General features: G+C 69.4%; 201 protein-coding genes and 2 riboswitches (2 of these 203 only partly in view). Of the genes, 97 read left to right on the top strand and 104 right to left on the bottom strand.

Annotated elements, in window-relative coordinates:
• The 3 genes in view from QTI51_RS15915 to QTI51_RS15905 are tightly spaced (at most 31 nt apart) and all read right to left on the bottom strand, a layout consistent with a single transcriptional unit that may run on beyond the window.
• Window positions 1-744, bottom strand: partial view of a hypothetical protein gene (locus QTI51_RS15915; protein WP_286515029.1) — the 5' portion only. Its footprint begins 387 nt before the window's first position; 744 of the gene's 1,131 nt are visible here — the first part of the coding sequence; its start codon is at window positions 742-744; its stop codon lies off the left edge, out of view.
• Between the two features lie 31 nt (window positions 745-775).
• Window positions 776-1,672: an amidohydrolase family protein gene (locus tag QTI51_RS15910; protein ID WP_286515027.1), complete on the bottom strand. Its 897-nt coding sequence runs from the start codon at window positions 1,670-1,672 to the stop codon at window positions 776-778.
• Entirely contained in the window at window positions 1,669-2,499 is an 831-nt protein-coding gene (locus QTI51_RS15905; RefSeq protein ID WP_286515025.1) for an HpcH/HpaI aldolase family protein, read from the bottom strand. The genes QTI51_RS15910 and QTI51_RS15905 overlap by 4 nt, the downstream gene beginning before the upstream one ends.
• A 122-nt stretch (window positions 2,500-2,621) precedes the next feature.
• Here QTI51_RS15905 and QTI51_RS15900 point away from each other — a divergent pair, with 122 nt between their 5' ends.
• A complete protein-coding gene (locus QTI51_RS15900; protein ID WP_207786753.1) occupies window positions 2,622-3,515 on the top strand; it encodes a LysR substrate-binding domain-containing protein in 894 nt (297 codons plus the stop codon).
• Window positions 3,516-3,552: 37 nt separating this feature from the next.
• Here QTI51_RS15900 and QTI51_RS15895 read toward each other — a convergent pair whose 3' ends face one another.
• Both QTI51_RS15895 and QTI51_RS15890 read right to left on the bottom strand, forming a co-directional pair.
• Complete coding sequence (locus QTI51_RS15895) at window positions 3,553-4,845, bottom strand: MFS transporter (protein WP_286515020.1); 1,293 nt, start codon at window positions 4,843-4,845, stop codon at window positions 3,553-3,555.
• Between the two features lie 192 nt (window positions 4,846-5,037).
• A complete protein-coding gene (locus QTI51_RS15890; protein ID WP_286515019.1) occupies window positions 5,038-6,480 on the bottom strand; it encodes a catalase in 1,443 nt (480 codons plus the stop codon).
• A gap of 263 nt (window positions 6,481-6,743) precedes the next feature.
• Here QTI51_RS15890 and QTI51_RS15885 point away from each other — a divergent pair, with 263 nt between their 5' ends.
• Window positions 6,744-7,811, top strand: a complete 1,068-nt coding sequence (locus QTI51_RS15885; protein WP_286547623.1) for a S1C family serine protease — start codon at window positions 6,744-6,746, stop codon at window positions 7,809-7,811.
• A gap of 214 nt (window positions 7,812-8,025) precedes the next feature.
• Window positions 8,026-8,763, top strand: a complete 738-nt coding sequence (locus QTI51_RS15880; protein ID WP_286515016.1) for a YoaK family protein — start codon at window positions 8,026-8,028, stop codon at window positions 8,761-8,763.
• On the opposite strand, the gene QTI51_RS15875 is transcribed toward QTI51_RS15880, so the two are convergent.
• The 11 genes from QTI51_RS15875 to QTI51_RS15825 form a co-directional block, all read right to left on the bottom strand.
• Window positions 8,754-9,368, bottom strand: coding sequence for an antibiotic biosynthesis monooxygenase (locus QTI51_RS15875; RefSeq protein WP_286515014.1), 615 nt, complete (start codon window positions 9,366-9,368; stop codon window positions 8,754-8,756). The genes QTI51_RS15880 and QTI51_RS15875 overlap by 10 nt on opposite strands.
• Window positions 9,369-9,415: 47 nt before the next feature.
• On the bottom strand, window positions 9,416-9,733 hold the full coding sequence (locus QTI51_RS15870; RefSeq protein WP_116911353.1) for a GNAT family N-acetyltransferase: 318 nt from the start codon (window positions 9,731-9,733) through the stop codon (window positions 9,416-9,418).
• A 23-nt stretch (window positions 9,734-9,756) separates the two neighbouring features.
• Entirely contained in the window at window positions 9,757-10,461 is a 705-nt protein-coding gene (locus tag QTI51_RS15865; RefSeq protein WP_286515011.1) for an AraC family transcriptional regulator, read from the bottom strand.
• A 14-nt stretch (window positions 10,462-10,475) separates the two neighbouring features.
• Complete coding sequence (locus QTI51_RS15860; RefSeq protein WP_286515010.1) at window positions 10,476-11,297, bottom strand: alpha/beta fold hydrolase; 822 nt, start codon at window positions 11,295-11,297, stop codon at window positions 10,476-10,478.
• A 95-nt stretch (window positions 11,298-11,392) separates the two neighbouring features.
• A complete protein-coding gene (locus QTI51_RS15855; protein ID WP_286515009.1) occupies window positions 11,393-11,959 on the bottom strand; it encodes a Dps family protein in 567 nt (188 codons plus the stop codon).
• Window positions 11,960-12,025: 66 nt separating this feature from the next.
• Window positions 12,026-13,639 (bottom strand): MFS transporter, encoded by a 1,614-nt coding sequence (locus QTI51_RS15850; RefSeq protein ID WP_286515008.1) that lies wholly within the window; start codon window positions 13,637-13,639, stop codon window positions 12,026-12,028.
• The gene (locus tag QTI51_RS15845) at window positions 13,632-14,054 is read right to left on the bottom strand and encodes a DoxX family protein (protein ID WP_371085018.1); all 423 of its coding nucleotides are present in this window, start codon (window positions 14,052-14,054) and stop codon (window positions 13,632-13,634) included. Before QTI51_RS15845 ends, QTI51_RS15850 begins: the two co-directional genes overlap by 8 nt.
• A gap of 2 nt (window positions 14,055-14,056) precedes the next feature.
• Window positions 14,057-15,949: an amidohydrolase gene (locus QTI51_RS15840; protein WP_286515005.1), complete on the bottom strand. Its 1,893-nt coding sequence runs from the start codon at window positions 15,947-15,949 to the stop codon at window positions 14,057-14,059.
• A gap of 131 nt (window positions 15,950-16,080) precedes the next feature.
• A complete protein-coding gene (locus QTI51_RS15835) occupies window positions 16,081-16,356 on the bottom strand; it encodes a DUF1427 family protein (protein WP_116911359.1) in 276 nt (91 codons plus the stop codon).
• 17 nt (window positions 16,357-16,373) lie between these two features.
• Window positions 16,374-17,027, bottom strand: a complete 654-nt coding sequence (locus tag QTI51_RS15830; protein WP_286515004.1) for a hydrolase — start codon at window positions 17,025-17,027, stop codon at window positions 16,374-16,376.
• A gap of 142 nt (window positions 17,028-17,169) precedes the next feature.
• Window positions 17,170-17,889, bottom strand: coding sequence for a pirin family protein (locus QTI51_RS15825; protein ID WP_286515003.1), 720 nt, complete (start codon window positions 17,887-17,889; stop codon window positions 17,170-17,172).
• Window positions 17,890-18,078: 189 nt separating this feature from the next.
• Here QTI51_RS15825 and QTI51_RS15820 point away from each other — a divergent pair, with 189 nt between their 5' ends.
• Window positions 18,079-18,987, top strand: a complete 909-nt coding sequence (locus tag QTI51_RS15820) for a LysR family transcriptional regulator (protein WP_286515002.1) — start codon at window positions 18,079-18,081, stop codon at window positions 18,985-18,987.
• Window positions 18,988-18,990: 3 nt separating this feature from the next.
• Here QTI51_RS15820 and QTI51_RS15815 read toward each other — a convergent pair whose 3' ends face one another.
• Window positions 18,991-20,202, bottom strand: a complete 1,212-nt coding sequence (locus QTI51_RS15815) for an MFS transporter (RefSeq protein ID WP_286515000.1) — start codon at window positions 20,200-20,202, stop codon at window positions 18,991-18,993.
• 147 nt (window positions 20,203-20,349) lie between these two features.
• Between QTI51_RS15815 and QTI51_RS15810 the strand changes: the two genes are divergently transcribed.
• Window positions 20,350-21,264, top strand: a complete 915-nt coding sequence (locus QTI51_RS15810) for a LysR family transcriptional regulator (RefSeq protein WP_286514998.1) — start codon at window positions 20,350-20,352, stop codon at window positions 21,262-21,264.
• 26 nt (window positions 21,265-21,290) lie between these two features.
• Window positions 21,291-21,596 (top strand): DUF6719 family protein, encoded by a 306-nt coding sequence (locus QTI51_RS15805; protein WP_353506530.1) that lies wholly within the window; start codon window positions 21,291-21,293, stop codon window positions 21,594-21,596.
• A 42-nt stretch (window positions 21,597-21,638) separates the two neighbouring features.
• On the opposite strand, the gene QTI51_RS15800 is transcribed toward QTI51_RS15805, so the two are convergent.
• A complete protein-coding gene (locus QTI51_RS15800; protein ID WP_286514995.1) occupies window positions 21,639-22,121 on the bottom strand; it encodes a GreA/GreB family elongation factor in 483 nt (160 codons plus the stop codon).
• A 361-nt stretch (window positions 22,122-22,482) separates the two neighbouring features.
• Between QTI51_RS15800 and QTI51_RS15795 the strand changes: the two genes are divergently transcribed.
• From QTI51_RS15795 to QTI51_RS15785, 3 genes are all read left to right on the top strand, one after another.
• A complete protein-coding gene (locus QTI51_RS15795) occupies window positions 22,483-23,721 on the top strand; it encodes a D-alanyl-D-alanine carboxypeptidase family protein (RefSeq protein WP_116911365.1) in 1,239 nt (412 codons plus the stop codon).
• A gap of 328 nt (window positions 23,722-24,049) precedes the next feature.
• Window positions 24,050-24,715 carry a hypothetical protein gene (locus QTI51_RS15790; protein WP_116911366.1) on the top strand — a complete coding sequence of 222 codons (666 nt, stop codon included), beginning with the start codon at window positions 24,050-24,052 and terminating at the stop codon, window positions 24,713-24,715.
• Entirely contained in the window at window positions 24,712-25,746 is a 1,035-nt protein-coding gene (locus QTI51_RS15785; protein WP_286514991.1) for a GGDEF domain-containing protein, read from the top strand. The genes QTI51_RS15790 and QTI51_RS15785 overlap by 4 nt, the downstream gene beginning before the upstream one ends.
• Before the next feature lie 43 nt (window positions 25,747-25,789).
• Here QTI51_RS15785 and QTI51_RS15780 read toward each other — a convergent pair whose 3' ends face one another.
• A complete protein-coding gene (locus QTI51_RS15780; RefSeq protein ID WP_286514989.1) occupies window positions 25,790-26,503 on the bottom strand; it encodes an HAD family hydrolase in 714 nt (237 codons plus the stop codon).
• Window positions 26,504-26,526: 23 nt separating this feature from the next.
• The gene (locus tag QTI51_RS15775; protein WP_286514986.1) at window positions 26,527-27,951 is read right to left on the bottom strand and encodes an aminotransferase-like domain-containing protein; all 1,425 of its coding nucleotides are present in this window, start codon (window positions 27,949-27,951) and stop codon (window positions 26,527-26,529) included.
• A 111-nt stretch (window positions 27,952-28,062) separates the two neighbouring features.
• On the opposite strand from QTI51_RS15775, the gene cyoA reads away from it, so the two are divergent.
• Genes cyoA through QTI51_RS15750 form a run of 5 tightly spaced genes read left to right on the top strand, consistent with a single transcriptional unit; the run spans window position 28,063 to window position 32,666 of the window.
• The gene (gene cyoA, locus QTI51_RS15770) at window positions 28,063-29,061 is read left to right on the top strand and encodes a ubiquinol oxidase subunit II (protein WP_286514983.1); all 999 of its coding nucleotides are present in this window, start codon (window positions 28,063-28,065) and stop codon (window positions 29,059-29,061) included.
• 11 nt (window positions 29,062-29,072) lie between these two features.
• Window positions 29,073-31,052, top strand: coding sequence for a cytochrome o ubiquinol oxidase subunit I (cyoB, locus tag QTI51_RS15765; protein ID WP_286515728.1), 1,980 nt, complete (start codon window positions 29,073-29,075; stop codon window positions 31,050-31,052).
• Complete coding sequence (gene cyoC, locus QTI51_RS15760) at window positions 31,049-31,672, top strand: cytochrome o ubiquinol oxidase subunit III (RefSeq protein WP_286514982.1); 624 nt, start codon at window positions 31,049-31,051, stop codon at window positions 31,670-31,672. Before cyoB ends, cyoC begins: the two co-directional genes overlap by 4 nt.
• Window positions 31,669-32,052, top strand: a complete 384-nt coding sequence (cyoD, locus tag QTI51_RS15755) for a cytochrome o ubiquinol oxidase subunit IV (RefSeq protein ID WP_286514981.1) — start codon at window positions 31,669-31,671, stop codon at window positions 32,050-32,052. The genes cyoC and cyoD overlap by 4 nt, the downstream gene beginning before the upstream one ends.
• 35 nt (window positions 32,053-32,087) lie before the next feature.
• Window positions 32,088-32,666, top strand: a complete 579-nt coding sequence (locus QTI51_RS15750; protein WP_286515727.1) for an amino acid synthesis family protein — start codon at window positions 32,088-32,090, stop codon at window positions 32,664-32,666.
• A gap of 1,933 nt (window positions 32,667-34,599) precedes the next feature.
• Here QTI51_RS15750 and QTI51_RS15745 read toward each other — a convergent pair.
• Entirely contained in the window at window positions 34,600-36,576 is a 1,977-nt protein-coding gene (locus tag QTI51_RS15745) for a sensor histidine kinase (protein ID WP_286514979.1), read from the bottom strand.
• A gap of 20 nt (window positions 36,577-36,596) precedes the next feature.
• On the bottom strand, window positions 36,597-37,310 hold the full coding sequence (locus tag QTI51_RS15740) for a response regulator transcription factor (RefSeq protein ID WP_286514978.1): 714 nt from the start codon (window positions 37,308-37,310) through the stop codon (window positions 36,597-36,599).
• A gap of 302 nt (window positions 37,311-37,612) precedes the next feature.
• Between QTI51_RS15740 and QTI51_RS15735 the strand changes: the two genes are divergently transcribed.
• The 5 genes from QTI51_RS15735 to QTI51_RS15715 all read left to right on the top strand — a co-directional run bounded on the left by QTI51_RS15735 (window position 37,613) and on the right by QTI51_RS15715 (window position 42,603).
• Complete coding sequence (locus QTI51_RS15735; protein WP_286514977.1) at window positions 37,613-38,122, top strand: sigma-70 family RNA polymerase sigma factor; 510 nt, start codon at window positions 37,613-37,615, stop codon at window positions 38,120-38,122.
• A complete protein-coding gene (locus QTI51_RS15730; protein ID WP_286514976.1) occupies window positions 38,119-39,150 on the top strand; it encodes a FecR domain-containing protein in 1,032 nt (343 codons plus the stop codon). Before QTI51_RS15735 ends, QTI51_RS15730 begins: the two co-directional genes overlap by 4 nt.
• A gap of 111 nt (window positions 39,151-39,261) precedes the next feature.
• Window positions 39,262-41,820 carry a TonB-dependent siderophore receptor gene (locus tag QTI51_RS15725; protein WP_286514975.1) on the top strand — a complete coding sequence of 853 codons (2,559 nt, stop codon included), beginning with the start codon at window positions 39,262-39,264 and terminating at the stop codon, window positions 41,818-41,820.
• Between the two features lie 46 nt (window positions 41,821-41,866).
• A complete protein-coding gene (locus tag QTI51_RS15720; protein WP_286514974.1) occupies window positions 41,867-42,178 on the top strand; it encodes a type II toxin-antitoxin system Phd/YefM family antitoxin in 312 nt (103 codons plus the stop codon).
• Window positions 42,175-42,603 (top strand): type II toxin-antitoxin system VapC family toxin, encoded by a 429-nt coding sequence (locus QTI51_RS15715; protein WP_286514973.1) that lies wholly within the window; start codon window positions 42,175-42,177, stop codon window positions 42,601-42,603. Before QTI51_RS15720 ends, QTI51_RS15715 begins: the two co-directional genes overlap by 4 nt.
• A gap of 36 nt (window positions 42,604-42,639) precedes the next feature.
• Here the strand turns inward: QTI51_RS15715 and QTI51_RS15710 are convergent, their stop codons facing one another.
• Window positions 42,640-43,476, bottom strand: coding sequence for an IclR family transcriptional regulator (locus QTI51_RS15710; RefSeq protein ID WP_286514972.1), 837 nt, complete (start codon window positions 43,474-43,476; stop codon window positions 42,640-42,642).
• Window positions 43,460-44,128: a flavin reductase family protein gene (locus QTI51_RS15705; protein ID WP_286514971.1), complete on the bottom strand. Its 669-nt coding sequence runs from the start codon at window positions 44,126-44,128 to the stop codon at window positions 43,460-43,462. The genes QTI51_RS15710 and QTI51_RS15705 overlap by 17 nt, the downstream gene beginning before the upstream one ends.
• Before the next feature lie 268 nt (window positions 44,129-44,396).
• Here QTI51_RS15705 and QTI51_RS15700 point away from each other — a divergent pair, with 268 nt between their 5' ends.
• The 6 genes from QTI51_RS15700 to QTI51_RS15675 are packed head-to-tail and all read left to right on the top strand — an operon-like array spanning window position 44,397 to window position 49,200.
• Complete coding sequence (locus tag QTI51_RS15700; RefSeq protein WP_286515725.1) at window positions 44,397-45,308, top strand: Bug family tripartite tricarboxylate transporter substrate binding protein; 912 nt, start codon at window positions 44,397-44,399, stop codon at window positions 45,306-45,308.
• A 5-nt stretch (window positions 45,309-45,313) separates the two neighbouring features.
• Window positions 45,314-45,736 (top strand): RidA family protein, encoded by a 423-nt coding sequence (locus tag QTI51_RS15695; protein ID WP_286514969.1) that lies wholly within the window; start codon window positions 45,314-45,316, stop codon window positions 45,734-45,736.
• A 38-nt stretch (window positions 45,737-45,774) separates the two neighbouring features.
• Window positions 45,775-46,662: an amidohydrolase family protein gene (locus QTI51_RS15690; RefSeq protein ID WP_286514967.1), complete on the top strand. Its 888-nt coding sequence runs from the start codon at window positions 45,775-45,777 to the stop codon at window positions 46,660-46,662.
• Entirely contained in the window at window positions 46,659-47,555 is an 897-nt protein-coding gene (locus QTI51_RS15685; RefSeq protein WP_286514966.1) for a fumarylacetoacetate hydrolase family protein, read from the top strand. The genes QTI51_RS15690 and QTI51_RS15685 overlap by 4 nt, the downstream gene beginning before the upstream one ends.
• The gene (gene hpaH / locus QTI51_RS15680; RefSeq protein WP_286514965.1) at window positions 47,552-48,364 is read left to right on the top strand and encodes a 2-oxo-hept-4-ene-1,7-dioate hydratase; all 813 of its coding nucleotides are present in this window, start codon (window positions 47,552-47,554) and stop codon (window positions 48,362-48,364) included. The genes QTI51_RS15685 and hpaH overlap by 4 nt, the downstream gene beginning before the upstream one ends.
• 14 nt (window positions 48,365-48,378) lie before the next feature.
• Window positions 48,379-49,200 (top strand): aldolase/citrate lyase family protein, encoded by an 822-nt coding sequence (locus QTI51_RS15675; RefSeq protein WP_286515724.1) that lies wholly within the window; start codon window positions 48,379-48,381, stop codon window positions 49,198-49,200.
• 11 nt (window positions 49,201-49,211) lie between these two features.
• On the opposite strand, the gene QTI51_RS15670 is transcribed toward QTI51_RS15675, so the two are convergent.
• From QTI51_RS15670 to QTI51_RS15610, 13 genes are all read right to left on the bottom strand, one after another.
• Window positions 49,212-50,129 (bottom strand): AraC family transcriptional regulator, encoded by a 918-nt coding sequence (locus QTI51_RS15670; RefSeq protein WP_286514964.1) that lies wholly within the window; start codon window positions 50,127-50,129, stop codon window positions 49,212-49,214.
• Window positions 50,130-50,274: 145 nt separating this feature from the next.
• Window positions 50,275-50,757 carry a hypothetical protein gene (locus tag QTI51_RS15665; RefSeq protein WP_286514963.1) on the bottom strand — a complete coding sequence of 161 codons (483 nt, stop codon included), beginning with the start codon at window positions 50,755-50,757 and terminating at the stop codon, window positions 50,275-50,277.
• A 153-nt stretch (window positions 50,758-50,910) separates the two neighbouring features.
• Entirely contained in the window at window positions 50,911-52,083 is a 1,173-nt protein-coding gene (locus QTI51_RS15660; RefSeq protein WP_116913370.1) for a BMP family ABC transporter substrate-binding protein, read from the bottom strand.
• A 51-nt stretch (window positions 52,084-52,134) separates the two neighbouring features.
• A complete protein-coding gene (locus tag QTI51_RS15655) occupies window positions 52,135-53,055 on the bottom strand; it encodes an ABC transporter permease (protein WP_286514961.1) in 921 nt (306 codons plus the stop codon).
• Between the two features lie 2 nt (window positions 53,056-53,057).
• Entirely contained in the window at window positions 53,058-54,212 is a 1,155-nt protein-coding gene (locus tag QTI51_RS15650; RefSeq protein WP_286514960.1) for an ABC transporter permease, read from the bottom strand.
• Window positions 54,205-55,743 carry an ABC transporter ATP-binding protein gene (locus QTI51_RS15645; RefSeq protein ID WP_286514959.1) on the bottom strand — a complete coding sequence of 513 codons (1,539 nt, stop codon included), beginning with the start codon at window positions 55,741-55,743 and terminating at the stop codon, window positions 54,205-54,207. The genes QTI51_RS15650 and QTI51_RS15645 overlap by 8 nt, the downstream gene beginning before the upstream one ends.
• Before the next feature lie 135 nt (window positions 55,744-55,878).
• Window positions 55,879-57,279 (bottom strand): NCS2 family permease, encoded by a 1,401-nt coding sequence (locus QTI51_RS15640; RefSeq protein WP_286514957.1) that lies wholly within the window; start codon window positions 57,277-57,279, stop codon window positions 55,879-55,881.
• Window positions 57,280-57,358: 79 nt separating this feature from the next.
• Window positions 57,359-58,423: a LysR family transcriptional regulator gene (locus tag QTI51_RS15635; protein ID WP_286514956.1), complete on the bottom strand. Its 1,065-nt coding sequence runs from the start codon at window positions 58,421-58,423 to the stop codon at window positions 57,359-57,361.
• A gap of 103 nt (window positions 58,424-58,526) precedes the next feature.
• Window positions 58,527-60,986 (bottom strand): xanthine dehydrogenase molybdopterin binding subunit, encoded by a 2,460-nt coding sequence (gene xdhB, locus QTI51_RS15630; RefSeq protein ID WP_286514955.1) that lies wholly within the window; start codon window positions 60,984-60,986, stop codon window positions 58,527-58,529.
• Between the two features lie 2 nt (window positions 60,987-60,988).
• On the bottom strand, window positions 60,989-62,677 hold the full coding sequence (xdhA, locus tag QTI51_RS15625; protein WP_286514954.1) for a xanthine dehydrogenase small subunit: 1,689 nt from the start codon (window positions 62,675-62,677) through the stop codon (window positions 60,989-60,991).
• A 192-nt stretch (window positions 62,678-62,869) separates the two neighbouring features.
• On the bottom strand, window positions 62,870-63,637 hold the full coding sequence (locus QTI51_RS15620) for a sulfite exporter TauE/SafE family protein (protein ID WP_286514953.1): 768 nt from the start codon (window positions 63,635-63,637) through the stop codon (window positions 62,870-62,872).
• Between the two features lie 279 nt (window positions 63,638-63,916).
• Entirely contained in the window at window positions 63,917-65,170 is a 1,254-nt protein-coding gene (locus QTI51_RS15615; RefSeq protein ID WP_116913377.1) for an NRAMP family divalent metal transporter, read from the bottom strand.
• 55 nt (window positions 65,171-65,225) lie between these two features.
• On the bottom strand, window positions 65,226-66,146 hold the full coding sequence (locus QTI51_RS15610) for a LysR family transcriptional regulator (protein ID WP_286514952.1): 921 nt from the start codon (window positions 66,144-66,146) through the stop codon (window positions 65,226-65,228).
• A gap of 135 nt (window positions 66,147-66,281) precedes the next feature.
• On the opposite strand from QTI51_RS15610, the gene QTI51_RS15605 reads away from it, so the two are divergent.
• The 7 genes from QTI51_RS15605 to QTI51_RS15575 are packed head-to-tail and all read left to right on the top strand — an operon-like array spanning window position 66,282 to window position 74,740.
• Window positions 66,282-68,477, top strand: a complete 2,196-nt coding sequence (locus tag QTI51_RS15605) for a thiamine pyrophosphate-dependent enzyme (protein WP_286514951.1) — start codon at window positions 66,282-66,284, stop codon at window positions 68,475-68,477.
• An 11-nt stretch (window positions 68,478-68,488) separates the two neighbouring features.
• A complete protein-coding gene (locus tag QTI51_RS15600; protein WP_286514949.1) occupies window positions 68,489-70,105 on the top strand; it encodes an indolepyruvate oxidoreductase subunit beta family protein in 1,617 nt (538 codons plus the stop codon).
• A 37-nt stretch (window positions 70,106-70,142) separates the two neighbouring features.
• A complete protein-coding gene (locus QTI51_RS15595) occupies window positions 70,143-71,402 on the top strand; it encodes an alpha-hydroxy acid oxidase (RefSeq protein ID WP_286514948.1) in 1,260 nt (419 codons plus the stop codon).
• A gap of 37 nt (window positions 71,403-71,439) precedes the next feature.
• Window positions 71,440-72,492 carry a TRAP transporter substrate-binding protein gene (locus QTI51_RS15590; RefSeq protein WP_286514946.1) on the top strand — a complete coding sequence of 351 codons (1,053 nt, stop codon included), beginning with the start codon at window positions 71,440-71,442 and terminating at the stop codon, window positions 72,490-72,492.
• A 3-nt stretch (window positions 72,493-72,495) separates the two neighbouring features.
• The gene (locus QTI51_RS15585) at window positions 72,496-73,020 is read left to right on the top strand and encodes a TRAP transporter small permease (RefSeq protein ID WP_286514945.1); all 525 of its coding nucleotides are present in this window, start codon (window positions 72,496-72,498) and stop codon (window positions 73,018-73,020) included.
• Entirely contained in the window at window positions 73,017-74,318 is a 1,302-nt protein-coding gene (locus QTI51_RS15580) for a TRAP transporter large permease (RefSeq protein WP_286514943.1), read from the top strand. The genes QTI51_RS15585 and QTI51_RS15580 overlap by 4 nt, the downstream gene beginning before the upstream one ends.
• Window positions 74,318-74,740, top strand: coding sequence for an acyl-CoA thioesterase (locus QTI51_RS15575; RefSeq protein ID WP_286514941.1), 423 nt, complete (start codon window positions 74,318-74,320; stop codon window positions 74,738-74,740). The genes QTI51_RS15580 and QTI51_RS15575 overlap by 1 nt, the downstream gene beginning before the upstream one ends.
• A gap of 25 nt (window positions 74,741-74,765) precedes the next feature.
• Here QTI51_RS15575 and QTI51_RS15570 read toward each other — a convergent pair whose 3' ends face one another.
• A complete protein-coding gene (locus QTI51_RS15570) occupies window positions 74,766-75,242 on the bottom strand; it encodes a low molecular weight protein-tyrosine-phosphatase (protein WP_286514940.1) in 477 nt (158 codons plus the stop codon).
• 186 nt (window positions 75,243-75,428) lie between these two features.
• Here QTI51_RS15570 and QTI51_RS15565 point away from each other — a divergent pair, with 186 nt between their 5' ends.
• From QTI51_RS15565 to QTI51_RS15545, 5 genes are all read left to right on the top strand, one after another.
• Window positions 75,429-75,809: a hypothetical protein gene (locus tag QTI51_RS15565; protein ID WP_286514939.1), complete on the top strand. Its 381-nt coding sequence runs from the start codon at window positions 75,429-75,431 to the stop codon at window positions 75,807-75,809.
• A 375-nt stretch (window positions 75,810-76,184) separates the two neighbouring features.
• Window positions 76,185-76,406 carry a hypothetical protein gene (locus tag QTI51_RS15560; RefSeq protein WP_286514938.1) on the top strand — a complete coding sequence of 74 codons (222 nt, stop codon included), beginning with the start codon at window positions 76,185-76,187 and terminating at the stop codon, window positions 76,404-76,406.
• A 219-nt stretch (window positions 76,407-76,625) separates the two neighbouring features.
• A complete protein-coding gene (gene mgtA / locus QTI51_RS15555; RefSeq protein WP_286514937.1) occupies window positions 76,626-79,391 on the top strand; it encodes a magnesium-translocating P-type ATPase in 2,766 nt (921 codons plus the stop codon).
• A 94-nt stretch (window positions 79,392-79,485) separates the two neighbouring features.
• The gene (locus QTI51_RS15550) at window positions 79,486-80,061 is read left to right on the top strand and encodes an HAD family hydrolase (RefSeq protein ID WP_286514936.1); all 576 of its coding nucleotides are present in this window, start codon (window positions 79,486-79,488) and stop codon (window positions 80,059-80,061) included.
• Window positions 80,062-80,136: 75 nt separating this feature from the next.
• Entirely contained in the window at window positions 80,137-80,853 is a 717-nt protein-coding gene (locus QTI51_RS15545) for an MgtC/SapB family protein (protein ID WP_286514935.1), read from the top strand.
• A 15-nt stretch (window positions 80,854-80,868) separates the two neighbouring features.
• Here QTI51_RS15545 and QTI51_RS15540 read toward each other — a convergent pair whose 3' ends face one another.
• The 4 genes from QTI51_RS15540 to xdhC form a co-directional block, all read right to left on the bottom strand.
• Window positions 80,869-82,311 (bottom strand): NAD-dependent succinate-semialdehyde dehydrogenase, encoded by a 1,443-nt coding sequence (locus QTI51_RS15540; protein WP_116913390.1) that lies wholly within the window; start codon window positions 82,309-82,311, stop codon window positions 80,869-80,871.
• 216 nt (window positions 82,312-82,527) lie between these two features.
• Window positions 82,528-83,883 (bottom strand): glycerate kinase type-2 family protein, encoded by a 1,356-nt coding sequence (locus tag QTI51_RS15535; RefSeq protein ID WP_286514934.1) that lies wholly within the window; start codon window positions 83,881-83,883, stop codon window positions 82,528-82,530.
• A gap of 75 nt (window positions 83,884-83,958) precedes the next feature.
• Window positions 83,959-85,164, bottom strand: a complete 1,206-nt coding sequence (locus QTI51_RS15530; protein ID WP_286514932.1) for a urate hydroxylase PuuD — start codon at window positions 85,162-85,164, stop codon at window positions 83,959-83,961.
• 215 nt (window positions 85,165-85,379) lie between these two features.
• A complete protein-coding gene (gene xdhC, locus QTI51_RS15525) occupies window positions 85,380-86,189 on the bottom strand; it encodes a xanthine dehydrogenase accessory protein XdhC (protein WP_286514931.1) in 810 nt (269 codons plus the stop codon).
• A gap of 53 nt (window positions 86,190-86,242) precedes the next feature.
• On the opposite strand from xdhC, the gene QTI51_RS15520 reads away from it, so the two are divergent.
• Complete coding sequence (locus QTI51_RS15520) at window positions 86,243-86,740, top strand: hypothetical protein (RefSeq protein ID WP_207786832.1); 498 nt, start codon at window positions 86,243-86,245, stop codon at window positions 86,738-86,740.
• A gap of 2 nt (window positions 86,741-86,742) precedes the next feature.
• Here the strand turns inward: QTI51_RS15520 and uraH are convergent, their stop codons facing one another.
• Window positions 86,743-87,093 carry a hydroxyisourate hydrolase gene (gene uraH, locus QTI51_RS15515; protein WP_116913395.1) on the bottom strand — a complete coding sequence of 117 codons (351 nt, stop codon included), beginning with the start codon at window positions 87,091-87,093 and terminating at the stop codon, window positions 86,743-86,745.
• A gap of 113 nt (window positions 87,094-87,206) precedes the next feature.
• Between uraH and QTI51_RS15510 the strand changes: the two genes are divergently transcribed.
• Genes QTI51_RS15510 through QTI51_RS15495 form a run of 4 tightly spaced genes read left to right on the top strand, consistent with a single transcriptional unit; the run spans window position 87,207 to window position 91,889 of the window.
• The gene (locus tag QTI51_RS15510; protein ID WP_116913396.1) at window positions 87,207-87,881 is read left to right on the top strand and encodes a GntR family transcriptional regulator; all 675 of its coding nucleotides are present in this window, start codon (window positions 87,207-87,209) and stop codon (window positions 87,879-87,881) included.
• A gap of 26 nt (window positions 87,882-87,907) precedes the next feature.
• Complete coding sequence (puuE, locus tag QTI51_RS15505; protein WP_116913397.1) at window positions 87,908-88,870, top strand: allantoinase PuuE; 963 nt, start codon at window positions 87,908-87,910, stop codon at window positions 88,868-88,870.
• Window positions 88,867-90,645 (top strand): 2-oxo-4-hydroxy-4-carboxy-5-ureidoimidazoline decarboxylase, encoded by a 1,779-nt coding sequence (gene uraD, locus QTI51_RS15500; RefSeq protein ID WP_286514928.1) that lies wholly within the window; start codon window positions 88,867-88,869, stop codon window positions 90,643-90,645. Before puuE ends, uraD begins: the two co-directional genes overlap by 4 nt.
• 17 nt (window positions 90,646-90,662) lie before the next feature.
• On the top strand, window positions 90,663-91,889 hold the full coding sequence (locus tag QTI51_RS15495) for a M20 family metallopeptidase (protein ID WP_286514927.1): 1,227 nt from the start codon (window positions 90,663-90,665) through the stop codon (window positions 91,887-91,889).
• 87 nt (window positions 91,890-91,976) lie between these two features.
• On the opposite strand, the gene QTI51_RS15490 is transcribed toward QTI51_RS15495, so the two are convergent.
• Window positions 91,977-94,022: a putative bifunctional diguanylate cyclase/phosphodiesterase gene (locus QTI51_RS15490; protein WP_286514926.1), complete on the bottom strand. Its 2,046-nt coding sequence runs from the start codon at window positions 94,020-94,022 to the stop codon at window positions 91,977-91,979.
• 189 nt (window positions 94,023-94,211) lie between these two features.
• On the opposite strand from QTI51_RS15490, the gene QTI51_RS15485 reads away from it, so the two are divergent.
• Both QTI51_RS15485 and QTI51_RS15480 read left to right on the top strand, forming a co-directional pair.
• Complete coding sequence (locus QTI51_RS15485) at window positions 94,212-95,933, top strand: CehA/McbA family metallohydrolase domain-containing protein (protein WP_286514925.1); 1,722 nt, start codon at window positions 94,212-94,214, stop codon at window positions 95,931-95,933.
• A 217-nt stretch (window positions 95,934-96,150) separates the two neighbouring features.
• A complete protein-coding gene (locus QTI51_RS15480; RefSeq protein WP_286514924.1) occupies window positions 96,151-97,653 on the top strand; it encodes a GGDEF domain-containing protein in 1,503 nt (500 codons plus the stop codon).
• A 60-nt stretch (window positions 97,654-97,713) separates the two neighbouring features.
• On the opposite strand, the gene QTI51_RS15475 is transcribed toward QTI51_RS15480, so the two are convergent.
• Window positions 97,714-98,139, bottom strand: coding sequence for a PPC domain-containing DNA-binding protein (locus QTI51_RS15475; protein ID WP_286514923.1), 426 nt, complete (start codon window positions 98,137-98,139; stop codon window positions 97,714-97,716).
• A gap of 187 nt (window positions 98,140-98,326) precedes the next feature.
• Between QTI51_RS15475 and norR the strand changes: the two genes are divergently transcribed.
• Window positions 98,327-99,916 (top strand): nitric oxide reductase transcriptional regulator NorR, encoded by a 1,590-nt coding sequence (gene norR / locus QTI51_RS15470; protein WP_286514922.1) that lies wholly within the window; start codon window positions 98,327-98,329, stop codon window positions 99,914-99,916.
• 159 nt (window positions 99,917-100,075) lie between these two features.
• On the opposite strand, the gene QTI51_RS15465 is transcribed toward norR, so the two are convergent.
• The 11 genes from QTI51_RS15465 to QTI51_RS15415 all read right to left on the bottom strand — a co-directional run bounded on the left by QTI51_RS15465 (window position 100,076) and on the right by QTI51_RS15415 (window position 113,062).
• A complete protein-coding gene (locus tag QTI51_RS15465) occupies window positions 100,076-101,221 on the bottom strand; it encodes a PepSY-associated TM helix domain-containing protein (RefSeq protein ID WP_286514921.1) in 1,146 nt (381 codons plus the stop codon).
• A 1-nt stretch (window position 101,222) separates the two neighbouring features.
• Window positions 101,223-103,727: a TonB-dependent receptor gene (locus tag QTI51_RS15460; RefSeq protein WP_286514919.1), complete on the bottom strand. Its 2,505-nt coding sequence runs from the start codon at window positions 103,725-103,727 to the stop codon at window positions 101,223-101,225.
• Window positions 103,728-103,893: 166 nt separating this feature from the next.
• Window positions 103,894-105,006, bottom strand: coding sequence for a FecR domain-containing protein (locus tag QTI51_RS15455; protein ID WP_286514918.1), 1,113 nt, complete (start codon window positions 105,004-105,006; stop codon window positions 103,894-103,896).
• Window positions 105,003-105,521: a sigma-70 family RNA polymerase sigma factor gene (locus QTI51_RS15450; protein WP_116913462.1), complete on the bottom strand. Its 519-nt coding sequence runs from the start codon at window positions 105,519-105,521 to the stop codon at window positions 105,003-105,005. Before QTI51_RS15450 ends, QTI51_RS15455 begins: the two co-directional genes overlap by 4 nt.
• A gap of 305 nt (window positions 105,522-105,826) precedes the next feature.
• Entirely contained in the window at window positions 105,827-107,038 is a 1,212-nt protein-coding gene (gene hmpA, locus QTI51_RS15445) for an NO-inducible flavohemoprotein (protein WP_286514916.1), read from the bottom strand.
• A gap of 175 nt (window positions 107,039-107,213) precedes the next feature.
• On the bottom strand, window positions 107,214-109,058 hold the full coding sequence (locus tag QTI51_RS15440; RefSeq protein WP_286514915.1) for a RecQ family ATP-dependent DNA helicase: 1,845 nt from the start codon (window positions 109,056-109,058) through the stop codon (window positions 107,214-107,216).
• Entirely contained in the window at window positions 109,058-109,393 is a 336-nt protein-coding gene (locus QTI51_RS15435) for a hypothetical protein (RefSeq protein WP_286514913.1), read from the bottom strand. The genes QTI51_RS15440 and QTI51_RS15435 overlap by 1 nt, the downstream gene beginning before the upstream one ends.
• Window positions 109,394-109,526: 133 nt before the next feature.
• Window positions 109,527-110,519 carry a non-homologous end joining protein Ku gene (ku, locus tag QTI51_RS15430; protein WP_286514912.1) on the bottom strand — a complete coding sequence of 331 codons (993 nt, stop codon included), beginning with the start codon at window positions 110,517-110,519 and terminating at the stop codon, window positions 109,527-109,529.
• Window positions 110,520-110,669: 150 nt separating this feature from the next.
• Window positions 110,670-111,113 (bottom strand): hypothetical protein, encoded by a 444-nt coding sequence (locus QTI51_RS15425; RefSeq protein ID WP_286514911.1) that lies wholly within the window; start codon window positions 111,111-111,113, stop codon window positions 110,670-110,672.
• Window positions 111,114-111,143: 30 nt separating this feature from the next.
• Window positions 111,144-112,409, bottom strand: a complete 1,266-nt coding sequence (locus tag QTI51_RS15420) for an MFS transporter (RefSeq protein ID WP_286514909.1) — start codon at window positions 112,407-112,409, stop codon at window positions 111,144-111,146.
• Window positions 112,410-112,558: 149 nt separating this feature from the next.
• Window positions 112,559-113,062, bottom strand: coding sequence for a MarR family winged helix-turn-helix transcriptional regulator (locus tag QTI51_RS15415; RefSeq protein WP_286514907.1), 504 nt, complete (start codon window positions 113,060-113,062; stop codon window positions 112,559-112,561).
• 91 nt (window positions 113,063-113,153) lie between these two features.
• On the opposite strand from QTI51_RS15415, the gene QTI51_RS15410 reads away from it, so the two are divergent.
• Entirely contained in the window at window positions 113,154-114,188 is a 1,035-nt protein-coding gene (locus tag QTI51_RS15410) for a Bug family tripartite tricarboxylate transporter substrate binding protein (protein WP_286514905.1), read from the top strand.
• 472 nt (window positions 114,189-114,660) lie between these two features.
• Window positions 114,661-114,939, top strand: a complete 279-nt coding sequence (locus QTI51_RS15405) for a hypothetical protein (protein WP_286514904.1) — start codon at window positions 114,661-114,663, stop codon at window positions 114,937-114,939.
• A gap of 84 nt (window positions 114,940-115,023) precedes the next feature.
• Here the strand turns inward: QTI51_RS15405 and QTI51_RS15400 are convergent, their stop codons facing one another.
• The 5 genes from QTI51_RS15400 to QTI51_RS15380 all read right to left on the bottom strand — a co-directional run bounded on the left by QTI51_RS15400 (window position 115,024) and on the right by QTI51_RS15380 (window position 122,720).
• Entirely contained in the window at window positions 115,024-116,784 is a 1,761-nt protein-coding gene (locus tag QTI51_RS15400) for a bifunctional protein-serine/threonine kinase/phosphatase (RefSeq protein WP_286514903.1), read from the bottom strand.
• A gap of 41 nt (window positions 116,785-116,825) precedes the next feature.
• On the bottom strand, window positions 116,826-117,638 hold the full coding sequence (locus QTI51_RS15395) for a formate/nitrite transporter family protein (protein ID WP_116913424.1): 813 nt from the start codon (window positions 117,636-117,638) through the stop codon (window positions 116,826-116,828).
• A 61-nt stretch (window positions 117,639-117,699) separates the two neighbouring features.
• The gene (gene nirD / locus QTI51_RS15390; protein WP_286514901.1) at window positions 117,700-118,041 is read right to left on the bottom strand and encodes a nitrite reductase small subunit NirD; all 342 of its coding nucleotides are present in this window, start codon (window positions 118,039-118,041) and stop codon (window positions 117,700-117,702) included.
• Window positions 118,042-118,084: 43 nt separating this feature from the next.
• Window positions 118,085-120,661 (bottom strand): nitrite reductase large subunit NirB, encoded by a 2,577-nt coding sequence (gene nirB, locus QTI51_RS15385; RefSeq protein WP_286514900.1) that lies wholly within the window; start codon window positions 120,659-120,661, stop codon window positions 118,085-118,087.
• Window positions 120,662-121,055: 394 nt separating this feature from the next.
• Window positions 121,056-122,720 carry an alpha-amylase family protein gene (locus QTI51_RS15380; protein WP_286514899.1) on the bottom strand — a complete coding sequence of 555 codons (1,665 nt, stop codon included), beginning with the start codon at window positions 122,718-122,720 and terminating at the stop codon, window positions 121,056-121,058.
• Window positions 122,721-122,752: 32 nt separating this feature from the next.
• On the opposite strand from QTI51_RS15380, the gene QTI51_RS15375 reads away from it, so the two are divergent.
• Window positions 122,753-124,393: an alpha-amylase family glycosyl hydrolase gene (locus QTI51_RS15375; RefSeq protein WP_286514897.1), complete on the top strand. Its 1,641-nt coding sequence runs from the start codon at window positions 122,753-122,755 to the stop codon at window positions 124,391-124,393.
• A gap of 24 nt (window positions 124,394-124,417) precedes the next feature.
• On the opposite strand, the gene QTI51_RS15370 is transcribed toward QTI51_RS15375, so the two are convergent.
• Genes QTI51_RS15370 through QTI51_RS15350 form a run of 5 tightly spaced genes read right to left on the bottom strand, consistent with a single transcriptional unit; the run spans window position 124,418 to window position 130,603 of the window.
• On the bottom strand, window positions 124,418-125,230 hold the full coding sequence (locus QTI51_RS15370; RefSeq protein ID WP_286514895.1) for an enoyl-CoA hydratase: 813 nt from the start codon (window positions 125,228-125,230) through the stop codon (window positions 124,418-124,420).
• Window positions 125,231-125,243: 13 nt separating this feature from the next.
• Window positions 125,244-126,683: an aldehyde dehydrogenase family protein gene (locus QTI51_RS15365; protein ID WP_286514894.1), complete on the bottom strand. Its 1,440-nt coding sequence runs from the start codon at window positions 126,681-126,683 to the stop codon at window positions 125,244-125,246.
• A 5-nt stretch (window positions 126,684-126,688) separates the two neighbouring features.
• A complete protein-coding gene (locus QTI51_RS15360) occupies window positions 126,689-127,477 on the bottom strand; it encodes an enoyl-CoA hydratase/isomerase family protein (RefSeq protein ID WP_286514893.1) in 789 nt (262 codons plus the stop codon).
• Window positions 127,470-129,608 (bottom strand): acetate--CoA ligase family protein, encoded by a 2,139-nt coding sequence (locus QTI51_RS15355; protein WP_286514892.1) that lies wholly within the window; start codon window positions 129,606-129,608, stop codon window positions 127,470-127,472. The genes QTI51_RS15360 and QTI51_RS15355 overlap by 8 nt, the downstream gene beginning before the upstream one ends.
• A 23-nt stretch (window positions 129,609-129,631) precedes the next feature.
• Window positions 129,632-130,603: a tripartite tricarboxylate transporter substrate binding protein gene (locus tag QTI51_RS15350; protein ID WP_116913432.1), complete on the bottom strand. Its 972-nt coding sequence runs from the start codon at window positions 130,601-130,603 to the stop codon at window positions 129,632-129,634.
• Window positions 130,604-130,712: 109 nt separating this feature from the next.
• Between QTI51_RS15350 and QTI51_RS15345 the strand changes: the two genes are divergently transcribed.
• A complete protein-coding gene (locus QTI51_RS15345) occupies window positions 130,713-131,615 on the top strand; it encodes a LysR substrate-binding domain-containing protein (protein WP_116913433.1) in 903 nt (300 codons plus the stop codon).
• Here the strand turns inward: QTI51_RS15345 and QTI51_RS15340 are convergent.
• Window positions 131,592-132,584 carry a GlxA family transcriptional regulator gene (locus QTI51_RS15340; protein ID WP_286514891.1) on the bottom strand — a complete coding sequence of 331 codons (993 nt, stop codon included), beginning with the start codon at window positions 132,582-132,584 and terminating at the stop codon, window positions 131,592-131,594. The two genes, QTI51_RS15345 and QTI51_RS15340, sit on opposite strands and share 24 nt — an antisense overlap.
• A gap of 92 nt (window positions 132,585-132,676) precedes the next feature.
• Here QTI51_RS15340 and QTI51_RS15335 point away from each other — a divergent pair, with 92 nt between their 5' ends.
• Window positions 132,677-133,936, top strand: a complete 1,260-nt coding sequence (locus QTI51_RS15335; RefSeq protein ID WP_286514890.1) for an MFS transporter — start codon at window positions 132,677-132,679, stop codon at window positions 133,934-133,936.
• A gap of 60 nt (window positions 133,937-133,996) precedes the next feature.
• Here the strand turns inward: QTI51_RS15335 and QTI51_RS15330 are convergent, their stop codons facing one another.
• A complete protein-coding gene (locus QTI51_RS15330) occupies window positions 133,997-134,800 on the bottom strand; it encodes an IclR family transcriptional regulator (protein ID WP_286514889.1) in 804 nt (267 codons plus the stop codon).
• Window positions 134,801-134,954: 154 nt separating this feature from the next.
• Between QTI51_RS15330 and QTI51_RS15325 the strand changes: the two genes are divergently transcribed.
• The 4 genes from QTI51_RS15325 to QTI51_RS15310 all read left to right on the top strand — a co-directional run bounded on the left by QTI51_RS15325 (window position 134,955) and on the right by QTI51_RS15310 (window position 139,555).
• Window positions 134,955-135,968 (top strand): Rieske 2Fe-2S domain-containing protein, encoded by a 1,014-nt coding sequence (locus QTI51_RS15325; protein WP_286514888.1) that lies wholly within the window; start codon window positions 134,955-134,957, stop codon window positions 135,966-135,968.
• An 80-nt stretch (window positions 135,969-136,048) separates the two neighbouring features.
• A complete protein-coding gene (locus tag QTI51_RS15320) occupies window positions 136,049-137,041 on the top strand; it encodes a Bug family tripartite tricarboxylate transporter substrate binding protein (RefSeq protein WP_286514886.1) in 993 nt (330 codons plus the stop codon).
• A 7-nt stretch (window positions 137,042-137,048) separates the two neighbouring features.
• The gene (locus QTI51_RS15315) at window positions 137,049-138,584 is read left to right on the top strand and encodes an NAD-dependent succinate-semialdehyde dehydrogenase (protein WP_286514884.1); all 1,536 of its coding nucleotides are present in this window, start codon (window positions 137,049-137,051) and stop codon (window positions 138,582-138,584) included.
• Window positions 138,581-139,555, top strand: coding sequence for a PDR/VanB family oxidoreductase (locus QTI51_RS15310; RefSeq protein ID WP_286514882.1), 975 nt, complete (start codon window positions 138,581-138,583; stop codon window positions 139,553-139,555). The genes QTI51_RS15315 and QTI51_RS15310 overlap by 4 nt, the downstream gene beginning before the upstream one ends.
• Here the strand turns inward: QTI51_RS15310 and QTI51_RS15305 are convergent.
• The gene (locus QTI51_RS15305) at window positions 139,544-140,263 is read right to left on the bottom strand and encodes a TetR/AcrR family transcriptional regulator (protein ID WP_286514879.1); all 720 of its coding nucleotides are present in this window, start codon (window positions 140,261-140,263) and stop codon (window positions 139,544-139,546) included. The two genes, QTI51_RS15310 and QTI51_RS15305, sit on opposite strands and share 12 nt — an antisense overlap.
• An 88-nt stretch (window positions 140,264-140,351) precedes the next feature.
• On the opposite strand from QTI51_RS15305, the gene QTI51_RS15300 reads away from it, so the two are divergent.
• The 3 genes from QTI51_RS15300 (at window position 140,352) to QTI51_RS15290 (ending at window position 143,345) form a co-directional block, all read left to right on the top strand.
• On the top strand, window positions 140,352-140,981 hold the full coding sequence (locus tag QTI51_RS15300; protein ID WP_286514877.1) for an SCO family protein: 630 nt from the start codon (window positions 140,352-140,354) through the stop codon (window positions 140,979-140,981).
• Window positions 140,968-142,548 (top strand): linalool dehydratase/isomerase domain-containing protein, encoded by a 1,581-nt coding sequence (locus QTI51_RS15295; protein ID WP_286514876.1) that lies wholly within the window; start codon window positions 140,968-140,970, stop codon window positions 142,546-142,548. The genes QTI51_RS15300 and QTI51_RS15295 overlap by 14 nt, the downstream gene beginning before the upstream one ends.
• A gap of 398 nt (window positions 142,549-142,946) precedes the next feature.
• Complete coding sequence (locus QTI51_RS15290; protein ID WP_286514874.1) at window positions 142,947-143,345, top strand: hypothetical protein; 399 nt, start codon at window positions 142,947-142,949, stop codon at window positions 143,343-143,345.
• On the opposite strand, the gene QTI51_RS15285 is transcribed toward QTI51_RS15290, so the two are convergent.
• The 4 genes from QTI51_RS15285 to QTI51_RS15270 form a co-directional block, all read right to left on the bottom strand.
• On the bottom strand, window positions 143,332-144,117 hold the full coding sequence (locus QTI51_RS15285; RefSeq protein WP_286514873.1) for a transglutaminase domain-containing protein: 786 nt from the start codon (window positions 144,115-144,117) through the stop codon (window positions 143,332-143,334). The two genes, QTI51_RS15290 and QTI51_RS15285, sit on opposite strands and share 14 nt — an antisense overlap.
• A gap of 196 nt (window positions 144,118-144,313) precedes the next feature.
• Window positions 144,314-147,433: an efflux RND transporter permease subunit gene (locus tag QTI51_RS15280; protein ID WP_286514872.1), complete on the bottom strand. Its 3,120-nt coding sequence runs from the start codon at window positions 147,431-147,433 to the stop codon at window positions 144,314-144,316.
• Window positions 147,430-148,605, bottom strand: a complete 1,176-nt coding sequence (locus QTI51_RS15275; RefSeq protein WP_286514871.1) for an efflux RND transporter periplasmic adaptor subunit — start codon at window positions 148,603-148,605, stop codon at window positions 147,430-147,432. The genes QTI51_RS15280 and QTI51_RS15275 overlap by 4 nt, the downstream gene beginning before the upstream one ends.
• Entirely contained in the window at window positions 148,586-150,118 is a 1,533-nt protein-coding gene (locus QTI51_RS15270) for an efflux transporter outer membrane subunit (RefSeq protein ID WP_286514870.1), read from the bottom strand. The genes QTI51_RS15275 and QTI51_RS15270 overlap by 20 nt, the downstream gene beginning before the upstream one ends.
• A 195-nt stretch (window positions 150,119-150,313) precedes the next feature.
• On the opposite strand from QTI51_RS15270, the gene QTI51_RS15265 reads away from it, so the two are divergent.
• The 3 genes from QTI51_RS15265 to QTI51_RS15255 are packed head-to-tail and all read left to right on the top strand — an operon-like array spanning window position 150,314 to window position 153,299.
• Window positions 150,314-151,156, top strand: coding sequence for a MipA/OmpV family protein (locus QTI51_RS15265; RefSeq protein WP_286514869.1), 843 nt, complete (start codon window positions 150,314-150,316; stop codon window positions 151,154-151,156).
• Between the two features lie 15 nt (window positions 151,157-151,171).
• Entirely contained in the window at window positions 151,172-151,858 is a 687-nt protein-coding gene (locus QTI51_RS15260) for a response regulator transcription factor (protein ID WP_286514868.1), read from the top strand.
• Window positions 151,827-153,299 carry a sensor histidine kinase gene (locus tag QTI51_RS15255; RefSeq protein ID WP_286514866.1) on the top strand — a complete coding sequence of 491 codons (1,473 nt, stop codon included), beginning with the start codon at window positions 151,827-151,829 and terminating at the stop codon, window positions 153,297-153,299. Before QTI51_RS15260 ends, QTI51_RS15255 begins: the two co-directional genes overlap by 32 nt.
• 19 nt (window positions 153,300-153,318) lie before the next feature.
• On the opposite strand, the gene QTI51_RS15250 is transcribed toward QTI51_RS15255, so the two are convergent.
• Window positions 153,319-154,239, bottom strand: coding sequence for a LysR family transcriptional regulator (locus QTI51_RS15250; RefSeq protein WP_116913451.1), 921 nt, complete (start codon window positions 154,237-154,239; stop codon window positions 153,319-153,321).
• Between the two features lie 122 nt (window positions 154,240-154,361).
• On the opposite strand from QTI51_RS15250, the gene QTI51_RS15245 reads away from it, so the two are divergent.
• Together QTI51_RS15245 and QTI51_RS15240 are read left to right on the top strand one after the other, a co-directional pair.
• Window positions 154,362-155,351, top strand: coding sequence for an alpha/beta fold hydrolase (locus QTI51_RS15245; RefSeq protein ID WP_286514862.1), 990 nt, complete (start codon window positions 154,362-154,364; stop codon window positions 155,349-155,351).
• 94 nt (window positions 155,352-155,445) lie between these two features.
• Window positions 155,446-156,237: an SDR family NAD(P)-dependent oxidoreductase gene (locus tag QTI51_RS15240; RefSeq protein ID WP_286514860.1), complete on the top strand. Its 792-nt coding sequence runs from the start codon at window positions 155,446-155,448 to the stop codon at window positions 156,235-156,237.
• Window positions 156,238-156,349: 112 nt separating this feature from the next.
• Here QTI51_RS15240 and QTI51_RS15235 read toward each other — a convergent pair whose 3' ends face one another.
• On the bottom strand, window positions 156,350-158,071 hold the full coding sequence (locus QTI51_RS15235; protein ID WP_353506526.1) for an ABC transporter ATP-binding protein/permease: 1,722 nt from the start codon (window positions 158,069-158,071) through the stop codon (window positions 156,350-156,352).
• A 361-nt stretch (window positions 158,072-158,432) separates the two neighbouring features.
• On the opposite strand from QTI51_RS15235, the gene QTI51_RS15230 reads away from it, so the two are divergent.
• The 6 genes from QTI51_RS15230 to QTI51_RS15205 all read left to right on the top strand — a co-directional run bounded on the left by QTI51_RS15230 (window position 158,433) and on the right by QTI51_RS15205 (window position 165,695).
• Entirely contained in the window at window positions 158,433-159,200 is a 768-nt protein-coding gene (locus QTI51_RS15230) for a L,D-transpeptidase Cds6 family protein (protein WP_286514859.1), read from the top strand.
• 101 nt (window positions 159,201-159,301) lie between these two features.
• Window positions 159,302-159,904: a hypothetical protein gene (locus QTI51_RS15225; RefSeq protein ID WP_286547620.1), complete on the top strand. Its 603-nt coding sequence runs from the start codon at window positions 159,302-159,304 to the stop codon at window positions 159,902-159,904.
• Window positions 159,905-159,937: 33 nt separating this feature from the next.
• Window positions 159,938-160,028, top strand: a riboswitch (glycine riboswitch).
• A gap of 12 nt (window positions 160,029-160,040) precedes the next feature.
• Window positions 160,041-160,151, top strand: a riboswitch (glycine riboswitch).
• Between the two features lie 45 nt (window positions 160,152-160,196).
• A complete protein-coding gene (gene gcvT, locus QTI51_RS15220) occupies window positions 160,197-161,411 on the top strand; it encodes a glycine cleavage system aminomethyltransferase GcvT (protein ID WP_286514857.1) in 1,215 nt (404 codons plus the stop codon).
• Window positions 161,412-161,481: 70 nt separating this feature from the next.
• Window positions 161,482-161,853 (top strand): glycine cleavage system protein GcvH, encoded by a 372-nt coding sequence (gcvH, locus tag QTI51_RS15215; RefSeq protein WP_116909673.1) that lies wholly within the window; start codon window positions 161,482-161,484, stop codon window positions 161,851-161,853.
• Between the two features lie 160 nt (window positions 161,854-162,013).
• On the top strand, window positions 162,014-164,944 hold the full coding sequence (gene gcvP / locus QTI51_RS15210) for an aminomethyl-transferring glycine dehydrogenase (protein ID WP_286514855.1): 2,931 nt from the start codon (window positions 162,014-162,016) through the stop codon (window positions 164,942-164,944).
• 19 nt (window positions 164,945-164,963) lie between these two features.
• The gene (locus tag QTI51_RS15205; RefSeq protein ID WP_286514853.1) at window positions 164,964-165,695 is read left to right on the top strand and encodes a Crp/Fnr family transcriptional regulator; all 732 of its coding nucleotides are present in this window, start codon (window positions 164,964-164,966) and stop codon (window positions 165,693-165,695) included.
• Here the strand turns inward: QTI51_RS15205 and QTI51_RS15200 are convergent.
• A complete protein-coding gene (locus tag QTI51_RS15200) occupies window positions 165,638-167,245 on the bottom strand; it encodes an alpha/beta fold hydrolase (RefSeq protein ID WP_286514851.1) in 1,608 nt (535 codons plus the stop codon). The two genes, QTI51_RS15205 and QTI51_RS15200, sit on opposite strands and share 58 nt — an antisense overlap.
• Window positions 167,246-167,373: 128 nt before the next feature.
• Window positions 167,374-168,321, bottom strand: coding sequence for a LysR family transcriptional regulator (locus QTI51_RS15195; RefSeq protein WP_286514850.1), 948 nt, complete (start codon window positions 168,319-168,321; stop codon window positions 167,374-167,376).
• Between the two features lie 157 nt (window positions 168,322-168,478).
• On the opposite strand from QTI51_RS15195, the gene QTI51_RS15190 reads away from it, so the two are divergent.
• The gene (locus QTI51_RS15190; protein WP_286514849.1) at window positions 168,479-169,225 is read left to right on the top strand and encodes an SDR family NAD(P)-dependent oxidoreductase; all 747 of its coding nucleotides are present in this window, start codon (window positions 168,479-168,481) and stop codon (window positions 169,223-169,225) included.
• A gap of 3 nt (window positions 169,226-169,228) precedes the next feature.
• Here the strand turns inward: QTI51_RS15190 and QTI51_RS15185 are convergent, their stop codons facing one another.
• Both QTI51_RS15185 and QTI51_RS15180 read right to left on the bottom strand, forming a co-directional pair.
• Complete coding sequence (locus QTI51_RS15185) at window positions 169,229-170,152, bottom strand: DUF3014 domain-containing protein (protein WP_286514848.1); 924 nt, start codon at window positions 170,150-170,152, stop codon at window positions 169,229-169,231.
• Window positions 170,153-170,288: 136 nt separating this feature from the next.
• Window positions 170,289-171,416, bottom strand: a complete 1,128-nt coding sequence (locus QTI51_RS15180) for a DUF2855 family protein (protein WP_286514847.1) — start codon at window positions 171,414-171,416, stop codon at window positions 170,289-170,291.
• A gap of 50 nt (window positions 171,417-171,466) precedes the next feature.
• On the opposite strand from QTI51_RS15180, the gene QTI51_RS15175 reads away from it, so the two are divergent.
• Window positions 171,467-172,102, top strand: a complete 636-nt coding sequence (locus QTI51_RS15175; protein ID WP_286514845.1) for a TetR/AcrR family transcriptional regulator — start codon at window positions 171,467-171,469, stop codon at window positions 172,100-172,102.
• Window positions 172,103-172,150: 48 nt separating this feature from the next.
• On the opposite strand, the gene QTI51_RS15170 is transcribed toward QTI51_RS15175, so the two are convergent.
• Both QTI51_RS15170 and QTI51_RS15165 read right to left on the bottom strand, forming a co-directional pair.
• Window positions 172,151-172,825, bottom strand: coding sequence for an alpha/beta hydrolase (locus QTI51_RS15170; protein WP_286514843.1), 675 nt, complete (start codon window positions 172,823-172,825; stop codon window positions 172,151-172,153).
• Between the two features lie 23 nt (window positions 172,826-172,848).
• Window positions 172,849-173,892, bottom strand: coding sequence for an NAD(P)H-dependent flavin oxidoreductase (locus tag QTI51_RS15165; RefSeq protein ID WP_286514842.1), 1,044 nt, complete (start codon window positions 173,890-173,892; stop codon window positions 172,849-172,851).
• A gap of 114 nt (window positions 173,893-174,006) precedes the next feature.
• Here QTI51_RS15165 and QTI51_RS15160 point away from each other — a divergent pair, with 114 nt between their 5' ends.
• Window positions 174,007-175,044, top strand: a complete 1,038-nt coding sequence (locus QTI51_RS15160; protein WP_286514840.1) for a hypothetical protein — start codon at window positions 174,007-174,009, stop codon at window positions 175,042-175,044.
• Window positions 175,045-175,117: 73 nt separating this feature from the next.
• On the opposite strand, the gene QTI51_RS15155 is transcribed toward QTI51_RS15160, so the two are convergent.
• Window positions 175,118-176,419, bottom strand: a complete 1,302-nt coding sequence (locus QTI51_RS15155) for a UDP-N-acetylglucosamine 1-carboxyvinyltransferase (RefSeq protein WP_286514839.1) — start codon at window positions 176,417-176,419, stop codon at window positions 175,118-175,120.
• Between the two features lie 198 nt (window positions 176,420-176,617).
• Between QTI51_RS15155 and QTI51_RS15150 the strand changes: the two genes are divergently transcribed.
• Window positions 176,618-177,292: a DUF2625 family protein gene (locus QTI51_RS15150; protein ID WP_286514838.1), complete on the top strand. Its 675-nt coding sequence runs from the start codon at window positions 176,618-176,620 to the stop codon at window positions 177,290-177,292.
• Window positions 177,293-177,338: 46 nt separating this feature from the next.
• Here QTI51_RS15150 and QTI51_RS15145 read toward each other — a convergent pair whose 3' ends face one another.
• Window positions 177,339-178,778 (bottom strand): N-acyl-D-amino-acid deacylase family protein, encoded by a 1,440-nt coding sequence (locus tag QTI51_RS15145; protein WP_286514837.1) that lies wholly within the window; start codon window positions 178,776-178,778, stop codon window positions 177,339-177,341.
• A gap of 9 nt (window positions 178,779-178,787) precedes the next feature.
• Window positions 178,788-179,789, bottom strand: a complete 1,002-nt coding sequence (locus QTI51_RS15140; protein WP_286514836.1) for a Bug family tripartite tricarboxylate transporter substrate binding protein — start codon at window positions 179,787-179,789, stop codon at window positions 178,788-178,790.
• 176 nt (window positions 179,790-179,965) lie between these two features.
• On the opposite strand from QTI51_RS15140, the gene QTI51_RS15135 reads away from it, so the two are divergent.
• From QTI51_RS15135 to QTI51_RS15105, 7 genes are all read left to right on the top strand, one after another.
• Window positions 179,966-180,871, top strand: coding sequence for a LysR substrate-binding domain-containing protein (locus QTI51_RS15135; RefSeq protein WP_286514835.1), 906 nt, complete (start codon window positions 179,966-179,968; stop codon window positions 180,869-180,871).
• Window positions 180,872-180,922: 51 nt separating this feature from the next.
• Window positions 180,923-181,864, top strand: coding sequence for an AraC family transcriptional regulator (locus QTI51_RS15130; protein WP_286514834.1), 942 nt, complete (start codon window positions 180,923-180,925; stop codon window positions 181,862-181,864).
• Window positions 181,865-181,977: 113 nt separating this feature from the next.
• Window positions 181,978-182,391, top strand: coding sequence for a GFA family protein (locus QTI51_RS15125; RefSeq protein ID WP_286514833.1), 414 nt, complete (start codon window positions 181,978-181,980; stop codon window positions 182,389-182,391).
• Between the two features lie 112 nt (window positions 182,392-182,503).
• Window positions 182,504-182,890, top strand: a complete 387-nt coding sequence (locus tag QTI51_RS15120; RefSeq protein WP_286514832.1) for a hypothetical protein — start codon at window positions 182,504-182,506, stop codon at window positions 182,888-182,890.
• Window positions 182,891-183,169: 279 nt separating this feature from the next.
• Complete coding sequence (locus tag QTI51_RS15115) at window positions 183,170-183,862, top strand: cupin domain-containing protein (protein WP_286514831.1); 693 nt, start codon at window positions 183,170-183,172, stop codon at window positions 183,860-183,862.
• A gap of 2 nt (window positions 183,863-183,864) precedes the next feature.
• Window positions 183,865-185,022 carry a hypothetical protein gene (locus QTI51_RS15110; RefSeq protein ID WP_286514830.1) on the top strand — a complete coding sequence of 386 codons (1,158 nt, stop codon included), beginning with the start codon at window positions 183,865-183,867 and terminating at the stop codon, window positions 185,020-185,022.
• Window positions 185,009-186,760, top strand: coding sequence for a Mur ligase (locus QTI51_RS15105; protein ID WP_286514829.1), 1,752 nt, complete (start codon window positions 185,009-185,011; stop codon window positions 186,758-186,760). Before QTI51_RS15110 ends, QTI51_RS15105 begins: the two co-directional genes overlap by 14 nt.
• Window positions 186,761-186,781: 21 nt before the next feature.
• On the opposite strand, the gene QTI51_RS15100 is transcribed toward QTI51_RS15105, so the two are convergent.
• The gene (locus QTI51_RS15100) at window positions 186,782-187,573 is read right to left on the bottom strand and encodes an AraC family transcriptional regulator (protein WP_286514828.1); all 792 of its coding nucleotides are present in this window, start codon (window positions 187,571-187,573) and stop codon (window positions 186,782-186,784) included.
• Window positions 187,574-187,742: 169 nt separating this feature from the next.
• Between QTI51_RS15100 and QTI51_RS15095 the strand changes: the two genes are divergently transcribed.
• The 5 genes from QTI51_RS15095 (at window position 187,743) to QTI51_RS15075 (ending at window position 193,479) form a co-directional block, all read left to right on the top strand.
• The gene (locus QTI51_RS15095) at window positions 187,743-189,818 is read left to right on the top strand and encodes an FUSC family protein (protein ID WP_286514827.1); all 2,076 of its coding nucleotides are present in this window, start codon (window positions 187,743-187,745) and stop codon (window positions 189,816-189,818) included.
• Window positions 189,815-190,021, top strand: coding sequence for a DUF1656 domain-containing protein (locus QTI51_RS15090; RefSeq protein WP_286514825.1), 207 nt, complete (start codon window positions 189,815-189,817; stop codon window positions 190,019-190,021). The genes QTI51_RS15095 and QTI51_RS15090 overlap by 4 nt, the downstream gene beginning before the upstream one ends.
• Window positions 190,022-190,087: 66 nt before the next feature.
• On the top strand, window positions 190,088-191,101 hold the full coding sequence (locus QTI51_RS15085) for an HlyD family secretion protein (RefSeq protein ID WP_286514824.1): 1,014 nt from the start codon (window positions 190,088-190,090) through the stop codon (window positions 191,099-191,101).
• Window positions 191,098-192,579, top strand: a complete 1,482-nt coding sequence (locus QTI51_RS15080; protein ID WP_503011516.1) for an efflux transporter outer membrane subunit — start codon at window positions 191,098-191,100, stop codon at window positions 192,577-192,579. The genes QTI51_RS15085 and QTI51_RS15080 overlap by 4 nt, the downstream gene beginning before the upstream one ends.
• Before the next feature lie 3 nt (window positions 192,580-192,582).
• A complete protein-coding gene (locus tag QTI51_RS15075; RefSeq protein ID WP_286514823.1) occupies window positions 192,583-193,479 on the top strand; it encodes a LysR family transcriptional regulator in 897 nt (298 codons plus the stop codon).
• Here the strand turns inward: QTI51_RS15075 and QTI51_RS15070 are convergent.
• A complete protein-coding gene (locus QTI51_RS15070) occupies window positions 193,451-194,455 on the bottom strand; it encodes a LysR family transcriptional regulator (protein ID WP_286514821.1) in 1,005 nt (334 codons plus the stop codon). The genes QTI51_RS15075 and QTI51_RS15070 overlap by 29 nt on opposite strands.
• A gap of 102 nt (window positions 194,456-194,557) precedes the next feature.
• Between QTI51_RS15070 and QTI51_RS15065 the strand changes: the two genes are divergently transcribed.
• Together QTI51_RS15065 and QTI51_RS15060 are read left to right on the top strand one after the other, a co-directional pair.
• Window positions 194,558-195,589, top strand: a complete 1,032-nt coding sequence (locus tag QTI51_RS15065) for an NADP-dependent oxidoreductase (protein ID WP_286514820.1) — start codon at window positions 194,558-194,560, stop codon at window positions 195,587-195,589.
• A gap of 202 nt (window positions 195,590-195,791) precedes the next feature.
• On the top strand, window positions 195,792-196,037 hold the full coding sequence (locus QTI51_RS15060; RefSeq protein WP_286514818.1) for a hypothetical protein: 246 nt from the start codon (window positions 195,792-195,794) through the stop codon (window positions 196,035-196,037).
• 40 nt (window positions 196,038-196,077) lie between these two features.
• Here the strand turns inward: QTI51_RS15060 and QTI51_RS15055 are convergent, their stop codons facing one another.
• From QTI51_RS15055 to QTI51_RS15045, 3 genes are all read right to left on the bottom strand, one after another.
• The gene (locus tag QTI51_RS15055; RefSeq protein ID WP_286514817.1) at window positions 196,078-197,202 is read right to left on the bottom strand and encodes a 3-deoxy-7-phosphoheptulonate synthase; all 1,125 of its coding nucleotides are present in this window, start codon (window positions 197,200-197,202) and stop codon (window positions 196,078-196,080) included.
• A 96-nt stretch (window positions 197,203-197,298) separates the two neighbouring features.
• Window positions 197,299-198,063: a 3-oxoacyl-ACP reductase gene (locus QTI51_RS15050; RefSeq protein ID WP_286514816.1), complete on the bottom strand. Its 765-nt coding sequence runs from the start codon at window positions 198,061-198,063 to the stop codon at window positions 197,299-197,301.
• Window positions 198,064-198,209: 146 nt separating this feature from the next.
• Window positions 198,210-198,593, bottom strand: a complete 384-nt coding sequence (locus QTI51_RS15045; protein WP_286514815.1) for a nuclear transport factor 2 family protein — start codon at window positions 198,591-198,593, stop codon at window positions 198,210-198,212.
• 69 nt (window positions 198,594-198,662) lie between these two features.
• On the opposite strand from QTI51_RS15045, the gene QTI51_RS15040 reads away from it, so the two are divergent.
• The 3 genes from QTI51_RS15040 (at window position 198,663) to QTI51_RS15030 (ending at window position 201,123) form a co-directional block, all read left to right on the top strand.
• On the top strand, window positions 198,663-199,352 hold the full coding sequence (locus QTI51_RS15040) for a class I SAM-dependent methyltransferase (protein ID WP_286514814.1): 690 nt from the start codon (window positions 198,663-198,665) through the stop codon (window positions 199,350-199,352).
• 203 nt (window positions 199,353-199,555) lie between these two features.
• On the top strand, window positions 199,556-200,383 hold the full coding sequence (locus QTI51_RS15035; RefSeq protein WP_286514813.1) for an HDOD domain-containing protein: 828 nt from the start codon (window positions 199,556-199,558) through the stop codon (window positions 200,381-200,383).
• A 77-nt stretch (window positions 200,384-200,460) separates the two neighbouring features.
• Window positions 200,461-201,123: a hypothetical protein gene (locus QTI51_RS15030; protein WP_286514812.1), complete on the top strand. Its 663-nt coding sequence runs from the start codon at window positions 200,461-200,463 to the stop codon at window positions 201,121-201,123.
• 69 nt (window positions 201,124-201,192) lie between these two features.
• Here the strand turns inward: QTI51_RS15030 and QTI51_RS15025 are convergent, their stop codons facing one another.
• The 3 genes from QTI51_RS15025 to QTI51_RS15015 all read right to left on the bottom strand — a co-directional run bounded on the left by QTI51_RS15025 (window position 201,193) and on the right by QTI51_RS15015 (window position 204,376).
• Window positions 201,193-201,945, bottom strand: coding sequence for a tRNA-uridine aminocarboxypropyltransferase (locus QTI51_RS15025; protein ID WP_286514809.1), 753 nt, complete (start codon window positions 201,943-201,945; stop codon window positions 201,193-201,195).
• A 70-nt stretch (window positions 201,946-202,015) separates the two neighbouring features.
• Window positions 202,016-203,017, bottom strand: coding sequence for a BTB/POZ domain-containing protein (locus QTI51_RS15020; RefSeq protein WP_286514807.1), 1,002 nt, complete (start codon window positions 203,015-203,017; stop codon window positions 202,016-202,018).
• 153 nt (window positions 203,018-203,170) lie between these two features.
• The gene (locus QTI51_RS15015) at window positions 203,171-204,376 is read right to left on the bottom strand and encodes a multidrug effflux MFS transporter (protein WP_286514805.1); all 1,206 of its coding nucleotides are present in this window, start codon (window positions 204,374-204,376) and stop codon (window positions 203,171-203,173) included.
• Window positions 204,377-204,631: 255 nt separating this feature from the next.
• Here QTI51_RS15015 and QTI51_RS15010 point away from each other — a divergent pair, with 255 nt between their 5' ends.
• Entirely contained in the window at window positions 204,632-205,231 is a 600-nt protein-coding gene (locus QTI51_RS15010; RefSeq protein WP_286514801.1) for a TetR/AcrR family transcriptional regulator, read from the top strand.
• On the opposite strand, the gene QTI51_RS15005 is transcribed toward QTI51_RS15010, so the two are convergent.
• Both QTI51_RS15005 and QTI51_RS15000 read right to left on the bottom strand, forming a co-directional pair.
• Entirely contained in the window at window positions 205,226-205,429 is a 204-nt protein-coding gene (locus QTI51_RS15005) for a hypothetical protein (protein WP_132748822.1), read from the bottom strand. The two genes, QTI51_RS15010 and QTI51_RS15005, sit on opposite strands and share 6 nt — an antisense overlap.
• Window positions 205,430-205,607: 178 nt before the next feature.
• Window positions 205,608-206,465, bottom strand: coding sequence for a LysR family transcriptional regulator (locus tag QTI51_RS15000; RefSeq protein WP_286514798.1), 858 nt, complete (start codon window positions 206,463-206,465; stop codon window positions 205,608-205,610).
• A 97-nt stretch (window positions 206,466-206,562) separates the two neighbouring features.
• Between QTI51_RS15000 and QTI51_RS14995 the strand changes: the two genes are divergently transcribed.
• The 5 genes from QTI51_RS14995 to QTI51_RS14975 all read left to right on the top strand — a co-directional run bounded on the left by QTI51_RS14995 (window position 206,563) and on the right by QTI51_RS14975 (window position 212,963).
• The gene (locus QTI51_RS14995) at window positions 206,563-207,897 is read left to right on the top strand and encodes an aspartate aminotransferase family protein (protein WP_286514795.1); all 1,335 of its coding nucleotides are present in this window, start codon (window positions 206,563-206,565) and stop codon (window positions 207,895-207,897) included.
• Between the two features lie 126 nt (window positions 207,898-208,023).
• Window positions 208,024-209,253, top strand: a complete 1,230-nt coding sequence (locus QTI51_RS14990) for an ABC transporter substrate-binding protein (RefSeq protein ID WP_116909712.1) — start codon at window positions 208,024-208,026, stop codon at window positions 209,251-209,253.
• A gap of 96 nt (window positions 209,254-209,349) precedes the next feature.
• The gene (locus tag QTI51_RS14985; protein WP_116909713.1) at window positions 209,350-210,225 is read left to right on the top strand and encodes a branched-chain amino acid ABC transporter permease; all 876 of its coding nucleotides are present in this window, start codon (window positions 209,350-209,352) and stop codon (window positions 210,223-210,225) included.
• Window positions 210,226-210,247: 22 nt separating this feature from the next.
• Entirely contained in the window at window positions 210,248-212,188 is a 1,941-nt protein-coding gene (locus tag QTI51_RS14980) for a branched-chain amino acid ABC transporter ATP-binding protein/permease (protein WP_503011514.1), read from the top strand.
• 46 nt (window positions 212,189-212,234) lie between these two features.
• Complete coding sequence (locus QTI51_RS14975) at window positions 212,235-212,963, top strand: ABC transporter ATP-binding protein (protein ID WP_286514792.1); 729 nt, start codon at window positions 212,235-212,237, stop codon at window positions 212,961-212,963.
• Window positions 212,964-212,982: 19 nt separating this feature from the next.
• Here QTI51_RS14975 and QTI51_RS14970 read toward each other — a convergent pair whose 3' ends face one another.
• The 3 genes from QTI51_RS14970 to QTI51_RS14960 all read right to left on the bottom strand — a co-directional run bounded on the left by QTI51_RS14970 (window position 212,983) and on the right by QTI51_RS14960 (window position 214,732).
• Entirely contained in the window at window positions 212,983-213,351 is a 369-nt protein-coding gene (locus QTI51_RS14970) for a DUF3140 domain-containing protein (RefSeq protein WP_286514790.1), read from the bottom strand.
• A gap of 4 nt (window positions 213,352-213,355) precedes the next feature.
• Window positions 213,356-213,580 (bottom strand): hypervirulence associated TUDOR domain-containing protein, encoded by a 225-nt coding sequence (locus QTI51_RS14965; protein ID WP_286514788.1) that lies wholly within the window; start codon window positions 213,578-213,580, stop codon window positions 213,356-213,358.
• 165 nt (window positions 213,581-213,745) lie between these two features.
• Window positions 213,746-214,732, bottom strand: a complete 987-nt coding sequence (locus tag QTI51_RS14960) for a LysR family transcriptional regulator (RefSeq protein WP_286514786.1) — start codon at window positions 214,730-214,732, stop codon at window positions 213,746-213,748.
• 103 nt (window positions 214,733-214,835) lie between these two features.
• Here QTI51_RS14960 and QTI51_RS14955 point away from each other — a divergent pair, with 103 nt between their 5' ends.
• On the top strand, window positions 214,836-215,684 hold the full coding sequence (locus tag QTI51_RS14955; RefSeq protein ID WP_286514784.1) for an SDR family oxidoreductase: 849 nt from the start codon (window positions 214,836-214,838) through the stop codon (window positions 215,682-215,684).
• A 25-nt stretch (window positions 215,685-215,709) separates the two neighbouring features.
• Here the strand turns inward: QTI51_RS14955 and QTI51_RS14950 are convergent, their stop codons facing one another.
• Window positions 215,710-216,057, bottom strand: a complete 348-nt coding sequence (locus QTI51_RS14950) for a hypothetical protein (protein ID WP_286514783.1) — start codon at window positions 216,055-216,057, stop codon at window positions 215,710-215,712.
• A gap of 486 nt (window positions 216,058-216,543) precedes the next feature.
• Window positions 216,544-217,533 carry an AraC family transcriptional regulator gene (locus tag QTI51_RS14945; RefSeq protein WP_286514780.1) on the bottom strand — a complete coding sequence of 330 codons (990 nt, stop codon included), beginning with the start codon at window positions 217,531-217,533 and terminating at the stop codon, window positions 216,544-216,546.
• A gap of 96 nt (window positions 217,534-217,629) precedes the next feature.
• Between QTI51_RS14945 and QTI51_RS14940 the strand changes: the two genes are divergently transcribed.
• Window positions 217,630-218,406 (top strand): SDR family oxidoreductase, encoded by a 777-nt coding sequence (locus QTI51_RS14940; RefSeq protein WP_286514779.1) that lies wholly within the window; start codon window positions 217,630-217,632, stop codon window positions 218,404-218,406.
• Window positions 218,407-218,449: 43 nt separating this feature from the next.
• On the opposite strand, the gene QTI51_RS14935 is transcribed toward QTI51_RS14940, so the two are convergent.
• From QTI51_RS14935 to QTI51_RS14915, 5 genes are all read right to left on the bottom strand, one after another.
• A complete protein-coding gene (locus QTI51_RS14935) occupies window positions 218,450-219,661 on the bottom strand; it encodes a DUF1501 domain-containing protein (RefSeq protein WP_116909722.1) in 1,212 nt (403 codons plus the stop codon).
• 168 nt (window positions 219,662-219,829) lie between these two features.
• Window positions 219,830-221,419, bottom strand: coding sequence for a DUF1800 domain-containing protein (locus QTI51_RS14930; RefSeq protein ID WP_286514776.1), 1,590 nt, complete (start codon window positions 221,417-221,419; stop codon window positions 219,830-219,832).
• Between the two features lie 123 nt (window positions 221,420-221,542).
• Entirely contained in the window at window positions 221,543-222,217 is a 675-nt protein-coding gene (locus tag QTI51_RS14925) for a DsbA family oxidoreductase (protein WP_286514775.1), read from the bottom strand.
• Between the two features lie 99 nt (window positions 222,218-222,316).
• Window positions 222,317-223,732 (bottom strand): MFS transporter, encoded by a 1,416-nt coding sequence (locus QTI51_RS14920; RefSeq protein WP_286514772.1) that lies wholly within the window; start codon window positions 223,730-223,732, stop codon window positions 222,317-222,319.
• 52 nt (window positions 223,733-223,784) lie between these two features.
• Window positions 223,785-225,647: the 3' portion of a bifunctional sugar phosphate isomerase/epimerase/4-hydroxyphenylpyruvate dioxygenase family protein gene (locus tag QTI51_RS14915; protein ID WP_286514770.1), read on the bottom strand. 45 nt of this gene lie beyond the right edge of the window; only the last 1,863 of its 1,908 coding nucleotides appear in the window; its start codon lies beyond the right edge, outside the window; the stop codon is at window positions 223,785-223,787.

Genomic DNA, 225,647 nt, shown 5'->3' with positions numbered 1-225,647 from the left:
CACCGTGTCGTCATGCAGGCAGGCAAAGGCCAGCCACGCTTCGCCGCCGTGCTCGAAGAACTGGAAGGCGCGGCCGGTCTTGCCCTCGAGCGACTGGAAGTCCTCGAAGCGCGTGCCGCTCCAGAGCATCACGCGCGAGGGCGCCACATGGTCCGCGTAGGCCAGGAAGCGCTGCTCCCCGATCTCGAAGAACGCAAAGTTGTAGCCCCACACCGACTCGATGACCTGGAACTCCACGAAGCGCTCGCCGTTCCATTCGTACAGGGCCGATTTCGACGGATGCCGCGGCACGTTGCCTTCCATGGCCACGCCCTGCGCCAGCGCAAGAAAGTGCCGCTCGCCGATGGCGAAGTGCGTCCACTGCTTGGCTGCAAAAGTCGGCACGCGCTGCAGCTCGGTGAAGGCGCCGTCCTTCAGTTCGAAGATGACCGAGTCGACATTCAGCTCGTAGGGCCCGGTGCCCGACTTGAGGCTGGCGGTCGCCAGGAAGGCGCGCTCGCCGATGCGGAAGAACTCGGCGTCTTCCCCGCCCGGCACCGGCAGCCGCGCGTGCGCCTCGAAGGCGCCGCCCTGCCAGCGGTAGACGAGCGCGTCGACGTTGCTGCTGTCGCCCACGGTGATCATCGCGGGCTGGCCCGGCACGTCGAGCGCCAGTTGCGGTACCACGAGGTAGCGCGTGCCGTCGTGAACGAAGGTCTCCACGGCGCGTGCGCCGGAGGTGTCGAGGTCCTGGATGCTGTGCATGGTGGGGCTCCCTGGGGTCGGCATGCGCACCTTACTGCGAAAGCGGCCCGAAGCCGAACAGCCGCGCCGGGTTGTCCACCAGGATGCGCCTGCGCGCGTGCGCACCGGGCACCCAACTGGCGAGCAGGTTCAGCAGCTCGCCGGTGTCGCGCCCGCCTTCCGGAATGTGCGGCCAGTCGCTGCCCCAGATGGTGCGCTCGGGGAGCGCGTCGACGATGGCGTGCGCCAGCGGGCGCAGCTTGTCGTAGTTGCCGTCCTTCGCCACGCGGTAGGGGCCCGAAAGCTTCATCCAGCCGCGCCCGTCGGCCAGCACGCGCAGCAGGCGGTCGAAGTCCTGCCGCGTGAGGCCGTCGCTTTCCAGCATGTAGCCCATGTGGTCGATGACGAAGTCGGCATCGATATCGCCCAGGTACGGAATGAGGTCGCGCACCACCCAGCCCGGCGTATAGAACTGCAGGTGCCAGCCCAGCGCCTGGGTCTGGCGCACGCTGCGCTGTATGTACCGCACCAGCTCGGCGGTCGGCAGCGACGAGCGCAGGAACAGGTCGAGCCGCAGCGCGCGCACGCCGCGCAGGTGCATGTCCTGCAGCGCGGTCTGCGCGATGTCGTCGGCCACCATGGCCACGCCGCGCGCGCGCTCGCCGGCGACGTCCAGCGCGTCGAGCATGCAGCGGTTGTCGGTGCCGTAGAAGCTGGGCTGCACGATCACGTAGCGCGCCAGGCCCAGCGACGCGCACATGGCGTCCAGCTTGGCGAGGGGGCCGTCGGGCAGCGTGTAGTGCGGGTGCGCCACGTGCGGGTAGCGCGCTTCGCTCTCGAACACGTGCACGTGCGCGTCGCAGGCGCCGGCGGGCACGTCGAACGACGGCCGCGCGAGCGTGTCGGCGGCGCGCATGGGCTTGGAGGTGAGGATGTCTGCAGAGGTCATGGCGAGTCGGAAGTTTCGATGGAGGCGAGCGCCAGCCGCACGCGCTCGTGCGCGGCGGCCAGCAGGAGATCGGTGTCGATGCCGGTCATGAGGAAAGGGGCCGCGCCGCGGCGCACCAGCTCGGCGGAATAGGCCGCGTCGGCGATGCCGCCGATGGCCAGCGGCTTGCCCGCGCGCAGGCAGGCGGCCAGCGCGGCCTCGTGCGCCTCGCGCACCCGCGGGTGGCGAAAGTCGCCGGGCACGCCCAGCTCCGCGCTCAGGTCGTTGGTGCCGATGCCCACGATGTCGATGCCCGGCACGGCGGCAATGCCGTCGATGTTGGCGATGCCCAGCGGGCTTTCGATGAGCACCTTCACGGCGGTGGCGCGGTTCATGGCCGCGTTGAACTCGGCCGCGGGCAGCTTGCGGTAGCCCAGGTGCGGCAGCGCGCCGATGGCCGAGCGGTGGCCCAGCGGCGGAAAGCGGCAGGCCGCCACCAGGTCTTCGGCCTGCGCCACGGTCTCGATGCGCGGCGCGATGATGCCCGCCGCGCCGCCGTCGAGCAGCCGGCCGATCACGCCGTACTCGCGCTCGGGCACGCGCACGAAGGGCATCAGCCCGATGTCGAGCGCCGCCGCGCAGATCTGCGCCGCCGCATCGATGCCGATGCCGCTGTGCTCCAGGTCCACCCAGATGGCGTGGTGGCCGCTGGCCTTGGCGATGCGTGCGATCTCGGGCGTGCGCGAGCAGCGGATGCCCAGCGCCGCCACCGGCAGGCGCTGCCGCAGGCGGCTCACGACGAGGTTGGTCGATGCGTCGGCGGGTGCCGAAGCCGTGTCTGGGGCCATGCGGAGTGTTCCTTCAGATGCGTTGCGAATGCGTGGTTGTGCGGTTGCGGGTTGATGCTAGAGAATGGTCTTCATACCGGGAAATACCGAATTCGGATGGCTTTCGATACGCAGGAGATATCGTGGAACTTCGACACCTTCGCTACTTCGTCGCCGTGGCCGAAGAGCTCAACTTCACCCGCGCCGCCGAGCGCCTGTACATGGCGCAGCCGCCGCTGAGCACGCAGATCCGCGCGCTCGAAGAAGAGCTGGGCGTGCAGCTGTTCGAGCGCGACAAGCGCCGCGTGTACCTCACGCAGGCGGGGCGCCACTTCCTGGACCGGGCGCGCACCATCCTCGCGTCGGTGCAGAGCGCGAAAGACGAAGTGCACAGCGCCGCCGTCGGCGAGATCGGCAAGCTCAACCTGGGCTTCACCGCGTCGTCGATGCTCACGGCGGCGCTGCCCGCGGCCATTCGCGACTACCGCGCGAGCTTTCCGGCGGTGGAGCTGCGGCTGCAGGAAATGGCCTCGATGCACCAGCTCGACGCCATCAACGCCCGCGCGCTCGACCTGGGCGTGCTGCGCAAGCCCAACGTGGGCATTCCGGTGGGGGTGACCATCGAGGAGTGGTACTCGGCGCCGCTGGTGGCGGCCATGCCGCAGCAGCACGTGCTCACGCGCGGCAAGGGCATCCACATCAAGGAGCTGCAGGACGTGCCGCTCATCGTCTACCCGCGCGACGCCGGCATCGGCCTGTACTGGAAGGTGCAGGAGCTGTGCGCCAAGGCGGGCTTTCGCCCGGCGGTGATGCACGAGACGCGCGAGGCCTCGACCATGATCGGCCTGGTGGCCGCGGGCTTCGGCGTGGCCATCGTGCCGAACGACACGCAGTGCATCCAGCTCGAAGGGGTGCTGTACAGCCGCATCCTCGACAAGGACGCCGTGTCCAGCCTGTACCTGGGCTACCGCGACGCCGACGCCAACCCACACCTGGACAGCCTGCTGCGGCTGCTGCGCGCGAGCCGCAACCGCTAGCCGACCAGTCCGCCAGCTCGCCAGCCCGCTCGAAGGTTCAACCGCCGGACCGGTCCGCGGGCCGGCTGCGCGCCACCCACCCCAGCGCCGCCGCCGCGACCAGCGCCGGAATGGCCGCCAGCATGAACAGCCGGCTCCACGAGAGCTGCGCGCTCATCAGCATCCCGCCCACCAGCGGCCCGACGATGGAGCCGACGCGGCCGATGGACATCGACAGGCCGACGCCGGTGGCGCGCACGCTGGCCGGGTAGTAGTGCACGCACAGCGCCGGAATGTTCATCTGCCCGCCGATGACCAGCAGCCCGATGGCGAACACCAGGCAAAAGGCGACAAGCTCGCCGCCCATCTCCCTGCCGACCACGCTGTCGACGACATGCAGGCCGAACAGCGGCACCAGCAGCGCCCCCAGCGCCAGGCAGATGGCCACCGGGCCGAAGGGGCTGCGCCGCGCCACCACGAAGGACATGGCGAAGGCCCCGGCCACGCCGCCCACGTTCAGCATCACCCCGGCCAGCGCCGAGCGTTGCGGGCTCATGCCGTTCATGGCGAGCACGCTGGGCGTCCAGCTCAGCAGGAAGTAGCTGACCAGCAGGATCATGAATGCGGCGGTCGCGATCATCGCGGTGCCCATGGCCCGGCCATCGGCGACCACCTCGGCCAATGGATGCCTGACGGGTGACGGCGAGGCGCTGCCGCGTGCCGGGTCATTCGCTGGTTCATGCTTCGGCTCGGACATCGCGAACACCAGCGGCAGCAACGCCAGCGCGAGCGTGCCGCCGCCCACGAAGATGCCGCGCCAGCCCACCTGCTGCATCAACGCGGCGGTGATTGCGCCGCCAGCCACCGCGCCGATGGGAAAGCCCAGGAACATGCGCGACACGGTGGCGCTGCGCCGTTCGGGATGCGCATGCTCGGCCGCGAGCGCCGAGATGGTGGGAATGGCCCCGCCCAGCCCGATGCCCGACAGAAAGCGCCACGCCATGAGCTGCTCCGGCGAGTTGGCGCCGGCGCTCAGCAAAATGAAGCCGCCCGCCACCGCGATGGAGCCCAGCAGCAGCCTGCGCCGCCCGAAGCGGTCGGCCGCCGCGCCCACGGCCACGGCCCCCACCACCGCGCCCGCGAAGCTCATGGCGAACACCTTCCCGAAAGCGCCCGGCGGCATGCCCCATTCCCTGGACACCAGCGGCGCGACGAAGGAGAGCATGAGCGTGTCGTACCCGTCGATCAGCGCGACCAGGAAGCAGACGACAACGGCGAAGCGGCTGGCGCGCGACGTGCGCGAGCCGCCGGGGAGCGGACGGGCCGCCCCGCGCAGGGGGAGCGATGACATGGTTTTCTTGTCTCCTTCGGTGGTGCGCCTTGCGCGCGCGCCCACGCCGTCAAATCACGGGCAGGGTCGGCGTCGCAGGCGCTGTGTCCGGCCGATGCTAGGAGTGGCCATGCATATCCGCCAATACATTTTCAGGGGGCCATTTGGGTAGCTTTGGCGTATGGATCGGCGCCTTGGACCCACGGGGACGGTCTACGCCAGCGCAGCTTCCACGCCCGCACCCAGCGCCTCGTCCACCAGCCTGAAATGCGCCACCTGCCGACGCTGGATGGCCTCGGGCACGCCGGCCATCGCCGCGGCGAGGTTGGCGGCTAGGCGCGCGCGCTCGCCCTCGTCCATGCGCCGGTACAGCACGCTGGCTTGTGCGTAGTCGCCCAGCCCCTGGCGGTCGTCGAAGCGCATGGCGTCGCCCTGCAACGCCAGCGCGGGCTCCGCGTGGCGGCGGTCGGGGCGCGGGCCGCCGAAGGAGTTGGGCTCGTAGTAGGCGTCGGTGCGCGGCGGCACGTTCAGCCGCATGGCGCCGTCGGCGTGGTACGTGTGCACCGGCGACTGCGGGCGGTTCACGGGCAGCGCCGCATGGTGCGTGCCCACGCGGTAGCGCTGGGCGTCGGCATAGGCCAGCAGCCGGCCCTGCAAGAGCTTGTCGGGCGAGATGCACAGGCCCGGCACCAGGTGCGCCGGGTTGAAGGTGGCCTGCTCCACCTGCGCGAAGTAGTTGTCGGGGTTGGCGTCCAGCGTGAGCTCGCCCAGCTCGGTCAGCGGAAACATGTCCTGCGGCCAGACCTTGGTCGGGTCGAAGGGGTTGAACGGCAGCGCCTCGGCCTGCGCGTCGCTCATCAGCTGCACATGCAGCGACCAGCGCGGATGCTCGCCGCGCTCGATGGCCTCGAACAGGTCGCGCTGCGCGCTCTCGCGGTCGTCGGCGATGGTGTCGCGCGCCTGCGCGTCGCTCAGGCAGCGGATGCCCTGCCGCGTGCGGAAATGAAACTTGACCCACGCCCGCTCGCCGGCCTCGTTCAGCAGCCCGAAGGCGTGCGCGCCGTAGCCGTGCATGTGGCGGTAGCTGGCGGGCAGCCCGCGGTCGGAGAACAGCATCACGATCTGGTGGATGCTCTCGGGCGAGAGCGACCAGAAGTCCCAGATGGCGGTGGGCGAGCGCAGGTGGCTCACCGGGTGGCGCTTGAGCGCGCGCACCAGGTCCGGAAACTTCTGCGGATCGCGGATGCAGGCCACCGGCAGGTGGCTGCCGACCAGATCCCAGTTGCCCTCCTGCGTGTACGCCTTGAGCGCGAAGCCGCGCATGTCGCGCTCGGCATCGGCGCAGCCGCGCTCGCCCGTGAGGCCCGAAAAACGCACCAGCACCGGCGTGATGCGCCCAGGCTGCAGGCAGTGCGCGCGCGTGTGGCGCGCGATGTCGCCGGTGATGCGCAACGTGCCGAAGGCGGCCGCGCCCTTCGCGTGCAGCACGCGCTCGGGAATGCGCTCGCGCGCCAGGTAGGCGAGCTTCTCGGCCATCTGGTAGTCCTGCAGCAGGATCGGCCCGCGCGGGCCGGCGGTGATGGAGTGCTGGCTGTCCGCCACGGGCGCGCCGCCCGCGGTGGTCAGGGTGGGGGGCCTGCTGCTTGGGGGAGGCATGGGGTGTCTTCGGTCGATGGCTCGGGATGGATGCTTGCAGGGATGTGTACCGCGCCGCGGGCGGCGCGTCTTGAAGAAGAGTCGCGCGGATTGAACGCAGCCGGGCTGCGCAATCGCCGTTTCCGCCCCATCTCCATCGCCTGGTCAGCAGGCGGTAAGCATTGGCAAACTAGTTTCGATCGCGGCTGACTGCATCGCAGGCGCCGCTTTTTTTGCGCTCTTTGCGCTTTTCGCTGACCATCGTCGAAATCATGAGCAGTCGCTTGTTCAACGCCCACAGCCATCCAGACCCACGCGCGCGCGGCACGGAAAACGGTGCCTTCGGGATCGCGACCTGGGTGGCGCTCGGGCTGGGCATCGTCGCCAGCACGCCGGCGGTCTGCCATGCCATGTCGGCGGAGGAGCTGTTCCAACGCGCCTCCCCCTCGGTCTGGGTGATCACCACGCTGGATCCACAGGGCAAGGCCTTGAGCACCGGCACCGGTGTGGTGGTCGGACCGGGAAGGCTGGTCACGAACTGCCACGTCCTCGCGAAAGCCGGGGCGATTCTGGTGAAGCACGAGAACGTGACGTTCCAGGCCCAGCTTGAATACCCGGACACCGAACGCGACCTGTGTTCGATCAAGGCGGCCAATTTCACGGCCCCCGCGGTCACGGTGGCGCCCGTTGCCACGCTGAAAGTGGGACAGAAGATCTACACCATAGGCACGCCGCGCTCGCTCGAGCAAACCATGAGCGACGGCCTGGTCTCCGCCCTGCGCCGCAATGGCAGCGGAGCCGTCGAGTACATCCAGATTTCCGCGCCGATCTCTCCCGGGTCGAGCGGCGGCGGACTGTTCGACGAGCAGGGCCGCCTGGTGGGCATCACGACGTCGGGCGTTACCGGCTCGGCCCAGAACCTCAACTTTGCGCGGCCGGCAGAGTGGATCTTCGACCTGCCCGAGCGCGGCCGCCTCGCCTTGGCCGCCTACGACAAGCCGGCGACCACGCCCCCGGCGGTGCAGCAGGAGCCGAAGCGCCCCCCAATGCCGAGCCTGCCCCGGCTGCGCCTGGAAACGCCGATGCTGCTCGGCAAGACGTGGACATACAAGCACCCGCGCGATCCGGCGACCTTCGGCACCGTCGAGTTGACGTTTTCATCCGGCCGCGTCTATGCAAGGAACGCCAAGTCGACCGCTTGGGGCAACTGGGACGTGCGAGACGACACCATGTGCGCGACCTTCAATACCCCCGGCTGGAGCCGTCTGTGCTACTACACCGTGAAAGACGGGGACGGCGTGCAACTGGTCAACACCGCGAGCGGTGAGCGAACGAAGCTGAGCGTGCGCTAGCACTGGCCTGCGTCACGGCCGGCGGCGATTGCGCACGCCAGCCTCGGTGCACCGTGTGCGAAGCAGAGCGCGGCGTCGCGAATGTGCAAAGCGCACGCCAACCCGACAAGACTGCACCGGCGCCAGGGCGCACCATCTGCACCATTCGCACAGTGCGCCCTCGTCATCCTCGTTCTCCTCGTCCTCCTCGTCGTTCGCAAACAAAGACCTCCTCATGAAACCCACCCTGCCCCAACTCATGAGCCTCAACGGCGGCTTCGTCGACACCGCCGGCTTTCTCGCGCTGCACGGCCTGTTCACCGCGCACGTGACCGGCAACTTCGTGACCATCGGCGCGGCGCTGGTGCACGGCACCTCGGGCGCGATCACCAAGCTGCTGGCGCTGCCGGTGTTCTGCGTGGTGGTGATGCTCGCGCGCTGGCTGAGCTACGGGCTGCCGCGCATGGGGCTGCCGGTGCTGCGCACGATGCTGGTGCTGAAGACGGTGCTGCTGCTGGCGGGCGGCATCGTGGCCATGCACTTCGGCCCGTTCGAAGACGGCGACAGCGCCGCCGCGATGCTCGCGGGGCTGGTGCTGGTGTCGGCCATGGCCATCCAGAACGCGGTGCATCGCATTCACCTGGGCAGCGCGCCGCCGACCACGCTGATGACCGGCACGACCACGCAGGTGATGGTCGACCTGGCGGACCTGCTGCGCGGCGGCCAGCCACCCGAAGAAGCCGCTGCCGCCCGCGCGCGCATGCGGCGCATGGCCGCGGCCGTGGCCTGGTTCGCGGCCGGCTGCGCGGCGGCGGCGCTCATCTACGCGCGATGGAACGTGTGGTGCTTCGCCGTGCCGCCGGTGCTGGCGGCGTTGTCGGTGCTGCTGCAGGGCCGCACGCACGAGGGCGACCCGACGGCGCCTGCACCCCAGCCGCAGCCGCAGCCAGCGGCTTCAGCGCGTCACTTGTAGAGCCAGCGCGCCATCAGGCGCGTGTAGCGCGGCATGACCAGGTACACCATCAGCCCGACGATGGCCGCCGAAGCCACGAGGTGCTCCAGCCAGTAGCCGGACAGCACGGGCACCGGCGCGAGCACGCGGTGCACCACCGCCGGCACCAGCATGGTCAGCGGGTAGATGACCGACAGCGTCAGCAAGAACTGCTTGTAGCGCCTGGCCGGCGGCTGCCCCGGGGCGGGGTGGAACCAGAACTCCAGCCCGCTGCGCGTTTCCACCTTCTCGTCGGCATCGAGCAGCGGCGCCACCTCGTCGACCAGCTGCTTGCGCGCGCCGGAGGCGAACCAGTCTTGCGCATGCGCGAGCGAGTCGAAGCGGATGGTGATGGTGTATTGCAGCCCGCCCGCCGCGGGATGGATGACGTTGACGCCGCGGTGCCCCGGAAAGCGCGCGGCAATGGGCACCACCTTTTTCAGCCACTGCTCGTAGGCGGCCACGGACTCGCGCCTGACCGTCTGCTGGATGACGGCGGTGACGGTCTCGGCACCCGGCACGGCGCGCCCGGCGATTTCGTCGAGCGTGGCGGTGCGCAGCTCGGGGTGGCGGTCATCGGTGGTCATGAGTGGGTCATGGGTAGGTCATCGGCGGGCTTCCTGAATGCCGAGCCTCAGAGGCCGAGCAGCTTGCGGCCTTCGTCGGCCAGCAGGTCGTGCGTGTCGGCGTGCGCGCGCATGTAGGCCGCGAACACGGGGCACTGCGGAATCACGCGCAGCCCGCGCTCGCGCGCCGAGGCCAGGCCCGCCAGCACCAGTTTCTTCGCGATGCCCTGCCCCTGCAAGGCTTCGGGCACCAGGGTGTGGATGAAGGTGATGACGTCGCCGTCCAGCGAATAGATGGCGACCGCGCGTTCACCCTGCGACGCGTACTCGAAGCGGTGCTTGGCGGGATTGTCCTGAACGGAGGGGGGTGTGGAATCTGTGGTCATGAAAAGCGGTCCTTTGGAAGTCGTCAATGCAGCCGCGCTGCAAGCGGCAAATCAAGCGGGGCAACTAGCGGTGCAACGAGCGGCGCAACAAGCGGTGTCTGGGGGCTGGCCTGAACGTCGGCATTGTTCCCGAAGCGGTGCACCAGGTGGGCGCAAATCGCCAGCGCCAGGTGCCGCTGCACGCCGGCAGCCGCGGGTCGTGGCCGCTCGAACAGCGCCAGCACGGCCGCGCCCAGGTTGCACATCACCGGGTCGACCAGGCCGGGGGCGCAGGCCAGGCCGTTCACCGGTGCCATGTTTTCCGCGCGCGACAGTTGCGCCACGGCGCGCACCAGCGCGCGCGGCACGTAGAACTGCAGCGCGTCCAGCGGCGTGCCCAGGTAGCTGGCGACCTCGTCGCGCAGGTCGACGATGCTGATCGCGCCCGGCACGTAGCCGCGCACCACCGCGGGCCGCCCGCGCACCCACAGCTCGTGGTGCGCCGCGGCGGCCAGGTGCAGGGTGACGAGGAAGGCGTCTTCGGCCGGAATCTCCGGCTTCATGCCCAGCTGGTCGGGCAGGCAGGTGATGCGCGTGACCGCGAACGGCATGGCGGCGGCATTCGATGCCGCCGCCGCGTTCAAAGCCGGCAGCATCACCAGCGCGGGCGCCGACGGCAGCTCGAAGCAGCGCCCGAGCAGGTCGCCGTAGGCGCCCGTCGGTTGCCGCGCTGGATGTGCCGTGGGCACGCCGGCGCTGCGCCTCAGCCCTGGATGAACGCCAGCAGGTCGGCGTTCACCTGGTCGGCGTGCGTCTTGCAGGTGGCGTGCGGCGCGCCGGCATACACCTTGAACTGCGCGCCCTTGATCATTTCCGCCGCGAGCTTGCCGGTGGCCTCGATGGGTACCACCTGGTCGTCGTCGCCATGGATCACCAGCGTGGGCACGTCGATCTTCGCCATGTCGGGACGGAAGTCGGTTTCCGAGAACGCGGTCACGCAGTCGATAGTGGCCTTGATGGAGGCTTGCAGCGCGATCTGCAGCGTCTGCTTGAACACGCCCTGCGACACCTTGGCGCCCGGGCGGTTGGTGCCGTAGAACAGCGTGCTGAAGTCGTCCAGGAACTGCGGGCGGTCGGCGACCAGGCCGGCGCGAATGCCCTCGAACAGCGAGGCGTCGGGGCCCGCGGGGTGGTCGGCCGTTTTCATGAACAGCGGCGTGACGGCGCTGATGAGCGCCAGCCTGGCCACGCGCGCCGTGCCCTTGCGCGCGATGTAGCGCGTGACGTCGCCGCCCCCCATCGAAAAGCCCGCCAGCACCACGTTGTTCAGGTCGAGCTTCTCGATGAGCTCGGCCAGGTCGTCGGCGAAGGTGTCGTAGTCGTAGCCGGTCCAGGGCTGGCTCGAGCGGCCGAAGCCGCGGCGGTCGAAGGCGATGGTGCGGTAGCCGCGCTCGGCGAAGAACAGCATCTGCGCGTCCCACATGTCGGCGCTCAGCGGCCAGCCGTGGCTGAAGACGATGGGCTGGCCCGAGCCCCAGTCCTTGTAGTAGAGCTCGGTGCCGTCGCGCAGGGTGAGTGTGGTCATGGTTTTTCCTGTGGAGTCGAAAGGGAGGAAGGCCGGAACAAAAAGGGAAACGGATAGGGGAACGAAAAGGGAACGGAACGGAACGCGCAGCCTGCTCAGCTCTGCCGCACCGACTCGAACAGGAACCACGTGCGGCGCTCGGCCTCGTCGATCCAGTTCTCCAGCACGCTGGCGGTGGCCACGTCGCCGTGCTCGTCGCACACGGCGTGCGTGGCGCGCATGAAGCCGGCCAGGCGCTGGTTGTCCTCGCGCAGCTCGGCCAGCATGCCGATGGGGGTCACGAAGTCGGCGTCGTTGTCCGACAGGCGCTGCAGCCGCGTGGCATGGCCGGTGGAGCGCAGCGTGGTGCCGCCCACCTTGCGCACGCGCTCGGCAATGGGGTCGACCGTGGCGAAGATCTGGTCGGCCTGCTCGTCGAGCAGCAGGTGGTAGTCGCGAAACGACGGGCCCGACATGTGCCAGTGGAAGTTCTTGGTCTTGAAGTACAGCGCGAACACGTCGGCCAGCAGCACGTTGAGCGCGGCCGAGATGTCGCGCGTAGCGTCCGCGCCCAGGTCGCTGGGCGTGTGCAGCGACGCGGTGCGGCGTGCCTTGGTGCTGTCGGCCAGGGCCTTGACGGACCGGGCAGGCTTTGGCGCCTTGGAAGGTTTGGATGTGGCCATGGGGTTCCCTGGTTGTCTGGAGTCGGAGAAAAGTCGGAAGGAAATCAGAGGGAGATCAAAGCGACATCAAAGCGAAAGAAAGTGGTGCACCACGGGCTTCTCCGGCCCGATGTGGAAGCGCACGGCCTCGCTTTGCAGGTCGGCGTCTGCATGCGACACGCGGTGGTGCTGGCGCAGGTGCTCGGCCCACGACTCGACCAAAAACCACTCCATCACGCGCTCGGCGTCGCCGGTGTGCTCGGTCACGCCCCAGGCGTAGGCGCCGTCGCGGCGGCGCTCCAGCGACAGGCGTTTCATCGCGTCGAGGAAGGCCGGGCGGTCTTCCTTGCGGATGCGGTATTCGACCTGGATCATCACGGGGCCGCGGTCGTGCGCGATGGGCTCGGCCACCAGCGGCTCGGGCCAGTGGTTGGAGGCCTGCAGGTCCGACTCGCCCGTGGGCAGCCGCGCACGGTGGAACAGCAGCGCCACGATCACCAGGCCGACCGCGCCGGCCACCAGCGTGTAGGGCACGCCGATTTCCTGCGCGACCAGGCCCCAGCCCAGGCTGCCGGCGGCCATGGCGCCGTTGAACACCGTGAGGTACACGGCCAGCCCACGCCCGCGCACCCAGTTCGGCAAGATGGCCTGCGCCACGCCGTTGAGCGTGGTCAGCGCAATGATCCAGCCCAGGCCCAGCAGCAACAGCAGCAGCACGGCCAGCCACTTGGGCGGCGCGAACACCAGCGCGCCCATCACGGCGGCGGTGATCACCGAGGCCAGCAGCACCAGGCCGTCGGCGTCCAGCCTTGCGCGCAGCCGCGGCATCACCAGCGCGCCGGCGATGGCGCCCGCGCCCACCGCGCCCAGCAGCACGCCGTAGAAGCCGGCGGTGCCGCCCAGCATCTGGCGCGCCACCAGCGGCAGCAGCGCCCACACCGAACTCGCGAACAGGAAGAACACGGCCGCGCGCAGCAGCACGCGGTGCAGCTCCTTGCTGGCGCGCGTGTAGCGCAGGCCGGCACGGAAGGCGCCGAGAAAGTTCTCCGACAAGCCGCTGTCCACCGCCGCCGGGCGCTTCCACCACAGCAGCGCCGCGATGACGAACACATAGCTCAGCACGTCGGCGCCGTAGGTCATGGCCGCGCCGAAGCTCGCCAGAATCAGCCCGCCCGCGGCCGGCCCGATGGAACGCGCGATGTTGATGCCCAGCGAGTTGAGCGCCACCGCGCTCTTCAGGTCCGCGCGCGGCACCAGCTCGGGCACGATCGACTGCCAGGTCGGCCCCATCAGCGCCGCGCCGATGCCGCCGACGAAGGTCAGCGCGATCAGGTACTCCACCGTGAGGTTGCCGGTGTGCGAGAGCACCAGCAGCGTGCCGCTCACGCTGGCCAGCACCAGCTGGACGAAGATCAGGAAGCGCCGGCGGTCGAGGATGTCCGACAGCACGCCCGCCGGGATGGCCAGCAGGAAGATCGGCAGCGTGGCCGCCGTTTGAATGAGGGCCACCGCCGTCGGGCTGGCCGACAGGTCGGTCACCAGCCACGAGCTGGCCACGTCGCGCATGAAGCTGCCGATGTTGCCCAGCACGGTGGCCGCCCACAGCACGGCGAAGACCGGCTGGCGCAGCGGCGCGAAGCTGCTGGCGGCCTTGGCCGGGGCCGCGGTTGCGGGGGATGTGGGCTGCGCGTGCTCAGCCATTCGCACGCTCCTTCAGGTCATGCCATGCCACCAGCACGAAGCCGCCGACCAGCCCGAGGTGCTCGAAGAACGAGTTCGCGGCCATGAAGCGGCCCTGCCCCACCGGCATTTCCCAGAAACGCAGCGCCACGAAGGTGGCGAACAGCGTGAACGCGCCCAGCGCCAGCGCGCCCAGCCAGCGGTAGAAGCCCGTGAGGATGAGCGCCGAGGCGCCCAGCTCCAGCACGATGACGGCCAGCGCCATCGGCGCCGCGGGCGACACGCCGAAGTGGTTCATCTCGGCAATGGCCGAGGCGAAGTCGGTGGCCTTGTTGAAGCCGCCCTGCAGGTAGGCGGCGCACAGCAGCAGCAGGGCGAACCAGCGCAGCGCCGCAGAGGTCAGGGGCGAGGCCAAGGGAGAGTTGTTCCAGCGCATCGTCATACCGCCCAGCACGCGCAGCCGAGCGCGCCCCAGAAGCTCTTCAGGTCGGCAATGGGCAGCTTGCTGCTCCAGGCCGTGGCGTGCTGGTGGCCGTGCACGTTGCAGTCGTTGGCGCAGGCGCAGGCGGCGGCCGCCTGGCGCATCACCTTCTGCAGCGGAGCACCCTCCTTCGTGTCGGCCCAGCCGGCATAGCCGCCGAAGGTGCGCGCAGGCGACCAGTCGGGCATGGCCGCGGGGGGCGTGCCTTCGTCCAGCGGCGCGAACGGGCCGGCGCCGTAGACGATCTTGCCGCCCACCATGGTCAGCAGCGCGGTGGTGTCGGCAATGTCCGATTCGGCGCAGCCGAAGAAGTCGCGGTCGGGCACGATCAGGTCGGCCAGCTGGCCGGCCTCGATGCGGCCCTTCTTGCCGACCTCGCTGGAGAACCAGGTGACCTTTTCGGTCCACATGCGCAGCGCGGTCTCGCGGTCGACGCAGTTGCGCTGCGGGTACAGCTGCATGCCGCCCACGGTGCGCCCCGTGACCAGCCACGACAGCGACACCCACGGGTTGTACGAGGCCACGCGCGTGGCGTCGGTGCCGGCGGACACGTTCACGCCCTTCTCCAGCATGCGCTTCACGGGCGGCGTGGCCTCGGCCGCGCCGGCGCCGTAGCGCTCCACGAAGTACTCGCCCTGGTAAGCCATGCGGTGCTGCACGGCAATGCCGCCGCCCAGCGCGGCGATGCGGTCGATCGACTTCTCGGAAATGGTTTCGCAGTGGTCGAAGAACCAGTTCAGGCCGGCCAGCGGGGTGTCCTGGTTGACCTTTTCAAACACGTCGAGCGCGCGCTCGATGGTTTCGTCGTACGTGGCGTGCAGGCGCCAGGGCCAGCGGTTTTGCGCCAGCACGCGCACCACCTCTTCGAGCTCGCCTTCCATCTCGGGCGCCATGTCGGGGCGCGGCTGGCGGAAGTCTTCGAAGTCGGCGGCCGAGAACACCAGCATCTCGCCCGCGCCGTTGTGGCGGAAGTAGTCGTCGCCCTGCTTGTATTTGGAAGTCGATGTCCAGTTCAGGAAGTCCTGCTTTTCCTGCTTGGGCTTCTGCGTGAACAGGTTGTAGGCCAGGCGAATGGTGAGCTGGCCGGCGTCGGCCAGTTGCTGGATCACCTGGTAGTCGTCGGGGTAGTTCTGGAAGCCGCCGCCCGCGTCGATGGCGCCGGTGACGCCCAGGCGGTTGAGCTCGCGCATGAAGTGGCGCGTGGAGTTGACCTGGTAGTCCAGCGGCAGCTTCGGGCCCTTGGCCAGCGTGGCGTACAGGATGGACGCGTTGGGCTTGGCCAGCAGCAAGCCGGTGGGGTTGCCGGCGCTGTCGCGCACGATCTCGCCGCCGGGCGGCGCGGGCGTGTCGCGGGTGTAGCCCACGGCGCGCATGGCGGCGCCGTTGAGCAGCGCGCGGTCGTACAGGTGCAGGATGAACACGGGCGTGTCGGGCGCCACGGCGTTCAGCTCTTCGATGGTCGGCAGGCGCTTCTCGGCGAACTGGTGCTCGGTGAAGCCGCCCACCACGCGCACCCATTGCGGCGCCGGCGTGATGGCCACCTGGCGCTTGAGCATGCCCATGGCGTCGGCCAGGCTGCGCACGCCGTCCCATCGCAGCTCGAGGTTGTAGTTGAGCCCGCCGCGAATGATGTGCAGGTGGTTGTCGATGAGACCGGGCAGCACGGTCTTGCCCTGCAGGTCGACCACGCGGGTGGCGCTGCCGGCCAGCGGCAGCACGTCTTCGCCGCGGCCCACGCGCAGGAAGCGGCCGTCCTTGATGGCCACGGCGCTGGCCGTGGGGTTGGCGCGGTCCAGGGTGGTGAAGCGGCCGTTGTGGAGGATGAGGTCGGGTGTCTGGGTGCCGGACATGGGGGAAGTCTTTCGGGCGTTGGTTTGGGCGCTTGCCGTCCCGCTGGTTTGGGCGCTTGCCGTTCCGGCAAGGGCAGCGGCGCCGAGCGTGCCGAGGCACAGCCGGCGGCGTTGTTCGTCGAGTGGATCGCTCATGCTTCCTTGCGCGGCGCGGCGCCCGGTTCGGTCTTGGCGCACTGCGGCAGTTCGCCGAACACGTGCGGCTTCACCTGGTGGTGCAGCCACGAGGTCGCCGTGGCCTGCGGCTTGAGCACGCTCTTGATGAGCGGCGGGACCTGCTCGCCGAGCAGGATTCCCAGAAGCCCCACCAGGGCGATGACCGGCGGCGCCGGCGAGCGCACCTGGAACAGTGCGTAGATCACGCCGACCAGCAGGCCGAGCGCAAGCGACAGGACGTAGGGCTTCATCTTCGTCACCGCGGGTTTCAGCCTTCGTGCGCGCCGAACATGGTCTTGGCGTAGGTCACGCCCAGGCCGTAGGCGCCGCCGAACTTCTTCGCGATGCCGGTGGTCATGTCGTAGGTGTCGGTGCGGGCCCAGTCGCGTTGCAGCTCCAGCAGGTACTGCAGCGAGGTCATGGGCTGCGCGCCGGCCTGCACCATGCGGTCCATGGCGCGGTTGTGCGCCTCGGCGGACACGTCGCCGCAGGCGTCGGCAATCACGAACACCTCGAAGCCCTGGTCGATGGCCGACAGCGCCGGGCCCACGATGCACACGCCGGTCCACAGGCCCGACAGCACGATGCGCGGCTTGCCGATCTCGTTGACGCGGGCGATGACGGCCGCGTCTTCCCAGGTGTTCATGGAGGTGCGGTCGAGCATCTTCTGGCCCGGGAAGGCGTCGGTGATCTCGCTGAACATCGGGCCCGAGAAGCTCTTCTCGGCCACCGTGGTGAGGATGGTCGACACGCCGAAGCCGGCGGCCGCGTTGGCCACCAGCGCGGCGTTGTTGCGCAGCGTGATCGCCTCGATGGAGTGCGTGGCGAAGGCCATCTGCGACTGGAAGTCGATCATCACCAGCGTGTGGTCCTTGGGGGTGAGGAGCTTGGCGCCGGCGGTGGGGGTGGCTTGGATGGACATGAGATGACTCCTTGAACGAGGTGAGTGAAAGAAAGAAAAAAACTCGGGGGGCAATGGGGCATCGCCCCGTGGCGTGCATCCTCGTTTCACCGAGGGTGCGTGTCTTGTCGATTAATGAGGCCGTTTGGACATTTGCCGCCGCTCAGAAGGCGGGCAGCTCGTTGGGGCGCAGGTCGAACACCAGCACCTCAGCGCCTTCGCCGCGTGCCAGCGTCAGTTGCCGGGCGTCGCGCACCCGGGCGCCGTCGCCTTCGGCCATGCGCTGGCCGTCGACCTCCACGCTGCCGCGCGCCACGTGCACATAGGCGTTGCGCCCGGGGCCGAACGCCAGCGAGGCAGCTTCGTCGCCGTCGAACAGGCCGGCGTACACGCGGGCGTCCTGGTGCACGGCGAGCGAGCCGTCGGTGCCTTCCGGCGAAATGATCAGGCGCAGCCGGCCGCGCTTTTCCTGCGGCGCGAAGTGCACCTGCTGGTAGCGCGGCGCCACGCCCTTGGCGCCGGGCACGATCCAGATCTGCAGGAAGTGCAGCGGGTCGGTGGCCGACGAGTTGAACTCGCTGTGGCGCACGCCGGCGCCGGCGCTCATCATCTGCACGTCGCCGGGGCGGATGACCGAGCCCGTGCCCATGGAGTCCTTGTGCTCCAGCGCGCCGTCGAGCACGTACGAGAAGATTTCCATGTCGCGGTGCGGGTGCGTGCCGAAGCCGCGGCCCGGCGCCACGCGGTCGTCGTTGATGACCAGCAGGTCGGAGAAGCCTTCCTGCGCCGGGTCGTGGTAGTGGCCGAACGAGAAGGTATGGCGCGACTTGAGCCAGCCGAAGTCTGCGATTCCACGGTCCGAGGCGCTGCGAATGTCCAACATGATTCGTTCCTTGCAATGTTCGAGTTCGATTTAGTTCAATCGAATTCACAATGGTGTTCGGAGGAAATCTCCGAGCCATGGGACGAATCTTCGGCGTTCGTGCAGGGGCTGTTGGCGAAACCTTTTGGCGTCTATGATCGAATTTTTCGAACATCGATTCGAGCCCACATTTTTTGCAAAGGAGCCGCCGTGCTCAAGCTCAGCCTGGAAGCCATCGAGGTGGTGGACGCCATCGACCGCCACGGCTCGTTCGCCGCCGCCGCCGGGCGCCTGAACAAGGTGCCTTCCACCATCTCTTACGCGGTCGGCAAGCTGGAGGAGCAGCTGGGCATGCAGCTGTTCGAGCGCAACGGCCCGCGCGTGACGCTCACCGCCGCCGGCAGCGAAATGCTCAAGGAGGGGCGCTGGCTGCTGGGCGCCGCGAGCGACCTGGAGTCGCGCATGCGGCAGATCGCCACGGGCTTCGAGTCGGAGCTGCGGCTGGTGCACGACTCGCTCATTCCCACGCAGGCGCTCATCGACGACGTGCGCGCCTTCGAAGACCTGCGCTGCGGCACGCGGCTGCGCATCGGCTGCGAGGCGCTCACCGGCAGCTGGGAGGCGCTGCGCGAGGGGCGCGCCGACATCGTCATCGCCGCGGGCGAGGGTCCGGCGGGCGGCGGCTACCAGGCCGTGATGGTGGGCAGCCTGGCCTTCGCCTTCTGCGTGGCGCCCACGCATGCGCTGGCGCGCGCGAAGCAGCCGCTGCAGCGCGGCGACCTGCTGGAGCACAACGCCATCGTGGTGAGCGACAGCGCGCGCACGCTGTCGGACCGCACCGTCGGCCTGCTGGCGGGGCAGCCGCGCATCGCGGTGCCCTCGATGGTCGCGAAGATCGCCTGCCAGGTTGCCGGACTAGGACACGGCTTCCTGCCGCGCGCCTGCGTCGAGCGCGAACTGGCGCGCGGCACCCTGGTCGAGCTGCAGACCGAGGAGCCGCGCGCGCCGGAGGCGTTCTGGCTGGGCTGGAAGACGGGCCTGATGGGCGAGGCGCTGAAGTGGTGGGTCAAGCAGCTCAACCGGCAGCTGGTGCCGGCCTTGCTGCCGCGCTCCGTGTGAGGCTCAGCGTGCCGGCGCGTGCGCCCTGCCGCTGAAGTGCACCGCCGCCGCGGCGAGCCCCAGCGCCACGCCGAAGACCACGATGCCCGGCCAGCCGTAGCGCGTCATGAGCCAGCCGCTGACCATCACGCCGAGGGCGCCGCCGGAGAAGGTGGCGGTCATGTACAGGCTGTTGATGCGGCCCTGCGCCTTGGGGTCGACCGCGAAGGCGCGGGTCTGGTTGGACACGAGGCCCGACTGCACGCCGATGTCGAGCACCACCACGCCGATCACCAGGAACACCAGCGAATGTTCCGCGCCGGCCAGCAGCAGGAAGGCCACCGTCACGATGCCGATGCTGGCCGCCACCACGCTGCGCGGCCCCAGCTTGTCGGTGGCGCGGCCCCCCAGCGAAGCCGCCATGGCGCCGGCCGCGCCGATGATGCCGAAGCCGCCCGCCCAGGCGCTGCCCAGGTGCCAGGGGCCGCTGGCCAGCAGCGCCGCCAGGTTCACCCAGAAGGCATTGAAGCCGGCCCACAGCAGCGCCTGCACCATCATCGATTCGCGGATCGGCCGGTGGTCGCGCGCCAGCGGCCAGAGCGACGCCAGCAGCCGGCCGTAGGACAGGTCGGTGCTGGGCACGCCGCGCGGCAGCAGCCTGGCCGCCGCGATCCACACCGGCACCATGAACGCCGCCTCCACCCCGTACACCGCGCGCCAGCCCCAGGCCGCGCCGACCACGCCGCTGAGGGTGCGGCCCAGCAGGATGCCGACCATGATGCCGCTGACCACCGTGCCCACCGAGCGCCCGCGCTCGCCGGGCAGCGACATGACGGCCGCGAAAGGCACCAGCTGCTGGGGCACGCAGCTGACGATGCCGAGCGCGAACGACGCCGCGATCAGCGCCCAGATGCCGGGCGCCAGCGCCGCCGCCGAGGCGAACACGAAGGCGCCCACGATCTGCCCCAGTACCAGCTTGCGGCGGTCGAAGCGGTCGCCCAGCGGCAGCAGCAGCGCCAGCCCGACCGCGAAGCCCAGCAGCGCCGCGCCGGCGACCAGGTCGACCTGGGCCACGCCCACGTTCATGCCCGAGGCGATCAGCGGCAGGATGGGCTGCGTGCAGTAGATGTTGGTGATCACCGCGCCGGCGATCACGGCCATCATGACGATCTTGCCGCGCGAGGCGACCGCGGGGGCTGGGGAACTGGCGGATGCGATGGTTGTGGAGCCGGTCACGGCGCTCTCCTGGGCTGTGTGCCTCCAGCTGCGGCGAAATGCCGCTTTGCGTTTTTTGGGAGGTCACGGCTGCAGGTTAGGTGTTTGCACGCATGAAGAGAATCCCTCAAGATCGGGAATGATTCTTCCGAAATTTGGTAGCCACGCATGAACCGTCTCGATGCCATGTCCATCCTTGTCGCGGTCGTCGACGCGGGCAGCCTGTCGGGCGCCGCGCGCCTGCTCGACATGCCGCTGACCACGGTCAGCCGCAAGGTGGCGGAGCTGGAGGCGCACCTGAAGACGCGCCTGCTGCACCGCACCACGCGGCAGCTGTCGCTGACCGAGGCCGGCATTTCGTACGTGGCCGCGTGCCGGCGCATCCTCGAGGAGATCGGCGAGGCCGAGCGCGCCGCGACCGGGGAATACGCCTCGCCCAAGGGCGAGCTGGTGGTGACCGCGTCGGAGCTGTTCGGGCGGCTGCACGTGGTGCCGGTGGTTGCGGAGTTCCTCGCGCACTACCCCGAAATCGGCATCAGCCTGGTGCTCACCGACCGCGTGGTGCACCTGATGGACGAGCACGCCGACGCCGCCGTGCGCATCGGCCAGTTGCCCGACAGCACCTTGATGGCGACGACCGTGGGCACGGTGCGGCGCGTGGTGTGCGCCAGCCCGGCGTACCTCGCGGCGCACGGCGTGCCGGCCACGCCGCGGGACGTGTCGGCGGACGTGGCAGTGCACGACTGCATCACCTTCGAGGTGCTGGCGTCGATGCGCGCCTGGGCCTTCGGCGAGGGCAAGTCGGCGCTGTCGGTGCCGGTTCGCTCGCGGTTGACGGTCAACACGGCGGAGGCCGCCATCGCCGCCGCGACGCTGGGGGTGGGGCTGATCCGCGTGCTGTCCTACCAGGTGGCGGACGCCGTGCGCGCACAGTCGTTGCGCATCGTGCTCGATGCGTTCGAGTCGGCGCCCTTGCCCGTCAGCCTGGTGCACACGGGACAGGCGCCGTTGCCGCTGAAGCTGCGCGCGTTCCTGGACTTCGTGACGCCGCGGCTGCGCGAGCGGATCGCGGGCATCTTGTGAAAACATCTTTTTGAAAGGCTCGGACCATGCGTAGACAGTGCAAAGCAGCGAACACCGGCTGGGGCGGGGCCGTCTTTTCGGCGGTGGGATCAGCGCTATTCGGCGCGCTCGTTTGCGGCGCGGCATCGGCCGTGGCTGCGCCGGTCGAGGTGCTCAAGACCATGCCGGCGCAAGGCAGCGTGCGCCAGGGCGACGTGGTCTACGTCGACGACGGGCGCTGCCCGGCAGGCCAGGTCAAGAAGATCATCGGGGGCAACCAGAAGACCGGCGTGGCGCGGCAGGTGGAGTGCGTGAAGCGGCCACAGGGCGATTCCGCGGGGTCGGGCTCCTGAAGGCACGCGGGGCCAAGTGGCGAGCCGCACGCTGCTTGCGGCTTAAAGAACCCGAAGCACCTCGAACTGCTGCCGGACCGGAGCGACCTGTAGCGACACCTCATCGCCCTCGCATTTGCCCAGCATGGCCCTGGCCAAAGGGGCTTCGCTGCTGATGACCTGAACAAGCTGGGCGCCGCTGACCAACTGCATGCTGCCGCCATCCGGGCCGAGAAAGAGCTGTTGCTGCCTGTCGTCGGAATCGACCAGGCAGACCAGCGCGCCGAGCTGTATGCCTTTGACGGCGTCGTAGGGACGCGGGCGGAATCGGCGCCAACCGGCCATCGCCTGGCGTATGGCTTCTGCGCGCCGAGCTTGGCCGGTGGCCAGGTAGGCGGCCTCGAGCCCCAACGTGTCGTATTTGTTTTCGGCGATGTTTTCTTCGTGCGTCGCCGTTTCATGCGCCGCCCGCACGGCCTGCTCGGCTTGCAGCAGGTCTTCGGCGAGCCGTTCCAGCACCTGCTGTTGCAGCAAGAATTTATCCATGGCGAAAGGTCGGCATCTCGAACGAGCGGGGGGAGTAGGTTTTGAATATGAAGGGCTCCAGAACCCTTCGACGCTGCTGTGCGCTGGAGGTTGACTTCTGACCGAAGGTCGCCAGCAGATCGCATTTTGCCGTGCCCCCCGGCCAAGCCAGCACACGGGCAACGCAACTGAAAATCGGCGCCGAGGGAGCGAATGACCTGCCCGACAGGGCCGTGGCCCCGTCGTCATTTCGACATTGCGCACTTGGTTGCCGAACTTACGCTTGGCATTTCGATCTTCCAACCACACTCGAGCCCCTTCGATCCGTCAAAATCCCCAGTCCGCTCCCCCGGCCCGCACCGCGGTCCGCTCACATACCCCCATGCAATTCAAGACTCCCTCCATCCTCCCGCTCGCCTTCGCAATCGCTGCCAGTGCCCTGGTTCCCGGCGCGACCGCTTTCGCGGCCACCCATGCCGCCAAGCCCGCCGCCCAGAAGAAGGCCGCCACCGCGCCCGCCTCGGCACCCCTGGCCGGACAGACCGCCGTGGCCGGCGGCCCGCCCGCGCTGCCAGCCAAGGCCTGGTTGCTGATGGACTTCGACTCGGGCGAGGTGCTGGCCTCGGCCAACCCCGACGAGCCGCTGCCGCCCGCGTCGCTCACCAAGATGATGACCAGCTTCCTGGTGGAGCAGGCGCTGCGCTCAGGCAAGCTCAAGAAGGACGACCTGGTGTCGGTGAGCCAGAACGCCTGGTGCCGCGGCTCGAGCACCGAGTCCTGCATGTACCTGCCGCTGAACAGCCAGGCGACGGTGATCGACATCCTGCGCGGCATCATCATCCAGTCGGGCAACGACGCGTCCAAGGCCATTGCCGAGCACATGGCCGGCTCCGAAGAGGGCTTTGCCAAGCTCATGAACGCCGAAGCCCAGCGCCTGGGCATGACGCACACGCACTTCGTGAACCCCACGGGCCTGCCCGACCCCGACCACAAGTCGTCCGCGCGCGACCTCGCGATACTGGCGCGCGCCATCATCCGCGACAGCTCCGACTACTACCCGATCTACGCGGAGCGCGAGTTCAAGTACAACAACATCAAGCAGGGCAACCGCAACGCGCTGCTCTACACCGACCCCACGGTCGACGGCCTGAAGACCGGCCACACGCAGGAAGCCGGCTTTTGCCTGGTCACCTCGTCCAAGCGCAACGGCATGCGCCTGATCACGGTCATTCTGAACACCAACAGCGCCCAGGCGCGTGCCGACGAAACGCGCGCCCTGCTCGGCTGGGGCTACGCCAATTTCGAGAAGGCCACGCCCATCGAGCCCACGGCGGTCGTCGCGTCGCCCAAGATCGCCTTCGGCAAGGCCGACACCGTGGCCGCGGGCCTGGGCGCGCCCTGGACCATCACGGTGCCGCGCGGCCAGAAGGTGAGCACCTCGGTGCAGGTCAAGGCCGACCTGGAAGCACCGGTGGCCAAGGGCGCGGTCATCGGCAAGATCGTCGCGGAGTCGAACGGCAAGCAGGTGGCTGAAACGCCGCTGGTGGCGCAGGCCGACGTGGAACGCGCCGGCTTCTTCCTGCGCATGTGGCAGCACCTGATGCGCCTGTTCGGCAAGTGAAGCGGGCTTGATTGGGGGTGATGCGGGCGTGATGAGGACGTGATGCGGGGGCGCTGCGCTTCCTGCCAGCATCAGTACGCGCCCGGCGGCTCCGGCTTGCGAAAGAGCTTGTAGCGCGTTGCCCCGCGCACGCGCCCCAGCGGCGCCTTCACTAAATGCCATTGCCGGGCGCGTTGTCGATGACTGCTCCAGCAGCTCCGCGTACACCGGGTGCGGCTCAAGGGGCCAGACGTCCTACAACCCCTTTGCAACAAATGAAACTTGTTGCAAGACAATGGCGTCTCCCTGAACGATGCGGCGCTCCCCGGCTTCGCGCCACGTCTCCACCATGCAAAAGAAACTCAGCAAACTCGCGGCCGAAGCCGCCGACAAGGGCCGCTGGGCGCTGGCCGCCGCCGCGGCACGTGCGGCGAGCAGCGACACGGTCGACGACCACATCAACGTGCTGGGTGCCATGCACGAGGTCGGCCTGCTGAAGAACAGCATGGCGCCCTTCGCCAAGGCCTGGCGCGCCGATGCACCGGCCTTCACCGCTGCCTGCGTGGCGCGGCTCGAGCACGGCGACGCGGACTACTGGGCGCTCGCGGCGCTGCTCGGCCTGCACATTGCCGACGTCGGTCCCCAGTTCATCAACGCGGGCTTCGAGCTGCTGGCCATCACGCGCATTCCCGCATTCAAGGACCCCGAGCTGCACGTGGCCACGCTCGCGCGCCGCCAGCCGGCCAGCCCCGAGGTGCTGACGGCGCCCGTCGACCTGGGCTGGAACGCGAAGACCGGCGAACTGCTCGACGTGAGCCGCTGGCGGGCCATCGTGCTGGAGCAGCACGCGGGCACGGCGCCGCAACTGAGCGGCAGCGGTTTCGGCAGCTACTACATGCGCGCCAAGCTGCCCTACGGTTGCTGGCGGCTGCTGCATGACAAGTTCACGCTCGACGCGGATGCGGCCGTGGCGCCCGATGCAACGCTCTGGACACAGACGAAAGACGGACAGTGAGCGACGCCTACAGAGACCAGACCCGCAGGCGCCTGCAGCTCACCGCCGTCGAGATGGGCGTGACCGCGGTGCTGGGCTCGTTGCTCGCCGTGCTGGCGCGGCTGGCGATTCCCACGCCCGAATACATCTGGCTGCGCCTGCTGTTGCTGCCGATGACCGCGCTGTTCGCCTGGATCATCGTGCGCGCCCCCTCGGTGCGCGGCTACGGGCTGGCGTGCATGGCGACCATTGCCACGGTCAGCTTCAACAGCTACCTGGGCGCGCTGGGCACCGACCGGCCGCTGATGTACTTCGTGCCGGCAGCGGCCATCATCGTGCTGGCCACCAGCTTCTTCTGGATCACGCTGGCCCAGTGGATCGGCGGGGCAATCGCCTGCTATGCCTTCTTCCTGCCCTTCGTGTTCGACCACACGGCCAGCCGCACCGACACCGTGTTCGGCCTGTTGTTCGCGACGATGGCGCTGGCGACGAGCTTCGTGAGCCACCTGCGGATACAGGACTACCAGCGCCGCGCCTTCGACCAGGAGCACCGGCTGGCCCGCCTTTCGGTCACCGACACGCTCACGGGCGCGCGCAGCCGCGCCGACTTTCTCCAGCAGGCCGAAGACGCGGCGGCCCGCGCCCGCGCGACGGCTGCGCCGCTGACGCTGCTGTACCTGGACATCGACCATTTCAAGCGGCTCAACGACGCGCACGGCCATGCGGCAGGCGATGCGGTGCTGCGCGGCATGTCGGGCGTGCTGCAGCGCGCCCTGCGCGACAGCGACGTGTTCGGCCGGCTGGGCGGCGAGGAGTTCTGCGTGCTGCTGCCCGACCAGGGCGAAGACGGCGCCCGCAAGCTGGCGGACCGCCTGCGCGGCCTGCTGGCAGCGGTGCCCCGGCCCGACGGGCAGCTGACCGTGTCGGCCGGCATCGCGTCTTTGCGCGACGGTGAATCGGTGCTGCAGACGCTGCACCGGGCCGACCTGGCCATGCTCAAGGCCAAGGAGGCTGGGCGGGATACGGTGCGGGTGGCGGACGAGGTGCGCTGAACGCGCTGACCCTGCTTACCCCGCTGAAGTCCTCGATGGCCCTTCAGGCGCCTGCCTCGGGGTCGTAGCACCCGAGCAGCCGCCCCACGTCCCGCAGCTCGCCCCGCACGACCACATCGGCATCGATCTGCGCCAGCTGCTTCGCCCGGTCTGCATCGCCGATGCCGACGAACTCCAGCCCCAGCGCCCGCGCGGTGAGCAGGTCCCACACACCGTCGCCGATGGAAACCACCCTGCTGCCGGCCGGCACGCCGTGCCTGGCGCGCGCCTTGTCGATGGCGGCCTGCACGATGTCTTCGCGGGTCTCGTGCTCCGACGCGGTGGCCAGCAGGTCGGCGTCGAAGGCATGCGCCAGCAGCGCCATCTTCCGGTGCGCGCCATGCCGCAGGCTGCCGGTCGCGAACGCGGCGATCCAGCCGGCCTGCGCGATCTGCGCCAGCAGCTGCGATGCGCCCGCGATCTCTTCGCACGCACGGGCTTCGCTCGCATCGGTGTCGCACAGCGCGTCGTACTCGCGCTGGTAGCGCGCCTCCAGCAGTTGCAGCGGCGGCTCGCCGTCGAAGCCGGCTTCTTCCCACGCCTCCCTGAAGATGGCGCTGTCCGAGTGGTGCCGGTAGCTGCCCCACTGGGTGCGCAGCCGCGGAAAGTCGAAGCTGCGCAGCGCGGCTTCGAACGCGCGCTGGTGCAGGGCCACGGTGTCGGTCAATGTGCCGTCGATGTCGAACACGACGATGGGTGCGGCAAGGGTGTTGCGCATGTGCAGGTTTTGTCAGGTCGTTTTCAGATCACCACGCGCCGCCCGGTCACGGGCCTGGGCTCGGGCTCGCGCGCCAGCAGGGCCTTCCAGCGGTTCAGCGCTTCCTCCAGGCGCGCGCGACCGCGCACCGCGCCCAGCGACAGCCGCACCGCGTTCGGTGCCTCGGCGCCGATGGAGAACGCCGCAGAAGGCGTCACCGACAGGCCTTCGGCCAGCGCCGCACGCGCCAGTTCGGGCGCGGTCCAGCGCGAGGGCAGCGCCTGCCACACATGGATGCCGCGGCCCGATTCGCTTTGCGGCAAACCGAGGATGCCGCTGGCCAGGTCGTGGCGGGCCCAGGTCTCCGCGCGCACCTGCTCGAGCAGGTGCTTGGCCGAGCCGTCGTGCACCCACTGCGTCGCCAGCGCGGTGGGCAGCGGCGACGCCATCAGCGCGAACGCGCGCAGCGCGTCGAGAAAGTTCGCCTCGTTCTGCGCCCCGTCCTGCGCCTCGTTCTGCGTGTGGGGCAGCCGCACGTAGGCCGTGCGCAAGCCCGGCGTGAGGCATTTGGACAGGGTCGACAGGTAGTACGTCGATGCCGGCGCGTGGCAGGCGACGGGCTCCGGCGGCTGCGCCTCGAAGAGCCAGTAGGGGTCGTCCTCGATGATGCGCAGCCCCTTGCGCTGCGCCACCTTCGCGAGCTGCCGCCGGCGCGCGGCGGGCATGGTGCGGGCCACGGGGTTCTGGATGGTCGGGTTCAGGTAGAGCACGGTCGCGGTCGCGCCCTGCTCCGCGCAGGCCTGCTCCAGCGCGTCGGGCCGCATGCCGTGCTCGTCGGTCGCCACCGCGATCACGCGGCGGCTCAGGCGCTCGGTGACGGAGATGAGCCCCGGGTACACCAGCGGCTCCGCAAGCACGGCGTCGCCGGGCCGCGTCAGCGCGAGCACCAGCGCGGCCAGGGCCGACTGCGCGCCGGGGCACACCGCCACCTGCGACACCTCCAGCGGCCCGAACATGGGCGCGAGCCACCGGCAGCCGGCCATGCGGTCGGCGCGGCTGCCGCCGCCGGGGTGGTAGGTCATGAGCAGGTCGGCGTCGTTGCGCGCGAGCGCGTCGGCCAGGCCCTTCTGCAGCAGCGCGAACAGGTTGGAGCCCTCGGGCGCGGGTGGCATGTTCATGCTCAGGTCCATGCGCGGCGCGAAGTCGACCGCGGGCGCCGACACGAAGGTGCCGCCGGGCCCGCGCGACTCGACCAGCCCGCGGCCCTTGGCCTCGGCGTAGGCGCGGGTGACGGTCGTCAGGTCCACGCCCAGCAGCTCGGCCAGGCGGCGCTGCGGCGGCAGGCGGTCGCCCGGCTGCAGCTGCCCTTCGGCCACCGAACGCTCGACCAGCGAAAGGATGCGCAGGTAGCGCGAGCCCTTTCCGGCGGCAAAGACCTCGGCCCATTTCCACTCGATTGCTTGCGTCATGTATGGATTATGTATGAGTCACTTTGCCTAGTTCGCACGGGTATTTCGGGCGAATAGCATACAAATCCGCCAATAAATATCCATACATATCCATACATTGGGTTGTCTTGTATGCCTCCAACTGACCATCCCCCATCGAAGCCGGCCCGGGCTCTGGCCCGCCGTGTCGCGCGCTGGAGCAGCCTCGGCCTGCTCGCGCTTCTCTCCGGCTGCGGCATGACGCTGTTCGACCCCAAGGGCGACATCGGCGCGCAGGAAAAAACGCTCATCGTCCTGGCTCTGGCGATCATGCTGGCCGTGGTCGTCCCGGTCATCGTGCTCACGCTGTGGTTCGCCTGGCGCTACCGCGAGACCAACACCGACAAGCAGGTGGTGTACGCGCCCAGGTGGTCGCACTCCACGCGCATCGAGGTGGTGGTGTGGGGCATTCCGTGCGTGATCGTCGCGTTTCTCGCGGTGCTCATCTGGCGCACCACGCACTCGCTGGACCCGTACAAGCCGCTCGTGTCGCAGACCCCCGCGCTTCGCGTGGAGGTGGTGGCGCTGAACTGGAAGTGGCTCTTCATCTACCCGGACCTCGGCGTGGCCACCGTCAACCAACTGGCCGTGCCCGTCGACACGCCGATCGCTTTCAAACTCACCGCGCATTCGCTGATGAATTCCTTCTTCATTCCACAGCTGGGCAGCCAGGTCTACGCCATGCCCGGCATGCAGACGCAGCTGCACCTCGTCGCCAACCACACGGGCGCCTACGACGGCATGTCCGCGGCGTACAGCGGCCACGGCTTCTCGGGCATGAACTTCAAGGCGGCCGCCATGACCCGCGCCGACTTCGACGGCTGGGTCGCGCAGGCCAGGGCATCTCGCCAGGCGTTGTCGCTGGACGCCTACCGCCAGCTGGAAATGCCGAGCGTGAAGAACACGCCCACGGTGTACGCGCGGGTGGAAAACGGCCTGTTCAACGCCATTGCCAACCAGTACATGGGCATGAGCGTGGAAGACATGGCGGCCAGCGACATCTGCGGCCCCGAGACGCCGGAGTTTCCGCTGCGGCTGCAGGCTGCGCGGCCGATGTCGGCATCCTTGCAGCAACCCGTCGGCGGAGAGTGAGCGCCATGCCTGTGTTCGGAAAACTCGACCTCTCCGCGGTGCCCCTGCACGAGCCCATCATCATGGGCACGCTGTGCGTGGTCGTCGTGCTCGGCGCGGCGCTGCTGGGCGCGCTCACCTACTACCGCAAGTGGGGCTACCTGTGGACCGAGTGGTTCACCTCGGTGGACCACAAGCGCATCGGCGTCATGTACATCCTGCTGGCGCTGGTGATGCTGCTGCGCGGCTTCGCCGACGCGCTGATGATGCGCGTGCAGCAGGCCATGGCCAGCGGCGGCAGCGAGGGCTACCTGCCGCCGCACCACTACGACCAGATCTTCACCGCGCACGGCGTGATCATGATCTTCTTCGTGGCCACGCCGCTGATCGTCGGGCTCATGAACGTCATCGTGCCGCTGCAGATCGGCGCGCGCGACGTGGCCTACCCGTTCGTCAATTCGCTGAGCCTGTGGCTGGGCGTGGCCGGCGCGGTGCTGGTGATGATGTCGATGTTCGTCGGCGACTTCGCCGCCACCGGCTGGGTGGCCTACCCGCCGCTCTCGGAGCTGGGCTACAGCCCGACGGTGGGGGTCGACTACTACATCTGGTCGCTGCAGGTGTCGGGGCTGGGCACCACGCTCACGGGCATCAACTTCATCGTGACCATCCTGCGCATGCGCGCGCCGGGCATGACGCTGATGAAGATGCCGGTGTTCACCTGGACCGCGCTGATCACCAACATCCTGATCGTGGCGATCTTCCCCGTGCTCACCGCCACGCTGGCGCTGCTGACCATGGACCGCTACCTGGGCATGCACTTCTTCACCAACGACCTGGGCGGCAACGCCATGATGTACATCAACCTCATCTGGGTGTGGGGCCACCCCGAGGTGTACGTGCTGATTCTTCCGTGCTTCGGCGCGTTCTCCGAAATCATCGCCACCTTCTCGCGCAAGCCGCTGTTCGGCTACACGTCGATGGTGTACGCCACGTCGTCCATCGGGGTGCTGTCGTTCTTCGTGTGGCTGCACCACTTCTTCACCATGGGCTCGGGCGCGAACGTGAACGCGTTCTTCGGGATCATGACGTCGATCATTTCCATTCCCACGGGCGTGAAGCTGTTCAACTGGCTGTTCACCATGTACCGCGGGCGCATCCGCTTCCACTCGGCCACGCTATGGACCATCGGCTTCATGGTGACCTTCGCCATCGGCGGCATGACGGGCGTGCTGCTGGCCATTCCGGGGGCGGACTTCGTGCTGCACAACAGCCTGTTCCTGGTGGCGCACTTTCACAACGTGATCATCGGCGGCGTGCTGTTCGGCTGCCTGGCGGGCATCAGCTTCTGGTTTCCCAAAGTGTTCGGCTTCACGCTGAACGAGTACTGGGGCAAGGTGGCGTTCTGGTGCTGGCTGGTGGGCTTCTATCTGGCCTTCATGCCGCTGTACGTGCTGGGCTTCATGGGCATGACGCGGCGCATGAACAGCTACGTGGTCGACGGCTGGCAGCCGTGGCTCGTCGTCGCGCTGTGCGGCGCGGTGGTGATCGGCATGGGCATCCTGGCGATCGGCGTGCAGTTCTACGTGAGCATTCGCGACCGCAAGCAACATCCCGACCTCACGGGCGATCCGTGGGACGGGCGCAGCCTGGAGTGGGCCACGGCCTCGCCGGCGCCGTTCTACAACTTCGCGCTGGTGCCGCGCATCGATTCGCTCGAGCCCCACTGGGACGCCAAGCAGGCCGGCACCGCCTACCTGCAGCCGGGCCGCTACGAGGACATCCACATGCCGCGCAACACCGGCGCCGGCGTGGTGGTGTCGGCCCTTGCGCTGCTGCTGTGCTTCGCGCTGGTGTGGCACATGTGGGCGGTGGCGGCCGCGGCGCTGGCGGGCGCCATCGCGACTTTCGTGGCGCGCTCGTACGACCGCGACGTCGACTACTTCGTGCCCGCCTCGGAGGTGGAGCGCATCGAAAACGCGCGCTTCGCGCAACTGAAGGGAGCGACGGCATGAGCACGCTGAACATCGCAAACACACATGGGCACGGCGAAGGCCACGGCGACGGACACGCGCATGGCGGCGAAGCCCAGACCACCATGGGCTTCTGGATCTACCTGATGAGCGACTGCCTCATCTTCGCGGTGCTGTTCGCCACCTTCGGCGTGCTCGCGGGGGCCACGGCCAACGGCCCCACGGGGCGCGGCCTGTTCGAGCTGGAGTTCGTGCTGGGCGAAACCATGCTGCTGCTGGCCAGCAGCTTCACCTTCGGCCTCGCGATGCTGTCGCTGCAGGCGAGCACGCTGCGCCGCGCCACCGGCTGGCTCGTTGCCACCTTCGTGCTCGGCGCGGCCTTCGTGGGCATGGAGGTGTACGAGTTCGCGGAGCTGATGCACCGCGGCGCCGTGCCGCAGGCCAGCGCCTACCTGTCGGCGTACTTCACGCTGGTGGGCACGCACGGGCTGCACGTGAGCTTCGGGCTGGTGTGGCTGGCTGTGATGCTGCACCAAGTCCACCACTTCGGCCTTACCCCCGTCACGCGCCGCCGCATGGCCTGCCTGAGCCTGTTCTGGCACTTCCTGGACCTGGTGTGGATCTGCGTCTTCACCTTCATCTACCTGCGAGAGTTCACATGAACGCCACCCACGCCCCGTCGAACCACACGTCCTTCCACGCCGCGTCTTCGCACGGCTCCCTGCAGAGCTACACCATCGGCTTCGCGCTGTCGCTGCTGCTCACCTTCGCGTCCTTCGGCGCGGTCATGCTCGACGTGCTGCCGCGCCAGATGCGCCTGCCCGTCGTGGTGGGGCTGTGCGTGGCGCAGCTGCTGGTGCAGCTCGTGTACTTCCTGCACATGGGCAGCTCGCCCGACCAGCGCGCCAACACCGGCATCTTCGTGTGCACCGCCGCGCTCATCGTGATCGTCATCGCGGGCTCGCTCTGGGTGATGCACAACGCCAACGCGAACATGATGCCCATGCAGTTCTCGCCGGCCGAGGCGCGCGCCAAGGAATGACCGCCATGCACACACCCGCGCACGCTGCGGCGCTGCTGCCGCCCATCGACATCCGCAAGCGCAGCCTGAACATCGAGATGGTCTTCCACGAGGGCGGCCCGCGCGTGAGCCGGCCCCTGTTGGTGGCGTCGGCGTGCGCGGTCATCCGCAGCCCGTACGCGGGCCGCTACGAAAGCGACCTGCTCGCGTTCATGGAAGCCGTGAAACCCCTGGGCGCGAGCCTGGCCGAGGAACTGGTGCGCTCGCTGGGGCGGGACCAGGTCGAGGCCTACGGCAAGGCCGCCATCGTGGGCGTGAACGGCGAGATGGAGCACGGCGCCGTGTGGCACGAGGCGGGCGGCTGGGCCATGCGCGAGGCGCTCGGCGAGCCCAAGGCCATCGTGCCGTCGGTGAAGGCCGTGGCGGGCGCCGGCTACCGGCTGATGGTGCCGCTGCACCACGTGCACGCGGCGTATGTGCGAAGCCATTTCTCATCGGCCGAGATCGGCATCCAGGACGCGCCGCGGCCCGACGAAATTCTGTTCGCGCTGGTGATGGCGAATGGCGGACGCGTCCATTCGCGGGTGGGTGGGCTGGCGGCGGAGCACATTGCCGGGCACGACGGGCAGCGCTAGAAGGCCGCTCCCGGCTCGGCGCCCTGTCCAGCAAAAACGACAACTGACCCATTCGCATGCGAACACCCCCACGAACTGAAAGGAAATGTTGCTAAAGTTGTAGCCATCATGGCCCGACGAAACGAAGCGCTTGCGTGGCGCCTGCTGTATGTGGTGCTTGCGGTCGTCGGATTCGTGGGGTGGCTGCCTGCGCAAGCCCTCACGCTGGTCGACAAGGCACAGCTCACGCTGAGCGTGCAGGGCCCATCGAAACAAGCCCAGGCGGCATCCCCAACCGAAACCGCCACCCTCCCCTACGACTGGGACCAGCACAAGGCCTCGTTCGACGGCGAGGCCCGTTTCAGCTTCGACATTCCGCCGGGCGACCCCGCCGCCCCGACGGCCCTGTTCGTGCCGCGCCTGGGCAACAGCTTTCGGGTGTCGGTGAACGGCCGGGAGCTGGCCCGCTTCGGCGCCTTTCCACCGGGCCCGTACGACGACGCCTCCTTCGCGCCGCAGTACTTCGTGCTGCCGCCCGCGGGCTCGGCGGCGCCGCAGCGCGTGGACATCGTCATCGCGGCGCAGACCGCGCGCCAGGGCGGCCTGTCGCCCGTGGTGGCGGGCACCGAGGCCGAGATTCTTCCGCTGTACGAGCGCGCGCAGTTCTGGCAGATCAGCGGCGGGCGCTTCATCGCCATCGTGAGCGGCGTGCTGGGCGCGCTGTCGCTGCTGGTGTGGATGCGCCAGCGCGAATCGATCTACCTCTACTACGGCCTGGGCGAGCTGCTGTGGTCGGTGCAGACGGCGCGCGTGCTGTTCACGCACGCGCCGCTGGCCTGGCCCTGGTGGGGCGTGGTGCCGCTGGCGGCCTTCCAGGCGGCAGTGCCGCTGCTGTGCCGCTTCGCGCTGTCGGTGGTGGGGCGCGACCACACGCCGCTGGCGCGCGCACTGGGACTGATGGCGTGGCTCGCGCCGGTGGCGGCGGTGCTGGGCATCATGGTGCCGTGGCTGTGGGTGATGCCGCTGTGGCGCACGCTGAGCCTGGTGGCCGCGCTGGCGATGATGGTGGTCGTGTTCCGCACGGCGCTGCGCAGCGCGGTGCTGGAGCACCGGGTGCTCGGCATCGCGGTGGTGCTGATCGTGCTGTGCGGCGCGCGCGACGTGTGGGTGATGCGCACCTCGCCCGAGGCCTACGCGATGGTGCCGTGGATCCGCATGGCGTGGGTCGGCTTCGCGGTCACGCTGGCCTGGGTCATTGCCGAGCGCATGCGCAAGGACGCGCGCGCCATGGCCGCCATGAACGCCTCGCTGGAAGCCGAGCTCGCCGAGCGCAACGCCGCGCTCGAGGCCGTGTTCGCGCGCGAACGCGAAGGCGAGAAGGCGCGCGGCGCGCTCGAAGAACGCCAGCGCCTCACGCAGGACCTGCACGACGGCCTGGGCGGGCAGCTCTCGGGCTTGCTGCGCCTGGCGCAGCAGCCGGGCACGGCGCTGGTCGATGTGGAAGTGCACCTGCGCGACGCGGTCGACCAGCTGAAGCTCACGGTGGACGCCATGCACGGCTGCGAGGGCGACGTGGCCTCCGCGCTGGGCAGCGTGCGCTACCGGCTGGGGCCACGCCTGCAGGCCGCCGGCATCGACCTGCACTGGGACGTGAGCCCGCTGCCGACCATGACGGGCTGGACCGTGCGCGAGTCGCACCAGATGCAGATGCTGCTGTTCGAGGCCTTCGCCAACATGATGGCGCACGCGGGCGCGAGCCAGGCCAGCCTGCGCGCACGGCTGCTGCCTGCGAGCGAAGCGATGGGAGTCGTGGTGGAGGGCCCGGCCCAGCCCGGCGCCGACATCGTCGAGGTCGAGCTCTGCGACAACGGCCGCGGCTTCGACGCGCAGGCGAAGTTCGCGGGCAAGGGGCTGGTGAACATGCACGCGCGCGCCACCGCGCTGGGCGGCACGCTCAGGGTGCGTTCGCAGCCCGGCGAGACCCGGCTGTGCCTGCACCTGCCGGTGCCGCAAGAACAGACGCAGGCGCAAGTGCAGGCTCAGGACGCGACGAGCCCGGTGCTTCTGGCCTCTCCGGCCCCTCGGGCGGTGTGACGCGCACGCGCGCCTCGAGCCGGGTGCACCCCGGCGCCGAGGCGATCTCCAGCGTGCCGCCGATGCGCGCGATGCGCGCATGCATGCTGCGCAGGCCGATGCCCAGGATGGAACCCGCCACGCCCTGAACATCGAAGCCCACGCCGTTGTCCTCGATCGAGAGGCTGAGCTGGCCCTGGTTGCTCTGGTCGCCGTGGCCGCATCGCTCATGGTCCAACGCCAGCAGCCGCACCTCGAACTCGCTCGCGCGGCTGTGCTTGATGACGTTGGTCAGCGCCTCTTCGAGAAAGCGCGTGAGCCCCAGCAACTGCTTGGGCGACAGCTCGCAGGGCCAGCGCGCCGGCAGCTGCCACCGGCTGGCCACGTTCAGCTCCTCGAAGATGCGGTTGAAGCGGTGGCGAATGGGCGCGATCCATTCGGCCGGCGTGGCCGCGATGCGCGCCGTGGCGCTGGAGCTGCTGTCGATCACCTGGCGCAGGTCGTCGCGCAGCGACTTGAACATCGACAGGTACTGGTGGGCCTCCAGCGCATGGGCCGACTGCTCCACCAGCGCGATGGAGCGCACCAGCGAGCCGCCCAGGCCGTCGTGCAGGTCGTGGGCGAGCTGCAGCCGTTCGCCGAGGCGGGCGTTGGCCAGCGCCAGCGCGTGCTCGCGCCCGAGCGTCTGCGTGAGTTCGTGGCGGGTGATGGTGATGCGCTCTTCCAGTTCGAGGTTGAAGCGCTCGATGCGCCGCAGGTTGCGCGTCACGCTCCACGCCAGGATGGCCGACATGCCCACCATGATGAGCGGCGCCGACACGGTGGTGTAGGCCAGCCCGTCGGGCAGCACGCGCAGCACCATCAGCACGTCGTGCACCGCCGCCACCAGAAAGCCCAGCACGCAGACCGCCAGCAGCAGGTGCTCGGGCTGGCGCGTGGATGCGGCCCGCCCCACGAAAGCCGCGCACGCCCCCATGAACAGCGCCGCGCACGCCAGGAAGGCCACGCCCTGCGCGGCGCCCAGCCCGTCGCGCGCAATGAACGCCACCGTCGCCGCACCCAGCCCGGCCGCGAGCCACAACGCCCGTTCCGCGCGCACGAAGCGCAGGCCGCCGAAGCGGCACAGGAAGATGCAGAACGACGAGGTGTAGGCCAGCAGCGCCACCGTCACCCAGCGCGACCAGCTGTCGGTGGTCGCGAAAGGCCAGGGCGTGGAAACCACCGTGTTGCTCGCGAACAGCAGCCAGGTGAACGACGTGAGGGCATACCAGCCGTAGCTGCGCTCGCTGCGCCGCATGAGCCACAGCGCCAGGAAGAAGCAGCCCAGCGTCATCGAGATCACCAGGTTCAGCGCGGGCAGCGTGCGCCGCAGCAGCACCTGGTGGCTGTACAGCGGCTCCACCGTGTCGGCCGTGCCGATGCGCACGCGCCCCAGCCCCGCGCCGTCGATGGGGTTGCCCACCACCTTCACCAACACGGTGTTGGCGCCGGGCCGCAGCACCGAGGGCGGAACGACGAGGTAGCGCGGCGTGTTCCAGCTGCGGCTCAGCGGCTCGGCCAGGCTGCGGTCGGTCCACAGCAGGTCGTCGTTGACGTACACCGCGCCGGCCATGTTGATGTAGTCGATGGCAATCGCCAGCGGCTCCTTGGCCGGGGTGCAAGGCCAGTGCCAGTCGACGCGGTACCAGGCCGTGCCGTCGTGCCCGGGCCAGCGCTGCGACCACAGGTCGGGCAGCGACACGGGCGTCCAGCCCGAGGTGGGCCGGCCCGTGCCGTCAGTGTCCTGACCGTTCGCGCGGACTGCCGAGACGCCGTCGACCTGCGGCTGGCACGCCTGGGCCCACGCGGCGGGCGCCACCGCGAGGCAACCCAGGAAGATCAGGCAAGCAAGCCACGCGAGCGCGCCGCGAAGACCGCCTTGGTGCGCGAGGACACCGCGAGCTTCTGGTAGATGTGCTTGATGTGGCATTCGACGGTGTGCTTGGACAGGAAGAGCTGCTCGGCGATCTCGCGGTTGGTCAGGCCCTGGGCAACCAGCTGCAGGATCTCGCCCTCGCGCCGGCTGAGCACGTCGGCATCGACGTGGCCCGGCGTGGTCGCCGGCGAATGCAGCAGCTCGAGGATACGGCTGGCGATGAAGGGGTCGATGGGCGCGCCGCCGCGCAGCACGCTGCGGATCGCCAACGACAGCTCGATGTCGTCGCGCTCCTTCAGCACGTAGCCGGTGGCGCCGGCACGCAGCGCCGTGAGGATCACGTCTTCGGTGCTCCACGCCGAGATCACCAGGATGCTAAGCGCCGGGTCGTCGGCGCGCAGCTGCTCGATGAGCGACACGCCGTTGCCGTCGGGCAGCTCGATGTCCACCAGCGCCAGCGCGTGCGGTTGCGCCGCGATGCAGGCCTGGGCCTGCGCGATGGTGCCGGCGAACACCAGCGCGTCGGCCTCGTAGCCGAACTGCGTCAGCAGCGTGTGGATGCGCCGCTGCATCAGCGGCTCGTCTTCCACCACCAGCACGGGTGCGGGCAGCAGCGCCTCACGCCACTCGGGGGCGGCTTGCGGTCGCGGCGGGGCGGCGGCGGGGCCTAGCGGCATGCCGGCTCGCGGGGCGGGAAGGTCGGGGTCTTGGGGGAAGGCCGGGTCATGGGTCTGGAAGGTTCGAAGATCGAGCAGGGTTGCGCGGGTTGCGCCGGCAGGTGGGGATGGTAGTGACACGGGTGCGCGTCGGCATCCCTGGAAGTAGGGAAACTCGAAAAGCGCGGCAGCCCACGACCCACGCAAGCCCACGCAAGCCCGCGCAAGCCCGCGCAAGCTCACGCAAGCTCATATGGGCCCGGCAACCCATGTCATTCGCTTAAGATGAGAGTCATTCTCAACTGACGCCTCCCGTTTTCGCCATGTCATCCGCCAATGCCGCTGCCCACGGGGCCATGCACGTGTTCTACGAAGAGCACCATGGATGGCTCAGCGCCTGGCTGCGGCGGCGGCTGGGGTGCTCGCACAGCGCGGCCGACCTGGCGCAGGACACCTTCGTGCGCGTGCTGCTGCGCCCGCAGGTGCTGCCCACGCTGCGCGAGCCACGGGCCTACCTGTCGACGCTGGCCAAGGGCGTGGTCAGCGAGCATTGGCGCCGGCAAGCGCTGCAGCGCGCCTACCTCGAAACCCTGGCCCTGCTGCCCGAGCCCCTGGCGCTGTCGCCCGAAGAGCGGCTGGTGCTGCTGCAGACGCTCGACGAGATCGACGCCATGCTCGACGGCCTGGCGCCCAAGGCGCGCGAAGCCTTCGTGCTCTCGCAGCTCGAAGGGCTGACCTACGCGGCCATCGCCGAGCGGCTGCAGATCAGCGAGCGCACCGTCAAGCGCTACATGCAGCAGGGCTTCGAGCGTTGCCTGGCGCTGGTCGAATGAACGCCTCCGCCCGGCCACCGGCGAACCTCGCGAAGCTCACCAAACTCACGCCCCCCGGCCCGCTCGACCCCGCCGTGCTGCGCGAGGCCGCGCGCTGGCTGGTGCGCCTGCACTCGGGCGAGGCCGGCCCCGGCGACCACGCCGCCTGCGCGCGCTGGCGCGAGGCCGACCCTGCACACGAGCAGGCCTGGCAGCGCGCGCAGCGGCTGTCGCAGAAATTCGGCGCCGTGCCGCCCACGGTCGGCATGCCGGTGCTGGCGCGCCAGGGCCGCGCCAACCGCCGCGCCGCGCTGCGCACGCTCGCGCTGTTCGCCGCGGCGGTGCCGGCCGGCTACCTGGGCTGGCGCCACATGCCGTGGCAGGCCTGGTCGTCCGACGAGCGCACCGCCACCGGCGAGCGCCGCGAGCTGCAACTGGCCGACGGCAGCCGGGTGCTACTGGACACGGCGAGCGCCGTCGACATTCGCTTCGACGAGCGGCAGCGCACCGTGCGCCTGCGCGCAGGCGCCATCGCCGTCGTGACCGCGCCCGACCCGCTGGGCAGCGGCCGCGCGCGCCCCTTCGTGGTGGAAACCGCGCAAGGCCGGCTGCGCGCGCTGGGCACGCGCTTCACCGTGCGGCAAGAAGGCGAGCCGCAAGAGCGAGGCGCCGTGCGCGTGGCCGTCACCGAAGGGGCGGTAGAAGTCACGCTGCGCAACGCCACCGCACCGGCGCTGGTGCTGCCCGCCGGACAGCAGACGGTGCTGGGCGACGCAGGCGCGGCGCCGCCCGAGCCCGTGTCCACGCAAAGCCAGGCATGGACCCGAGGCGTGCTGTACGCCGACAACATGCGGCTGGCCGACTTCTGCGCCGAGCTCGCGCGCTACCGGCCCGGCATCGTCCACTGCGCGAGCGAGGTCGGGGGCCTGCGGATTTCGGGGGCGTTCCAGCTGCGCGACACCGACTACGTGCTCTCGATGCTGGCCACCTCGCTGCCCGTGCAGGTGGTGACGCGCACGCGCTACTGGGTGAGCGTGGTGCCGGGCTGAACGCGCCGACGCCCGAAGAATTTTTCATCTCGCTGTCCCTTTTTCGAATCTCGTCGGGCAAGCCATGGAGCCGCGCTGTGATCGCGGCACCGACAAGGAACCCAGAAGACCATGGCATTGCCACGTTTGCGCACCGGCCGCCCCGCGTGCGGCACTTTCACTCCCCTGCCCTCTGTGTCCGCCACGCGCCTGACAGGCGCCGCGCACGGTGCGCGCAGCCTCTGCCTGGTGATCGCCATCACCAGTGCTGCTGGCGCAGGCGGCGCGATGGCGCAGCAACCCGCGCCGGCCTCGGCGGCGACCGCGACCACGACCGCAATCGCGCGTAGGGCCTACGACATTCCCGCCGGCGCGCTCGGCCCGGCGCTGTCGCGCTACGCGGCCGAGGCGGGCGTCACGCTGTCCTTCGAATCCGCGCTCACCGAAGGCCGCAGCACCGCCGGCCTGCGCGGCAGCCACGCCGTGCCCGAGGGCTTCTCGCGGCTGCTCGCCAACACCGGGCTGGAGGCCGTGCCGCATGAAGGCGGCGGCTACACGCTGCGCCGCGCCACGGCGCCCATCGCTCCCGTGGCCGGTGCCGACGGCAGCACGCTGAGCGAAGTGCGCGTCACCGCGCAGGCCGAGCGCAGCGCCACCACCGAAGGCTCGGGCTCGTACGCGAGCCGCATCGTCACGGTCGGCAAGGGCGAGCAGACGCTGAAGGAAATTCCGCAGTCCGTCACCGTCGTCACGCGCCAGAAGATGGACGACCAGAACCTCACCACCATCGACGCGGTGCTGGCCAACACCACCGGCATCACCATGTACAACAGCCCGATGGGCGGGCGCTACGTGTACTCGCGCGGCTTCATGGCCGACACCTACCAGTTCGACGGCGTCAACCGCGCCTTCTACTACCCGCAGGCCAACAACTTCACCAGCAACACCGCCATCCTCGACCGGGTGGAGATCGTGCGCGGCGCCACCGGCCTGCTGCAGGGCGCGGGCACGCCGAGCGCCACCATCAACATGGTGCGCAAGCGCCCGCTGGCGGACAAGCAGCTGCTGGTGTCCGCCAGCGCCGGCTCGTGGAACAACGTGCGCACCGAGGTGGATGCGACCGGCCCGCTGAACGAGGCCGGCACCCTGCGCGGCCGCGCGGTGGCCAGCTTCGAGGACCGCGACTACTTCTACGACGTGGCCAAGAGCCGCACCGGCGTGCTGTACGGCGCGCTCGAGTACGACCTGTCGCCGCAAACGCGCCTGACGCTGGGCGCGAGCTACGAGAAGCTGAAGTCGGTGCCCTTCTTCCACGGCCTGCCGCGCTACGACAACGGCGCCGACCTGCGGCTGGCCCGCTCGACCTTCCTGGGCGCCGACTGGAACCGCTGGAACAGCGAGCAGACCTCGGTGTTCACCGAGCTGGCCCACCGCTTCGACGCCGACTGGACGCTCAAGGCCACGGCCACCTACACGCGCGAGAAGCACGACATCAAGTACCTGTACTCCAACGGCGCGATCAATCCCGCGACGATGGCGGGGTCGACCACCTTCGCCGGCCTGTTCGACTTCGGCACCGACAACAAGGGCCTCGACGTGGCGGTCGACGGCAAGTTCGACGCCTTCGGCCGGCGCCATGCGCTGAGCTTCGGCGCCAACACCGGGCGCATGGTGAGCCGGGGCGACTTCGGGCTGATCGCGCTGGGCGTGCGCAACGACGTGCTCAACCCCGACCACCAGATCAGCGAACCGGTGACCGCCGACTTTCTCGCGCGGCGCTACCGCGGCGCCGCCACCGTCACCGAGATGACGCAGTCGGGCGCCTACGGCGTGGCCCGCTTCAGCGTGAGCGACCCGCTCACGCTGGTGCTGGGCGCGCGCGTGTCGCGCTACAAATGGACCAGCCGGCTGCGCGACACCGACGAGGCCTACGACGACCCCTACCGCGAAAGCGGCGTGCTCACGCCCTACGGCGGCCTGGTGTATGCGCTGAACAAGCAGTGGTCGGCCTACGTGAGCTACGCCGACATCTTCCAGCCGCAGAACGCGGTGACGGCCGCGGGCGTCATGCTCGACCCGATCAAGGGCAAGAACTACGAGGCCGGGCTCAAGGGCGAGCTGATGGACGGCAAGGTCAACGCATCGCTCGCGGTGTTTCGCATCGACCAGAGCAACCGCGCCGAGCAGGACATGGTGAACCCGTGTTCGGTGGGCGCGTACTGCTACGTGTCCAGCGGGCGGGTGCGCAGCCAGGGCATCGACGCGGAGATCAGCGGCGAGATCGCGCGCGGCTGGCAGGTCTTCGGCGGCTACACGCTCAACAGCTTCCGCTACCTGGACGACACCTCCAACGCCGGCGTGGCCTTCGCCAGCACCTACACGCCCAAGCACATCCTGCGGCTGTGGACCGACTACCGCCTGCCGGGCGCGCTGAACGCGTGGACCGTGGGCGGCGGCGTCAACTTCCAGAGCGAAAGCTCGCGCACCACCGGCACCATCAAGATCGCGCAGCCCGCGTACGCGGTGTGGACCGCGCGCGTGAGCTACCAGATCAACCGCAGCTGGTCGCTGGCGCTGAACGTGAGCAACCTGTTCGACAAGGTCTACTACCAGACGGTGGGCGCGCCGGGGTGGGGTAATTTCTACGGGGAGCCGCGCAATGCGACGGTGACGTTGCGCGGGAGGTTCTGAGGGGGAAGAGTTGCGTCGCTCTGAAGGCGGTGCTAATCTGGTCGGTATGACTAGATTTATCGAACCCGGAAAGCCGCCCTCCGAGCGACCCGCCCCTCCGCCAGGGCATTGGCCGCTTCAAGACGCCAAAGCACGCTTCAGCGAACTGGTGCGTCGCGTGCGCAGCGAAGGCCCGCAGCACGTGACGGTTCATGGTCGCGACGAAGTCGTGGTCATCGCTGCAGAGGACTTCAGGCGTTTGCAGGGTGCTCGAACAGGCAAGGCCCTGGTAGACGTGTTGCAGGCCTCGCCGCATCGCGACATCGAACTGGTTCTGGCATCGTCGGAAAACTCTCCGGTCCGGGACGTTCAGTTGTGAAAGGCTGCCTGCTAGACACCAACATCCTGTCCGAGCTGCGACGTTCACGATCCGAACCGAAGGTCGTCGCCTTCGTCAGCGCGCAGCCACTCGACAACCTGTTTGTCAGCGCAGTCACTTTCGCGGAAATCCGCTTCGGCATCGAGCTGATCGAGGACATGCACAAACGCGCGTCCCTCAATGATTGGCTGAACCTGCAGTTGCGCCCGATGTTCGAGAACCGCGTGCTCCCAATCAGCGAGGACATCATGTTCAAGTGGCGGTTGCTGGTCGAAGAAGGACGAAAGGCAGGCCACACCTTTCCCCAACCGGATCTCATCATTGCCGCGACCGCGCTGCATCACGGGCTGAGCATCGTGTCGCGGGATACCGGTGGGTTCGCCAAGACGGGCGCAGCGCTCGTCAACCCATGGCTGGCTTCATAGGCCGCACTCCTTTCGGCGGCGCGCCTCAACCGCGCCTCACCCGCGCCGCGCAGATTTCCGCCGCGCCAGCTCCGCCGCCTGCGCCCCGATCAAACGCGCCCTTGCCCGCATCTGCTCGACCACGCCCTGCACCCGCGCGTCGGGCAGGCGCTCGGTGATGGTCGCGATGGCAAGGCCGGCGACCGTGCGGCCATCGGCCAGGCAGATCGGCACCGCGACCGCGCGCGAGCCCGGCACCACGCCGATCGGGGCATAGGCATAGCCCTGCGCGCGCGTGCGCACCGCGCGTTCCAGCAGTTCGGCCGGGTCGACATGCAGGGCCTCGAGCCGTCTCGCGTTGCGCCGCACCACGTCCGCCGCCTCGTCGGCCGGCAGCGACGCCAGCAGCACCAGGCCGCTCACGCCCACGCCCAGCGGGCGGCGCGCGCCGATCTCGATGGACAGCACCTTCACCGGAAAACTGCCGGGCCGGCGGTCGATGCACACGGAGTCGGTGCCGTTGCGGATGGTGAGGAACGCGGTGTCGCCCAGGCTCTCGCTCAGGTGGCGCAGGTGCGGCTCGGCAATCGCCTGGATGGGAAAGCGGCTCGCGCGCGCCAGCCCCAGCAGCGACACCTCGCCGCCCACCAGGTAGCGGCGCGTGGCCAGGTCCTGCTCCACCGCGCCCTCTTCCACCAGCACGCGCAGCAGGCGGTGCACGGTCGGGCGGTTCAGGCCGGTGTGGCTCACCACGTCGGTCAGCCGAACGCCGCGCTCCTGCCCCGTGGCCAGCACGCGCAGCACCGCCAGCGCACGGCGCACGCTCTGCGCGCCGGCCGTGGTGCCTTCACCCCCGCCTTCGCCTTCGCCTTCGTCGTCAGCCGCGGTTGCCATCCGTGGCCGCATCCGTCACTGCACCTGTCACTGCCCCCATCACCGACTTGGGCGTCTGCTGCATGCCCCGCAGCGTGACGATCTCGCCCAGCGTCGCGTAGTTCGGCCCGCCGATGCGGCAGACCGGGTCGAACGCGCGGGTGTCGACCTTGCCGTCGCGCATCAGGCCGTCGCGCAAGTGAAACGCCGTGACCTCTCCCACGAAGAACTCGGCGCCCGTCTCGCCGAAGGCGATCACGCGCTCCAGCCTGCACTCCATGCTGACCGGCGCGTCCGCCAGGCGCGGCACGCGCACCGTGCTGCTCGGCAAGGTGCCCAGGCCGAGCAGCTCGGCCTCGCTCACGTCGGGCGCGTGCTCGGCGCTGCTCTCGTGGATGGCGACCATCTGCGAGGCGTCGCCGATGTTCACCACGAACTCGCCCAGCGCATGGATGTTGGCGCCCGTGTCCTTGCGCTGGCCGGCCTTGCGGCCGATGTTCACGCCCAGCAGCGGCGGCTTGTTCGACACGAAGGTGAAGCAGGAGAACGGCGCGAGATTGACCACGCCGCTGGGCGACAGCGTGGTGATCCACGCGATGGGGCGCGGCACGACGATGCCGCTCATCAGGCGGTAGGTGGCTTCGGGCGACAGGTCGCCAGCGGCGAGAAACATGGCAAGGCCTCGTGAGGTGGCTGGGGCCCCGATTGTGGTCAGGCCCGCGGCAGCGCCGAATGGCGACTTCAAAAAAACGTCCACGATATGGAACAACGCGAGGATATTGCATTGCAGCATCGGCGTGCCGGTTCTTAGAGTTCACAGGTCGCCGATCAAACCGCAGCGAACGCGCGGTGCCGGTGCCGAACCAGGAGACAAAGAATTGAAAGAACTCATCGCCACCCTCGCCGTGGCCACGTGCGCGGGCCTTGTCGCGCTGCCCGCCATGGCGCAAGACGCCTGGCCCGACAAACCCGTGAAGCTGGTGCTGCCCTATCCGCCGGGCGGCAACGTGGACGGCGCGGCGCGCATCATCAGCGAGCAGCTGCAGGCCGTGTTCAAGCAGCCCTTCATCGTGGACAACCGCCCCGGTGCCGGCGGCATGATCGCCGCGGAATACGCGGCCAAGTCGGCGCCCGACGGCTACACCTTCTTCATGGGCGCGAACGGGCCCATTCTTTTCTCGCCGACTATCTTCAAGCGCAACGCCTACGACTGGAAGAAAGACTTCGCGCCGGTCAGCTCGGTGTCGTTCACGCCGCTGGTGCTGCAGGTGCACCCTTCCACGCCCTACAAGACCGTGGCCGACCTGGTGGCCGAAGGCAAGAAGCCCGGCAACACGCTGACCATGGCCTCGCCCGGCGCAGGCACGCAGAACCACCTGGTGAGCGAGTACCTGCAGCGCGAAAGCGGCGCGCACTGGACCACGGTGCACTACAAGGGCAACGCGCCGGCCACCACCGACCTGCTGGGCGGCCAGGTGCAGTTCAACTTCGACCAGATCTCGGTGGCCGGCCCCTTCATCCAGCAGGGCCGCACGCGCGCACTGGCCGTCACGTCGCCCAAGCGGCTGCCGCAGCTGCCCGACGTGCCGACGCTGCAGGAGTCGGGCTTCAAGGACTTCAGCACCGAGACCTTCACCGGCATCCTCGCGCCGCGCGCGACGCCCAAGGAGATCGTGGCGCGCCTGTCCGAGGCGCTGCAGAAGATCCTCGCGGACAAGGCTGTGCAGGCGCGCTTCCAGACGCTGGGCTCCGAGGCCCGCGGCAGCACGCCCGCGCAGTTCGCCCAGTTCCTGACCAAGGAAGACGCGCGGTGGATGCCCGTGATCAAGCAAGCCAACATCACCGCCGAATGAACGCCATGACGCCCACCGCCACGCCAGCCACATTGGCCGCGGCCTCCGTGCGCACCAGCATCTACATCGACGGCTTCGGCCACAAGAACCCGATTCCGGCGGCCTGCCGCGTCGGCCCGCTGCTGGAGAGCGGCAGCATCCAGGGCAACGACCCCGCCACCGGCAAGCCGGCCGACACCATCGAGGCGCAGTGCCACTTCATGCTCGACAACGTGCGCCGCATCGTCGAGGCGGCGGGCGGCGGCACGCAGCACATCGTGAAGCTCACCGTGTGGATGAAGGACCGCAGCCAGCGCCCCGCGCTCAACGTGCCCTGGCTGGAGATGTTCCCCGACGCCGCCTCGCGACCCGCGCGCCACGCCATCGTCGCGCCCGAGCTCGACATGGGCAAGCTGGTGGAGTGCAGCTTCACCGCGTGGATCGCCTGATTTCCCACCACCCATTCAAGCGCCTTCAGAAGCCACACATGCCCGACTACCTCCCCTTCGACCCCCATCCGCGCGCGCCCGTGCCGCTGCCGCCCGCGCTGTCGTGCGACAGCCAGTTCCACGTGTTCGGCCCGCGCGAGCAATACCCCGTGCGCCCCAACGCCGCCTATGAAATGCCCAGCGCCACCTGGCAGGTCGCGCAGAACCTGCACGCCACGCTGGGCATCGCGCGCGGGGTGATCGTGCAGGCCACCACCTACGGCGCCGACCACACGGTGGTGCTCGACGCGCTCGAGGGCCTGAACGCCGGCGGCCCGCGCCGCTACATGGCCTGCGCCAACGCCGCCGTGCTCACCGAGCGCGACGACGCCTACCTGCACAAGCTGCACGACGCCGGCGTGCGCGGCGCGCGCTTCACCCGCGGCGGCCTGGGCATCAGCCTGAGCGCGGCCGAGCAGGCGCGCGCCTTCGCCCGCGTGAAGGAGCTGGGCTGGTACGTGAAGGTGCAGCCCGAGCCCCACGGCATCGCCGAGCAGCTCGCCACCTTCGAGTCGCTCGACGTGCCCGTGCTGCTCGACCACATGGGCCGCGCCGACCCGGCGCGCGGCGATGCCGACGCGAGCCTCGCGCGCATGCTCGAACTGCTCGGGCGCGGCAACTTCTGGGTGATGCTGTCGCTGTCCGAGAAGCTCTCGAAGACCGGCGAGCCCTGGAACGACGTGGTGCCGCTCGCGCAGCGGCTGATCGCGGCCGCGCCCGACCGCTGCGTGTGGGGCAGCGACTGGCCGCACCCCGTGTCGGTGAAGCAGCCGCCCAACGAGGGCGCGCTGCTGGAGCTGCTCTACCGCTTCGCGCCCGACGCCGCCGTGCGCCAGAAGATTCTTGTCGACAACCCCGCCCGCTTCTTTGGATTCGAGACCGCATGAAACTCATCAGCTACCTGCACGGCGGGGCCTCGCACTGGGGCTGCGTCATCGGTGACGGCAACGGCCAAGGTGTGGTCGACCTGGGCCGCCGCCTGCCCGCCTTCGCGTCGGTCTCCGCGCTGCTGGAAGGCGGCGAGGCCGCGCTGGCCCAGGCCCGCCAGGCGGCCGAAGGCGCCGCGCCCGACCACGCGCTGGCCGAAGTGCGCCTCGCGCTGCCCATCGCGCGGCCGCGCCGCGTGTTCTGCATCGGCGTGAACTACGCGCACCGCAACGCCGAGTACAAGGACGGCAGCGACCTGCCGAAGTACCCGAGCATCTTCATGCGCGTGGCCGAATCCTTCGTGGGCCACGGCGAGCCGCTGCAGCAGCCGCTCGAATCGCAACAGCTCGACTACGAGGGCGAGATCGCCATCGTCATCGGCCGCCGCGCGCGCCGCGTGAAGGGCGACGAGGCCCTGGCCTGCATCGCCGGCCTCACCTGCATGAACGAAGGCACGGTGCGCGACTGGGTGCACCACGCCAAGTTCAACGTCACGCAGGGCAAGAACTTCAATGCCTCGGGCGCCATCGGCCCGTGGATCGTCACGGCCGACGAATTTCCGCAGGGCTACGGCGCGCTGCGCGTGCAGACGCGCGTGAACGGCGAGCCGCGCCAGGACGACACCACCGCGCACCTGATGTTCGACTTTGCGTACCTCATCGGCTACCTGTCGACCTTCACCACGCTGGAGCCCGGCGACATCATTGCCACCGGCACGCCGACCGGCGCGGGCATTCGCTTCGACCCGCCGAAGTTCCTGCAACCGGGCGACGTGGTCGAGGTCGAGGTGAGCGGCGTGGGCGTGCTGCGCAACGGGGTGCGAGCCGAGCAGGCCGAAGGAGCCGCCGCATGAGCCTGGACGCCAGCACCCTTTCTCAGGCCGCCCAGCGGCTGGAGCAGGCGCAGCACACACGCGTGGCCTGCCGCCAGTTCTCGCTGGACTACCCCGACATGAGCATCGACGACGCCTACGCGATCCAGCATGCGTGGATGCAGCTCAAGCTGCGCAACGGCCGCACGGTGAAGGGCCACAAGATCGGGCTGACCTCCAAGGCCATGCAGCGGGCGGTGAACATCGCCGAGCCCGACTACGGCACGCTGCTGGACGACATGTTCTACCGCGACGGCGCGGTGATTCCGACCGAGCGCTTCCTGCAGCTGAAGATCGAGGCGGAGCTGGCCTTCGTGCTGGCGCGGCCGCTGTCGGGGCCCGACTGCACGCTGTTCGACGTGCTCGACGCCACCGCCTACGTGACGCCCGCGCTCGAGATACTCGACGCGCGCATCCAGCGCGTCGACCCCGAGACCCAGCGCACGCGCAACGTGTTCGACACCATTTCCGACAACGCGGCCAACGCGGCGCTGGTGCTGGGCGGGCGGCCCTTCAAGCCGGCGCTGGTCGACGCGGACATGCGGCGCATCGGCGCCATCGTGAGCCGCAACGGCGAGGTCGAGGAGACCGGCCTGGCCGCCGGCGTGCTCAACCACCCGGGCTACGGCGTGGCGTGGCTGGCCAACCGGCTGCACCGCTTCGGCGTGACGCTGGAGGCCGGGCAAGTCATTCTGGCGGGCTCGTTCATCCGGCCGATCGAGGTCGGCAAGGGCGATACGGTGGTGGCCGACTATGGCGATTTCGGCACCGTGTCATGCCACTTCGGTTGAGCGCGGTGAATGCCATGCCGGTGCCGGCGAACCATTTCAAGCGTGCGCTCGCGGCCGGCGTGCCGCAGATCGGCCTGTGGTCCACGCTGCCCGACCCCTATGTGTCGGAGATCGTCGCGGGCGCGGGTTTCGACTGGGTGCTGCTCGACACCGAGCACACGCCCACCGACGTGCCGCACATGCTGCACCAGCTGCAGGCGGTGAGCGCGGCGGTGCCGGCCAACGCCGCGCGGCCCACCTCGGCCGTGGTGCGGCCCGACTGGAACGACACGGTGCTCATCAAGCGCTACCTCGACATCGGCGCGCAGAGCCTGCTGCTGCCGTTCGTGCAAAGCGCGGCCGAGGCGCAGGCCGCCGTGCGCGCCACGCGCTACGCCCCGCACGGCGTGCGTGGCATGGGCGGCTCGACGCGGGCCTCGAACTTCGGGCGCACCCGCGACTACGTGGCCGCCGCGCAGGACGAGCTCTGCGTGCTGGTGCAGGTGGAAACACGCGAGGCGCTGGACCACCTCGACGAGATCGTGGCGGTCGACGGCGTGGACGGCGTCTTCATCGGCCCGGCCGACCTCTCGGCGAGCCTGGGCCACCCGGGCGACCCGGGGCACCCGGAGGTCAGGGGCGCGATCGACGACGCGATACGCCGCATCCGCGCCGGCGGCAAGGCGCCCGGCATCCTGATGCTCGATGAGGCGAGGGCGCGCGAATGCCTGGACCTGGGCGCGCTCTTCGTGGCGGTGGCGATGGACCTGCAGATACTGGCGCGCGGCGCCGAGGCGGCGGCGGCGCGCTTCCAGGCGCGCAACGCGGATGCGCGTTCGGGCCCGGTCGCGTACTGACCGGCCCGCGCTCAGCCTGCGTTGAGTCGCCGCCAGCGCGCCGGCGAAGTGCCCATCTGCGCGGAGAACACCCGCGTCAGATGGCTCTGGTCGGCAAAGCCGCAGGCCGCGGCGATGTCCACGATCGGCAGGTCGGCCTGCGCCAGCAGGCGCCGCGCCGCCTCCACGCGCTGCGACACCAGCCACGCATGCGGCGTCTGGCCCGTGGTCTGCTTGAAGGCCTTGCTGAAATGGCCGCGCGACAACGCGCACTCGCTCGCCACCTCGGCCAGCGACACGTCGCCCGCCAGGTGCTCGATCAGGAAGGCCTTGGCGCGCCGCTCCTGCCAGGGCGCCAGCCCGCGCAGCTCGGCGTTGGCCGCGCCGGCCACGCCGCCGTAGGCGTGCAGCACATGCGCCTTCAGCGCCAGCGTAAGGTGGTCGACGAACAGCCTGCTCGCCGTTTCGGGCCGCAGCAGCGCGGGTAGCATGGCCCGGCCGATGTTCGCCACCACCGGGTCGAGCGTGCCGGCCTCGCAGCGCAGCGCGGCCACGCGCGGCACGTGCATTTCTTGCGCGAACGAATCGAGGGTGGCGCGCGGCATGTGGAACAGCATCGAATGGAACGGGCTGAACACGTAGGCCGAGGCGCATTCGCTCAGGTCGGCGATGTGCAGCGCGCCTTCGTGCTGCAGGCCCAGCCGCAGCGTGGCGCCGCCCTTGCAGATGCTGCGGCTGCCGCCGGAGTCGATTTCCACGCTGAGCACGAAGGCGTCTTCGCTGGGCAGCGGCGGCAGCACGAACAGGTGCGGTTGGTCGTAGTGCATGCACGCGATGCCAAGCTCCGAGCCCCAGCGCGAGGTGCTGACCAGCGAGGGCACGGCATCGATGCCGTACTGCCTGGCCAGGTGCTGGCCGAAGCGGTTGTCTTGGCAGGTGGGCGTCGGCATGCGGCGCATGTTATGCCCGCCAGCCTGTCCTGTGATGACACGGGGCATCGCCGGGCGCCGGTTTCGGTCGCAGGCCAGCTCCGGCCTGGCTGCCATCGCCCTTTGCAGATACCGTGGGGCACCGGCCGGCGCCGAACGAAACCTTTCAGCGACGGCCCGCCCTCTTCTTCTGCTCGCGGCATTGTTTTTCCAGCGGCCCGTCGTCTCCGCCCGCGTCCAGCCCGGCATAAACGCCGCAGGGCCAATCGAGCCGGGTGAGGTACCAGTACGGCGGCTCGCTGGCGCAGATGTCCATCTCGCGGACCTTCCATTGGCCCGCGGACTTCTTCAGCACCACCCACAGCATCTTGTCCAGGTCCGGATGGCATTCGGTCTTCGCCCAGTCGGGCGAGCCGCCTGAAGGCGACACCAGCTCGCCGGTCAGTACCGCCCAGCCGGCGTCCACGTTCAACACGCCGACCTTGATCCTGACGGGCTGCCCCGCCTTGCCGGCCGCCACCGGGCGGGCCGCGTCGAGCACCGCGCGCCGCTCGGCGGCGTCCATGGCGCTCGCCGGAGCGACCCACATGGCGACAAGCGCGAGCAGGCCGAGAAGCGCCGCGCGCCATTCGAAGACACGGCGCTTCATGCACCACGCACCCCGGCGATCTTTGCGCCCACACTTCCAACTCGAATTCATCTCTTGCATCTCCCTGCGTTCGGGCCTGTCCAGAATCGACAACGGGCCACCCCCTCGCAGGGGTGGCCCGTGAAGCGGTCAGCCTGAAACTGACTTGCTGAATTACTTCTTGTCGCCGCCCGGCACCTTGCCTTCCACGCCCTTGACGTAGAAGTTCACGCCCGACAGGAACTTGTCGTCGGCCACGGCGTCCTTGGCGACCACTTCCTTGCCGTCCTGGCCCAGGATCGGGCCCTTCCAGATCACGAAGCTGCCGTCCTTCAGGCCCTTCTTCACTTCCTCGACCTTGGCCTTGGCTTCGGCAGGCACGTCTTCGGCGATCGACACGAGGTCGATGGCGCCTTCCTTCACACCCCACCACGCCTGGCCGGTGGCCCACTTGCCGTCCAGCGCTTCCTGCGTGGCCTTGATGTAGTACGGGGCCCAGTTGATGGTGGCCGAGGCCAGGTGGGCCTTGGGACCGTAGGCGGTCATGTCGGAGTCCCAGCCGAAGGCGCGCTTGCCCTTTTCCTGCGCGGTCTTCAGCACGGCCGGCGAGTCGGTGTTCTGGAACAGCACGTCGGCGCCGCCGTTGATGAGGGCGGTGGCGGCTTCGGTTTCCTTCGGCGGGCTGAACCACTCGTTCACCCACACGACCTTGGTCGTGATCTTCGGGTTGACCGACTGCGCGCCCAGCGTGAAGCTGTTGATGTTGCGCAGCACTTCGGGAATGGGCACCGAGCCGACCACGCCCAGCGTGTTGCTCTTGGTCATGGCACCGGCGATCACGCCGGCCATGTACGCGCCTTCGTACGTGCGGCTGTCGTAGGTGCGCATGTTCTCGGCCGTCTTGTAGCCGGTGGCGTGCTCGAACTTCACGTCCTTGCTGTCGGCCGCGACCTTCAGCATGGGTTCCATGTAGCCGAAGGTGGTGCCGAAGATGAGCTTGTTGCCCTGGCCGACCATGTCGCGGAACACGCGCTCGGCGTCGGCGCCTTCGGGCACGCTTTCGACGAAGGTGGTCTTGATCTTGTCGCCGAATTCCTTCTCCAGCGCCTTGCGGGCGTTGTCGTGCGCGAAGGTCCAGCCGCCGTCGCCGACCGGGCCGATGTACGCGAACGCCACGTTCAGCGGCGCTGCCGGTGCCGGCGCGGCCGCGGCGGGTGCCGGAGCCGGTGCGGGCGCCGCTGCCGGTGCTGCCGCTTCTTCTTTCTTGCCGCAGCCGATCAGGGCCGCCGAAGCGACCGCCGTGAGGGCGGCCAGCTTGAGCAGGGAGCGCTTGTTCAGATCATTCATTGTCGAAAATCCTCAAAAAAGGACGGGTTGGCGGAAAAACGAAAAACGCGATTATGAGCCGGGGTAGAACGGTTTCCCGATGGAAGCCGGCATGTTCGCGCGGATGAACGCGGGGTTGCGCGAGATCAGCGCCAGCACCACGATGGGCGCGATGTACTGAAGCATGCTGAGGAACTGCGCCGGCACGTCGACGCCGCTGCTCTGCAGGTGAAAGCCCAGCATCGACACGCCGCCGAACAGGTATGCGCCCAGCAGCACGCGCATCGGCCGCCAGGTGGCGAAGGTGGTGAGCGCCAGCGCGATCCAGCCGCGCCCCGCCACCATGCCCTCGACCCACAGCGGGGTGTACACGGTCGACAGGTAGGCGCCCGCCAGTCCGCACAGCGCGCCGCCGGCAATCACCGCCAGGAAGCGGATGCGCCGCACCGGGTAGCCCAGCGCATGCGCCGACTCGGGCGACTCGCCGACCGAGCGCAGCACCAGCCCGGCGCGCGTGCGGTACAGGAACCAGATGAGCCCCACGGTGAGCACCACCGCGAAATACACCATCGGGTGATGGCGGAACAGCGCCGGGCCCACCAACGGGATGTCGCTGAGCACCGGAATCGCGTAGGACACGCTTTCGGGCAGCTTGGCCTGCACGAAGTTGATGCCGGCAAAGGCCGAGAAGCCCACGCCGAACAGGCTCAGCGCCAGGCCGGTCGCGTACTGGTTGGTGTTGAGCCAGATGACCAGCACGCCGAAAAAGACCGCCAGCAAGGCGCCCGCCGCCATGCCGGCCAGAAAGCCCAGCCAGGGGTTGTGCGTGACGACCACGGTGGCGAAGCCCGCGATGGCCGCGCACAGCATCAGGCCCTCGGCGCCCAGGTTGACGATGCCGGCCTTTTCGTTGATGAGCAGGCCCAATGCGGCGATGGCGAGCACGGTGCCCGCGCTCAGCGTGGAGCCGAGCAGGAGTGCGTAGCTTTCCATGGTCAGTGGCTCCCTTCGGTGACGCTCGCGACAGGCGCGGTGATCGGTGTGCTGGCCTGCAGCGAGGCCGTGCCGGCGGTGCTGGCCGCGGCGGCCTTGGCGGCCGCCTTGCGCCGGATGCGGTAGGCAATGAGCGTGTCGCAGCCCAGCAGCGTGAACAGCAGCAGGCCCTGGAACACGCCGGTGAGCGACTTGGGCAGCCCCAGGCGCGACTGTGCGAGCTCGCCGCCGATGTAGAACATGCTCATCAGGATCGCCGAGAAGATCATGCCCACCGGATGCAGCCGCCCGACGAAGGCCACGATGATGGCCGCGAAGCCGTAGCCCGCGGGCACGTACGGCGTGAGCTGGCCCAGCGGGCCGGCCACTTCGAGCGCACCGGCCAGCCCGGCCGCGCCGCCCGAGGTGAGCAGCGCGATCCACACCGCGCGGCGCGCCGAGAAGCCGGCGTAGCGCGAGGCCGCCGGCGCCAGGCCGCCCACCTGCTGCGCGAAGCCCGCGCGCGTGCGGAACAGGAACACCCACAGCGCGCCCGCCCCCACCAGCGCGATGACCAGCCCGATGGTCACCCGCGAGCCCTTGAACAGGCGCGGTATCTGCGTGACCGCCTCGAAGGTCTTCGACTGCGGAAAGTTGTAGCCGTTCGGGTCTTTCCAGGGCCCGTAGACCATGTAGCCCAGCAGCAGCGTGGCCACGTAGACGAGCATCAGGCTCACCAGGATTTCGTTGGCGTTGCACTTGTCGCGCAGGAACGCGACGATGCCCGCCCACACCATGCCGCCCAGGATGCCCGCGACCAGGATGGCCGCCACGATCCACTGGCCGGTGTTCTTGTCGGCCAGCAGCGCGACGCCGCCCGCCGCGATGGCGCCGAACACGAACTGCCCCTCGGCGCCGATGTTCCACACGTTCGAGCGGAAGCACACGGCCAGCCCCAGCGCGATGATGAGCAGCGGCGTGGCCTTGACCATCAGCTCGCCGATGGCGTAGCCGTTCTTGATGGGTTCGTAGAAGAACACCAGCAGGCCCTTCACCGGGTCCTTGCCTAGCGCGGCGAACAGCGCCACGCCGATGAGCACGGTGATCAGCAGCGCCAGGATCGGAGAGGCGTAGCTCCAGAAGCGCGACAGCTCCGGGCGGGGTTCGAGCTTAAACATGGGCTGCTTCCTTGGTGGCGGGGGCCGCGCCTGCGGCGTCCCACAGGCCGCTCATCCACTCGCCGACCTGCGGCAGCGTGGCCGCGGCGCGGTCGATGGACGGCGACAGCCGGCCCTTGGCAATGACGTGCAGGCGGTCGCAGATGTTGAACAGCTCGTCGACCTCCTCGCTGATGACCAGCACGGCGCAGCCGGCGTCGCGCAGCGCGAGTATTTCGGCATGGATGAGCGCGGCGGCGCCCACGTCCACGCCCCAGGTCGGCTGCGAGACGATGAAGAGCTTGGGGTTGGCGTCGATCTCGCGCCCGACGATGAACTTCTGCAGGTTGCCGCCCGACAGCGAGCGCGCCGCCGCCTTGGGGCCGCCGGCCTTGACCTTGAAGCGCTCGATGATGCCCCTGGCCTGGCGCTCCAGCGCGCCGGTGCGAATCCAGCCGCCCCGGCCCACCGCGTCGCTGCGCGTGAGCAGCAGGTTGTGCGCAAGGCCCAGCGTGGGCACGGCGCCGCGGCCCAGCCGCTCTTCCGGCACGAAGTGCAACCCGAGTGCGCGGCGCGCGCGCGGGCGCAGCCGGCCGGCCGGCTTGTCGAACACCCGCACCATGGCGGCCTCGGCGCGCACGTCTTCGCCCGACAGCGTATACAGCAGCTCGCGCTGCCCGTTGCCCGACACGCCGGCAATGCCGACCACCTCGCCCGCGCGCACGTCGAACGAAATGCCGTCGAGGTCCATGCCGAACTGGTCTTCACGCGCCAGCGACAGCCCCTGCACGCGCAGCGCCACGGCGCCCGCGTGCATCGGGCGGTGCTGCAGCGGCGGCGGCTCGCTGCCGATCATCAGCCGCGACAGCGACTGCGTGCTCTCGTTCTGCGGATTGCACACGCCCGTGACCTTGCCGCCGCGCAGCACGGTGCAGGCGCTGCACAGCTCCTGGATCTCGTGCAGCTTGTGGCTGATGTAGAGAATGCTGCAGCCCTCCGACGACAGCTTCTTCAGCACCGTGAACAGCTTGACGACGGCCTGCGGCGTGAGCACCGAGGTCGGCTCGTCGAGGATGAGCAGCTTGGGGTTGGTGAGCAACGAGCGGATGATTTCCACCCGCTGCATCTCGCCCACCGACAGCGTGTGCACCGGGCGCGCGGGGTCGATGTCGAGCCCGTATTCGCTGGCCTTGGCCGTGATGCTGCGCGCCACCTCGGCCAGCTGCAGCGACTTGTCCAGCCCCAGCCACACGTTCTCGGCCACGGTGAGGGTGTCGAACAGGCTGAAGTGCTGGAACACCATGCTGATGCCCAGTGCCCTGGCCTGCTGCGGGTTGCGCAGGTTGACGGCCTGGCCGTCGAAGGTGACGGTGCCTTCATCGGGCTTGACCGACCCGTAGATGATCTTCATCAGGGTCGACTTGCCGGCCCCGTTCTCGCCGAGCACGGCATGGATTTCGCCGGGCGCGACCGACAGGGAGATGTCGCTGTTGGCCACCACCGCGGGGTACCGCTTGGTGATGTGCGCGAGCTGGAGTCTGGGGGTTGTCATGCCGGTTCTTCGTGGGTTGTCTCGTTCAACATCGACGGGGGCGGTGTACAGCTATAAGTTTAATAGCGTCTCCACCCCCGCCCTTCCCCGGCCGTGGCTCCCCGGAATGCCCGATGGAGCCTCGGTGACAGCGCCTCAGTGGGCGCCGACGTACGCGAACTTGAAGAGGAACACCGCCGCGATGATCCACACCGACACATGCACTTCCCGTGCCCGTCCGGTGAACAGCTTGAGCACCGCGTACGAGATGAAGCCGAAGGCCAGGCCCGTGGCAATCGAATAGGTGAAGGGCATGGCCAGCGCGGTGAGCGCGGCCGGAATCACCTCGGTGGTGTCGTCCCAGTCGAGCTCGACCAGGTCGCGCAGCATCAGGCAGCCCACGAAGAACAGCGCCGGCGCCGTGGCGTAGGCCGGCACCGAGCCAGCCAGCGGCGAGATCATCAGGCAGGCCAGGAACAGCAGCGCCACCACCACCGCCGTGAGGCCGGTGCGCCCGCCCGCCTGCACGCCGGCCGCGCTTTCCACATAGGCCGTGGTGCTCGAGGTGCCCAGCAGCGAGCCCGCGAAGATGGCGCCGCTGTCGGCCAGCAGGGCCTTGTTCATGCGCTCCATCTTGCCGGGCACCAGCAGGCCGGCGCGCTTGGCCACGCCCATGAGCGTGCCGGTGGCGTCGAACATCTCGACCAGGAAGAACACCAGCACCACGTTCAGGATGCCGCCCTTCAGCGCGCCCATGATGTCCAGCTGAAGAAATGTGGGCGCCACCGAGGGCGGCGCCGCGAACACGCCGTGGAACTTGTTGTCGGCCACGAAGAACGACAGCACCGTCACCGCCAGGATGCCGATGAGGATGGCGCCGCGCACCTTGAGCCGGTCGAGCACCACGATGATGAAGAAGCCCAGCGTCGCCAGGATGACCGGCGGCGTGTGCAGGTCGCCCAGCGTGACGAAGGTGGCCGGCGACGCCGCCACCACGCCCGCGCTCTTCAGCGCCACCAGCGCCAGGAACATGCCGATGCCCACGGTGATCGCCGTTCGCAGCGAGTGCGGTATGCCGTCGATGATCAGCTTGCGCAGCCCCGTCACCGTCACCACCAGGAACAGGCAGCCCGAGATGAACACGGCCCCCAGCGCCACCTGCCATGTGTAGCCCATGCCCAGCACCACCACGTAGGAGAAGTAGGCGTTCAGCCCCATGCCCGGCGCCATGGCGATCGGGTAGTTGGCGTACAGCCCCATGATCAGCGTGCCCAACGCCGCGATGATGCAGGTGGCCACGAACACCGCGCCCTTGGGCATGCCCGCGTCGCCGAGGATGCTCGGGTTCACAAAGATGATGTAGGCCATGGTGAGGAAGGTGGTCAGCCCCGCCACCAGCTCGATGCGCACGGTGGTGTTGTGCTCCGCGAGCTTGAACACCCGCTCCAGCAGGCCCGAGCCGCTTGCGCTGCCCACAGCCGCACGCGCAGGCGCGGACTCGACATGCCCCGGCGCGCGGGGCTCGGCGCCTTGCGGCGCCTGTTCAAACGTACTCATTTCGCTTGTCTCCAGCTGTTGTAGTGGCGGTTTTCTTCATCGTTGCCCCGCTCACGACGCCGGCGCGAACGGGGATCTCTCAGGGATCGGAGGTGTCAGGCTCGGCGGCGGGCGGGTGCACCGGGGCCGGCATGGTGGAGAGTGCGGCGCCCGGCGTGTGCAGCGCGGCGCCCGGCGTGTGCAGAGCGGCGCCCGGTGTGTGCAGCGCGGCGCCCGGTGGGCGCAGCGACGCCGCCACGCCCTTGATGCAGTCGCGCAGCCAGCGCGCCGAGCTCGACGAATGGGTGCGCTCGTGCCAGAGCTGGTAGTACATGAGCCGGGGCAGCGCCACCGGGCAGTCGAGGATCTTCAGCGGCAGCCGCGCGGCGAAGCGCTCGCAGTACTGGCGCCCGGTGGTCAGCACCAGCAGGCTGGACGCCACCATGTCGGGAATGAGGCCGAAGTGCGCGCAGCGCGCCGTGATGTTGCGCTGCCGCCCCAGCTCGTCGAGCATCTGGTCGATGATGCCGCGCCCGCCCGGGTGCATGGGCGTGGGCGCGATGTGCTCGGCCGCCAGCCAGGTCTCCAGGTCCCAGCCGCGGCGCACCGCCGGATGGTCCTTGTTGACCAGCGAGACCACCTCGTCGCCGAACAGCCGCGCCATGTGCAGGTCTTCCGGCGGCTTGAGCCAGTTGCCGATGACCAGGTCGACCTGGCCCAGGGCCAGGTGGCCGTGGTAGTCCGAGTCGGGCGAGAGCGCGTGGATCTCGATCTGGCACAGCGGCGCGTCGCGCTTCACCTGCGCCACCAGCATGGGCAGGAACAGCGGGTCCATGTAGTCGCTGGCCGCGATGCGGAAGGTGGTGGCCGCGGACTGCGGGTCGAAGCCGCGCGCGTCCGAGAACAGCATCTCGGCCGCGCGAAGGATGCTCGCGGCCGGCTCGATCATGCGCAGCCCCGCGTCGGTGGGCACCATGCCCGAGCCCGAGCGCACCAGCAGCGGATCGCCCGAGAGCTCGCGCAGCCGCTTCAGCGCGGCCGACACCGCCGGCTGGTACATGCCCAGGCGGATGGCGGCGCGCGAGACGCTGCGGTCGGTCAGCACGGTGTGGAGCACCCGGATGAGATGCAGGTCGATCTTGTCGAAAAGCGCTTGGTCTCTCATGGCTGTTCACACCTTTCTTGTCTGTGCGAACAGTTATACAGCGCGACATTTGGCGAAACCGGGGGGTTGAAGAAAGCTCGGACCGTGCGAGCACGGCCCGCTGTCATTCGGCCGCGGCGCCCTGCACCACCGTGATGGCGCGAAGAATCGACTCGCTCGTGGCCGGCGCCTTCAGCGGCGGATCGACCCGGTGCCCGCCCGCGGCGGACACCGCGTCGCGGATCGCGAAGAACACCGAGAACGGCAGCAGCAGCGGCGGCTCGCCCACGGCCTTGCTGCGGTGGATGGAGTCCTCGAAGTTCTGGCCCTCGAACAGGCGCACGTTGAACACCGGCGGGCAGTCGTTGGCCGTCGGAATCTTGTAGGTGCTGGGCGCGTGCGTGGTGAGCTTGCCGCTTTGCGGGTGCCACACCAGCTCCTCGGTGGTGAGCCAGCCCATGCCCTGGATGAAGGCGCCCTCGACCTGGCCGATGTCCACCGCCGGGTTCAGCGACTTGCCCGCGTCGTGCAGGATGTCCGCGCGCAGCAGCTTCCATTCGCCGGTGAGCGTGTCGACGATCACCTCGCTCACCGCCGCGCCGTAGGCGTAGTAGTAGAAGGGGCGGCCCTGCATCTTGTCCTTGTCCCAGCTCAGGCCGGGCGTGGCGTAGAAGCCGTCGGACCACAGCTGCTTGCGGTCGAGGTAAGCCTCGCCCACCACGGTGCTGAAGGCCAGCGTGCGGCCGTTGACCTCGACCTTGTCGTTGGCGAAGCGCACCTCGCTGGCCTTGCCGCCGTGGCGCTCGGCCGCGCAATCGGCCAGCCGCTCGCGGATCTGGCGGGCCGCGTCCTGCGCGGCCTTGCCGTTCAGGTCGGCGCCGGTCGAGGCGGCCGTGGCCGAGGTGTTGGCCACCTTGGTGGTGTCGGTGGCGGTGACGCGCACGCGCTCGAAGCTCACGCCCAGCTCGTGCGCCACCACCTGCGCCACCTTGGTGTTCAGGCCCTGGCCCATCTCGGTGCCGCCGTGGTTCACCAGGATGGAGCCGTCGGTGTACACGTGCACCAGCGCGCCGGCCTGGTTGAAGTGCTTCACGTTGAACGAAATGCCGAACTTCAGCGGCGCCAGCGCCAGCCCGCGCTTGAGCACCGTGCTCTTCTTGTTGAAGGCCGCGATGTCTTCGCGCCGCGCGCGGTAGTCGCTGCTGGCCTCCAGCTCGGCCACCAGTTCGTGGACGATGTTGTCGGTCACGGTCTGGCGGTAGGGCGTGACGTTGTTCTCCGCCTTGCCGTAGAAGTTGACGCGCCGCACGTCGAGCGGGTCGTGCTTCAGCTCGCGCGCCACCGAGTCCATGATGTTCTCGATGGCGATGGCGCCCTGCGGGCCGCCGAAGCCGCGGAACGCGGTGTTGCTCTGCGTGTTGGTCTTGCCCGAGAAGCCGTGCATCGCCACGTTGGGCAGCCAGTAGGCGTTGTCGAAGTGGCACAGCGCGCGCGTCATCACCGGGCCCGACAGGTCGGCCGAATGGCCGGCGCGCGACACCATGGTGATTTCCGCGCCGAGGATGCGCCCCTCGTCGTCGAAGCCCACTTCGTACTCGTACCAGAAGCAGTGCCGCCGGCCCGTGACCATGAAGTCGTCGTCGCGGTCCAGCCGCAGCTTCACCGGGCGCTGCAGCTGGCGCGCGGCCACCGCCGCCACGCAGGCGAACAGCGCCGACTGCGATTCCTTGCCGCCGAAGCCGCCGCCCATGCGCCGGCATTCCACATGCACCTCGTTCGACTGCAGGTGCATGGCGTGCGCCACCAGGTGCTGCATTTCGCTCGGGTGCTGCGTGGAGCAGTGGATGTGCAGCGCGCCGCCTTCCTTCGGAATGGCGTAGCTGATCTGGCCCTCGAGGTAGAACTGCTCCTGCCCGCCCACGTCCAGCGTGGCCTTCAGGCGCCGCGGCGCCTGCGCGATGGCGGCGCGCACGACGGCCTCGTCGCCCCCGTTGGCGGCACCGCCGCTGCGCACGATGTGCATCGGCGGCACCACGTACTGGCCGCGCTCGTGGGCGGCCTGCGGGGTGAGCACGGGCGGCTGCGCCTCGATGGTCAGCGCGTCTTTTGCCTTGGCGGCGGCGCGGCGGGCCGCGTCGCGCGTCTCGGCGATCACGGCGAACACCGGCTGGCCCAGGTAGCGGATTTCGCCACCGTCGTTCACGGGCAGCAGGATGGGGTCGTCGTGAATGATCGAGCCGCAGTCGTTGGTGCCCGGAATGTCCTCCGCGGTGATGACCGCGACCACGCCCGGCATGGCGCGAATGGCGTCCAGCGACAGCGCCGTCACGCGGCCGTTGGCCGCCGGCGACAGGCCCAGCGCGCAGTGCAGCGTGCCGGCCAGCTCGGGAATGTCGTCGATGTAGGTGGCCTCGCCGGCCACGTGCAGGTGCGCGGACTCGTGCGGGCGGCTGATGCCCACGCGCATGCCGCGCTCGTGGGCCAGCGCCTCGGCGCCCACGTCGATGCGCGCGGCGGTGTTGGCAAGGTAGTCGGCAAAGGCCTCGGCGGGCTGCAGCAGGCGGGCGTCGATGGGTTTGTTCATGGTCAGACGCCTTGCGCGGCTACGTTGGGGGCATGGGGCATCACGCTCCACACGCTGGTTTCTTCCAGCGACAGGGCGTCTTCGGCGCGGGTTTCCAGCCACAGGCGCTGGACGAGGTTCTGCGCCACCAGCAGCCGGTAGTCGGCCGAGGCGCGCATGTCCGACAGCGGCTTGAAGTCTTGCGCCAGCGCCAGCTTGGCGGTGGCCACGCTGGCCTGCGTCCAGGGCTTGCCGAGGATGGCGGCCTCGGCGTTGGCGGCGCGCCGCACGGTGGCAGCCATGCCGCCGAAGGCCAGGCGCACGGCCTTCACCGTGTCGCCGCCTTCTTCGAATTCGATGGCGAAGCCCGCGCACAGCGCCGAGATGTCGCAGTCGAAGCGCTTGCTGATCTTGTAGGCGCGCACCTGGCGGCGCAGCGCCGCATGCGGAATGGCCAGCCCCTGCACGAACTCGCCGGGCTGCAGCTGGTTCTTCATGTAGTCCAGGTAGAACTCGCTCAGCGGCATGCGGCGCACCGTGGCGCCGCGGCGCAGCTCGATCTGCGCGTCGAGCGACATCAGCACCGGCGGCGAATCGCCGATGGGCGAACCGTTGGCCACGTTGCCGCCCATGGTGCCGGCATGGCGGATGGGCGGCGAGGCAAAGCGCAGCCACACGTCCGCCAGGCTGGGCACGCGCGCCACCAGCGTGGCGAAGGCCGATTCGAGCGAGGCACCGGCACCGATGTAGAGCTCGCCGCCTGCATGGCCTGAACTGTCCGCAGCACCCGAACCACCCGCGCGGTCCTCGATGACCTTCATCTCGGCCACGTCGCCCACGTAGATGATGTCGCCCAGGTCGCGGAACTGCTTGTTGACCCACAGGCCCACGTCGGTGGAGCCGGCCAGCAGCTGGGCGCGGGGCTTCTGCTCGCGCAGCGCGGCGAGCTGGGCCAGCGTCTTGGGCGCGTGGAAGTGGTCGATGCGGGCGCCGAGCGGGGCGGCGTAGTCGAGCCCGTCGTTCTTCAGCGCGGTGAGCGCGGCGACCACGGGTTGCGTGTCGAGCCGCACGGCGGGCAGGTCGAACATGCGCTGGCCGGCGTCCAGGATCGGGCGGTAGCCGGTGCAGCGGCACAGGTTGCCCGACAGGTCGTCGGCCAGTTGCTGGCGCGTGGGCTGGGTGCCCTCGGCCTGGTGGTGCTCGTAGGTGGACCACAGCGACATCACGAAACCGGGGGTGCAGAAGCCGCACTGCGAGCCGTGGCAGTCGACCATGGCCTGCTGCACCGGGTGCAGGGTGTGCACGGCGTGGTGCTTCTTGTCGGCGGCGTTTTCAGCGGCCTTGTCGCTCTTGCCGGCCGCGCTGGCCTTGAACTGGCCCTTGAGGTCTTCCACCGTGAACAGCGCCTTGCCGTGCAGCGTGGGCAGGAACTGGATGCAGGCGTTGACGGTCTGCAGGCTCAGGCCGTTGATGGCGCCGGGGACGTCGGTGTTGCCGGCCAGCTCGCCGATGACGACCGTGCAGGCGCCGCAGTCGCCTTCGTTGCAACCTTCCTTGGTGCCGGTGCAGCGGGCGTCTTCGCGCAGCCAGTCGAGCACGGAACGGGTCGGGTGGACGCCGGTGACGTCGACGATCTTGCCGCGATGGAAAAAGCGGATCGGCTGGGCCGGCTGGACCTGCGGAAGTGTGTGGCTGCTGCTCTCGGTGCTCATGCTTTGTGGGGCTCGTGGGGGACCCGTTGTGGGTCAGTCATGGACGTTAGCGACTTGTTCGGTGCCCTGCATACGGGGTCGCCCATAAAGCGTATGTGGGGGCCGGTATGCCACGTACGGGGAAACCCTTGGCGCAGCGCTGCAATTACCGGGCCACCGGGCCACCCGGGCCATGCCCGGGTCCGGTGCCCTTCAGCCCGCGCGGATGGCCAGCCCGGCGGAAGCCACCAGCGTCGTGCCCGCCGCGGCCAGCAGCCCGCCCACCAGCCACTTCAGCGTGCGCGGCTGCAGCTTGTTCGGCAGGCGGTGGTGCAGCCGCGTCACGCCGTACACCACCGGCACGGCGCAGCCGGAGAGCAGCGCCGAGTAGGCCGAGAAGTGCCCGGTCGGCACCACGATCACGAGCCGCACCAGCGAGCTGAAGCCGAACATCAGCAGCAGCGCGCGCCGCACCAGCTCGCGGTCCAGCGGCTGGCGGTACATGTGGAAGACGATGGGCGGCCCCGAGCTGGAAAACAACCCGCCCAGCACGCCCGACAGCCCGCCGATGAGCGCGAAGCTGCGCGGCCCCGACACCGCCGGCAGCGGCCGGCCCTGCAGCACCAGCAGCACGGCGCAGCCCAGGATCGACACGCCCAGCAGCCCGCGCAGCCAGTTCACCGCGCCGCCGCTCAACCAGGTGAGCAGCATCAACCCGACGATGACGCCGACCGTGCTGCCGTTGAGCGCCGGCTTCATCAGCTGCCAGGGCACCACGCCGGGCCGGGCGCGAAAGTAGGTCCAGGCGTTGACCAGGCTCAGCACCGTGGCGGCGTTGGCGGTGTCGCTCACGCTGGCGATGTGGAACACCGACACCAGCCCGAGCAGGATGAGGCTGAAGGCGAAGCCGGTGAGGTTCTGCGCGTAGGTGGCCAGCGCCACGCAGGCCATGAAGACCGCCACTGGGCCGGCCTGGGGCATGATTTCTTGCACCGGGAACGTCGTCAGCGGCAAGCGCCGGACGCGACGAACACGGGGGCGGTGGAGAACGGGGGCTGGAGATGCGGGACCAGGGAAAAGCGGGACAAGGGGTGCGGAACGAACATTCGAAAGACCGGGAAAGCGGCGAGGCGCGAGGCGGGAAGGCGCCCCGAGAATACCGCGCTGAAGACGCGGAGACGCAAAGACGCAAAGACGCAAAGACGCAAAGACGCGCCACCGCGCCGCAGGCGTGAACCTGCGGATCGCGCCGCGGCCCGCTCAGCGCACCAGGTCCCAGCCCATCATCAACGCCGCGAACCCCATCAGCGCCGTGCCGCCCCAGCCCAGCCAGCGGGTGCGCCGGCCCGAGGTGAACACGCCCATCACTTTCTCGCGGGTCACCAGGATCATCATGGCCGCCATGATCGGCACGGCCACCACGCCGTTGATGACCGCGCTCCAGTACAGCGCCTTCATCGGGTCGATGGGCGTGAAGTCGAGCGCCGTACCCACCAGCGTGGCCACGGCGATGATCCCGTAGAACTCCTTGGCCTCGCGCCAGTGGCGCTCCAGCCCCTCTTCCCAGCCGAAGGCCTCGGCCACCGCATAGGCCGCCGACGACGCCAGCACCGGCACGGCCAGCAAGCCGGTGGCGATGATGCCGCCGGCAAACAGCCAGAACGCGAAGTCGCCGGCCAGCGGGCGCAGCGCCTCGGCCGCCTGCGCGGCGGAGGTCACGTCGTGCACCCCGGCCGAATACAGCACCGACGCGCCCACCACCATCACGAAGAAGGCGATGAGGTTCGAGAAGGTCATGCCCACCCAGGTGTCCAGCCGCACGCGCTTCAGGTCGTGGCGCACCTCCACGTCGTTGCCGCGCTGGCCGCCTTTCAGGCGCAGCTCTTCCACCTCTTGCGAGGCCTGCCAGAAGAACAGGTAGGGCGAGATGGTGGTGCCCAGCAGGGCGACGATCATCATCCAGTAGTCGCCGCTCCACTGCAGCCTGGGCACCACCAGGTCGTGCAGCACGTGCGACCACTCCACCTGCACCACGAACACCGCCGCCACGTAGGCGAACAGCGTGAGCGTGAGCCACTTCAGGATGTGCGCCAGCTTGCGGTACGGCACGAACACCTGCAGCAGCACCGTGACCACGCCGAACACCAGCGCATGAAAGTGCGCGCCGCCGCCCACCACCAGCTGCAGCGCCTCGCCCATGGCCGCGATGTCCGCGGCAATGTTGATGGTGTTGGCTACCACCAGCAAAAACACCAGCACCACCAGAAAGCCGCGCGGCATGTGCTCGCGCAGGTTGGCCGCCACGCCCTTGCCCGTGACCCGCCCGATGCGCGCCGACACCAGCTGGATGGCGACCATGAAGGGCAGCGACAGGAACACCGTCCACAGCAGCCCGGTGCCGAACTGCGCGCCGGCCTGGGTGTAGGTGGCGATGCCGGACGGGTCGTCGTCGGCCGCGCCGGTGACGACGCCCGGGCCGACGTGGCGCAGGAAGGAGGGAATGCGTTTTTTCATGTTCGTCCCGATGGTTGCATGCCGAGCCTGACCTGTACATGAACCCTGCGCAGGTTCATGCCTTGGCCTTTTCCGAAAACAGCGCGGTGATGACCTGGCGCAGCCACCGGTTGCCCGGGTCGGCCTCGAAGCGCTTGCTCCAGTGCAGCGACACGGTGAAGTCGCGCAGCGGAAACGGCGGCTCCACGATGGCGTAGTGCCCCTCTTCGGCGAAGCCGCGCGCGATGTTGCGCGGCATCACCACCGCCAGGTCGGTGGCGCGCACGATGGCCGGCAGCACCATGAAGTGCTCGGTCGTCAGGCGCAGCCGGTCTTCCAGGTTCAGCAGCTGCAGGATGCGCAGCGTGTCCGCGTGCGTGCGCACGGCCACGTAGTCGAGCTCCTGCAGGGCCGCGAGCAGCGCCTGCCCGCTGCGCCGCCGCTTCACGAACGGGTGGTCGCGCCGCAGCAGCACGATGTAGCGGTCGCGCAGCAGCTGGGTGCGCTGCGTGTCCTTTACGCGCGGCAGGAAACCGAAGGCGAAGTCGACCTTGCCGCTGTCCAGCGCGGCGGCGATGTCGCCCGTGGCCAGCGGCATGGTCTCCACCCGCACGCCGGGCGCCAGCTCGCGCAGCCGCGCCATCAGCGCCGGCAGGAAGCGGCCTTCGCCGATGTCGCTCATGTGGATGCGAAACAGCTTGCGCGAGGCCGCCGGCTCGAAGCGCTCGGGCTCGCTCAGCGCCTGCTGCAGCAGGGACAGCGCCGACTGCACCGACTCCGCCAGCCGCTGCGCGCGCGGCGTGGGCGCGACCCCGCCGGGGGCGCGCGTGAACAGCGCATCGCCCAGCAGCAGGCGCAGCCGCGTGAGGCCGTGGCTGGCCGCGGGCTGGGTGAGGCCGAGCGCCTCGGCCGCGCGGCTCACGTTGCGGGTGCGATAGACCGCATCGAAGAGCCGCAGCAGGTTGAGGTCGACCGCGTCGATATGCACGGATTTCATATTGGATAGCCGGATTATTTTATTGAAGTATGGCCCCGGCGTGACCACACTCGCCCTGTTCCCGCTCATCCCCCGAGCCGCACGGAGCCGCACAGCGCCACATGGCCGTGCGGCGCCACATAACGACGAGACACGATGGAAGTTTCATTCAGCAAGGAAGTGGAAATGCTGCGCCTGGGCGCCGGCGACACCTTCCACGGCGAGGGCATCCTCGCCATCACCAAGGGCCTGCTGCAGTCGGGCGTGGCCTACGTCGGCGGCTACCAGGGCGCGCCGGTGTCGCACCTGCTGGACGTCATGGTCCAGGGCAAGGCCTACATGGACGAGCTGGGCGTGCACGTGGAAGCCTGCTCCAACGAGGCCTCGGCCGCCGCCATGCTGGGCGCCTCCATCCACTACCCGCTGCGCGGCGCGGTCACCTGGAAATCGATCGTCGGCACCAACGTGGCGGCCGACGCGCTGTCGAACCTGTCGTCGCCCGGCGTGACCGGCGGCGTGCTGGTGGTGGTGGGCGAAGACTACGGCGAAGGCGCCAGCGTGATCCAGGAGCGCACGCACGCCTACGCGCTCAAGTCGAGCATGTGCCTGCTCGACCCGCGGCCCGACCTGGGCGTGATGGTGCGCATGGTCGAGGAAGGCTTCCGGCTGTCGGAGGCGTCGAACATGCCCTGCCTGATGGAGCTGCGCATCCGCACCTGCCACGTGCGCGGCAGCTTCGAGTGCAAGGACAACGTGGCGCCGGCCGTGTCCACGCGCGCGCTCATGACCGAGCCGGCCGGCTTCGACTACATGCGCCTGGCGCACCCGCCCGTCACCTTCCGCCACGAGAAGCTCAAGGGCGACGCGCGCATTCCCGCGGCGCGCCGCTACATCGTGGAGAACAGGCTGAACGAACTGGTTCCCGGCGGGCGGCATGCCGACCTGGGCATCGTGGTGCAGGGCGGGCTTTACAACGCGCTCATCCGCAGCCTGCAGCAGCAGGGGCTGGCCGACGCCTTCGGCGACACCGACATTCCCATCCTGGTGCTGAACGTGACCTACCCGCTGGTGCCCGAGCAGGTGGCCGACTTCTGCGTCGGCAAGCGCGCGGTGCTGGTGGTGGAAGAAGGCCAGCCCGAGTACATCGAGCAGGACATCGCCACGCTGCTGCGCCGGCGCGACATCCAGACACCGCTGCACGGCAAGGACCTGCTGCCCGCGGCGGGCGAGTACGGCGTCGAGGTGCTGTCGGGCGGCATCGGCGCCTTCGTGGCGAAGTACATCGCGGCCAGCGACACCAACGACGGCAACGACACCAGCGAAGCCAACGACGCAGCCTCCTCCGCGCGGGCCTGGCTCGCCGGCAACCGCGAGCGCCGCGAGGCCGTGGCCCGCCAGTTGAGCACGCCGCTGCCCAACCGGCCGCCCAGCTTCTGCATCGGCTGCCCGGAGCGGCCCGTGTTCTCGGCGCTGAAGCTGGCGCAGCAGGAGACCGGACCGGTGCACATCGCGGCGGACATCGGCTGCCACGCCTTCGGCACCTTCGAGCCCTTCTCGATGGGCCATTCGATCCTGGGCTACGGCATGAGCCTGGCGAGCCGCGCGGGCGTGGCGCCCATGATGAACCGGCGCACGCTGTCGATCATGGGCGACGGCGGCTTCTGGCACAACGGCCTGCTCACCGGCGTGCAGAGCGCCCTCTTCAACGGCGACGACGCGGTGCTGCTGATCTTCAAGAACGGCTACACCTCGGCCACCGGCACGCAAGACATCATCTCCACCCCCGACGACGAGGTGAAGGAGCGCGCCGTCGACAAGCAGCAGAGCCTGGTCGACAAGAACCAGACCATCGAGGCCACGCTGAAGGGCCTGGGCGTGCAATGGATGCGCACCGTGACCACCTACGACGTGGAGCGCATGCGCAAGACGCTGACCGAGGCGCTCACCAGCGACTTCAACGGCCTGAAGGTGGTGATCGCCGAGGGCGAGTGCCAGCTGGAGCGCCAGCGCCGCATCAAGCCCTGGCTCGCGAGCCTGCTGAAAAAGGGCGAGCGCGTGGTGCGCGTGAAGTACGGCGTGGACGAAGACGTGTGCAACGGCGACCACGCCTGTATTCGCCTGTCGGGCTGCCCCACGCTCACGCTGAAGGACAACCCCGATCCGCTGAAGGTCGACCCCGTCGCCACCGTGATCGACGGCTGCGTGGGCTGCGGCCTGTGCGGCGCCAACGCGCACGCCGCCACGCTGTGCCCCAGCTTCTACCGGGCCGAGGTGGTGCAGAACCCCAAGTGGCACGAGCGCCTGCTGCATGCGCTGCGCGGCGGCCTGGTGCGCGCACTGCAACCGGCGTGAAGGGCCAAGGCATGGAACAGAACAGGCCCCTCACCTTGCTCGTGTGCGCGCTGGGCGGCGAAGGCGGCGGCGTGCTGACCGAATGGCTGGTCGACATTGCGCGCCACGCCGGCTACGCGGCGCAGAGCACGTCCATTCCCGGCGTGGCGCAGCGCACCGGCGCCACCACCTACTACATCGAGGTGTTCCCGGTGCCGCTCGCGCAGCTCGGCGGCCGGCGCCCCGTGTTCAGCCTGAGCCCGGTGCCGGGCGCGCTCGACGCGATCGTGTCGTCGGAGCTGCTGGAAACCGCGCGCCAGGTCGGCAACGGCATGAGCGCGCCGCTGCGCACGCTGGTCATCAGCTCGTCGGCGCGCATCTTCACCACCGCAGAGCGCATGGAGCCCGGCGACGGCCGCGCCGACGCGCAGCGCCTGCTCGACGTGGTGAAGGCCTTCAGCCGCGAGCACCACGTGTTCGACATGAACGCCATCGCGCGCGACAGCGGCACGGTGGTCAGCGCCGTGATGCTGGGCGCCATCGCCGGCAGCGGGCTGTTTCCGTTTCCGCGCGAGGCCTACGAGCACGTGGTGCGCGGTGGCGACACCAGCGCGCCCGACAAGCTCAACAAGATGGCCGCGGCCAGCCTGCGCGGCTTTGCCGCCGCCTTCGACGCGGTGAGCGCGCCGCGCGCGCAGGCCGCGTTCGTCAGCAGCGTGCTGGCCGGCGACGGCAACGACGCGTCGCCCCCGCCCAGCGCCCTGCCCGCCGAACTGGCGCGCCGCTTTCCGCCGGCCGTGCACGACATGCTCACCCTGGGCCATGCGCGCGTGCTCGACTACCAGGACGCCGCCTACGCCGCGCTCTACGCGCAGCGCCTGGGCCGCGTGCTGGACGCGGAGCGCGCCGCCGACCCGGCCGGCGCGCAAGGCTTCGCCATCACCCGCGAGGCCGCGCGCTGGCTTGCGCTGTGGATGGCCTTCGACGACATCGTGCGCGTGGCCGCGCTCAAGGGCCGCGCCAGCCGCGCGCAGCGCGTGCGCAAGGAAGTGCGCGCGGGCGACGACGACATCGTGAAGGTGTACGACCACTTCAAGCCCGGCGCCGCCGAGTTCGCGGCGCTGCTGCCGCCCGGCCTTTCTCGCCGCGTGACGGCGTGGGACCGCGGCCGGCAGGCGCGCGGCCTCGCGCCGTGGGCGCTGCCGCTGAAGGTGGGCAGCCATTCGGTGATCGGCATGGCGTCGCTGCGGCTGCTGGCCTCGCTGCGCTGGCTGCGCCGGCGCGGCAGCCGCTTCGGCGAAGAACAGGCGCTGATCGAACGCTGGCTCGCGGCGGTGGAAGCCGGCACGCGCGATGGCTGGGCGCTGGGGCATGAGCTGGCGCTGTGCGGCCGGCTCATCAAGGGCTATGGAAGCACCAACGAGCGCGGCAAGGAAAACCTGCTGCACGTGACCGACCACCTCGCGGCGCAGCCCGGCGTGCCGGCGGCCGAGCGCGCGCAGGCCGTGGCCGCGGCGCGCAACGCCGCGCTGGCCGACGACGCGGGCCGCGCGCTCGACGCCGCGCTGGTCGAACACGGCGCGCCGGCGCGGCCCGTCAAGGCCCAGCCGATCCGCTGGATGAAGCGCAAGCCCACGGGCGGCGCCTGATACCGGCGACCAGCGACCAACGACCAAGGCCACGCCGATGACGCTTCTGCTCAACGTCGAGGACTACCGGCGCCGCGCACGCCGCGTGCTGCCGCGCCTGGTGTTCGACTACGTCGACGGCGGCGCGGAAGACGAGCGCTGCATGCAGCGCAACCGCGACGCGCTCGACGCCGTGCCGCTGGTGCCGGAGTGCCTGCGCGACACCAGTGCGCTGGACATCGGCATCGAACTGTTCGGCCGGCGCTGGAACGCGCCCTTCGCCATCGCGCCCATCGGGCTGGCCGGCCTGGTGCGCCCGCGCGGCGACGCGTTGATGGCGGCGGCCGCGCAGGCCGCGCGCGTGCCCTTCGTGCTGTCGACCGCGTCGAACACCCGCATCGACCATGTGCGCGCCGCCGCGCCCGACGCCACGCTGTGGATGCAGCTCTACGTGATGGGCGAGCGCGCCATCGCCGAGCGCGTGGTGCGGCGTGCCCGCGCCGCCCGCTTCGAAGCGCTGGTGCTCACGGTCGACGTGCCGGTCAGCGGCCTGCGCGAGCGCGACCTGCGCCACGGCTTTCGCGTGCCGATGCGGCTCACGCCGGCCACCGTGCTCGACATGGCGCGCCACCCCGGCTGGCTGCTGCGGCTGGCGCAGGGGGGCATGCCGCGCTTCGAGAACCTGCTGCCCCACCACGACGACAGCGAGGGCGGTAACGAGCCACCCGTCTCCGCCCAGGCGCAAGCCGCCCTGCTCTCGCGCACCATGGACCGCACGCTCACCTGGGACAGCCTGGGCTGGCTGCGCAAGCTGTGGGACGGGCCGCTGCTCGTCAAGGGCCTGCTCGGCGCGGAAGACGCCAGGCGCGCCGTGCGCCATGGCGCGGACGGCATCGTGGTCTCCAACCACGGCGACCGCCAGCTCGATGCGGCGCCGGCCAGCATCGCCGCGCTGCCGCGCATCGTCGATGCGGTGGGCGGGCGCATTCCGGTGCTGGTCGATGGCGGCATCCGGCGCGGCAGCGACGTGGTGAAGGCGCTGGCCCTCGGCGCCAGCGGCACGCTGGTCGGCCGCGCGCCGGTCTACGGCCTGGCCTGCGCGGGCGAGCAAGGCGCGCTCGCCGTGCTGCAGCTGCTGGCACAGGAAACCGAACGCACCATGACCTTGCTGGGCGCCACGCAGGTGCGCGAACTGGGCCCGCGCCATGTCGACCGGAGCGAATTCCGTTCGCCTTCCGAACAAGCCGCGAGCGTGCCGGCGCGCAACGAAAACACGCTCGGGAAAGCCTCCATATACCCGGCGAGCGCGACTGCCTAGATTGCGCAACCAGTTCAAACACATAACGAAGGAGACCATGACCACCACCCGCCACCCCCACCGTTCCAGGGCCCGCGCCCTGGCCCTGATCGCGGCCACCGCCGCGCTGGCGCTCGGCCTGCCGGCCGTGCAGGCGCAGGACAAGCCCGTGCAGCTCAAGCTCTCCAGCTGGGTGCCCGCGCAGCACCCGCTCAACCCCGCGCTGCAGGCGTGGGCCGACGACATCAAGAAGGAGTCGGGCGGCACCATCACCGCCATCCTGTTTCCGTCGGAGCAGCTGGGCAAGGCCTTCGACCACTACGACATGGCGCGCGACGGCATCGCCGATTTCTCCTACGTGAACCCGGGCTACCAGCCGGGCCGCTTCCCGGTGATGGCCGGTGCCTCGCTGCCCTTCCTGTTCGCCAACGGCAAGGAAGGCTCGGCCGCCATCGACGCCTGGTACCGCAACTACGCGGCCAAGGAAATGAAGGACGTGAAGTACTGCTTCGCGTTCGTGCACGACCCCGGCACCTTCCACTCGCGCAAGAAGATCACGCTGCCCACCGACGTCAAGGGCATGAAGGTGCGCCCGGCCACCAGCACCGTGGGCCAGCTCATCACCTCGCTGGGCGGCACCAACGTGCAGGCCTCGGCGCCCGAGTCGCGCGACATGCTGGAGCGCGGCGTGGCCGACGCCATCACCTTTCCGTGGGGCTCCATCGGCCTGTTCGGCATCGACAAGGTGGTGAAGTACCACATGGACGCGCCGCTGTACGTGACGCCCTTCGTGTGGGTCATGAACAAGAGCAAGTACGACGCCATGTCCGTCGCGCAGAAGAAGGTGGTGGACGACCACTGCACCAGCGAGTGGGCGCAGAAGGTGGCCGCGCCGTGGGCCGACTTCGAGTTCGCGGGCCACGCCAAGATGGCGGCGCTGCCCGGCCACGAGATCTACAAGCTCACGCCCGAGCAGCTCGACGCATGGCGCAAGGCCGCGGCACCGTCGGAGACGCAATGGGCCGACAGCGTGAAGAAGGTGGGCGAAGACCCGAAGGCCGTCATGGACGCGCTGAAGGCCAGCCCTTCCAAGTACAAGTCGGCGCTCTGAGCCATGGCCGCCCGGTCCGCCAGCTACATGGACCGCGCGATCAACCTCATCGAATGGCTCGCCGCCATCTTCGTGGGGATCGTCGCGCTCAACATCTTCGTGGCCGTGGTGCTGCGCAAGTTCTTCGACACCTCGATTCCCGACGCGTACGACTTCGGCCGCATGCTGCTGGGCATCCTGATCTTCTGGGGCATCGCGGCCACCAGCTACCGCGGCGGGCACATCACCGTCGACCTGGTGTGGACCGCGGCCGGCCCGCGCATGAAGCGCGTCATCGACGTGTTCGCCACGCTGGTGCTGCTGTTCGTGGTGGCGGTGCAGACCGCCATGCTGTTCGACAAAGTGCGCGGCACCTACGTGGACAACGTGCAAACCTACGACCTGAACATTCCGACCTGGCCCTTCTACGCCGTGGCCTGGGCCGGCGACGTGTGCGCGGTGCTGCTCATCGCGATTCGCACGTACCGGCTGATCTTTCACCCCGAGCAACTCGAAGAAGTTCACGCAGAACAGAAGGCGGATGAATGAGCCCCGATGCAGTGGCAGTGCTGGGCTTTGTGGCCCTCTTTGTATTGATGTTGTTGCGCGTGCCGGTCGGCATGGCGATGGGCCTCGTGGGCGTGGTCGGCTACAGCTACCTGGTCGGGCCCGGCCCGGCGCTGAAGCTGGTGGGCCAGACCTCGATGCGCACCGTGACCGACTACACCTTCGGCGTGATCCCGATGTTCATGCTCATGGGGGCGCTGGTGTCGGTGTCGGGCGTGAGCCGCGAGCTGTTCAAGGCGGCCAACTCCATGATCGGCCACCTGCGCGGCGGCCTGGGCGTGGCCACGGTGGTGGCGTGCGGCGGCTTCGCGGCCATCTGCGGCTCGTCGGTGGCCACGGCGGCCACCTTCTCGGCGGTGGCGTACCCGGAGATGCGGCGCTTCAACTACCCGCAGTCGTTCTCCACCGGCGTCATCGCCGCGGGCGGCACGCTGGGCGCCATCCTGCCGCCATCGACCGTGCTGGCCGTGTACGCCATCCTCACGCAGCAGGACATCGGCAAGCTCTTCATGGCGGGCATCGTGCCCGGCATACTGGCCATGGCGATGTACGTGATGACCATTGCCATCATCGTCAAGCTGCGGCCCGACTGGCTGCCCGGCGGCGAGGTCAAGCCGTGGTCGGAGCGTTTCAAGGACCTGAAGAACGTGTGGGCGCCGCTGGTGCTGTTCGTGTTCGTCATCGGCGGCCTCTACGGCGGCTTCTTCACGCCCACCGAGGCCGGCGGCGTGGGCGCGAGCGGCGCGTTCATCCTCGGGCTGGTGCGGCGCAAGCTCGACGGCCCGAAGATCCGCGAGGCGCTGCTGTCGGCCACGCGCACGGCGGCGGCGGTGTTCACGGTGCTGATCGGCGCGCTGCTGTTCGGCTACTTCCTCACCATCACGCAGAGCCCGCAGAAGCTCACCGAGTTCCTGACCGGGCTGGGCATCGGGCGCTACGGCGTGCTCGCGCTCATCATGGTCATGTACCTGGTGCTGGGCTGCCTGATGGACGCGATGGCGATGATCATTTTGACCGTGCCCATCATCTACCCGGTGATCGTGCACCTGGGCTTCGACCCTATCTGGTTCGGCGTGATCATCGTGATGACCGTGGAGCTCGGGCTCATCCATCCGCCGGTGGGCATGAACGTGTTCGTCATCAAGAGCGTGGTGAAGGACGTGAGCTTCACCACCATCTTCAAGGGCGTGCTGCCGTTCATCGTGACCGACATCGTGCGGCTGGTGATACTGATCGCGTTCCCCATCATTGCCTTGTGGCTGCCGACGAGAATGGGCTGATGAGCAACAGCATCAAAGAAATCGTCTACACCGCACGCGTCGAGTTCGGCGATTGCGACCCGGCCGGCATCGTGTGGTTTCCCAACTTCTTCCGCTGGATCGACGCGGCCTCGCGGCACTTCTTCGCCGAGTGCGGCGTGCCGCGCTGGGAAGAAACCACCGAGACCCTGGGCGTCATCGGCACGCCCCTGGTGGACACCCACACCCGCTTCGTGAAGACCGCCAGCTACGGCGACACGCTGCACATCGCGGTGCGCGTCACCGAGTGGCGCGAGAAGAGCTTCGTGCAGACCTACCGCGTGACGCGCGGGAGCGACCTGATCCTCGAGTGCGAGGAGGTGCGCATCTTCGCGGCCAAGCGCGAAGGCGGCGGCATCCGGGCGGTGGGGATTCCGGCTTCGATCCGGGTGCTCTGCGAGTAGGGAGCCGTCGGCGCGTCAGAGGGTTTCAGGCTTCGGCCTGCAGCCTGGCAAGCAGGCCGTCCACGCCGTGGTCGATCAGGTCGAACACCTCGATGAAGTCCTGCTGGCCGCCGTACCACGGGTCGGGCACGTCGCCCTCGATGCCGTCGGCGAACTCGGTGAACAGGTGCACCTTGTCCGCGGTGCCCGCGGTGCCCGCGGGTGCGAGCCTGCGCAGCGCGGCGCAGTGCTGGGCTGTCATGCCGATGAGCATGTCGAAATGCGCGAAGTCGGCCTTGCGCACCTGGCGCGCGGCATGGGCATGCATCTGGATGCCGCGGCGCTTGGCCTCGGCGACGGAGCGGCGGTCGGGCGGGTTGCCGCGCTCTTCGTCGGAGATGGCGGCGCTGTCGACCTCGACATCGAAGCCGGCGGCGCGGGCCTTGTGCATGAGCAGGGTATGGGCCGTGGGGGAGCGGCAAATGTTGCCGGTGCAAATAAACAAGATCGATTTTTTTCTCATCTTTATCGACAACCTGGTTGTGTGTTTCTCTCGTGCGGCGACGTTGCGTGGGCCCCACCGGGTAAGCCTGCGTCCTTCACGAACCATCGGCAATGGCCCATCGGCCCGCACCTCGAAGTCCATCATTCTCAGCTGCCAGCCGTCGGTCTAATCGACCGACACACCGAGCCTTTCATGGAGCCACGCATGAAACTCATGACCGTCGAACTGACGCATGAAGACGGGACCGATCTCGCGAACTGGTCGACCTTCGGCGAGACGCCACCGGCCGAAGCCTTCGACCGCCTCATCCGCGTGCTGGCCGAAACGCGCCGCTCGATGGAGCCCGCCTTCCCCGAGAAGCTGCCGATGCTGGTGAAGGAGCCGCCGCAAGTCGACGGCCCCGCCTGGCAATGGACCATGCAGGCTGACGGCCACCTGATCCTGAACGCGCGGCATCCGGGGCTGAGCTGGATCGGCTTTCGCATGCCCGACGTGGAAGCCTTCCACGCCAACCTGTCGGACGTGCTCGCCCAGCGAAAGGCGCTGCGCGAAGAACTCGATCCACCGATCCATCCGCCGTCTTGAGGCGCGCCCGCACTGCGGCGCAAACGCAACAGCGAGGCGATAACCACCCTGGCGCCAGCGCGGGGACTTCAGCCGGAGGGTTGACGCATTTCATGCCGCGGTGCAACAATTGGCAATCTTCATTTCGGAGCCCCGTGCGTGGACAGTGCCAGTTGGATCAGTGACAAGACGCGTGCCTCGGCAGGCGTGACACACCCGGCTCTCTAGCGCAGGCTCCCTTGCGCTGCGTGGCCGTCGTGCACGCAGCGTGACCCTCTTGCCCTCGGCGGCAAGCGGTTCTCCCCCTTCCGAATCCCGTCGTCTCGTTACTGACTTTTTCAGTCAGCTTGCGTGCGTCCGTGCGCGAGGTTTCCTTCAACGCGAAGGAGCCTTGTCATGCGTCACTTTCATCTTCGTCGTCAGCCACACCACGAACCGCTGCGCGCTCGTGCGTCGGCGCACGTGCCCGTCGACACGCCCGTGGCAGTTGCTGCTGCTGCCGTGCCGGTGGCTGCACCGGCCGTCGAAGGCGCGCTGGACCAGGCCGCGGCGCTGTGGACCACGCGCCGCATCCGCAGCTTTTTGGTGCTGCAGCCCGCTCACGGCCTGCGCCGCTGAACGCGCCGGCACCCTCCTTTCGCCCTTCTTCTTCACCACGCCTCGCAGCCCAGGAGCACACCATGGAACCAGCCTCTCGTTGGCGCCGTAGCGCGCCCCCTTCGCTTCGATCGATTGCAAAACCGCGGCACGCCGTCGCGCTTCGCAAGGGGTTGCTTCCGGCTGGTTGATGCCCGGAGGTTCTCCCGGGCGGGCGGCGGCCGCCCGAAGGAGAACCCCATGAACAACGTCCTCAAGTCTTTCTTTGAAAGCTTCCTGCGCAGCCGCCACATGCTGCATCACTTCGAGCGCTGGCAATCGCTGCTGGGCTCGAAGCCCGTCTCCGGCGGCTCGCTGCAGATGCCGCCCGACATCGCGAAGGCGCTGAACACCGCCTCGCGCACCGATGCCGGCGAAATGCTGGTCCGCCTCGACAGCTCGCCGCGCGGCCTGAGCGAAGGCCATGCGCAGGTGCTGCGCAAGCGCCTGGGCAGCAACGAGGTGCGCCACGAGCAGCCGCTGCCCTGGTGGCAGCACCTGTGGCAGTGCTACCGCAATCCGTTCAACCTGCTGCTGACGGTGCTGGCGCTGGTCTCGTACGTCACCGAAGACATGAAGGCCACGCTGGTCATCGGCAGCATGGTGGTGCTGTCGACCGTGCTGCGCTTTCTGCAGGAGTCGCGCTCCAACAAGGCCGCCGACCGCCTCAAGGCCATGGTGAGCAACACATCGACGGTGCTGCGCCCCGCGCCCGGGCAGAAGGCCGGCGCGGCGGGCGACGAAGGCTTCGACACCACGCACACCGGCACGGTGCGCGTGGAGGTGCCGATGCGCGACCTGGTGCCCGGGGACGTGATCGCGCTGTCGGCCGGCGACATGATCCCGGCCGACTGCCGGCTGCTGACCGCCAAGGACCTGTTCATCAGCCAGTCGGCGCTCACGGGCGAGGCCATGCCGGTGGAGAAGTTCGTGGTCGACCGCGGCGCGCACGACGCGGGCGTGCTGGAGCGGGAGAACCTGCTCTTCATGGGCACCAACGTGATCAGCGGCACGGCCAGCGCGCTCATCGTGCACACGGGCGACCGCACCTTCTTCGGCGCGCTGGCGCAGCGCGTGACGGCCACCGACCGCGGCACCAGCGCGTTCCAGGCCGGCATCAACCGGGTGAGCTGGGTGCTGATTCGCTTCATGCTGGTGATGGCGCCGCTGGTGCTGGTGATCAACGGCGTGGCCAAGGGCGACTGGTGGGAGGCGGCGCTGTTCGCGCTGTCGATCGCGGTGGGCCTCACGCCCGAGATGCTGCCGATGATCGTGACGGCTACGCTGGCCAAGGGCGCGGTGGTGATGTCGCGCCAGAAGGTGATCGTCAAGCGGCTGGAGGCGATTCACAACTTCGGCGCCATGGACGTGCTGTGCACCGACAAGACAGGCACGCTCACGCAGGACCGCATCGTGCTCGAGCGCCACACCAACGCCTGGGGCGAGGACTCCGACCACGTGCTGCAGTTCGCCTACCTCAACAGCTTTCACCAGACGGGGCTGAAGAACCTGCTCGACAAGGCGGTGCTGAGCCACGCCGAGATGCAGCTGGAAACGCGCCTGCAAACGGCCTACCGCAAGATCGACGAGGTGCCCTTCGACTTCTCGCGCCGCCGCATGTCGGTGGTGGTGGCCAACGGCGGCAGCGAGCACCTGCTGATCTGCAAGGGCGCGCTCGAAGAAATCCTGTCGGTGTGCACGTCGGTGGAGCGTGGGGCCGAGGTGCTGGTGCTCGACGCCGAGGTGCTCTCGCGCATCCATCGTGTGGCGTCGGAGCTCAATGCAATGGGCCTGCGCGTGGTGGCGGTGGCCAGCCGCGCGCTGAAGACCGAGGCGCAGAAGCCGGCCTACGGGGTCGCTGACGAGTCGGGCCTGACGCTGCTGGGGTACGTGGCCTTTCTGGACCCGCCGAAGGAATCGACGGCGCCAGCCTTGCGTGCGCTGGCCGAGCACGGCGTGGCGGTGAAGGTGCTGACGGGCGACAACGAACTGGTCACGCGCAAGGTGTGCGCCGACGTGGGCCTGGAGGTGGGACGCATCGTGCTGGGCCGCGAGGTGGAGGACATGGCCGAGGCCGACCTGCGGCTGGTGGTGGAGGCGCACCAGGTGTTCGCCAAGCTCACGCCGGCGCACAAGGAGCGCATCGTGCACGCGCTGCATGCCAACGGCCATGTGGTGGGCTTCATGGGCGACGGCATCAATGACGCGCCGGCGCTGCGGGCGGCGGACATCGGCATCTCGGTGGACGGCGCGGTGGACGTGGCGAAGGAGTCGGCCGACATCATCCTGCTGGAAAAGAGCCTGATGGTGCTGGAACAAGGCGTGATCCAGGGGCGGCGCACGTTCGCGAACATGCTGAAGTACATCAAGCTCACGGCGAGCTCCAACTTCGGCAATGTGTTCTCGGTGCTGGTGGCCAGCGCATTCCTGCCGTTCCTGCCGATGCTGCCGCTTCACTTGCTGGTGCAGAACCTGCTGTACGACGTGTCGCAGATCGCGATTCCGTTCGACAACGTGGACGAGGAATTCCTGAAGAGCCCGCAGCGCTGGAACCCGGCGGACCTGGGGCGCTTCATGGTGTTCTTCGGGCCGCTGAGCTCGGTGTTCGACATCCTCACGTTCACGGTGATGTGGCACGTGTTCGCGGCGAACACGGTCGACCACCAGACGCTGTTCCAGTCGGGCTGGTTCGTGGAAGGTCTGCTGTCGCAGACGCTGATCGTGCACCTGATTCGCACGCGCAAGATCCCGTTCCTGCAAAGCCGCGCGGCATGGCCGCTGCTGATCATGGGCGGGGCCATTGCGGCGGTGGGCATCTGGCTGCCGATGGGGCCGCTGGCGCACTACTTCAAGCTGGAGGCGCTGCCCTTGATGTACTTCCCCTGGTTGATCGCCATGCTCGTCGGGTATGCGTTGCTCACGCAGGCGGTGAAGGGGTGGTATGCGCGGCGGTATGGGTGGCAGTGACTCTTCTTGAGGTCGCTGTTCGGGGCGTGTGAACAGGCCGCCGGCGTGATCGCGCCCCTAACATGCACGCGTTGGCCAACGACAAGACACGCAAATGACACCCAAGACACGCAAACTGCTGGTGCTCGACCTCGACGAAACGCTGATCCATGCGACGGAGCACGCGCTCGGCCACGACGAGGACTTTCGCGTCGGCCCCTACCGCGTGCACCTGCGACCGCATCTGTCCGACTTCGTGAGCACCGTGCTCGCGCAGTTCGAGGTGGGCGTGTGGACGGCGTCCGGCGAAATCTATGCGTCGCAGGTGGTCGAGCGGATCTTTCCGAGCGGCACGCTGGCGTTTCTCTGGTCGAGCGCGCGCTGCACGACTTCGCGAGATTTCACGACCGGCGGCTACCAGACGATCAAGAACCTGCAGAAACTGAAATCCCGGGGCTACGCGCTCGAATCGATCATCGCCGTGGACGACACGCCGTCGAAGTACGCCCGGAGCTACGGGAACCTGGTGACGGTGCAGGAGTTCGTGGGCGACCGCGGCGATGCGGAGCTGCCCTTGCTGGCCGCCTACCTGTCACACCTGGCGGAGGTGCCGAACGTGCGGCGGGTGGAAAAGCGCAACTGGCGCGAGCATGTGCAGCGCCAGGCCGGCGATGCGCCGGCAGCCGGTTGAACGACACGAACGAAATCGACAAAGACGGCTACAACAACGGCTGCAGCGACAGCCACGACAAGAGGGAACCCTTCGATGCAAGCCATCCAGAACATCAACCTGCACTCGCTGCTCGACACCTTCATCAGCGTGGCGGCCGCCTTCATCCTCGGCTCATTGATCGGGCTGGAGCGCCAGGTGCGCCAGCGCACCGCGGGCCTGCGCACCAACGCGCTGGTGGCGGTGGGGGCGGCGGTGTTCGTCGACATGGCCAACCGGCTCGACGGCAGCGGCGGCGCGGTGCGCGTGGTGGCCTATGTGGTGTCGGGCATCGGCTTCCTGGGCGCGGGCGCGATCATGAAGGAAGGCGCCAACGTCACGGGGCTGAACACGGCGGCCACGCTGTGGGGGTCGGCGGCAGTGGGCGCCTGCGCCGGGGCCGATCTGCTGGGCGAGGCGCTGATCGCGGCGCTGTTCGTGCTGGCCAGCAACACGCTGCTGCGGCCCGTGGTGAACCGCATCAACCGGCAGCCGATCAGCGAAGAGTCGAGCGAAGCAACGTATGTGGTGCGCGTTATCTGTTCGCGCGCGGCGCGGCCCGAAGTGATGGACCAGCTGCTGCTGTTGCTGGAGGCCGCGAACTACCCGGTGCGCGATGTCGACCAGCACCCGTTCGGGCCGGCCGACACCGAGATCGGTGCGACGCTGTATGCAACGGCGGTCGAGCCCGCGGAGCTCGACCGGGTCATCGAAGACCTGGAAAGCCTCGACGGCGTGCAGCAGGCCTTCTGGAACGCTGCCGCCGAAGAGTGATTCGACAACCGGGGCTCAAACGCCCAGGATCGACACGGCCTTGGTGTTCAGGTAGGCCTCGAGCGCTTCCGGGCCGCCTTCCGAGCCGTAGCCCGAGTCCTTCACGCCGCCGAAAGGCATTTCCGGCGACGGCGTGGCGGGCTGGTTGATCCAGAGCATGCCCAGCTCGAGCTTCTGGCTCAGCAGGTGCGCGTTCTTGATCGACTTGGTGAACGCATAGCCGGCCAGGCCGAACGGCAGGCGGTTGGCTTCGGCAATGGCTTCTTCGAGCGTGTCGAAACCGCGGATGGCGGCGATGGGGCCGAAGGGTTCGTTGTTGAACACGTCGGCGTCCAGCGGCACGTCGGTCAGCACGGTCGGGGCGAAGAAGTTGCCGGTGTCGCCCACGCGTTCGCCGCCGGCGGCCACGGTGGCGCCCTTCTTGCGCGCGTCGTCCAGCACGTGCGCCATGGCCGTCAGGCGGCGGGCGTTGGCCAGCGGGCCGATGGTCGTGCCTTCGGCCAGGCCGTCGCCGAGCTTCAGGCCTTCGGTGTACTTCACCAGCGTGCGGGCGAATTCTTCGCGCAGGCTGTTGTGCACCAGGAAGCGGGTCGGCGAGATGCAGACCTGGCCCGCGTTGCGGAACTTGGCGGCGCCGGCGGCCTTCACGGCCAGGGCCACGTCGGCGTCTTCGGCGACGATGACCGGGGCGTGGCCGCCCAGCTCCATGGTCACGCGCTTCATGTGCGAGCCGGCCAGCGCGGCCAGCTGCTTGCCCACCGGGGTCGAGCCGGTGAAGGTGACCTTGCGGATGATCGGGTGAGCGATCAGGTAGTTCGAGATTTCAGCGGGGTTGCCGAACACCAGGCCCACGGTGCCGGGCGGAATGCCGGCGTCGACAAAGGCCTGCAGCAGCGCAGCAGGCGATGCCGGGGTTTCCTCGGGCGCCTTCACCAGGAACGAGCAGCCGGTGGCCAGCGCCGCGCCGAGCTTGCGCACGATCTGGTTGATGGGGAAGTTCCACGGCGTGAACGCGGCGACGGGGCCCAACGGTTCCTTCAGCACCAGTTGCTGCGCGGCCAGGTTGCGCGAGGGCACGATGCGGCCGTACACGCGGCGGCCTTCGTCGGCGAACCATTCGATGATGTCCGCGGCGGCCAGCGTTTCGCCCTTGGCTTCGGCCAGCGGCTTGCCTTGTTCCTGCGTGAGCAGCTTGGCGATGTCGCCGGCGCGTTCGCGGATCAGGCCGGCGGCGCGGCGCATGACGGCGGCGCGCTCGTTGGCGGGGGTGTTGCGCCACTTGTCGAAGCCGCGCTGTGCAGCGGCCAGGGCGCGGTCGAGGTCGGCGATGCTGGCGTGCGCCACCTTGCCGATGGCCTTGCCGGTGGCGGGGTTCACGACGTCCAGCGTCTTGCCGCCGGTGGCGTCGACCCATTCGTTGTCGATCAGCAGGCGGGTGTCGGTGTAGGTGGCGGTCATGCGAACTTTTCCTTCGAGGACTTGGGTGTGAAAAAGGGGAATCTGGGTGTCCGGCGCGGCATCCCCGGGGGGATGCGCTGTAGACAACGGCGGCCAAGACGGCATCAGGGCTGCCGGGGCCATAGATTAACCCGAGTTCACAATGCCCGCGCGGCGCTCGCGAACACCCCCGGAACAGCCCCGGAACAGCCTCGGAACAGCCTCGGAACCCCCCGCTTACAAGATCAGCAATGCCCGGAAGTCGTTGACATTGGTGTGCGTGGGCCCCGTCACGAACAGGTCGCCGATGGCATCGAAGTAACCGTAGGCGTCATTGCGGTCGAGGTGGTCCGACAGCTTGCGGCCCGCGGCGGTGGCGCGCGCCAGCGTGTCGGGCGTGACGAAGGCGCCCGCGTTGTCTTCCACGCCGTCGATGCCGTCGGTGTCGGCCGCCAGCGCCCAGACCTGCGGCTGGCCCATGAGCGCGCCCGACAGGCCCATGCAGAACTCGCCCGCCCGCCCGCCCCGGCCCTTGGCCTGGCCGGGCTGGCGGGGGCGGATGGTGACCGTGGTTTCCCCGCCCGACAGGATCACGCAGGGCCGCGCGAAAGGTTCGCCGCGGTGCGCCACGGCGCGTGCCAGCGCGGCGTGCACCTTGCCGACCTCGCGCGATTCGCCTTCGATCTCGTCGCTGAGGATGTGCGCTTCCACGCCAGCCTCGCGCGCCGCCTTGGCCGCCGCTTCGAGCGACTGCTGGGGCGTGGCGATCATGTGTGTTTCGTGCCCTTCGAACACGGCGTCGCCCGGCTTGGGCGTCTCGAGTTCGCCGCTTTCGAGGCGGGCCCGCACCGGCGCGGGCACCTCGATGACGTAGCGGTCGAGGATGGCCAGCGCGTCGGCGCAGGTGGTGGCGTCGGGCACGGTCGGGCCGCTGGCGATGACGGCGGCGTCGTCGCCCGGCACGTCGCTGATGGTCAGCGTGACCACGCGGGCCGGCGCGCAGGCCGCGGCCAGCCGTCCGCCCTTGATGCGCGACAGGTGCTTGCGCACGCAGTTCATCTCGCCGATGCCGGCGCCGCTGTCGAGCAGTTGCTTGTTGATGCGCTGCTTGTCGGCCAGCGTGAGGCCTTCGGCCGGCAGCACCAGCAGCGACGAGCCCCCGCCCGAAATCAGGCACAACACCAGGTCGTCGGCCGTGAGGCCCTGCGCCAGCGCGAGCATGCGCTCGGCGGCCTGCTGCCCGGCCGCGTCGGGCACGGGGTGCGCGGCCTCGACGATCTCGATGCGCTGCGGCACGCCCTCGGGGCGCGGCGGAATGTGCTCGTAGCGCGTGACGACGAGCCCCGACAGCGGCGCGTCAGCCGGCCACAGCGCTTCGAGCGCCTGCACCATCGAGCCGCCCGCCTTGCCGGCGCCCAGCACCAGGGTGCGGCCCTTCTTCGGGTCCGGCGGCTGGGGCAGGTGCGCGCCCAACGTGGACAGCGGCAGCGCGCGGTCCACCGCCACGCGGTAGAGATGTTCGAGGAAGGCGCGCGGGTTGTCGCGCGGATCGGGGGCGTGGGTGGGGCCGAAGCCCGGTGTCGGTGCGGTCATGGCTGCTTTTGTCTCCAGTCCGGCGATTGTGCTGCGGACCGTGCCCCGCCCCCGCCGGTCCTTGGTTGTCTCGGGCTAGTTGGTCTTGGCGCCGGCCTGGAACCAGCGGCTGATGAGCGCGCGTTCCTCGTCGGTGATGCCGGTGGCGTTGTTCATCGGCATGATCTTCGTGACCACCACCTGCTGGTAGATCGCCTGCGCATGCGCGGCCACCTGCTCGGGCGAGTCGACGCGCACGTTCTTCATCTGCACCGCGGGGCCATGGCACATGAAGCAGCGCTGCTCCAGCACCTTCTGCACCTGCGCGAACGGCACCACGGGTGCCGCGGTGGAGGCCACCGGCGCCGCCGCGGGCTCGGGCTTCATCCACACGATGGTCAGGCCCAGCACCACGATGCCCACGAGCGCGTAGGGAATCGGGTTGCCCGCGTTGCCCAGCTTGAAGCGGTGGCGCACCACGAAGAACTGCCGAATGGCCGCGCCGCCGAGCATGATCAGCAGCAGCACCACCCAGTTGTACTTGTGCGTGTAGGTGAAGCTGTAGTGGTTGCTGAGCATCGCGAACAGCACCGGCAGCGTGAAGTAGGTGTTGTGCACGCTGCGCTGCTTGCCGCGCTGGCCGTGCACCGGGTCGACCGGGCGGCCTTCGCGCAGGGCCTGCACGTTCTTGCGCTGGCCGGGAATGATCCAGAAGAACACGTTGCCGCTCATGGTCGTGGCCATCATGGCGCCCACCAGCAGGAAGGCCGCGCGGCCCGCGAACCACTGGCAGGCCAGCCAGGTCGCGAAGACGATGAACACGGCAATCAGCACGCCGACGATGGTGTCGCCGTTCTTACGGCGCCCGAACACCTGGCAGATGCCGTCGTACACCATCCAGAACACGACGAAGAAGGCCAGCGCCACGGCAATGGCGGCACCGGGTTGCCAGTCCATCTTCGACTTGTCGATGAGGTAGGTGCTCGCGTTCCACAGGTACGACATGGTGAACAGCGAGAACCCGGTGATCCAGGTGCTGTAGCTCTCCCAGTACGACCAGTGCAGGTGGTCCGGCAGCTTCTTGGGCGCCAGCGCGTACTTCTGCATGTTGTAGAAGCCGCCGCCGTGCACGGCCCATTGCTCGCCGCCCACGCCCTTGTCGAGCGACTCCTGGTCCTGCGGCTTCTCGAGGCTGTTGTCCAGCATCACGAAGTAGAAGGAGGCGCCGATCCATGCGATGGCGGTGATGACGTGGACCCAGCGCAGCAGCAGGTTCGCCCAGTCGAGGTAGTAGCTTTCCATGTGCTCTCTCTCAACCCAGCCGGCGCGTGGGGGCGCCGGGAAGGGGTTTCAGCCTGCTCACCACCGCGGGCACTGTAAGCAGAGAAAGTGCCGCGAACGCAGGCTCCATGAAATGGGCCTCGCTCCGCTGCGGCTTGTTGTGGACCGAAAGTGTATACAGTTTTGGCACGAATCGGCGTGATTTTTTAGGGGCGGCTTCGCCGGGAAAACCCTGTTCAACCCAGCGATTGCAACAACTGTGCCGCCACCGCCACGGCGATCACCTCGGGCTCCTTGCCGGTGATGCCGGGCACGCCGATCGGGCAGGTGATGCGGGCCAGCTCGGCGGCCGTGAATCCGCGTGCCTCCAGCCGGTGGCTGAAGGTGGCCCACTTGGTCTTGCTGCCGATCAGGCCGATGTACGGCAGGTCGTCGCGTTCGCGCAGGCGCTTCAGGCACGCAATGACGATGTCGAGGTCTTCGGCGTGGCTGAAGCTCATGATGAGCACGCGGCTGCCCGGCGCCAGCGCGGCCACGGCGTCCTGCACGGGCTCGGAATGCTCGGTGTCGATCTGCGCGGGCAACTGCTCGGGGAACACGCCGTCGCGGCTGTCGATCCAGCGCACCGAAAACGGCAGCGCGCCCAGCAGGCGCGCCAGCGCCGCCCCCACATGGCCGCCACCGAACAGCGCCACGGGCTCGAGCCGCGCGACCAGTTCGCGCTGCAGCGCCGGCGCATCGGCCGCCCCGATGCGCTGGTAAGACAGGAACATCACGCCGCCGCAGCACTGCCCCAGGCTCGGGCCCAGCGGGTAGCGCTGGATGCCGTCGAACGGCGCGCGGGTGCCGGCCAGCAGCTCGCGCGCTTCCCGGGTGGCCTGGAACTCGAGCTGCCCGCCGCCGATGGTGGCCGTGAGGCCGTCGGCCCACACCGCCATCCAGGTGCCGGCCTCGCGCGGCGCGGAGCCCTGCGTTGATTCGACGCGCACCAGCACCCCGTCTTCATGGCGAAGACGCGCGAGCAACTGGTCGACTGCGCCACTCATGAGCGATACCTTCGGTTGCCCGGGCCATGAAGACTCACGGTATAAACCCGGCGATGAATCGCCAGCTTACGCTCCGCCGCCTTGCACTCGCCGCCTCCGTTCTTTCCGCCGTGTGGCTCGCCGGCTGCGGCTCCACCGGCTCCGTGCCGGGCCAGCTGAGCGGCACCAATGTGGCCGTGGGCAGCGGCCCGGCGCCACGCGCATCGAGTGCATCCACCGCGCGCGAATACCGCCGCGACGCGGCGCGCCACATCTACGACACCAACCGCTCGCGCATCTACAAGGGCCAGCTGCCGCCGGTGCTGTACGCCGTGGGCACGCTCGAGGTGAACCTCGACGCGGGCGGCAAGGTGCGCGGCATGCGCTGGCTGCGCGCGCCGCAGCATGCGCCCGAAGTCATCGCCGAGATCGAGCGCGCGGTGCTGCAGGCCTCGCCCTTTCCGCCGGCCACGCGGCTCGGCGCGGTGACGTGGACCGACACCTGGCTGTGGGACGAGAGCGGGCGCTTCCAGCTCGACACCCTGACCGAAGGGCAGCAGCAAGGCGACTGACCTCAGGAGCCGCGGTAGGTGGAGTAGCTCCACGGGCTCACGAGCAGGGGCACGTGGTAGTGCTGGTCGGTGTGCGCCACGCCGAAGTCCAGCGACACCTTGTTCAGGAAGTTGGGCTGCGGCAGCGTCACGTTGCGCGCCTTGAAGTAGCCCGCCACGTCGAACACCAGCCGGTAGGTGCCGGCCTTCAGTGAATTGTTGTCGTACAGCGGGCCGTCGCTGCGGCCGTCCGCATTCAGCGTGAAGCGCTTCACCAGCGTGGCGGCGTCGCCGTCGGTGGTGTACAGCGCCACCTCCATGCCCGCGGCGGGGCCGCCGTGCATCGTGTCCAGTACGTGGGTGCTCAGGCCCATGGGGCGCTCCTTGAAAGTCCGGAAGCCGGATCGGTGGGTGGTCGAAGGGGTCGGAAAATCACGGGATATTCCGGTGGACAAAAGTGTATACAGTTCACGCCTTTGGGTCTATCATGAAAAACATGGAGTCCTCCACCACCCGTTCGATCGTCGACGCGCTGACCAAGGCCATCGTCGAGCACCGGCTTCAGCCCGGCACCAAGCTGGCCGAGCAGAAGCTGGCCGACCACTTCGGCGTGTCGCGCACGCTGGTGCGGCAGGCCCTGTTCCAGCTCTCGCAGAACAAGCTCATTCGCCTGGAGCCCGCGCGCGGCGCCTTCGTGGCCGCGCCCGCGGTCGACGAGGCCAAGCAGGTATTCAAGGTGCGCCGCATGCTCGAGGCCGAGATGACGCGCGAGTTCGTGCGCACCGTCACCCCGGCCAAGATCAAGGCGCTGAAGGAGCACGTGGCGCTCGAGAAATCCGCGGTGTCGGGCGAAGATGTCTCGGGGCGCACCGAGCTGCTGGGCGACTTCCACGTGCGCATGGCCGAGCTCATGGGCAACACGGTGCTGGCGCAAATATTGGGCGAGCTCATTTCGCGCTGCGCCCTCATCACGCTCATGTACCAGAGCACCAGCGCGGCCGAGCACTCCAACGACGAGCACGCCGACATCGTGAAGGCGCTGGCCGCCCGCGACGAAGAGCGCGCGGTGCGCCTCATGACCGAACACCTGGAACACGTCGAGGCCAACCTCACCTTCGACCGCAAGGTTCCCACCAACGACATCTCGCTCGCACTGGCCTGAACGGCCCCCTCAATGCACCGACCGCAATGACCGTCTACGACACCACCCTGCCCTACCCCCGCGACCTCGTCGGCTACGGCCGCAACCCGCCCCACGCGCAATGGCCCGGCGGCGCGCGCATCGCGGTGCAGTTCGTGCTGAACTACGAGGAGGGCGGCGAGAACGCCACGCTGCACGGCGACGCGGGCTCCGAGCAGTTTCTCTCCGAGATGTTCAACCCGGCGAGCTTTCCCGACCGGCACATCAGCATGGAAGGCATCTACGAGTACGGCTCGCGTGCCGGCGTGTGGCGCATCCTGCGCGAGTTCGAAAAGCGCGGCCTGCCGCTCACCGTGTTCGGCGTGGGCATGGCGCTGCAGCGCTACCCCGAGCTCACCGCCGCCTTCAAGGAACTGGGCCACGAAATCGCCTGCCACGGCTGGCGCTGGATTCACTACCAGAACATCGACGAAGCCACCGAGCGCGAGCACATGCGCCTGGGCATGGAAGCCATCGAGAAGCTCACCGGCGAGCGCGCGCTCGGCTGGTACACCGGGCGCGACAGCCCGCGCACGCGCCGCCTGGTGGCCGACTACGGCGGCTTCGAGTACGACAGCGACTACTACGGCGACGACCTCCCCTTCTGGATGAAGGTGCAGAAGACCGACGGCACGGTGGCGCCGCAGCTCATCGTGCCCTACACGCTCGACGTCAACGACATGCGCTTCGCGCTGCCGCAGGGCTACTCGCACGCCGATCCATTCTTCCAGTACATGAAGGACACCTTCGACGCGCTGTACGCCGAAGGCGACGCCAATGGCGACAACAGCCCCAAGATGATGAGCATCGGCATGCACTGCCGCCTGCTCGGGCGGCCCGGGCGCATCACGGCGTTGCAGCGTTTTCTCGATCACATCGCGCAGCACGACCGCGTGTGGGTCTGCCGCCGCGTCGACATCGCGCGCCACTGGAAGCAGGCGCATCCCTTCGAAGCTGGAGCCGCCGCATGACACTCACCATCGCCCAACTCAACGCCGCAGTGCCCGCCGCCGCGGTCGCGCTGCTCGACGGCATCTACGAGCATTCGCCGTGGATCGCCCAGCGCGCGCTGGCCGCGCGGCCCTTCCGCTCGCTCGTGCACCTGAAGCACGCCATGGTGCAGGCGCTGGCGGCATCGTCCACCGACGAGCAGATCGGCCTCATCCGCGCCCACCCCGAGCTCGCCGGCAAGGCCATGGTCAGCAAGACGCTCACGGCCGAGTCGACCAACGAGCAGAGCAAGGCCGGCCTGACCGACTGCACGCCCGAGGAGTTCGCGCGCATCCAGCAGCTCAACGCCGACTACAACGCCAAGTTCGGCTTTCCGTTCATCCTGGCGGTGCGCGGCCCGCGCGGCACCGGCCTGGCCAAGCGCGAGATCATCGACACCTTCGCGCGCCGGCTGCACCACCATCCGGCCTTCGAGCTGGGCGAGGCGCTGCGCAACATCCACCGCATCGCGGAGATCCGGCTGGACGACAAGTTCGGCGCCGACCTCACGCTGGGCAACGACGTGTGGGACTGGCAGGAACAGCTCTCCGCGCACACCGACCCGGGCTACGCCGAGAAAGGCCAGCTCACCGTCACCTACCTGACCGACGCGCACCGCGCCTGCGCCGCGCAGATCAGCGCGCTGATGCGCGACGTGGGCTTCGACTCGGTGCACATCGACGCCGTGGGCAACGTGGTCGGCCGCTACGAGGCCACGCAGCCCGGCGCCCGCACGCTGCTCACCGGCTCGCACTACGACACCGTGCGCAACGGCGGCAAGTACGACGGCCGGCTGGGCATCTTCGTGCCGATGGCCTGCGTGCGCGAGCTCGCGCGCCAGGGCCGGCGGCTGCCCTTCGCCTTCGAGGTGGTGGGCTTCGCCGAAGAAGAAGGCCAGCGCTACAAGGCCACCTTCCTGGGCTCGGGCGCGCTCATCGGCCACTTCGACACGCGCTGGCTCGACCAGAAGGACGCCGACGGCGTCACCATGCGCGAGGCCATGCGCCATGCCGGCCTGGACGAGGCCGAGATCCCGAAGATCCAGCGCGACCCGTCGCGCTACCTCGGCTTTGTCGAGGTGCACATCGAGCAGGGACCGGTGCTCACCGAGCTCGACCTGCCGCTGGGCATCGTCACCTCCATCAACGGCAGCGTGCGCTACGTGGGCGAGGTCATCGGCATGGCCAGCCACGCCGGCACCACGCCCATGGACCGCCGCCGCGACGCCGCCGCCGCGGTGGCCGAGCTCATCCTGTACACCGAGCAGCGCGCCGCGAAAGACGGCGACTCGGTGGGCACCGTGGGCATGCTCGAAGTGCCCAGCGGCTCCATCAACGTGGTGCCCGGGCGCTGCAAGTTCAGCCTCGACCTGCGCGCGCCGAACAACGCGCAGCGCGACGCGCTGGCCATCGACGTTGTCAATGCGCTGAAAGACATCTGCGAGCGCCGCGGCGTGCGCTACGAGCTCGAGGAAACCATGCGCGCCGCCGCCGCGCCCAGCGCGCCCGCGTGGCAACAGCGCTGGGAGAAGGCCGTCGACGCGCTGGGCATTCCCCTCTTCCGCATGCCCAGCGGCGCCGGCCACGACGCCATGAAACTGCACGAGGTGATGCCGCAGGCCATGCTGTTCGTGCGCGGCATCAACTCGGGCATCAGCCACAACCCGCTCGAATCGAGCACCAACGACGACATCCAGCTGGCGGTGCAAGCCTTCCAGCTGCTGCTCGACCACCTCGCGGCCGACCAAGCCCACTGATTCACAGAAGAACAACCATGACCGACTACGCAAAGCTCGACGCCTGGATCGACGCCCACTTCGACGAGGAAGTGAAGTTCCTGCAGCAACTGGTGCAGGTGCCCACCGACACCCCGCCCGGCAACAACGCGCCGCACGCCGAGCGCACCGCCGAGCTGCTGAAGGATTTCGGCCTCGACGCCGAGAAGCACGCCGTGCCCGCGCAGGACGTGAAGGACTACGGGCTCGAATCGATCACCAACCTGATCGTGCGCCGCAAGTACGGGAGCGACGGCATCACCGTGGCGCTGAACGCCCACGGCGACGTGGTGCCCCCCGGCGAAGGCTGGACGCACGACCCCTACGGCGGCGAGATTGCCGACGGGAGCCTCTACGGCCGCGCCGCCGCCGTGAGCAAGAGCGACTTCGCCAGCTTCACCTTCGCGCTGCGCGCGCTCGAGGCGGTGGCCAAGCCCACCAAGGGCGGCGTGGAACTGCACTTCACCTACGACGAGGAGTTCGGCGGCATCCTGGGCCCGGGCTGGCTGCTGAAAAACGGCCTGACCAAGCCCGACCTGATGATCGCGGCCGGCTTCAGCTACGAGGTGGTCACCGCCCACAACGGCTGCCTGCAGATGGAAGTGACGGTGCACGGCAAGATGGCGCACGCCGCCATCCCGACCTCGGGCATCGATGCGCTGCAGGGCGCGGTGAAGATCCTGAACGCGCTGTACGCGCAGAACACGCGCTACCAGCAGGTCACGTCCAAGGTCGAGGGCATCACGCACCCGTACCTGAACGTGGGCCGCATCGAAGGCGGCACCAACACCAACGTGGTGCCCGGCAAGGTGGTGTTCAAGCTGGACCGCCGCATGATCCCCGAGGAGAACCCGGTCGAGGTCGAGGCCGACATCCGCCGCGTGATCGCCGATGCCGCCGCCGAGAGCACGGGCATCACCGTGGACATCAAGCGCCTGCTGCTGGCCAACTCGATGAAGCCGCTGCCCGGCAACAAGCCGCTGGTCGATGCCATACAGAAGCATGGCGGCGAGCTGTTCGGCGAGCCGATCAAGGCCATGGGCACGCCGCTGTACACCGACGTGCGCCTGTACGGCGAAGCGGGCATTCCGGGCGTGATCTACGGTGCCGGCCCGCGCACCGTGCTCGAGTCGCACGCCAAGCGCAGCGACGAGCGCGTGGTGCTGGAAGACCTGCGCCGCGCCACCAAGGTGATTGCGCGCACGCTGAGCGACCTGCTGGCCTGATCTTTACTGCCTGGCCCGGTGCGGGCCGGGCAAGCCGCGCGGCAGGCGCCGCGACAAGCTCAAATCTCAGGCCTAGGCTTGGTAGGCCTAGGCCGCGCTCACCGGCGCCGCGGCCGTCACCGCCAGCGGCAGTCGGGCCGCATCCCATGCGATCACATCCGGCAGCGGCGCCGGGCGCGCCAGGTGGTAGCCCTGCACCAGCTTGCAGCCCAGCGCACGCAGCGCGTCGAGCTCGTCCTGCGTTTCCACGCCCTCGGCCACGACCTGGATGTTCAGCGACCGGCCGAGCTGCACGATGGCATCGACCAGCACCACGTTGCCCGGCGACGACGACAGCCCCAGGATGAAGCTGCGGTCGATCTTGACCTGGCGCACGTACTCGCTGCGCAGCGACGCCAGCGACGAATAGCCCACGCCGAAGTCGTCCACCACGATGGCCACGCCCGCGGCCGACAGCGCGCTCAGCCGGCTGCGCGTGGCGTGGGTGTCCAGCGCCACCTCTTCGGTGATCTCGATCTGCAGCCGGCGCGGCGCGATGCCGCGCGACTTCAGCAGCCCCAGCACGATGTCGTCGACCGCCAGCTGCGCCATTTCGCGCGGCGACACGTTGATGGCAATGGGCACGCCCGCCAGGCTGGAGCCCGCGGCTTCCAGCTGGCGCATGCCGCGGCACACCTCGTCCACCAGGTGGCGCAGCAGCGGTTCGGCCAGGCCGGTGTTGGCGGCCGCGAAGATCACTTCCTCGGGCGAGATGTGGCCGTGGCGCGGGTGGTTCCAGCGCATCAGCGCTTCCAGGCTGTGCACCTCGCGGGCGTCGCTGGCCATGATCGGCTGGTACCACACGCCGATGGCGCGCGCCTCGATGGCATGCAGCAGGTCGCGCTCCACGTCACGGCGCGTGGCCAAGCGCTGGTTGAGCGCGCTGTCGAACACTTGGAACCGGTTGCGCCCGGTGCGCTTGGCCTCGTACAGCGCCTCGTCGGCAAAGCTGATCATGTCGGCGATGTCCGCGTCGTCCGTCACGACGATGCCGATGCTCACGCCCAGGTGGCCGCCGTAGTGTGCCGTGGCGAAGGAGATGGAGCGGATCAGCGCCTGCGCAATGGCCGTGGGCGTCTGGCGCTCGGGCTTGAGCGTGTAGAGCACGGCGAATTCGTCGCCGCCCCAGCGCCCGAGGATGGCCTGCATGTCGACGATTTCCCGGCGCAGCCAGCCGGCCACGTCCTGCAGCACCCGGTCGCCGACCTTGTGGCCGAAGGCGTCGTTCACCGCCTTGAAGCCGTCCAGATCGAGCAGCAGCAGCCCGTGCTGGCGGCCGTCGGGCGCGGCGATGTGCAGCGTGGCGGCCTCGGTGAAGCCTTCGCGGTTGAGCAAGCCGGTGAGCGAGTCGTGCGAGGCGCGAAACGCCAGCTGCTGCGTGGCGTCGAGCGACAGGGCGTGCACTTGCCTGAGCTGCCCGGCCAGCGCGGTGGCCTCGTTCTTCAGGCGGCTGCCGTCGCGAAAGGCCTTGTCGCTCTGCAGGGCGCCGCGCGCCAGCGCCGCGAGGTACAGCAGCACCATGGCCGCCAGGGCCAGGTTGTCGAAGCCGCCGGCATACACCAGGCAGCCGACCACCGAGAGCAGCGCGGGGGTGATGAAATTGATGGGCACCGGCGCGTAGGCGATGCCGTAGGTGACCGAGCCCGCGCAGATGCCGCACACCACCGTGAGGTAGAACACGGCCTGCGGCGACGAGTAGCCGTGGCACAGCAGCGGAATCAGCGCCCATACGCAGCCCGACAGCGCGGCCATTGCCGACGCCAGCCGCAGGTGCGACGCCACCGGGCGGGCCGTGGGCGAGACCGCCACGCCGGCCTCGGGCGTCGTGCCGGGTGACGGAGCGAAGGCCCAGCGGCTCACGTAGCTGCGCAGCCCGTTCACCACCAGAGACAGCAGCAGCCAGCTCAGGCCCTCGAACGCGCGGCCCGAGTTCAGCGCCACCAGCGTCGCGGTAAAGCTCAGCACCACGTTGATCGGAATGGCCGCCAGCACGCTGCGGCGTATGGCGACAAGCTGGTCGGTGCGCACCATGCGGGACAGCACCTCGCCATCGACGGAAGCGGTAAGCGAAGGGGGGGGCGCGCTGGAATTCATGGAAGGGCCACAGTTTATAGAGGGCGCATGGGCTCACGGCCCGTTTCGGGGCTTTGCCGACCAAATTTAAAGCCGCCGGTGCACGCACTTTCGTTTGGCTTTCATCCCAGCGTCACGAGGCAAATCGACACTCTGCGGCCCTGGCGGGCGCACGCTTTTCACGCGCCTGTCACCGTTTTTTTCCTTGTCATGCCGCACCCCTTCGCTCCCCATTCCCTTCCCGCCGCGCTCCCGTTTCGCCGTTCCCTGTTCTCCACGCTGGCCGTTGCCACGCTGATGCTCGCGGGCTGCGGCGGCGGCTCCAACGGCGCCGGCTTCGTGCCGCTGCCCACCACAAGCCCCGCGCCGCCGGTCGCGGTGGCGCCGGCCGATCCCGCGCCCGTCGACCCCACCCCCACCGCCCCACCCGGCCGCTGGACCGTGGGCGACCTGCACGTGCACACGATCCAGTCGGACGACACCCAGCAGATCTCCACGCTCGACCAGGTGCTGGCCAAGGCCTTCGACCGCTTCGGGCTGGACTGGGTGGCGCTGTCGGACCACCTGCGCCTGTCGTCCTATGACAACGACGGCAACAAGCTGTCCAAGCAGATTCCCTTTTCGCAAGGCCTGGCCCAGTACCAGGTGCCGCGCATCAAGGCGCTGCAGGCCGGCGGCAAGTACACGGACAAGACCATCTTCGCGTCCTTCGAGTGGGACATGCCCGCGCACGACCACGGCAACGTGGGCATCCTGGGCGACAAGCCCATGTCCGATGCCGCGCTGAAGGCCGCCAGCCAGTTCGAATACCTGTTCACCAACCGCGACGCCGCGCTGTTCCCTGCCGACGACGTCGCCGCCTGGGGCCCCAAGGCGGGCACCGGCTACAACACCCACGCCGAGACGCTGGCGGCCATTGCCTGGCTGAAGAAGAACTACCCCGACAGCAGCTACCTGCAGATCAACCACCCCTCGCGCAACGCCGGCTCATACACCGCCGCCCAGTTGCGCGAGATGAACGACCTGGCGCCGAACATCGTGTTCTCGCTCGAAGGCATGGTCGGCAACCAGATGGAGCCCGACCGCGGCGGCTACAACAAGGGCGTGCCTTCGGACCCGGCCACCCTGCCGCTGCGCACCTACGGCGGCGTCGACTACCTCGTCGCCAAGCTCGGCGGCACCTGGGATGCGTTGCTGTCCGAAGGCCGGCGCATCTGGAACGTGGCCGACTCCGACTACCACTTCACCACCTCGCAAGGCCAGTACAGCAGCGGCTACGCCCCCGGCGAATACGCCAAGAACCACCTGTGGGGCGACGTGAAGGACCCGAAGTCGCTGCTCGCGGCCATGCGCTCGGGCAAGCTCTTCGCGGTGAACGGGGGGCTGATCGACACGCTCGACTTCAAGGTGCAGGCCGCCAAGGGCTCGGGCGAAATGGGCTCCGACGTGGCCGCCACCGCGGGCGAAGACCTGAAGATCACCATCCGCTTCAAGAGCCCCGAGCGCAACAACTTCGAATACCAGCTCGGCAGCGGCATCTACGCCAACGTGAAGCCGGTGGTCGACCACATCGACCTGATTGCCGGCGACGTGACCGGCCCCGAGCTGCCGGGCACCCCGGGCTATTCGCGCGACACCAACCCCTCGACCCGGGTGCTCAAGCGCTTCACCCGCGCCGACTGGAAGGTGGACGGCGAGGGCTACTTCGCCGTCAGCTACACCGTGAAGGCCGGCAACAACCAGTATTTCCGCCTGCGGGGCACCAACCTGGGCACCGACGTGCCCAACGAGACCGCCTCCGGCGAGCCGCTGCCCGACGCGCAGACCACCGGCGCCGACCACGTGGCGCGCTTCAACGCCATCAACGCGCGCAACTATGCCGACCTGTGGTTCTATTCGAACCCGGTGTTCGTGAAGGTGGCGGCGAAGTAGCGCCGCAGGTGGGCCCTGGCCTGGCCGGGCCCGGGCGGCCCGCCCTGGAGAACGGCTTTCGCACCCCGCCGGCGGCGTCGCCGCGGCGGGGGCGCGCCCGCGTCGGATAGAGTCCGGGGCTCCAATTGCCCGGCAATGCGCAGCGCGAGCCAGACGCTGCGCGCCACGGGCGCGCCAGAAAAGCCATGAGAACAAGTTCGTCCGGGGGTTTGCGCAAGTGAAGCGCGATATTCGTCTCGCCAGGTCTTTGCTGGTGGCCGTGGTGATCTCCGTGTCGGCGGCCACCGTGTGGCAGGTCTGGGCCATGCACAAGCGCACGCTGGCCGAAATCGACACCAACAACCTCAACCTCGCCCAGGCCCTGAACACCTACGCCGAAGGCGTCTTCGCCCAGAGCGCCATCGTGCTGCTGGGCGTGGTCGAGCGGCTGGAAACCGAAGGCCGGGGCCCCGAGAACCTGCGGCGCATGCAGCTGCTGGCCGCGCGCCAGGAGCAGCTGCTGAACCAGCTGAACAGCCTGTCGATCCTCGACGCGCAGGGCGATCCGCTGATGCAGTCCAAGGCCGGGCTGCTCACGGGCACCGGCAGCGTGGCGCGGGCCTACTTCGTCTACCACCGGGACAACCCCTCGCGCGACATCTACATCGGCCCGCCGATCCGCAGCCGCGGCACCGGCGAATGGGTGGTCACGGTCAGCCGGCGGCTGGAAGACGGCGAGCGCAGGTTCGCCGGCGTGGCCGTCGTCACGCTGGGGCTGGAGAACTTCCTGCGGCCGTTCGGCACCATCGACATCGGCAGCAGCGGCGCCATCAGCCTGGCCACCACCGCCGGGCAGCTGCTGGTGCGCTACCCCTACCGCGAGCAGGACGTGGGCCGCGACTTTTCCAGGTCGGCCAACTTCCAGCGTCACTTCATGGACACCGGCGCCTCGGGCACGGCCTCGTTCCGCTCGGAACTGGACGGCACCGAGCGGCTCTACGCCTTCCGCAAGAGCGACCGCTACCCGGTGGTGACCACCGTGGCGCTCGGCAAGGACGAGGCGCTGCGGGGCTGGCGCCGCCAGGCGCTGCTCACGCTGGGCGTCGTGCTGGCCCTGCTGGTGGCCGTGGCCGCCGTGGGCCGCCGGCTCATCGTCAACATCAAGGAACGCGTGGGCGCGCAAGACTCGCTGCTGGCCACCCGCGAAGCGCTGCTGAAGGCCAACCGCCGCCTGGAGGTGCAGGCCACCGAAGACCCGCTCACCGGCCTGGCCAACCGCCGCAGCTTCGACGAGGCCCTGACGCTGGAGTGCCGCCGGGCGGCGCGCGAGCAGACCTCGCTGTCGCTGCTGCTGTTCGACCTGGACCACTTCAAGCGCTACAACGACACCTACGGCCACGTGGCGGGCGACCGCTGCCTGCGGGCGGTGTCAGACGCGCTGAAGCACCGCGCCAAGCGCCCCGGCGACCTGGTGGCGCGCTACGGCGGCGAGGAGCTGGCCATCATCCTGCCCAACACCGAGCTGGAAGGCGCCCGCAACGTCGCCGACCTGCTGATCGGGCGCATCCACGCGCTGAACATTCCGCACCGCGCCAGCCCGCACGCCCGCGTCACCGCCAGCGTGGGCGCCGCGACCCTGCACGGCAACGAGGCGCAAGGCGGCGAGCTGAAGCTCATCGAGGCCGCCGACCGCGCGCTGTACAGGGCCAAGCAGGGCGGGCGCAACCGGTCGATGACCTGACCGGCATCGGACCGGCATCGGACCGGCATCCGACCGGCAATCAGGCTTTGACCCGCAGCCTCAGAGCCTGAGCACGTTGGCGCCAAGGCAGGCGTCGAGCGCGCGCTCCAGCTGGCGGTCGTGCACGACCAGCGTGATCTCCACCGAGCCCGTGGACACCTGCAGTTCGAGCAGGTGCCCGCCGACCGCCTGAAAGTCGCTGCCCGCCGCCACGCCGTGGGCATGGATGGACGGCTTGCCCTCCTTCCACGCGATGCTGCCGACCATGCTGCCCAGCTCGACGTCGCGAAAGGTGCGCGGGTCGAACTGCCTGGTTTCCCGGTTCCAGAAACCGAAGGTCGCGTGCACGAAGCCGAGCCCCGTGAAGCTGGCGCTGGGCAGCGCCTCTTGCACCGCCAGCCGCTCCAGCGCCGCGAAGACGTCGGCGCCTTCGCGCAGCACCATGAGATGGCCGGTGGGCGTGCGGATGTGGTCGGGTGAGTTCATGGGTGGGGCTCCTTCCGGCGAAGTGTGCGGCTTTGCCCCGCGCGGAAAAACACCCCGCGCCGCAGAAGACTTGTGCCGCCGAATCAACAGCCGGCCTCCCGGCTCGCCCGCAATCCATTTCCCCGCGCAGTGCCTCTCCCCGACGCAGCTCGCCCGCCTCCCGCCCGGCAGTCAAAATGACTGCCCCATGACCCCGCCCAGCCTGCTCACCGCCCTGCTCCCCCTCATGGCCGACCTGGCGCAGGACCTTCCCGAGGCCGAGCGCCACCGGCGCCTGCTGGAAACGCTGCGCGTGCTGCTGCCTTGCGACGCCACCGCCATGCTGCGGCTCGAAGGCGCGTGGCTGGTGCCGCTGGCCGTCAACGGCCTGAGCGGCGACACCCTGGGCCGGCGCTTTCGCGTCACCGAGCACCCGCGCTTCGCGCAACTGCTGGCCGCGCCGGGCCCGGTGCGCTTCGCGGCCGACTGCGGCCTGCCCGACCCCTTCGACGGCCTGGTCGATGGTGTGCAGGGCCACCTGCCGGTGCACGACTGCATGGGCTGCGCGCTGCAGGTCGACGGCCGGCTCTGGGGCCTGCTGACGCTGGACGCGCTCGACGTCGGCCGCTTCTCGCGCGTGGAGCTCGACGTGCTGCAGGCCTTCGCAAGCCTGGCCGCCGCCACCGTCGCGCTGGCCACGCGCATGCACGGGTTGGCGGCGCGCGCCGAAGACGAGCGCCAGCGCGCCGACAGCTACGCGCAGGCCGCGGCGCAGCTCGGCCACAGCGGCCACGGCCCGCGCCAGCTCATCGGCCACGGCGCCGCGCACAAGCGGCTCATGAAAGAAATTGCGCTGGCCGGCCCCACCGAGCTGTGCGTGCTCATCCAGGGCGAGACCGGCACCGGCAAGGAGCTGGTGGCGCAGGCGCTGCACGCCGCCTCGGCGCGCGCCAAGCGGCCGCTGGTGAGCATCAATTGCGCGGCCCTGCCCGACAACCTGGTCGAGAGCGAGCTCTTCGGCCATGTGCGCGGCGCCTTCACCGGCGCCGTGGGCGACCGCCGCGGCAAGTTCGAGCTGGCCGACGGCGGCACGCTGTTCCTCGACGAGGTGGCCGAGCTGCCGCTGCAGGTCCAGGCCAAGCTGCTGCGCGTGCTGCAGGGCGGCCACCTGCAGCGCCTGGGCTCCGACCGCGAGCACCGCGTCGACGTGCGCGTCATTGCCGCCAGCAACCGCAACCTGGCCGACGAGGTGCGCGCAGGCCGGCTGCGCGCCGACTTCTACCACCGCCTCAGCGTGTACCCGCTGCTGGTGCCGCCGCTGCGCGAACGCGGGCGCGACGTGCTGCCCATCGGCGGCTTCTTCCTCGAAGAGGCGCGCTCGCGCATGGGGCTGGGCGCGGTGCGGCTCGACGCCGGCGCCCAAGCCGCGCTGCTGGCCTACGACTGGCCCGGCAACGTGCGCGAGCTGGAGCACCTGCTGGGCCGCAGCGTGGTGAAGGCGCTGGGGCGGCATGCGCAGCGGCCACGCATCCTGACGCTGGGTGCGGAAGACCTGGGGCTGGGCGTGGACGACGCGGCGGGAGCCACGGTTTCGGCTGCCAGCCCGCAGACAGACGCGATGCCCTCACCGGCCGCGGGGCTCGGGCTGCGCGACGCCGTCGCGGACCTGGAGCGGCGCATGGTGCTGCAGGCGCTCGAACAACACGGCCACCAATGGGCCGCGGCGGCGCGCGCACTGGGCATCGACCCGGCCAACCTCGCACGCATGGCGAAGCGGCTGGGCATCGCGCGGGGTTGAGGCACGGCGCCTGCCGCTGATCGCACCGATCGCACCGATCGCGCCGACCGCGCCTGTGGCCCTAGCGGTGCTTGCGCCGGTAGTCGCGCGGCGTGTCGCCCATCACGTCGGCGAAGCAGCGCCGACCGTGCCGATACCGCGTCCGCAACTGCCAACGGCTCAGCGCCGGGACGCGCGCAGCCGGCCCACCCAGAGGTACAGCCCGCTGCCCAGCACGGCGATGGCCGCGATGTCCAGCAGCGCCCACACGATCTTCAGCGGCAGGCCGCCATAGTCGCCGAAGTGCAGCGGCCGCGCCAGCTGCAGCGCGCGCAGGTAACCCGGCATCTGCGCGACGGCCGTGAGCTGGCCGGTTTGCGCGTCGACCAATGCCGCGGTGAACAACCGGTGCGTCAGCGGCGTGTTGCCGTTGGTCCAGACCAGGTAGTGGTGCGGGTTGGAGAACGAGCGGCTCGGGAAGATCAGGCTGGTGACGTTGCGCCGCGGCAGCGCGGCGCGCACGGTGTCGAACGCGGCCTGCGCCGGGCTGCGGGGCGGCGTTACCGCCTGGCCCTGGTAGCCGCTCAGCAACGCGCTCATGTCGGTGCGCCGCCAGTGGGCCGACAGCGGCTTCGACAGCTCGTTCATCACGCCCGTGAAGCCCACCACCAGCGTCCACACCAGCACGCAGACGCCCAGCAGGTTGTGCCGGTCGAGCCAGCTCATTCGCCGCGTTCGGGTGCGCACCGCGCCGAACGCCAGCTTGCGCATGTAGGGCGCATAGAGCACCGTGCCGGACACCAGCGCCAGCACGAAGACGAGGCCGACGACGGCGAGCGTCATCTCGCCCGCGAAGCCGGCGAACACGTCCGTGTGCAGGCGCAGTAGCCACGCCATCCACGTTGCCATCGACCTTGCCGATACCGATGCGGCGCCGCCCGGTGGTGTGTCCGCCACCACCTCGGCGGTGCGCAGGTCGAACTCGACGCGGTGGTCCTTGCTGCGATCGGGGCTGTCGGCCGGCGCCATCACCACCTTGGCGCGCGGCTCGTCGTCGTCGATGAAGACGAAGCGCACCATTTCGCCGGGGTAGCGCTCGCGCGCGATGCGCACCAGCGTGTCGAGGCTGGCCCACTGCCCGGGCCCGGCGTCAGCCACGCCGGCCACACCCGGCAAACCAGGCAGAGGCGTGGTTGCCGCGTCCTCCATCTCCTGCGAGAAGATCAGCGGCAGCCCCGTGAGGCACAGCACCAGCAGGAACACGGTGCAGGCCAGGCTGCTCCAGGTGTGCAGCCACTGCCAGCGCCTGAGCGTGCGCGGCCGCACTTCAGAAGTCGAAGGTTGCCGACAACAGGAAGGTGCGCGGTGCGCCGCGCGCCAGGCCGAACGAGCTCGACGCCGCGGCCCAGTAGTTCTTGTCCGCCACGTTCTCCACGCTGGCGCGCACGGTGGTCGGCAGCCCGGCGACGCGGGTGCGGTAGCGCGCGCCGATGTCCAGTCGCGTCCACGCCGGAATGCCCTGCGTGTTGGCCGCGTTGTAGTACTGCGACGAGGTGTAGATCAACCGCCCCGTGAGTGTCAGGCCCGGCACGCCGGGCAGGTCCCACTCGCTGCCGACGTTGAGCTGCGTGGTCGGCACGCCGATGGCCTTGTTGCCGTCGTACTGCCCCTTGAGAGTGTGCGTTTGCACGCCTTGCATGAAGGTGACGCCGCCGAGCACGCGCACGCCGCGCGTCACTTCGCCGAACGCGTTCAGCTCGATGCCGCGGTTGCGCTGCTCGCCGTCGAGGCCGTAGATGTTCGTCGCGCTGTCGGTGAAGCCGTTGGGCTGCTCGATCTGGAACACGCTGGCCGTCATGGCGAGCCGGCCGAAGTCGTACTTGAGGCCGGCCTCGTACTGCTTGGCCTGCACCGGCGCAAACATCGCGCCCACGTTGCGCGACCCCGCCGGGGCAGTCGGCCCCTGGCTCAGGCCCTCGATGTAGTTGCCGTACACGCTGAGCTCCTTCGACACGCGCACCACCAGCGCCACCGCCGGCGTGAGCTTGTCGTCGTCGTAGGCGCTGGTGAGCGCGCCCGTGGTGGCGTTGAAGTTGCGCGCGCGCACGCGCTGCTGGCGCACACCGAGCGTGAGCTGCACCTGGTCGTCCAGCATGTGCAGGGTGTCCGACAGCGCGAAGCTGCCCAGGTCGGAGTCGGCCGTTTTCGGCGCGCTGCTCTTGTAGGCGGCCAGGCTGGGCTGCGCGATCGCGGGCGGCGCGTACATGTTGCCGGTGTAGGTCGAGATCACCGGCGCGAGCACGCCCGACTCGGTGTGCAGCCCCGTCATGTTGAAGTTGACTTCGTGCCGCACCGCGCCCGTGTCGAAGCGCCCGCGCAGGCCCGCCATGCCGGTGCGGGTGTCGGAGTAGGTCGGCTGGTAGTACTGGTTGGCGCGAAAGTCGCCGGCCGCGTTGCGCAGGTAGATGAAGTTGTACAGCCCCAGGAACTCGTTCTTGCGCCCGCCCACGGCGGCGTAGGCCGTCAGGTTCGGCGTGATGTCGAACTCGCCCTGCACCATGGCGAACTGGTCCCTGGACTTTGCAAAGTACCAGGGCTGGCCGAGGCTCAGCGTGTTGTCCGGCGCCTTCGGAATCTGGAAGTTGGCGTTGTCGGTGTAGGCGATGCGCGTGGGCGCGTCGGTGCGCATGTCGTGGTAGCCCAGGTCGGCCGACAGCCGCACGCGGTCGCCGCGGTAGTCCAGCCCGAGCGTGGCGGAGCCGGCGCGCTGCGACTGGTCGTCCACGCCGGTGTCGCCGCTGCGGTAGGCGCCGTTGAAGCGCACGCCCCACTGCTGCTCGTCGCCAAAGCGCCGGCCCACGTCCACGTGCGAGCCGAACTGGCCGCCGGAGTAGTAGCTGGTGGTGAGCTGCGTGAGCGGCTCGTCGCCGGCGCGCTTGGTCACGAGGTTGATGTTGCCGCCCACGCCGCCGGTCGGTGCCATGCCGTTGAGCAGCGCGCTCGGGCCCTTGAGGATCTCGACGCGCTCGATCGACTCGAGCCCGCCCGTCATCTGCGGCGCCACGATGCCGTACAGGCCGTTGACGGCCAAGTCCGAGGTCTGCGTGGGAAAGCCGCGGATGGTGAACTGGTTGATGTAGCTGCCGTCGGGCCAGATCGTGCGCACCGACGGGTCGTTCTTGACCACGTCGCCGATGGTGCGGGCCTGCTGGTCCTGGATGCCTTCGGCGGTGAAGCTCGTCTGGTTGAAAGGCGTCTCCAGAAAGTCCTTGTTCCCCAGCAGCCCGACCGCGCCGCCGCGCGCGACCTGCCCGCCCGCGTAGGCCGCGGGCAGCCGGCCTGCCGGCGCCGCGTTGGCCGTGACGGTGACCGCGGCCAGGGTGTTCGCCGCGCCCGCGTCGGGCGACGCCACGGGCGGGGGCGGCGCCTTGCGCAGCGTGTATTCGCCGCTGTTACCGCTGCTGCCGCCGCCACCGCGCACGGCCGACAGCCCCGTGCCCACGAGCAGCAGCCGCAGCGCGTCGTCCGCCGTGTAGCTGCCGCTCACGCCGGGGCTGCCGAGGCCGGATGTGAACTCGGCGTTGACGGTGATCTGCAGGCCCGACTGGCGGCCGAAGCGAATGAGGTTCTGGTCGAGCGTGCCCGCGGGAATGTCGAAGCTCAGCAGCGCGGCGCCCGCCCGCGGCACCTGCTGCGCCGCGGCCGGAAGCGGCGCCGTGGCCATGGCCGCCGCCATGGTGGCGAGCGCAAGGCACAGCAGGGCCCCGCGCGACGGCGGGACGGCATGAACCGAAAAAGAAAACGCAGATGCGGATGCGCGAACGGGCGCCATGGGCGGGTTCCTTGTAGAGGCTGAGGCGGAAAGGGCACGCGGCGGGCATCGCCCGGTGGGCGACACGCGCAGCGCTTCTGACAAGGAGGCCCCGCGAGATCGAAAAAACTGCCGTTTCCTGCGAAAAAAAGTTGTGCGGGGTGCCGGTGGCCCCGGTACGCGACGCTCAGCGCGCCGCCGCCGGCCCCACCGACACCCAGTAGCGCGTGAAGCTCGACACCCGCACCGGCAGCGTTTTTTCGAGCGACGCCAGCACCCGGTCGGTCGCCTCGGCATCGGCCAGCGGCCACACGCCGGTAACGCGCAGGTCCGCCACCGCGGGGTCGCAGCGCAGGCGCCCGGGCCGGTAGCGCTCCAGTTCGCGCAGCAGATCGGCCAGGCGCATGCGCGAGACGCTGAGCTTGCCGTCGGTCCAAGACTGCGCGGCTTCGTCCAACGGCTCGCGCGGGTCGACGCCGGCGCGCGAGAAGCGCGCCTGCTCGCCCGCCGGCACCAGCACGGGCCTTCCTGGCACAGCGGACGCCACGCGAATCTCGACGGCCCCCTGCTCCACCGCGAGCCGCGTGAAGCCTTGAGGATCGTCGGGCACCTCATGGGGTACCTCGTCGCGCCGCACCGTGAAGCGCGTGCCCACGGGCGTGAGGGTGCCGTCGCGCGTGCTCACCATGAACGGGCGACCCGCCGGGTCGTGCGCGGTCACCACGCGGATCTCGCCGGCATGCAGGGCGATCAGCCGGCGTTGCGCGTCGAAGCGAATGTCGAGCGCGGTGGCGGTGTTCAGCAAGAGCCGGGTGCCGTCGGGCAGCACCAGGTCGCGGCGCTCCCCGGTCGCGGTGCGCGCGTCGGCCATCGTGCGCGCGAGCTGGCTGCGCCAGGGCAGCTCGTCCAGCGCCAAATACAGCGCGCTGCCGCCCACACCGGCCCACGCCAGGGTCTTGAGCAGCCGCCGACGCGGCACGCCCGCGGCCTGCACGCCCGCAGCCTGCACGAGCGCGGCGCGTGCGATGGGCGCGGGCACGCGCTCGGTGCTGCCGCGCAGCCGACCGTCCATGGCCTGCAGCCGCTGCCAGGCGCGAGCGTGGTCCGGGTGGGCCGTGTACCAACGGGAGAACGCGGCGTCGGCCTCGGGCACCGGCGGTTCCGAGGCGCGGCGCACGTACCAGGCCACCGCCTGTTCGACGATGTGCTTGTCGACCGGGGCGCCGTCGTCCGGCACGCGGTCGTGCACCGTACCCTCCTGCACTGTGCCGTTCTGCGCCATGTCGGCAATTGCGCTCATGGCGCCGGCGTGTACAGCGCCTGGTAGCAATGCGTCAGCGCGCGCGCCATGGCTTTCTGCACCACATTGACCGTCAGGCCCAGGCGCTCGGCGATCTGCGGATAGGTCAGGCCGTCGAGCTGCGCGAGCAGGAAGGCCTCGCACACCGCGGGCGGCAGCCCGTTGAGCAGGCGCGCGATGTCCTCCAGCGTTTCGAGAATGAGCAGCCGCTCTTCCGGCGACGGGGCGAACGCCATGGGCTGCGCGCTCAGCGCATCGAGGTAGGCCTGCTCCAGTGCCTGGCGCCGCCAGTGGTTGGCGACCAGCCCGTTGGCGATGGTCGCCAGGTAGGCCCGGGGTTCGCGCACATCGGTGGGCTCGCGCTTGGCAAGCACCCGCACGAAGGTGTCCTGCGCCAGGTCGGCGGCGTCGAAGGCATTGCCCAGCTTGCGCCGCAGCCACGACTGCAGCCAGCCGTGGTGGTTGCCGTACAGAACGTCGATGCCGGTGGTTGACGCGGAGTTGGGAGCACTCACGATGCGGGCACTGCCCACGCCAGCGAGCAGATTCGGAAATAAGAATTGCTCGCATTATGGACGGATCGCCCCGCGCGGTGCACGCGGCTTTACTGCCGAGCCCCGAACGAAGCGGGATACGCCGCATGTACGGGTAGCCATCGAAGTACGCCATCGTGGCCAACGAAATGGCGGCGGCTTCTGAAAAACGAGAAAGCCGTGTCGAGGTCGCCTGCCAGCAACTGGTTGATTGCAGTCGGGCACAACGCCTCGTTGCCAACTCGCACCGATGCAGGTGGCCGCATGAGGCACAGCCCAAGCGGCACTTACTCCAAAGCCGACGCCGGCCCGAAGAACTCGAAGCGCGACTGCGCATCCGGCACGCCCCACGCGCGCAGCCCGCGGCGCACCTGCTGCATGAAGGGCTTGGGCCCGAGAAAGTACGCATCGACGTCGCGCGTGTGCGCGGGCAGCCACTCGGTCAGCCGCGCCAGGTCGAGCCGGCCGACCGCGTGCGGCGCGGGCGCGCCTTCGGCCTTCACATCGCCACTCGCATCGCCAGTCACTTCGTCATAGCAATAAAAGCGCTGCAGCCGCGGATGGCGCGCCGCCGCCGCCTCGACCTGTTCGCGAAACGCATGCACCTCGCCGTTACGCGCGCAGTGGATGAACACCACCTCGCGCTCGGTGGCCAGCGCCTGCTCCAGCATCGCCAGCGTGGGCGTGATGCCCACGCCACCGCTGATGAGCACCACCGGCCGGTCGCCCTGCGCCAGCACGAACTCGCCCGAGGGCGGCAGCAGCTGCAGCGTGTTGCCCACCTGCACGCGGTCGTGCAGGTAGTTCGACGCCACGCCGCCGGGTTCGCGCTTCACGCTGATGCGGTAGGTCTTGCCGTTCGGCGCGGCCGAGAGCGAGTAGTTGCGGCGAATGTCTTTTCCGTCCACCCGCAGCAGCAGGCCGATGTACTGGCCGGGCGAGAAGTCCATGAGCGCACCGCCGTCGGTGGGCGCGAAGTGAAACGAGGCGATCTCCGCGCTCTCCTGCACCTTGCGCACCACCGTGAACTCGCGCGCGCCGCGCCAGCCGCCGGGCGCCGTGGCCTGCGCGTCGTACAGCTGCTTCTCGGCGCCGATGAGGATGTCCGCCAGCTGCCCGTAGGCGGCGGCCCAGGCGTCGATGACTTCGTCGGTCGCCACCTCGGCGCCCAGCACGTCGCGAATGGCGCGCAGCAGGCAGCCGCCGACGATGGGGTAGTGCTCGGGCATCACCTGCAGCGCCACGTGCTTGTTGACGATCTGCGTGGCCAGCGGGCCCATGGCTTCCAGCCGGTCGATGTTCTTCGCGTACATGAGCACGCCGTTGGCCAGCGCGCGCGGCTGGTCGCCCTTGGCCTGGTGGGTCTCGTTGAAGAAGGGGCGAACCTCGGGGTGCTCGGCCAGCAGCATCTTGTAGAAGTGGGTGGTCAACGCCTCGCCGCCCTGCTCGAGCAGGGGCACGGTGGACGAGACGATGGCGCGTTGGGCGGGGGTGATCATGGGACCTTTGCGGTTGTCGATGAAATGGATGGCTTGTCCATTGCAACCGCCGTGCCGCGCCACCACGCCTTTGAAATCAACGACTTGCGCTGCTTCGAGTCGAATCGACTTCTCGTCGATTCAAGTCGTTCTGACAATTTCATGTCAAAACGACTGCACTAGAAGAAACGAAGACCTATCCCGCCAGGCGGACCAAGGCGCTCCGCCGAGTCGGTGCCGCCAGCGCGGCACGCGCAGCCCGCCGGCGGCTGACGTAGTCCGGGTGAAAGCAGCGCCGGCTGCCATCGGCGAATTCCACCGTGACGGCGCCCGCGTCCGCCGCCACGACCACGCCTTCGCCGAAGCGCTTCACGCGCACCGGGTCGCTGGCCGCGAACGCCGGGGTCGCCTTTTCCTGTGGCGGCGTTGTCGTTGTCGTCGTCGTGGAATTTGGCGCGCCACCCGCCGCCGCGCTCACCGTCTCCGGCCCCACGACGATGGGCTGCGCCATCGCGACCTCGTGCGCGGCGATGCGCTGGCAGTTGTCGCACACGCCGCAGCGCTTCATGGCCGCGGCCGGGTCCAGGTCGTCCAGCAGCAGGTGCCAGCGGCACTGGCCCGATTGGGCGTACGACAGCATGCGCTCCAGCGTCTCGCGGTCTTGCAGGCGCCGCGCCTTGTAGGCGTCGAGCATGGGCGCGAAGTCGATGGCGGCACTCGGGCCTTGCCTGAGCGACACGTGGCCGCGCCGGTCGATCTTGATCACCTTCTCCTGCCTCAGCAGCGCGATGCCCGACTGCATCTTGGTGCGGGGGCGGTCCAGCGCGTCGAGCAGGGCCGCGGTGGTCCAGCCTTGCGGATGTTCCTGCTGTTGTTGGTGGGGATGTTCCTGCGGCGGCTCGGCCAGCAGCTGCCGGTAGATGGCGTCCAGGTCTTCCAGCTGCGGGTACTTGCCCGCCAGGAAGAACTGCTGCACCGCCCGGTCGCGTGCCTGGAACAGAAGCACGCAGCGTGCGCGCAGCCCGTCGCGCCCGGCGCGGCCCGCCTCCTGGTAGTAGGCGTGCAGGCTCGACGGCATCTGGCAGTGCAGCACGAAGCGGATGTCGGGCTTGTCGATGCCCATGCCGAAAGCGTTGGTCGCGACCATCACCCGCGCGGTGCCGGCCATGAAGGCCTCCTGCGCGTCGCTGCGCTCGCGGGCGCCCAGCTTGCCGTGGTACAGCGCCACCGACTCATCGCTGGCCCGCAGCGCCTCGTAGGCCTGCTGCGCAGCCTTCACCGTGGCGGCGTAGACGATGCCGCAGCCCGGCGCCTGGCGCACCCACTCGACGGTGCGTTGCAGCCGCGCCTTGTCGTCCGCCAGCTGCTCGACGGCGAAATGCAGGTTGGAGCGAAACGCGCCCGTGTCGACCAGCCCGGCGCGCGGAATGCCCAGGCACTTCATGACGTCGGCGGCCACCTCGTCGCTCGCGGTGGCCGTCAGCGCCAGCACCGGCGGGCTGCCCAGCGCCTTGATGGCCGGGCCGATGTCCAGGAACGCAGGCCTGAAGTCGTGCCCCCACTGCGAGATGCAATGCGCCTCGTCGACCGCCACCAGCGCGATCGGGTGCGCCGACAGCCGCTGCTGGAAGGCCGGCGCGGCCAGCCGCTCGGGCGTGGTCAGCACGATGCGCGCGCTACCGTCGTCGATGGCCTGCTCGGCCTGCGCGAGCTCGTCGGCGCCGAGCGCGCTGTTCACCTGCACGGCGTGGATGCCCAGGCCGCGCAGCTTGTCGCACTGGTCTTTCATGAGCGCGATCAGCGGCGACACCACCACCGTGCGGCCCGCGAACAGCACGGCGGGCAGCTGGTAGCACAGCGACTTGCCGGCGCCCGTGGGCATGACCGCCAGCGTCGACTCGCCCGCCATCACGCGCTGGATGACTTGCGCCTGCCCGCTGCGCAGGCGGGCGTGACCGAAGACCTGGCGCAACGCGCGGTCCGCATCGGCGGCGGTGGGGCGTCGGGTGACGGCCGACGGGCCGTGTCGCGTGCCTGCCATCAGCGCGCTGCTTCGCTGTCTTCGGGGTCGGCCTCCGCGTCCCTGTCGGCCAAATCCTCGTCGTCTAGGTCCGCGAGGTCCTCCGCGTTCACGGCGTCCGGGTCGTCGACCGAATCGGACACTTCGGAAGCCGAGTCGGGAAACACGCCCACCCTGTCGGGAAGGATGTCCGCGTTGGTCGCTTCCTCGAGCCCGCCTTCCGCCTCGGCGCGGTTGCCGGTGCCTGCGGCGTCGCTGCCGCTGTCGCTGGAATCGCTCGGGCCCAGGCTGTCTTCGTCGCTGCCCTTGGGTTCGGCCGGGGCGTGCTCGCCGCCCAGGATGCTGCTGGTTGCCATGTGTGGTGCTCCTTGATGAAAAGTGCCCCGGGTGCCGGGGTTTTCACAGAGCGTGGACGCTCGGGCGCGGCGGCAAAGTAGGAGATCGGCGCGTCCCCGTGCCTCACGGCGCTTTACATCGCATCGATTCGTTTCAGGCGGCCTTGCGTGCCGGTGGCTCGCGATGGGTGGCGGCGGTCTTGCGCGAGGCGCTGCCGGACTTGGCGGTTGTCTTTGCGGTTGTCTTCGTGGCTGTCTTTGCTTTGGGCTTGGCGGCTGTCTTGGCCGTTGCCTTCTTCGCCGCCGCTGGTTTGCCGGTCGTGGCCTTCGCGCCCTTCGCGCTTTTTCCCCCTCGCAGGCTGCGCGCCAGCAACTCCGTCAGGTCGATCACCTCCGCGCTTTCGCCCGGTGCTTCTTCCTCCGGCTGTATCACCGTCTCGGTGTCGCCCGCCTTCACCTTCTTGTCGACGATCTTCATCACCGCGTGCTTGAACTCGTCCTTGAAGTCTTCGGGGTTCCACTTGCCCGACATGTCCTCCACCAGCTGCTGCGCCATCTTCATTTCCGCGGGCGTCAGGTGGGCGCCCTTCACGCCCGCGGCGGGCAGGTCGAGCCCGTCGAGCGTCTTCACCTCGTCGCCCCAGCGCAGCAGGTTCAGCACCAGCGCCTTGCCCGAGGGCACCAGCACGGCCAGGTGCTGCTTGGTGGCGATCACCACCTTGGCCAGGCCGACCTTGCCGGTCTTGACCAGCACCTCGCGCAGCAACGCGTACACCTTCTGGCCCTTGTTGATGGGCGCCACGTAGTAGGGCCGCTCCAGGTACACGAAGGGGATCTCGTTGGCGTCGATGAAGCGCTGGATCTCGATGGTCTGCGTGGTGCGCGGGTACACCGCCTCGATCTCGTCGGGCGAGATCACCACGTACTTGCCGTCTTCGTACTCGAAGCCCTTGACGATGTTGTCCTTGTCGATCTCGCGGCCCGTCTTCTTGTTGATGCGCTTGTAGCCCACCGGGTCCATGCTGCGCTTGTCGAGCCAGTCGAAGTCCACGCCCTGCTCGGTGCTGGCGGTGTGCAAGCCCACGGGAATGTGAACGAGCCCGAAGGTGATCGCGCCCTTCCACAAGGTTCTGCTGCTGGTGGCCATGAGAAGGTTCCTTCTGCGCTGAAGCGATGGATAGGGAAAGCGAACGGCGGCACGCAACTCGCCCTTGCCGAACGCCGACCATGGAAGGCTGCCGCCCTCGCGCGCGCGCCGGTGTGGGACGGTGCCCCAGCCGCCGACCAGAAAACGCCGCTAGCCGATCAGCCCGAAGCCGAAGGCGGTGCGCGACGTGCCCTTGGGCGGCGGGGAATCCGCAGCTTCGTCTTTGTCTTCATGCGAGTCGTCTTCATGCTCGCGGTCTTCCCGCTCGCTGGCTTTCTTCCGGCTGCCCGCGCTTGCACCGCGCGAAGAAGCGGCGACGGATGCCGTCTCGCGCGGCCCCAGTTCCAGGTCGTCGACCATCGACTGCAGCGCCCACAACCCCTGGGCCATCGCCTGCTGGTAGCTGCGCACAGGCTTGCCGGCCTGGGCGATCACCGTGAGAGACGGTTCGGCCTCGTCGGACAGCTCGCTCAGCACCCAGGCGAAGCGACCCGGCTGCGGCTCTTCGACGTGGACGGCGATGCGGCGCAACGCTGCGGCGGTCTTGGCCGTCTTCGCGGTCTTGGCTGTCTTCGGTGCTTTCCTGGTGCTCATGTCGGCTCCTGCGTTGGAACGTGGTTCGACCTACGCGCCCGGCGTGGCGCTTTCTGCCTTGGCGGCCTCAGCGGCCTTTACTGCCTTGCCCGGCCGCGGAATCCAGTACGCCAGCGCGCCCGCCGCGGCAAAGGCGATCAACCCGATGGCGGCGATGCCCGAGGCCAGCGACAGGCTGCCCGCCAGGAACGACAGCAGCGCCGGGCCGCACGACGAACCGATGTCCGACATGAGCCGCCACACCCCCAGGAAGTGCGCGCGGCCGTGGCGCGGCGAGTGGTCGGCGCCCAGCGTCATGATCATTCCCGAGCCGATGCCGTTGCCGAAGCCGATGGCCAGCGCCACCAGCAGCAGCGTGAGGGTGCCGGTGGTCAGCGGCATCAGCAGCATCGCCAGCCCCATGATCAGCATCGAAGGCACGGCCACCCAGCGCCGGCCCTTCTGGTCCATCACCTTGCCGGCGGGGTAGAACACCAGCATGTCGATGCCGCCGGCCAGCCCGTAGATCAGCGAAGCGACCGAGGGCGCCAGCATCAGGTGGTCGGCCCACAGCGGAATCACGGCCTGGCGCGACGCGCGCACCGCGCTCACCAGCATCACCCCCAGCCCCAGCGTGAGAAACACGCGCCGGTGGTCGCGCAGCGTCGACACGATGGTGGTCGGCGCAGGCGCCACGTGCCCGGGCGGGGCCGGCGGCACCTCCAGGTCGGGAATGCGCGCCCCCAGCGCCGCCGCGCCCATCACCGCGACGATGCCCACCACATACGCCGCCGGCAGGCCGTACGCATGCACCGCGCCCGCCGCCAGGAAGGGCCCGGCGAACATGCCGATGCGCATGACCCCGCCCAGCGTGGACAGCGCCCGCGCCCGGAACTCGGGCGGCACCGCCTCCGTCATGTAGCTCTGGCGTGCCAGGTTGTACACGGCCTGCGACATGCCGACCATGAAGCAGCCCGTGGCGAACAGCCCCAGGTGCGAGGTGCCCACGCACAGCGCCATGCCCAGCCCGCTCCACACCCCCGCCACCACGATGGCCCAGCGCTCGCCCCAGCGCATGGTGATCATCGAGGCTGGAATGTTGTTGAGCAGCGAGCCGATGCCGATGAGCGCCACCATCAGCGCCGCGATGGGCACCGACGCCCCCAGCTCGCGCGCCGTGAGCGGCACGATGGGCAGGATGGCGCCCTCGCCCAGGCCGAACAGCAGCGAGGGGCCGAAGGCCGGAACGGCGATGCGCCGCAGCGAAAACGAAGAAGAGGCAGACGGGGAAGAAGGTGCGGCTGGGGGAGAAGACATGCGCGGGAAAGAGTTCTGTGTAGGCGCCCCAAGGGCCGTCGCGCGTCAAGCACAGGAAGGACGAGGCGACTGCAGGGGGCCGGCCATTTTGTCGCTGTTGGCCGATGTCTGCACGGCGCCCCCATCCCGCCGCAGCGGGGCGCCCCCCTTCAACGCGGCGTGGGCGCGTCGCGGCGGCGCCGGTCGGCCTTGGGCAGGTCGGCCGCGGCCACCATGGCCTCGCCGCGCGCGTGCAGGCGCTGCAGCATGCCGTCGAGCAGCGCGACCTCGTGCGCGTCGAGCGCGCCCAGCAGCTCGGCGTTGATCGCGCAGACCAGCGGGTACAGCTCGGCGTACAGCGCCGTGCCCGGCGCGGTCAGGCGCAGCAGCACGTGGCGCCGGTCGCCCGCGGGCTGCTCGCGCGAGACGATGCCCTTCTGCACCAGCGAGCTCACCGCCTTCGACGTGCGCGCCCGGTCGAGCTGCGCGTGCTCCGCCAGCTGCGACGAGCCCAGCGCGCCATGGCCGGCCAGCGTGGCCACCAGCCGCCATTCGCGCCGCGTGATGCCGAAGCGGCCCTCGCACAGGCGAATGACCATGCCGCCCGCCACCGACAGCAGCCGGCTGGTGCGGTAAAGCAGCAGGTCGTCGAGCGGGCGCAGCGGCGCTTGCATAGGGTTTGCCCAGGGAATGATTGATTAGATGAATCAATTGTCCGCGCTCTAAAGTGGCCGCAAAAGCCAACCCGACACGGAGACAAGACAGTTGAAAGCACACCCCACCACACACCCCACCACACGCCCCGCCACCCTGCGGCGGCGCCGCGTGCTGGCCGCCATCGGCGGCACGGCCGTGGTGACGGCCATGGCGCCGTTCGGCACGACGCAGGCCCAGCCGGCCATCACGCCGGGCACGCCCATTCGCGTGCTCATCGGCGTGCCGGCCGGCGGCACGCAAGACGTGCTCACGCGCGCCATTGCGCAAGAGGTGCGCGATTCGCTCGGCCCGCTGGTGGTCGACAACCGCTCCGGCGCCGCCGGCCGCATTGCCGTGGAGGCCGTGAAAACCGCCGCGCCCGACGGCCGCACCGTGCTGCTGGGCACGGCCGGCATGATGACCATGTTCCCCAGCGCGTACAAGAACCTGTCGTACGACCCCATCAAGGACTTTCAGCCCATCGTCAACGCCGCGCGCTTCGAGCTGGCCCTGGTGGTGCACAAGGACGTGCCCGCCAACACCCTGCCCGAGTTCATCGCGTGGGCCAGGAAGCAGCCCGGCGGCGTGAGCTTCGCGTCCTACGGCGCGGGCACGCCGTCGCACTTTCTGGGCGAGATGCTCAACCGCTCGGCCGGGCTGAACATGGTGCACGTGCCCTACCGCGGCTCCACCCCCGCGCGCCAGGACGTCATGGGCGGCACCGTGCCCGCCTACTTCGACACCGTGGGCGGCGCGCTGCAGATGCTGCCCAGCGGGCGCGTGAAGGTGCTGGCCACCAGCGGCGACAAGCGCTCCCCGTTGATGCCCAACGTGCCCACCTTCGTGGAAGGCGGCCAGAACAACGTGATAGCCACCGCCTGGTTCGCCTACTACGCGCCGCTGAAAACGCCCAAGCCGGTGGTCGACCAGCTGCGCGCCGAGTTCATGCGCGCCGTCAATTCGCGCGAGGTGCGCCAGCAGCTGCTGCAGAACGGCATGTACCCGGTGGGCGACGGGCCCGAGGCGCTGTTGAAGACGATGCGGGAAGACACGGCGCGGTGGGCCGGCATCATGAAGGCGGTGAACTTCCAGGCGAACGACTGAGGCTTTAACTCGGCTGCGCGCGCTGTGCGCGGCCCGCCGATCACGCCCGGGTCACGCCCGGATCACGCCCAGGTCACAGGCGTTTTGAATCGTCAATTCCGCGCGGAAAGATTGCCGATTGACACCTGCGCGGTGCGTGCCCCGCGATTGCCCAAACTTGCTTCCACGCAGCACGCCGGAAGCTGCATTTGTTGGCGCGAATCGCGACTTCGTGCCGCGCGAAGTTGCCACACCGCGCGCGCTCCTGCCTAAAGTGGACGCCCCTGCTACTCAACTTCCCGCCAAGGGAACAAGGAAGGCGTTAACCCACCCGACAGACACACTCTTGAAAGGCTGCTTACCTCGCGGCAGGTTGTCGATGCGCACAGCATCGATGCGTATGCGAGGTACCAAAGGCGACGGCCGGAGTGCAACTAACACCCCGACCGTCTAACCAAAGAAGTGCGCTTACCCTCTAAAGGAACGCACAAAAATGGCTACCAAGACTATAGCCCGGCCACCCACGCCCGGAGCTTCCGAAGACAGCGCCCAAGACACACAAGCTCCGGCGGATCTTCTGGAAAACACACTCTCTCAACTCGAAGCGCTCCTGTGGGTCTGCCACGGGGAAGACATCGACTGGTGCAGCGGCAGCGGGCCGCAACAGCTGGACAACCTGCTTTGGCTTGCGGCCGATTTGGCGCGCAAGGCGGGAGAACTGTTTCAGGTGAGCGAGAAGGCGCGAAGAGGAGCGCCTGCGACCGGCGGCTAGCGGCCGGTCTGGCGGGCTGCGACTTTCGCAGTCCGTCTTTTGCGTCTTGAACCACAGCGCCGGCCATAGCCATGCACAACGACATCAACGCCCCAGCACCAGCGCCCCCAGCAACACCACCGACAGCGCGGCCAGCAACACCGTCGTGCCCTGCCAGAAGCGCACCGGGTTGCGCTCGATGAGCGCCGCGCGCCGCGGCGACACAAACTCCTGCCCCGGCGCCTTCAGGTCCTGCACGAATTCAGACGCCGCCTGCTGCCGCTTCGCCGGCTCGGGGTTCAGCGCCTTGCGCAGCACCGCGTCGACCCACGCCGGCAGGTCGGGCCTGAAGTGACGCACCGGCACATAGCGCAGCCGGCTCACGTCCGCCCGCGAACGCACCCGCGCCGCCTGCAACCCGTAGGGCAGCTGCCGCGTGAGCATCTGGTAGACGATGACGGCCAGCGAGAACAGGTCGGAGCGCACGCTGCCGCCGTCGCCCACGAAGTACTCGGGCGCGGTGTATTGCAAGGTGCCTTCGATGGCCAACGGCCGGGTCTCTCCCGTGCCGTCGGCCATGCCAGCCAAACCCGCCAAACCGGCCACATGCGCCGAAGCCAGGTCGATGATCTTCACCGTGCCCGCGCGGTCGATCATCACGTTCTCGGGGCGCAGGTCCTGGTGCAGCATCTCCTTGCCGTGCAGCGCCTGCAGCCCCTGCGCCAGTTGCGCGACGATGCCGCGCACGTCGTCCAGCGCGGGCACGGGGTGGTCGACCATCCATTGCGCCAGCGTCTGGCCTTCGACGTACTCCATGGCCACGTACAGGTGGCGCCGCGCGCGCTCTTGCGCGCCGGCCTTCAGCACATGCACGCTGTCGATGCGCCGCGCCACCCATTCCTCGAGCACGAAGCGGTCGAGGTAGTCCGCGTCGTCGCGCAGGTCGACCGAAGGCAGCTTCAGCACCACCGGCTGGCCGGTGGCGTCGTCCATCGCCAGGTGCACGTGGCTGCGCGAGCTCACATGCAGCTCGCGCACGAGGGTGAAGCCCTCGAAGCGATCCCTGGGCCCCAGCGTGGGCGCGATCGCCAGGCCTTCGCGCTGCCGGTGCAGCTGCGCCACGTCGGCGGCGGGCAGCGCGTCGATGCGCAGCAGCTGCACCGTGCAGTCGTCTTCGCTGCCGCTGGCCTGCGCCCGTGCCTGCGCGGTCAGCACCAGCTCTCGCGCGGCCGCATCGAAGTCGTGCGCGCAGCGCGCGAGCGCGTCGTGCACCGCGGCGGCATCGAGGTGCGCGTAGGCACCATCGGTGGCCAGCAGATAGACATCGCCCACTTCCGCTTGCCAGCTGCGGTAGTCGATTTCCACGTTGGGCCCCGCGCCCAGCGCACGGCCCAGGTAAGACTCCTGCGACGACACGTGCACGCGGTGGTCGTCGGTGAGCTGCTCCAGCGCGTGCGCATGCAGCCGGTAGATGCGCGCATCGCCCACGTGCAGCAGATGCACCTCGCGGCCCTTGACGATCAGCGCGCTGAAGGTGCAGACGTAGCCGCTGTCCTTGTCGAAGCGCGCATCGCTGCGCATGGTTTGCGCGTGCAGCCACGAGTTGGTCGCGCCCAGCACGCGTTGCGCCGCGCGGCGCACCGACCAGGCCTCGGAGGTGGCGTAGTAGTCGTCCAGAAAGCCGCGCACGGCAGCGGCGCTCGCCACCTGGCTCACGCGGCTGGAGCCGATGCCATCGGCCAGCGCCACCGCGATGCCCTTGGCCGCGCGCTGCGCGCCCTGGGGCAGCATGGCGCCGTGGAAGTCCTGGTTGATGGAGCCGGGCCGCGCCAGCGAGTGCTGGCCGAGCGATATGCGCAAGCTCACCTCGCGGCTCCGGCTTGCATCTGCGCCTGCTAGCAAGCGGCTCAGTTCACAGCCCGCTTGGGCGAGGTCTTGTAGTGCGTCGCGTACAGCGTGAGGCCCACGAAGGTCAGGCCGCCCACCAGGTTGCCCAGCACGGTGGGAATCTCGTTCCAGATCAGGTAGTCCATGAACGTGAACTTGCCGCCCAGCAGCAAGCCGGTGGGAAACAGGAACATGTTGACGATGGAGTGCTCGAAGCCCATGTAGAAGAACACCATCACCGGCATCCACATGCCGATGGCCTTGCCCGACACGGTGGTCGACATCATGGCGGCCACCACGCCGGTGGACACCATCCAGTTGCACATCACGCCGCGAATGAACAGCGTGAGCATGCCCGCGGCGCCGTGCGCGGCGTAGCCCACGGTGCGGCCTTCGCCGATGTGGCCCAGCTTCTCGCCGATGGCGTTGGGCGCCTCGCTGAAACCGAAGGTGAAGATGATGGCCATGAACACCGCCACCGTCAGCGCGCCGGCAAAGTTGCCGACGAACACCAGGCCCCAGTTGCGCAGCACGCCGGCCCAGGTGGCGCCGGGCCGCTTGTCGAGCACGGCCAGCGGCGCCAGCGTGAACACGCCCGTGAGCAGGTCGAAGCCCAGCAGGTAAAGCATGATGAAACCGACCGGGAACAGCATGGCGCCGACCAGCGCGTTGCCCGTGTTGACGGTGATGCTCACCGCAAAGGCCGCTGCCAGCGCCAGGATGGCGCCCGCCATGTAGGAGCGAATGAGCGTGTCGCGCGTGGACATGAGCAGCTTGGATTCACCGGCGTCGACCATCTTGGTCACGAACTCGGCGGGGGCTAGGTAGGCCATGAAGATTCCTTGAAGACGAAAAAAGAAACTGAATGCGCAAGAGGCGCAACGTGCGGCGATGTCAGCCCAGCGCGACCAGCACGCGCCCTTCGTACACGCGCACCGCATGCGCGCGCACCGAGTGCTCGGGCGCCTCCAGGCACTCGCCGCTGCGCAGGTCGAAGTGGTTCTTGTAGAGAGGCGAGGCGACCACGATGCGGTCCCCCAGGCTGCCCACGAGCCCGCGCGACAGCACGCTGGCCTGCGCCTTGGGGTCGACGTTGTCGATGGCGAACAGCGCCTGCTCGCGGCCCACGCTGAAGATGGCGACATGCACGCCGCCCACGAGCGCGCACACGCCGGTGTCGGGGAGGATGTCGCTGGCCGCGCACACGGCGGTCCATTGCGGTTGGTCGGTGGTCATGGCTGCTTTCGTGGCTGCGTTCATGGCTACGTGTCCTTCGGGTTCAGGCGGTTTCGACATCGGTGGCGGCCGGGGCCGTGGCGCTTTGCGCGACGCTCTGAGTGGCGCTCTGTGCGGCGCTGCGCTCGTGCGCGCGCGCCGGGCGCACCTGCCCGCGCTCCTGCACGAACACGATGTGCTCGTCGGGCTTCTCGCTGTTGACGAAGGAGCGAAAGCGCTGGCGCGTCACCGGGTCGGTCACCGCGGTCTTCCACTCGCACTGGTAGGTGTCGACCACGTGCTGCATCTGCGCCTCGAGCTCGGCGGCGAGCCCCAGGCTGTCGTTGACGAGCACGTCTTTCAGGTAGCCGAGCCCGCCTTCCAGGCTTTCGCGCCAGGTGCTGGTGCGCTGCAGGCGGTCGGCGGTGCGCACGTAGAAGCTCAGGAAGCGGTCGATGAGCCGCACCAGCTCTGCCTTCGACAGGTCGGAGGCGAGCAGCTCCGCGTGGCGCGGCTTCATGCCGCCGTTGCCGCACACGTACAGGTTCCAGCCGCGCTCGGTGGCAATGATGCCCACGTCCTTGCCCTGCGCCTCGGCGCATTCGCGCGTGCAGCCCGACACGCCGAACTTGATCTTGTGCGGCGCGCGCAGGCCTTTGTAGCGGTTCTCCAGCTCCACGGCCAGGCCCACGCTGTCGTCCACGCCGTAGCGGCACCAGGTCGAGCCCACGCAGCTCTTCACCGTGCGCAGCGACTTGCCGTAGGCGTGGCCCGACTCGAAGCCGGCGGCAATCAGTTCTTCCCAGATGGCGGGCAGCTGCTCGACACGCGCGCCGAACATGTCCACGCGCGCGCCGCCGGTGATCTTGGTGTACAGGCCGTACTTCTTGGCCACCTGCCCCACGGCGATGAGCCCGTCGGGCGTCACCTCGCCGCCCGGCATGCGCGGCACCACCGAGTAGCTGCCGTCCTTCTGGATGTTGCCCAGGAAGTAGTCGTTGCTGTCCTGCAGGCTGGCCAGGTTCTTCTTCAGCACGAACTCGTTCCAGCACGAGGCGAAGATGCTCGCGGCGGTGGGCTTGCAGATGTCGCAGCCCAGGCCCTTGCCGTGGCGCGCGAGCAGGTCGTCGAAGCTGCGGATCTCGCCCACGCGAACCAGGTGGTACAGCTCCTGGCGCGAGTACGCGAAGTGCTCGCACAGGTGGTTGTTCACGGCCATGCCGCGCTTGGCCATCTCGGCCTTCATGACCTGGCCCACCAGCGCCACGCAGCCGCCGCAGGTGGCGCCGGCCTTGGTGCAGGCCTTGATCTCGGCGACGGTGCACGCGCCCTCGCCCACGGCCGCGCAGATGCGGCCCTTGCTCACGTCGTTGCAAGAGCAGATCTGCGCGGTGTCGGGCAGCGCGTCCACGCCCAGGCCGGGGCGGGCCTGGCCGTCGCTGGCCGGCAGGATCAGGAACTCGGGGTCCGCCGGCAGCGCGATGCCGTTGAGCGCCATTTGCAGCAGCGTGCCGTACTCGGCCGCGTCGCCCACCAGCACCGCGCCCAGCAGCTGCTTGCCGTCGCTGCTGACCACGATCTTCTTGTAGACCTGCTTGTGCTCGTTCACGTACTGGTACGCGCGCGACCCGGGTGTCTTGCCGTGGGCGTCGCCGATGCTGGCCACGTCCACCCCCATGAGCTTGAGCTTGGTGCTCATGTCGGCGCCGGTGAAGGCCGCGTCGGCCTGCCCCGCGATGTGCTTCGCCGCGACGCGCGCCATGTCGTAGCCCGGCGCCACGAGGCCGAAGGTCTGTTCGTTCCACGAGGCGCACTCGCCCACCGCGTAGATGTCGTGGTCGCTGGTGCGGCAATGGCTGTCGATGGCCACGCCCCCGCGCGGGCCCACCGCCAGCACCGACTGGCGGGCCAGCTCGTCGCGCGGGCGAATGCCGGCGGAGAACACGATCATGTCGGTCTCCAGGTACGTGCCGTCGGCGAACACCATGCGGTGGCGCGCGGTGGCGCCATCGGTGATCTCCACCGTGTTGCGGCCCGTGTGCACGTGCAGGCCCAGCGCCTCGATGCTGCTGCGCAGCGCGCGGCCGCCGCCCTCGTCGACCTGCACCGCCATGAGCCGGGGCGCGAACTCGACCACGTGGGTGTCCAGGCCCATGTCGCGCAGCGCCTTGGCGCATTCCAGCCCCAGCAGCCCGCCGCCCACGACCACGCCGCTCCTGGAGCGCGCGCCGCAGGCCTTCATGGCCTCCAGGTCTTCGATGGTGCGGTAGACAAAACAGTTAGGCCGGTCGCGCCCGGGCACGGCCGGCACGAAGGGCGAGGAGCCGGTGGCCAGCACCATCTTGTCGTAGCCGATGACCTCGCCGTCGGCGGTGGTCACGGTGTTGTTGCGCCGCTCGATCGCCACCGCGCGGGCGGCCAGCCGCAGCGTGAAGCCGCTGCGCTCGAAGAAGCCGGGCTCGACCAGCGAGAGGTCGTCGGCCGTCTTGCCGGAGAAGAATTCGGACAGGTGAACCCGGTCGTAGGCCGCGCGGGGTTCCTCGCACAGCACGGTGACTTCGGCCTGCGCGAGCTGGAGCTCGTGGAGCTGCTCCAGAAACTTGTGGCCCACCATGCCGTGGCCAATCACTGCGATTTTCATGTCGGTTCCTGCACACACCCGGCCTCGGAAGGTGCAGACCGACGACGCGTTGAAGATGCAACGGTCACGGTGAGCCCCCGCCTGGAAACGGATGCAAATCGGGTTGAAGCGGACGAACCGTCGGCCTGCGCCTTCAGCTCGCTCGTGTCGCCGTCATTGGCGGGGGTCTGTCTTGCCGCAGCGACGTTGCCGCGGGACAGTGGGGAGTGCAGTGCAACATCCGTGCCGCGTGTTCACGGGGTTGCGCGGGTTGAGTTGCACCAAATTGGGCTCCGGCGCCGGACGGCAAGGCGAGAGGGTGCGCCGTTTTGGCGCAGCCAAGGTCCGTTTGGTGCGGCCCGCCGCTGGTGCGAACAGGGGCGGCAGCTCGCTACAGAGGCTGATTCAGCTCTGCTCAGATCTCACTGCGCTGCAGCAGGTACCCCAGCCCGCCGACCCTGAACCAGCGGTAGCCGTAGGGCTCCAGCAGCATGCAATGCCGCCCCTTTTTGTCGGCGTTGCTGTGCGCCTCGGTCAGCAGGTTGGTGAGCCGCGCCCCGTCGGGGCCGATCTTGCGCGCCGGCAACTCGAACTCCATCGGCTGCTCCGACAGGTTGTGCACGAACAGCACCGAGTTGTTGCGCCAGTCGTAGCGCAACACCAGCACCTGAGCGGACGGGTGCGCGAGCACCTCGAAGTCGCCCCACCCCACCTCCGGAATTTCCTTGCGCATGCGCAGGGCGCGCTCCATCCAGTTCAGCAGCGACTCGGGGTCGCGTCGCTGCGCGGCCACGTTGACGTGCTCGAAGCCGTAGGCGCCGCCGCTGATCACCGGGCGCACCGGCTTGCGCGCGGCGGTGAAGCCGCCGTGCGGCTCGGTGGACCACTGCATGGGCGTGCGCGCGCAGTTGCGCTCGGGCAGGGCCAGGTCGTCGCCCATGCCGATCTCGTCGCCGTAGCGCAGCACGGGCGTTCCCGGCAGCGTGAGCATCAGGCTGTACGCCAGCTCGAGCCGGCGCCGGTCGCTGCCCAGCATGGGCGCCAGGCGCCGGCGGATGCCGCGGTCGTACAGCTGCATGTCCTTGTCGGGCGCAAAGGCCGCAAACACGCGCTCGCGCTGCGCCTTGCTCAGGCGCCCGAGGTCCAGCTCGTCGTGGTTGCGCAGGAACATGCCCCATTGCGACGTGGCCGGGCGCGGCCGCGTGGCGGCCAGCGCCTTGGCGAGCGGGCGGCTGTCGGCGCTGGCCAGCGCATAGAACAGGTTCTGGTTGACCTGAAAGTTGAACATCATGTGCAGCCGCTCGCCTTCGTCGCCGAAGTACTGCATGTCGGTCTTGGGCAGCACGTTGGCCTCCCCGAGGATGACGGCGTCGCCCTTGCGCCACTGCATCAGCTCGCGGAACTGGCGCAGCATGTCGTACTGCTCGCTCGGGCCCTTCACGTCGGCGCCCTTCCTGGCGATGACGAACGGCACGGCGTCCATGCGAAAGCCCGAGACGCCCAGCTGCGTCCAGAAGCCCATGATCTTCAGTATCTCGGCCTGCACCATCGGATGGCTGGTGTTCAGGTCGGGCTGGAAATCGTAGAAGCGGTGAAAGTACCAGCGCCTGGCGAGCTTGTCGTAGGTCCAGGTCGATTTCTGCACGCCGGGAAACACCACGCCGTCGTCGGCGCGCGGCGGCTTGCGCTCGGCCCACACGTACCAGTCGTGGTACTTGCTGTTGCGGTCGCGCCGGGCTTCCTGGAACCAGGGGTGCTGGTCGGAGGTGTGGTTGACCACCAGGTCGATCAGCACGCGCATGCCGCGCTGCGCGGCCGCGTGGGTGAACTCCACGAAGTCGCCCAGCGTGCCGAAGCGGGGGTCGACGTTGTAGTAGTCCGCCACGTCGTAGCCGTCGTCGCGGCCCGGCGAGGTCTGGAACGGCATGAGCCAGATGGTGGACACGCCCAGCCCGTTGAGGTAGTCGAGCCGGCGCGTGAGGCCCTCGAAGTCGCCGCATCCGTCGCCGTTCGCATCCATGAAGGTCTCGACCGACAGACAGTAGACGACGGCGTTCTTATACCAAAGGTCTTTGATCATGCATTCCTGCTTTCAGGGAAGGACTCGCACACATGGACCCCAGGCAAACCCCCCCGTCGCCCGACAGCTGGTGGAAGAACGGCATCGTCTATCAGATCTACCCGCGTTCGTTCCAGGACAGCGACGGCGACGGCATCGGCGACTTGCGCGGCATCCGGCAACGGCTCGATTATTTGGTGGCGCTCGGCGTGGATGCCGTCTGGATTTCGCCGATCTACCCCTCACCAATGGCCGACTTCGGGTACGACATATCCGACTACTGCGGCATCGACGCCCGCTTCGGCACGCTGGCGGACTTCGACGAACTGGTGCGCGGCGCGCACGCGCGCGGGCTGAAGGTCATTCTCGACTTCGTGCCCAACCACACCTCCGACCAGCACCCGTGGTTCACGCAGAGCCGGTCTTCGCGGCAGGACCCGAAGCGCGACTGGTACATCTGGCGCGACCCCGCGCCGGACGGCGGCCCGCCGAACAACTGGCTCAGCAACTTCGGCGGCCCGGCCTGGACGCTCGACGCGGCCACCGGCCAGTACTACCTGCACTCGTTCCTGCGCGAGCAGCCCGACCTCGACTGGCGCAACCCCGACGTGCGCGCGGCCATGTACGAGGCGCTGCGCTTCTGGCTGCGCCGCGGCGTGGACGGTTTTCGCATCGACGTGCTGTACCACCTGGTGAAGGACGCGCTGTTTCGCGACAACCCGGCCAACCCGGCGTTCGTGCCGGGCGGCGACCCGTCGCACAGCCTGCTGCCGCTGTACACCGCCGACCTTCCCGAGGTGCAGGACATCGTGCGCGAGATGCGCGCCGTGGTCGACGCCTTCAGCGACGCACAGGGCGAGCGCGTGCTGATCGGCGAGCTCTACCTGCCGCTGGCGCGCCTGATGGCGTACTACGGGCTCGACGGCAACGGCGTGCTGCAGGGCGTGCAGCTGCCGTTCAACTTCCAGCTCATCGGCGCGCAGTGGCAGGCCGATGTCATCCGCCGGCTGGTGCGCGATTACGAAGCCGCGCTGCCGCCGGGCGCGGCGCCCAACTGGGTGCTCGGCAACCACGACAAGCCCCGCATCGCCAGCCGCGTCGGTCCGTTGCGCGCCAGGCTCGCGGCCATGCTGCTGCTGACCCTGCGCGGCACGCCCACGCTCTACTACGGCGACGAAATTGGAATGACCGACGTGCCCATTCCGCCCGATGAGGTACAAGACCCGTTCGAGAAGAACGAGCCGGGCAAGGGCTTGGGCCGCGACCCGCAGCGCACGCCGATGCAGTGGAGCGCCGCCGAGCACGCGGGGTTCAGCCAGGGCAGGCCCTGGCTGCGGCTGGCGGACGACTGGGCCACGCACAACGTCGAGCTGCAGCAGGCCGATGGGGCGTCGATGCTGGCGCTGTACCGCCGGTTGATCGCGCTGCGGCGCGCGGAGCCCGCGTTGCACGCCGGCGCATGGGAACCGGTGGACGCGGGCGCGGACGTCGTGGCGTATGCGCGCACCTTCGCGCAGCGGCGGCTCGTGGTGCTGCTGAACTTCGCGGAGGCGCCGCGGGACATCGATGGGTCGGTGTTCGGTGCGAAAGCCGACGTGCTCGCGAGCACCCGGCCCGAGCGAGCGGGCCTTCAGGGCGGGGTGCTGACGTTGCAGGCGCTTGAAGGCGTGGTGCTGGCCTGTGCCAACGAGTAGTGGGGAGCGAGCAGCTCCACGCGGCTAGCGCCCCGTGAACCGCGCAGGCCGCCGCTCCACGAAGTGCTGCACGCCCTCGGTGAAGTCCTCGCTGCGAATGCTCTGCACCATCTCGGCATTCGCGAGCGCCACGGCCTCGCCCAGGGTCTGCCACGGCGCCTCCCACAGCTGCTGCTTCATCACGCGCACCGAGCGGGGCGACACCTCGCTCGACAGCGTCGCGGCCAGCGCCAGCGCCTGCGCCAACAGCTCGTCCGCCGGCACGACGCGGTTGACGAGGCCCATGGCCAGGGCCTCGGCCGCATCGATCTTGCGGGAGGTCAGCAGCAGGTCGGTGGCGTTGGCATGCCCCACGATGCGCGGCAGGATCCAGGCGATGCCGTGCTCGGCGATCAGCCCGCGCTTGGCGAAGGCGGTGGCGAACACCGCCTTGTCGGAGGCGATGCGGAAGTCGCTGTACAGCGCCATGATCAGCCCCAGGCCGGCGGCCGCGCCGTTGATGGCGCTGATGATGGGCTTCGGCGCGGCGGGAAAGTAGGTGTACCGCGTCTGGTAGTCGGCGCGCCGGTTCATGTCGTAGGGCCGCATCCATTCCTCGGCCTGGATGTCCTCGGGCGGCAGCACGGCGAGCTCTTCCATGTCCATGCCCGCGCAGAAGGCGCGGCCCGCGCCGGTGAGCACGATGGCGCGCACGGCCTTGTCCCGCCCCGCGGTTTCGATGGCGGTGCGCAGCTCTGCCTCCAGCACCTTGGTCAGGGCATTCATCTGCCCCGGCCGGTTGAACGTGATGGTGGCGACGGGGCCGTCGACCTGGTAAATGATCTGTTGGAAAGTCATGGGGTGTGTCGAATCAGGTGGGGGTGAACGCCATGAAGGCCGGCGGCAACTGCAGGGAGACCGGCTCGAGGAACTCCTCGATGCCGAAGCGGCCGTTCTCGCGCCCGATGCCGGATTTCTTGAAACCGCCGAAGGGCGCCGCGGGGTTGAAGGGCGCGCCGTTGATGTCGACCTGCCCGGCGCGCAGGCGGCGCGCGACGGCCAGCGTCTGCGCGGCGACAGGGCCCCACACGGCGCCGGCCAAGCCGTAGTCGGTGCCATTGGCCAAGGCAATGCCGGCGTCGATGCCGTCGTAAGCCATCAGCACCAGCACCGGGCCGAAGACCTCTTCCCGTGCCACGGCCATGCCGGGCTCGACGTCGGTGAGCACGGTGGGCGGCACGAAGAAGCCATGCGCGGGCACCGGGGTGTCGGCTTCGATGCGCCGCGCGCCGGCCGCGAGCGCCTCGTCGATCAGGCCCGACACCTTCTGCTGCTGCGCCCTGGAGATCAGCGGGCCGAGCCGCGTGGCGCCGTCCGCCGGGTCGCCCATGCGATAGCCGGCGATCAGCTCCCGCGCGATGCCCTCGGCTTCGGCGAGCGACGCGCGCGGCACCAGCAGGCGCGTGGTCGCGGAGCAGGTCTGGCCCGAGTTGAGCATGCAGCCGGCCAGCGTCGCCTTCACGGCCAGCGCCAGGTCGGCCCCGGGCAGCACGAGCGCGGCGGACTTGCCGCCCAGCTCGAGCGCCACGCGCTTGATGTCGCTGCCGGCCACCGATGCAATGTGGCGCCCGGCGCGCGTCGAGCCGGTGAACGACACAATGTCGACGCCCGGGTGGCGCACCAGTGCGTCTCCCACCTCCGCGCCCACGCCGTGCACCAGGTTGAACACGCCGGGCGGAAGCCCGGCCTGCCGCACGGCCTCGGCCAGCAGGAAGGCGCTCGTGGGCGCGAGCTCCGAGGGCTTGAGCACCACGGTGCACCCCGCGAGCAACGCGGGCGCGACTTTGCCGGTGATCTGGTGCAGCGGATAGTTCCACGGCGTGATGCAGGCCACCACGCCGGTGGGCACCTGCTGCACCAGCGAGTGGCCGATGCGCGATGTCCATTCGAATTCGGCCGCGAGGTCGGCGTACATGTCCCACGCCGCGAGGGGCGCGCCGACCTGGATGCGGGCCGCGAGCTTGCGCGGCATGCCGACCTCGCGCGAGATGGCGATGGCCAGGGCCTCTGCCTGCTCGCGCAGCGCCGCGGCCACCCGGCGCACGGCGGCGATGCGCTCGGCCACGGGTGTCGCGGCCCAGCCTTCGAACGCGCCGCGCGCGGCGGCCACTGCCGCGTCGACGTCGGCCGCCGACGCGCTGCGGTATGAGGCGAAGCTCGCCTCCGTGAAGCTGTCGACCACGGGCAGGTCGTGCTCGCCGTGCGCGGGCACCAGGGCGCCGCCGATGAAGAGGTGGGTGTGGCTTGTCATGCGGGTCATTTGTTGGGGGGTTTCGGGGTGCGGGCCGCGTCGCGCCGCGCGATGAACTCGCGCATCGCGCGCTGCGGCTCGCCGGTCGAGTAGCACTCGAGCTGGTAGCGAATGCCCGCGCTGCAGGCTTCCTCGAAGCCCGGCTGCGTGCGTTCGCGAAAGCGCTGCTTGGTGGTGCGCAGCGCGGCGCCCGGCAATGCGGCCAAGGCGCTCGCGCGTTCCAGCGCGCGTGGCAGCACCTGGGCGGGCTCGACCAGGTCGTTGACCAGCCCCAGCTCGAAAGCGCGCTGCCCGGTGATGAGCTCGCCGGTGAGCGACAGCTGCTGGTTGAGCGAATGGCCGATCTGCAGCGACATCAGGTACGAGCCGACCACGCTCGCCAGGCCGGCCCTGACTTCGGGCTGCCCCATGCGCAGCGTGGCATGCGCCACCCGCAGGTCGCACATCAGCGCCATCTGGAAGCCCGCGCCGACCGCCGTGCCGTTCAGCGCGGCCACGATCGGCTTGGTCACGTCGCGCACCGCCTGGTACATGGCGTGCTGGCGGTTGAGCCAGCCGGCCAGCGTGTGGGTGTCGATGGTGGCCGACTCGTCCAGGTCCTGGCCGCCGCAGAAGGCGCGCTCGCCGCTGCCGGTGAGCACCAGCGCGCGCACGGCGGGGTCGGCGTCGAGCGCTCGCAGCGCGCCGGTGAGGCCCTGGCGCAGCTCGGGGTCGACCGCGTTCATCACCGCGGGGCGGTGGAGCGTGACGACAGCGATGCCGTCGCGCTGCTGTACAAGAACCGTGTCATTCATGCCCATGCTCCTTGCGTGCGGCGCGCTCGATCACCGCGTCGACGGCCCAGCCGCCCTGCCCTTCGTCGCCGACGATCAACGGATTCAGGTCGACCGACGCGATCGCCTTCGGGTGCGCGGCGGCCAGCGCGCCGAGCGCCACCGCCGCTCGGGCCACCACTTGCAGGTCGACCGGGTTCTCGCCGCGAACACCGGCCAGCACGGGCGCGATGCGCAGGCTGCGCAGCTTGGCGAGCACGTCGGCCTCGCAGAACGGGTGCAGCAGCACGACGAAGTCGCGCAGCGCCTCCACGTACTTGCCGCCGTCGCTCACCATGACCACCGTGCCGAACAGCGGGTCTTGCCGCACGCCGAGCGCGAACTCGCGGCGGCCGCGCACGCGCTGCGCGACGATCACGCCGTCCAGCGGCACGCCCATGGCCGCGACCTTTTGCGTGCAGCGGGTCCAGGCATCGACGACCGCTTCGGCCGTCTGCAGGCCGACGAAGACCAGGCCGTGCTCGCTCTTGTGCGGAATGCGCGCCGAGCAGGCCTTGACCACCACGTCCGGGCCCAGGGCGCGCCATGTCTGCACCGCCTCGTCGGCGCTGCGGCACAGGCGGTAGGGCACGGTGGGAATGCCGGCTTCGGCAATCAGCGCGAGGCTGTCGGCCTCGCTCAGCAGCGGCTCGTCGCTCCCGGCCGCTGCATGCATCGCGGGCAATGCAGGCACCGTTGCCACGGCGCCAGCCAGGGCGCTGCGCGCCGCCGCCTGCCGCAGCAGCGCGCCGTGCCGGCTCCACTGGTGCAGCGCGTCGATGGCATCGGTCTCGTGCGCGAACACCGGCACGCCGGCGGCACGGAAGGCTTCGCGCACCGACGCCTGCGGCGCCGATACCGCCGTCGGCTTGCCGCGCGACGCCGCGAAGCGGGCCGTGTCGCGGGCCATGCCCGGCACGTCGTAGCCCTCGCCGGCCACCGGCACGCCGACCAGGAACATGTCGGCCTGCGGGTCGGCCGCCAGCGCGCCGAGCGTGTCGGCGTACATGCCCCCCTTGGTCATCAGCGACGCCGTGAGGTCGACCGGGTTCTGCGCGGTCGCGAAGCTGGGCATGATCGCGGCCAGCGCCTTCACCACCGGCGCGCCCAGTTCCGCCAGCGGCAGCCCCAGCGACTCGGCCGCGTCCGCGCACAGCACGCCGACCGCCCCGCTGTGGCTCATGACCACCAGCCGCTCGGCAGGCCGCGGCGGCGCCGCGAGGTACAGCTCGACGGCGTTGACCAGGCCGTGCACGTCCTTCGCGCGCCAGATGCCGTGGCGCTCTAGAAAGGCGTCGACCACCACGTCGTCGTTGACGATGGCACCTGTGTGCGACGCGGCCGCCTTCGCGCCGTGCGCGCTGCGGCCCGACTTCAGCGCGATCACCGCCGCGCCGCGCGCGCCGGCCACGCGCGCCACCTCGGCCAGCATCGCCGGGTCGCCCAGCGACTCGATGTACATCAGCACCACGCGGATGTCGGGGTCGGCCGCGGCGGCCAGCGCCAGTTCGCACACCGAGGCATCGGCGTCGTTGCCAGACGCGACCAGGTAGCGCACGCCCACGCCGCGCTCGCGCAACATCGCATACGGCATCACGCTGGCCGCGCCGCTCTGGCTGACGATGGCCACGGGCCCGTCCTGCGGCGCGACCTCCATGAACATGGTGCTGAAGTTCATCACCGCGCCGGTCTGGAAGTTGGCCACGCCCTGCGCGTTGGGCCCGACCAGGCGCACGCCGAGGCGGCGCGCCTGCGCGACCAGCGCATGCTGCAGCGCCATGCCGGCGGCGCCGGTCTCGCCGAAGCCCGAGCTCATGACGATGGCCGCGGCCACACCGCGCGCGGCGCACTGGTCGATCACGCCGGCCACGGCCTCCTGGCCGACCGCCACGATCGCCACGTCGGGCGCCTCGGGCAACGCGTCGAGCGAGGGGTACGCGCGCAGGCCCTGCACCGTTTCGCGCTTCGGGTTGATCGGGTAGATGGCGCCGCGGAAGCCGAAGCGCTGCAGGTAGTGCAGCGGCCGGCCGCCGACCTTGTTGCGGTCTTCGGTGGCGCCGACGACGGCGATGCGTTGCGGCGAGAACGCCGTCTTCAGGCGAGGATCGAGCATGGAATTCATGGGGAGCGTGCGGTTCAGTCGAGGCTGGCGCCGGAGTTCTTCACCACCGGCGCCCACTTGGCGGTGTCGCTCTTGATGAGCGCGGCAAACTCGCCCGGCGTGGTGCTGCGCGCCTCGGCGCCGTCGGCCTCCATGCGCTTCTTCATGTCGTCGGTGGCCATGATGGCGGCGATCTCGCGCTGCAGCCGGTCGATGACCGGCGCGGGCGTGGCCTTCGGGGCCAGCACGCCGTACCAGATCGTCACGTCGAAGCCCTTGAGCCCGGCCTCCTGCGCCGTGGGCACGTTGGGCAGCAGCGGCGAGCGCCTGGGCCCCGTCACGGCCACCGCATGCACCTTGCCGGCGGCGAGGTTCTGCGTTTGCTGGGCGATGGTGTCGAACATCATCGACAGCCGCCCGCCCAGCAGGTCGATGAGCGCGGGCGCGGAGCCCTTGTACGGAATGTGATTGATCTGGATGCCCGCGGTGCTGCGAAACAGCTCGCCCGACAGGTGGTTGGAGCTGCCGTTGCCGGCGGAGCCGTAGGTGAGCTCGCCCGGCTTCGCCTTGGCCAGCGCGACCAGTTCGGCCAGGTTCTTCGCCGGCACCTGCGGGCTGACGACCAGCACGTTCATGGTCGTGGCCATGAGGCTGACCGGCGCGAAGTCTTTCACCGGGTCGTAGCGCAGCTTCTTGTACAGGCTGGGGTTGATGGCCATCGTGCCGGTGGTGCCGAAGAACAGCATCTGCCCGTCGGCCGGTGCGCGCGCCACCAGTTCGGCGGCAATACCGCCGCCGGCGCCGCCCCGGTTGTCGATGATGACCTGCTGCCCCAGCCTGTCGCCGAGCTTCTGGGCCAGCAGCCGTGCCATCGAATCGGTCGGGCCGCCGGGCGGGAACGGCACGACGAGGGTGACAGGTTGCCTGGGGTAGGCCGTGTCCTGGGCGTGCGACAGGGGCGAGGCCAGCAGCAGCGGCAGGGCCAGCGCCGCGCACAGCGAGTGCATGAGTTTCAAGCTTGTCTCCTTTTATGGGTTTGCAACGCCGAGGTTAGGCCGCGCGCTCATTTCCAGAAAGACGAATGAATGGATTTCAGCTTTCCATTAAAGTGAAACCATGAAACTCAAGCAGCTGGACACTTTCCTGCTCGTGGCGGACATGCAGTCGCTGTCGCGCGCGGCCATTGCGTCGGACACCGCGCAGTCGCTGGTGAGCCGGCAAATTTCCATGCTCGAGGCCGCGTGGGGCGGGCGGCTGTTCGAGCGCACCGGGCGCGGCATGACGCTGTCCGACTTCGGCAAGCGCATGTACCCGGAGGTCAAGCGCGTGCTCGACCAGGTGCACCAGCTCGACACCACCGCGAGCGAGGCGGCCGGCGTGCTGACCGGCACCGTGCATGTGGGCGTGCTGCCTTCGCTCTCGCGGCAACTGCTGCCAAGGCTGCTGGCCGACATTCGCGAGCGGGCGCCGGCCTTGCGCCTGCATGTGCTGGAGGGTTTCAGCGGCACGCTGGACGAGCAGCTGGCCTCCGGCCGGCTCGACATGATCGTCGTCAACCGCTACGGCTCTTCGGCGCTGCGCGGCGAAGACGTGCTCGGCAAGGTCGACACCTTTCTCGTCGGCAAGGCGGGCCGCCCCGAGCTCGCGGGGCCGACGATGCCGTTTCGCGCCCTCGCCGGCCTGCCGCTGGTATTGCCGGCCGTGCCCAACGGCCTGCGCGCCACGCTCGACGTGCTTTCGCGGCGGCACAACATCGAGCTCGACATCGTGATGGAGGTGGACACCGCCACGTCGATGAAAGACGTGGCGGCCAGCGGCCATGCCTTCACCCTGCTGCCGAAGACGGCGGTGGCGCAGGAAGTGGAGGCGGGCCTGCTCGGCGCGTGCCGGGTGGCGAGCCCCGGCATTCGGCGGACCATTGCGCTGAGCCTCTCGCGGCAAAGGCCGCTGTCGGACGGCGCGCGGCTGGTGGCCTCGCGGGTGAACCTGCTCGCGTCAGCGCTGCTGCGCGACCAGTGAACCGGCCCGCGCCACGCGCCGCAGGGCCTGCGGCGGCTGGCCGTACACGCGCACGAAGGCGCGCCGCATGCGCTCGGTGTCTTCGAAGCCGGTGAGCCGCGCCACCGCCTCGATGCTGCTGTCGCCGCCCTCGATGTGCGCGCGCGCGACTTCGGCGCGAATGCGCTCCACGGCCTTGGCCGGGGTTTGCCCGGTCTCGGCCTTGAAGGCGCGCATGAACTGGCGCGGGCTCACGCAGGCCACGTCGGCGAGCCGCTCGATGCCGAGGTCGGCCGTCAGGTTTTCGCCGATGTGCGCCAGCACGGCGCGCATGCGCTCGCTTTGCGGCGCAAGGTCTTGCAGCGCCGAGAACTGCGACTGCCCGCCCGCGCGCCGGTGGTAGACCACCATCTCGCGCGCCACGGCGCCCGCGATGTCCGCGCCCAGGTCGGCCTCGACCATGGCCAGCGCCAGGTCGATGCCGGCGGCGATGCCGGCCGAGCTCCACACGTTGCCGTCGCGCACGAAGATGCGGTCGGCATCGACGGTGACGCCGGGGTGCTCCCGCTGCAGCCGCGTGGCCTGCCGCCAGTGCGTGGTGGCGCGGCGGCCGTCGAGCAGGCCCGCCTCGGCCAGCAGGAAAGCGCCGGTGCACACGCTGGCCACGCGCCGCCTGGCCGCGAATGCCGCGCGCAGGTGCTGCATGAGCGCGGGCGTGGCGGCGCCGGGCTTTCGCGCGCCCCAGCCGCCGGGCACGACGAGCGTGTCGGCCAGCGTATCGGTATGGGTGCCACGCCAGCTGCGCGTCTGCATCTCTAGCCCGGCCGAGCACGTTACGCGCCCGCCGCGCTCCGACAGCACCGAGATCTCGTAGGCCGGGCCGCGCCGCTTGCGCCCCAGCTCGGCCGCCACCTGGAACACCGACAGCGGGCCCGCCATGTCCAGCAGCTGGAACTCGGGAACGAGCAGGAAGGCGACGGAATGGGTCATGTCACTTTATGAGGGAAATATGTCTTTCTTGCCGCAGTGTCGGTGCATAGAGTCGGTGGTGTCAAACGCCCTTGCCTTGCTCACGTCCTTCCATGACCGACACGCCCTCCACCCCTACGTCCGCGACGTCCGCCGCGTCCGCCACGTCCGTTACAGGCCGCCGCGACGCGCGCGTGCTCGCGATCTGCCAGGGCCTCTACACAGCGGCCGTGTCCATCGACCTCACGCTCACGGCGCTCACGGGGCACATGCTCGCGCCCGATAAGTCGCTGGCCACGCTGCCCTTCGCGCTCATCACGGTGGCGGGCGCGGTGGCCACGTGGTTCGCCTCGCTGCTCATGCAGCGCATCGGCCGGCGCGGCGGCTTCACGCTGGGGGCGCTCGCGGGCACGGCGGGCGGGCTGGTGTCGGTGTGGGCGGTGTTCCACGACGACTTCTGGGTGTTCTGCGCCGGCACGGCGCTGGTGGGCGTGTACCAGGCCTTCGCGCAGTTCTACCGGCTGGCGGCGGCCGACGGCGTGGCGGCCGCGGACAAGAGCCGCGCGGTGTCGACGGTGCTGGCCGGCGGGGTCGTCGCGGCCGTGGCGGGGCCGGCGCTGGCGGCGTGGAGCAAGGACCTCTTTCCACCGGTGCTGTTCGCGGGCGCGTACCTGATGGTCGCGGTGCTGGGCGCGGTGTCGGTCGTGCTGATACTGGCGCTGTACCGCGACACGCAGGCGCAGGCCGCGCCGGGCGCGCCGGTCGACACGCGCCCGCCGCGGCCGCTGCGCGACATCGCGCGCCAGCCGATCTTCATTGCCGCGCTGGCCAACAACGTGGTGGGCTCGGTGTCGATGATGTTCGTGATGACGGCCGCGCCGCTGGCCGCCGTGGCCTGCAACCATTCGATCAACGACGGCGCGGGCATCATGCAGTGGCACCTGGTGGGCATGTACGCGCCGGCGCCGTTCGCGGGCGCGCTCATCCAGCGCTGGGGCCTGGCGCGGGTGGTGAGCCTGGGCATGGTGCTCAACGTGGTGTGCTCGGTGGTCGCGATGAACTCGACCACGCTGCCCGCCTTCTACGCGGCGCTGTTCTGCCTGGGCGTGGGCTGGAACTTCATGTTCGTGGGCGGCACCACGCTGCTGGCGCAGTCGTATCGGCCGCAGGAGCGTGGCCGCGCGCAAGGCGCCGCCGAGCTGCTGCGCAACGTGTGCACCGCCTTCGCGACGCTGGCCGCCGGCCCCGCCCTCGACCACTTCGGCTGGGCGCCGCTCAATGCCGCGATGCTGCCGGTGGTGCTGCTCGCGGCCGGCATGACCTTCGTCTGGGTGCGCTCGGCGCGGCATGCTGCGGCGGTGAAGGCAGCGTGAGGCAGAAGCGACGGCATCCGTTCGCGCGGGAGCAGTTGCGCCGGCCGACCACGAAACGCGTCAGGGCACCAGCGACCGCACCGCGTTTTCGAGCGCCCGAAGCAGCGGGCCTTTGCGCGCACTGAGCGTGTCGACGCTCATTCCCAGCGTGATGCCCATGTGAGGCTGCCCGGCAATGGCCGGCAGCAGCATCGACAGGTTCGCGTAGCCGGCGCGAGGGTAGTGGATGCTTTCCGCCCATCCGCGCTCGCGGCACGCCCGAACCTCGGCCACGAGCGCCGGCACGTTCACACACTGCTCCGAAGACGTCGCCTGCGCGTTGGCGCGATGCGCGATGCGTTGAACCTCGCGGTCGCTCTCGCGCGTCAGCAGCATCTTTCCGGCGGCGGACAGGCACACCGGCCTCATCACGCCGACGGAGTACCGCAACGCGTTGGGCTTGTGGCTCGGCAGCGAAAGAATGAATCGCACGTGGATGCCCTGGCGCAGGCCCACCAGAACGGCCTGGCCGGTGTGCAGGCGCAGTTGCTCCATGTTGGAGAACAGGCTGGCCTGGCCGAACAGCTCGTCGTGCATCCAGGTGCCCAGCAGCATCACGCGCAAGGTGGGCCGGTAGCTGCGGGTGGCCGCGTCGTGAATGAGGTAGCCGAGCGACTCCAGCGTGCGCAGCAGCATCGAGGTGCTGGACTGCGGGTAGTCCAACGCGTCCGCCACCTCCGACACGGTGGCGGGGCCGTGGCGCGCGGCGAAGAACTCCAGCATTTCCAGCGTCCTGCGCGCGGACTTGACCTCGGAGCGCTCCGACGCGTGCGCGTTCGCTTCGTTTGCCGCAGTCGACGGGGCCGGCGTAGCTTTGGGTTTCATGGGGCAACGGTGTGTGCGGCAGCCGACTATGCCGCGCCCCGGCCCGCCGCAGCTTCGCGCTAACCCCTATCGATTCATCACATATGTGATGCACCTGCGGGGTGGCCAAACCTACATTCGTTCGCAGTCCCGCCCCCACGAAGGAGATCGAACGATGTTTCCCCGCAACTGCTGGTACGTCGCCGCCATGGCGCACGAAGTGAGCGACGCGCTGTTCCCGCGCACCCTGCTGAACGAGCCGGTGCTGCTGTTCCGCCGCCAGGACGGCAGCGCCGCGGCCATTGAAAACCGCTGCAGCCACCGGCGCGTGTCGCTGCACCTGGGCAAGCGCGTGGGCGACCACGTGCAGTGCGGCTACCACGGCCTGGAGTTCGACGGCAGCGGCCAGTGCGTGCGCATTCCCAACCAGGAGCGCATTCCGCCGAAGGCCTGCATCAAGGCCTACCCGCTGGTCGAGCGCGACGGCTTCCTGTGGATCTGGATGGGCGACAAGGCCCTGGCCGCGCACACCCCGGTGCCCGACTTCTCGGCTGTGTGCAGCTCGCCCGCGTACGTGGGCCGGCGCGGCGACGCGCTGCGCGTGGAGGCGCCCTACACCTACAACCTGGAGAACGTGATGGACCTGTCGCACGTGAGCTACGCGCACCAGCAGACCGTCGGCACGCAGGACGTGGCCGAGACCAGGCCGCGCACGACCGTGTCGGCGCACGGCGTGGAAGTGCACCGCGAGTGGGAGCGCACCGAGGCCGCGCCGGTGTTCAAGCGCCTCTTCGGCTGGAGCGAGACCCGGCGCACGCAGACCATCCGCTTCTGGCCGGGCGCCAACATCCAGCTGGACATCAGCTCGCAGCCGGTGGGCAACACCGACCCGGCGCTGGTGCGCAACATTCGCGTAGTGGGGCCCTGCACGCCCGAGACCGAAGGCACGCACCTGAAGTTCTCCACCATGTACCGCGACTTCGCGCTGGACGACGCGGACATCACCCAGCGGCTCGCCGATGCCTTCCTGGTCACCCTGCACGAAGACAAGGTGCTGATGGAGAACCAGTGGCGCAACGTGCTCGCCGACGGCGCCGGCGCGCCGATGGTCGACATCGCGGTCGACCAGGCGCCGCTGGCCACGCGCCGCATGCTGCAGAAGATGGCGCTCGCTGAAAGTCAGGGCTAGGGCCAGGGCCAGGCCCAACCCTGAGCCGCGGCCATGCGCGTGCACGCAGCCCCTTGAACAACCACACAGAGACAACCCCCATGACCACCCAACGACGTATGGCCCTCGCCGCCATGCTGGCGACACTCTGCGGCTTGAGCGGCGCGGCGCGAGCCGCCGAGCCCGCCGCCTTCCCGCGCAAGCCCGTGACCATCGTCGTGCCCTACCCGGCCGGCGGCGCGTCCGACGCGTTGATACGGCCGATGGCCGAGAAGCTCTCGCGCATGTGGGGCCAGCCGGTGATCGTGGACAACCGCACCGGCGCCAACGGCATCATCGCGACGCAGGCGGTGATGCGCGCCGAGCCCGACGGCCACACCATCCTGCTGCACCTGACGGGCTTCATCCAGAACGCCAGCCTGTACCGCAAGCTGCCCTACGACCCGTTCAAGGACCTGGCGCCCGTGACGCAGCTGGGCACGCAGCCGATGGGGCTGGCCGTGGGGCCGGCGAGCCCGTACACCTCGGTGGCGGCGCTCTCGGGCGGCCTCAAGGGGAAGGCAGCGGGCACCAGCGACTTCAGCTACGGCTCGTTCGGCATCGGCTCCACCGGCCACATCTTCGGCGAGCTGCTCAAGCAGAACATCGGCGTGGACATGCCCCACGTGGCCTACCGCGGCGAAGGGCCGATGCTGATCGACCTGATGTCGGGCCGCGTGACCGTGGGCTTCGTGTCGTCGGCCACGGCGGCGACGCGGCAGAAGGACAAGTCGCTGCACATCCTGGCCGTGACCGGCCCGCACCGGCTGGCGTCGATGCCGCAGGTGCCCACCCTGTCCGAGGCCGGCATGAGGGGCTACGACCTGGTGGGCTGGTACGGCTTCTTCCTGCCGAAGAACACGCCCGCCGCGGTGGTGGAGCGCATTGCCGCGGACACGCGCACCGTGCTCGCGCAGCCCGACATCGTCGCGCGCATGCGCGAGCTCGAAATAGAACCCACCGGCACCTCGCCCGCCGACTTCGCGAAGCTGCTGCGCAGCGACTACGCGAAGTGGGACGGGCTCATCAAGCAATTCAAGATCGAACTGGAATGACCACGACATGCTGAGCTCCATCACCCTGCCCGCGCGCCTGCAACTCGCAGACCCGCTGCTGCTGAAGACCCAGGCCCACATCGGCGGCCAGTGGCTCGACGCCGACGACGGCGCGACCTTCGACGTGACCGACCCCGCGAGCGGCGCGCTGCTGGCCGCCGTGCCCGCCATGGGCGCCGGCGAAACGGCACGCGCCATCGAGGCCGCCCAGGCCGCCCTGCCCGCATGGAAGGGCCTGCCCGCCGCCGCCCGCGCCCGCGTGCTGCGGCGCTGGAACGACCTGATGCTCGCGCACGCCGAAGACCTGGCACGCATCCTCACCGCCGAGCAGGGCAAGCCGCTGGACGACGCGCGCGCCGAGGTGGGCTACGCGGCCTCGTTCATCGAGTGGTATGCCGAAGAGGCGCGCCGCGTGTACGGCGACGTGATTCCCGGGCCCTCGGGCGACCGTCGCATCGTGGCGCTGAAGGAGCCCGTGGGCGTGTGCGCGGCCATCACGCCGTGGAATTTTCCGTATGCGATGGTCACGCGCAAGGCGGCGGCCGCGCTGGCCGCCGGCTGCACCATGGTGCTGAAGCCGGCCGAGCAGACACCGCTGTGCGCCTTTGCGCTCATGGAGCTGGCCGTGCGCGCGGGCGTGCCGGCCGGTGTGTTCAACGTGGTCACCGGCGACCCGGTGGCCATCGGCGGCGCGCTCACCGCGAGCCCCGTGGTGCGCAAGCTCAGCTTCACGGGCTCGACCGAGGTGGGCCGCCTGCTGATGCGCCAGTCCGCCAGCACGCTGAAGAAGCTGTCGCTGGAGCTGGGCGGCAACGCGCCCTTCATCGTGTTCGAAGACGCCGACCTGAACGCGGCCGTCGACGGCCTCATGGTCGCCAAGTTTCGCAATGCCGGCCAGGCCTGCATCGCGGCCAACCGGGTCTATGTGCATGCGCGCGTGTACGAGCGCTTCGCCGACAAGCTCGCAGGCGCCGTCGCCGCGCTCAAGGTGGCCGAAGGCACGGTGCCGGGCTCGCAGATCGGCCCGCTGATCGACGCCGACGCGCTGGCCAAGGTCGAACGCCATGTGGCGGACGCGGTCGCGCGCGGGGCGCGCGTGCTGGTGGGCGGCAAGCCGCATGCGCTCGGCGGCAGCTACTACGAGCCGACCGTGCTGGCCGGCGCCGATGCATCGATGCTGCTGGCGCAGGAGGAAACCTTCGGCCCCGTGGCGCCGCTCTTTCGTTTCGACGACGACGCCGAGGCCATCGCGCACGCCAACAGCCTGGAGTTCGGCCTGGGCGCATATGTGTACAGCCGCGACCACGCGCGCATCTGGCGGACCATCGACGCGCTGGAGGTCGGCATGGTCGGCGTGAACAGCGGGCTGATCTCGACCGCCGTGGCGCCCTTCGGCGGCGTGAAGCAGTCGGGCATCGGGCGCGAAGGCTCGTACCACGGCATCGAGGAATACCTGGTCGTGAAGTACGTGTGCCTGGGCGGGCTCGATGGGCTTGGCGTTTCTGGATCCCCCGGCTCACCTCGCACTGCCCTGCACGCATGAGCACCTTCGACGTTCGGCTGCACGCGGTTCGCCTCGAAGCAGAAGGCGTGCACTCCTTCGAGCTGCGGGCGTTGCCGGGGCAGGCGCTGCCGCCCTTCACGGCGGGGGCGCACATCGACCTGCACCTGTCGAACGGCATGGTGCGCAGCTACTCGCTGTCGAACCCGCCCGCCGAAACGCAGCGCTACGTGCTCGGCGTGCACCGCAGCCCCACCAGCCGCGGCGGCTCGGCGCTGGTGCATGCGCAGCTGCACGTCGGCCAGACGCTGCGCGTAGGCATGCCGCGCAACAACTTCCCCTTGTTCGAGGCCGCGCCGCACACCGTGCTGGTCGCGGGGGGTATCGGCATCACGCCGCTGCGCTCGATGATCGGCCGGCTCGAGGCGCTGGGCCGCTCGTGGGAGCTGTTCTACGGCTGCCGCCGCCGCGCCTGCGCCGCGTGGCACGACGAACTGCTGGCGCTGGACGCGCAGGCACCGGGACGGGTGCATTTCAGCTTCGACGGCGAACATGGCGAAAGCGGGGAACACAGCGAACAGCGGCTGGACCTGCACCGCATCGTGGCCGACGCGCGCGGCGATGCGCACCTGTACTGCTGCGGCCCGCACCCGATGCTGGAGGCCTTCGAGGCCGCCACAGCCGGCCTGCCGCGCGAACGGGTGCATGTGGAGTACTTCAGCGCCAAAGAGGCACCCGCGAGCGAAGGCGGGTTCCGCGTCGAGCTGGCGCGAAGCGGCCGCACCGTGTGCGTGGCGCCGGGCCAGACCATCTTGGACACGCTGCTGGCCGCCGGCGTGGACGCGCCCTACGCGTGCATGGAGGGTGTGTGCGGCTCGTGCGAAACGCGGGTGCTGGCGGGCACGCCCGACCACCGCGACCTGGTGCTGTCGAGCGAGGAGCAGCGCGCGAACGACCGCATGATGATCTGCTGCTCGGGCGCGAAGAGCGCGACGCTGGTGCTAGACCTGTGACTTGCCGGGCGTGAGGGCGGAGCCAGCCAAGGCGGGCTTGCGCTTGGTGGCTGCGGGCTGCTTTTTCTTTCCACCCTGCGCCACCCACTGGTCGACCATCGTCGTCACCAGCTCCCGCACCATCGTGCGCGTCTTCGTCCATGGCATGCCGGGCGTCATGTGGGGGAACAGCACCGTGCCGTGCACCGCGGCAAGCAGCACGTCCGCGGCGGCGCGCGACGACAGCGTGGGCCGCGCGATCGTCTCGAAGAGCGCATCGACCGTCTCGTAGTACAGCGCCAGGATGTCGTGCACCGCCTGCGACTTCGCGAACCCGTCGGTCGCCGAACGCGCCGCGGGTGCAGGAAAGATGACGAGGAAATCCTCCATGTGCGAAAGCCAGTAGTCGGCCGTGCCGATGAACAGCTTCTTCACCCGCTCGACCGGGTCGGGCGTGCGCGCGACCACGCGCCTGAACTTCTGCGTGGCGGCCTGCATGTCTTCGCCGCGAATGTGGAAGAACAGGTCTTGCTGGTCGCGAAAGTACTGGTAGATCGCGCCCGGCGCGTAGCCGGCCTCGGTGGCCACGCGGCGCAAGGACACGGCGGCCAACCCTTCCTGGCTGACCAGGCGGCGGCCGGCGGCGATGAACGCGGCCTTGACCCGCTCCTTGTCTTCGGGGGTGCGGGCGCGGCTGAGAATCTCGCTGCTCGGCTTGCGGAATGGCATCGGTACGACCAGGTGACAGAACGCAAAAGTATAGGTGCGGCGGGGAAAACCCCGATACTTATTGAACACGTTCAAATAAAATCCGGCCATGCCCGAAACACTTGCCAGCGCCACCCCGTCCTGCTGTTGCGCAGCAGCCGCCGACACGAAGCCGGTTGCGTCTACGGTCGCGCCGCCGGCACCGGTGAGCGGCCGGTTCGAGCTGGTCGATCACTTCGGCCAGGCCGTGAACCAAGGCAGCTTCGGCGCGAAGCACCTGCTGGTGTTCTTCGGCTTCTCGCACTGCGCGGTGGTGTGCCCGCGAGAGCTCTCCAAGCTGAGCGCCGCGCTGGAAATGCTGGGCCCGCTGGCCGAGCGCGTGCAGCCGCTGTACATCTCGGTGGACCCGGCGCGCGACACGCCCGCGGTGCTGCAGCGCTACCTGTCGCAGTACACCCACCCAGCCACGGACCCAGCCACGCACGCTGCCGGCGGCTTCCTCGGCTTGACCGGTTCGCCCGAGCAGGTCGAGGCCGCGAAGAAATCGTTTCGCGTGTTCGCTGCGCCGGTGCCCGACGCCGACGCGCCGGGCGGCTATGTCGTGCCCCACACCGCGCTCGCCTACCTCATGGCGCCGGGTGGCAGCTACGCCACCCACTTCGCGGAAACGCTGGACGCCGGCACGGTGTCCGCCCGCCTTCGTACCCACCTGGAGCGCACCGCCGATGCCGCCAACTGACTCGAGCACGCAAGCAGGCACCCTTCGCCTGAGCGACCGCCAGGCCGGCCACCTGCGGCATTTCGCCAACCTGTCGCGCCAGCCGGTGAACGACTGGTCGTTCATGCAGGGCCGCGGCACCGGGCAGGACGACTTCGGCGGCTACCGCTTCCAGATGGCGTACATGGCCTATGCGCTGGCGCTGGCGCATCGCCACCGGCTGCCCGCCGCGCCGGGCGTGTTCAAGCCGGTGTTCGAACGCTTCATGCAGAAGATGCTGCTGCCCGAAGTGTGGATGTACTGGGCGCGCGTGAGCCGCGGCGGCAGCGTGCTCAACGCGCACCTGTCCGACGGCTACACCGAGGACTGGAACCCCGTCGGGCGCGACAACATCATGTACAGCGCCTACGTGCAGTCGATGGCGCTGCTGTACAACTACCTGTTCGACGACGACCGCTACGCCGCCCCCGGCGCGCTGACCTTCAGCTACTGGTCTTTCTTCTGGGGCGGCAAGGAACGGCGCTTCGCGTACGACCAGGCCAGCCTCAACCAGCACATCTACTGGCAGATGGTCGAGAGCGGCTACGTGGGCGTGGCGTGCGAGCCCAACTGCGTGTTCCAGATCTGCAACCAGCCCGCCATCCTCGGGTTTCGCATGCACGACCTGGTCACCGGCGAATCGATGGCCGAGGAAGTGACGCAGGGCTACCAGAAGGCATGGGAACAGTTCGGCCGGCTGGGCGCCAACGGCCACTACAACACCATGATGTCGCAGGACACCCGCGCCATCCGCGACAACGCGGGCCCCTCGCCCTGGGTCGACGCATGGTGCGGCACCCTCATGAACATGTGGAACCGCGAGTTCGTGCACACCCACTACCCCGCGCAGATTGCCGGCTGGCTCATTCACGAGCCCGACGGCATGCTGTCGGTGCGCTCCTTCGAGCGTCCCGAGGTGATGGGCCAGAAGATCGTCAACGACGACTCCGACTTCGGCTGGGCCGCGACCTGGGCCTCTGAAATGGGCGACACCGCCGTGCTGGACGGGCTCATGAAGCACGCGGAGCGCTTCATGTCGCCCAGCTGGCGCGACGGCGGCTTTCACTACCCACGCAACGACGTGCTGGCGGACAAGGACGGCTACCGCACGCTCGTGGAGGCCATGACCGGCAACGTGCTGCTGGGCTACGCGAGCCTGAACGTGCCCGATGGGCTCTGGCGGCTGTACAACGAGCCATGGCCGGCGTCGCACCACCGCGACCCGGCCCTGACGCAGGTGGACGACGGCGTCGATGTGCTGCGGGCACATGTGGCGGAAGCGGCGCAAGGTGGCGCGCGCCGCCTGCACTTCACGGTGCGCCGTTGCACCGCGGGCCGCGGCGGCTTCGACATCGAGATCGGGCGGCTGGCGAACTGCGGCGACTGGACGCTCATGCAAGGCGGGCAGACTGTTGCGCGGGGCACTGGCGGTGAGTTGGCGGCGTCGCAGGCATTCGACATTCGCGCGGTGGCAGGCGGCATCGGGCTCACTTGCCCGGAGGGTGATGCGCGCGACTTCGAACTGGTGTTCGAGCCGCGCGCAGCCTGAAGCACCGCTTCAGGCGCCTGCGCCCGACGCGGTGAACCGGTGATCTCAGCGGCACCACCAGCGTTCTTTGCGAGTCAGGCAGTTGGCCTACAAATCGCGCTCTCTGGCATGGCCTAGATTGGCATCGAGGCAGCACCTCGACCATCTCCGTCCAACCCTTTGCTGTCTCTTGAACCCGCCTTGGCGGGTTCTTTTTCGTGAGGCTGCCGCAGACCCGTTCGCACGCGAACGCCGCAGCCTCCGTCCTACCCATGGACGCGGGCTTCGCCGAAGTTTGGAAGACCAGCGGCCGCTGACGATTTCTTGTCGTCAACTTTCTCCAGCTGGAAATGAAGCTCCAAGAATTGCTCTCGTCCGCCCTCATCGGTGCCGTCGCCAGCGCCCGCTCCATGACACCGATGGCAAGCCTCGCCGCGGCGCGGCTGCTGGGCAACCGCACGCCAGGCCGGCTGCTGCTGCTCGACCAGCCGGTGTTCAAGTACGGCGCCTTGGCCATGGGCGCGGGTGAGCTGTTCGGCGACAAGATGAAGACCGCGCCCGACCGCACCGTGTTCCTGGGGCTGCTGGCGCGGGTCATGAGCGCCGGCATCGCAGGCGCGGCCTTGGCGCCGCGCGGGCGCGAGCAGGCGGGCGCGGCCACCGCGGTCGCGACCGCCGTGCCCCTGGCCTACCTGACGCTCGCCGGCCGCAAGCGCGCGATGGCGCACATCGGCCAGACCCGCAGCGGCTTGATCGAAGACGCGCTGATCGTGGCGGCCGGCGTGGCGATCGTGGCGCTCACCGTCAGGCGGAACTGACGCGCGTCTCGCTCGATTCGATTTCTTCCACCGTGACCTTCATGTCGCCCATCTCCAACGGCCCGTAGTTGGAAAGAAAGGCCACGTCCGCCGCGTCGCGGCCATAGGCCACCACGATGCGGCCACCGCGCGGCTGGTCCTGCGTGGCATCGAAGGTATACCAGCGCCCGCCGACGAAGGCCTCGAACCATGCGTGCATGTCCATCGGATCGAGCTCGTGCAGGAAGCCGACCACCAGCCGGGCGGGGATATGCAGTGCGCGGCACAGCGCAATGCCGACATGCGAAAAGTCCCGGCACACCCCCGCGCCATCGTCCAGCGTGTCCAGGGCATCGGTAGAGCCGTCGCTCACGCCGTACCGGTATTCGAGGTTGGTGTGGATCCAGCTTCGGATGGCCTCGACCTGCGCATAGCCGGGCACCGCGTCGCCGGCGATCTGCTCGGCGCGCTCGCCCATCTTGTCGGACGGGCAATAGCGGCTCTGCAGCAGGTACTGCAGCGCATCGAAGGGCAGGTCTTCCACGGGCACCGCGCCGGCGCTCGGCGCCACGGCGATGGCGGCCTCGGCTTCCATGATCATCTCGACCTCGATGCGCATCTCGCCCTGCGGGATCTTCATGCGCTGGCACAGGTTGCCGAAACTGTCGACGTACTCGGTCGTGGGCACCCAGGGGTGCAGCTCGTACCGCTCGCTGACCATCCATTGCGCGTCTCCGCTGCGCGGACGGAGCATGGCCACCACGGGGCAGTCGCTGCTCGCGGTCACGGTCATCTGGCAAGTTGCGTGAAGCCTCATGGGTACATCCTGTGGGAGCTTGGAAAGAAGACTTTGGAAGGGGGTGAACGAACGGGTGCCACCAGGGGAAAAAGAGATGGAGATGGCTTGATCGCGAAAGGCATCCTGCCACCCTTCGAGCGGCATCACGTAGGCTGGCGCCGATCTCCGATGCCGGCGGCCACACGTTCGGTCACGCGCTTGCGCAGAACAAGCGCTTGAACAGTCGCTCAGCGCCGTCTACGCATACGAACACCACCGGCACCACCAGCAAGCTGAGCGCGGTCGACGTCACGAGCCCCCCGATGACCGCCAGCGCCATCGGCTGGCGAAAGCTCGCGTCGGCGCCGAGGCCGAGCGCAATCGGCAGCATGCCCGCCGCCATGGCGATGCTGGTCATCAGGATCGGGCGAGCGCGCTTGTGGCATGCGTCGACCAGCGCCTCATGCAGCGCCAGGCCGCGGTCGCGCCGCGCGACGATGGCGTATTCGACGAGCAGGATCGAGTTCTTGGTGACGATGCCCATCAGCATCACCAGCCCGATCAGCGCCGGAATGTCGAGTTCGCTGCCGCCCAGCAGCAGGCCGACGAAGGCACCGCCCAGCGACAGCGGCATCGCCGAGAGGATGGTCAGCGGCTGCACGAAGTCCTTGAACAGCAGCACCAGCACGCAGTACACGCACAGCACGCCGATGACGATCGCCAGGCCGAAGCCGTGGCGCAGCTCTTCCATGATCTCGGCGTCTCCGGTGCGCACCATGCTCACGCTCGCGGGCAGCGCACGCGCGGCAGGCAGTGCCCGGGCCGCGGCGAGCGCATCGCCCAGCGGCATGCCGCCGAGTTCCGCGCCCAGCGTCACGTAGCGGCGGCGGTCGAAGCGCTCGATCTGGGCCGGACCGCTTTCCACGTGCAGCCGCGCCACGCTGGCGAGCGGCACGAGGCCGTCGCGCCCGCGCACCCGCAGGTTGGCCAGCGCGGCCATGTCTTGCTGCACCCCCTCGGGCAGGCGCACGCGGATGAAGACCTGCCGGTTGTCGAGGTTCAGCCGCGCCAACTGCGCGTCGTTGTCGCCGGTGGTGGCGACGCGCACCGTCTCGCCGATGGCCGCTGTGCTCACGCCCTGTTCGGCGGCGCGCGCGCCATCGGGGCGCACGACGATCTCGGGCCGCTCGAGGCTGGCGGTGGAGCTCACGTTGAAGAGCCCCGGCACGCCGCGCAGTTCGCGTTCGAGCGCCTGCGCGCCGTGCCTGAGCGCCGATGCGTCGTCGCTCGCCAGCACCAGCGACAGCCGCTCGCCCACCGCACCGCTTCCGACCGTGAATCGCGCGCCCGGCACCGATGCGAGCGCGGCGCGCAACGCGTGCTCCACCTCCGCCTGGCTGCCGCGCTGGTCGCGCGGCGCCAGCGTGAGCACCAGCGACCCCTTGCGTGCATCGCCCGGGCCGCCGCCAGAAGTCGAGCCGCTGCCGTCGCCCGCGCCGGCGGACACCAGCACGCGGCGCACACCGGCCACCGCCGCGACGCGCAGCCGCGCGGCCTCCGCCGCGGCCAGGGTGTCCGCGAGCGCGCTGCCCGGCGGCAGCTCGACGCTGACGGTCGTGTAGCCCCGGTCGGAGGCCGGCATCAGCCCGGTCGGCAGCAGCGGCACCAGCGCCAGCGAGGCGACGAGGAACAGGCCCGCGAGCGCGAGGGTCGTCTTGCGGTGCGCGAGGCACCAGCGCACCGCGCGCAGGTAGCCGCGCATCAGGCGGCCATCGGCCAGCTCCGCGTGGCTTCCCACGGCCAGCTCCGGGTGGCTGCCTACGGCCAGCTCTGGAGGGCTGCCTACGGCAGCGGGCCGATGCGGCCGTATCAGCCATGCGGCCATCATCGGCGTGAGCAGGCGCGCGACCAGCAGCGACGCCAGCACCGCCGCCACCGCGGTCCACCCGAACTCTCGAAAAAAGAGCCCCGCCACGCCGGGCATCAGGGCGGTCGGCAGGAACACCACCACGAGCGCCATGGTGGTCGCCATGACCGCGAGCGCGATCTCCGTCACGGCGTCGCCCGCGGCCTGCCGCATGGGCTTGCCCATGCGCGCGTGGCGCTCGATGTTCTCGATCTCGACGATGGCGTCGTCCACCAGGATCCCGACCGTCACCGCGAGCGCCAGCAGGCTCACGGTGTTGAGCGAGAAGCCGAACCACGCCATGGCCGCGAAGGTCGGCAGGATCGACAGCGGCAGCGCCGAGGCCGCCACCAGCATCGCGCGCCAGTCGCGCAGAAAGAGCCACACCACGAGCACCGCCAGCGCCGCGCCCTCGTACAGCATGTCGAGCGACCCGCTGAACTGCTCCTTCGTGTAGTCGACGCTGGTGGCCACCTGCGTGGCCACGAGGCCGGGGTACCGGCCCTGCAAGCGGCCGAGCGCCTGCTGCACGCCGTCGGCAATCCGCGTCACGTCCTTGCCCTTGGCGGGGTAGATGCGAAAACCCACCACCGGCTGCCCGTCGAGCCGCGCGACCTGCGTGCGCTCGGCGGCGGTGTCACTCACCGTGGCGACCTGGTCGAGCCTGAGCGAACGCCCGTTGGCCAGCGCAATCGGCAGCGCCGCGAGCTCGCTGGCCATCTGCACGGTGGCGACGGTGCGAACAGACTGCTCTTCCCCGCCCAGCCGCCCGCGCCCGCCCGAGCTTTGCTGCTGCACGCTTCGCAGGGCGCGCGACACCTCGCCCGCGGTCGCGCCCTGCGCCGCGAGCCGGGTCGGGTCGAGCGCCACCCGAACCTCGCGCGTGAGGCCCCCCAGGCGCTCGAAGCGGCCGACGCCGGCAACACCTGACAGCGTCTTGGCAAGGGTGTCGTCGACGAACCACGACAGCGCCTCTTCGTTCGCGCCTTGCAGCGACACGCCGTAGGTCAGGATCGCATCGCCGCCCGAGCGCACCGCCTGCACGGTCGGCTGCAACAGGTCGGCGGGCAGGTCGGACCGGGTGCGGTCGACCGCGTCCTTGGTCTCGATCAATGCGTCGGACAACTTCTTGCCGAGCTCGAACTCGACACGGATGGCCACGGTGCCGTCACCGATGGTGGTGCGCATGTGCTTGAGGCCGTCCAGCGACGCGAGCGAGTCCTCGACCTTGCGGGCGACCTCCGTCTCGAGCTGCGCGGGCGCGGCGCCGGGCTGCGACAGGCTGATGTTCACCGAGGGCCGCTCGATGTCGGGCAGGTTCTGCACCGGCAGGCTGCGAAAGCCCCACGCGCCGGCCAGCGTCAGCAGCACGAACAGCAGGATCGATGGAATGGGGTTGCGGATCGACCAGGTGGCAAGGTTCACGGTGTCTGGCCCTCGTGGCTGTCCGCGAGGCGAACCGTGTCGCCGTCGTTGAGAAAGCCCGCGCCCCGCGCCACCACCCGCTCGCCCGCGGCCAGCCCCTGCACGATCTCCGCCTCGTCGGCGCGCCGGCGGCCTGCCACCACGGTCTGCAGCACCACGCGCTGCATGCGCTGCGTGCCGGTCAGCTTCAACACATGGGTGCGCCCGTCGCGCAGCAGCAGGCTCGCTGCCGGCACCACCAGCGCTGGTCGTTGCGCCAGCAGGATGCTGCCGCCGGCGTACATGCCGGCGCGCGCCGGGCCGCCGGCCGCGAGGTCGGCGTAGACCAGGCCCAGCCGGGTCTGCGCGTCCAGCGTGGGCGCGAGCTGGCGAACACGGGCCTCCACGCTGCGCCCGTCCGGCAGTGCGAGCACGACCTGCTGTCCGCGCTCGGCCTGCGAGAACTGGGTGGCCGTGAGCTCGCCGCGCCATTCGAGCCGGCCCTGGCGAATCAGCCGGAACAGCTCCTGCCCCACGGTGCCGACCGCGCCCAGGGTCGCGCTGCGCGCGCTGATCACGCCGTCGTCGGGCGCGAGCACTTCGGCGTGGCGCAGCTGGAGCCGCCGCGAGGCCAGTTGCGCGCGGGCCGCGCCGACCTGGGCGCGCGCGCTGTCGGCCTGCGTCACGTGCTGCAGCACCTCCTGCTCGCTGATGCCACCGCTGCCCTGCAGCTTCAGCGCGCGGTCTCGGTTGGTGGTCGCCTGCGCGGCCTGCGCCACCGCCTGGTCGAGCGCGGCCTGCAGCTGGTCGCAATCGGCGCGCAGCGTGTCGGCGTCGAAGCGCGCGAGCAGCTGGCCGCGCCGCACCGTGTCGCCGACGTTGACGCGCAGCTCGACCAGCCGCAGGCCGGCGACCTGCGTGCCGACCACGGTTTCCTGCCAGGGCGCGATGGCGCCCGACGCATCGAGCGTCGCTGGCCAGGGCACCTCGCGGGCGGTGGCGCTCTGCACCGTCAGCGCGGCGATGGCGGCCGCGGGCACGGTGGTCTTTTTCCGCGGGCCGCCGAAGCCGAGCACGGCAGCCGAGGCGAGCAGCGCGAGCGCCGTGCCGGCGAGCGCGAACAGCAAGAGCTTGCGGGAGGCGCGTGGCGGTGGCGTGTCGGCGGGCTGGAAGTCAGTGGAAGGCGTCTGCATGGAGAAGGTCCGGCTGGGGAACAAGGTTGAACGTGGTGGCTGCGGCGGAATTGCCCGACGCCTTGATGAGCGCGACCCATGCCTGCGCACGGTCGCGCCGCGCGGCGATGGCGCTGTCTTCGGCGCCCGCGAGCTGGCGGCGCGCGTCTTCGAGTTCGAACAGGCTGACCGCGCCGGCGAGCCAGCGCGCCTCGGTCGCCGAGAAGGTGGTGCGCGCGGCCGCGACGGCCTCGCGCGTGGTGTCCATTCGCCGAGCGGCCGAGGCGGCATCGGTCAGCGCGTTCTCGATGTCCTGCGCGGCCTGCCGCACGGCCTGTGCAAGCGAGGCCACGGCCGCGCGGTAGCGCGCTTCGGCGGTGTCCACGGCCGACGCGCCCGCACCGCCGTCGAAGAGCGGCGCGGCCAGGTTCGCGGCCAGCGACCAGCTCGTGGCGTGCAGCGTCGAGCCGGCGGCGCGCATCCAGTTGCCGGTCAGCAGCGCGCCCAGGTCGACGCGAGGCAACCGCGCGGCGCGGGCCGCGCCGATGTCGGCCCAGGCCGCGGCCGCCTCCCGGTCGGCCGCCCTCACTTTCGGATGCGCTGCAAGCACCTCGGGCGGCACGGCGAGCGCGAGCGCCGGCGGCGCGGGCATGAACCAGTCTGCGCCGCCGCCCGGCGTTACAAGCACCTGCTCGCGCACGGCCGCGCCCTGCTGGCCCGTGAGCGCCACCAGGGCGTGAATCTGGCGCTCGCACTGCGCCTGCCGCGCAGCGAGCTCGGTGCGCGCGGCCGCAAGGCCGCTGGCCGCGCGCGCCTCGTCCACCGCGGCGGCGAAGCCGGCGGCCAGCCGGTTGCGCGTCATTGCCAGCGTGCGGGCGCGCGAGTCGATGTCCGCTGCCTGCACCTGCTGCGAGAACGCGCAGCCGCGCCATGCCAGCACGCCGTTGGCCACCTCCGCGGCGAGCGCGAGCCGGGCCGCGCGCGCATCGGCCGTGCGTGCGTCGAGCCGTTCGCGCCTGGCCGTGACGGTGTCGCGCACACGCCCGAACAGGTCCAGCTCCCAACTCAGCGACAGGCCCGCGCTGGCCGAGCTCCCGGTGACGGTGCCGGCACCGGAGTCGGAGCCGCTGTCGAGGCTGCGACCGCGGCCAGCGGTGGATGTGAAGCCAACCGCAGGCAGGCGCTGCGCGGCACTGCCGCCGAACGCGGCCCGCGCTTCGTCCACATGCGCGATGGCCTGCGCGAGCGTGGGACTGTCGGCCAGTGCAGCGGAAACCAGCGCGTCGACGGCGGGGTCGGACAGGGCTTTCCACCACGCGTCGCCGGCATCGCCGGCATCGCCGGCATCACCGGCATCACCGGCATTGGCCGGAACCGGCGGCGCGGTCCCGACAGGCCCGGCAGTCTCGGCAGGTTCTGCAGGCGTGGACCATGACGACGGCATACCGAGCGCAGGTCGCACGTAGCCGGGCTGTGTCGCGCAACCGCCAGCCAATGTGCAGACGGCCAGCAATACGGGAAGAAGAGAAGGCACGCGAACTCCGGTTGAAAAGCTGGTCGCATCGTCGGCCCGCCTGTCTTGCTGCACGCTTACCGGGCGGCGCCGATGGCGAATCGCGGCCTTGTCATTTCTGGCGTCAAGCGTCCGGCGTCCGGTGCCCAGTAAGAACGCAGTAAGACGGCCGCCCCGAGGATGCGGGCTTCCCTCACAACCCTGATTGGCCCAGCCATGCCGCGTGCCTCCTCGCTTCGCTCCCTGTTCGCTTCTTCTCACCGGCTTGCCGCCCTGTCTTCGGGCCTGCTGGCCCTGTCGGTCTCCTCCGCCGCATGGGCGCAGGACGCCAGCCTCGACCAGTCCTTGTCCCCGGCCGAACCGCCGGTCGACGTTTCGCGCTGGGGCCTGGGCGTCGCGGCCGGCGTCAAGCAGCAGCCCTACACCGGCGCAGGCAACAAGACCCAGGGTCTTCCGCTCATCTACTTCGAGAACCGCTACGTGCGCGTGCTCGGCACCGGGGCGGAGCTGAAGCTCTCCAGGTTCGACCTGGGCGCCCGCTCGTCGCTGAGCTTCGGCCTGCGCGCCAAGTACGGCCTGGGCGGCTACAAGCCGGACGACGCCCCGATCCTTGAAGGCATGGCGCAGCGCAAGGGCAGCCTCTGGCTCGGCGCCGGAGTCACCTGGCGCAACGAGATCGCCGACGTTTCGGCCGAATGGCTCGGCGACGCCTCGGGCAAGAGCAAGGGCCAGAACTTTCGCCTGGGCGTGCAGCGCGATTTCCGCGCGGGCAACTTCACCCTCACGCCGCGCGTGGAGGCCACCTGGCTCGACAGGAAATACGTCGACTACTACTACGGCGTGCGCGCCGACGAGGCGCGCACCGGGCGCCCCGCCTACCTCGGGGCCTCGACGCTCAACACCGAAGTCGGCCTGCGCGTGGGCTATGCCATCGACGCCCGCCAATCGGTGTTCGTCGATGTCAGCGCCACGCAGTTGGGCAAGCAGGTCAAGAACAGCCCACTGGTCAACCGCTCGAGCCTGACGTCGTTTTCCGCCGGCTATCTCTATCGTTTTTGATGCATGCTCGGCCGCATGAATCGCATCGCGCTGATCGAGGACCACGACCGCATGGCCGCCCTGGTGTGCAAGGCCCTGGCCGGCGCGGGCATCGAGGCCGATGTGTTCGGGCGCATCGACCTCGCCTGGCACGCGCTGCGCGAAACGCCCTATGCGGCCCTGGTGGTCGACCGCGGCCTGCCCGACGGCGACGGCCTGGCGCTGGTGCGCCGCCTGCGTGAAGCCGGCATGCGCATGCCCTGCCTCATGCTGACCGCGCGCGACGCCTTGCACGACCGCGTCGACGGTCTCGAGTCGGGCGCCGACGACTACCTGGCCAAGCCCTTTCCCATGGAGGAGCTGGTCGCGCGCGTGCGCGCGCTGCTGCGCAGGCCGGCCCAGCTGCAGAGCCTGTCGCCGGGCTTCGCCGACATTCGCGTGCACCCGGAAAACGGCACGCTGGCCTGCGCCGGCGACAGCGTCACGCTCGCGCCGGCCGAGTTGCAGATCATGCTGTGCCTGGTTCGCAGCGGCGGCCACACCGTGCGCCGCGGCGCGCTCGAGTCGGCCGCGTGGGGGCTGTCGGAAGCCGTCACGCCCAATGCGCTCGACGTGGCATTGCACCGCCTGCGCCGAAAGCTGCAGGCCGTGGGGTCGTCGCTGCAGATCGCCAACGTCAGGGGGCACGGCTATGCGCTTCGCGAAGCTCCGCTGGCCGCGTAGCCTCGGCGCGCGCCTGCTGGGCGCGTATGTCGCCGGCATATTGGTGTGCATCGTGCTGATCGTGGCCGTGAGCGCCGCAACGGTGCTGCTGCAGGGCAACACGCTGAACGAAGGCATCAGCACGCATGCGCGACTGATCGGGCGCGAGCTGCAGTTCGATGCGGCGGGGCGCCCGAGCGGGTTGAACGACGCAAAGCTCCCGAGCTGGCTCTACACGGGCATGGGCCAGGAAATATCGGTGCGCGTGCTCGACGCGGCCGGCACCGTCGTGCTGCCGGCCGGGCAAGGCGCCGTCGCGCTGTTCGCCGAAGGAGCCGGGGGCTTCGGGGAGCTCGACCACGGCTTCGATTCGGTGTCGAACGGGTTGCCGGTGCGCGTGGTGACGCACGGCGTGGCGCACGCGGGGCAGCAGTGGTACGTGCAGGTGGCGGTGAGCCAGCGGCTGATCGAGCTCATGGACCGCAGCGTCGGGCTGCCGGCGCTCGGGCAAGGCATTCTGTTGGCCAGCCTTGCGTCGGTGCTGGTGTTCGCCGTGGCCATGTACTTCACGCTGGGCCGCATGCTCAGGCCGCTGCGCGCGGCGTCAGAGGGTGCCGCGCGCATCACGCCGCGCACGCTCGACGCCCGCTTGAGTGTGCAGGGGCTGCCCTCGGAAATGCTGCCGCTGATCGAGGCCTTCAACCGGGCGCTGGACCGGGTCGAGCGCGGCTACGGCGCGCAGCAAGACTTCCTGTCGGCGGCGGCGCACGAGCTGAAGACCCCGCTCTCGCTGATTCGCGCGCAGATCGAGCTCGGCGGCAACGGCGATGCCGCGCTCGATCGCGAGGCCTTGATTCGCGACGTCGACCAGATGGCCCGGCACGTCAACCAGCTCCTGCACCTGGCCGAGGCCACGGAGCTGTGCAACTACAAGATCGGCCCCGTCGGCGCGGCCGCGCTGGTGGACGAGGTGGGCGACTACCTCGGTCGGCTGGCCGGGCGCCGCGAGGTTCGGCTGGCGCTGCATGTGTCAGCGGACGCGCTGGCCTGGCAGGCGGACCGAGGGGCGCTCTTCACGCTGCTGAAGAACCTGCTGGAAAACGCGATCCAGCATTCGCCGCCGCACGGCGTGGTGCGGCTTGCCGCCGATGCGCACCGGATTTCGGTGCGCGACGAAGGGCCAGGCATTCCGGTCGAAGACCTGCCGAAGATCTTCGACCGCTTCTGGCGCGGCGCCGGGCGGCGCGACGAAGGCGCGGGGCTGGGCCTTGCGATCTGCCAGGAGATCGCGCTGGCGCACAGCTGGCGGTTGACGGCGCACGCGGCGTCGCCGGGCACCGAGTTCGTCATTGCACTGGGGCCGCAGCCGTCGGCAGAGGCGCCCGGTGCCGGTTCCGGTTCCGCCAGTGGCCGCGATGCCGTCCCGGGCGCTGCGAGCGCCGGCGCGCCAACGCCGCAATAAGGCCGACTGGCGGCCGCCTTCAACCCGCTGCCCGCTCGCCTTTTTCTGCCTGTGCACCTTGCAAGGCCTCGACCAGAAAGTCGACCATCAGTCGCACCTTCGCGCTGAGGTGCCGGCGGCTGGCATAGATCGCCAGGATGTCCACTGGCGGCATGTGATAGCCGGGCAGCACCTCGACCAACCGGCCGGCGCGCACGTCCTCGCCGATCACGAAGCTCGGCTGCCAGATGACGCCCGCGCCGGCGAGCGCCGCGGCGCGGGCGGTGTCGCCGTTGTTGGCCCGCAAGACCCAGCGCACGCGCACGGATTCGAGCGTTCCGCCGGGGCCGGCGAACTGCCACTCGTCGGAGGTCGCGCCGTACGTGTAACCCAGGCACGGGTGGCGCGCCAGGTCCGCCGGAACCTCGGGCATGCCGTGGGCCGCCAGGTAGGCGGGTGAGGCGCAGACCAGGTTGGGCGAGCGGCCCAGGCGGCGCGCGATGTGGTTGCCCGAGGTGGTGCGCGAGATGCGAATGGCCAGGTCGAAGCCCTCTTCGACGATGTCGACCACGCGGTCGATGAGCGCGATGTCGAGCTCGACGTCGGGGTACTTCGCCATGAACTTCGGCCACAGCGGCGCCAGCACCAGGCTGCCGAAGCTCAGCGGCGCGTTGACGCGCAGGCGCCCCCGCGGCTGCAGCGACGCGGTGGTCGCCAGGGCCTCGGTCTCGGCCACTTCCTCCAGGATGGATTTCGCCCGGTCGAACAGCGCTTCGCCGCCTTCGGTGAGCGACAGGCGGCGCGACGTGCGGTTGATGAGCCGCGTGTGCAGGTGCGCTTCCAGCTCGTTGACGTAGCGCGTCACGTTGGCCGGCGAGGTGTCCAGCGCGTCGGCCGCCTTGGTGAAACTGCCCCGCGCCACCACGGTGACGAACACTTCGTACGCACGCAATCGGTCCATGGGGCCAACCTCCAATCATTCATAAAAGCTGAATGAGTAAACCACTTTTGGCCTCTTTATGGAAGTGAAGCTGAATCATAAATTCACCTCACCCCAGCAACTCGACAGAAAGGAAGTTCCAGATGACCGACACCGATTTCACCCCCGCAGCCACCTCTGCGCCCATCTCCACCCGCCGCTCGCTGCTTGCCGGCGCCGTCGGCCTCGGCGCCGCCCTGGCCCTGGGCACTACCGCAAATGCCGCGAATGCCGCGAACGCCGCCCCGGCCGCCGACGCGGTGCGCGGCTTTCGCTCGGGCAGCGCGGAGGTGAACGGCACCCGCATCCACTACCGCATCGGCGGCAGCGGCCCGGTCGTCGTGCTGCTGCACGGCTACGCCGAGACCGGCCACATGTGGAACCCGCTGATGCCGCTGCTGGCCAAGTCGCACACCGTGCTGGTGCCCGACCTGCGCGGGGCCGGCGATTCGTCCAAGCCCGAGACGGGCTACGGCAAGAAGAACATGGCCGTCGACATCCACGAGCTGGTGCGCTCGCTCGGCTTTCGCAGCGTGAGCATCGTCGGCCACGACATCGGCCTGATGGTGGCCTACGCCTATGCCGCGCAGTTTCCCGCCGAGACCGACAAGGTGGTGCTCATGGACGCCTTCCTGCCCGGCATCGGCGCGTGGCAGAACGTGTGGCTGCTGCGCGACCTGTGGCACTTCCATTTCCACGGCGCAACGCCGCTGGCGCTGGTGAAGGGGCGCGAGCGCATCTACTTCGAGCACTTCTGGAACGACTTCGCGGCCGACCCGAAACACTCGGTGCCCGAAGCCGATCGGCAGTTCTACGCCAGGGCCTACGCCCAGCCCGGCGGCATGCGCGCGGGGTTTGAATATTTCAAGGCCTTCGAGCAGGATGCGGCCGAGTTCGCCGAACTGGGCAAGACCCCGCTGCCCATGCCGATGCTGGTGCTTTCCGGCGAAAAGGCCGGCGGCACCTTCCTGATCGAGCAGGGAAAGATGGTCGCGACCAACGTGCAGGGCGTGATCGTCAAGGGCTCCGGGCACTGGCTGATGGAAGAGGCGCCGGAGCAGGTCATTCCGGCGCTGGTCAACTTCCTGGGCTGACCGGAAAGCGGGCGGCAAGCTTGCCGCCCCCGCGGCTGGCAAGAACCGCGGAACTCAACGAACATGAACGTCGAACCAACCTAGGAGATCCAATATGGACCTGCAACTCAACGGAAAGCTCGCCCTGGTGAGCGGAAGCACCGCCGGCATCGGCTACGCCATTGCGCGCACGCTGGCGCAAGAAGGCGCCAGCGTGATCGTCAACGGCAGATCGCAGGCGGCGGTCGACGAGGCGGTGGAGCGCATCCGCTCGGAAACGCAAGGCACGGTGCTCGGCTTTGCCGGGGACCTCAGCCGCGCCGACGCCGCCGAGGAAGTGGTGCGCCGCCACCCCGGCATCGGCATCCTGGTGAACAACCTGGGCATCTTCGAGGCCAAGGCCTTCGAAGACATTCCCGACGAAGACTGGCTGCGCTTCTTCGACGTGAACGTGCTGAGCGGCGTGCGCCTGGCGCGCCTGGTGCTGCCGGAAATGAAGCGCGCGAACTGGGGCCGCATCATCTTCATCTCGAGCGAGAGCGCGGTGCAGATCCCGACCGAGATGATTCACTACGGCATGACGAAGACCGCGCAGATCGCGGTGTCGCGCGGGCTGGCGGAATCGGTCGCGGGCACCAACATCACCGTCAACAGCGTGCTCCCGGGCCCGACGAAATCGCGCGGCGTCGGCGACTTCGTGGAAGGCATGGCGCGCTCCAGCGACAAGAGCTTCGAGCAGGTGGAGGCAGAGTTCTTCCACAACATTCGCCCGACCTCGCTGATCAAGCGCTTCGCCTCGCCGCAGGAAGTCGCCTCGCTGGTGGCCTACGTGGCGAGCCCGCTCGCGTCGGCGACCACGGGTGCGGCGCTTCGGGTGGACGGCGGGGTGGTGAAGAGCGCGTTCTGAGAGCGTTCTGACGAAGGCGCGGTGAGCGTGGAGGCGGGTCGAGCGTGCCACGCCAGCGGCTCGCCAGGGAGTCGCCGCGTGCCACAGGCTGCGCAGGGGTACGGCCGCCCCTTCAGGCGGCTTTCTCCTCCTCGCCTCGACGCTCTGCAAGAAACGCGTCCGTGTCCTTCAGCGTCCAGCTGCCGTCGCCGCCGAAGCACAGCACGTGGGTATGAAACGGCACCACGGCAGCCCTGTGCGCGATGCTGATGAGCGTGACGCCCTCGTCTTTCAAGCGCTGGTAGAGCGCGGCCTCGTTGGCGTCGTCGAGTGCGCTGGTGGCTTCGTCGAGGATGACGAAGCCGGGAGACTGGACGAGCACGCGCGCGAACGACAGGCGCTGCTGCTCACCCATGCTCAGCACCTTTTCCCAATGCTGCGTCGCATCGAGTCCGCCGACGCGTTCCATCAAGCTTGGAAGCTGCACCTCTGCAAGGATCTCGGCCAGCCGTTCGTCCGTGAGGCCCTCGACCTCCCGCGCCGGGTACAACAGCTGCTGCCGTAGGCTCCCGACCGGCATGTAGGGGCGCTGGGGCAGGAACATCAAGCTGTGCAACGGCAGGCGACGCACGGTTCCGGTCCCGTGGTCCCACAGGCCGGCTATCGCCCTCAGCAGGCTGCTTTTTCCGCTTCCGCTGGGGCCGGTGATGAGCAGGCCGTTGCCGGGTTTCAGTTCGAGCTCCAGGTTTTCCAGCAATAGCCGGCCGAAGCCCGGCGTATACAGCGTGAGCGACTCGATCAGCAGCGCGTCCCCCTCTTCGTGCAAGGCGATGCGCTTGCCTTCGCTGGCCTCGACGGAGACTGCGGGCGAGGCGGGTTCCTTGTGCAGCTGGGGCAAGGCGACGGCCTTGGCCAGCATGTCGAGCCGGCCGATGCCGGCGACGAACTTGCTGAGCGACTCGAAGTTGTCCACAATCACCGTCACCGCCGTCAACACCGCGGCGAAGGCGGCAACGGCCTGGGTGGCGCGCCCCACCTCCAGCTCGCCGCTCAGCACGCCCTGCGCGAGGATCACGACCGGCAGCACCAAGGTGAGCTGGCTGTAGGCGCGCTGGTACAGGTTCAGGCTGCGCTGCTTCTTGATGAGCTTGTCGTAGTTGGCATAGACGTCTTCGAAACGTCGGTCAATCTGGGCGCGCTCTTGCGGCTCGCCCCGGTAGAACGCGATGCTCTCGGCGTTCTCGCGCAGGCGCATGAGGTCGAAGCGAAAGTCGGCTTCGCGCTTGAGCTGCCAGAAGTTCAGCTGGATCAGGGGCTGGCCGAAGATCCACAGCGCGACCACCGTGCCGACGATGGCATAGATCGCCAGGAAGGCCACCAGAAGCTTGCTGATGCCCCAGAGCACCGCGCTGAACGCCACCAGCTGCATCGATGAGCCCAGGACGACGAGCAGAAAATTGATGCTGCGCCCGGTGAAGGTGTTGATGTCTTCCGCGATCCGCTGGTCGGGATTGTCGATGCTGGCATCCGCGCCGAGGTGGTAGTAGCGTCGCTTGCCCAGGTAGCCATCGAGAAAGCGCGCGGTGAGCCACTTGCGCCACTGGTTGGCGAAGGAGTCGCGCATGTAGTAGTAGATGGCATAGACCGGCACCGCCATCGCCAGCACGATCAGGCTGCCGCGCACGGCGCCCCAGAAGCGGTCTGCGTCCTTGGCGGCGAGCGCCGAGGTCAGCTCACCCGTCTTGGCCACGAGCATCACTGCGAGTTGGGTGTCGAGCAGCATCAAGCCGACGAGCAACCCGAGCAGCGTCCAGGCAGTGGAGCGCTTGTCTCCCAGCCAGAAGGGCTTTGCCACTCGCAGGAACTGTTTCCATGCCGCGAGGGAAAGGCCCGGCGGAAGCACGGCGCGGGGACGCTTCGGCAGAGGCGGCGTTGTTGGTGATGTGCACTGTGGCTTTGGAGGGATGTCTTGCGCATCTGCAGCCGCGGCGGAGGTAGTAGCGGTCGCGACCGCATCGGCAAGAGGATCGGCAGCTCGTTCAAGCATGGAGATGGGGAGCAAGGAAATTGAAGCTTGAAGGCTTGGCAAAAAACGACTGCTTGCGGCAGAAAAAAGCCCAGCACAGCTGGGCACAGGTTCTTAGGTCGCACGCAGCTTAAGTAGAACCGCGGCAGATCGAACTCACGCGCGATCGGCCCTAAGCCAAGGCTAGCGAATGTCGGCATCCCGCCTTGTCGGACGAATGCGCGCAGATTGGGCATCCGACAAGACGGATCGCGGGGCGCGTCGCGGGCCGGTCGGCGGCGTGCTGAACAACGGCAAGCTGCAGATGCCGCTGCAGGCGCTGGGCGGAGAAAAGTCTTTCGGCACCATGACGGCCGCGGTGATGCGCACTAGGGCGAGCAATGTCACCGAGGGTGTCGCTCCGCCGCCGCCGCTGCTCGAGATCTGCACACGAACAGGAGGGAACCGCACCATGCTTCGACCACTGACATGCCTGCTGGGCAGCGCGCTGCTGGCCACGGCCGCTTTCAGCGCTACGCCGGCAGCGCCGGAGCCGCGGCCCGCACCCGTACCCGCACCCACACCCACATCGATACCGGCCACCGCAAAGTCCGCCCCCTTGCCAGCCAACCCAGCCGCCGCCATCGCCGAGGTCGAAGCCGCCGTACGCGCCTGGGCCGCCGCCTGGTCCGCCCGCGACGTGGCACGCTATTTGGCGAGCTACTCACCCGAATTCACCCCGCCCCGCGGCCAGGACCGCAAAGCCTGGGAGGCCGACCGGCGCGCGCGCATAGCCGACAAAGCCGCCATTCGCGTGGACATCGACAGCCTGGTCATCAGCGTCACCGGAGAGGCGGCGAGCGCCAGCTTCCAGCAGACGTACAGCGCCGACAAGCTGCGCGAGAAGAGTCGCAAGACGCTGGAACTGCGGCGCGTGGGCAACCAGTGGCTCATTCGCAAGGAAATCGCAGGCGGCTGAGCTCGACAGCGGCGATTGCCCGTGTAAGTAGAACGTTCATGAAGATGTCACCACTTGCAACGATGCTGCAGCCCTCGATTCCCGAAAAAGCTGTGGCTGCCATGTTTCCCACCAAGACCGACAAGGCGCGCGACGAACTCCAGGGCCGCCAGCGCACGCTCAGCCAGCGCGAGCGCGCGCTGCTGCTCATGGCCGACGGCCGGCGCTCGCTGACCGACTTCAGCCCGCTGTTCAGCACGCGGGACGAGGCAGAGCAGGCGCTGTCGGCCCTGGTGCAGCGCGGCTACCTGCAAGACCCGCACGCGGCGGCTGTAGCTGCCGCCCAGGCCGCCCTCTTGGCATCGCAGGCATCGCAGGCCGCGCAGGCGGCCAGCGACGCCCAGGCGGCGCAAGCCATGGCGGCGCTGCCGGCGGTCGACCCGATCCAAGTCAGCACCTCGGCCGACAGCTTCGACGGCAAGCGCTCGCTGGCGACCACGCGCATGTTTCTGTTCGACATCTGCGAGCGCATGTTCGTGCGCCGCGACCCCAAGTTCGCGACGCAGATGCGCGACGCCCTGCGCGAGGCGCGCGACCGCGAGGCGATGATGACCATTGCCGCGCTGATGCTCAGCGAGGTCGAGAAGGCGGCCGGGGCCGAGCGCGCCGAGTCGCTGCGCGAGCGCATCGACCGGCTGCTGCCGCCGGCCGAAATCGTTCACTGAGGCCCAAGCCCCGCGCGCCGCGATCCACTACACTCGCCCGGGTCAGGAGAGAGCCCCGCGCGACGGGGCCGCCGAAGGCGCAGGGGATTCCCGAACGCTCAGGCAAAAGGACTGACAAGGCGCCGGTGCACACCGGCGTTTCCTTGCTGGAGAGAGGCCGCCGCACACCACGGTGCAACGGCCCACCGAAGGAGCAAACCCCGATCGTGGGGCGAATCTCTCAGGTAAAGCGGACAGCAGGGGTGGCCCATGGCTTGCGTCATGGATTTCGTCTGCCCCTTTGGAGTGCCCCATGGCCTCTTCCACTGCTTCCGCTGCTCCCGCCGCTTCCGCTGCTTCCGCCTCCGACACCCTGTTGAAGACACCCCTGCACGACCTGCACGTCGAGCTCGGCGCCCGCATGGTCCCCTTCGCCGGCTACACCATGCCGGTGCAATACCCCGCCGGCCTGATGGCCGAGCACAAGCACACGCGCGACGCGGCCGGCCTGTTCGACATTTCCCACATGGGCCAGCTGCGCCTGGTCGGCCCCGACGCCGCGGCCGCCTTCGAAACCCTGATGCCCGTCGACGTGATCGACCTGCCCGCCGGCAAGCAACGCTACGGCCTGCTGCTGAACGACGAGGGCGGCATCCTGGACGACCTGATGTTCTTCAACGAAGGCAACGGCTCGCTCTTCGTGATCGTCAACGGCGCCTGCAAGGTGGCCGACATCGCGCACATCCAGCAGAAGATCGGCAGCCGCTGCACCGTGCAACCCCTGCCCGACCACGCGCTGCTGGCGCTGCAGGGCCCGCAGGCGGCGGCCACGCTGGCGCGCCTGTCGCCCGGCATCGAGCGCTTCGTGTTCATGACCGGCGGCGCGGTGCAGATCGGCGAAGGCGACGTGAAGGTGCCAGCCTTCGTCACCCGCAGCGGCTACACCGGCGAAGACGGCTTCGAGATCTCGGTGGCCGCCACCGACGCCGAGGCGCTGGCCCGCCTGCTGCTCGCCCAGCCCGAGGTGAAGCCCATCGGCCTGGGCGCGCGCAATTCGCTGCGGCTCGAGGCCGGCCTGTGCCTGTACGGCAACGACATCGACACCACCACCACGCCGGTCGAGGCCTCGCTCAACTGGGCGATGCAGAAGGTGCGCCGCGCCGGCGGCGCGCGCGAAGGCAGCTTTCCCGGTGCGGCCAGGATCCTGGCACAGCTCGCCGCGGCCACCCCGGGCGCGGCCGGCCACACCGACCACGACACGCTCAAGCGCAAGCGCGTGGGCCTGGTGGCGCTGGAGCGCATTCCGGTGCGCGACGGCACGCTGCTGCAGTCCTTCGAGGGCCACGACATCGGCATCGTCACCAGCGGCCTGCTCGGCCCCACGGCGGACCGCTGCATCGCCATGGGCTACGTGGCCACGGCGTTCGCCGAGCCGGGCACGCGCATCCAGGCCATCGTGCGCGGCAAGCCGGTGCCGATGGAAGTCTCGACCCTGCCCTTCGTGCCGACCCGCTATTACCGCGGCTGAGACTGCCGACCGCCCCCGGACCCGGCTAGGCTCTGCACCCCGAAACATTTTTTCCACGAGGAGTTTTTCCATGAGCATCAAGTACACCAAGGACCACGAATGGGTGGCGGCCGAAGGCGATGCCGCCACCGTCGGCATCACCGTGCACGCGCAGGACGCGCTGGGCGACGTGGTGTTCGTCGACCTGCCCGAAGTCGGCAAGAGCTTTGCCCAGGGCGAAGTGGCCGGCGTGGTCGAGTCGGTGAAAGCCGCCGCCGACGTGTTCATGCCCGTGTCGGGCGAGATCGTCGAAGTGAACGAGGCCCTGCGCGCCGACCCCTCGCTGGCCAACAGCGACCCGCTGGCCAGCGGCTGGTTCTTCAAGGTCAAGCTGAGCGAACCCGCGCAACTCGACGCGCTGCTCGACTCGGCCAGCTACGACAAGTTCGCCGCCGAATCCTGAAATGATGTTTGCCCCTCGGCTTGCCGCTTCGTGTGCTTCTCCGTCCCCGACGGGGAAGGCGCGGCCCGCCTTGGGGCGGCCCGGCGCAGACCGCTGAGCTCTTTCCGCTGAGTTCTTTTCCGCCGAGTTCCTTTATCAACGCCGATAGACAGTCACCGCCATGCCGACGCCCGCCCTTCCCTCTTTGCAAGAACTAGAGAACGCCGAAGAATTCCTTGCCCGCCACATCGGCATCGATGCGGCGGACGAGGCGCGCATGCTGCCGGTGATCGGCTCGGCCACGCGGGCCGAGCTCATCGACGGCATCGTGCCCGCGGCCATTCGCCGCGCCCGGCCGATGCGCCTGCCCGCGCCGGTGACCGAGGCCGACGCGCTGGCCGAGCTGAAGACGCTGGCGTCGAAGAACAAGGTGTTCAGGAGCTTCATCGGCCAGGGCTACTACGGCACGCACACGCCCGGCGTCATCCTGCGCAACGTCCTGGAGAACCCCGCCTGGTACACCGCGTACACGCCTTACCAGGCCGAGATTTCGCAGGGCCGCATGGAGGCGCTGCTCAACTTCCAGACGATGGTGTGCGACCTCACGGGCATGGCCATCGCCAACGCCTCGATGCTCGACGAGGCCACGGCCGCCGCCGAGGCCATGACGCTGGCCAAGCGCAGCGTCAAGAGCAAGAGCAACGTGTTCCTGGTGTCGGGCGACTGCCACCCGCAGACCATCGAGGTCATCAGGACGCGCGCCGCGCCGCTGGGCATCGAGGTCAAGGTCAGCACGGTGTCCGAGACGCTGCCGCACCTGATGGTGAGCGGCGAGTTCTTCGGCGTGCTCGCGCAGTACCCCGCCACCACCGGCCATGTGCACGACCTGCGTCCGCTCGCGGGCCATGCGCACCAGTGCGACGCCGCCCTCATCGTCGCGGCCGACCTGCTGGCGCTCACGCTGCTGGTGGCCCCCGGCGAGTTCGATGCCGACATCGTCTGCGGCACCACGCAGCGCTTCGGCATGCCGCTGTGCAACGGCGGCCCGCACGCCGCCTACCTGGCCTGCCGCGATTCGTTCAAGCGCTCGCTGCCCGGCCGCCTGGTGGGCGTGAGCGTCGACACGCACGGCCAGCCCGCCTACCGCCTCGCGCTGCAGACGCGCGAGCAGCACATCCGCCGCGAAAAGGCCACGTCGAACATCTGTACCGCGCAGGTGCTGCCGGCCGTGGTGGCCAGCATGTACGCCGTGTACCACGGGCCCGACGGCCTCACGCGCATCGCGCAGCGCGTGGCCGCGCTCACCGCCATCCTGGCCAAGGGCCTGTCGCAGATGGGCCGCGAGCCGGTCAACGCCACCGCCTTCGACTCGCTCACCGTGAGCACCGGCGACGACACGCACGCCATCATCGAGCGCGCGCAGGCTGGCGGCGTCAACCTGCGCCAGCGGCTGCAGCACCACCTGGGCATTTCGCTGGACGAGACCACCACGCGCGCCGACGTCGAAACGCTGTGGGCGCTGTTCGTGCCCGCGGGCACCGCGATGCCGCGCTTCGACGACCTGGCCGCCAGCGCCGTGCCGCTGATTCCCGAGGACCTGCGCCGCACCAGCGCCTTTCTCACGCACCCGGTGTTCAACACCCACAAGAGCGAGACCGCGATGCTGCGCTACATCCGCAGCCTGTCCGACAAGGACCTTGCGCTCGACCGCAGCATGATCCCGCTGGGCAGCTGCACCATGAAGCTCAACGCGACCAGCGAGATGATCCCCATCACCTGGCCCGAGTTCGCCAACATCCACCCCTTCGCGCCCGCCGAGCAGCTGCAGGGCTACGCCCAGCTCGACGCGCAGCTGCGCGCCTGGCTGTGCGAGGCCACCGGCTACGCGGGCATCAGCCTGCAGCCCAACGCGGGCTCGCAGGGCGAGTACGCGGGGCTGCTGGCCATCAAGGGCTTCCATGCAGCCAAGGGCGAGGGCCATCGCAACATCTGCCTCATTCCGTCTTCGGCGCACGGCACCAACCCGGCCAGCGCGCAGATGGTGGGCATGCAGGTGGTGGTGACGGCCTGCGACGCGCAGGGCAACGTCGACATGGACGACCTGAAGCGCGCCTGCGAGAAGCACAGCGACAAGCTGGCCGCCGTGATGATCACCTACCCCAGCACGCACGGCGTGTTCGAAACCCGCGTGAAGGAACTGTGCGAGCTGGTGCATGAACACGGCGGGCGCGTGTACGTCGACGGCGCCAACATGAACGCGCTGGTCGGCGTGGCCGCGCCGGGCGAGTTCGGCGGCGACGTGAGCCACCTGAACCTGCACAAGACCTTCTGCATTCCGCACGGCGGCGGCGGGCCGGGCGTGGGCCCGGTGTGCGTGGTCGAAGACCTCGTGCCGTACCTGCCGGGCCACGCCACGGCGGGCGTTGCTTCGCACGGCGTGGGGGCTGTGTCCGCCGCGCCGCTGGGCAACGCGGCCGTGCTGCCGATCAGCTGGATGTACTGCCGCATGATGGGCGCCAAGGGCCTGCAGGCCGCGACCGAAACGGCCATCTTGAGCGCCAACTACATCAGCGCGCGCCTCAAGGACCACTACCCCACGCTGTACGCAAGCCCGAACGGCCATGTCGCGCACGAGTGCATCCTCGATTTGCGCCCGCTGAAGGACACCAGCGGCGTCACCGCCGAAGACGTGGCCAAGCGCCTGATCGACTACGGCTTTCACGCGCCCACGCTGAGCTTCCCCGTGCCCGGCACGCTGATGGTGGAGCCCACCGAGAGCGAGCCCCTGGCCGAGCTCGACCGCTTCATCGACGCGATGATCGCCATTCGCGGCGAAATCCGCCGCATCGAGGAAGGCGTGTGGCCGAAGGAAGACAACCCGCTCAAGCACGCGCCGCACACCGCGGCCAGCCTGCTCGGCGCGGAATGGGCACACCCCTACTCGCGCGAACTCGGCGCGTTCCCGCTGGCCGAGCTGAAGCACGCGAAGTACTGGCCCCCCATCGGCCGCGTCGACAACGTGTACGGCGACCGCAACCTGTTCTGCAGCTGCGTGCCGGTGGGCGAGTACAACGAAACCGAAGAGGCTGCGCAGGCCGCCGACAGGGCCTGACCCGCGCGTGGAGGCGCGCGTGGACCCGCACGAGCTCGCGTCGCTCAAGTCGCGTTGGCGCGACTGCGTGTGGGCCCACACGCTGAGCGATGCCGAAGGCGCGGCGCTGCTGCCGCAGTTGCGCTTCGTCGAGCTCGCGGCGGGCCAGCCCATCTGGCACCGCGGCGATGCGGCCGAGCACTGGGTCGGCATGGCGCGCGGCAGCATGAAGCTGTGCACCACCTCGGCCTCGGGCAAGCCGGTGACCTTCATGGGCCAGGCCTTCAGCTGGGTCGGCGAGGTCGAGCTGCTGCAAGACAGCCCGCGCGTGTGCGATGCGGTGGCGCTGTCAGACGCGGTGGTCATCAAGCTGCCCAAGGCCGCGTTCTTTCACCTGCTCGACACCAACCCCGCGTTCAACCGCTTCGTGCTGCGGCTGATGAGCGAGCGGCTCACCCAGTCGATGGCGCTCACGCTGTCGGACCGCACGCTGGACCCGGTCGCCAAGGTGGCGCAGAGCCTGGCGTCGCTATTCAGCCCCTCGGCCTTTCCGCCGCGCTCGCTGGCGCTGCGCGTGTCGCAGGCGGAACTGGCGAACTACTGCAACATGTCGCGCCCGCGGCTGAACACGGCACTGAAGCAACTGGAGGCCGAGGGCCTGCTCCAGCTCGGCTACCAGGTCGTCACGCTGCAGCGGCTCGATGCGCTGCGCGGCTACTGCGGCGCCGCGTCGGTCGACAGCGGCAGCCACACGCGGCCCGACACCGCATAAGCGTTGTCGGCGGTGATGCCGGCCACCGGTGCCTCCGCGAATGTGCCGGGTGTTGGCGCCCACACGTACTGCGGATGCGTGGCGAACAGCGCCACGCCCAGCTCGTCGCCCGGCTGCATGCGCGCGGCCACGCCACCCAGCGCGACACGGTGCCGGCCCGGAGGCACGGGCACCACCTGGTCCGACAGCAGCGTGACATCGCCGTTTCGGCGGCGCAGCGCGAGCCCCACCAGCGCCACGCCGGGGCCGGCCTTCGGCTGCACGTCGAGCTCCGCTTCGGGCACGCCGGCCAATACAGCTCCCTCCCCCTGGCGCGCCAGCACATCGGCCGGCAGCGCCACGAACCGAAGCCCCTTGGCGCCCGCTTCGACCAGCGTCGGCGCAAGCGCCGCGCCGACCTGCGCGGCAACAGGCGTCAGCCCCTGGAAGGCCGTGCCGTCGTCCAGCGCGATGCACAGCGAGGGCACCGACGACAGCCCGGCGCCCTGGTCGCGCAGCTTCGCATCGAGCCACGCCAGCATCGCGTCCATGGCATCGACCGTGCCGCACCGCGCGGGTTTCTCGCGCTGGCCGGCGCGCGGGTTGACGTGGCCCGAGCGCAGCACCATCAGCCGCACGTCGCCACCGCCGGACTTCAACTCGCGCCAGTTGCGCAGCCCCTCGCCCATGTCGAACAGCACGTCTTCGCTGGCCTGCACCACCAGCGCATCGACGCGCCGCACCGGCTGCCCGGCCCAGCTCGCGCCCGAGGTGCCGTGCGCCTGGTAGGCCGCGCGCAGGCGCGGGGCGTCGGCGCCGATGTCGTTCCACGCCCATGCGCCCGGCTTGGGTGCGGCGTCGCACAGGGGCCGCAGCAGCCCGCCGTCGCGCACCTTGCCGCGCTGGGCCATGAAGCATTCGAACTGCACGAAGCCTTCTTTCAGCACGCCTTGCGGGGCCAGCGAATGCTGCAGGTCGTACCAGGTCATCGACGGAATCACCGTGGTGATGCGCGGCTCCTGCTGCGCCAGCTGCATCTGGTAGCCACCGCCGTACGAGCCGCCGATGCTGCCGATGCGCGCGCGGCCGTCGGCGCCCTTGCGCAAGGGCAGCTCGCGCTCGGCCCAGTCGACCAGCGCGCGAATGTCGGCAATCTCCGCCTGCGGATCCATGATGCGGCTGTCGCCGCCGCTGTCGCCGTGGCCCCGGTGGTCGAAGCTGATGACCGCGAAGCCGCGCTCCACCAGCGTGGGCACGAGCCGGTCCAGGCGCGCCCAGTAGCTCGCTGCGGGGTCGGTGTCGCGCGGCGGCAAGGCCTGCAGGCGCGGCAGCCCGAAGCCGCTCGCATGCAGCACCAGCGGGTAGCCGCCTTCGGGTTTCGTGTCGGGCAGGAAGAGCGTGAACGCGACCTTGGTGCCTTTGACCTCATCGGCACCGGCCAGCGGGTCGGGCACGGCGGATTGCACGGACAGTTGCTGCACCGTCGCGGCCTGTGCGTGCAGTGCGCCAGCGAGCAGGAGCGCGGCGCTCGCCGCTGCCTTCAGCACGGTGGCGCGGATGTTTGTCTTCATTGTTGTGGTGCCTCGTTGCGTATGTCGAAGCACGCGACTCTAGGAACGAAGACGGCGCTGAATTGTCCCGGCCGGAACAAAGCGCGCACAACAGAGCGCTCCACAGAGTGCACCGCAGAACACGTCGTCTAGTGCGCCTTCGCCGCCACGCGCGCGACCATCTCGTCCATGCGGGACAGGAACAGTTGCAGCAGCGGCGAGCTGTTGGCCTTGTGGTAGCCCACCACGAGGTCGATGCTCGGCACCTCGCCTTTCGCCTTGCCTCGCCCCTTCCCAGTGCCTTCGCCCGCCACGGCTTCGAGCGGCCGGCTCACCACCGACCACGGCAGGAAGTTCAGCGCATAGACCGGCAGCAGCGCCACCCCGCGCGTCGACGCCACCAACGAGATCGCCATCGCGAGGTTGTCGGCCGCATGCCCCGGCGTGACGGCGAGCTTGTTCTGGCGCAGGTAGTCGTCGATCACGCGGCGCAGCGCAGGTGCGGTGTCTGACACCTGGATGAAGGTCTCGTGCGCGAGCGAACGCGGGTCGACGCGCTCGCGCGCGGCCAGCGCGTGGTCGCTCGGCAGCACCACGACCAGCGGCTCTTGCGTCACCCGCCTGAACACCAGCTCCGGCAGGTCGGGCTCGCGGCGCATGAAGGCCAGGTCGAGCTGGCCGCGCATCAGCCCTTCGGCCAGGCTGGGCGAGTACTGGCTGTGCACCGTCACCTCGATGTTCGGCAGCTCATCGCGCAGCGTGCGCATCACCTCGGCAAGCCAGTCGATCTCCTGCCCCGTCAAGAAGCCCAGCGCGAAGGAAGTCTTGGCGGGCATGGCCGCGCGCCGCGCCGCTTCGCCCGCCGCCTCGACCTGCGCCAACGCCAGGCGCGCATGGTCGAGAAAGGCCTTGCCCGCCGCCGTGAGCGCCACGCCGCGCGCGTTGCGCGTCAGCAGCGGCGTGCCGACTTCGTACTCGAGATCGCGAATCTGCCGGCTCAGCGAAGGTTGCGCGGTGTGCAGCCTGCGGTCGGCCGCCACCGTGAGGCTGCCCTCTTCGGCCACGGCGACGAAGTAGCGGAGGTGACGCAGTTCCATGAGAAGGCTCCATGCCTGTGAGGTATGGGGCCCAGCTTACAAAGTCTTTGTGAAGCATGCACCCGAGCCCTAGATTCACTCTCATGCAAAGGCGACCCGCCGAAGCAACCCCGGCAGACAGCAATACCTTCTGCGTCTGCCTTGAAAGGAAACAGACATGAACCCGCTCCAAGGAAAAACAGCCCTCGTCACCGGCGCGTCGCGCGGCATCGGGCGCGCCAGCGCGCTGGCGCTCGCCCAGTCCGGCGCGCAGGTGCTCGTGCACTACAGCAGCGCCGCCGCCGAGGCCGACGCCGTCGTCGCGGACATCCGCGCCGCGGGTGGGCGTGCCGACGCGGTGAAGGCCGACCTCGGCGCGCCGGACGGCCCGCACCTGCTCGCGCGCCAGGTGCGCGAGGTGGTGGGCGAGCGGCTCGACATCCTCGTGGCCAATGCCGGCGTGTCGGTCGGCGGCACCATCGAGGAGACCACCGTCGAGGCCTTCGACCAGATGTTCGCCGTCAACGTGCGCGCGCCCTTCTTGCTGGTGCAGCAGCTGCTGCCCATCCTCGGCAATGGCAGCAGCGTGGTGCTGGTGTCGTCGCTGGCCGCGCACGCCTCGGTCGGCGCGCTGTCGGCCTATGCCGCGACCAAGGGCGCCATCGACACGCTGGTGAAGCACTTCGCCTCGGCCCTCGGCGCGCGCGGCATCCGCGTGAACGCGGTGGCCCCGGGCGTGGTCGAGACCGACATGTCGAAGTTCGCGAAGACCGACGCGGGCCGCGACTTCACGTTGTCGCTGCAGGCGCTGCAGCGCGTGGCGCAGCCCGACGACATCGCAGGTGCGATCGCGTTTCTGGCGTCGGACGGCGCGCGCTGGGTCACGGGAGACACGCTGCGGGTGGATGGTGGGTCGAAGCTGTGAGCTTCAGGGCTGCTTCTTCTTGCCCGCGCTCGCCACCTCTCCCGTGGCGATCTGCTGGCGCAGCCCGCGCAGGCTCGCCTTCACCTTGCGCTCGTTCTCCAGCCCCATGCGCACCATGATCTTCTGGCCGGAGGACATCGACTCCAGCTGCGGGTCGACGTACTCGTAGCGCACCCACGGGCGCTGCGAGGGCACGTCGCCCTTCACCTCGACCAGCCGCACCTGCACCGGCCCCGTGGGCTCGGGCGCCTGCAGCAGATGGTCGATGACCGCGATGAGCCGGTCGTTGAAGTAGCGCCCCGGGTAGCCCAGCTCTTCGTACGACTGCTGGAACAGCGGATACAGCCTGGCGTACACGGCCGCGGCCTTGGCCGGGTCGACCGACTGGGCCAGCAGCACGATGGCGTTGTAGCGCGCGGCGTTGTTCGCCGAGATGGCCTGCGCCTCGCCCTGCCCTTCGGTGATGAAGCGCTGGCCCGTGGGCTGCACCGGCCATGCGTTGGCCGGCGCCTGCTCGCGCGCGAGGTTGTCGACCGTGGTCACGAAGCGATGCACGATGCCGTCGGAGCGCAGGAAGGTCTCCGCGTTCTTGGCGCCCAGCAGCTCGGCCAGCGCCTTCATCACGCGCGAATCGGACTCGGCCAGCTTGGGCAGCGCGGCATCGGGCGGCGCGAGCGCATCGACCGGGTTCTGCGGCCCCGTGGGCGCCGCGGCAACGGGCGGCGGCGGGGCCGGCGCGTCGTTGGGGGCCTCGGCCACGGGCGTGGGCTCGGCGGGTTGTTGCTGTTGCTGCTGGTACCAGCGCCAGGCGAAGAACGCGGCGGCGAGCAGCACCAGCACGGCGACGACGATGGCGCCGGTGGGTGTCTCGCGGCGGGGCCTGAATTCGGGGCGGTCGCGGGTGTCGCGAATGTCGCTGTCGGACATGGGGTCGGTTCCTTTTGCGAGAACTTTCAGGGGAGGCGAAAGGCGATGGTGCACCAATTCGGGTGACACCCGGGGCCTGCCGTCGTAACGCCCTGTGACGCGCGCGCCACGTGAAAGTTCAGGAAGGTCAACCAGTTCAACCGCCCGCGCTGTCCCCGATCCGCACCACATGCGCCAGCCGCGGATCGACCTTGCCTGCATGCAGGTCCGCGATCACCGCCTGCGCATGCGCGAAGCCTTCGCCCTGCGCCAGCGCCATCCAGCGGTTGCCGGGCGCGGCGAGCTCCGCGATGAACTTGCCTTGCGCCTCGTTGAAGCGGCGGTTCACCTCCTGCGGACCCCAGTCGGCGTTGCGCTTGCGGATTTGCACAGGCGCGAAGTACAGCTGCGGCGTGGGGCCGGGCAGCGCGCTGGTGTCGCCGAGGAACTCGGTCTTCTGCGCGGAGCCCGCATAGCAGTCGTACACCAGCGCGTCGCCGAAGTGGTGGTGAAGGGTGGCGCGCAGCGCGTCGTTGCCCGAGAAGTCGACGTACAGCGTGGGCACATCGGCGGGCAGCGTCGTCGCTTCTTCGTACGCCAGCGTGCGGTCGTAGCAACCCAGGCCTTCGACGAAGGCGCGGTTGCCGCCGGACGTGAGCGCCACCAGCGCCAGCCCCTCGCGCCGGCCCAGGCAGAAGGCGGTGCCGAACGCGGTCTTGCTCGATGCGCTGGACACCACGATCTGCTTGGCGCCGAAGAAGCCGTTGTCTTCCAGGAAGTCGGCCAGCATGAACGAGGTGATGAACAGCGGGCGCACCAGCATCTGGTAGTCCTCCAGCGCGGCGACGTAGCCCGCGTCCTGGCTGCAGCGCATGTACTGGTTGTAGGCCGACACCAGTTCGCCGCGGTGCGGCGCGCCGTCGTAGAAGCCGCGCGGGGTCACGCGCACGGGCTGCATGCGCAGGTGGCTCGCAATGGGAAAGTAGCCGTAGAAGCGCTCCCCCACGGCCACGCCTTCCACGTTGGAGGCCACCACGTCGGCGAAGCCCCAGGCCGGCATGTGGCCCCAGTCGGCATCGCCGGTCGGGAAGAACTGCCAGTACTTCATGACGGCGTCGCCGAAGGCCGCGTAGGTGATGTTGTTGGTGGTCAGCGAGAAGCGGCCGATCTTCAGCAGCACCTCGCCGGGCTGCAGCGCGCCGTCGTCCGGCGTGGTCACGACACGGGTGGTGCCGAGGGCGTTCTTGCGCGTCTGCAGGCGCGTTAAAGTGAATGCGTTGTTCATTCGCAAACTGTATGGCGACCCGCTTCGCAGCGGGTTCGGAAAACCCGCCGATGCCGGACACCCCCCGCTCCAAGCCCCTGAAACGCCCCACGCAGGCACGCGGCAAGTTCACCGTGCAGGCGATCTACGACGCCTTTGTTCGGATTTGGAACGCGCACGGCTGGCAGGGCGTGACCACGCGCGCCGTGGCGCTGGAAACCGGCATTGCGGTGGGCACGCTGTACGACTACTTTCCCGACAAGGAGGCGCTGCTGTCGGGCTACGTGCGCCATTGCATCGAGGCGCTGCTCGCGCGCATCGATGCGGAGGTGGTCGCGCCTTCGGACCTTGCATGGCGCGAGCGCGTGAAGCGGCTGGTGCGCATCACCTGCGACACGCAGCTCGACGGCCTGCCCGCGTTCGACCACGAGATGCTGATGCTCGAGCACCGCGTGGCGGAGCCCAAGCACCACCGCCGCGTGTACGACGAACTCGCCGCGCGATGGGCGCTGGCTTTCGCGGCCTGCACCGACCTGCGGCCGCAGCCGTCGGGCGCCACGGTGCACGCGCTGCTGACGGCCGCGTGGGGCGGGCGCCGCTACCGGCTGCTGGTGCAGCCCGAAGCTGGAACGGGAATGGGCAACGAAGACTGGGTCGGCGAGATGGAGGCGATGACGATGGCGCGGCTGGGCGCCGGCATGCCCTGACCGCCCGTTTCAATCGCCCGCTTCAACCGCCCGTTTTGACCCTTCGCCTCAAGCGCCCGTCGGCGCGCTGAGCGACTGCAGCCAGGCCACCGTGGCCTGCAGCTCGGCCGGGCGCAGCTCGTGCGCGCCCGGAAAATCCGCGCCCGACAACGCCAGCGGCAGCGTGCGCGCCAGGTCGCGCGTGACCTGCGCGGCGCTGGGCGGGATCACGTTGTCGGCGCTGCCGTGGCTCACCCACAGCGCCTTGCCCTCGAAGGCCTCGGCCGGCGCCACGTGCGGCACCACCTGCGACAGCAGCCGGCTGTGCCACACCATCGCGGCGCGCACCGTGTCGGGCTTGGTCAGCAGCAGCGACAGCGCCATGATGCCGCCCTGGCTGAAGCCGCCGACCACCACGCGCTCCGGCGGAATGCCCAGCTGCTGCGCGGCCGAGGCAAGCATCTCGCCGACCAGGAAGCGGCTTTCGCGCTCCTGCTCTTCGTCGATGTGGCGCTCGCCGTTGGCCAGCACCTGGAACTCGAACCACGCGTAAGAGTCCGGCGACAGCACATAGGGCGCGCGCAGGCTCAGCACGTGGAACTGCGGCGGCAGCATGCGCGCCAGGCCGAACAGGTCCTGCTCGTTGCTGCCGACGCCGTGCATCAGCACCAGCAGCCAGGGCTCGCGCACCGAAGGCTGCGCGGGGTGTTCAAGGAACTTGAGGGGGAGGTGGAGTTGGGTCATGGTTCGGGTTGCTCGCACGTCGCTCAACGAAAGCCCTGGGCGAGTGCGCGTGTGATGTCCGCGGAAGAAGCCTCGCGGCAGCCGGTGGCGTTCTGCCCCGACCATAGCGGAGAAAAGTCGCCGCTGCCCTGGGCCTCGGCCTTGGCGCGCAAGGGCGCGATGGCCGAGGTGGCCAGCGGAAATTCCGGCGCCGCCGCGCCGATGGGGCCCAGCTCGCGCATCACGCGGTTGACGATGCCGCGCGCCGGGCGGCCGGTGAAGAGATTCGTCAGCGCCGTGTGGCGCGCGGCCTCGCTCTGGAGCGCCGCGCGGTGCAGCGCGCTGGTGGTCGCCTCGTTCGCCAGCATGTAGGCGGTGCCCACCTGCACGCCCGCCGCGCCCAGCGCCATGGCCGCGGCCACGCCGTCGGCATCGGCAATGCCGCCAGCCGCGATCACCGGCACCTTCAGCGCGCGCACCAGCTGCGGCAGCAGCGCGAAGGTGCCGAGCTGCTTGGTGAGGTCGTGCGACAGGAAGTGGCCGCGGTGGCCGCCCGCCTCGAGCCCCTGCGCGATGACGGCGTCGGCGCCGTGCGCCTCGAGCCACAGCGCCTCTTCCACCGTGGTGGCCGAGGCCAGCACCTTCGCGCCCCAGCCGCGCACCTGCGCCAGCAGCGTCTCGGGCGGCAACCCGAAATGAAAGCTCACCACCGGCGGGCGGAACTCGGCCAGCAGGTCGGCCACGTCGGCACTGAAGGGGTTGCGGCCCGGGCCGGCCGGAATGCTCGCCGCGTCGATGCCGAACTCGGCGTAGTACGGCGCCAGCGCCGAGCGCCACGTGGCCTCGCGCTCGGCGCTCGCGGCCGGCGGGGTGTGGCAGAAGAAGTTGACGTTGTAGGGCTTGACGGTGCCCGCGCGGATGGCGGTCAGCTCGTTGCGCAGCATTTCGGGGCTCAGCATGGCGCAGGGCAGCGAGCCCAGCGCGCCGGCGTTGCTCACCGCGACCACCATCGCGCTGCCTTGCACGCCGGCCATCGGCGCCTGGATGAGGGGAAGTTCGGTGCCCAGAAGTTGTTGCAGCGTGGCCATCGTGAAAGTGCTCCTTGTCGTGCGGGTCGTCGGAATGCCGGGCATTGTCCCGCCAAGCCGGAGGTCACCGCGGCGACAGGGTCATCGCCATTCGGCTTCGGCAGAATGGCGGCCATGCCCAGCCCCACCACGACCCCTGCGACCCCTACGACCTCGCTCCCGTCCGTTCTTTCGAAGCCGCTGCAGCGCACCGCCGCGGTCGCCGCCGCCACCGCCGCCCTGCTCGCGCTCGGCGGCTGCCCGCAGAAGGAAGCGGCCGTCGGCACAGCTGCCGCGCCCGCTGCAACGACCACGGCAGCAGCCGCCGCAGCGCCAGAAGCAACGGCAGCGGCATCCGCGGCGCCCGCCACCGCGGCGACCTCGCTCAAGCGCGCCGAACTCATGGCGCTGGTGTTCCCCGATTCGCAAGGCCCCAACGCCAAGCCGGGCCAGCCCGACATCGTCTCGCTGCCCGAGACCGGCAACGACGGCAAGACCGTGCCCGACAGCGCGGCCGAGCAGAACGCCCGGGTGTCGCCGCGCGAGGTCGTCAAGCTCGACGACACGCACGCCGTGATGCTGACCGAGACCGTGCCGCTCGACGACCAGGGCCAGCCCATGGACGGCCACGTGAGCGGCGCGTGGCTGGGCGCCTATTTCTTCGAGCAAGGTCCCGAGGGCTGGAAGCTGGCGAGCCGCAACGACGCGGTCGACTACCTCGGCTTCATGGGCAACCTGGGCACCACCAAGGTGGAGCGCATCGCGCCGCAGCGCTTCGGCCTGACCATCACCAACGGCAGCTGCTGGCAGGGCTACTGCGGGCAGTGGCTGTCGGTGTACGGGCTGGAAGCGGGCGCGGTGCGCACGCTGGTCCCGTCCATCGCGCTGTCGGCCACCAACGAAGGCGCCGACGAGGCCTGCGAAAAGGTGCTGAAGTCGCAGAAGCCCGAGGAGCCGCCGCGCGGCGAGTGCTACGACATCGGCGGCACGCCGGCCTTCGCGCCCGGTGCCGACGACACCACGCCCGGCGAGCTGCGCATCGTGTTCAAGGGCGAGCGCACCAGCGGCGCCAAGGCCCGGCGCGTGGACACGGTGGACACCACGCTGGTCTACGCCTGGCGCAACGGCGCCTACGTGCTGACCGAAGGCAAGAACCCCGTGCCGTCGTTCTGACGGCCGAAGGCCCGCTCCCTCGCCAGCGAACCAGCGAACCAGCGAACCCGCTAGCGAGCGCAGGCCGCGCGCGTCATTCCTCGCTGGTCCACTCCACCTGCACGCCCAGGCTGCGCAGGTTTTCCACGAAGCGCGGATGCGCGCGGCGGATGGGCGCGGCATTGCGGATCTCCGACTTGCCCTCGATGCTCGCCGCCACCATGAACAGCGCGATCGCCACGCGAATGATGTAGGGGCTCTCGACCACCGCGGGCGTCAGCGGGTTGCCGCCGAAGGTGATGAGGCGGTGCGGGTCCGACGAGAACACGTGCGCGCCGAATTTCGAGAGCTCGCCGGTCCAGCCCAGCGCGCCGTCGTACACCTTGTTCCAGAACATCGCGTTGCCCTGCGCGCGCACGCCCAGCGCAATGAAGATCGGCAGCAGGTCGACCGGAAAGTAGGGCCACGGCGCCGCCTCGACCTTGGTGAGCACGTTGCTCGTGAACGGCGTCTGCACCTTCAGCGGGCCGCTGCGGATGGCGCGCGACCAGCCGTCTTCATGCACGATCTGCACGCCGAACTTAGCGAAGGTGCGGTCCAGCAGCGGAAAGTTCTCGGGCGCGCTGTTGCGCACCACCACGTCGCCGCCGGTGATGGCGCCCAGCGCCAGGAAGGTGGTGATCTCGTGGAAGTCTTCGTCGAAGCGAAACTCGCCACCCGTGAGCGTGCCGCCGCCATGCACCGTGAGCCGCGAGGTGCCCATGCCCTCGATGCGCACGCCGATCATGGCCATGAAGCGGCAGAACTCCTGCACATGCGGCTCCGAGGCGGCGTTGGTCAGCGTCGATGTACCGCCCGCCGCCGCCGCGCACAGCACGAAGTTCTCGGTGGTGGTGACCGAGGCGTAGTCCAGCCAGTGGTCCGTGGGCGTGAGCCGGCCCTTGCTGTGCACCAGCAGCGAGCCCTCGGTGCGCTCCACCTCGCCGCCGAAGCGCTGGAACACTTCCACGTGCGGGTCGATTTCGCGCACGCCCAGCGTGCAGCCCTTCACGTTGTCTTCCAGCCGCGCCACGCCGAAGCGCGCGAGCAGCGGCGGCACCAGCATGATCGACGAGCGCATCTCTTCCGGCAGCCGGTGGCGCGCGGCGTCGAAGCTGGTCTCGCGGTGGTGCAGTTCGAGCGTGCCGCTCTCGTGGTCCATGTGCACCTCGCTGCCCAGGGTGCGGAAGATGTCCAGGATCTTGCGCACGTCGGTGATGTCGGGCACGCCGAGCAGTCGCAAGGGCTCCCAGGTCAGGAGCGTTGCGCAGAGCACCGGGAGCACGGCGTTCTTGTTGGCGGAAGGAATGACGCGGCCACGCAGCGGCGTACCGCCGTGCACGATGAGGTTGGACATGAAGAAAGCGGGGGGGACCGAGAGGCGGTGGTGAAAGGGTCGCGGACAATCCGAAACCGGAGACCGGCACTTTACCGTCTGAAAGCAGCATGTACGGCGCTGAAGTTGTAAGAACTTCAAATTGAAAGTCGCCGAATTAACAATTCTTTCGCGTTACATCGCGACGATTTCCTCGAACCAACTTCTTAGCAACCTCTTATGCGCACGCTTGACGAGCTGATCGACACCGAAGACGCCGCCCTGCCGCTGCTACAGGAATGGGCTGCGGCCGCCAACGCCGACGCCAGTGCCAACCACCCCTTCGAGATCCTGGCGCCCACCGAAGCCGACCGCGCCCGCGTGCTGCTCGCGCTGCAGGTGACCACGCGCTCGACCATGGGCGCGGTCGCCTACGACACCGGCGGGCTGCTCATCGACCACGGCTGGCTGCGCGTGCTCGGCTCGGGGCATGCCCGGCTGCCGCGCAACATCGTCGACTGGAACGCGCAGCAGTCGACCAGCGCGGCCGGCTTCCTTCTGGTGGCGGACGACGTGCTGGGCGGCTTCTTCGCGCTGAACGGCGGCGGGCTGGGCGACGACGCCGGTGCCGTGTACTACTGGGCGCCCGAGACGCTCGCGTGGGAGTCGCTCGACATCGGCTACAGCGACTTTCTCGAATGGGCCTCGACCGACCGGCTGCAGGTGTTCTACGGCAGCTCACGCTGGAGCGGCTGGGAGGCGGACGTGCAGGCCCTGCGCGCGGACCAGTGCTTCAACTTCTATCCCTTTCTCTGGGCGAAGGAAGGCTCGGTGCACATCAGCTCGCGCAAGGCCGTGAGCGTTGCGGAGCAGTACGCGGTCAATGCCGAGCTGGCGGCCAAGGTGGTCGGGTAGGCCCGACACCAGACGCGCCAGACGCGTCCGCGAGCCGCTCAGCCGATCAGTCCGCCCGCCCGTGCCGCAGCACGCGACCGGCGTGCACGTCCAGGCTGCGGCCGTCCCTGCAAGCCAGGCGGCCGTTGACGAACACCGCGTCGATGCCCGCGCTCACCTCGGTCGGGTGGGCGAAGGTGGCGCGGTCGGCCACGCGGTGCGCGTCGAACACCACCACGTCCGCATGGTGGCCCGGCGCCAGCACGCCCCGGCCCCGCAGCCCGAAGCGCCGCGCGCTCAAGCCGGTCATCTTGTGGACCGCTGCCTCCAGCGAAAACAGCCGGCGCTCGCGCACGTAGTGCCCCAGCACCCTCGGGAAGGTGCCCCACAGGCGCGGGTGCGGGCTCACGTCGTGCGCGAGGCCGTCAGAGCCCACCATGGCCATCGGGTGGGCCAGGATGCGGCTCACGTCGGCTTCGCTCATCGCGAAATAGATGGCGCCCGCAGGCTGCAGGTCTTGCGCCAGCTGCTCCGGCGTGACGCCGCGCTCGCGTGCCAGCACAAACAGCGACTGCCCGGCGGCGCTGGCATCGGCTTTCGACCAGGTCACGCGCACGTCGTCGGACTGCGCCACGCGCCCAGGCAGCAGCATGGTGGAAGAGGCGTTGTAGGGGTAGCAGTCGAAGCACACCGGCTGGCCCTCGGCGGCCTGCTCGATCATCGCCAGCGTCTGCACCGAGCGGCCATGGTTCGCCTTGCCGACCAGCTTGTGGTGCGACAGCACCGTGTCCACGCCCAGCGTGCGCCCGATCAGCAGCGCCTCGCGCAGCGCCTCGTCGATGGCATCGCTCTCGTCGCGAATGTGCATGGTGATGACGCCACCGGCGCCCGTCAGCGGCGCGCCGACCGCGACCACCTCCTGCGTGCTCGCGGCCCTGGCCGGCGGGTAGTACAGCCCGGTCGACATGCCGATGGCACCCGCCACCAGCGCGTCGGCCAGGTCGCCGGCCATGCGCTGCGCTTCGTGCGACGTGGCCTCGCGGTCCAGCCGGTCCATGTGGCGCACGCGCAAGGTCGAGTGGCCGACGAGGCATGCCGCGTTCACCGCGGGGCCCGAGGCTTCCAGCTCGTCCAGGTAGTCGCCGAAGCGCGCGAAGCGCCAGGCGTCCGTGCCCAGCAGGTCCAGCGGCGCGGGCGGCGAGGTGGCGGCCTGCAGCGGCGCCAGGCTGACGCCGCAGTTGCCGGTGACCACCGTGGTCACCCCTTGCGACAGCTTGGGGTGCGCGCCCACGGGCGTGTCGAGCAGCAGGCGGTCGTCGTGCGTGTGCACGTCGATGAAGCCCGGCGCCACGATGCGCCCGCGCGCGTCGAAGCGCTCACGGGCCGCGAGCGCCGACAGCGCGCCGATGGCGGCAACGCGCCCTTGCGCAATGGCCACGTCCGCGCGCAGGCGTGGCGCCCCCGTGCCGTCGATGACGGTGCCGCCTTCGATGATCAGGTCGAACATGCGCGCCCCTCAGTCCAGCTGCGCGCCGGAGCGCTTCACCACGTCGGCCCACATCGGGGTTTCGCGCGCGACGCGCTCGGTGAGGCGCTCGGGCGGTCCCGTCAAGGTCTCGAAGCCGATGGCCGCGTACCGGTCGCGAATGACGGGCATCGCCAGGATGGTGTTGATGGCGCCGTTCACCTGCGTCACCACCGCGGCCGGCGTCCTGGCGGGCGCGACGATGCCGCCCCACGCCACCACGTCGTAGCCCGGCACGCCGGCCTCCGCCATGGTCGCGATGTCGGGGAACAACGCGCTGCGGTGGGCACCGGTCACGGCCAGCACCTTGAGCCGCCCGGCCTTGATGTGCGGCGAAATGGAACTGAGGTTGTCGAACAGCAGGTCGACCTGCCCACCCATCAGGTCCTGGATGGCCTGCGGGCTGCCGCGGTAGGGCACGTGCGTCATCGAGATGCCGGCCATGCGCTTGAACAGCTCCCCGCTCAGGTGCCCGGTCGTGCCGTTGCCCGCGGACCCCACGCTGAGCGCGCCCGGCTTCGACCGGGCGAGCGCGACCAGATCCTTCACGCTGTCCACGCCCAGGTCCTTGCGCACCACCAGGGCGTTCTGCACGTAGCCCAGCAGCGCGACGGGCACGAGCTGCGTGTCGGGGTCATAGGGCAGCTTCTTGAACAGCGACTTGTTGATGGCCAGCGTGCCGACGTTGCCGTAGCCCAGGGTGTAGCCGTCGGGTGCGGCATGCACGATGTCGATCATGCCGATGTTGCCGCCCGCGCCCGGCTTGTTGTCCACCACCAGCGGCTGGCCGAGCGAGCGCGCCAGTTCGCCGGTGAGGATGCGGCAGACCGCGTCCGGCGAGCCGCCCGCGGCCGAGGGCACCACCAGGCGAATGGGGCGCTCGGGCCAGCCTGCCGCGCGCGACAGCAGCGGCACGCCGGCGAAGGTGGCAGCGCAGGCGGCGGCACAGCCCAGCTGCAGGACATCGCGTCGCGTGGGAGGGGTGGCGGTCATCGGTACATCCTTTCATCGTTGAAACACCAGGCAGTGGTGTGAGCGGCCGATGGTGCGGTGGCAGCCCGCGGCGGGCAAACCATGTTTGCTGGCCCCTGCATGCGCTTTTCTCATGCATGATTTCAGTGCGCCCGCCAACCCATTGCGGGCTCGTGCACCGAACCTGCTCTTTTCTCATGAACCACCACGTCCGCGCCCCGTCCACCACGTCGCTGCTCTGCCTGGAGGCCAGCGCGCGCCTGCGCTCCTTCACGGCCGCCGCGCAGGAGCTGCTCCTCACGCAGGGCGCGGTGAGCCGGCAGATCCAGACGCTGGAAGACCGGCTCGGCGTCAGGCTCTTCACCCGCCGGCGCGATGCACTGGCCTTGACGGACGCGGGGCGCTACTACCTGGGCGAGGTCGCGCCGCTGCTGCACCGGCTCGAACGCGCCACGGCCAACGTCATGGCGTTCAAGGGGCGGGGCGGCGAGCTGTCGCTGTCGGTCGGCGCGTCGGTGGGCAGCTACTGGCTCATTCCCCGCTTGCCGGGGTTCACGCGCGACCATGGAGAGATCCTTCTCAACCTGGGCACGCGCGTGGGTCCGGTGGACTTTCGGGCCACCGCGGTCGATGCCTCGCTGGAATTCGGCGACGGCCAGCGCGCGGGCCTGCACAGCGAGTTCGTGCTGCCGCTGGTGCTGTCGCCCTACGCCGCGCCCGCGTGGATCGCCGCCCATGGCAAGGCCGTCGATGCAGGCACACCCCGCGCATCGCTCATCCACCACCAGACGCTGCCCGACGCATGGGACGAGTGGTTCGCGCTCGAAGGCATCGCCGGCGGCGCCGGGCGCGAGGGGCCGCGCTACGAGATCATGTCGATGGCCCTGAACGCGTCCGTCGCCGGCATGGGCGTGGCCCTGCTGCCGCCCTACATGGGTGAGGACATGGTCGCGGCGGGCCGCCTGAAGCGGCTGTCACGCCGCAAGTGGCGCCACGCCAAGGGCTACTACCTCGTCTACCCGGAAGAGTCGGCGCAGATGCAGTCGCTGCAGGTGTTCCGGGCGTGGCTGCTGGAGCAGGCGCAAGGCAACGGCGTGGCCTAGGCACGGCGGCCACAGCAAGTTCGGTCAGGACACACCGGCCACGGCTGATTCATGATCAGCCGCATGGACAGCCCGCCTTCCCCACGCCCCACCGAACCCGACCTCTTCCTGCCCCTGGTCGCATGGATCGAGGAGCAACTCGACACGCCGCTCACCCTCGAGCTGATCGCGCAACGCGCCGGCCTCTCGGCGTACCACTTCTCGCGCCTCTTCACCGCCCGCATGGGCCGCAGCGTGATGGCGCACGTGCGCGGGCGCCGGCTGGTTCGCGGCGCCCGAAGGCTGGCGACGGAGCCCGAGCTGAAGCTGGTCGAGCTGGCGTTCGACTGCGGCTTCGAATCGCAAGAGGCGTTTTCCCGCGCGTTCAAGCGCGTTTTCGGCGTGTCGCCCGGGCGCTTTCGCGACGGCTTCGCGCTCAACCAGATCACACCCATCGAAGGACAATTTCCCATGAACGCACCCCGCACGCTCTCCACCGCCGTCACCCGCCTGCCGGAACTGGTCCGGCTCGACGCCTTCAGCGTCGCGGGCCCTTCGCGCCGTTTCGACAACGCGAGCAAATCCGAGATTCCACAGCTGTGGTCCACGCTGGTCGGCGCTCTGCCGCTCAAAGGCCAGAGCCCGAGCTGGGCGACCTACGGCGTGGTGTGGAGCGTGGACCGCGAGAGCGGCAGCTTCCAGTACATGGCGGGTGTGGGGCTGAACGTGAGCGTGGGGGTGGCCGCGTCCGCGACCGAGCGCGAGCGCGAGCTGCCCAAGGGCTTCACGGTGAAGGAGATTCCGGCGGCGACCTACGTGGTGTTCCGCATCGCCCTGAACGGCTCCGCGCTGCACCCGCAGGTGAAGAGCGCCATGGCGACCATCTGGAGCGAGCTGATTCCCGCCTCGGGCCTGCGCGTGGCCGACAGCCCCGACTTCGAGCTGTACGACGGAAGGTTCGCGCCCGACCAGCCGGGCGCGGTCATCGACTTTCATGTGCCGGTCGAGGTCTGAACCCGCCACCGCAGCGGCCATTCACGACGCACTTGTTACTCCCCGCGCTGGCGCATGCGCCGGTAGATTGGCCGCCATGCCGACCCGGCAACGACCTTGAAAGGACCCGCGCGATGAGCCAGACCTACACCGGTGGATGCGCCTGCGGCGCCATCCGCTACGAGATACCGACCGAGCCCCTGTTCCAGAACCACTGCCAGTGCCGCGACTGCCAGCACAAGAGCGGCACCGGCCACGGCTCGTACCTCACGTTCACGGGCGGCGGCGTGAAGCAGACCGGCCAGGCCACGCTGTGGGACATCACCGGCGACAGCGGCAACGTCAAGACACGCGCCTTCTGCCCGACCTGCGGCTCGCCGGTGTTCATGCGTTTCGCGGCCATGCCCGACGTCTTCACCGTGCATGCCGCGAGCCTGGACGACCCCGGCCTGTTCCAGCCGCAAGTGGTCACCTACGCCGTGCGCGCGCACGCATGGGACGTGCTGGACCCGGCGTTGCCGAAGTTCGACAGGATGCCGCCGATGTGAGGAGGCAGGGATGCAAGAACGGGCCTGCGGCGACCCACCGGTTTCCGTAGAAACGCCCACTGGCCGCTGACATGCGGGCATCACGGCGATAGACTGATTTCACCGAGGTGCGATGGCACCCGATGCCATCTTCATGAGCCGCCGAACCTTCTCCTTGCTGATCCTGTCCATCCTGCTGTGCTGCAACGGCTGGGCGGCGGCAGTGCAAGACGTGCTGCAGGTGCGCGCCGGCCTCTTCGACGTCTTCGATGAAGCCGGGCAGGCGCAGGCCGGCGAGGTCTCGTACTGCGCGCAGGACAACGCCAACGCGGGCACGCATCACAAAAGCGCGGCCGGCGAACTGAACATCGACGACGCCGTCATGGCAGGCGTGCCCGATCTGCGGTGCGCCGAAGTCGCGGCGCCTGCTTTCCACCACGCACGCCGCTGCGCGACCCCGCCATCCAGATGGCTGGAACGCCCGATGCGCCCGCCGTGCCCGGCGGCGCGCTTCACGTAAACCTGTAGACCTGTAGACCTCGATCAACGGCACGGGCTCCGGCCCGCCCGACGCTGCCCACGGTCCCACGGTCTCACGTCGCTCCGGCGTAGCGCACCGCGCTCACGCAAGCTCGCCGCCCTTTTCCAGCGCACCGTCCGCACCGCAAGGTCCGCATCCGGAGCGCAGGGCGCCTTGGCCATTGGATGGCCGTTCTCCCCCATTGCAGCGGCAAGCCCGGCCTGGTGCGTCCTTTCGAGTGGCACCGAACGCCCGCGCTTGCCGCCCACAGGAACACACATGAAGCAATCCAGCGATGTCATGTATGCGCGCCTGAAAGATTTCAGGATCGACCCCGAAGCGCTGCGTGCGCATTTCTTCGCCCACGTCCAGCAGATGCCCTCGACGCCGTACCGGGACAACCGGGTCGACTACATCGGCTGGGCCGTGACCAGCCGTGACGGCACGCTGCACGACGGCATCCGCCGCATCAACTCCGGCAGCCCCGGCGGCCCCAACGTGCGCGGCGTGAACCCTACCGACGCCTGCAGCGGCAGCCTGGCGCACGCCATGGACGCGCTCGCAGGCAGCGGCCTAAAGCCGTACAGGGCGCGCATCATGCAGCTGGAAAGCGAAGGCGCCGAAATGCCGCTGCACACCGACGCGAAAACGGAAACCTGGCGCCTGCACGTTCCCATCGTCACCAACCCGAACTGCTTCTTCGAGTGGCAGCGCGCCGATGGCAGCATCGAGAGCGTGCACCTGCCGGCGGACGGCTCGGCCTGGCTGGTGCGCGTCGACGTGCAACACCGAGCGGTCAACCGCAGCAACGAGCCCTCGCAGCGCGTGCACCTGCTGATGGGCCTGGGCGTCAACCCGGCCTTCGACAGGTTCGCGCCGCCCTGGCTGCCCGTCGTGCGCGAAAGCCCTGTGCGCCGAAGTGAAGAACCCGCCGCGAACCTGGGCCTCTTCGCGCACTCGATGGCGGACTGAGCGTGCACCTTCCACAGGGCCCGGGCGCCGAACTTCGCGAAGCCATGGCGGCACCGCGCACGCCACGCAAGCCGCCCAGGCCGCCCAAGCCGGGCACGCTGCTGCGCGTCGCGGCCTGGCTTTGCATCGCCTGCCTGGGCGCTGCGGCAAGCGCGCAGCAGCCCGCGCCGGGGCCCTGCCGCCCGGGCAACAGCACACCGTTCGCCACCCTCGACCGCATCCATGTGCGCGACGAGTTCCGCATCGTCTACGCCGTGACCGGCCCGCACGCGCTGCCCGACCCGCGCGACCTGAACGCCAACGGCGTCCCCGACAAGGTGGAAGACGTCGCCACCCAGCTCGTCGCGGGCCGCCGGCTGTTCAGCGAGGTGATGGGCCTTGTCGCGCCGCTGCAGCAGCCGCGCTACGCGCAAGCCACGGCCATCGACGTCTTCCTGCTGAAGATGGAAAAGCGCAACGGCCTCGCGTACGACGAGGTCGTGAACTACCGGCTCGGCTTCGACGGCGCCGGCGGCCGCTGCGCCTTGCGCATCGACCTGCTGAACAGCCGCCCGAACCAGAACCCGACGCCGCTGCACGAACTCTTTCACCTGCACCAGTACGGCTACACCATGTTCAAGGCGCGCTGGTTCCTGGAAGGCACGGCGCGTTGGGCCGAGTACGCGCTGCGCCCCGGCAGCGGTCCGCAGCAACCGTTGCCGCCATCGCCCGGCGCGCTGCAGGCGGCGCTGTTCGACACCACCTATGCCGCGAGCCACGTGTGGAACCGGCTGGCCTTCCTGCTGGACCCGGTGGGCCGCATGCGCCTGCCGCCCGACCTGGAAAACCTCAGGTACGTGGATGGCACCCGCGTCGTGCACGACGACGAACTGCACGGCGCCGCCTTCATGAAGGCGCTGCTCGAATCGCTGGCCTCGCTGGCCCGCGATGTGAGCGCGCGGCAAGGCTGGCCCGCCTTTCAGTGGAAAGAGGCCGACCAGCGCTCCGCGCAACACGACGCGCAGATGTTCAAGAAAATCCAGGACGTGGTTCGCATCGAAGCCCGCCGCACCAACGCGGTGGGCACGGCCTACGCCGGCGAACTCGAAGCCTTCCTGGCGCTGGTCCCCGAACCGCCGTCCCCCGCATCGCAGAAAGACAAGCCCGATGAGCCTGAATGAACTGCTGGCCGCCGCCCGCCCCGCCAGCGCCGAGCTGTGGAACGAATGCCGCGCGGCGGCGCCGGAAGCTGAAGACAAGCCCGCAGGCAAGGTCGGCGTGCTCTTCCTGTCCGCCTGCACCGGCAAGGAGCGCGCGCATGTGGTCGTCGCGCGCGGCAAGGACTTCGGCGCCACCTGGCAGCGCGCGGCCCAGCTGCTGGGCGCATGGCAACGCAAGCGCGCCGTGCTGTCGGTGCTGTGGCTGCGCGTCGACGTGGTGCACACGGTGCATCCGATGCGCTGGGACACGCTGACCCAGGGCCTGGCCGCGACCAAGCGCAACTACTTCCGCTTCGGCATCGCCTTCGACGAGGCCTTTTCCGTGGCCCTGCTGGAGCCTGAGATCGGCGCCAATGCCGTGCTGTACGACGGCACCAAGGACGAGGCGACACCGAACGACGCCAACCTGAAGCTCTACGGGCAGCGCCGCTTCGACCGCGAACTGGCATGGCCCACGCAGCCGCATGAACAGGTGTGGCTGTTCGAGACGCGCGCCGTGTTCACCGACGGCAAGGCGCTGCACCGCGTGGAGCACCAGGGCCGCAACCGCGGCCACCGCGTGCTGCCGCGCTGGGACGCGGCGTGCGTCGAAGAGGTGATCGGCGCGAGCAGCAGCTACCTGGCACGCCAGGTCACGCCCTCGGGCAAGTACCACTACGGCTGGTTCCCGTGCTTCGACCGCCCCATTCCCACCTACAACACGCTGCGGCACGCAAGCTCGACCTACGCGCTGCTCGAAGGCTGGGAGCTCACGCGCGACCCGCGGCACAAGGAGGCCATCGACAAGGCGCTCGCGCACCTCACGGCGCATTTCATCCATCACCTCGCGCTGCCTTCGGGCGCGCAGGCCGCCTTCCTGGTCGACGAAGGCGACGAGATCAAGCTGGGCGGCAATGCGGTGTGCCTGCTGGCGCTGGTCAAGTACACCGAGCTCACCGGGGACACCCGGTACATGCCGCTGCTGGAGGCATTGGCGCTCGGCATCGTCCACATGCAAACCCCGGTGACGGGCCGCTTCGTGCATGTGCTCGACCACCCGAGGCTGAGCGTGAAGGAAGAGAGCCGCATCATCTACTACGACGGCGAGGCCGCCTTCGGCCTGATGCGCCTGTACGGCCTGACCCGCGACGCGCGCTGGCTGCGCAGCGCCGAGCTGGCCTTCAGCCACTTCATCGAGGCCGGGCACTGGCGCGCGCACGACCACTGGCTGAGCTACTGCGTCAACGAACTCACGCTGTACAAGCCCGAGGCGCGCTACTACCAGTTCGGCCTGGACAACGTGCGCGACCACCTCGACTTCGTGCTCGAGCGCATCACCACCTTTCCGACGCTGCTGGAGCTGATGATGGCGGCCGAGCGAATGATCGAGCGGCTGCAGCGCACGCCCGAACTCTCGCACCTGCTGGAGGGCTTCGACCTCGACAAGTTTCATCGGGCGCTGGAGCAGCGGGCGCGCTACCTGATGACGGGCCACTTCTTTCCCGAGCTGGCCATGTACTTCAGGAACCCGGCGCGCATCGTGGGCAGCTTCTTCATCCGGCACCACAGCTTCAGGGTGCGCATCGACGACGTGGAGCACTACCTGTCGGGGTACGTGGCGTACCTGAAGTACCTGCGGCGGCGGTCGTCGGGTGGCATCGCACCGGCCGAGGTGCAGGACAAGAAGGAGCAAGAGCGGCTCGCTCACGCCCTTGCCTGACGCGCCTTCGGCCACCCGGCCTCAGCCTGCCCTCAGCCGCTCGCCGATGTAGGTGGCCGGCGGCTTTCCGAACGCCTTCTTGAACATGGTGATGAAGGCGGACGGCGACTCGTACCCCAGCGCGTACGCCACCTGCTGCACGGTCGCTCCGCCCGACAGCTCCCGAAGCGCGACGATCATGTGCAGCTGGCGCCGCCATCGCCCGAAGCTCAGGCCGGTCTGCGCGGTGCACAGGCGGTTCAGCGTGCGCTCGCTGGTGCCGGTCTCGCCCGCCCAGTCCTGCAGGGTGCGGCGGTCGGAGGGGTCGAGCGTGATGGCGCGCGATATCTTGCGAAGCCGCGCGTCCTGCGGCATCGGCAGCGAGAAGTTTTCATTGGGCATGGCGACCAGCTGGTCCAGCAGCACATGCGCCAGCCGGTCGGTCGCGCTGCCGGGCTCGTAGGTCGGCGCCAGGCCGGCCAGGTGCTGGATCATTTCGCTGAGCATCGGGCTGATGGCCAGGGTGCAGCAGTGGGTCGGCAACGCGGCCATGCCCGGGGCGACGAACAGGTAGAAGATGAGCGCGTTCGCCGTGCCGTGGTTGCTGTGCGGCGTGCCGCCCGGAATCCACACGCCCGCCTGCGGCGGCACCATCCAGAGGGTGCCCGGCACCTCGCACGACACGGCACCGCGCAGCGCGATGACGAGCTGCCCCATGTGATGCTGGTGGACCGGTATTTCGCGCGCACGCGCCTCGACATCCACGCGAAGCGCCATGACGGGAACGGTGAACTGGTAGTCCAGGTCTTCGGGGTCGACCTCGGTGCGTGGCATGGTCTGCGATGGATCGTGGGTGCGGGCCCGCCATTCTCGCGCGGCCGCCGAAGGGCTCCACCTGCCGACGGGCACCGCCGGCCATGCCTCCAGTACCGTGACCGAAAAGAGAAATCGTTCGGCCAGGAATGCAATTTCCGGCGCGTTGCCCCCTGCCTAGCATCGGCGCATGAAACGGATTCGCTTCTCGCGCCAGGAGCTGCTCTTCTCCCTCAAGAGCTTCGCGGGCGCCATGCTCGCGCTGTACCTGGCCAACCGCGCCGGCCTGCCCCGGCCTTTCTGGGCCTTCATGACCGCGTACATCGTGGCCCACCCGCTGGCCGGCAACGTGCGCTCCAAGGCGCTCTATCGCTTCGTGGGCACCCTGCTCGGCTGCGCGGCCACGGTGGTGCTGATTCCGTCGCTGTCTGCCTCGCCCGAGCTCCTGTCGCTGGCGTTGGCGCTGTGGACCGGCCTGTGCCTCTACCTGTCGCTGCTGGACCGCAGCGCGCGCTCCTATGTGTTCATGCTCGCCGGCTACTCGGCCGCGCTCATCGGCTTTCCGTTGGTGGACGCGCCCGCGGCCATGTTCGACACCGCCGTGGCGCGGGTGCAGGAGATAGGGCTGGGCATCCTGTGCGCCAGCGTGGTCCACAGCATCGCGCTGCCGGCCAGCCTGGCGCCGCCGCTGCTCGGCCTGGTGGACCGCGCGCTGGGCGACGCGCGCCGGTGGATGGACGACCTGCTGGGAAACGTGGGCAACGCGGGCGATGGACACGGTCCGCGCGTGGCCGCGGACCGCCAGCGGCTGGCCCAAGACATCACGCAGCTGCGGCTGCTGTCCACGCATGTGCCCTTCGACACGGGCAACCTTCGCTGGACGGCGGGCGCCGTCCGCGCGATGCAGGACCGCATCTCGGCGCTCACGCCCACGCTGTCGGCGATGGAGGACCGGCTCGACGCGCTGAAGGCCGCCGAGGGCGAGTTGCCAGCAGACGTCGTCTCGGCACTCGAACGGCATGCCAGCTGGATTGCGCCACGCACGCCAGGCATTCCTCAAGCGACCACCGACGAAGCACGCGCCGCGTTCCGCGCCCTGGCGGACGGCCCCGCATCGTCGCCCTGGGTGCGCGCACTGCGCATCGACCTCGCCGTGCGCCTCGAAGCGTTGATGGTCGACTGGCACGCCTGCCTCAGGCTGCGTGGCGACATCGACGCCGGCCTCGCGGGCACCGCACCGCCGCTGCGGCGCGCCGCGTCGCTCGGCCACAAGGTGCTGCACCTGGACAGGGGTTTGGCCCTGCGCTCGGCCGTGACCGCCGTGCTGGCCACCTGCGCATGCTGCGCGGTGTGGATCGCCACGGCGTGGCCTTCGGGTTCGGCCGCGGCCATGTCGGCGGCGGTGTTCTGCAGCTTCTTCGCCACCATGGACGACCCGGTGCCGGCCATGCACAAGTTCGTCGTCGCCTTGCTGTGGTCTTTGCCGGTGTCGGTGTTCTGCGTGCTGGCGGTGATGCCGCTGGCACACGACTTCGGCATGCTCGCGCTGTGCATCGCGCCCTTCTTCCTGCTTGTCGGCTGCTACATCGCGCGGCCGGCCAGTTCGCTCGCGGCACTGGGCATGTTCTTCGGCGTGGCCGGAACGCTGGCGCTGCAGGACACCGCGAGCGCAGACCTGCCGAGCCTCGTCAACTCGAACCTCGCGCTGATCCTGGGCGCCGTCGCCGCGGCGCGCGTCACCGCCCTGGTGCGCAGCGTGGGAAGCGACTGGAGCGCGCGGCGCATACGGCGCGCGACCTCGCTCGATCTTGCCGACCTGGCCGCCCGCTCGCAGGACGCGTCCGCGCACGACGCCTACGCGGGCCGGATGCTGGACCGCATCGCACAACTCGCACCGCGCACCGCACCGGATGAAGGCGAACATGCGCGGGCGGCGCTGCGCGACCTGCGCGTGGGTGCCGACCTCGTGGCCTTGCAGCGGTGGCGCCGCTGCCTGCCGACCGAGGCCGTCGGCCGCCTCCTCGCGGACTCGGCCCGGGTCTTTCGCGCCCAGGCGGCGGGCGCGCCACAGCGCCATGCAGCACTGCTGCCGCAAATCGACCGCCTGCTGCTCGCCGCATTGCACGGCGGCATCGCGCACGACATGCACGCCGCGCACGCCGCGCACGACATGCCCACCCTGCAGCCTTCCGGCGCCGCCATCGCCGCCCTCGTGGGCCTTCGACGCAACCTCTTTCCGGCCGCCCACGGCGCGCTCCAACCATGATCGAAACGAGCTTCTACGGCGTGTACCTGCCCGGGTTGTTGCTGCTGGCAGGCGGTGCGCTCGCATGTTCCTGGGCGGTGCGCCGCCTGCTGGCCCTGGTCGGCGTCTACCGGTGGGTGTGGCACCCGGCGCTGTTCGACCTGGCGGTGTACGTGCTGCTGCTGCATGCGCTGGCCCGTTTCACCGGCGCCATGACGACCTGATTCATCGGTCGGTTCGTCGATTGATTCGCCACCCGATTCCCGAGATTCGCATCCCCTCCCTTCTCCATGAAACCTGACGCCATTCCCTTCCCCGCCTGGGCCCCGCGCGGCGCCCGCCTGCTCGTGACCCTGCTGGTCGTCGCCGCCGCCTGCGGGTCCGCCTGGCAGCTGTGGGACCACTACGAGCTGGCCCCCTGGACGCGCAACGGACGCGTGCGGGCCGACGTGGTGCAGGTCGCGCCCGACGTGTCCGGCCTGGTGACCGATGTGGCGGTGCAAGACAACCAGTCCGTCGCCGCCGGGGCGCTGCTGTTTTCGCTCGACAAGGCCCGCTTCGCACTGGCCGAGCAGCAGGCCGAGGCCGCCGTTGCGGCGCAAGCCATCGCGGTGAACAACCAGCGCATCACCATCGCGCAGGCGCAGCGTGAGAGCAATCGCAATTCGGGCCTGGGCGACCTGGTGTCGCAAGAGCTGCGCGAGCAGTCCCGCCTGCGGCTGGACCAGGCGAACGGCGCGCTGCGCTCGGCCGAAGCGGCGCTGCGCCAGGCACAGATCGCGCTGGACACCGCGCGGCTGAACCTGCGCCGCACCGAGGTGCGCGCCCCCACGGCCGGCCTGGTGACCAACCTCGACCTTCGACAGGGCGCCTACGCCAGCGCCGGCCACCCGGTGCTGGCGCTGGTGGACGCGGGCTCGATGTACGTCGAAGGCTATTTCGAGGAGAACAAGCTGCCGCGCATCCACCTGGGCGACCGGGTGCGCGTGACGCCCATGGACGCCGACGTGCTCGAAGGTACCGTGCAGAGCATTGCGGCCGGCATCGCGGACCGCGACCGCAGCACCGGCGCCAACCTGCTTCCCAGCGTCAACCCGACCTTCAACTGGGTGCGGCTCGCGCAGCGCGTGCCCGTGCGGGTGAAGCTGGGCGCGATACCGGCGGGCACCCGGCTGGTGACGGGCCAGACCGTGACGGTGCAGGTGCTTGGTGGTTCTGGGGCCTCGGCGACTTCAGCGCCCTCCGAGGCTCCAGCGGCTTCGGGCACGGCCGCAGCCGCGCGCCGGTCGGGGGTTCCAGGGTGAGCCGCCTCCATCGGCTGCTGGCCACCGCCATCACGGCTGCGACGTGCGCGGCGGCCGCGTTGCTGGCCGGCTGCGCCCACCCGCCCGTCGGGCCCGACTATGTGGCGCCGGCCGCGCTGTCGCCCACGCAGGCGGCCTCCGCGGGCCCGTTCCTGTCCGGCAGCGGCACCGCGACCGACGCGGCGCTGCCGCCGAACTGGTGGCGCATCTACCAAGACCCGTTGCTGGACGCACTGGTGGCCCAGGCGTTCGCGCACAACACCGACCTGCGCCAGGCCGTCGCCAACTTCGAGCGCGAACAGGCGCTCGAGGCGGAGGTGCACGGGCCCGAACGTCCGACAGTGGCGCTCAGCGGCGGCCCCGGCTTCGGCCATGTCTCCGGGCTCACGCTGGTGCAGAAAGACTACGAGCCGCCCGGCCGCTTCACCTATGGCGCGAGCGCCGGCCTGTCTTACCAGCTCGACCTGTTCGGCCAGTTGCGCCGCGCCATCGAGGCGGCCGAAGCCGGCAGCGGCGCGGCGCAGGCGGCGCTCGACCTGGTTCGCGTGAACGTGGCCGGCGGCACGGCCAGGGCTTACGCCGAAGTCTGCGCGAGCGGCCTGCGCCTGCGCAGCGCGCACGAGTCGGTGCGGCTGCAGGAAGAGGCCGTGCAACTCGCGCAACGGCTGCAGCAGGCAGGCAAGGTCGGGCCCATCGATACCGCGCGCGCACGCGGCCAGCTGGAACTGCTGCGCGCCTCGGTCCCGCCGTTGCTCGCGCAGCGCCAGAACGCGCTGTACCGGCTGGCCACCCTCACCGGCGCGGCGCCGCGCGACTTTCCTGCCCCAGTGGCGGGGTGCGACCGGCCGCCGCGCGCCGCCGGCCTGCTCCCCGTAGGCGACGGCGCGGCCCTGCTGCGTCGCCGGCCCGACGTGCGCCAGGCCGAACGCAACCTGGCCGCCGCCACCGCCCGCATCGGCGTGGCCACGGCCGAGCTCTATCCCAAGGTCATGCTGGGCGTTTCGGCCAGCTCCGCGGGCTTCTTGAACAGGTTCGGCAACCGCGAAACCTTCAGCTACAGCCTGGGCCCGCTGATCAGCTGGACGGTGCCCGACAACGGCGTGGCCCGCGCGCGCATCGCGCAGGCCGAAGCCGCCACGCGGCAGGCCGCGGCGCGCTTCGACGGCACCGTGCTGACGGCCCTGCGCGAGGCCGAAAGCGCCTTGGCGTCGTACGCCCGCGAACTCGACCGCCACGCCGCCCTGGCCGCCGCCCGCGCGCAGAGCGCCACCGTGGCACAGCAGGCGCGCACGCTCTACGTCAACGGCAAGACCGCGCAGCTCGACGCGCTCGACGCCATGCGCACGCTGGCCGCCAGCGAGGCCGCCCTGGCCGCGTCGGAAGCCCAACTCGCGGACGACCAGTTCGCCGTGTTCATGGCGCTCGGCGGCGGCTGGGAGGCCCAGGCGAACGATGTCGTCGGCCAGGCCGCGCGCTAGGCCATGGAAGACTTGCAGCAGCTGAAGGTCTTCAGGGAAGTCATCGCGCGCAAGAGCTTCACGCGCGCGGCCATGGCGCTGGGCATTTCCAAGGCCAGCGTCACCAAGACCGTGGCCCAGCTGGAGAAAGACGTCGGCGTGCGGCTGCTGAACCGCTCGACGCGCTCGGTCACGCCGACCGACGCCGGGCAAACGCTCGCGCAGCGCCTGGTGCCGCTTTTCAGCCTGCTCCAGGAGGTGAGCACGGAGCTGTCGGACTTCGCGGCGCATCCGCGCGGGCGGCTGCGGGTCGCGGCGCCGCACGGGCTGTCGCTGAGCCTGCTCGGCTGGCACATCGAGGACTTCATCACCGGCCACCCCGATGTGCACGTGAGCATCCACCTGAGCAACCGCGACGACGACCTGGTGGTGGGCGCCATCGATGTCGCGTTGCGCATCGGGCCCATCGAGGCAAGGGACGTCGTGGTGCGCAAGCTCCAGCCGGTGCCGCTGGTTCTCTGCGCATCCCCGGCGTACTGGGCGCGCCGGGGCATGCCGTCGACCCCGGAAGACATGGCCGGCCATGACGTGCTGAGCTATTCGCTGTGGGACGCCTCGCCGCGCCTGCCCTTCCTGGTCGACGGCAAGACGCACCACGTGCCCGTGCGCAGCCGCCTGGACGCGGACGACGCCGCCCCCCTGATCGCGTTGGCGGTGAAAGGGCTCGGCGTGACGTGTGTTCCCGAGGTGCTGGCGCGCGCGCACCTGGGCTCGGGTGCGCTGGTGCCCGTGCTGAAAGAGGCCATGCCGCAGACGATCTGGCTGTACGCGACCTATGCGCACCGCAGCCACAAGAGCGCGGCGCTTCGGGCGTTCCTGGACTTTCTGACGGTCAGCGCTGGCGGCTTCCCCGTGCGCTGATGCCGCGCCTGGGCGCGGCGCGTGCCTGCCGCAACGCGCCCGCCGCAATCGCTGCATCCCACGGCCCGGGCGACGGAAACACCTCTTCGAGGAACGCGACGAACGCCTTCACGTTCGGGCTCGCACGCCGGCTCTCGGGCCACACGGCGGTGATCGGCGAGCCGTCGACCGAGAACGCCTCGAGCACCGGCACCAGCAAGCCGCGCTCGACGTAGGGGGCCGCGATCCACGACGCCGCCATGCCGATGCCGCCGCCGGCGGCCAGCACCTCCACCACGGCGTCGCTGACATCGACCACGATGGCCGCATCGGGCGTGAACTCCACGGTGCGGTTGGCGACCTTGAAGGTCCACCGCAGCGTTTGCCCCGAGGTCTGGTAGCGGAAGTTCACGCAGTCATGGTCCCTGAGGTCTTCCGGCTTGCGCGGCGTGCCCCGCGCCTTCAGGTACGACGGCGACGCGAATGCGCCGACCCGGTTCGATGCGAAGCCGCGCGAGATCAGGCTGGAATCGGCGAGGTGCCCGATGCGGATGGCCACGTCGATGCCCTCTTCGACCAGGTTGACGAAACGGTCGTTCAGCCGCAGATCGATGGCGAGCCGGGGGTAGCGCCGACGTAACTCCGGCAGCGCCGGCGCAAGCAGCCGGGTGCCTATGGGCAGCGGCGCCGCGATCTTCAACATGCCCGAGGGCTCGGAGCGCACCGCCGCGGCCGACTGCACGACATCGTCGGCGGCGCGCAGCAGCAGCAGCGCCCGCTCGTGAATGTCGCGCCCCTCCGGCGTCAGCACGAGCGAGCGGGTCGTTCGCGTGAACAGCCGCAGGCCCAGCTGCTGCTCGAGACGCTGGATGGTCTTGCTCACGGCCGAGGGCGACACGCCCAGCGACTGCGCCGCCGCGGTGAAGCTGCCATAGGACGCCGCGCGCGCGAACGCGACGATGCCGGTGAGGCGCTCCAGGGTGATTTGTTCCGTCATGGCATGAAAGAAGTGAAGCTGCGCGGGATTATCAATCGCAAGGTAAACAACCAGACTCCTGTTCAACGACACCACCGGGGTGCCGAACCACAGGAGAAACCCATGACCCGACCCAAGACCATGAAGACCATGAAGGCCGTTCGGCTGCACGCATACGGCGGCCCCGAGGTGCTGCGCCATGAAGACGCGCCCGTTCCCGAACCGAAGCCGGGCGAGGTGCTCGTTCGCGTTCGCGCGGCCGGCATCAATCCCCCCGACTGGTATCTGCGCGAAGGCTACAAGGCGCTCCCGGCCGACTGGCGGCCGGCGGTGCCCTTGCCCGTCATTCCGGGGTCGGACGTGTCGGGCGTGGTCGAGGCCGTGGCGGCCGGCGTGCACGGCTTCGCGGTCGGCGACGAGGTCTTCGACATGGTGCGGTTTCCCAGCTACGGCGAGAGCGCCGCGTATGCCGAGTACGTTGCCGCGCCCGCGTCGGACCTGGCGCTGAAGCCCGCCGGCATCGATCACGCGCATGCCGCGGCAGCGCCCATGGCGGCGCTCACCGCCTGGCAGTTCCTGATCGAACTGGGGCACGACCATGCCAACCCGCTGCAGCCGCATCGCCATCGACCCGTGCCACTCGACGGCAAGAAGGTGCTCGTCAACGGCGCGGCGGGTGGCGTGGGGCACCTGGCCTTGCAACTGGCGAAATGGAAGGGCGCGCACGTGGTCGCGGTGGCCTCCGGTGGGCAGGCGGCGTTCCTGCGCGAACTCGGGGCAGACGCGTTCATCGACTACACGCAGGGCGCGCCAGAAGACGCCGAGGCCGCGCGCGACCTCGACCTGGTGCTCGACACCCTCGGCGGCGCCACCGCAAGCCGCTTCCTGCGCACGCTCAAGCGCGGCGGCGCGTTGTTCCCGGTGTTTCCGCTCGGGTTCTCGGGCGCGGACGAAGCTGCGGAGCGGGGCGTCGTGGTCTCGGCGACGCAGGTGCGCTCGAACGGACAGCAGCTCGCATCGCTGGGGCGCTTGCTCGAAGCGGGCACGCTGCGCGTCGCCATCGACAGCAGCTTCGCGCTCGCGGATGCGCAGCAGGCCCACGCGCGCGCGGCGCGCGGGCACATCCGGGGAAAGATCGTGCTCACGGTCGGGTGATGCGCTACGCAGCCGGGCGTCGACCGTTTCGCGGCCGTTCCTCGACCGTTCCTCGACCGTCCGCTTAAGCCTCCCCTAAGATCCGCGGCACACACTGCCCTCCGGCAGCCCGCTTTTCTTCTCCTCCTCCCTCCCTCGGGGGCTGCTCTTGACCCGCTGCGGCGGGTTTTTCTTTGCGCATGCGGGGTGCTCGCTCGAAGCCATGAACAACTTGCAGGCATTGCAGTCACTCGGGATCTCGCTGCCGAGCCCGGCCTACATCTTCGGCGTGGTGCTGTTCGGCCTCATTGGCATCGCGCTGTACCGCTACGCGAAGCGCACGGGCCGCCGCCGAAGCAAGTGGCTGGCGGTCGCGCTGATGCTCTACCCCTACGCGGTCTCGCAGACCTGGTTGCTCTACGTGGTGGGCGTGGCGCTGTGCGCCGGTGTGTGGCTGGACCGCGGCTGAGCCAGCCGGTTCAGCCTTCGGCAGTTCAGCCTTTGGCAGTTCAGCTCTTCGCCAGCTTGCGCCGCGCCTTCACCGCCGAGGCCAGCCCCTCGAGCACCGGCACCGTCTGCGCGAAGCTGATGCACGCATCGGTGATCGACACGCCGTGCTTCAGCGGCACGCCGGGCTTCAGGTCTTGCCGCCCTTCCTCGAGGTGGCTCTCGATCATCAGGCCCGTGATGCGCCGCTCGCCGCCCGCGATCTGCGCCGCCACGTCTTCGGCGACCACGATCTGGCGCTGGTGCTGCTTGCTGCTGTTGCCGTGCGACACATCGATCATCACCTGCGGCCGCAGGCCGTTCGCCAGCAGCGCGTCGCAGCTGGCGGCCACGTCCGCGGCGGAATAGTTGGGCGCCTTGCCGCCGCGCAGGATCACGTGGCAGTCGTCGTTGCCGCGCGTCTCGAAGATCGCGGCCATGCCCATCTTGGTCATGCCCATGAAGGCATGCGGCGCGCGAGCGGCGAGGATGGCGTCGGCCGCCACCTTCACGCTGCCGTCGGTGCCGTTCTTGAAGCCGACCGGGCAGCTCAGGCCCGAAGCCAGCTGCCTGTGGCTCTGGCTCTCGGTGGTGCGCGCGCCAATGGCGCCCCAGGCGATCAGGTCGGCAATGAACTGCGGGCTCAGCAGGTCGAGAAACTCGGTGCCGGTGGGCAGGCCCAGCGTGGTGAGTTCGAGCAGCAGGCGCCGCGCGCGCTCCAGGCCTTCGTTGATGGCGAAGCTGCCGTCCAGGTGCGGGTCGTTGATGTAGCCCTTCCAGCCGACGGTGGTGCGGGGCTTTTCGAAATAGGCGCGCATCACGATCAGCAGGTCGTCCTGCAGCGAATCGGCCACCGTCTTCAGGCGCTGCGCGTACTCGATGGCCTGGTCGTGGTCGTGGATGGAGCACGGCCCGACCACCACCACCAGCCGGTCGTCGCGGCCGTGCAGCACGTCGGCAATGGCCGCGCGGCTGGTTTCGACCAGCGCCAGCGTGTTGTCGCGCACCGGCACGCGCTCCTGCAGCAGCGCGGGCGTCATGAGCGGGCGCACCGCGCCGATGCGCACGTCGTCGATGCGGGTGGTGTCCAGGGTGCTGTCGCGGGAGCCGACTTCAGCGTCGTGCAGGGGGTCGTCGAGGCGGGGCATGGTCGTGGTGGTCTTGGTTTCGGATGAAGCTTGCCCGTCTATTGTCCTCTCGGCGGCGCCCGCGGCCGAGAGGCACCCCCTGCGAGAACGGCTGCGTCAGCCCTTCACGAGGCCGCCGTCGACCACGAGGTTCTGGCCCGTCACCGCTCGCGCCCATGGCGAGGCGAAGAACAGCACGGCGTCGGCGAATTCCTCCGGCGTGGTCACGCGGCGCAGCGGCGTGGACGCGGCAATCAGGTCGAACACCGCCTCGGGCGTGCCGGCGCTCGCGTCGGTGGTGCGCAGCAGGCCGCCCGACAGCATGTTCACCGTGATGCCGTCCGGCCCCAGGTCGGCCGACGCGGTGCGCGTGAGCGAGAGCAGCGCGGCCTTGGCGGCCGTGTAGTCGTGGTACGGCACCACGGGGTTCTGAAAGAGGTTGGTGCCGATGTTGACGATGCGGCCGAAGCCCTGCGCGCGCATGGCGGGCAGGGCGGCCTGCAGCGTGTGGAGCGCACCGCGCACGCTGCCGTCGAACTGCGCGGCGAAGTCGGCCCAGTCGATGTCGCCGACCTTCGCACGCGCGTCGCCGTTGAAAGAGAAATCGGCCAGCGCGTTGTTGACCACGGTGGTCACGCCGCCGCCGAAATGCGCCTGCGCCTTGGCGAACAGGTCGGCGACCTGCGCCGGGTCGGTCACGTCGGCCTGCAGCGCCACGGCACGCGCGGGGCCCAGCGAATGCGCCAGCTCTTCGGCGGCGGCGCGGCTCGCACGGTAGTGCACGACCAGGCGGGCGCCTTCACGCGCGAAGGCGCGTGCAATGGCGTGACCCAGGCCGCGGCCGGCGCCGGTGACGAGAACGGTTTGCTCGGATATCTGCATGGAGGTGGCTGTGTTGCGGGGGAGATGGAGGAGATGGGGAAGAAGGGCAAGCGTAGAGGCACGGCCTCGTGGCCCGCAGGATTGTGCCGCTGCCGTCGCGCCTCTGCGTTTCGCCGCCCGCATGCCGTGCGCGGAACGGCCTCGTGTCACCCGGCCTGCTCGACCCACTGCGCACGCCACGCGGGCGCATCGAAGGGGTCGGCGAAGTACTGCGTCTCGCGCGCCACCTTCGCACCACTGAACTCCATGATGCTCACGGTGAAGGCGCTCTTGCCCGCGTAGTCGATCGCGTACTCGGTGACCCACAGCGCGCCCTCCCCCACGATGCGCCGCACCACGAAGCCCGAGGGCTTGCCGGGGTGGTGGCTGCGAAGGGCTTGCAGGTTGTGCCGGCCGTGGATCACCTCGCCCGACTGCGGGTAGGTGCACACGGCATCGTCGTGGTAGATCTCGTGCTCGGCCACCTGGTCGCCCGCGGCGGAGGCCGCCCAGTGCCTGTCGAGGGCCGTTCGAATGTCATGCGCCTGCATCGTCGACCTCCATGCGGGCGCGCCTGCTGGCGGCATCCGCGGCAAGTGAAAACCTGCATGATGCGCGCCATGAGCACCACATCTCACCCCGCCTTCGCCGCCTTCGATAACCCCGACGTCGTCGACAAGTACGCCGAGGGCCCGCGACGCAACGTACCGGGCTACACCAGCCTGCTGACCATGACGCGCATCCTGCTCGCGGAGCGCGTGCCGCAGGAGGGCCGCATGCTGGTGGTCGGCGCCGGCGGCGGCCTGGAACTGGAAGAGTTCGCCCGCGCCCACCCCGGCTGGCATTTCGACGGCGTCGACCCGAGCGCCCCCATGCTCGAGCTTGCCGCGCGCAGGCTGGCGCCGCTGTCTTCGCGCGTGACGCTGCACGAGGGCTACGTGCAGGACGCGCCCACCGGCCCTTTCGACGCGGCCACCTGCGTGCTGACCTTCCACTTCGTGCCGCGTGAAGATCGCGTGCCCATGGCCGCCGAAATCCGCCGCCGGCTGAAGCCCGGCGCGCCCTTCGTCGCGGCGCACATGAGCGTGGAAGACGACGAGCGCGACCTGTGGATGTCGCGCTATGCGGCCTTCATCACCGCGTCGGGCACCAGGCCGGAGCAGGCGGCGGCCGCACGCGAGAAGGTGCAGCGCGAACTGCCGGTGCTGTCGCCCGCGCAGGACGAGGCCATCCTGCGCGAGGCCGGATTCAGCGACATCCGCCTGTTCTACGTGGGCTTCACCTTCAGGGGCTGGGTCGCCACGGCCTGACCTGGGGGTGGTGCGCGCTCGATGCGCGCTCAATGCGCGCGTGGTGCCGCACCGCATGGTGCGGTGCTCAGGCACGGGCTTTCACCCGTGGAAATCCGGTCCCACCGGATTCCGTAGAAATAACGGATTCACACAAATTACGAGTGTGTTGCGGGCCGCGCGGGGGCAGAATAATTTGCATACAAACGCAATACACCCGCGCCATGACACTCGACCAACTCTTTGCCAATGCCGAGTCGCTCCCCACGGTTCCGAGGGTCGTGGCCGACCTGATGGACATGCTGCGCGACGAAGAGGTGTCCTTCGCGGCCGTGGCGCACCGCATCGAACTCGACCAGGTGCTCGCGGCCAAGGTGCTGCAGATGGTCAACTCGCCCTTCTTCGGGCTGCGCCGGAAGATCTCGTCCATTCAGGGCGCCATCCTGATGCTGGGGCTGTCCACCGTGCGCTCGCTGGTCGTGAGCTCGGGCCTGTCGGGCGCCTTCAGGAAGGTCGAGGGCGTCGACCTGCCGGACTTCTGGGCCCACAGCCTGCGCGTGGCATCGGTCGCGCGCTACCTGGCATCGAAAACGCGGCGCGCCGACGCCAACCTGGCCTTCACCGCCGGCAGCATGCACGCCATCGGCCACCTGCTGATGGCCCAGGCAATGCCGGGCCGCATGGCCGCGCTGAATGCCGCCCACCCGTTCGACGCGCTGGGCCGCGCCCAGCTGGAACGCGCGGAGTTCGGCTACCACTACGGCGACGTGAGCGCATCGCTCGCGCAGCGCTGGGACTTCGCCCCCGAGCTGGTCGGCGCGCTGTCGAGCTTCGTGAACCCGATGAATTCCGCGCACGCCGACAAGCTCGGCGGCGTCCTGCACCTGGCCGTGTGGCGCGTGGCAATGGAGCGCCAGGGCGTCGACCTGAGCCACGTCGCGGGCCTCTGGCCGAGCGAGTCGGCAATGGCCGTCGGCATCACCGAAGCCATCGTGCATGAGATGCCCGCGCCGCGCGTGCTCGCGGCGGAGCTGGAGTCGATGATCGCCTGAGTGCGCGTTCGGTTGCCGGAGGGAGGCTACGGCCGGGCTACGATCCGCGCTCACCAGCCAACCCCCGACACTCCGACATGCGCAAGGAAGACTCTCGAGATCCGTGGATCGACCCCTCCCAAGCGCCGACCGCAGCGGCATGGGAAAGATCTTTGAGGCCGGCGAAATCATCGAGCGGTCGCATGTGGGTCTTGATGGGCGCAGTGGCCGTCGCCATCGTGGCCTACCTAACATTCGACAGCTGGCGAGGTTCAACGACTTCATCGACGCCAGCCAAACGACAGGTCGCACCTTCCGCCCTACCGGACCCGAAGGCCTCCTACGGCCCGCAGAACGAACGCCAGGCACTCCCCGAGCCGTCGTCGCCACGCACGCAGCGCTTCGCGAAGTGCACTTCGCCTGCCGGAGCAACGACGTACTCCGACCGGCCTTGCCCCAGCGGCACACGGGCCGGCGAAGTGTCGGTAAAACCCGATCTCAACCTGGCCGATGGCATGTCCGACGATGCCAGGCAGGCGTCGATGCAGAACAACAGCGCCATCGCGCAGTCCGTTGTCGAGCATGAGCGCCGCGTGGCCATGAACGTGGACGCCTCCGCATCGGAATGTGCCTCCCTGAACGCGTTGATCGCCTCGATCGACGCCGCGGCGCGCCAGCCCCAACCCGCGTTCGAGCAAGACCGCCTCAAGGACCAGCGCAGACGCGCGCGCGACCGGCAGTTCGCGCTGCGTTGCGGCTGACCGATTGCCCCACGGTTCGTGCCGCGCGATGCAAAGCCGCGGGAACGACCGAGCTCGGCCCACCAAGTTCTAGGAGTTGCCTTCCTGCCGCAATGCCGTCACTTCGCGCAAGCGCTGGTGCGCCCCACTGTCCCACGCAATCGCCTGCTGGTTCTTCGCCTGCAGGTAATGGTGCGTGAAAACCGCCAGGTAGGCCTCCAGCGTCTGGTCGGCGACGTGTTCACCCGCCAGCTTCATGCACAGCGCGGCCACTTCGCTGGTGCAGAAATGATCGTCGCGGCCGGAGCGGCGCAACTTGTATTGCGTGATCTGCTCGGGCTGCAGGCTCAGCACGGGCAGGCCATCGAGGTACGGGCTGCGGCTGAACATCTTGCGCGCCTCGCCCCAGGTGCCGTCCAGCAGGATGAACAGCGGGCGCTTGCCGCCAGCGGCCGCATCTTCGGCGGAAGGCACGCTGACGACCACGCGCTCCGGCGCGGCGTACTGCCCCGGGAACACCACGTAGGGTTGCCATTGCGGATCGGCCAGCAAGGCCAGCAGCGCAGGGTCGGTCTCGGTGCGCGCCCAGCCGAAGGCGAAGGTGTCGGGCACCACGTCGGCAATCAGCCAGCCGGTGTTGGTCGGCTTGAGCGGCTCGATGTCGGCCATGAGCAGGCACACGCCCGCGCGCGTGGCCACCGGCGGGCGCAAGGCGCACATGCAGTGGCTGGGCAACAGCCGGCAGCCGGCGCAGCGCTCGCGCTTGAAACCGCCACGGGCAAGAAAGGGTTTGACGCTTCGCGCCAGGCGCGCGGCGCGAAGAAGGGAAACGGCGTGGGGCATGCGCCGATTCTCGGCGGTGAACGGCGCGTGGCCCATCACCTAGCAGAAGCCGCCGCGCGGCACGCGCCTCTCAGGCCTGCGATTGCAGGCGCACGACTTCCTGCTTGAGAAACTCGAGGAAGGGCTGTCGAAGCGCCTCCTTCGTGTACGAAGGCAATGCGATGGGCGGGTTCGCGCCGGTCGCCAGGCTGTCGCCCTTCTCGGAAATCTGCAGGTCGCCGGCATCCACCTGCGCCAACGCGATGCGCAACGGCGACTCCATCAGGTCCTTGCCGTACAGCGCCTTCGATGTCAGCGCGAAGCCGTAGGGGCCGCCGAACAGCGGGAAATCCACCAGCGCGAACCGCAGCGTTTCGTCGGCAGGGATCTGGAACTTGCCAGCCACCTTGCCCAGCTTCTTCGACAGCTTCGGGTTCAGCGGATCAAGCAGCGTCTCGGCCGCGTCGTGGTCGGCCACCAGCCCGGCCAGCGTCCATTCGCGCGACTGCGCCTGACGCTGGCTGCCGTGCTGCGCGTGGTAGTCCAGCACGGGGCCGATCACCTGCGCCAGCAACACCTCGCACCGCGTCGGCAGCACGGATTCGGGGCACTGCGCCAAGGCGGCCCAGTCTTTCCAGGCCTTGTAGTTCGCCAGCAGCGACGAAAGGAAGAGCGCGACGTCTTCCGTCCGCGTGGGCAGGGCCTGGCCGCGCGCTGGCGGCGGCGCGACGGACAGCACCGTGAAGTCGTCCTGCGCGTAGATCGCCTGGTCGGTCAGCAGCCATCCTTGCGAGGTGCGCTTGCCGCTGAACCGGTTCATCGCGTGATAGCCGAGAAACAAAAGCGGGATCTCGTCGCCCATCGAGGGCTTGGGCAGGTACATCTGCTCGACCGCCTGCGCGAAGACTTGTGCGGCGTCTTCGTGCTCGGGGTGGTCGACCTGGTCGGGCAAGAAGACAAAGGCCGACAGGTCCGCGTTGGACGGCCTCTGCAGCTGCTGCTGCACTTGCGCGCGCAGCGCGGCACCGTGTAGCGCCCGCTCTGGCGGCAGCGTGGCGAGGTGGTCGGGGAAAGACGAAAAGACAAGTGACATGTTTGAACTCCCTCCTGAAAACCGACTGTAGCCTGCCGAGATGGCCCGGGCCCAGCGAGAAAGCCATGCCCGAAAACTCTGCGCGAAGACCACGCCTTTTGTTTGCAGGAGTGCGTCTTCTGCATGAACAGCAACAGCCTTCACGCACCGTCGCTATGCGGCGAGACGCCGTTCCGCGTTCTCCGCAGACAGCACGAACACCGCCGCGAGCAGCGACAGCACCGACGACGCCAGCATCACGCCGAGCACGGCAAGGTGCGCGTTCGCGGCATCGACCACCAGCCCCGACAGGAAGGCGACGATGCCCGCGCCGATCACCGTCAGCGCCGAGGCCAACCCCGACGCCGTGCCCGCGAGGCCGGGCCGTATCGACAGCACCCGCGCATTGGCCGCAGGCATCGTCAGCCCGTTGCCCAGGCCCACGCACACGCACGGCCCGAAGAACGCGAGCGGGTGCGTTGCGCCGCAGGCCATCAGCACCAGGCCGACCGACAGGCCCACACAGGTCAGCACGCGGCCCGCGAGGATGAAGCCAGCGGGCGTGTGCCGCGCGCCGGCATGCCCGACCACATAGCTGCCGGCAATGAAGCCTGCCGGCACCAGGCCCATGCAGAGGCCGAGTTGCGTGCCCGACATGCCTCCCAGTTGCGCCGCCACCAGCGGTGCCCCGCCAAGGAACGCATACAGCGTGCCGATGCCGAACGCCATGCACAGCGCATACGCCCAGAAGCGCGGCGAGCGCATGAGCTCCCCGTAGCCCTTGACCTGCAACGCGACGGAACGGGTGCGGTGAAGGTTGGTCTCCCTGAAGCAGAAGGTCACCAGGCACAAGCCGACCACGCCCAGCACCGCGAACGCGATGAAGTTGGCGCGCCAGCCAAAGAACGAATCGAGCAGGCCGCCCGCGGTCGGCCCCAGCATCGGCGCGACGGCCCACGCCGACGAGACATAGCCGATGCGGCTCGCCGCCCCGCGCTCGCCGGACGTGTCGCGAATCGCAGCCAGCGACACCGCATAGCCCGCGATGACGGTGCCCTGGCACAGGCGGCACAGCAAGAAGGTGACGATGTCGTTCGCCAGGCTGCAGCCGATCGACGCCAGCGTGAAGACCGCCAGCGCAACCAGCGCGACGGGCTTGCGCCCGAACCGGTCCGACAGCGCGCCCGCGACCAGGTGCGTGAACGCGGTGGCAATGGCATAGCCCGCGACGGCCGTATTGGCCAGCGCGTAGTCGGTGTGAAGGTCCCTGGTGATGCCCGGCAGCGAGGGCACGAACATGTTGACGGGCAGCACCGCGATGGCGGACAGCGCGATGAGCACCGGAAGGCGCGGCGCCTCGCGTGAATGCATGGCATGCATGGCGATGGAACTCCTTGGCACGGCACGCCCGAAGCGTGTCGGGCGGACCTGGATGGATGGGTGGAAGGAACCGATCAGCAAGGGTCGCGTGGTGGCGCGGCCTTGATCCACTCGTGCCGGGTGCAACAGGAGTCAACGCGTCGCCGGTCCTTGTGAGGTCCGGCGGCATGCCGGGCATTTTGCCGCAGCCGGCTTTACCGACCAAGCTGCTTGAAAACGGACTGTTTCGGTAGGAGGCTGCGATAGACTGCCCGCATGCCCAGGCCGACCAAGAACGAAATAGACGCAGAGATCATCGACCGCGCAGCCGGCCTGTTCGCCAAGCACGGTTTCGAGAACACATCGCTGCAACAGATCGCGGACGCGGTGCGCTACTCCAAGGCCGGGCTGCTGCACCACTACCCCAGCAAGAACGCCATCTACGAGGCCGTCTTCAGCACCTGCCTCGACTCCATGCAGATGATGCTGGCCAGCGTGGAAGGCCTGCCGCCCGGCATGGCGCGCGACAAGGCCGTGGTGGAGTATTCCGTCGACTTCACCTACGACTGGCCGGGCGTGTCCGCCTTTGCCAACCGCGTCGCGGGCAACGAGGAAGACGTGGACCCGCGGCTCACCGAAATGGGCCTCGTCATCTACCGCGCGCTGGGAACCGACCTGGCCAGCACCACGCTGGAGCGCATCGTGCGCATCACCAGCGCGCTCTCCGGCCTGGGCATCACGGCCATGCTGGCGGCGCGCATGAACCTGAGGCGCGAATGGCGCGAGGACATCGTCACGGCGGCCATGAACGCGCTGGGCCACACGAGCAAGCGCAAGCCAAAGCCCCAACTCGCGCCCAAGCCGGCCGCTTCATGACCGGCCGGGCGAGCCCGTCAGCTTGAACGACATGACGCCGCGCTCCGCGCAGAAGGAAATACGCAGCTCCGGCATCAGCGGCGCGACGGCGACGCCCAGCGCGTAGAACCCCCAGCAGATTGCGCAGAGCCCCGCCAGCGCGGCAAGGGCCTTCCAGCGCCCCCTGGCGATCGAGATGGCGGCATGCAATACGTTCAATGAATGGTTCCTTGTGTCGGGCGCGCGCGTTGCGTCGGCAATGCCACGCCATCGGTGTCCCTGCGGCGAGGGAGCCGATTATCTACCGATTCGGTCGGTTTGCAACCACCACGGTCTGGAGGCTGGGCAGCGCTCGGCCCGCGCCTGCAGCCGTCAAGGCCCCCGCCAAGTCACCCGCTCAGGCGGCCGGCAGCGACTTTTTCACATGCGCCGCGAACGCCGAAGTGAGCGCCGTCGGCGCCTCGCGGTCGAACGCGAGCTTCACCCCCACGCTCGGCAACTCGGGCAGCCCGTGGTCCGCGCCCAGCACCTCCAGGTCGTCGGGCACGGCCGTTCGCGTCAGCACGATCACCGCCTGCCCCGAGCGCGCCATGCCCACCAGGCCCGAGAGGCTGCTGCTGGCGTAAGCGAGCCTGTAGGCGCGGCCCGCGGCCTCCAGCGCCTGGCGGGGCAGCACATGGTCCAGCGCATCGGGCGCGCCCAGCGCCAGCGGCAGCGGGTCGATGGCCGCGGCGGCGGCACCGCGCTGCGCCACCCACACCAGCGGCTCGCGGCGGATCACGTCGTCGCCCACGGTGGTGCCAGGCACCGACACCAGCGCCAGGTCGACCGCATGCCGCGCCAGCAGCTCGTGCAGGCGCGGCGTGGGCGCGCACATCACCTCCACGTGCACGCCGGGGTGCAGGCTGGCGAAGCCTTGCAGCAGGTACGGCAGGAACACGACCGCGTAGTCGTCGGGGCAGCTGAAGCGCAGCACGCCCGACAGTTGCTCGCCGCGCAGCTCGGCCAGCGCATCGTCGTGCTGGCGCAGCAGCTCGCCGGCATGCGCCAGCAGGCGCTCGCCGGTGGCGGTGAGCGTCACGCCGCGGCCGGTGCGGTACAGCAGCGGCTGCCCGACGATGCCTTCGAGCCGCTGCACCTGCATGCTGAGCGCCGACGGCGTGCGCCCCACGCGGGCCGCGGCCTGGCCCAGCACGCCGGTCTCGGCAATGGCGACGAAGCTGCGCAGCAGGTCGATGTCCAGCGACTGGCTCACGGCATGAATTCCCTTGATGGCTGAGTTCAAAACTATTCGCTTCCCGGCGCGGGCGCCGCTGCGTAATGTGCGTCATTTTGAAGCGACAGGCACACCCATGAGCAGCAACGACGACCCCCGGTTCTGGCAACACGCCCGACAGCATCTGGTGCGCTACGGCGGCACCTTCGAGCCGCTGATCATCGAGCGCGCGCAAGGCTGCTTCGTGTACGACGCCGACGGCCGCGGCATTCTCGACTTCACCTCGGGCCAGATGAGCGCCCTGCTGGGCCACTCGCACCCCGACATCGTCGAGGTGGTCTCCACGCAGGTGCGCACGCTCGACCACCTGTTCAGCGGCATGCTCTCGCGCCCGGTCGTCGAGCTGGCCACGCAAATCGCGCGCCACGCGCCCGGCGACCTGGAGCGCTGCCTGCTGCTGAGCACCGGCGCGGAGTCGAACGAGGCGGCCATCCGCATGGCCAAGCTGGTCACGGGCAGGCACGAGGTGGTGGCCTTCACGCAGTCGTGGCACGGCATGACCGGCAGCGCCGCCGCCGCCACCTACAGCGCGGGCCGCAAGGGCTACGGCCCCACCGCGGCCGGCTCGCTGGCTATTCCGGCGCCCAACGCCTACCGCCCGCGCTTCACCACGCCCGACGGCGAGCTCGACTGGCGGCGCGAGCTGGACGACGGCTTCGAGCAGGTCGACCGCCAATCGACGGGCGCGCTGGCCGCGTTCATTGCCGAGCCCATTCTCAGCAGCGGCGGCATCCTGGAGCTGCCCGCGGGCTACATGGCCGCGCTGAAGCACAAGTGCGCCGAGCGCGGCATGCTGCTCATCGTCGACGAGGCGCAGACCGGCGTGGGCCGCACCGGCCTGATGTTCGCGTGCGAGCGCGACGGCGTGGCGCCCGACATCCTCACGCTGTCGAAGACGCTGGGCGCCGGCCTGCCGCTGGCCGCGATGGTCACCACCGCCGCCATCGAGGAAGAGGCGCATGCGCGCGGCTTTCTTTTCTACACCACGCACGTCTCCGACCCGCTGCCCGCGGCCGTCGGGCTGAAGGTGCTCGAGGTGGTGGAGCGCGACGGGCTGGTCGAGCGCGCGCGCACCGCCGGGGAGCGGCTGGTGCAGGGCCTGCACCGCCTGCAGTCGCGCCATGCCTGCATCGGCGATGTGCGCGGGCGCGGCCTGCTGCTGGGGCTGGAGCTGGTGTCCGACCGCCAGACCCGCGCGCCGGCCTCCGAGCTGGGCGAGGCCATCACGCGGCATTGCATGCGGCTCGGGCTGAGCATGAACATCGTGAAGCTGCCCTCGATGGGCGGCGTCTTTCGCATCGCGCCGCCGCTGACCATCAGCGACGCAGAGATCGACCTGGGCCTGGAGCTGCTCGACAAGGCGATAGAGACGGCCGTGAAGGAAGCGCCGCGCCAGGCCGCGCGCGGCTAGCACCGGCTAGGGTTGTCACTCTCTGGTGCGCCCGGAGGTTATCGACTATGTTTTGAAGGCCTCGCGCTTGCGCGTTGTCGCTTTCGGTCCGACCCAGACTTTCATAACATCGTTGGAGACCTTTTCATGCACTTCCGTTTCAAGCTGCTGGCCGTGGCCAGCGCGCTGTCCCTTTCGGCCGCCGCCTTCGCCGCCGACCCGATCAAGATCGGCGTGGACGGGCCGTACACCGGCGGTTCGTCCTCGATGGGCGTGAGCATGCGCGACGGCGTGCGCCTGGCGGCCGAAGAGATCAACAAGGCCGGCGGCGTGCTGGGCCGGCAGATCCAGCTGGTGGAGCGCGACGACGAGGCCAAGAACGAGCGCGGCGTGCAGATTGCGCAGGAGTTCGTCAACAAGGAGAAGGTGGTGGCCGCCGTCGGCTACATCAACACCGGCGTGGCGCTGGCCTCGCAGCGCTTCTTCCAGGAGGCGAAGATTCCGGTGCTCAACAACGTGGCCACCGGCTCGGTCATCACGCACCAGTTCGACAAGGACCCCGAGAACTACGTGTTCCGCAACGCCGCGCACGACAGCATCCAGGCCCCGATGATCGTGGAAGAAGCCATCGTGCGCCGCGGCTACAAGAAGGTCGCCATCCTGGCCGACTCCACCAACTACGGCCAGCTGGGCCGCGAAGACCTGGAGCGCGCGCTGAAGAACAAGGGCATCACGCCCGTGGCGGTCGAGAAGTTCAACATCAAGGACGTCGACATGACGGCCCAGCTGCTGAAGTCGAAAGAGGCCGGCGCCGAGGCCGTGCTCACCTACGGCATCGGCCCCGAGCTGGCGCAGATTGCCAACGGCATGACCAAGCTGGGCTGGAAGGTGCCGATCATCGGCAGCTGGACACTGGCCATGGCCAACTTCATCGACAACGCCGGCCCGGGCGGCGACGGCGCGCGCATGCCGCAAACCTTCATCCAGGAGCCGACCACGCCCAAGCGCAAGGCCTTCATCGACGCCTTCGTCGCCAAGTTCAAGCCCAAGAACAACCGCATGGATTCGCCCGTGTCGGCGGCGCAGGGCTACGACTCCATCTACCTGCTGGCCGCCGCGATCAAGCAGGCCGGCAGCACCGACGGCCCGAAGATCAAGGCCGCGCTCGAAGACCTGCAGGCGCCCGTCGAAGGCGTGGTGACCACCTACAACAAGCCCTTCACCAAGGCGGACCACGACGCCATCACCGCCAACATTCCGGTGTTCGGCGAGGTCAAGGGCGGGCGCGTGGTGTTTGCCAGCGCCGACGACCAGAAGAGCGCCGGCACCGTGCGCCTGAAGGACGCGGCCGCCAACGACGCGCTGCTGAAGAAGTAGGAACCAGGAACTGCCCCCGGGCGCCGCCGCGGGAACAGGTCGTGCGGCCTGTTCCCCGGCGGCGAATTTTCAGGTCCCGCTTTCCTGCGAGCCGCCATGCAAATCCTTACCCAACTTGTCTTCAGCGGCATTGCGCTGGGCATGATCTACGCCGTCATCGCGTTCGGCTACCAGCTCACCTTCGCCACGTCGGACACGCTGAACTTCGGCCAGGGCAACGCCCTGATGCTGGGCGCCATGGTCGGCCTCACGCTGGTGAACCTGGGGCTGAACTACTGGCTGATGATTCCGCTGGTGTGCCTGTTCGGCGCCTTCCAGGGCGCGGTGGTGGAGCGCATCGCGGTGCGCCCGGCCATCAAGATCAAGTCGGAGTTCGGCTGGATCATGTCGACCATTGCGCTGGGCATCATCTTCACCAACGTGGCGGAGAACGTGTGGGGGCGCGACGACCTGAAGTTTCCTTCTCCGCTGCCCGAGTCGCCGCTTCACTTCCTGGGCGCCAACGTGCTGCCGATGGAAATCCTGGTGGTCATCGGCGCGCTGCTGATGATGCTGGCGGTGGAGCTATTCAACCGCCGCTCCATCTACGGCAAGGCCGTGGTCGCGACCTTCAACGACCGCGACGCGGCCAAGCTCATGGGCATCAACACCGGGCTGGTCATCACCTTCTCGTATGCGCTGTCGTCGATGACGGCGGCCTTCGCCGGCGTGCTGATCGCGCCGCTCACGCTCACCGGCGCGTCCATGGGCGCGGTGCTGGGGCTGAAGGCCTTCGCGGTCGCCATCATCGGCGGGCTCACCAGCGGCATGGGCATCGTGGTGGGCGGCATCATCCTGGGCATTGCAGAGACCACCACCGGCTTCTATCTGAGCACAGGCTACAAGGACGTGCCCGGGCTGGTGCTGCTGCTGATCGTGCTGGCCGTGCGGCCCTCGGGCCTGTTCGGCAAGGCCGCCATCAAGAAGGTATGAGCATGGCAACGAGCGCGGCGCAATGAACCCCGAAAAAATGAAGACCAGCCACCTCCTCCTGGCCGTCGCGGGCGTGGCCGCGCTGCTGCTGTTCCCCATCGGCATCGACAACCCGTACTACATCCACCTGCTCGAGACCATCATGATCTACGCGATCCTGCTGTTCGGGCTGGACATCGTGGTGGGCTACACCGGGCAGGTGTCGCTGGGCCATGCGGGCCTGTTCGGCCTGGGCGCGTACGCGGCCGGCGTGCTGGTGTTCAAGCTGGCGGCGCCGTTCTGGATCACCGTGCCCTTCGCCATCGTGTTCACCGCCGGCTTCGGCGCGCTGCTGGCCCTGCCGGCGCTGCGCGTGTCGGGGCCGTACCTGGCGATGGTGACGCTGGCCTTCGGCACCATCATCCAGATCCTCATCAACGAGATGAGCTTCCTGACCGACGGCTCCATCGGCATCAAGCTGGAGAAGCCTTCGCTGTTCGGCCACAAGCTGGACGACCGCGAGTACTACTGGGTGGTGGCGGTGCTGATGGTGCTGGCGCTGGTGGTGGTGCACCGCATCCTGCGCTCGCACCTGGGCCGGGCCTTCGAGGCGCTGCGCGGCAGCCCGGTGGCCTCCGACTGCATGGGCGTTTCGGTGTACCGCTACAAGGTGTACGCCTTCGTCATCAGCGCGGGCTTCGCCGGGCTCGCGGGCAGCCTGTATGCGTACTCCGAGCAATACATTTCGCCCAACTCGTACAACTTCGAGCTCACGGTGCTGTTCCTGCTGGCGGTGATCATGGGCGGTCGCAAGAGCCGCATCGGCGTGATGCTGGGCGCCACCATCATCGTGCTGCTGCCCAAGCTGCTGGACGACGTGGTGCTGTTCCGCTACGTGTCGGTGGCGCTGGCCGTGCTGGTGCTGGCGGCCGCGGTGGTGGCGGTGAAGCGGCAGCGCGCCACGCCCGCGCAGATGGCCATTCCGGTGGTGGGCAGCATCGCGCTGGCGGGCCTGGCCTTCTGGCTCGACGCCATGACCGACTGGCGGCTGTCGATCTTCGGCGTGATCATGCTGTTCGTCATCTACTACCTTCAGGACGGCATCGTCGGCTTCGTGCGCAAGGCGCTGAACATGCGGCGGCCCGTCGCGGCGGTGACCACGACGAACCTGGCGGCCGCACCCACCGACGCCGTGTCCGTCGCGGCCCACGCGGGTGGCAGCGACGAGGTGCTCGAAGCCACCGGCGTGCTCATGCAGTTCGGCGGGCTGAAGGCGCTGAACAACGTCGACCTGCGCATCAGGCGCGGCACCATCCACGGCCTGATCGGTCCCAACGGCTCCGGCAAGAGCACGATGATGAACGTGCTCACCGGCATCTACGTGCCCACGGCCGGCGCCATCTCGTTCGGCGGACGTTCGCTGGTGGGGCGCACCTCGGCCGACATTGCGCTGTCGGGCATTGCGCGCACCTTCCAGAACGTGCAGCTCTTCGGCGAGATGACCGCGCTGCAGAACGTGCAGGTCGGCCTGCACCACAGCTTTGCCAGCAACCTGCTCGACGTGGCGGTGCACACGCCGCGCTACCGGCGCGAAAGCATCGCGGCCGTGCAGCGCGCGCTCGGCCTGCTGAAATTCGTCGGCTTGGAGAGCTTCGCCACCGAGGAGGCGCGCAACCTGCCCTACGGCAAGCAGCGCCTGCTGGAGATTGCGCGCGCGCTGGCGCTCGACCCGCAGCTGCTGCTGCTCGACGAGCCGGCCGCCGGGCTCACCGCGCCCGACATCAAGGAGCTGATCGCCATCATCCGCAAGATCCGCGAGCACGGCGTGACCGTGATCCTCATCGAGCACCACATGGACGTGGTGATGAGCATGTGCGACACCGTCTCGGTGCTCGACTTCGGCCAGAAGATCGCCGAGGGCGAGCCGGCCCGCGTGCAGGCCGACGAGAAGGTGATCGAGGCCTACCTGGGAGGCACGGCATGACCCGGGCCCAAACCGCACGCGCAGGTGAACAGGCAGGGAGCGCCTCATGCTGACCATCCAGAATCTTTTCGCGGGCTACGGCAAGGTGCAGGTGCTGCACGGCATTTCCATCGAGGTGCCTCGGGGCAAGGTGGTGACGCTCATCGGCTCCAATGGCGCGGGCAAGACAACGACCATGCGCGCCGTGTCCGGAATGATCGCGCCCACCGCCGGCGAAATCACGCTGAACGGCAAGCGCATCGACGGCCTGGAGTCGTACCACATCGCCAAGCAGGGCCTGGCGCATTCGCCCGAGGGCCGGCGCGTGTTCGCGACCATGAGCGTGACCGACAACCTGACGCTGGGCGCCTTCCCGCGCCTGACCGGCAGCCGGCCGCGCGGCGACGTGGCGGGCGACCTGGAGCGCGCGCTCGAACTCTTTCCGCGCCTGAAGGAGCGGCGCACCCAGCTGGCCGGCACGCTCTCGGGCGGCGAGCAGCAGATGCTGGCCATGGCGCGCGCCGTGATGCTGAACCCCGAGGTGGTTCTGCTCGACGAACCGTCGATGGGGCTGGCGCCGATCCTCGTGGCCGAGGTGTTCCGCATCATCGAACGGCTGAAAAGCGAAGGCGTGACGATGCTGCTGGTGGAGCAGTTCGCCGCCGCCGCGCTGGGCGTTGCCGACTACGGCTACGTGCTGGAAAACGGCCGCATCTCGCTGCACGGGCCGGCGGACAAGCTGCGCAACGACCCGGCCGTGAAGGCGGCGTACCTGGGCGGGGGCGGCGGGCACTGAGCAGCCGCCCGCGCGGCCCTTACGACTTTCGCGTCGGGTCGTGCCCCCAGTTCATCAGCGAGTAGCGCCACGGCGTTTCGCTGACATCGCCTTCGGGGCGCTGCGCCAGGTGCCGGTGCACATAGCCGACCACCTTGCGCATGTGCGCGATGTCGCCGGGCGTCAGGTCGTCGCGCCGCTTGCCCAGCAGGCGAACGATGCGCCTGCCGGAGCGGTGGCCGACCGACTCGCCGCCCGCCTTTCCCTTGAAGCCGACCTCGCGAGACTCCGGTTTCGCCAGCCAGTGTTCGAGTTGCGCGGGGGTCATGTTCACGGCGGCTTCGAAGTCGTGAAGCACTTCTTTCACGCGCGTCGCATCGGGGTGGGGACCGGTGGTCTTCGTTGCCATCGCTTCAGCTCTTTCCCGGCGAATGGCGCTTCAACGCATCGGCCTTGTGGATGGCGGTCTTGCCGGTCTTGTCGCTCTTCACCTCGTACTGCGGCTCGGCCTCGGAGGCCTTTGCCACGTGGCCTTTGACGTGCGCGGTCTTGGTCACCTTGCGCACGACCTTGCCCGTGGTTTCGCCTTGCGACGTTTGCCACTCGACGGCGTCGCCCGCTTTCGGCTTGGTTTGCATCGCGGCTCCAGGGTTTCAAAGGTTGAACATGCGCTTCTGGAGCGCGACAACGTCAACCTATCCGCCCCGCCACGGTGCGATGTAGGTGAACGCCGCTTGTGAACGGCGGCGTTTTCCATGCGCCCTGCCAGATCCGTTCAACCTAGCCCGTTCAGCGAAACCCGCTCAACGCGCGCTGCCCACGACCTCCCGCACCACCGCCAGGAACGCGCGCAGCCCCGCCGGCACATGCCGGTGCCCTGGGTAGTACACGCACTGCCCCGGAAAGGCCGGCGACCAGTCCTTCAGCACCTCGACCAACCGACCGTCCGCGATGTACGGCGCGGCCTCGTACTCGCTGGTCCAGGCGATGCCCGCGCCGTCGAGCGCGGCCGCGATCATCAGGTGGTGGTTGTCCAGTGTGAGCGGGCCCTCGGCGTCGATCGATACACGCTTGCCGTTCTTCGCGAAGTCCCACTTATAGAGGCCGCCGCTGGCGAAGCGCGTGCGAATGCAGCTGTGCGCGGCCAGGTCCGCGGGCGTGCGCGGCTTCTTGCGCCCCGCGAAGTACGCGGGCGAGGCCACCGTGGCGAAGCGCAGCGGCGGCGTGCAGGGCACGGCGATCATGTCTTCGGGCACGCTGTCGGCGGCGCGAATGCCCGCGTCGAAGCCCTGCGCCACGATGTCGACGAAGCGCCCCTCGGTCACGATGTCGACCCGCATGTCGGGGTAGCGCCGCATGAACTCCAGCACGATGGGCCCCAGCACCATGTGCGCCGCCGCCTCCGACGCATTGAGCCGCAGCGTGCCGGCGGGCGTGTCGCGAAACTCGTTGGTCGCCTCCATGGCCGCGGATATTTCGCGCAGCGCGGGCTGCACGCGCGCCAGGAACCGCTCGCCCGCCTCCGACAGCGCCACGCTGCGCGTGGTGCGGTTGAACAGGCGCACGCCCATGCGCTGTTCCAGCGCCGCGATGGCATGGCTCAGCGCCGAGGGCGACAGGCCCAGCTCCGCCGCCGCGCGGCGAAAGCTGCGATGGGTGGCCACGGCCACCACGGCGTTCAGTTCGAGCAGGCCGGCCTTTTCGGCGGTCTTGGCGGTCTTGGCGGTCTTGGCTGTCTTCGTGGCCTTTGTAGCTTTGAAGAGCTCACCAGCCTTGGATGTCTTGGTCATTGTTCTGTTTCCTGCATCTCTTCATGCGAGATTGGGTGGATTGTTTCATCAGTCCATGCGCCTTAACTTCGATGCTCGACCACCAGAAAGGGCTTCTTTCACCATGACCGCTTCCACCCTCCCCGCCAACAAGACCGTGCTCATCACGGGCGCCTCCACCGGCTTCGGCCGATCCGCCGCGCAGCTGTTCGCCCACCGCGGCTGGAACGTGATCGCCACCATGCGCGAGCCGGCCGCCGGCGGAGCGCTTGCGGCGCTGCCCAACGTGCTCGTCACCCGCCTCGACGTGCAGGACCTCGCCAGCATCGACGCGGCCATCGCCGCCGGCATCGCGCGCTTCGGGCGCATCGACGCGCTGGTCAACAACGCGGGCTTCGGCCTGTTCGGTGTGTTCGAGGGCGTCTCGCGCGAGAAGGTGCAGCAGCAGTTCGACGTGAACGTGTTCGGCGTGATGGACGTCACCCGCGCCCTGCTGCCGCACCTGCGTGCGAACGGCGCGGGCACCATCGTCAACGTGAGCTCGGGCGCGGGCGTGTTCGGGCTGCCAATGATCTCGCTCTACACCGCGAGCAAGTTCGCGCTCGAAGGCTTCTCCGAATCGCTGTCTTACGAGCTGCGCTCGCAGGGCATCGCGGTGAAGATCGTGGAGCCCGGCGGCGTGCTCGAGACCGGCTTCGGCCACCGCTCGGCGTCGGAGGCTTCGCAGGCCGCGGCGCCCGCCGGCTACGACGCTTTCGTGAGCGGCGCGCTGAAGGTGTTCGACGGCATGCGCTCGGCGCGCCTGGCCACGTCGGACGACGTGGCGCAGGTGATTTTCGAGGCCGCGAGCGACGGCACCGACCGCCTGCGCTACGTGGCGACGAAGGACATCGAGCCGCTGGTGAAGGCGCGGCGCGAGACGTCGGAAGACGCGTACATCGCGCTGATGCGTTCGACGTTCACGAACGCTTGAGCGCGTTCTGCATCATCGACGCACGCTAACCGGTCAGCGCCTCGCACTGTGCTTCGATCTGCCCGTGCAGCAGGTTCAACGATGCGGCAAGAAGCCGCCGAAGCGATTCGCGCTGGGGTGCGTCGAGCAGCGGTGCCGGGTCGGCGTTCGACACGGCGCCGTCGCGCCGGTCTTCGTCCCAGCCGAGCAATTGCACCAGCGTTTGCGCGCCCTGCACCACGTCGCGTGCGTCGTTGAGAAAGGCAGCGCGGTGCCGCTGGGCGGCATCGACCTTGTCGACCTGCACCCATTCGAAAGGCTTGAACTGGGCGGTCGCGCGAAAAGGTGAAGAGGGGCGACCGTCATCGGTGCCCGTGTTTGAAGCAGTGGCCATAGGGCCTCCCAAGGATGTCGATTTGCAACAACCGACGCACCCACTGCTAAACGGGGGCGGCAGCTCGAACGGGTTAGCAGACCGGGACATCCTTGCGAACACCGGCAGGGCGCGAGCCCTCCCATTCGAGCCGCCTAAAAAAGCAGCGTGAACGAAAAAGCCGCATCCCCTGTGCGGTGACTGCGGCTTTCGTCGCAGGATGTCTGCGGGCTGCTAAACCCGACCCCGTTCATCACGAGGCAGGCGGAATGTACGCGTTCTTGAGAGGGACAGTCAAGTCAAGCTGCCGTCGCGCGGTCACCCTGATCGCGGGCCGAGCGCGTTGCACACCCTCCTTCAAAGGTGGCGGCAGCTCCAACAGGTTGGCGTACCGGGACATCCTTGCGAACACCGGCAGGGCGTGAGCCCTCCCATTCGAGCTGCTTGGAAACCAGCGTAACCCACAAAGCCGCATCACCTGCGCGGTGAATGCGATTCTGGTCCTGCTCAGGCTTCAGCCGATGCAGTTTGCAAGCCTTCGCTCTCGCTGCGCGCATAGCGCCCGGGCGGCATGCCCACGTGCCGCGTGAACGCCACGCCGAAGGTGCTGACCGAGCTGTAGCCCGTGCGCTCGGCAATGTCGGCGATGGGCAGCTCGCGCTGCCGCAGCATGCGCTTCGCCAGCGCCATGCGCCAGGCCAGCAGGTACTCCATCGGCGCCATGCCGACGGCGCGGCTGAAGCGCTCGAAGAAGGCCGAGCGCGACATCGCGGCCTCGCGCGCCAGTTGCACGACGCTCCACGGCTGCGCCGGCCGCTCGTGCATGCGCCGCAGCGCCAGCGCGAGCCGCGGGTCGGCCAGCCCGCGCACCAGGCCCGGCGATGCGGAGGTGCTGGCCGTGGAGCGCAGCGCCTCTATCAGCAGCACTTCGAGCAGGCGGGCCATCACGATGTCGCGCGCGGGCCGCTGCGCACGCGATTCGTCGCCCACCAGTTGCACCAGCGTCGACAGCCTGCGCTCGTCGCGCACATGCACCCATTGCGGCAACAGCGGCACCAGCAATGCGGCATCGGCCGAGCCGAACTCGCAGGTGCCGACCAGCATGCGCACGTCGACCGCGCCCTGCGGATCGCCGACGCGCGCGCCGCCGGGCATCGCGACGACCGGCGTTTGCACGGCCTCGCCCTCGCGCGGCGGTTCGCGCCCGAGGCTGCAGGTGGCAAAGCTGCGCGCGGCGGGAATGAGCACGAAGTCGCCTTCGGCGAGCGTGAGGGTGTCGCTTTGCGTGCCGGTGCCGGTGCCCGTGCCGGTGGTGCTTGGGGTGCTGCCGGTGGGGCTGTCGATGCGCATGTGGCATCCGCCTTCGAGCATCACGAAGTAGAACGGCCGGCTCACCTCAGCGCGGCGCACGGCCCACGGGGCCGAGGCGACGACCAGTTTCGAAAACGGCGCGCCCGGCTGCAACAGCGAGACAACTTCTGCAAGGGGGTCGGTCATGCTGGACGATCTCGACAAGAATTCGGACTTTGAAGTGTAGTGAGTCCTGAAGCCGGCACGTATCGTCCGGGCATCGTCAACGCAAAGGAGTTTCTGATGACTGCCGCTTCCCACACTGTTTCCACCGTGTTGATCACGGGTTGCTCGTCCGGCTTCGGCCTCGAGACGGCACGGTTTTTTCTCGACAAGGGCTGGCACGTGGTCGCCACCATGCGCACGCCGAACGAAGACCTGCTGCCGCGCTCGGAGCGGCTTCGCGTGCTGCCGCTGGACGTGACCGACCCCGAGAGCATCCGCCGCTGCGTGGAGGCGGCCGGGCCCATCGACGCGCTGGTCAACAACGCCGGCGTGGGCCTGCTGGCGCCGCTCGAAGGCACGGCGCTGGCCGGCGCGCGCGAGGTGTTCGAGACCAACACGCTGGGCACCATCGCCATGACGCAGGCGGTGCTGCCGCAGTTTCGGCAACGGCGCGCGGGCGTGGTGGTGAACGTGACGTCGAGCGTCACGCTGAAGTCGCTGCCGCTGCTGTCGGTGTACACGGCGAGCAAGGCGGCGGTGAACGCGTTCACGGAATCGCTCGCGCTGGAGCTGGCGCCGTTCGACGTGCGCGCACGGCTGGTGCTGCCCGGCCGCGCGCCCGGCACCGCCTTCGGCGCCAACGCCGGTCGCCTGAGCAGCGGCGAGGTGCCCGAGGCCTATGAAGACTTCAAGCAGCGCGTGTTCGCCGCGGTGCGGAGCATGGACACGCCGGTGACGCATGCGCAGGACGTGGCGCTGGCGGTGTGGCAAGCGGTGACCGACCCTGCGGCGCCGATGCGCATTCCCGCAGGGGCGGATGCGGTCGAGCTCGCGGGCACGTTGACGGGCGCCTGAATGCCGCTGCGCGCGCAGGGCGTGCGGCCTCTTCAGGCAGCGCTCAGACCAGTTGCAGGTCCTTGGGCGCCACGCCGTCGAACACCCGCGCCAGCTGCGCGGGCGACAGGCCGTACATGCGCTGGAACAGCCCGCCGAACACCGCGCGGTATTCGTTGAGCACCGGGTAATCGCGGTTCTGGAACAGCGTGGCCTGCGTGAGCGCCTGCTGCTCGCCCACGACGCGCCCGCCCGCCTGCGCGGACAGGCCCCCGCCCAGCACCCAGTACACCGAGCCGTGGCCGTGGTCGGTGCCGCGGTTGCCGTTCTCGCGAAAGGTGCGGCCGAACTCGCTGATGACGACCACCACCGTCTGGCGCCATGCGTCGTCGCCCATCTCCTGCGCGAAGCCGGCCACGCCGCGGCCCAGTTCCTCGAAGCGGTTGGCCAGGTAGCCCGTGGCCGCGCCCTGGCCCACGTGCGTGTCCCAGCCGCCGACATCGACAAAGCCCAGGTCGTAGCGCTCGCGCATCAGCAGGGCCATGCGGCGCGCCACCAGCTCGAAGCCCTTGGCGGTCATGGCGTTGCGGCTGGCGGCGTCCATCTCGGCCTGCACGGCGCGCATGACTTCGTCGCGCACCTGGAAGCCTTCGGCCACAGGCTGGGCCAGCGAGGTGTTGCGGTACATGGCCGCGATGACCTGGCTCTGCCGCGCATCGATGCCCGAGCGCGCATTGCCCGCGAGCGCCATGTTGGCCGCCTTGGCGGTGCCGCGCAGCGAGATGGGCAGCTGGTCGGTGAAGGCGATGGGCGACACGTCGGTCACGGGGCCTGCACCGAGCACGCCGGCCAGCCGGTTGAGAAAGCCCGAGCGGTAGTCGCGGCGCTTGTCGAGCGCCTGGCCGAGCTCGATGGAGTCTTGCGTTTCGAAGTGGCTGCGCGTGAGGTCGTCGGTGCCGGCGAAGGCGATGAACGAGGCCTGCTTCTGTTGAAAGAGCGGCATCACGCTCTGCGCGAGCGCGGGGTGCAGGCCCCAGTTGCCATCGAGCGGCAGCGCGCCGTTCGGTTGGCCGGGGCGCGCGATGGCGATGTTGGGGCGCGAGGCGTAGTAGAAGTCGCTGCCGGTGGGCACGAGCAGGCTGCTGCAGTCGTACGCGCCGCGAAGGAACACGACGAGCAGCTTGGCGCCTTCGGCCGCGGGCGCGGCCATGAGCTGGCCGGCCGCGCCTGCGAAGGGGGCGGCGGCGATGAGTTTCAAGAGGTCTCGACGTTGCATGACGATGTGTCCTTTGTCCTTTGCCTTGTCTTGCTCCTTCCCCCTTTGGGGGAAGGTTGGGATGGGGGCACGACTGCGCTTGCAACCGCCACAGCGCTACATCGAACGCCGCTTGCCCCCACCCCTGCCCTCCCCCAGAGGGGGAGGGAGAAATACTGGAAACCGAACTCAGCGGCGCATCAACTCCGGCGACGCCAGCAAGAACGTATTCCACTCCTGCGGATTCTTCGCCTGCGCCAGCGCCTCGCGCGTGTCCGCGCTCAGCCCGACCTGCATCGTCCGCACCGCGCGCGATTCGGCCAGTTGCGGAAACGCCGGCCTCTCCAGCGGCCCTTTGTCGTCCGCGCGAAACAGCACCGCGCCGTTCGCGCCGATGGCCCGTGCGATCTCGAAGCGCGTGTTCATCTGCCCCGCGCTCGCCCACGCCGCTTCGTTCAGCGGATACCCGTCGGGCGTCTCGTGTCCGTACAGCGGCTCGCCCATGCGGTTGATCCAGCCCAGCATCGGGTTCACGTTCAGCGCCACGCGGTCGTCGTACGCCAGCCGCACGCCGGCCAGCACGTAGTGCACCGGGTCGCGAAACTTGCGCCCCAGCGAAGCTGAGAACTCGGGTGACTCGAACAGCGCCTTCAGCGTGACGGCGATGTCGCCGTCGCTGCCCGCGAAGGCCGCGGCCATGCGATCGACCAGCGCCTGCGGCGGATCGTCCGACACGAAGTACACGGCCAGCTTGCGCGAGACGAAGCGCGCGGTCGCTGGCGCGCGCGCCAGCCGGTCGAGCGCCTCGTCGGCCTCGGCCAGGCCGTGGCCTTGAATGGGCTGCCCCAGCAGCGTCTTCGCGCCGTAGTCATGCCGGTTCGGGTTGAACTCGAACAGCCCCTTGCGCACGTAGTCCGCCCGCAGCGCGGGCCGCACGTTCGGCGGCGGTGCGTCCAGCGGCTGCACGCTCACGCCCACGCCGGTGAGCACGCGCGCCAGCTCCTGCACGTCGGCCTGCGAGTAGCCGCTGCCCACGCCCAGCGTGTGCAGCTCCATCAGCTCGCGCGCGTAGTTCTCGTTGATGCGGTTGGCCGCGTTCTGCGCGTTGTCCAGGTAGCGCAGCATGGCCGGGTGGTGCAGCGAGGCGCCGAGCAGGTCGCGGAACCTGCCGAGCGCGTGCGGGCGAATGGCGTTCTCCTCGTAGTCGCCCACCATCGCGCGGATGTTGTCCTTGCGCAGGTTGACGTTGAAGTGATTCATCCAGAACCAAGTCATCTGCTCCTGCAGCTGGTTGGGCGAGTACAGCGCGCGCAGCACGAAGCGCGTCTGCGCTTCGCGTGCGAGGGTGTTCAGCTGCTGCTGGTAGGCCTGGCGCGCGGCCTTCTTCTGGTCTTCGTCGGGCAGCGCATCGGCCGCCTTGCGCTGCGCCTCGAGCTCGGTCACGAGCTGGTCGAGCGGCGTGCGCGAAATGGCCATGGCGTCGATCTGCGCCTGCGCCGCGGGCGGCAGCGGCGCGGGGCGCGGGTTGAGCTGGTCGCGCATCCACAGCGGGAGGCCGCGCTGCGCAAGCTGTGCGTCGCTGCTTGCGTTGGCGCCCCAGCTCACGCGGTCGAGCCAGCGCAGGCGGGTGGCTTCGTTCACCGGGGCGGAGGGCAGCGACACCGACACCAGCGCGCGCCGGTCGCCCGGCAAGCTGCCGCAGGCGGCGAGCAGGGCCAGCACGCATGCGCCGAGCGCCATCGACGAACGGCGCAGGGTGGCGTGGCCTTTCTTCTTCATCTTCGCGACTCCTGAGGGTGACAGCATTTCGAGGATGCCACTTCAACCGACGAAGCCGCGTACGCGTTGACGCTCTTTACCTTCGTAACGCCGCGCAAAGACGCCGCCCCGGCGCCCGCGAAGTCAGGCTACCGACAGGCTCGCCGGCGCAGCGCCGGCAATCTGGCGCAGCGCGCGTTCGAACACTTCCACGGGCTGGCCGCCGGAGATGAGGTGCTGGTCGTTGATGATGATCGCGGGCACCGAGTGGATGCCGGCGTCGGTGTACATGCGCTCGCGCTCGCGGGTCTCCTGCGCGAACTCGTCGCTGTTCAGGATTTCGCGGGCCCGCGTGGCGTCGAGCCCCGCTTCGGTGGCCGCGCGCACCAGCACCTCGGTGTCCGAAGGGTTCTGGCTGTCGGTGAAGTAGGCCTTCAGCAGCAGCTTCTTCAGCGCGGCCTGCTGGGCCGGGCCTTCGAGCTCGGCCCAGTGCAGCAGCCGGTGCGCGTTGAAGGTGTTGTAGATGCGGGGGCGGCCTTCGGCGCTGAACTCGAAGCCGACGGCGGCGCCGCGCTGGCGGATCATTTCGCGCGACTGGGCCTGCTGCTCGCGCGTGGAGCCGTATTTTTCGTTGAGGTGCTCGAAGGTGTCCTGGCCTTCGGGCGGCATCTGCGGGTTCAGCTCGAAGGGCTGAAAGTGCAGCTCCGCGGTGACGTCGGGCGCCACCTTGCGGATGGCCGCCTCGAGGGAGCTGAGGCCTACCGCGCACCAGGGGCAGGACACGTCGGAGACGAAATCGATCTTGAGGTGGGAAGTCATGGCGCCATTCTTCACGGCGCCACAACCCTTGGTGCGGGCAAGGTTTTCACCCCGCGCCGCACCGTTTCGAGCTCAGGCGCGTGCTGCGCCGTTCCTTGCTCAGGCGCGCGCAGCGCTCTTGGCCAGCCGTGCGTCCGACAGCGTCTGCTCGCGCAGGCGGTCGTACTCCTGCTTGTCCACCGGCACCGCGTCGGGCTTGCCCAGGTCCTTCATGTGGATGCGGTAGGTCTCGCGGGCGCTCATGGCGGCCAGCGCGGCCAGGATGGTCACCGCGAAGGTGATGGCGCCCACGGTGAGCCACACGTTGGTGGAGCCCGGAGGCGCCACGGCGGCGAACAGGGCCGGCAGCAGCGCGGTCACGGTGGTGCCCACGTTCTGCGAGATGGCCATGGCCGACACGCGGTTGCGGGTGCGGAACAGCTCCGGGTAGAAGCTCGGGAAGGTCGCGTTGTAGCCCTGGTACACGATGCCCCACATCAGCAGCGACATGCACACGGCCAGCGGCACGTTCTTGATGCTGATGGCGTACAGGTACGCGAACGACAGCAGCCCCGAGGCCAGCGCGCCGACGATGATGGGCGGGCGGCGACCGATGCGGTCCGACAGGTTGCCCACGTAGGGAATGACGATCACGGCCAGGATGTTGCCCAGCACCGGAATCCACAGGTACACGTCTTTCTGGAAGCCGATGCCGTAGGCGGCCTGCACGGCATAGGCCGCGCCGAACACCGTGGCCACCACCGGAATGACGTTCATCAGCGCCATGCACACCACGCGCAGCATGTCGGCCCAGCTGTCGGTAAAGGCCTGGATGATGGGCGCCTTGGCCACTTCGCCCTTCTGGTCGACTTCGGCGAAGGCCGGGGTCTCGTCGACTTCGCGGCGAATGATGTAGCCCGCCACGATGACCAGGAAGCTCAGCAGGAACGGAATGCGCCAGCCCCACGAGTTGAAGGCCTCTTCAGGCATGTAGTGCGCCAGCGGCAGGAACACGGCGGCCGCCAGGATCTGGCCGGCCTGCACGCCCTGCAGCGTGAAGCTGGCGAAGAAGCCGCGCCGCCCGAAGGGAGCGTGCTCGAGAATCATCGAGCTCGCGCCCGAAATTTCGCCGGCCACGGCGAAGCCCTGGATCAGGCGCAGCAGCACCAGCAGCGCGGGGGCCAGCAGGCCGACCTGGTCGTAGGTCGGCAGCAGGCCCACGGCCACGGTCGAGAAACCCATCAGGAACATGCACAGCACCAGCACCTGCTTGCGCCCGTGCGTGTCGCCCCAGTGGCCCAGCACGAAGGCGCCGATGGGGCGCGCGACGTAGCCCACGCCGTAGGTCGCGAGCGACGCGATGATGGCGGTCTTGGGGTCGCCCTTGGGGAAGAAGATCTGCGGAAAGATCAGCGCCGCGGCGGTCGCGTAGATGAAGAAGTCGTAGTACTCCAGCGCCGAGCCGATCCAGCCGCTTGCCGCGGCCTTCTTCGACTGGTGCCTGCCTTGCGGCTCATGGGCTGTGGTGTTGGCCATGTGTGGTCTCCAGTGTTGTTGACAGGTAAGTAATCAGAAAAAACCCAACGAATCAATCCTGCGCCTGGGAAGCCATGCGCGCCGGTGCATTGAGGGCACCGTACGCGTCGTAGCTGCCCACGCGTTGTGCGACCTCGAAAAACAGTCCGCCCTCGAAACTCTCGGTATAGATGTGCAGGTAGTCCCCGGCCGCCGAGCGGTCGAACAGCACGCCCGCCTCGCGCATGCGCGCCAGCAGCTCGGGTGCGAGGTCGATGCGCGTGGCCAGGTCGTCGTAGTAGTTGTCCGAAATGGGCACGAAGCGCGTGCCGTTGGCGCGCAGCCGCGCGGCCGTGTCGAAGATGTCGGCGCAGCCCAGCGCGATGTGGTGCACCGCGCCGCCGCCGGTCACGCTGAGCGTGCGCGCGGTGCGGGTGCGCTGGCTGAGCGACACGTTCAGCACCAGGCGCAGGCTGCGCTCGGCGTTGGCCACGCCGCGGCTGCGAATGAGCCCGAAGGGGTCGGCCAGCTCAAGGCTCTCGCCGGCCTCCAGCCCGAGCACGGCGCGCGTGAACAGCACCCAGGTGTCGAGCTGGTCGAGCGCCAGGCCCAGGGCCACGTGGTCGATGCGCTGCAGGCCGGCGTCGTTTCCTTCATGACCTGCTTCGGGGCCAGCGTCGGGGCCCGCATCGTCGAGGACGAAGTCGGCCTCGTACAGCCCGTTGGCGCCCAGCGCCTCGGGCACGAAGTGAAGCAGGTTGCCGCCCGGCGCCACGATGGCCGGCACGCGCAGCTCGTTGGGGCCGACCGGGCTGTCGTGCCGCTGCGAGCGCATGGCGGTAGCCCGGCCCACGGCCGCGAGCGGGTCGTCGCAGCGCACGCCCAGCGCGCACACCGAGGTGCCGTGCGCGTCGAAGCGCTGCCGCGCGAAGGAGTCGGGCTGGGCGTTGACGATGAGGTTGATCTCGCCCTGGCGGTACAGCGTCACCGCCTTGGAGCGGTGCTTGCCGATGCGGCGAAAGCCCAGCTGCTTCACCTGCGTTTCCAGCGCCGGGGCCGAGGCCTCGTCGGCCGCGAACTCGATGAACGACAGGCCCGACAGCGCCGGCACCGGCGGCGGGTTGAACAGCTCCACGCGCTGCGGTTGCACCGGCGGGGTGGCGGCCATGCGCTGGCGCGCCTCGCTCTCCAGGTACAGCAGCGAGCGCATCGCGTCCACCGCGGTGCGGCGGTTGGGCGTCTCGCGGAAGATGTCATTGAAGATCTCCAGCGACAGCGGCCCGGTGTAGCCCGCGCGCAGCACCTGCTCGAAGAAGCCGACGACGTCGAAGTCGCCCTGACCCGGAAACGAGCGGTGGTGGCGCGCCCACTGCAGCACGTCCATGGCCAGCAGCGGCGCGTCGGCCATCTGCAGAAAGAAGATCTTCTCGCCCGGAATGTGGGCGATGCCCGCGGGGTCGTCCTTCAGCGACAGCGTGTGGAAGCTGTCGAGAATCAGCCCCAGGTGCGGGTGGTCGGCCTGCTGCACGATGTTCCAGGCCTGGCCGTACAGCGAGGTGTGGCGGCCCCAGGCCAGCGCCTCGAAGCCCACGCGCAGGTTGCGGCGCGCGGCGCGCTCGGCCAGCTCGTGCAGCTGCGCGGCGGCCAGCGCCGGGTCGTTCACCGACAGCGGCGATGTGTTGGAGCAGCACAGCACCAGCGGCGCGCCCATGGCCTCCATCAGGTCGAACTTGCGTTCGGCGCGCTCCAGGCTGCGGCGGAACTGCGCCTCGGGCATGCCTTCGAAGTCGCGAAACGGCTGGTACAGGTCGATGCTCAGGCCCAGGTCCGCGGTGATGCGGCGCAGGTCGGCGGCGGTGCCCTTGAAGTTGATGAAGTCGGCCTCGAACAGCTCGATGCCGTCGAAACCGGCGGCCGCGACGGCTTCGAGCTTCTG

It is taken from the genome of Variovorax sp. J22G73, assembly GCF_030317035.1.
Classification (GTDB): domain Bacteria; phylum Pseudomonadota; class Gammaproteobacteria; order Burkholderiales; family Burkholderiaceae_C; genus Variovorax.
Note: the sequence above shows the minus strand (reverse complement) of the source record. Positions and strands in the feature narration are given on the sequence as shown.

Bases quoted from the DNA above. Each gene is read 5' to 3' on its own strand.
- QTI51_RS15910 (WP_286515027.1), bottom strand. From the start codon at position 1,672: ATGACCTCTGCAGACATCCTCACCTCCAAGCCCATGCGCGCCGCCGAC.
- QTI51_RS15905 (WP_286515025.1), bottom strand. From the start codon at position 2,499: ATGGCCCCAGACACGGCTTCGGCACCCGCCGACGCATCGACCAACCTC.
- QTI51_RS15895 (WP_286515020.1), bottom strand. From the start codon at position 4,845: ATGTCATCGCTCCCCCTGCGCGGGGCGGCCCGTCCGCTCCCCGGCGGC.
- QTI51_RS15890 (WP_286515019.1), bottom strand. From the start codon at position 6,480: ATGCCTCCCCCAAGCAGCAGGCCCCCCACCCTGACCACCGCGGGCGGC.
- QTI51_RS15880 (WP_286515016.1), top strand. From the start codon at position 8,026: ATGAAACCCACCCTGCCCCAACTCATGAGCCTCAACGGCGGCTTCGTC.
- QTI51_RS15875 (WP_286515014.1), bottom strand. From the start codon at position 9,368: ATGACCACCGATGACCGCCACCCCGAGCTGCGCACCGCCACGCTCGAC.
- QTI51_RS15870 (WP_116911353.1), bottom strand. From the start codon at position 9,733: ATGACCACAGATTCCACACCCCCCTCCGTTCAGGACAATCCCGCCAAG.
- QTI51_RS15860 (WP_286515010.1), bottom strand. From the start codon at position 11,297: ATGACCACACTCACCCTGCGCGACGGCACCGAGCTCTACTACAAGGAC.
- QTI51_RS15855 (WP_286515009.1), bottom strand. From the start codon at position 11,959: ATGGCCACATCCAAACCTTCCAAGGCGCCAAAGCCTGCCCGGTCCGTC.
- QTI51_RS15850 (WP_286515008.1), bottom strand. From the start codon at position 13,639: ATGGCTGAGCACGCGCAGCCCACATCCCCCGCAACCGCGGCCCCGGCC.
- QTI51_RS15845 (WP_371085018.1), bottom strand. From the start codon at position 14,054: ATGCGCTGGAACAACTCTCCCTTGGCCTCGCCCCTGACCTCTGCGGCG.
- QTI51_RS15840 (WP_286515005.1), bottom strand. From the start codon at position 15,949: ATGTCCGGCACCCAGACACCCGACCTCATCCTCCACAACGGCCGCTTC.
- QTI51_RS15835 (WP_116911359.1), bottom strand. From the start codon at position 16,356: ATGAAGCCCTACGTCCTGTCGCTTGCGCTCGGCCTGCTGGTCGGCGTG.
- QTI51_RS15830 (WP_286515004.1), bottom strand. From the start codon at position 17,027: ATGTCCATCCAAGCCACCCCCACCGCCGGCGCCAAGCTCCTCACCCCC.
- QTI51_RS15825 (WP_286515003.1), bottom strand. From the start codon at position 17,889: ATGTTGGACATTCGCAGCGCCTCGGACCGTGGAATCGCAGACTTCGGC.
- QTI51_RS15810 (WP_286514998.1), top strand. From the start codon at position 20,350: ATGAACCGTCTCGATGCCATGTCCATCCTTGTCGCGGTCGTCGACGCG.
- QTI51_RS15805 (WP_353506530.1), top strand. From the start codon at position 21,291: ATGCGTAGACAGTGCAAAGCAGCGAACACCGGCTGGGGCGGGGCCGTC.
- QTI51_RS15800 (WP_286514995.1), bottom strand. From the start codon at position 22,121: ATGGATAAATTCTTGCTGCAACAGCAGGTGCTGGAACGGCTCGCCGAA.
- QTI51_RS15795 (WP_116911365.1), top strand. From the start codon at position 22,483: ATGCAATTCAAGACTCCCTCCATCCTCCCGCTCGCCTTCGCAATCGCT.
- QTI51_RS15790 (WP_116911366.1), top strand. From the start codon at position 24,050: ATGCAAAAGAAACTCAGCAAACTCGCGGCCGAAGCCGCCGACAAGGGC.
- QTI51_RS15780 (WP_286514989.1), bottom strand. From the start codon at position 26,503: ATGCGCAACACCCTTGCCGCACCCATCGTCGTGTTCGACATCGACGGC.
- QTI51_RS15775 (WP_286514986.1), bottom strand. From the start codon at position 27,951: ATGACGCAAGCAATCGAGTGGAAATGGGCCGAGGTCTTTGCCGCCGGA.
- cyoA (WP_286514983.1), top strand. From the start codon at position 28,063: ATGCCTCCAACTGACCATCCCCCATCGAAGCCGGCCCGGGCTCTGGCC.
- cyoC (WP_286514982.1), top strand. From the start codon at position 31,049: ATGAGCACGCTGAACATCGCAAACACACATGGGCACGGCGAAGGCCAC.
- cyoD (WP_286514981.1), top strand. From the start codon at position 31,669: ATGAACGCCACCCACGCCCCGTCGAACCACACGTCCTTCCACGCCGCG.
- QTI51_RS15740 (WP_286514978.1), bottom strand. From the start codon at position 37,310: ATGCCGCTAGGCCCCGCCGCCGCCCCGCCGCGACCGCAAGCCGCCCCC.
- QTI51_RS15735 (WP_286514977.1), top strand. From the start codon at position 37,613: ATGTCATCCGCCAATGCCGCTGCCCACGGGGCCATGCACGTGTTCTAC.
- QTI51_RS15730 (WP_286514976.1), top strand. From the start codon at position 38,119: ATGAACGCCTCCGCCCGGCCACCGGCGAACCTCGCGAAGCTCACCAAA.
- QTI51_RS15725 (WP_286514975.1), top strand. From the start codon at position 39,262: ATGGCATTGCCACGTTTGCGCACCGGCCGCCCCGCGTGCGGCACTTTC.
- QTI51_RS15720 (WP_286514974.1), top strand. From the start codon at position 41,867: ATGACTAGATTTATCGAACCCGGAAAGCCGCCCTCCGAGCGACCCGCC.
- QTI51_RS15710 (WP_286514972.1), bottom strand. From the start codon at position 43,476: ATGGCAACCGCGGCTGACGACGAAGGCGAAGGCGAAGGCGGGGGTGAA.
- QTI51_RS15705 (WP_286514971.1), bottom strand. From the start codon at position 44,128: ATGTTTCTCGCCGCTGGCGACCTGTCGCCCGAAGCCACCTACCGCCTG.
- QTI51_RS15700 (WP_286515725.1), top strand. From the start codon at position 44,397: ATGGCGCAAGACGCCTGGCCCGACAAACCCGTGAAGCTGGTGCTGCCC.
- QTI51_RS15695 (WP_286514969.1), top strand. From the start codon at position 45,314: ATGACGCCCACCGCCACGCCAGCCACATTGGCCGCGGCCTCCGTGCGC.
- QTI51_RS15690 (WP_286514967.1), top strand. From the start codon at position 45,775: ATGCCCGACTACCTCCCCTTCGACCCCCATCCGCGCGCGCCCGTGCCG.
- QTI51_RS15685 (WP_286514966.1), top strand. From the start codon at position 46,659: ATGAAACTCATCAGCTACCTGCACGGCGGGGCCTCGCACTGGGGCTGC.
- hpaH (WP_286514965.1), top strand. From the start codon at position 47,552: ATGAGCCTGGACGCCAGCACCCTTTCTCAGGCCGCCCAGCGGCTGGAG.
- QTI51_RS15675 (WP_286515724.1), top strand. From the start codon at position 48,379: ATGCCGGTGCCGGCGAACCATTTCAAGCGTGCGCTCGCGGCCGGCGTG.
- QTI51_RS15670 (WP_286514964.1), bottom strand. From the start codon at position 50,129: ATGCCGACGCCCACCTGCCAAGACAACCGCTTCGGCCAGCACCTGGCC.
- QTI51_RS15665 (WP_286514963.1), bottom strand. From the start codon at position 50,757: ATGAAGCGCCGTGTCTTCGAATGGCGCGCGGCGCTTCTCGGCCTGCTC.
- QTI51_RS15660 (WP_116913370.1), bottom strand. From the start codon at position 52,083: ATGAATGATCTGAACAAGCGCTCCCTGCTCAAGCTGGCCGCCCTCACG.
- QTI51_RS15655 (WP_286514961.1), bottom strand. From the start codon at position 53,055: ATGGAAAGCTACGCACTCCTGCTCGGCTCCACGCTGAGCGCGGGCACC.
- QTI51_RS15650 (WP_286514960.1), bottom strand. From the start codon at position 54,212: ATGTTTAAGCTCGAACCCCGCCCGGAGCTGTCGCGCTTCTGGAGCTAC.
- QTI51_RS15645 (WP_286514959.1), bottom strand. From the start codon at position 55,743: ATGACAACCCCCAGACTCCAGCTCGCGCACATCACCAAGCGGTACCCC.
- QTI51_RS15640 (WP_286514957.1), bottom strand. From the start codon at position 57,279: ATGAGTACGTTTGAACAGGCGCCGCAAGGCGCCGAGCCCCGCGCGCCG.
- QTI51_RS15635 (WP_286514956.1), bottom strand. From the start codon at position 58,423: ATGAGAGACCAAGCGCTTTTCGACAAGATCGACCTGCATCTCATCCGG.
- xdhB (WP_286514955.1), bottom strand. From the start codon at position 60,986: ATGAACAAACCCATCGACGCCCGCCTGCTGCAGCCCGCCGAGGCCTTT.
- xdhA (WP_286514954.1), bottom strand. From the start codon at position 62,677: ATGAGCACCGAGAGCAGCAGCCACACACTTCCGCAGGTCCAGCCGGCC.
- QTI51_RS15620 (WP_286514953.1), bottom strand. From the start codon at position 63,637: ATGCCCCAGGCCGGCCCAGTGGCGGTCTTCATGGCCTGCGTGGCGCTG.
- QTI51_RS15615 (WP_116913377.1), bottom strand. From the start codon at position 65,170: ATGAAAAAACGCATTCCCTCCTTCCTGCGCCACGTCGGCCCGGGCGTC.
- QTI51_RS15610 (WP_286514952.1), bottom strand. From the start codon at position 66,146: ATGAAATCCGTGCATATCGACGCGGTCGACCTCAACCTGCTGCGGCTC.
- QTI51_RS15605 (WP_286514951.1), top strand. From the start codon at position 66,282: ATGGAAGTTTCATTCAGCAAGGAAGTGGAAATGCTGCGCCTGGGCGCC.
- QTI51_RS15600 (WP_286514949.1), top strand. From the start codon at position 68,489: ATGGAACAGAACAGGCCCCTCACCTTGCTCGTGTGCGCGCTGGGCGGC.
- QTI51_RS15595 (WP_286514948.1), top strand. From the start codon at position 70,143: ATGACGCTTCTGCTCAACGTCGAGGACTACCGGCGCCGCGCACGCCGC.
- QTI51_RS15590 (WP_286514946.1), top strand. From the start codon at position 71,440: ATGACCACCACCCGCCACCCCCACCGTTCCAGGGCCCGCGCCCTGGCC.
- QTI51_RS15585 (WP_286514945.1), top strand. From the start codon at position 72,496: ATGGCCGCCCGGTCCGCCAGCTACATGGACCGCGCGATCAACCTCATC.
- QTI51_RS15580 (WP_286514943.1), top strand. From the start codon at position 73,017: ATGAGCCCCGATGCAGTGGCAGTGCTGGGCTTTGTGGCCCTCTTTGTA.
- QTI51_RS15575 (WP_286514941.1), top strand. From the start codon at position 74,318: ATGAGCAACAGCATCAAAGAAATCGTCTACACCGCACGCGTCGAGTTC.
- QTI51_RS15570 (WP_286514940.1), bottom strand. From the start codon at position 75,242: ATGAGAAAAAAATCGATCTTGTTTATTTGCACCGGCAACATTTGCCGC.
- QTI51_RS15565 (WP_286514939.1), top strand. From the start codon at position 75,429: ATGAAACTCATGACCGTCGAACTGACGCATGAAGACGGGACCGATCTC.
- QTI51_RS15560 (WP_286514938.1), top strand. From the start codon at position 76,185: ATGCGTCACTTTCATCTTCGTCGTCAGCCACACCACGAACCGCTGCGC.
- mgtA (WP_286514937.1), top strand. From the start codon at position 76,626: ATGAACAACGTCCTCAAGTCTTTCTTTGAAAGCTTCCTGCGCAGCCGC.
- QTI51_RS15550 (WP_286514936.1), top strand. From the start codon at position 79,486: ATGACACCCAAGACACGCAAACTGCTGGTGCTCGACCTCGACGAAACG.
- QTI51_RS15545 (WP_286514935.1), top strand. From the start codon at position 80,137: ATGCAAGCCATCCAGAACATCAACCTGCACTCGCTGCTCGACACCTTC.
- QTI51_RS15540 (WP_116913390.1), bottom strand. From the start codon at position 82,311: ATGACCGCCACCTACACCGACACCCGCCTGCTGATCGACAACGAATGG.
- QTI51_RS15535 (WP_286514934.1), bottom strand. From the start codon at position 83,883: ATGACCGCACCGACACCGGGCTTCGGCCCCACCCACGCCCCCGATCCG.
- QTI51_RS15530 (WP_286514932.1), bottom strand. From the start codon at position 85,164: ATGGAAAGCTACTACCTCGACTGGGCGAACCTGCTGCTGCGCTGGGTC.
- xdhC (WP_286514931.1), bottom strand. From the start codon at position 86,189: ATGAGTGGCGCAGTCGACCAGTTGCTCGCGCGTCTTCGCCATGAAGAC.
- QTI51_RS15520 (WP_207786832.1), top strand. From the start codon at position 86,243: ATGAATCGCCAGCTTACGCTCCGCCGCCTTGCACTCGCCGCCTCCGTT.
- uraH (WP_116913395.1), bottom strand. From the start codon at position 87,093: ATGGGCCTGAGCACCCACGTACTGGACACGATGCACGGCGGCCCCGCC.
- QTI51_RS15510 (WP_116913396.1), top strand. From the start codon at position 87,207: ATGAAAAACATGGAGTCCTCCACCACCCGTTCGATCGTCGACGCGCTG.
- puuE (WP_116913397.1), top strand. From the start codon at position 87,908: ATGACCGTCTACGACACCACCCTGCCCTACCCCCGCGACCTCGTCGGC.
- uraD (WP_286514928.1), top strand. From the start codon at position 88,867: ATGACACTCACCATCGCCCAACTCAACGCCGCAGTGCCCGCCGCCGCG.
- QTI51_RS15495 (WP_286514927.1), top strand. From the start codon at position 90,663: ATGACCGACTACGCAAAGCTCGACGCCTGGATCGACGCCCACTTCGAC.
- QTI51_RS15490 (WP_286514926.1), bottom strand. From the start codon at position 94,022: ATGAATTCCAGCGCGCCCCCCCCTTCGCTTACCGCTTCCGTCGATGGC.
- QTI51_RS15485 (WP_286514925.1), top strand. From the start codon at position 94,212: ATGCCGCACCCCTTCGCTCCCCATTCCCTTCCCGCCGCGCTCCCGTTT.
- QTI51_RS15475 (WP_286514923.1), bottom strand. From the start codon at position 98,139: ATGAACTCACCCGACCACATCCGCACGCCCACCGGCCATCTCATGGTG.
- norR (WP_286514922.1), top strand. From the start codon at position 98,327: ATGACCCCGCCCAGCCTGCTCACCGCCCTGCTCCCCCTCATGGCCGAC.
- QTI51_RS15460 (WP_286514919.1), bottom strand. From the start codon at position 103,727: ATGGCGCCCGTTCGCGCATCCGCATCTGCGTTTTCTTTTTCGGTTCAT.
- QTI51_RS15455 (WP_286514918.1), bottom strand. From the start codon at position 105,006: ATGAGCGCAATTGCCGACATGGCGCAGAACGGCACAGTGCAGGAGGGT.
- hmpA (WP_286514916.1), bottom strand. From the start codon at position 107,038: ATGATCACCCCCGCCCAACGCGCCATCGTCTCGTCCACCGTGCCCCTG.
- QTI51_RS15440 (WP_286514915.1), bottom strand. From the start codon at position 109,058: ATGGCAGGCACGCGACACGGCCCGTCGGCCGTCACCCGACGCCCCACC.
- QTI51_RS15435 (WP_286514913.1), bottom strand. From the start codon at position 109,393: ATGGCAACCAGCAGCATCCTGGGCGGCGAGCACGCCCCGGCCGAACCC.
- ku (WP_286514912.1), bottom strand. From the start codon at position 110,519: ATGGCCACCAGCAGCAGAACCTTGTGGAAGGGCGCGATCACCTTCGGG.
- QTI51_RS15425 (WP_286514911.1), bottom strand. From the start codon at position 111,113: ATGAGCACCAGGAAAGCACCGAAGACAGCCAAGACCGCGAAGACGGCC.
- QTI51_RS15420 (WP_286514909.1), bottom strand. From the start codon at position 112,409: ATGTCTTCTCCCCCAGCCGCACCTTCTTCCCCGTCTGCCTCTTCTTCG.
- QTI51_RS15415 (WP_286514907.1), bottom strand. From the start codon at position 113,062: ATGCAAGCGCCGCTGCGCCCGCTCGACGACCTGCTGCTTTACCGCACC.
- QTI51_RS15405 (WP_286514904.1), top strand. From the start codon at position 114,661: ATGGCTACCAAGACTATAGCCCGGCCACCCACGCCCGGAGCTTCCGAA.
- QTI51_RS15395 (WP_116913424.1), bottom strand. From the start codon at position 117,638: ATGGCCTACCTAGCCCCCGCCGAGTTCGTGACCAAGATGGTCGACGCC.
- nirD (WP_286514901.1), bottom strand. From the start codon at position 118,041: ATGACCACCGACCAACCGCAATGGACCGCCGTGTGCGCGGCCAGCGAC.
- nirB (WP_286514900.1), bottom strand. From the start codon at position 120,661: ATGAAAATCGCAGTGATTGGCCACGGCATGGTGGGCCACAAGTTTCTG.
- QTI51_RS15380 (WP_286514899.1), bottom strand. From the start codon at position 122,720: ATGATCAAAGACCTTTGGTATAAGAACGCCGTCGTCTACTGTCTGTCG.
- QTI51_RS15375 (WP_286514897.1), top strand. From the start codon at position 122,753: ATGGACCCCAGGCAAACCCCCCCGTCGCCCGACAGCTGGTGGAAGAAC.
- QTI51_RS15370 (WP_286514895.1), bottom strand. From the start codon at position 125,230: ATGACTTTCCAACAGATCATTTACCAGGTCGACGGCCCCGTCGCCACC.
- QTI51_RS15365 (WP_286514894.1), bottom strand. From the start codon at position 126,683: ATGACAAGCCACACCCACCTCTTCATCGGCGGCGCCCTGGTGCCCGCG.
- QTI51_RS15360 (WP_286514893.1), bottom strand. From the start codon at position 127,477: ATGAATGACACGGTTCTTGTACAGCAGCGCGACGGCATCGCTGTCGTC.
- QTI51_RS15355 (WP_286514892.1), bottom strand. From the start codon at position 129,608: ATGCTCGATCCTCGCCTGAAGACGGCGTTCTCGCCGCAACGCATCGCC.
- QTI51_RS15350 (WP_116913432.1), bottom strand. From the start codon at position 130,603: ATGCACTCGCTGTGCGCGGCGCTGGCCCTGCCGCTGCTGCTGGCCTCG.
- QTI51_RS15345 (WP_116913433.1), top strand. From the start codon at position 130,713: ATGAAACTCAAGCAGCTGGACACTTTCCTGCTCGTGGCGGACATGCAG.
- QTI51_RS15340 (WP_286514891.1), bottom strand. From the start codon at position 132,584: ATGACCCATTCCGTCGCCTTCCTGCTCGTTCCCGAGTTCCAGCTGCTG.
- QTI51_RS15335 (WP_286514890.1), top strand. From the start codon at position 132,677: ATGACCGACACGCCCTCCACCCCTACGTCCGCGACGTCCGCCGCGTCC.
- QTI51_RS15330 (WP_286514889.1), bottom strand. From the start codon at position 134,800: ATGAAACCCAAAGCTACGCCGGCCCCGTCGACTGCGGCAAACGAAGCG.
- QTI51_RS15325 (WP_286514888.1), top strand. From the start codon at position 134,955: ATGTTTCCCCGCAACTGCTGGTACGTCGCCGCCATGGCGCACGAAGTG.
- QTI51_RS15320 (WP_286514886.1), top strand. From the start codon at position 136,049: ATGACCACCCAACGACGTATGGCCCTCGCCGCCATGCTGGCGACACTC.
- QTI51_RS15315 (WP_286514884.1), top strand. From the start codon at position 137,049: ATGCTGAGCTCCATCACCCTGCCCGCGCGCCTGCAACTCGCAGACCCG.
- QTI51_RS15310 (WP_286514882.1), top strand. From the start codon at position 138,581: ATGAGCACCTTCGACGTTCGGCTGCACGCGGTTCGCCTCGAAGCAGAA.
- QTI51_RS15305 (WP_286514879.1), bottom strand. From the start codon at position 140,263: ATGCCATTCCGCAAGCCGAGCAGCGAGATTCTCAGCCGCGCCCGCACC.
- QTI51_RS15300 (WP_286514877.1), top strand. From the start codon at position 140,352: ATGCCCGAAACACTTGCCAGCGCCACCCCGTCCTGCTGTTGCGCAGCA.
- QTI51_RS15295 (WP_286514876.1), top strand. From the start codon at position 140,968: ATGCCGCCAACTGACTCGAGCACGCAAGCAGGCACCCTTCGCCTGAGC.
- QTI51_RS15290 (WP_286514874.1), top strand. From the start codon at position 142,947: ATGGCAAGCCTCGCCGCGGCGCGGCTGCTGGGCAACCGCACGCCAGGC.
- QTI51_RS15285 (WP_286514873.1), bottom strand. From the start codon at position 144,117: ATGACCGTGACCGCGAGCAGCGACTGCCCCGTGGTGGCCATGCTCCGT.
- QTI51_RS15275 (WP_286514871.1), bottom strand. From the start codon at position 148,605: ATGCAGACGCCTTCCACTGACTTCCAGCCCGCCGACACGCCACCGCCA.
- QTI51_RS15265 (WP_286514869.1), top strand. From the start codon at position 150,314: ATGCCGCGTGCCTCCTCGCTTCGCTCCCTGTTCGCTTCTTCTCACCGG.
- QTI51_RS15260 (WP_286514868.1), top strand. From the start codon at position 151,172: ATGAATCGCATCGCGCTGATCGAGGACCACGACCGCATGGCCGCCCTG.
- QTI51_RS15255 (WP_286514866.1), top strand. From the start codon at position 151,827: ATGCGCTTCGCGAAGCTCCGCTGGCCGCGTAGCCTCGGCGCGCGCCTG.
- QTI51_RS15250 (WP_116913451.1), bottom strand. From the start codon at position 154,239: ATGGACCGATTGCGTGCGTACGAAGTGTTCGTCACCGTGGTGGCGCGG.
- QTI51_RS15245 (WP_286514862.1), top strand. From the start codon at position 154,362: ATGACCGACACCGATTTCACCCCCGCAGCCACCTCTGCGCCCATCTCC.
- QTI51_RS15240 (WP_286514860.1), top strand. From the start codon at position 155,446: ATGGACCTGCAACTCAACGGAAAGCTCGCCCTGGTGAGCGGAAGCACC.
- QTI51_RS15230 (WP_286514859.1), top strand. From the start codon at position 158,433: ATGTCGGCATCCCGCCTTGTCGGACGAATGCGCGCAGATTGGGCATCC.
- QTI51_RS15225 (WP_286547620.1), top strand. From the start codon at position 159,302: ATGTTTCCCACCAAGACCGACAAGGCGCGCGACGAACTCCAGGGCCGC.
- gcvT (WP_286514857.1), top strand. From the start codon at position 160,197: ATGGCCTCTTCCACTGCTTCCGCTGCTCCCGCCGCTTCCGCTGCTTCC.
- gcvH (WP_116909673.1), top strand. From the start codon at position 161,482: ATGAGCATCAAGTACACCAAGGACCACGAATGGGTGGCGGCCGAAGGC.
- gcvP (WP_286514855.1), top strand. From the start codon at position 162,014: ATGCCGACGCCCGCCCTTCCCTCTTTGCAAGAACTAGAGAACGCCGAA.
- QTI51_RS15200 (WP_286514851.1), bottom strand. From the start codon at position 167,245: ATGAAGACAAACATCCGCGCCACCGTGCTGAAGGCAGCGGCGAGCGCC.
- QTI51_RS15195 (WP_286514850.1), bottom strand. From the start codon at position 168,321: ATGGAACTGCGTCACCTCCGCTACTTCGTCGCCGTGGCCGAAGAGGGC.
- QTI51_RS15190 (WP_286514849.1), top strand. From the start codon at position 168,479: ATGAACCCGCTCCAAGGAAAAACAGCCCTCGTCACCGGCGCGTCGCGC.
- QTI51_RS15185 (WP_286514848.1), bottom strand. From the start codon at position 170,152: ATGTCCGACAGCGACATTCGCGACACCCGCGACCGCCCCGAATTCAGG.
- QTI51_RS15180 (WP_286514847.1), bottom strand. From the start codon at position 171,416: ATGAACAACGCATTCACTTTAACGCGCCTGCAGACGCGCAAGAACGCC.
- QTI51_RS15175 (WP_286514845.1), top strand. From the start codon at position 171,467: ATGCCGGACACCCCCCGCTCCAAGCCCCTGAAACGCCCCACGCAGGCA.
- QTI51_RS15170 (WP_286514843.1), bottom strand. From the start codon at position 172,825: ATGACCCAACTCCACCTCCCCCTCAAGTTCCTTGAACACCCCGCGCAG.
- QTI51_RS15165 (WP_286514842.1), bottom strand. From the start codon at position 173,892: ATGGCCACGCTGCAACAACTTCTGGGCACCGAACTTCCCCTCATCCAG.
- QTI51_RS15160 (WP_286514840.1), top strand. From the start codon at position 174,007: ATGCCCAGCCCCACCACGACCCCTGCGACCCCTACGACCTCGCTCCCG.
- QTI51_RS15155 (WP_286514839.1), bottom strand. From the start codon at position 176,419: ATGTCCAACCTCATCGTGCACGGCGGTACGCCGCTGCGTGGCCGCGTC.
- QTI51_RS15150 (WP_286514838.1), top strand. From the start codon at position 176,618: ATGCGCACGCTTGACGAGCTGATCGACACCGAAGACGCCGCCCTGCCG.
- QTI51_RS15145 (WP_286514837.1), bottom strand. From the start codon at position 178,778: ATGTTCGACCTGATCATCGAAGGCGGCACCGTCATCGACGGCACGGGG.
- QTI51_RS15140 (WP_286514836.1), bottom strand. From the start codon at position 179,789: ATGACCGCCACCCCTCCCACGCGACGCGATGTCCTGCAGCTGGGCTGT.
- QTI51_RS15135 (WP_286514835.1), top strand. From the start codon at position 179,966: ATGAACCACCACGTCCGCGCCCCGTCCACCACGTCGCTGCTCTGCCTG.
- QTI51_RS15130 (WP_286514834.1), top strand. From the start codon at position 180,923: ATGATCAGCCGCATGGACAGCCCGCCTTCCCCACGCCCCACCGAACCC.
- QTI51_RS15125 (WP_286514833.1), top strand. From the start codon at position 181,978: ATGAGCCAGACCTACACCGGTGGATGCGCCTGCGGCGCCATCCGCTAC.
- QTI51_RS15120 (WP_286514832.1), top strand. From the start codon at position 182,504: ATGGCACCCGATGCCATCTTCATGAGCCGCCGAACCTTCTCCTTGCTG.
- QTI51_RS15115 (WP_286514831.1), top strand. From the start codon at position 183,170: ATGAAGCAATCCAGCGATGTCATGTATGCGCGCCTGAAAGATTTCAGG.
- QTI51_RS15105 (WP_286514829.1), top strand. From the start codon at position 185,009: ATGAGCCTGAATGAACTGCTGGCCGCCGCCCGCCCCGCCAGCGCCGAG.
- QTI51_RS15100 (WP_286514828.1), bottom strand. From the start codon at position 187,573: ATGCCACGCACCGAGGTCGACCCCGAAGACCTGGACTACCAGTTCACC.
- QTI51_RS15095 (WP_286514827.1), top strand. From the start codon at position 187,743: ATGAAACGGATTCGCTTCTCGCGCCAGGAGCTGCTCTTCTCCCTCAAG.
- QTI51_RS15090 (WP_286514825.1), top strand. From the start codon at position 189,815: ATGATCGAAACGAGCTTCTACGGCGTGTACCTGCCCGGGTTGTTGCTG.
- QTI51_RS15085 (WP_286514824.1), top strand. From the start codon at position 190,088: ATGAAACCTGACGCCATTCCCTTCCCCGCCTGGGCCCCGCGCGGCGCC.
- QTI51_RS15075 (WP_286514823.1), top strand. From the start codon at position 192,583: ATGGAAGACTTGCAGCAGCTGAAGGTCTTCAGGGAAGTCATCGCGCGC.
- QTI51_RS15070 (WP_286514821.1), bottom strand. From the start codon at position 194,455: ATGACGGAACAAATCACCCTGGAGCGCCTCACCGGCATCGTCGCGTTC.
- QTI51_RS15065 (WP_286514820.1), top strand. From the start codon at position 194,558: ATGACCCGACCCAAGACCATGAAGACCATGAAGGCCGTTCGGCTGCAC.
- QTI51_RS15060 (WP_286514818.1), top strand. From the start codon at position 195,792: ATGAACAACTTGCAGGCATTGCAGTCACTCGGGATCTCGCTGCCGAGC.
- QTI51_RS15055 (WP_286514817.1), bottom strand. From the start codon at position 197,202: ATGCCCCGCCTCGACGACCCCCTGCACGACGCTGAAGTCGGCTCCCGC.
- QTI51_RS15050 (WP_286514816.1), bottom strand. From the start codon at position 198,063: ATGCAGATATCCGAGCAAACCGTTCTCGTCACCGGCGCCGGCCGCGGC.
- QTI51_RS15045 (WP_286514815.1), bottom strand. From the start codon at position 198,593: ATGCAGGCGCATGACATTCGAACGGCCCTCGACAGGCACTGGGCGGCC.
- QTI51_RS15040 (WP_286514814.1), top strand. From the start codon at position 198,663: ATGAGCACCACATCTCACCCCGCCTTCGCCGCCTTCGATAACCCCGAC.
- QTI51_RS15035 (WP_286514813.1), top strand. From the start codon at position 199,556: ATGACACTCGACCAACTCTTTGCCAATGCCGAGTCGCTCCCCACGGTT.
- QTI51_RS15030 (WP_286514812.1), top strand. From the start codon at position 200,461: ATGCGCAAGGAAGACTCTCGAGATCCGTGGATCGACCCCTCCCAAGCG.
- QTI51_RS15025 (WP_286514809.1), bottom strand. From the start codon at position 201,945: ATGCCCCACGCCGTTTCCCTTCTTCGCGCCGCGCGCCTGGCGCGAAGC.
- QTI51_RS15020 (WP_286514807.1), bottom strand. From the start codon at position 203,017: ATGTCACTTGTCTTTTCGTCTTTCCCCGACCACCTCGCCACGCTGCCG.
- QTI51_RS15015 (WP_286514805.1), bottom strand. From the start codon at position 204,376: ATGCATGCCATGCATTCACGCGAGGCGCCGCGCCTTCCGGTGCTCATC.
- QTI51_RS15010 (WP_286514801.1), top strand. From the start codon at position 204,632: ATGCCCAGGCCGACCAAGAACGAAATAGACGCAGAGATCATCGACCGC.
- QTI51_RS14995 (WP_286514795.1), top strand. From the start codon at position 206,563: ATGAGCAGCAACGACGACCCCCGGTTCTGGCAACACGCCCGACAGCAT.
- QTI51_RS14990 (WP_116909712.1), top strand. From the start codon at position 208,024: ATGCACTTCCGTTTCAAGCTGCTGGCCGTGGCCAGCGCGCTGTCCCTT.
- QTI51_RS14985 (WP_116909713.1), top strand. From the start codon at position 209,350: ATGCAAATCCTTACCCAACTTGTCTTCAGCGGCATTGCGCTGGGCATG.
- QTI51_RS14980 (WP_503011514.1), top strand. From the start codon at position 210,248: ATGAACCCCGAAAAAATGAAGACCAGCCACCTCCTCCTGGCCGTCGCG.
- QTI51_RS14975 (WP_286514792.1), top strand. From the start codon at position 212,235: ATGCTGACCATCCAGAATCTTTTCGCGGGCTACGGCAAGGTGCAGGTG.
- QTI51_RS14970 (WP_286514790.1), bottom strand. From the start codon at position 213,351: ATGGCAACGAAGACCACCGGTCCCCACCCCGATGCGACGCGCGTGAAA.
- QTI51_RS14965 (WP_286514788.1), bottom strand. From the start codon at position 213,580: ATGCAAACCAAGCCGAAAGCGGGCGACGCCGTCGAGTGGCAAACGTCG.
- QTI51_RS14960 (WP_286514786.1), bottom strand. From the start codon at position 214,732: ATGACCAAGACATCCAAGGCTGGTGAGCTCTTCAAAGCTACAAAGGCC.
- QTI51_RS14955 (WP_286514784.1), top strand. From the start codon at position 214,836: ATGACCGCTTCCACCCTCCCCGCCAACAAGACCGTGCTCATCACGGGC.
- QTI51_RS14950 (WP_286514783.1), bottom strand. From the start codon at position 216,057: ATGGCCACTGCTTCAAACACGGGCACCGATGACGGTCGCCCCTCTTCA.
- QTI51_RS14945 (WP_286514780.1), bottom strand. From the start codon at position 217,533: ATGACCGACCCCCTTGCAGAAGTTGTCTCGCTGTTGCAGCCGGGCGCG.
- QTI51_RS14940 (WP_286514779.1), top strand. From the start codon at position 217,630: ATGACTGCCGCTTCCCACACTGTTTCCACCGTGTTGATCACGGGTTGC.
- QTI51_RS14935 (WP_116909722.1), bottom strand. From the start codon at position 219,661: ATGCAACGTCGAGACCTCTTGAAACTCATCGCCGCCGCCCCCTTCGCA.
- QTI51_RS14930 (WP_286514776.1), bottom strand. From the start codon at position 221,419: ATGAAGAAGAAAGGCCACGCCACCCTGCGCCGTTCGTCGATGGCGCTC.
- QTI51_RS14925 (WP_286514775.1), bottom strand. From the start codon at position 222,217: ATGACTTCCCACCTCAAGATCGATTTCGTCTCCGACGTGTCCTGCCCC.
- QTI51_RS14920 (WP_286514772.1), bottom strand. From the start codon at position 223,732: ATGGCCAACACCACAGCCCATGAGCCGCAAGGCAGGCACCAGTCGAAG.